This is a genomic window from Ruminococcus sp. RTP21359st1_H3_RTP21359_211015, assembly GCF_040909065.1.
Classification (GTDB): Bacteria; Bacillota; Clostridia; order Oscillospirales; family Ruminococcaceae; genus Hominimerdicola; species Hominimerdicola aceti.
On record NZ_JBDGDD010000003.1, the window covers coordinates 1 to 181,139 of the forward strand.

The window sequence follows — 181,139 nt, forward strand, 5'->3', positions numbered from 1 at the left end:
ACACAGTAGTTAAGCTCTTCTTCGCCGAAAATACTTGGATGGTAACGTCCCGGTAAGATAGGGTGCTGCCGACACCTATGCACCATTAGCTCAGATGGTAGAGCAACTGACTCTTAATCAGTGGGTCCTGGGTTCGAGTCCCCGATGGTGCACCAAATTTCCCGTAACGGGCAGATATATTTTTGCTCGCTGCGGTTTTTCTTTATATGCTGCAGCTCAGCATTATATGGCCCGTTGGTCAAGCGGTTAAGACTCCGGCCTCTCACGCCGGCATCGGGAGTTCGATTCTCCCACGGGTCACCAATATTTCCTCTCGCTTGCGTGAGGTCGTTATGCAAGCTTCTCAAAAAGCTTGCTATTTTTTTTGCTCTATGTGGACCATTAGCTCAGTTGGTTAGAGCAACCGGCTCATAACCGGTGGGTCCGGGGTTCGAGTCCCTGATGGTCCACCACATTTTTTATCTAGGGGTATAGCTCAGTTGGTAGAGCAGCGGTCTCCAAAACCGCGTGCCGAGGGTTCGAATCCTTCTGCCCCTGCCAGAGTTGAAAGGCAGGTGATTGATATGAATATTCGTAACAGAGAAGTCGAAAATATCTATCATTCACATTGCTTTGTGTTCTAACTTCTTTTGTGAATAATGAATTTAAGTGTTTTCGATTTTTCGGGAACACTTTTTTTATTTATGAAATGAGGATTTTATGGATACAAAAAATATTGAGATCATAACCATAAGAATAAGCGAATACTTGTCAGATGAGCTTGCTTTGCAAATTTCCAAAGCACTTTTGGGACAACGTGATGTTGCAGAGTTGAGAAGTACGCTTTTTTGGTTTAAGTCAGAAACAGACTATTTTAATGTGATAGCACAAAGTAGTTCTGGTGATTTTGTGGGAAGGCTATGTTGTATACAAAATATTGATGACCCTACACTTTGGTATTATGGTGATCTGTTTGTTGTGGAAAACCACCGTCGCAAGCATATTGCGGAGAAAATGATTACAACAGCCTTTGATGTACTGAAAGACAAGGGCTGTAAAACTGTACGAACTTATGTTGATCCACAAAACACATCGTCACTTGAGTTGCAGAAAAAGCTTGGCTTTACTGAAAAACCATATCAGACGTTTAATGATCTGATAAATAATGGTGACCTGATGTTTGAAAAGCAGTTTGGACAAATTTACAACGCTGTGACTGTACGAGAAAAACTTGATGTAAAGATAGTAGCCAATCTTTACAACAGAAATTTGAAGGCTTTACACGGTGATAAAATATCCTATGCCGAGTGGTGTAAGTCGATTTTGAATAATGATACAGATGAGGAAAATTTTCTGATATGTCGAGGACTTATGCCTGTTGCCTGGCTGAAAATCAACGGACTAGAAAACGCTGAAGTTGGTTATATTTCAATGCTTGCCGTTGAGCCAAAATATCAGTATTATGGCGTTGGAACATTTGCGGTCGAGTTTGCTAATAGCTTTTTGCATGACAAAGGTAAAAGATTTGTTCGAGTGCAGACCACTGCTGATAATTTATCTGCTATAAGGTTGTATAAAAAATGTGGTTTTGTTGAAGTTAGCAAAACACAAGATGTTTGTGATGATGAAACTGAATTATGCAAAGTCATGTTTGAAAAGCGTATTTAGTTATATTAGTTCTAAAAGAATCCCCTCCAAAGCATTCACTTTGGAGGGGACAACTATATACTTTTCTGTGGCTTTTTAAAGTCCATCATGACTTCATTAAGCTCTGCTGTAAGACTTGCAATACCTTGTATTTCACTTGGCATGATGTTCTTTGTAGCCTTGCCGTCAGATGCCTTGCTGCTGACATCTCGCACTGCATATATCCATTATATATCGTAATATTATTACAACGTTTTAATCATATTTTTAAACTATTGACAACTATTAAATGGAATTGTTTCCTCTATAAAAAACAGACCCCTATTTAAAACAGGAGTCTGATAAATTTAGCATTTTTCTTTCTTTTTGAACTTTGTCAGATTGATTATCAACGCAAAAAGTGCCATAAAAAGAACTGCCACTATGAGAGTAACTGTCGATAATTTAATAAGGCTGTCAGTTAAGCCATACATGGATCTTGTGAGTGCATTATACACAGTGTCATTATGTATCGCAAGCCCGTCATAATATTTTGTACCCTTTAGGATAGCACACGGAACAAGAATGAGCATTGAGGAACAGAAAAGTGAAGTACCTACCCAATAAAGCAAACCGCTTATATGCTTTCTGTTTACTGCTGCCATAACGCCTATAAGTATAACAGCCGTTGCAATAAGAGCTATCCTTATTTTTCTCGCAAGCACAAGCAGATCTTTAAGCTTTGTGGAAATGCCATTAGGTTTATTTATATGGCTCAAAAGCATAACGTCAAGGTCGGATTCAATTGCCTGTTCCACATTTTTTATTGTCTTCTGCTTTATGTCTTCAAGTTCCTGAGTATATTTAACGCCTTCTTTTTTAGCCCATTTTGTATAATCGTCTGAGATATTCTTTTCAAGAAGCGTAAAGTCTGCCTTAAACTCAGGAAGTTCGCTCTTTTTGCCAAGAATATAACTGAAAGTATCTTCAACATAGCTATAAATAGCGTTTGATACATCAGTTTTGTTAATCGACTTCTTCAGGGTATCAGCTTCAACACCAGTGTAGGCATATTGTTGTTCACAATATGTCTGTATCTCCTGGAAAGCCGTGTCCTCGATTTTTATCTTGTGCATACTGTTCGTATAGGTTGTCGGTTCAAAGAAAATATTGTCTGCCGCAAACAGAAGTGACAACGCAAGGAATATAAACGCCAAAAACAGCGAGATTATCAGATTAGGCAGGTAGTTGTATAGTTTTTTGTTTTTCACAGATCTTACCCTCCTAATTCTTATATTCTTTGCTTACGACTTTGCAGATAACATAAAGCCTCTGATCTGAAAGACCCATATATCCATTGTTCCAGCAAGTGTAGAGTATCAGATCATCTACAGGTGGATCTGCGGTCACGTCATAATACAAAAGGGAAGTATCTGTATCTGGAAGTACCTTAGTTTCTGTGACCTCATAAGTAAATTTGCCATAATCTGTTTTTAGTATCACTTGATCACCCACTAGAATATTAGGTAAATATCTGAAATAAGTGTGGTTATGTGCCGCAAGGACAACTCTGCCTGTAGCACCTATATATGCAGAATAGTTAGATTGCACAACCCCTTTTGCTAGGAGATCATCAGAGTCTCCCCAGTAAACAGGCTCTTTGTTAATGCCTGCCTTATCATTCTTTACGGTCAGCTCGGCATATTTGTCGCCGTAATACGGATATATTATCTCATGCTGTTCCGTCTTTTTATCAGAATCTGGCACTGTGACTTTTGTTAATCCCTTCATAGGCAGTGCGTCTGCATTTCTGTATTTATTATCCTCTGATGGGTTTTTCAAATGAGCGTTCTCATTGAACGCTATTGCTGCATATCCTTGCAGCTCTATGAATTTTTTATAACTTACCAGCGTCATGATAGACAAACAAAGAGCCAAAACTAAAAGAGGCGTCAAGACCATTACAGCCACTGACGTCCTCTTATTTTTTTTCAGTTTGTTTGCGTCAGACGAGGAAGCTTTAACCTCTTTCCTGACCATATCTTAGCACTCTTTGTTCTTCTTAACAGCTACTGTAATACCAAATGCACTAAGAGCAAGTGTAAGAACCGCAGCAACCTGAACAGCTGTCATGCTGTTTGCACCAGTATTAAGTGAACCGTTACCTGTGTTTGTTCCAATGTTTGTATTGCCATCTGAATCAACAACCTGAACGTTCCAATCCTTGCTTGTAAGCTCGTCTACCTTGATAGTAACACCAAAGTGTTTACCTGTAGCTACGCAAGCATCAGCAATAGCCTTTCTGCTATCCTCGCCCATTTCCTTAAACACCTGTCTAAGCTGATCGTTTGTTAGTGAAGCAAGATCTGTTCCTGCACCAAAAAGCTTATCAGCAACAGGCTGAACATATGTAGCACCACAATCAGAGAGAGCCTTTACCATGTAATCATAGTCAGCAGAGCTGAACTTTGAAGCGTGGGAATCAAGGTAGTTCTTAAGCTCTGATACATGGTTAGAAGGAACACCTGCTGATTTAGCTGCAGAGACAACATCGGCAGAAGAAGCTGCTGATGCGCTTACAACCATTGTTGAAGCAATGATGAACGCAGTAACAGAAGCCGAAATTGACTTAAATATCTTTTTCATAACACCTATCACCTTTCGTAATATTTTCTTATAACAATATTATACACTATTAAAATTCGATTGTCAATATTTTTATTGGTATTTTTTTCAGAAAAAGCAAATATTTTTACGATAATTTGAAATAGTTATGTATAAGTGCGTATATGCGCTATTTCATGCGATTGTATATTGCTGGAAAATACGAAAGATCCTCGGCATTCTCAAATAAAAGACTTATAACATTACTGTTTTGGTGCTTTTATGATTTTTGTCAAAGCTGATCTCAAAGCATTTAGATATAATTTCTACATTAATTATTATAATTATACGCCTTGACACGATATCATGCCATGGTGTATAATTTTTTTGTATGATATAATTGACGTAATGTGCAAGGAGGATATATGAAAAATTATCTCAATGAAAGCCTTTCAGCTCAGGAAAGAGCTGAAGCACTTGTAAATGAAATGACCGTAGAGGAGGCGGCTTCACAGCTTAGATATGACGCTCCTGCTGTCGAGCGGCTCGGCATTCCTGCCTATAACTGGTGGAATGAGGGTATCCATGGGCTTGCACGAAGCGGTGTTGCCACTATGTTTCCACAGGCAATAGGTCTTGCGGCTATGTTTGACACCGACCTTGTGTTCAAAGTGGCAGATATAACCTCTACAGAAGCTCGTGCCAAGTATAATGAGTATTCAAAGCGTGATGACAGGGATATATACAAAGGTCTTACCCTTTGGGCACCTAATATAAATATTTTCAGAGATCCACGCTGGGGCAGAGGTCATGAGACTTACGGTGAAGACCCTTATCTTACTGCAGAGTGCGGCAAGGCATATGTAAAAGGCTTGCAGGGCAGTGGCAAGGTACTGAAAACTGCCGCTTGTGCAAAGCATTTTGCAGTACATAGCGGACCTGAGGCTGTTCGCCATGAATTTAATGCAGAGGTTAGTTGGAAAGACCTTGAAGAGACCTATCTTTACGCCTTTGAGGAGCTTGTGAAAAAAGCAAATGTCGAGGGTGTAATGGGTGCGTATAATCGTGTGAATGGCGAGCCGTCATGTGCTAGTGAGTTTCTAATGGGCAAGCTCGACAAATGGGGTTTTGATGGCTATTTTGTTTCTGATTGCTGGGCAATAAGGGATTTCCACGAACACCATATGGTGACGTCTTCTCCTGTAGAGTCGGCCGCAATGGCACTTAAAGCAGGTTGTAATGTGAACTGCGGTTGTACGTATGTACACCTGCTTTCTGCTCTTGACAAGGGGCTTGTGACAGAAGATGAAATCCGGGCTTCCTGTGTTGCTCTTATGAGAACTCGCATAAGACTTGGTATGTTTGACAAGTCAACGGAATATGACAACATACCATACAGCGTTGTTTCTTGCCCTGAGCATAAAGCTGTATCCTACCAGTGTGCAGTGAAGTCCATGGTGCTGCTCAAGAACAAGGGTATTCTACCACTTGACAAAAAATCAATATCAACTATCGCTGTAATAGGTCCAAATGCGGACAGCAGAGCGGCTTTAGAGGGCAATTATAACGGCACAGCCGACAGGTATGTTACTTTCCTTGAGGGTATCGAGGACGCATTTGATGGCAGGGTGCTTTATGCTGAAGGCTGTCACTTGTATAAGGACAGAGTATCAGGTCTTGCACAGGCAGGGGATAGATACGCCGAAGCTGAGGCGGCAGCGGCAAATTCTGATGTTGTGATACTTTGCGTTGGTCTTGACGCCACTATTGAGGGCGAGGAGGGCGACACAGGTAATGAGTTTTCATCAGGTGACAAGAACGATCTAAGACTTCCTGAAAGTCAGCGCGAGCTTATAAAGCGTGTCGCAAAGATCGGCAAGCCTATGATAGTGGTATGTGCGGCAGGAAGCTCAATAAATATCGAGCATGATTGTGACGCTCTTATTCACGCATGGTATCCGGGTTCAGAGGGCGGCAAGGCTATTGCGGATATTATTTTTGGTAAAGTGTCGCCATCAGGAAAACTGCCTGTTACATTCTATAATAGCGCCGACAAGCTACCTTGCTTTACTGATTATGCTATGTCTGATAGAACATATAGGTACACGAGAGATAACATTCTTTATCCATTCGGCTATGGTCTTACTTATGGAGATGTTGTTGTTACATCGCTTAGTTATGACGATGGCAAAGTCAATGTAGAGGTAGAAAATAGCGGTGCCGATACTTGTGATGTTATCGAACTTTACATTAAATCACATTGTGATAATGCTCCGGCTTATCCTGTGCTGTGCGGCTTCAAGAGGATTTTTGTCAAAAAAGGTGAAAAACTTGATGTTGAAATCGAAGTACCTGACAAAGCTTTCACAACAGTGTCAGATATCGGCGAGAGAAAACAGTTTGCAAAGGAATTCACCCTCTATGTTGGTACGCATCAGCCTGATGAACTTAGTTGTCAGCTTAGTGGTACAAACTGTATGAGTATCAAGATAGAACGATAATGAAAAGAGATCTTACAAACGGCAGTATCATAAGCTTGCTTCTTGCTTTTTCAAGCCCGATGATACTGTGAAATCTGCTCCAGCAGGTGTATAACATTGCCGACACTTATTGTTGGCAGATTTCTTGGCGAAAATGCCCTTGCGGCTGTGGGCGGCACATACACCCTCATGACTTTTCTCTGTTCGATCATAATAGGTCTGTGCATGGGCAGTGGCTCGCTTGTTTCTTATTGTTTCGGTGAAAGAAATGAACGCCGCCTGAAAGGCTGTCTGAACATATCATTTCTGATCATAGGCTCTGTTACTTTGGTGACAGAGCCTATCACATTGTGCTTTTCCAATGAGATTTTGAAACTTTTGCATACTCCAATGAAAATAATGTTGTTGACATCTGATTATGTTAGAATTACCCTGTCAGGTGTGGGACTTTGCTTTTACACTCTTGCTAAAGAACCTCTTTTGCGACTATCCTTCAAGAAAAAATCTTGGAAGGATTGCAGTTTTGGTGAAGTGGTGCGAATGCCGACCGCTGCCTCAGTTCAGCAATCTGTCATGAATTTCGGCATACTTATGATACAAGGACTGGTAAATAGTTTTGGAACGACTGTAATGGTGGCTTTTACAGTAGCCGTTCATAATTGTTAAATTAAGCTGTCAGCTTATATGATTATCCAACAAATACTTGGCTGATTTAGTTTATCTTATTGTATGTTATAACAAAAAACCATTTTTTTGTTGAAATACAAAAAAACGTATCGTTTAAAGTTGACTTTTTGAATAGAATGTGATAAAATTATTATTGTACAGTTTATTTTTTGGGAAAATAACGAAAATATCAACAATAGGGTGAATAATTCAAATGAAAAAAAATTACACTATCAAGGATCTTCTGGTACTTCTTCTCGGAAAGGTTTGGTATATCGTTGCCGCTTCAATAGTGTGTGCGATACTGGCCCTTTTTGTATCAAAATTTGTTATGAGTAAGCAGTATCAGTCACACGTTTCAATGTATGTTAAAAGTGCTGATAATCAATCAACGGGTCAGGATAAGACTAATGTTGACTTACAGGATATTAACGCTTCAAAGTCATTGGTACAGACCTACATTGTTATACTTACTGATGACCCGGTAATGAACGAGGTAAGCGATAAACTTCTTGAGATGTATACTCCTGAACAGCTTGCTCCTTATTTTACTGTAACAAGCGGCAGGGTTTCAAATGACGACCTGAGAAATGCTTATAGCATGATCGCTGTAAATCAGACAGAGGTACTTCAGATAACTGCCACAACAACCAATGCAAAGCTTTCTTCTGACCTTTGTAACATCATGGCTGACGTCGCTCCAAGCTTTCTTATAAGAGTTATCGGTGCAGGCTCAGTTGAAAAGATAGGTGATGCTGAGGTTTACAATACACCTGTTTCTCCTAACACCACTAAAAATGTTGCCCTTGGCTTTGTTGGTGGCTTGATGGTGGCTGTTCTAGTGATACTTGTTATTGACTTCTTTGACAACACTGTAAAGAATTCTGATGAGCTTGGCGACATTTATCAGAAGCCTATCGTTGGTGAGATAATGAATATTGGCGGAAAGACTTCTAAAAAGGATGAAGGTTCTTCTGCTGACAGAAAAAAACAGCTTCTGTTCAATAATAAGGATATACCGTTTAATATTGTAGAGAACTACAAAACAATGCGTACAAACCTTATGTTTACACTTTCTACAACACGAAATAAGATAGTTGTCGTTTCTAGCCCTAATCCAAGTGAGGGTAAGTCTGTAACAGTTGCAAACCTTGCAGCTTCAATGGCTGAAACAGAAAATAAGGTTCTTCTTATTGACGCTGATATGAGAAGACCTGTTCAGCACAGAAACTTCAAGTTAAAAAACAATGTTGGACTTTCAACAATACTGAGTGGTGAAAGCACATTTGATAAGTGTGTGCATGAAACCAAGAATGGCAATTTTGCTGTTCTTACATCAGGCGTTTTGCCTCCAAACCCGTCAGAGCTTCTTGCTTCTGAGAAAATGCGTGAATTGCTTGAATATGTTCAGCATAAGTATGATTATGTTATTGTCGACGGAACCCCGCTGCTTCCTGTAACTGACGTAATGAGCCTTGCAGACGAGGTCGCAGGCGTTCTTCTTGTGGCAAGATATGGCAGAACTACATATCAGGAGATAGAGGAGTCTATGAAGAAGCTTGAGATAGGCGATTGCAATCTGCTTGGGTTCGTTCTTAATGATATTTCCGCAAAGAACGGTTCTCATTACGGATACAAGTATAGCTACAAGTATAAATATGACTACAGCTATAAATACGGTGGGAAGGATACTTCTGCCGAAAGTTAAATGACATGGAGATGTTAGATTGACTACCGATTATCACAGCCACATACTGCCGAATATTGATGACGGCTCTGACAGCATCAAAACATCACTTAAAATGATAAAAATGATGAAACAGCAGGGCATAGGTATAATTGTGGCAACACCGCATTTTTATATGCACAGGGAAGCTTCTTTAGACAGTTATCTTGTCAAACGGCAAAATGCTTATGAGAAGCTCATGGCATCTGACCCTGCCGTGAAGGATATACATATTGGTGCTGAGGTGGCTATAGAAAAAGGCATCAGCGTATTAGGAGAACTTGAAAAACTGTGTATCAGCGGAACAAGACTTATTCTTCTTGAACCACCATTCACTCAGTATAACAGTTGGATCGTCGAGGAGATAGACGAGATAGCAAATTCTCGAAGGCTTATTCCGATAATCGCCCATGTACATAGATATATGGGCGTTTATTCAAAGTCAGATCTGAAAAGTCTGATGTCTGTGGATGCAGTTTTTCAGATAAATGCAGAAGCTTTTGAGCATTTTTCCACTAGACGTTTTGTTAATAAGCTTATTTCAAGTGGCAGAGATTTTGTCTTTGGAAGCGATGCTCATAATCTTGATGATAGAAAACCTAATTTTGATCTTATAGCTAAAAGATCTGGAAGTGAAAATATAAGACGTTCTGATAAAGTACTCATGTCTGCTATGGCTGACGAAGAAAGAATGTTTGCTTTTTAAGTATAGAAAAAATATTGATGATATTATAAATAGCCTGCACTGTGCCATTGAGGGGTGGCCATGGTGTGATCTTATTCATTGCTTTAATTGAGCGGAGGTATGTTTTATTTATGGAGAAAACAAGTGAAAACACAGTTCAGGTGTGGAAAAACAAAAAGATAAAACATTGGATGCTTATTGCATTCTTTCTGTGTTTCTATGATATTGTTGCCGTAAATCTATCCTACATTTTCGGACTTTTCATCAGATTTGACCTTACTTTTTCTGCAATACCAAAGGAGTATATGCTTGCCTATGTAAAGTTTGCTCCAATATATACAGCTTTCTGTGTTGTGGTGTTTTTTGTGTTCAAGCTTTATAATAGTTTGTGGAGATTTGCTAGCATTGGCGAACTGTCAAGGATATTTTTGGCCTCGATAGTTACTACCATATTCCAGGCTGTGGGTATAACATTACTCTTCATGAGAATGCCTGTGGCTTACTATATAGTAGGAGCGGGAACTCAGTTCGTGCTTATAACAGCAGTGCGTTTTGCCTATAGATATGTTACCCTTTTAAGAGCAAAACAGGTAACAAATCAGGTGGCAGTGCATAATGCAATGGTCATTGGTGCAGGTGCTTCGGGTCAGATGATCCTTAAAGAGCTTACGATGTCAGAACGTGCAAATGCAAGACCACTCTGCATAATCGATGATAACCCAAATAAGTGGGGAAGAAATATCGGAGGAGTTCCTATCGTCGGTGGCCGTGATTGCATTATGGAAAGCGTCAAAAAGTATAATATTGATCAGATCCTTTTTGCAATTCCAACTGCATCACCTGAGAACAAAAGGGATATCCTTAATATTTGTAAGGAAACAGGCTGTGAGATGAAACAGCTTCCGGGCGTTTATCAGATAACAAATGGTGAGGTGCTTCTCAGCAAGATGAAGCCTGTTGCGGTCGAGGATCTGCTTGGAAGAGAGCCTATCAGAGTAAACATGGACGAGATATTCCAGCACCTTAAGGGTGAGACCATATTGGTAACAGGTGGTGGTGGCTCTATCGGAAGCGAGCTTTGCCGACAGATAGCAGGTCATGAGCCTAAACAGCTTATCATATTTGACATTTATGAAAACAATGCTTATGAAATAGAGCAGGAGCTTAAACGTAAATATGGCAGTAAACTCAATCTTGTGACGCTTATCGGTTCTGTTCGTGACAGCAGACGTATCAATGACGTTTTTGAAAAATACAAGCCTGATATCGTTTATCACGCTGCAGCACATAAGCACGTTCCGCTTATGGAAACAAGCCCTAATGAGGCTATCAAAAACAATGTTGTTGGTACATACAAGACAGCCTATGCCGCTTTGAAGCATGGCACAAAGAGGTTTGTGCTTATAAGCACTGATAAGGCTGTAAACCCTACTAATATTATGGGTGCAAGTAAAAGACTCTGCGAAATGGTCATCCAGAGCATGGACGCTATCAGCAAGGCAGGCAGGACAGATCTTCTACCTATGCTCCATGCACACGTTGATGAAATGACAGACGGTATGCTTGAGAACGATCCGATAGACGAGATAGCTGTTGATAATATAGAGAGCAGTGAAGCGGTTAAGATCGAAAGCGTTGGCAATAAGGGCAGAAATGGCACACAGTTTGTTGCAGTTCGTTTTGGAAACGTTCTTGGAAGTAACGGCTCTGTAATCCCACTGTTCAAAAAGCAGATAGAAGCAGGCGGTCCTGTTACTGTTACTCACCCTGATATCATAAGATATTTCATGACTATACCTGAGGCTGTGAGCCTTGTTCTTCAGGCAGGCACATACGCATGGGGCGGCGAGATATTTGTCCTTGATATGGGTGCGCCTGTGAAGATAGACACACTTGCGAGAAATCTTATCAGACTTTCAGGATATAAGCCTGATGTAGATATCAAGATAGTTTACTCAGGTCTGCGTCCTGGCGAAAAGCTTTTTGAGGAGAAGCTTATGGCAGAGGAGGGCATGATGAAAACGGACAATGAGCTTATCCATATCGGAAAGCCTATACCGTTTGACACAGAAACGTTCCTTGGTCAGCTTGGGGAGCTTGCTCGTGCAAGCTATAACAATGACGAAAATATCGTTGAAATGGTCGAAAAGATCGTTCCAACATTCAGTCCTGTAGGTGATAAACCAACAGGTGATGAAAAATATGGCAGAAACGATGTTGCAGTTTCTGCGGCAAAATAATAAAAGATCCATATTTCAGCACTGCGGGGATTTCTGCGGTGCTGTTTTTATGCCTAAAATTTCACACTTTTTCTTGATGCTACTTGAAAAAAGGCTGTTTATGTGGTATAATGAATGATGAATGTAAATTTGCGTAAAGGACTATTTCTATATGAAAAAATGGAGAATAAACAGACCTGACCCTGTGAAAACTGCAGAGTTTATGAACAAGTGTGACTTGAAAAGCCTTACCCTAGACGTCATGACTTCAAGGGGTTTCACTGACTTTGACAGCCTTGCTGATTTTTTTAAAGGCGAAGAACTTAGTGATCCTTTTCTTATAAAGGATATGGCTATAGCTGCTGAGGTGATAAATAAGGCGGTTGATCAGTATGACCTTATTTGTATTTATGGTGACTATGACTGCGATGGAGTTACGTCCACCACTATACTTTACAACTATCTTGAAAGCATGGGCGCAAACATTATGTACTATATTCCTGAGCGTGAGGCTGGATATGGCATGAACATGGAAGCTATTGAAATGCTTGCCGAAAAGGGTGTTAAGCTTATCGTCACTGTGGATAACGGCATTTCTGCGGTTGAGGAAGCTGAGCGTATTGCTGAGCTTGATATGGAACTTGTTATCACAGATCACCACCAGCCGCCTGAGAAGCTTCCGAGGGCAAGGGCTATCGTTAATCCGCATCGTGCAGATTGTCCTTCGTCATACAAAGACCTTGCAGGAGTTGGTGTAGCTTTCAAGCTTTGTGCTGCACTTGACGGCGGCAGTTACGACACTGTTATGGAACAGTATGCCGACATTTGTGCTATCGGTACAGTTGCGGACGTTGTGCCGCTCACAGGGGAAAACAGAACTATTGTCAAGCGTGGTCTTGAATATCTTGCAAATACCGAAATATTGGGACTAAACTATCTTATAGATAAAGCAAAGCTTGATAGAAATGCTCTTGATTCAACAGGCATTGCTTTTAGGATTGCCCCTGTTATAAACGCTTCGGGCAGATTTGGCTCACCACTTACAGCGGTAAAAACACTTCTAAGCGAAGACCCGGAGGACGCTGAAAATTATGTTGACACTCTTTTAAATCTTAACGCCCAGCGCAAGCAGACGGAAACAGAGATAATGACAGAAATAGTAAACCATATAAACGCTCACCCTGAAACTCTTGACCATAGAGTGCTTGTGCTTTCAGGCAAGGGCTGGCATCACGGAGTTATTGGCATTGTTTCTTCACGCATTTTGGAATTTTACGGAAAGCCGAATGTTATAATCTCCATTGATGATGATGGAAACGCACGAGGCTCTGCGAGAAGCGTAAAGGGCTTCAATATATTCAAGTGTTTTCAGCATTGCGGAGAGCTACTTGATAAATTTGGTGGACATGAGTGTGCAGGAGGTCTGTCGCTGAAGGCTGAGAACATCGAAAAGTTCACTCAAATGGTGTATGAATACAGCGATCCTATGGAGACATTCCCTAGCGTTGAGCTTATAGCGGATAAGCTTCTTATGCCGCAGGATATCAACCTTGATAATGTAAAGGGTCTTGCAGCAATGGAGCCTTTTGGTGCAGAGAACCCTGCTCCAGTTTTTGCAATGCTTGGAGTAAGAGTAGATAAGATAATACCGCTGTCACAGGGCAAGCATACAAAGATCGAGTTTTCATATGGAAGCTATAGAGGACAGGCTCTTATTTTCTCCCTAGCACCTGAAAAAGCTTGTTTCGCAGTTGGCGATAAGCTTGATATGCTCGTGGAGCTTGGAATAAATGTGTTCAATAACCGTGAGTCCATATCCATAAGAGTTATCGACCATAGATTGAGTGGAGTAAAGCAGGAAAGATATTTTGCGGCAAAGGATTGTTATGAAAAGCTCATGCGCGGGGAACAGCTTCCTGCAAGTTTTATACGAAAAATAATCCCGACAAGGCAGGAGCTTATCGGCGTATATAAATACATAAGTGCAGTTAAGAATATTACGTTGGATAATCTTTTCATGAAAATATCAAGCGACAGCATGAATTATTGCAAACTGCATATTTGCGTTGATATTTTCCGTGATAAGGGTCTTATCGAGTTCAGACCCGCAACTATGAAAATAAGCTACGTTGTGCCGAAACAAAAGGTAAATCTTGAGGACTCTGAAACTCTTGTTAAGCTGAATGAAATGCTTGGAAAGGCAGGTAACTAAAATGTCAGATAAAGAGAATATTTTGCTTGATCCTGCTGAAATGGATAAGATAGAAAATATGCCTGAGATAAAAACTGTAAGTGAAGAAGATCTTCCTGCCGAATCCGAGGTTAAAGAGCAGTTTGAAGAAAAGCCTGCTCCTACGACTTCTCCTGACTATACTGACGCTGTGCCTGAAGCTTCAAAGCCTGAGCATATAGGTGAGAGGTCGGTGTGTTCCATTGATGCACTTATTCAGAAAATACTTGATGGCGAGAGGCAGTACGATCTGTCAAAAATTGTTTCCGCCTATGAACTTGCTGAAAAGTATCATCACAATCAGAAAAGAGAGTCTGGCGAGCCGTATATAACCCACCCGCTGTCTGTTGCATATATTCTTTTGGAACTTGGCATGGATACTGATACTATTTGTGCAGCACTTCTTCATGACGTTGTGGAGGACACTCCATGCACTCTTGAAGAATTACAGAAGAATTTTGGCTCAGACGTTGCAATGCTTGTAAATGGCGTTACAAAGCTGAAAAAGGTAGAAACTTTCACCAAAGACGAGCAGAAAGCCGAGAATATCAGAAAAATACTCCTTGCAATGAGCGAGGATATCCGTGTTATTATCATAAAGCTTGCAGATAGACTTCACAATATGCGTACTCTTAATTATTGCAAAGATTCAAAACGCAGAACTATCGCCCATGAAACAATGAACATCTATGCACCGATAGCTCACCGCCTTGGAATACGCTCAATTAAAGATGAATTTGAAGATCTTGCTTTTTACTATCTTGATCCTTATGCTTATGCCGAGATAGACGAGCAAATGCAGCTCAGAAAGGGCAGCCGTGAACAGCTTGTTGAAAACATCAAGCACAAGATACATGACAGGCTTGAAAAGGACTTTGACCCTGTTCCCCTTATCGAGGGTCGAGTTAAAAGCAATTATGGTATCTATAAAAAGGTATATCGTGACGGCAAGGAGATAGACCAGATATATGATCGCTATGCCGTAAGAATTATCGTCAATACAGTTACCGAGTGCTATAACGTACTTGGCATAATCCACGATATGTTCAGACCTATCCCGAATAGATTTAAGGATTATATTTCCACGCCTAAGGCTAATATGTATCAATCTCTTCACACAACTGTTATCGGCAGAGAGGGAATACCTTTCGAGGTTCAGATAAGAACATGGGAAATGCACAGAACGGCTGAATATGGTATCGCCGCTCACTGGAAATATAAAGAGGGCGTAAGGGGTAGCTCAAAGGACGATCAGCGCCTTGCATGGATAAGGCAGATAATCGAGTCACAGCAGGAGTCAAACGACGTTGAGGAGATAGTAAGGGCTATCAAAAATGACCTTGCCCCTGAGGACGTCTTTGCTTTCACTCCAAAGGGAGATATGATAACACTACCTGTTGGCTCAACTGTTATCGATTTTGCTTACGCTATCCACACACAGGTGGGTCATAAGATGTGCGGCGCAAAGGTAGACAAGAAAATGGTGTCTTATGATTATCAGATAAAAACAGGCGAGATAATCGAGATACTTACTACCAACGTTGAAGGTCATGGCCCAAGCCGTTCATGGCTTAATATCTGCAAAACCAATGAAGCCAAATCCAAGATACGTTCATGGTTCAAAAAGGAAAGACGAGAGGAAAATATCTTTGAGGGCAGAAATGCTCTTGAAAGAGAGTTCCGCAGAAATAATATAAGAGTGCCTGAGGAAGAACTTGAGGACTTTCTCAAAATGGATATGCACAGACACAGTTGTGATACTCTTGATGATTTCTTTGCAGCCATAGGTTACGGTGGTGTTCAGCTTTCAAAGGTGATGCAAAGGCTGAAATCTGAGTATAATAAGAAATATGGTGAAAAGGCTCAGCCTGATACTTCTGACCTTGAAAATAAGATAAAGACTTCCAAAAATTCCACCGGTGTTATTGTTGACGGCATCGACAACTGCGCTATCAAGTTTGCACAGTGCTGTAATCCGCTTCCAGGTGACGAAATAGTCGGCTTTATCACGAGAGGTCACGGCATATCCGTGCATAAAAAGGATTGCGTGAACTATCTTTCGCAGAAAGATGATCCTGAAAATGCCGCTCGTTGGATAAATGTTAAGTGGGAAAGTTCTGAAAAGCATACGGGCTATTTCAAGTGTACTTTGGATATCGTTGCGGTTGACAGAATAGGTCTGCTGGCAGACGTTTCGTCAGCGCTTGCAATGATCAATATTTTTATCTATGAGTCAACCTCAAGGGAACTGAAAAACGGCAATGCAATGCTTTCCGTAACTGTCAGCATAGCAGGAATGGAACAGCTCAACAATGTTATAAACAAGCTTCAGAAAATAAAGAACGTTATTTCTGTTGAAAGAAGCGGTAAATAAGAAAGGACAGATAATGAAAATATATAGACTCAAACCATTGAGTGTTTGTGAAACGAACAGCTATATTGTTGCAAGCGAAGAAAATAACTGCGTTCTTATCGATGCACCTGCCGACCCTGATTATATTCTCGGTGAGATAGAGAGTCACGGTCTTACGCTTAAAAAGATCTTTCTTACTCATGGTCATTTTGACCATATCGGTGCTGTGGCTGACCTTGTAGACAGGACAGGCTGCAAGGTGTATATCCACATTATGGATAAGCCTAAGCTTACAGATGACGCAGGAATGCTTGCTAATCTTTTCAGAATAAGAGGACACAGAAATTACACAGGCAAGGTCAATGTGTTTACAGAGGACGATATATTAAAGCTTGACGAGCTTGAATTTGACGTGTTGGAAACGCCGGGACATACAAGCGGTTCTGTTTGTTTCATATGCGGCATGAATATGTTTTCGGGAGATACCCTATTTTCAAGAAGTGTTGGCAGAACTGATATGCCTGATGGAAGCAGCACAGCCCTTATGAAGTCGCTTATGAAAATAGCTGACCTTGGTGGAAATCTCACTGTTTACCCAGGTCACATGAATGTCACGACACTTGACGCTGAGAGAAAGTATAACCCATATCTCAGGCAGGCTGCGGAGGCTTTGAAATGACTCTGATATTCAGCGGCAACGATTATAAATATGAGCTTGAGGGAGTAATGAAGCTTTTTATCCCTGCAACGCTCTTTACCCACGTTTTTTCTGACAGCATAGATACAGAGGACGATTATGTGTTCGCTCAGAAAAAGGATAACGCTGACAATGTTTGTTTGAGCGTTAAGGTGAGATATGACGGCAAGACTTGCGAAAAAGAGGAGTTTGTGCATTTTGAAAGCGACATGGAACTTTCACTGTCAAGACTTCTTTTTAAGGCAATGAGCGAGATAACAGGCATTGTGCCGAAATGGGGCGTTATAACGGGAATAAGACCTGTGAAGCGTGTGAATGATATGCTCAGTGAGGGCATGAACAAGGCGGAGATATTTAAAGCCATGGAGAGCAGGTATCTTTGCAGCGAAGAAAAGTGCGATATTGCATACAAAACTGCTATAACCCAGAAGCCTGTCCTCGATGAGCTTGAAAAGGACAGCTTTAGTCTTTATGTGTCAGTGCCGTTTTGTCCCACAAGATGCTCCTACTGTTCTTTCGTTTCGCAATCTATCGAGGGCTGTATGAAGCTTATCCCTGAATATGTGAACAAGCTGTGTGAAGAGATAGTTTATACTGCGAAGATAACGAAAAAGCTTGGTTTGAAGCTTGACACCGTATATTTTGGCGGCGGCACACCTACCACGCTCACTGCTGCTCAGCTTGACAGAGTTATGAAAGTCATTGAAAACAGCTTTGATATGTCAACTGTCCGTGAATACACTGTTGAAGCGGGAAGACCTGACACCATAACTGAAGAAAAGCTGAAGGTGCTTAAAGCAAACGGCTGTGGCAGAGTATCTATAAATCCACAGACTTTGAATGACAGCGTTCTTGAGGCTATTGGCAGAAAGCACACAACTGCACAGTTTTTTGACAGCTTTGACTTTGCAAGAAAAGTTGGTTTTGACTCTATAAATACCGATATAATCGCAGGTCTGCCAACAGACACAGTGGAGAGCTTTGAGAATACCATTGATAAGCTTATAGAGCTTGCTCCTGAGAATATCACTGTACACACACTTTCCATAAAGCGTGCGGCTAGGCTAAATCACAGCGGTGACAGGGAAGTGCTGAAAAATCCAGCCGATAAAATGGTAGAGTATGCCACAAAAAGACTTCTTGAAAGCGGCTATCTGCCTTATTATCTCTACAGACAGAAGAATATGCTTGAAAATCTTGAAAATATAGGCTGGACAAAGCGGGGTCACGAGAGTTTATATAATATCTATATAATGGAAGAGGTTCAAACCATACTTGCAATGGGTGCAGGTGGCTCGACAAAGCTTGTTGACAAAGAGGGCGGACGTTTGGAGCGTGTGTTCAATTACAAATTTCCGCTTGAATACAATAAGCATTTTGAGCTTATGCTTAAGCGAAAAAATGAGATAGAGGAATTTTATGCTAAAGAAAAATGAGATTATCAGGCTTGAAATAAGCGGTATGACAAATGAGGGCAACGGAGTAGGAAAGCACGAGGGCATTGTTGTTTTCGTGCCTTTTACTGTTATTGGCGACGTTATCGAATGCAGGATAGTCAAGGTCTGCAAAACGTATTGCTATGGCATTATCGAAAATATTGTAAGTGGTTCGGTTGAAAGAACGAAGAACGATTGCCCTGTTTATTCAAGGTGTGGCGGTTGTTGTTTTCGTCACATGAGCTATGAGGAAGAATGCCGTGTAAAAGAGCAGTTCATAAAGGATTCATTTGAGCGTATTGGTAAGCTTTATCCTGAATATGACAGCTTTGAGGGTTGTAAACAGCTTGTTGGTTATCGCAACAAGGCTCAGTACCCTGTAGCAGAGCAGGACGGCAGGGCAGTTTGCGGATTCTATTCAAGGCGTTCTCATCGTGTATGCGATCACACCGATTGTGCATTACAGCCTGCTGTATTCAAGGCAATAGCCGATGAAATAATGGCATATGTGAACAAGCGTAAGATAAAGGCATACAACGAGGAAACGGGAAGCGGTCTGCTCAGGCATATTTATCTCAGGCGTGGCGAATACTCAGGTGAGATAATGGTCTGTCTTGTTATTACCGACCTTAAAAAGCGTGGAATATTTGACGTGCTTGTGGGTGAGCTTTGCAAAAAATATGCTGATATAAAGAGTATAGTTTTCAATGAGAATAGCCGAAAGACCAACTGTATACTCGGACAGAAGCTTGTTACTGCGTATGGAAGCGACACGATACACGATACCATGTGTGGAAATGATATAGAGATATCACCGCTGTCATTTTATCAGGTAAATACAATTCAGGCGGAGCGGCTTTATGAAATTGCCGCAGATTATGCTCAGCTGACAGGAAAGGAAACTCTTCTTGATCTTTACTGCGGTGCAGGAACGATTGGTTTGTCAATGAGCAAAAAGGTGAAAAAGCTCATAGGTGTTGAGATAATACAATCTGCAATAGACAATGCAAAACGAAATGCCGCAACAAACAATGTCACAAATGCGGAATTTATATGTGGTGACGCAGGAAAGATAGCAGAGATACTTTACAGCCGTGGCGAGCGACCAGATGTGATAATAGCTGACCCTGCAAGAAAGGGCTGCACTAGGGACGCACTGGAGTACATGGCAAAAATGTCCCCTGACAGGATAGTTATGATATCCTGCAATCACGCTACTGCTGCTAGGGACTGTGCTGTGCTGGAAGAGTTGGGGTATAAGACGGTCAAGGTCAAGGGCGTGGATCTGTTTGGGCGGACGGGGCATGTGGAGACGGTAGTCTTGATGTCAAGGAAAGATAAATAAGTGCCAGAAAGCGGCGTATTTTCGGGCTTTTTCGGAGGTTTGGATTTGAAGCCAGACTTCTGAAAAGGCTCGGTTTTCTTATATGGAAACATATCTACCGCAAAATGTGTGTCAGGTTGTAACCTCGGATTAGATGTCACGATTTGAGATAGTGGATTAGATGTCAGGCATTTTGGGATGATTTTTGGAAAATGAAAAAGGGTGACAACCAATCCGGCAACTCGACCATTTTGCGTGTTTGCAGGCAGTGGAATAGATGTCAAGGAGAATTGGAGGTTGCTTATGATCCTGCATCAGGGAAATAAAAGCATCGAATTTACAATAGTAAACTATCAGTATCCAGAGAAAAGACCATCAAAAGAAGGCTTCGATTATGACGCAAATTGGCTGATGTGTGAAGTCAAGTATTCAGATGCCGAAACAAATGAAACATACAAGGATGCTTACCTCCTAACAGATGAACTGACAGATATGGTAGAAGAACTTTCTGAAATTATAGATGGCTCTGAAGATGGATATATTTCAGATTTCATGGAACCATATTTGAAGGTTGCGGCGGCAAGAGCGGACGAGAAAATTGTGATTATTTTTCAGTTCGTCTATGACACGACAGATGGAATCTGGAGGAATAGAAAAATCACAACATTATTGTCGAAGGAAGAGGCAACAGAAATCGTACAAGTGCTGAGAGAGTTGATGAGGAAATATCAGGTGAGATGACTATGAAGACAAAGAAAATTGTTATAAAAAGCACATCGGGATTTTGCCCTGTAGATTATGCCTATAGCGATAAATTAACGATAATGCCTAACTCCATCGCGTATGAATATAAGCCTTATCTTGAGGATGACAATTCACTCAATGCGTACAAGAAGTGGTCATATAAAACGACGAACAGTATTTTCAGCTTGGCGTTTGAGAAGATAGCTGTGGCTGTTGATGAGATATTAAGCCGCGATCAAGAGGCTATGTATTGTGACTGCGGCAATATAGATTTTATTGTTACATACGAAGATGGAAATAGGGTGGCGCGTGAATTTGGGGTACCGGCTGATGAATTTGCGGATTGCTTTAAAGCCATCAGAGAAATTATTCCTGTGACTGAGGATGTCCCTGAGGCAATCAGAATTAGTGAAGATTGTGAAGATGAGTAAGGCCTCGCGAAAAATACAAATGCTATAAAGAAAGGAGGCGTGTTAAATGGCTGATATTGTTAAACTGTAAAGAATGAAATGACATTCGAGAAGATTCTTGTAGCGGCAATGCATACACCTGGTGTGAAAATAAATCGAGAAAAGTTTCTTCGAAAGGAACTGATAAGATATTGCTCAGAAGATATTATTGCTGAGGCAATAAAGAATAATCCAGCAAAGGCTGGAATTTCAAAAGAGTTAGTTAATAAAATCTCGAAGCAGGTGATTAACTATGAAGCAACAAAAGTTACTACGCTTTCTGTTGCAGCAAGTATACCAGGCGGAGCGGCGGCAATCGGAGCTGCAGCAGCAGATATTACATCATACTTTGTATTCATTCTTAGGACAGTGCAGGAATTAGCGTATTTGTATGGATTTGAGCAGTTCAATCTTAATGAGGATGATGTGGATTCTGAAACAATGAACTACTTACTTATTTTTATGGGTGTGATGTTTGGTGTACAAGGTGCCACGGGTGTTCTCAAGAAATTAGCTGATGTACTGGCAAAAAACATTGCTAAGAAGTTGGCTCAAAAATCTTTAACTAAGGGAGTGGTTTATCCGATTGTAAAGAAGGTTGCACTAAGTGTTGGTATCCGTATGACGAAGCAAATCTTTGCTGACGGCGTGGCATCAGCTGTCCCAATATTAGGAGGTGCACTTTCCGGCGGATTGACGTTTGCGATGTTTAAACCTGGCTGTATGAAATTGAGAAAAAATCTTATGTCATATAATCTTTGTGATCCAGAGTATTATAAAGACAGTGTTGATGCAGACTATACAGCAGGAACTGAGGTCGATGAAGAACATGTTGAATATCAGTAAAGTTAAACAAGGAGAAAAATAACAAAAATACCCTCCCGGCCATCATGGTCGAGAGGGTTTAGTGCGTCTACGGGATTATCCTTCAATCTCAATTTTTAGCCCTGATTTAAGCTCCACAGTGAAGTGGTCCTCCCAGACGATGATTCGTTCAAGCCAGCGCTTTACCAGGGCTTCGTCGAAGGCTTCCAGGTGTGCGGGCTGCTGCTTGATGAAATCCTGCAGCTCGTTGATGCGGGTAATCTGTGCGTCTCTGGCGGCAGTGTCAACCGTGCACTTTTCGCGCTGTTCCCGGAGCTTGAAAATCTCATCGGCAATCTCGTCGTAGGCCTCTTTGTTGTTGGCCTTTTTAAGAAGCTCTTTTTGTAGGCTCTGCAGTTTTTCATCGATCCCATCAGCGGTATTTTGCTGAGCACTTCGGATCACCTTTGCGATGTTCTGTTGGAGCTGTGCCTGATAGGTGGACTTATCGCCAAGGAGCATGTTGATGGCCTGAACTACCACATTCTCTAATACCGTTTCATTGACAGTTCTTGCGCGGCATTCCTGCCCGGTGGGCTCCAGTCTACTGATGCAGCGCCAGACGACGGATTTGCAGCCGCGATTGTTCCAGTGGATTCTGCGGAACATTTCACCGCATTTGCCGCAAATGACAATCTGCGCAAAGCAGTGGTTGCAACTGTAGGAGCGCTTTTTGCCATTGGTGCTGGTTTTGACCACTCGTCTGCGTACCAGCTCTTCCTGCACCCGTAAGAAGATATCCTTCGGAATAATTGCTTCGTGGTTGCCTTCCACATAGTATTGCGGAACGATGCCATTGTTCTTTACTCTGGTTTTATTCAGGAAGTCTGTGGTGTAGGTCTTCTGAAGCAGGGCATCACCGATGTATTTCTCGTTTCGAAGAATCTTGTTGATGGTGCTGGTCCACCATTTTGTTTTGCCAGCACCGGTGAGAATGCCGTCAGCCTCAAGACCTTTTGCAATCCGGTCCATAGAGTAGCCCTCCAGGTATTCCCGGTAGATTCGCTTTACTACCTCTGCCTGTTCTGGATCGATGATAAGATTTCCATCGACATCCTTGGTGTAGCCGAGGAAGTGATTGTGATTTACCTGTACCTGGCCATTCTGGTAGCGAAACTGGAGTCCCAGCTTTACATTCTGGCTGAGGGATTGTGATTCCTGCTGAGCCAGGGAAGCCATAATCGTAATCAGGACCTCACCCTTGGCATCCATTGTGTTGATGGCCTCTTTTTCAAAGAAAACGGGAATGTTCTTATCCTTCAGCTGTCGGATGTATTTCAGACAGTCCAGAGTGTTTCTGGCAAATCTGCTGATGGACTTGGTAATGATCATGTCGATGTTTCCGGCCTCACAATCGTCAATCATGCGATTGAAGTCCTCACGCTTTTTGGTGTTGGTGCCGGAAATACCATCATCGGCGTAGATACCGGCAAATTCCCATTCTGGATTTTTCTGTATAAATTCTGTGTAATGCTCAACCTGAGCATCGTAGCTTGTAGCCTGCTCATCGCTGTCAGTACTGACTCTGCAGTACGCTGCGACTCTAAGCTTTGGCTTTGCATCCTGCTGTCTGGCAGTGTTTCCGACCTGCCGTTTTGCAGGGATGACCATAACATTTCCCATTATTTGACCTCGCTTTCTATCAGGCTGTATAGGTATTCTGCCTGCCTGACCGGATTTCCATAATTCTCTGTAATGTCACCAAGTCGAAAGGCGGTAGGTGGCCTTTTTATGATTGGTGCAATATAGCGGTCGTTCCGTCCAAGGCGCGTAGAGCGCTTATTAAGCTCCGCACTGGCGGAATCGAAGGATGCCGGATCAATGATGGCCGGGTAGAAGTCATCTCCGAGGTAATGCCTGTTTAGCATCATGCGCTTGGCACCAGAATGGAGTAGGCCAAGCCCAGCTTCCTTTGCAGCGTTGGTAAGAGATAGACCGCTTAAATAATTCTTGTAAAGGTCTCGAACCTGAGCGGCAGCAGCTTCATCTATCACTGCCTTGCCATTCTCGATTCGATAACCGTAGGGTGTGTGTCCCATCAAATCATCTCCTTCAAAATAAGACCACAATGAAGTGCAAAGCCGATTTTCTGGCGGCTGTAAACCTCAATGTGATCCACGAATAGTTCAAATAATTCTTTGCTGTATTCCGGTTGCATTTCCCCACGTTCGCAGAAGTGTAGCAGGCGTTCCGTCTCGTATACCTTTGTGGCATCCAGTGATTGGGAGCGATTCAGTGCCTCAATTTCATTGCGATAGTCATTGGCTTGCGATAGAAGAGCATTGTTTTCCTGGGTAAAAAGAATCTGGTCAATGTAGCCCTGTCCCATCAGCTTATGTAGGGTTTCTCGCTGTTCGGTGTTCTGCTCCAGCAACATTTCTAATTGTTGGATATTCAGAAGCGATGCATCGCCGGTGTTTTCCTGTAGTGCTTTCAAATAAGGCTTCAAGACCAGCTTGTGGCAGTAGACCAGCTTATTGATCATCGTGGTAAATGCAAGCTTCAAATCATCATCACGGATATAAAGCATAGAGCACCTGTTGGTGTTCTCCAGGTGAGTATTGCACACCCAGGCTGCGTATTTCCCGTAGGTGTTGGAATGGATTCTCCTACGGAAGGTATTCCCGCATTCGCTGCAGATAATCTTGCTGGAAAAGGCATAGCGCTGTTGATACTTAGCATTTCCCTTCTTGATGCCTTTCTCACTTGCTCGTTGTTCAATCAAGGCTGCTGCGGCTTCAAAATCCTCATGACTGATAATTGCTTCGTGGTGATCTGGCACATAGTACTGATCGAGGTGGCCGTCATTCTTGTGGCGATTAAAATTGCTGTCGGTATAGGTCTTCTGGAAAATGCAGTCACCGGTGTATTTTTCATTCCTGATGATGTCGCGAATGCTGGTAGAGGTCCAGCGGCCGCTTTTCTTGGTTGGAACCTGTTCCTGGTTTAGCTCCTTGGCGATAGCCTCTGTGCCTTTCCCGGAAAGAAGCTCTCGAAAGATGCGCTTTACAATTTCAGCCTGCTCAGGATCCACCAGGATTTCTCCATCCTTCCAGCAGTAGCCGTAAGGCACATAGCCGAGCTTATAGGTTCCATCCAGGAAGCGTTTCTTAATACTCCACTTGTTATTTTCGGAAATCGAAGCGGATTCGCCTTCGGCCATAGAGCTTAGGATGGAAAGAAACAGCTCACTTTCCATCGAGCCGGTGTTGATATTTTCCTTCTCGAAATAGATCGGAATATCCAGTGACAGAAGTGTTCTTACTATCTCCAAGCAGTCCGTAGTATTTCGGGAGAGGCGGCTGATGGACTTGGTGATTACAAAGTCGATTTTCTTTGCTTTACAATCTTCGATTAGTCGCAGGAGCATTGGCCTTTTATCAGCCTTGGTGCCGGTAATACCTTCGTCAAAGTAGAGCCCTGCAAAGGTCCAGTCATCACGGGAGGTGATGTAGCTTTTGTAGTGCTCTTTCTGTGCATCCAGACTTTCGAGCTGTGCATCAGAATCCGTGGAAACGCGGCAGTAAGCAGCCACACGGAGCTTCTTTTTCGAAGCCAGTGAAGGTTGGATTTTATCGATTTTGGTTACCTTCTTCATGGTGATTCACCTCCTTTGTCAGTGTATATACATCACTCTAAAGGCCACATATATCAAGTGATTCTGGGCATAATCTCGACGAACATCGGAGAGAATGTATCGCGGTTTAGTTGCGTCAATTTGTTGAATTCCACCAAGGAAATAAGTCCAGCGGAGAACAGTGCTTCGCTGGCTCTCTGGGCCATGAAGTAGTCGTAATCCTGTTGAATTTCGATGGATGATATCGGTACAGTCTTTAGATGAGAAGCGATATCCGTTGCCTGTAATACTGCTTTTGTTTCTTTCTGCATGAAAAGTACCTCCAGTTTCAGTTCTTTACTTTCCACTGGAGATGAGCGGCCGATTTGAGCGGATAAAAAGAAAAAGGGCCTATAAGGACGCAAATCCTCATAGACCCTGATGGTTATCCCAGTAATTCATTTACTTTTGCCTGCACAGCCGCATAATCATATCCGGCAGAGATAAGGCGGTTTCTTCTGTCAGCGCCATTTCCCCAGTCGCCACGGATAACTTCACGCGCGATTTCATTCATGGATTTGAGAGTTGAAACAGAGGTTCCGGATTCTGTTGTGATGAAGGCATCAAAACCGGCAGTCTTGAGCTTTGTCATCATGTTATCAGCATTGGTTTTCTCACGATAGGCACCGACCTGAATCTTATAGAGTCCTCCGATCTGCACCATATAAGTATCAAAGCCAGCAGCCTTTACGTGAGCAAGCTGTGCATCAGCATTGGCCTTGTTCTTATAAGCTCCGACCTGTACACGATAAAGATGATCCGTGGCAGGAGAAGTATTTCCACCAAGATTTGCAGTAACCTTTGCAGCCAGATCGCCTAGGCGGGCATAGAGCCAGTTTCCAGGGCAGGATTTGTTGGCAAACCATCTGTGGACAGTGATCACCATCTCATCGGACTTTGGTGCATAATTCAAGGTCTTGTCCTTGTCTCCAAGCCACAAAAGCTTCTTCTTGCCATTGCGCTTGCAGATATCAGTGCAGAGCGAGATAAGAGAAGCGTAGACCTTATCGTTCATCGCATAGGGCTCCGACATGTCAGAGGCGCATTCGATGGTGATGGCTCTCTGGTCATTGGCATTGGAGGAAGAGCACCAGCTACGGTTTTTCTCTTCAACACATAAGGAGATACGTCCGTCAGTGCCGATTCCATAGTTGCAGGAGGCCTGACGAGAAGGGCTGGTAAAGCATCCGCAGATACTTTCGGCAGATAACTGACCGACCACGCAGTGTGGCGTGATGCGGTCGATGGAATGGGTTCTCTGTCCAGAGTGGTTTGGACTGAGCTTGGTATAGGATACCAAGGAGCTGTTCGTATAAGCCATTTTATTTATCCTCGCTTTCTGCTCTGTCATGGAGCTGTTCTAAAACGGTTTTGATCTTCTCCGGTACCGGAAGGCCGAGATGCGCTGCATTCTCAAGAAGGCTTACACCCTCATTGGAAATGTAGAAAAAGATCACAGCGGTACGAAGCACACTGCCGGTACCGATGACCTGCACATCAAGGATGTTTGCGATTCCGACCAGTAGGAAGATGAGCACTTTTCGGCAGATGCCCTTAAAGCCCACCTCACTGGAGAGAGTTTTGTCTGCAATCGCACACATGACGCCTGTGATGTAATCAATCACCACAAAGGCGAGCAGTGCATAGAGCAGACCGTCACAGCCGCCGAGAAAGTAACCAAGCCATCCTCCGACAGCTGCAAATGCAAGTTGAATCGTGTTCCAGAATTCCTTCATAATGTTTGTCCTCCTTTGAATTTTGGGTATGAAAAAAGCACCTCGTCATGAGATGCTTGCTTCCAAGGTGTTACAGAGCTATTCCTCTGTAATGGTGTATGTGATTTTCATGGTCTTATCTGCGGTCTTGATGACCGGAGTGCCCAGGTTATTGATGGTGGCAAGGTAGGGAGTAACCAAGAACAGCTCACGGTACAGATTGTAGACATTCGATTGAAATATCCATTCACGAAGCGCGTAGGTCTTATATCGAGTCATCTGGTTTCGTCCCCAGGATGCATAGCTCGCATCCGGTGTATCACGAACATAGATTTTGGGCTCACCGTTTAGGAAATACCAACCATTGATTACGATGTCATCATCTACGATATAGGTCCACACGGTTGACGAAACATAGGTGATATTCGGCACCAGCTCAATGTTTGCCACATTGGTGGTATCAATGCGATACACCTGATTGCCGGTATAGCACATGAGCCATTTTCCGCTCATACCCAAGCTGTAGAATTCACTGATGTCGCTTGGCGCTACGATTTTTTGTGTAGTGCATTTATTGCCGTCAATACAGTCCATATACCACTCGTAATTCTGGTGAGTGTAGTAGTCCTTGTTGCCGCTGGTATAATTGTACTTTCGGTTTGCTCGTCGAACTAATCCATACCATTTTCCGTCAGCACCATGATACAGATAATTCCAGATTCCAGAATTATCGTTATATGGTTCCTCCGTTCCATCCTTCTGTCCTCCAATATAGTGGTAGTAGGAAGGGTAATGGTTCAGCTCGATTGTGGTTTCCTCATCTGCCTCCGTGGTCATTCTTGTCAGCGGTCGATCAACGAGCGCTGCATGAAGATAATCGTCATGAATCTTTCGAAGCGTGGCCTGCGTAGAGTTATTGTAAGTGGTCATTTCCAGGCGATAACCTTCACCGATATAAACGCGCTTGTTCCCACGCATGCAGTAAGGCTTATATTTATCCTGAACATTTGCTGACCAGGTACCAATTCTGACCATGTAGTTACCGGCATATTGCGTTCCTTTTCCGGCCAGCGTGTTGGATAGGCAGATAGCAGAAATCGTTCCATTTGCCTGAGAAGTTGCAAAATCCCAGACAAAACGGTAACCGCCATCCACTTCCTTGCTCTCGGTGAGGTTCCGACTGCCTCGCCGGATATCCTCTGTGTTATTGGCATCATCCGAGGCATAGCCGATCAGCGGATTATTCAGTGGAGCATAGATATTGTCTGCACGCTCCTCAAGTGCATTCTGATATAAAAGGATGCCGCCCATGATATTTTTCTTAAGCGGCAGCATCCAATCATCTCCAGTGGAGCCATTAAATGTGGTGCTGTTATAAAGCATTCCTTTAATGTTGCAGTTCAGAACATCCATCGCGGCTTCCGTCACCAGGTTTGTGTCTTCGTAGTGCTCCTTTTTGCCGGTATGGACATCTGTAAGTTCAATTACTGTTTTTCCTTTCAGCATCATTATTCCTCCGTATTCAGATAGTCGGTCGTGATGGACTTGAGATATCCGTCTGCGCCACTGACGATAAATCGATATTTTAGCTGTCCGGTAGCTGCTTTCTCCGCCCAGGAATCCACACTGATGGCTTCGAGCGCAGCCTTCGACATTCCGGATTTCTCCTCGGACAGCTTTGCCCACACTGCATTGATGCAGCTCCACCAGCTTGCTCCGTCATCAAATGAGACAGCAAACAGCACCTCGTCCGAGCAGTCAGCAGTTACCTTTTCAATGCCAAGAATTGTGGAATCTGACATATCGATGTTTTCGGAATAAAGCACCTGCGGAATCGGTACTCCCGTGTAGGCAACCTTCATATCCGGAAAGAGATTCTCGGAATCATGCCAGTAAAGGATGGTCGGATCTTGCAGCGTGATGAGTAGCTTTCCATCCGGGATATCCTGGACACCCCGCGTCTCAAAAAGCTCTGCTGTGAGGTTGGTTTCCTCCAGTTTGATAAGAGCATTTTCTCCTACGGTATACAGTGCACCATCGGCATCTGAAATGAGATATCTTCGATTGTAGGGATCAAGAAAAACAGGCGCATGATCTGCATAGTCAAAGCTGTTCCCGAATTCATCCTTCGGTTTAAAAGAGATAATCTTTCCGGTAAGAGCCGTAAAGGAAAGCGTGCCATCCCCGGTAACCAGGCTGGAATCAGCCAGATAACTACTGTTGGTTGGGATGGTGTCAAAGGAGACGCAGATTTCTCCGGTATCGAATAGAATTGCATCCCAGACCATCCGAGTTGCTTCGTTTCGATTGCCGTGTACAGAGTAGCCTTCCCAGCGGATACGAAGGAACTTGTAGGTCCCCCAGATCGTTCCTTCCTCTTTTCGAAGTGTCATAAGATCGGTATCCCTGCGGACGATTTTTAGCTGCTCCGTATTCTCGCCAAAGCCAATCCAGGAGTTACCACTGACATAAAGGGTGGAGGCTGTTTTTCCTTTGTACTGAAACCAGTCAACACCTTTCACGGTATCAGTGCCATCATCCTGTAGAGAATTATTTCGAAGGATCTCCATGTGCTCTGTGCTCTTTAAAAGATCTTCGATAGTTCCATAATCAAACATTGCTTACCTCCAGTTCTGTTATTTCGGTCATATTCTGAAGCCCAAGTGAAAATGCGGCAAGTCGGCCACGGTCGATCTCCTGGTCCTGTCCGGAAATGCGTGTGTTGAAGGACTTCTTCAGCTTTACGGCACCATCGGTAATCTCAGTAAAGCTATTCAGCGAAAGGTCAGCAGCATACAAAACCTTCATATTGATAAAGGGAAGCGTATCAAAGGGCAGAATTGTAAGACCGGTTAAGCTATCGAAGTTCTCGGTCGGAATCACAAGCTTCAGCATCCGACCACGATCAAGGCGGACATTGCTATTTCCAGAGAGGGCATACTCTTTACGAAGTTTGAATACGTCATCATCAAAGACATATTCCTTCTGATAATGCATCTTCTTTTTATCAGCAGTTTCTACCACATCATGTACAATCGGTGCAAAGAGTCGAAGCGAATCCTTCATGGATAGCATCGGCATTCCGGTTAAGGAGATAGATGCCACGTGGTCGTTTAATCCTGTCTTTTTCGGAGCAAGGAAATGTACCGTAACAGCATCATGCAGCGTATGTGTAGGCATAGAGGAAAGAAGAATCTTCTTCAGGGTATCATCTGCCGTAATCCGTCCATCCCAGCGCTCCTGCACACCAAGCCCCTGGCCGGTGATCGTCGCCATGATATTTTGTGCCTCGATATACCCGGTTCCATTTTTCATGAAAATCAGTACCTCAAAGGTATGGAGCTGATTTGCCGTAAGGCCGATGATCGGGTAATAGAGCGTCAGGAGATGCTTGCCGCTGAGCCAGGATTCTTTCGGGTGGAATTCCTCAACCTCATGACCATCCAGCACATAGAAAACTGAGAGTGCAGTTTTCCCGTCCTCGTTCCAAGAAAGTGGAAAGGAAATCACCTTCTTATTTTCAACTTTATTTCCCTCGTCATCTGTAGTTGTTCCAAGGTCAATGGTCGTTTCTGCAGTAAGTGTTCGTGTATCAGGATTACTTTCTACATCCATGATCGCCTGGGCATGAAATTCCGCATTGGTCTCATCACCAGATGCAAACTCCATGTTGATGATGGACAGCTTTTCTTCTCCGGCATCCAGTGCCAGGGCATTGGTGAAGGTGTAAATGCTGAGCTTCGTTTCACCAATGGAGCTGATTAGGCCACTGATGTTTTTGTCGTTCTTACTTTTTGCTGCAGCAAGCCTTGGATTCTTGCCGACGCATTTCACAGTTTGCTTTCCATTGATTTTTGTATAGATAGAAGTGATTGCAGACCGTTTTGTTTCATCCGCATGGCCGCCGGTAAAGCGAAGTACATCACCAAGGTCCAGCGCAGGATTGCCGATGGTTTCTGAATCAAAGGGCACATACTCTACAGTTGAGACAACATCAAGAATCGTGTTAATGATTCGCTTTCTTGTCTCTTCCAAGCCAAATTGCAGAAGCGGATTCACGCCAAGGTTCATTGTGAGTCCATCATCCGGATCCTTCGCATAGTATTCCGCTGTCTCTGTCTTTTTGTTGGTGGAGCTGACCGCTGTGTAGCGAGTAACGAAATCGGAAAAGCTGCTGCTGAACCGATGACGGATATCAATGGCCATGGTTGGCGTGCTCCCGTAAGAAGTCAGAGAGAGCTTTCCATAACGATCAATGACTGCAAAGCATCCGAGCGTCTGGGCAAGGTAATAGAGAAAATCACGCCACGATTCGATGTCATTATCCTGATAGATACCAAGCAGCTCCGTGCCATTTGGCAAAGCCTCGATTTCTTCCTTCGTTTGCGCAAGCTCTACATGACACGCCTTCGATAGCAGAGAAAGAAATTCGTAGGGATAGGAGCTGGACAGGCCTTTATTGAAGGCTTTATCCAGATTCAGCATTCCATCATAGGCTTTTAGTTCCAGTGTTTTGATACGACGATTGGCTTCGGCCACATAGAACACACCCATCGGAATGCTCTCCGTACTGCCATCATCAAGCAGCAGATGGAACCAGAGCTTGATTTCTGCGCCGTCCAGGGTGTATCGGTCGATAGCACAGAACAGGCTGATGCCAAGCTCTGCGGCATACACTGAGCCAAGCTCAATTTCTGAGTCCCCACAGCACTGCCTCGAAATATATCCGCTGCCTTTTACGATATCCTCATTTCCAAATTCATAGGTTTTCTTATCACTGGTGGTGATCGTGCCGGTCCAGTAATATTTTCTTGTGTTACTTTTGATTGCCTGCATAAAGGCATCCGATACTGGATACACAGCACCACCTCCATTAAATTTCGTTCAGGGTAAAGCACACTGTCCACAGTCCCTTATAGGATGTGTCCTTTTTGAGCTTCGCCTTAAACCCGCTGATATACATTTCTGCTTCTTTCTGTGATAAATCATCGGTATCAAAATACTGAACCGTCAGTTTTGGCTGCTTGGAATAGGCCGTCAGCTGCTTCAGCCATTTGGGGGATACAGAGAAAGAGACGGATATCTTCACGACACCCGTCCTTACGACATCCCTCTGCGTAGTACCTGCTTCAGTTTCACCGCTGGAATCCGCCTCGACATCGGAAAGATCGAGGTCATAGGAATCCGGCAGTGGGAGGGCAGTACCATTGAAATTCAAATATTGCATAAATGCCATTGTTACCGACCTCCGCTTCTAAGATTTGCCCTCTGTTGGGCATTGACAATAACTTCATCCAACATCGTGCCACCAAGATATACCGGAATTACGATGTCTCCTGACTGGCCAGTTACACCAGCGAGGCCTTCACGGATTGCCGTAGTGATACCAGAGAGAGTATCGGCTGTTCCGGCAGATGTAGTGGCTGTGGCAGTTTCCATTCTTCCAATCTGCGGGTTGATCACCATGTTTGCGGCTACTCCATTCATTGCCTTTGCCACAAGGCTCTTGCTCTCTTCAATTCCACGAGCAAGCCCAGCCATGAAGTCTGGCATCCAGGATTCATAATCCGTGAGCGGTCCTTCGTCCGGTACGGAGAAATGCAGTACGGAGCGAATCTTGTTTGCCACACCATTTACCGCATCGGTAACTGCGCCAACAGCTGACTTGATACCATTCACGATACCCATGATGAGGTCGCGTCCCCAGCTGAATGCCTGAGAAGCAAGACCTTTAACGTAGCTGACGGCACGTTCAAATCCAGAATGGATCACGTTATAAATCTGACCAATGATGCTGCCGACAGCCGACTTTACGCTATTCCAGATGGAAGAAACCGTGTTCTTAATGGTATTCATCACACCAGAGATATAGCCGCTGATGCTGTTCCAGATACTTGTCACCACACCCTTGATGGCATTTAGCACAGACGTTACTACCGATTTGATGGCATTCCAGACCGTCGTAAAGATGGACTGGATCGTGGTCAACACCGTAGTTACCACAGTCTGAATGGCCGTCCAGATTGTCTGGAAAAAGCTCTGCAATGCAGTGAGAAGCGGAGTCAGGAAGGCAACGATGGCATTCCAAATCTCCTGGATTTTTGTGCTGATTGCATCCATCGCCATGCCGATCAAGATTTGAATAGCCTGAAAGATGGTTTCAAACAGATACCGGAAGGCTTCTAGCAGCGGGCCGAAAACCGACACAAATCCGTTCCAGATATTCGTGATTGTATCGACAATGTTCTGTACAATACCACCGACGGTCGTGCTGATTGCAGTCCAGATGGAAGAAGCAGTTGTAGCAATGCTTGTCCAAATACCGGAAAGAAACGTTGCAATTCCTGAGACGATGCTTCCAATCGTATCAGAGATTGCCTGCCACACCGTACCGGCAAGTGTTTTGATGTTCTCCCACAGGCCAGAAAGGAAGGTTCCGATTTCCGTCCAGTGTTCTTTGATCACAATGACAAGATTTGCCACTGAAAAGACAATCGCGGCTACCACGCCTGCAACCAGTGCCGGAGCACCAAGAATGACCGCTCCAACAGCAGCAAGGGCAATGCCAACGCCCATCAGGATATCCTTTACTACGGAGAATCCGTTCTGGAACATATCGATGAAGTTTTTCACAGCGGTGATAGCACCACCGATCACAAGACCAATGCCGGAGAATACCTTCAGCACAGCGCTAATTCCGGAGGTCGCTGCACCGATGCCCTTGATGGCTCCCGTGACCGTATTCACGGCACCTGCAATCTTCGGTGCCATCGTCATGATAGAGCCGACTGCACTCATGATTTTTCCAACAAAGATAAGTACAGGACCAAGAGCAGCGACCAGAAGTGCTACCACGAGGATAATCTGCTTTACTGGCTCCGGCAGCTTATTGAGAAAGTCCACCAGGCCCTGCAAAGCCGATACCAGAGAACGGATTGCAGGCATCATGAGATCTGCAAAGGAAATGGCGAGCTCCTGAAGCTGAGATTTTAGAATCGTAAGCTGACCACTTAAGTTGTCCTGCATGGTTTCTGCCATCTTCTCAGATGTGCCATCACAGTTCTTGATTGCGCTTTCGAGCTTTGAAATGTCTCCAGGTGCGGAGTTCATGAGCGCAAGGAAGCCGGACATCGCATTCTTTCCGACCAGCGCTTCTGCATTGGAGGCCTTCTCGGAATCGGAGAGCTGCCCGAAGGCGGACCGGCAGTCTGCAAGGATTGCCGTGAGACTTCGCATCGATCCATCGGCATTGGTGGTTGCAATCGTCACATCCCCGATGGATTTACCGGATATCTTCACCTCTCCGGTAAGGTTATTCATGATAGTGCGAAGAGAGGTACCGGCCTGTGAAGATTTGATGCCAGCATTTGCCATAAGACCGATGGCTTCTGCGGTATCCTCTGCAGAAAAGCCAAGTGCACCTGCAATCGGAGCACAGTATTTGAAGGTTTCACCCATCATGGACACATTCGTATTTGCATTGGAGCTTGCCGCTGCAAGGATGTCCGCGAAATGCCCGGAGTCTTTGGCAGTCAGACCAAATGCAGTCAGTGCATCGGTTACGATATCCGATGTAGTGGCAAGGTCCTCACCAGATGCCGCAGCAAGGTTCATGATGCCTTCGATACCATCCAGCATGTCGGAGGTTTTCCATCCGGCCATCGCCATGTAGTTCATGGCATCCGCAGCTTCAGATGCTGAGAACTTGGTTTTCGCACCCATCTCACGAGCCTTTGCACGGAGCTTATCGAAGTCCTCTCCGGTTGCACCAGATACGGCGGCTACCTGGCTCATAGAAGAATCGAAATCGGATGCTGTTTTTACAGCAGCAACGCCAAGAGCTGTAACTGCAGCAGAGGCAGGAAGGAGCTTTTCACCGGCGGAGGAAACCTTATCACCTGCGGATTTCAGGCTTTCACCAGCAGTAGCAATCTTCTGCACAGCAGTGGCAGACTGATTTGCCTGTGTCTCCAGCTTTTTGAGATCTTCTTCTGTTTCGATGATCTCACGCTGAAGGGCATCATACTGCTCTTTGGAAATATCCCCATTTGCAAGCGCCTGATTTGCTTGCTCTGCAGCAGTCTTAAGAGTAGCGAGCTTTTCCTTCGTCTCACTGACCGCACTAGAAAGGAGCTTCTGCTTCTGGGCAAGTAGCTCGGTATTGCCTGGATCCAGTTTCAGGAGCTTCTCGACATCCTTGAGCTGACTCTGCGTATTTTTGATTTCTGAATTGACACCTTTTAAGGCTGTCTGTAGTTTGGTGGTATCGCCGCCGATCTCGACAGTGATACCCTTGATTCTACTTGCCGCCATCGGCTGTACCTCCTTTTTCAAAAGTTGTGGTTAAAATAAATCGAAATCCCTCTGCGTAGCGATCTGCGCATAGCCTTTGTACTCATCATTGCTACTCTCTGCGTACATATCGTTCACCATTCCGATTGTGAGTAAATCCAGGTCTCGGATGGAGATGCCGAGCTGTACGCAGCGAAGCAGAAACAATGGTGTGGTCATCGGACGGTCAGTTGCGTGAAGTTTTTTTTAGACTCCACATCCGTCTGGACATTTAAGCCCCACAGCTCGATAATTTTCGGAAGCACCTGGTAGATGGAGAAGGTGCCGAATTCATCAAGCCACTCCTCCGGGCTGTCCGGGATGGTGGGATCTGCGTGCTTTGCCATGATGTAGGCGATGTTCTCAAACATCTCAAGAGAGAACATATCGAGGTGAGAGGAACCTTCATCACCGTTTCCGACTGCCTTTCCGAGCGCATCGAGATCCTTATAGATATCTCGGTGGAACTTGATACGGTAAATACGCGGAATGGCGGCAGATGCCTTAAAGGGCACCTGCTTTCCGTCAATCTCAATCATCTTTGTCATGCCCATAGAATCACTCCTTTACTGACTTTGCAGGCTTTGCTGCAGACTGCGTTGCTGCATCGTTCTCTGCCGCAGGCACATATACCGCCTTGTACCAATCAGCATAGGTGGTAGCATCCGTGGTATTTCCGGTCTTTGCTTTCACCATACCATTAGCAAGTGGCACCGCCTTCAGAGACAGCTTCTCCGTCTGTACTTCCTTGGAATCCTCATTCGTCTTTCCTTCGATGCCGGGACGAGAAGCGGAGCAGTTATATAGCACATGACGGATGTGCTTCTGATCACCATCAAACTCGAACAGGAGCGCAAATGCTGCAAGCTCCACCTCGGAGTTTTCAATCAGCACTCCCTTGGAATCTAATGTTTCCTTCAGTACGTCCGTGCGGAAGGACTCTGGGATCAATGCAAGCTCCAAATCTCCGTCATAGCCACAGTTATTATTGATCACGTAATACACGCCACCATCCGCGTAAAAGTTTTCCGGCTCACCATTTGCATCTAGTGAGATTGATACGGAGCCCGGCATCGGAACCGGCGTTCCGAAGGTGGGTGTGCCGTTCTCACTAATGGTAAGGAGAGAATAGTGTGTATTCTTCAGGTTGAATTTCACCTTATTTGCTTTTTCAGCCATCGTTAATTTACCTCCATTTCAAATGAATACAGGACTTCGTAAAGCTTCTCCGATTCGATCCAAGTCTCGGATTTTTCATAAAAAATGCCATGCTGATCGAGCACGGCTTCTATACGCTGTTCTGCCGACAAGTCCTTGTAGTCGGTATACAGTTCGATATGAATTTCATTGATCTTATAGTAGACCTGTCCGTCTGCCGCGAAGTTGTCACTGTTCGGTGTAAGATAACAAATAAACGGTGGATCCGGGCTTTCTCCCTCTGTAAAGTGGTCGTAGGCAAAGGGAAGTCCTACTTTATTCATGAGTTCGATTAACTTCTCCATGCGTTATCCTTTCAGGGCCTTTTCAATTTCACGCTCCAGTGTATCAATCGCCTTTTCTTCCGCTGGTGCGATATGGGGCCTTGCGGCGACACGGCCACCACCTCGCTTTGCATGACCAAATTCCAGAAGGTGGGCCAGTTGATAGCGGTTTTTAGAATGAACCACAAGCTCCAGAGAATTGGAGGTTTCCTTTTGCGTTTTCACAGCCCAGCTCTTTGCGTATTTCCCGGTGTCCTTGGGAGCAGTTGCAGCAATCTCATCCTTGACGGTTTTACCAGCCTTGCGGACCGATGCTTTTAGATCATTCGTTGCAAGGTTGGCATATTCCTCAAGCCCATCCATAATCACATCTGCCATCTGGCCAATGCTTACCCGATTGGTTGCCATCGTTAGTGCCTCACTTTCTGACAGGATAGTTTGATGCATTTTTTCTTGTAATTCATGTGGTCGATGGCTGTGATGTCATAAAGCGTATCGTTAAACTCCACACGATAATGCGTGGAATCTAAGGCGGCAGCCTTCTTGCACCACCGGATAGTAAAATCGACCTTCGTATTGTCTACAATCATTCCAGCATCCGTATCTTCCTTGCCTGCCTCAGCACTTACCGTTGCATAGCAGCTGTAGTAGGGTGCCCAGCTTGCTTTATGGTTTCCGATGGCATCCACAGTTACTTCATTCTTGGTAATGAATATGCGGACATTTAAAAGTTCAATGTTCATCAGAAGACCTCCTTTCTGGCACCGAATAGCAGAGAACGCAGTGTAAGCGTCAGTGCGTGATGGTCTGCTTCCTCTCGGTGCTCGTACAGGTATGCAGCGGTATAAAAAATGGCAGCCCTGGCATTTTCACAAGCAGACAGCTCGTCAAGGTTCTCTGTGCGAAGGATGTCCATGCAGATCCTTGTTGCAGCAGTGATCAGAGTTTCGATGAGAGCGTCGTCATCATCGAAATCCACTCGCAGATAGTTCTTCATTTCTTCCAGTGTAATGAGCATTTCTCATCGCCTCCATTCTTAAGGATATAGTAAAGGCAGCGCCATTCTTCGCAAATGGCGCCACCGTTCATTCAGACTACCTTAGGCCTTGGCTGCTTTTGCACTACCGGTGATGGTAAGAATCTGTACCGCCTCCGGAAGGATGAGCTTACCATCTACACGTTCCTTGGCAACGTAGCCGATCATGCCATTTCCAGCAAAGAGCTCTGTGAGCTGCTTGAAAGAACGAGTACCGCGATCTCCGATGTTGTAGTAGCTGTAATCACCAAAGGCAATCTTTCCAGCAGGGCAGAACGGAGAAGTGTAGACATCATAGCCCAGGAGCTTATCCGGCTCACCTGCCACAAGAGAAGGCTGCCACATATAGGCGCCATTGTTGTCCTTGAGCTGGCGGATGGAAGCGATGGTCTGATCGTTCATGATAAACTTTGCGTTCTTACGGTAAGGACGCTTCAGTGCATACACAAGCTTAATTACGTCATCAGCAGTAAGAGAAGCAGTGGAAATGGCTGCAGTGCCACCACCGGTTGCGGCAAAAAGGCCCAGAGGCTGTCCCGCACCGGAACCGTTCAAGAAGGCATCCTCCTCGGCATTAGCAAGGGCCTTGCCGAACATGTCGATGATATAGCTCTCCAGGTTGAAGGCATTATCATAAAGAAGCTCCTCGGTTACCTTGATGGCAACATGCAGCTTATGGGCATCCAGCAAAATCTGGTCGAAGGTTGCATCACCGAAGCTAAGTGCGCCACCCTCCTCGATCCAAGCGGCAGCAGGCTTTGTTGCAGCAATGTTGATCTTGTGCTCACCGGATGTAGTAATCTTGTGACCAAGCTTACGCATGATGTTCTCCTCAGTAAGGACATCAACCAGGCGATGGTCGTACTCATCCGGTACCAGATAACCACCATCTGCGTCCACACCTTCCTGCAGTACGTTCGAGATCTGCTTGAAGTTAGAACGAAGGGCAGTGAGCATTCCAGCCTTATAGGCATCGGATGCACGTCCAGTCTTTGTGTCAGAAGAAGCGGTAGAGGAAGGCTTAGAAGTAAGTGGAGTATTTACCGGCTTAGAAAGCTCGGCATCCAGTGCCTCCTGGCGCTCCAGACGAGCGATTTCCTTGCCAAGGTCTGCGATATCCTGTTCCATCCTGGTATAGGTTGCATCGTCCTCAGCAGTGAGGGTACCCTTCTCGGTACGATGAGAATCCAGAAATGCCTTAGCAGCATTCCATGCGTTGTTACGCTTTTCGCGAAGTTCATTAATCGTCATAGTAGTATTACCTCCATTAAATGTGTTGTTTGATAAGATTTAAGCGCTCCATAAGGCTGTCAACAGAGCGCTCCGAAATAGCAGGTTCAGCAGGCTTAGCCGGGATATGACATTTGGCTGCCAGCTTCTCGATGAGCGAATTGGTGACAGCTGCGCGAGAGAAGGAAGCAGAAGCAGCGGGCTGTGCAATGTCAGCTTCATCCTGTGTATCGCGCTTTATAATTTCATCTGCAAAGCCAAGCTCAATGGCCATATTGGCATTCATCCAGGTTTCGGCATCCATCAGATGAGAGATCTTTGCTCGACTCAGACCGGTCTTAATCTCATAGGCATTGATGATGGATTCCTTGACTTCCTCCAGCATGGCGATGGCCTTTTGCATCTCTGCTGAATCACCGAAGGCCATCGTGGCCGGGTTATGGATCATTAGCATAGATACCGGAGACACCATTACCTTGGTACCGGCCATCGCAATGACCGATGCAGCAGAAGCGGCAATACCATCAATCTTGACGGTAACGTTGCCCTTATAATCCATCAGCATGTTGTAGATCTGGGCAGCAGCCACACAGTCACCACCGGGTGAATTGATCCAGACAGTAATATCGCCAGAGCCACTTAAGAGCTCCTCCTTAAAAAGGGCCGGTGTGATATCGTCATCAAACCAACTTTCCTCGGCGATGGTTCCGTTCAGGAACAGGGTCCTTGTTGTTACTGCTTCCTGTGTCTCCTGATTCATCTGTGTTTGATTTTTCCAGTTCCAGAATTTCTTCATTGGAATCGTCCTCCTTTCCAGCAGCAGAAGAGGCTGCAAATATTCCTGCATCTTCGAGCTTGGTCATGTTGCCGTTGATGAGATATAAGTCACCACCAAGCTCCGCTGGGATGCGATCCAGGTTTTCAAGCTCACGGATATCATTTGCAGACATCCAGCCATTTTGACGGGCTGTAGCGTAGCCGTTCATGCGACTTTGATAATCGCCACGAAGCAGGCCATCTACATTGAACTTGACAAAATAAGCAGTCTTCTCGGAATCTGATAGAAGGGCACGGTTTAGCGCCTGTTCCCATCGCACAATCCAGGGCTCCAGGGTATACTTCACATATTCCAGCGATTGCTGCTCAATATTAGAAAAGCTCGACTTCTCCAGGTCTCCTACCATATGAGGAGGAACTCTGAAGATTCGAGCGATTTCATCAATTTGAAATTTACGTGTTTCAAGAAACTGAGCTTCATTTGGGCTGATAGAGATTGGCGTGTAGTGCATGCCTTCCTCTAAAATTGCAATCTTATGAGAATTGCTGCCGGAGAAGCCCTTGTTCCAGCTTTCGCGGATGGCATCTGGATTCTTGACGGTGCCAGGAAATTCCAGCAGACCTCCGGGAGTGGCTCCATTTGCGAAAAACTTAGCACCGTATTCCTCTGTGGCGATGGAAAGGCCGATGGCATTTTTAGCCATGGCAATCGGCGAGTAACCAACCAGTCCATCAAAGCCGAGGCCTGGTACATGAAGTACATCGGATGGCCTGAGCGTCACCGTTCCAGCTTTCATGGTTTGGGCATCCGACTCCTGCATCTGATATTGATAGTAGAGGTGCCCGTGCTCATCACGATCCACAGTCATGCGGTTAGGCATCAGCGGATAGAGCCCGATGACCTGACCTTTACCGTTGCGAATAATCTGCGCATAGGCATTGCCATACAGTAGCAGGTGTGTCATCAGCGTTTCTCGAAAAACAAAGGATGTCATTTCCGGGTTTGGCTCATCATGCAGGATCTTATACAGTGGATGAGAGAGGGCCTTTTCCTTGCTGCCGGATTCCTTATATTGATAAAGATGTACCGGCAAGCATGCGATGGATTCCGATAGAATTCTTACGCAGGCATATACAGCAGTCATCTGCATGGCAGATCGCTCGTTAACGGCCTTGCCGGAGGTGGTACCACCAAAGAAAAAGCGATAGCCGGAGCCGTTTAGGTTGTTTGTCGGCTTATCGCGGGATTTAAAAAGTCCACTAAGTATATTCATCAAAACCTCCAATTCCCTGATTGATGCCTTCACGCAGCACAATCAGCCCAAGCAATAGTAGAGTGATCATCATTTTCCTCAGATAAACAAAATGCCTCTGTCATCGTAGACAGAAGCACCGGTGTCATTGCCGCAGCGAATTGCGCGGTCCAGTCCCATGATGGTAGCAATCGCACCATCAATCTTTTCTGTAGATTTTTCTTTGTCGGCCTTAATATTCCCGGCCGGGTCTGTACGTATATAGATGTTATCCATCATCCAGCGAAGCACTGGATGACCGCCATGCGCCAGACGTTCCTCCAGGGTTAGCTTCATGAGCTCCTTGGTAGGAGGACTCATATCCTTAAAGCCCTGGCCGAAGGGAACCACCGTAAATCCCATACCCTCAAGGTTTTGTACCATTTGGACGGCTCCCCAGCGGTCGAAGGCAATCTCACGGATGTTGTATTTTTCACCCAGGCGCTCGATGAATTTTTCGATGTAGCCGTAGTGAACGACGTTACCCTCTGTGGTTTGCAGGAAGCCCTGTCTCTCCCAGACATCGTATGGCACGTGATCACGACGAACTCGTAGCTCCAGCGTATCCTCTGGTACCCAGAAGTATGGGAGAATGGCGTATTTGTCATCCTCATCCTGGGGCGGAAATACCAGCACAAAGGCTGTGATATCCGTAGTGGAAGAGAGGTCCAGCCCGCCATAGCAGACACGTCCTTCCAGCTCGTCTGGATTAACTGCAAAGGAGCAGGCATCCCATTTCTCCATCGGCATCCAGCGGACCGCCTGCTTCACCCATTGATTTAACCGAAGCTGCCGGAAGGAGTTCTCTTCTCCAGGATTTTGCTTGGCTGACTCACAGGCGGCCTTCACCTTATCAATGCCGACTGTAATGCCAAGAGAGGGATTTGCTTTCTTCCAGACCTTCGGATCCGTCCAATCATCAGAATCGTCCGCACCATAAATCACCGGATAGAAGGTAGGATCAATCTTTCTGCCTTCCAGGATGTCCTTGGCTTTCTGATGGGTTTCATAACAGATGCTGTTGGTGTCTGTCCCAGCAGTGGTGATGAGAAAATACAGTGGCTGCATTCTGGCATCTCCGGAGCCCTTGGTCATAACATCAAAGAGCTTTCGGTTGGGCTGAGTGTGGAGCTCATCAAAGACAACACCGTGGATGTTAAATCCGTGTTTGGAGTAGGCTTCTGCAGATAATACTTGATAGAAGTTGTTGGTTGGTGTGTAGATGATACGCTTCTGAGATGCAAGAATCTTCACACGCTTGTTGAGCGCCGGACACATACGTACCATATCTGCGGCAACATCAAAAACAATGGTTGCCTGCTGACGGTCAGCGGCACAGCCGTAAACCTCAGCGCGCTCCTCACCATCACCGCAGGTAAGAAGCAGGGCCACGGCAGCTGCAAGCTCAGATTTTCCCATCTTTTTAGGAATTTCCACATAGGCGGTATTGAACTGGCGATATCCATTTGGTTTCAGTGTGCCGAAGAGATCACGGATGATCTGTTCCTGCCAGTCAATCAGCTCGAAGGGCTTACCGGCCCAGGTGCCCTTGGTGTGGCAAAGGCATTCGATAAAGCTCACAGCATAATCCGCAGCATCTACATCATAATGAGAGTCCTTTGCTTTGAATTTGGTCGGTTTATATTTCTTTAATTTACGCACATGCTTCACCTCCGGGCATAAAAATAAGTCGTTACCGTATTGGCACGACCATCATCAATAAATATCGTATAACGAGGAACACACCCTTGAGGGTGGTCCTTCGGGAATGTTCTTAGTTGTATTCCTTCATCAGAATGGCAAGTGCCATTTCGGTTTCTTCGTCGACCGGCTCGATGTCCGGGCCTCTGTCGTAGTTGTAGGCGATCTCACCGTTTCTCTTCAGCATGAGCTTTGAAATCCTACCGCCGTCAATGCCGTAGTCCTCGCTCGGCTCTTCATAATGCTTCACCCAGTAATGAAAAATGCTGTTTTCAATCTTGATGCTTCCTTCTGCCCACATGGTTTTGCCCTCCTTAGTTCAGCTTGAAAAGGTATCCGTGTGCCTTTTCATATTCATCGCTCATGAAGGCTTTGTGCTGGCTGTTGATCTCAATCAGGCCCGACAAGGTGCATCCGGCTTTCTGGAAAAGCCATGCGGTTTCAACTGCGCTGCTCCAGGTGGAAGAGAAGGTGAAGGCTTCAATGCCATATTTCTTCATGCAGGCTACCAGGCCTTCGACTGCGTCATCGCGGATGGTGTCGTTCAGGTCGATGTACTCGTTGCCGCAGTCCTTGGCGGTTTCATACGCGTTCCAGATGCGCTGCTCTGTGTTGCTTAAGCCATCAAGCTTTGCGGTTGCCTGCTTGTAAATGGCTCTTGCTGCATCCTGCTCAGCCGTGCTAGCTGCTGCGGCGTAAGCCTTCTTTGCTTCCTGGATTCCTCTGTAAACTTCTTCAAAAATGTTCATCATGGTGTGTGCCTCCTTGTTTTCTTTTGGTAGTACATATATCACTCTGAAAGCACATAATAGCAAGCTGATTACGGACAATATATGTACCAAAGATCGGCTGCTATATGGAGGAGAAAACTGTGTACATTACAGCTTTTTCACTCGGTCTACACCATAGATTACATTGAGCCCGGAGTCGTTATCCCAAGCTACCATGATGCTTCCGGTATCATCCACACCGGTTACCGTTCCCTGGGTGCCGATGGGCGGTGCCTGAGCATCGTCCATCTCTACAAGCTCCACTCTGGTTCCGGCAGAATAGCGGAGGCGCAGGCGTTCAACCTGCGCTCTGTTAGCGAATAACATGGCCTTCACCTCCTGCGTAGGAGCTGTTGCCGCAAAGGTATCGGCAGAGGATCCTGCGGCTTTGCTTGTACTTGTCTCCGATGAAGCCGAGGCGGAGAAGAAAGCAGCGAAAGGCGTATTTTTCGTTATCTATCGGCTTTGCCTTTGCTGTGATACGCTTCTGTTCCTTACTCATCTTGCAAAGGGCAGAAAGGAATGCAGTGTAGGCGGTGATGGCATCGAAGTCTGGCATGCTAGGCCACCAAGGGAAGCTGACCTGATCGTCGTGCTCCTCAATCGGGAAGGCTTCAACCTCCAGGGCTTTCTTGATGAGGTCTGACTTGCTCTCCAGAAGCTTTCGCAGATTTTCCAGGTTAACCGTGTCAGCCGGGAAGGAAATCACCAGGCCGGTGTCCTTTGCAGCCGCTGAAATGTCTGCTTCTGCTGTGGCGGGTGCTTCTGGTATCTCAGTGGCCGGTGCCTCATCTAACTCTGCGGCAAAGCCTGCAACGGCAGTCTGTTCAAGGATTGCCTTGATGGTGCTTTCCTCTGTTCGCTCGTCGTAGCTTACGGTGCCATCCTTGCTGATGGTAATGTCTGCAACCTCGTAGGCGGCGCTTGGCATTCCCTTATAAACTTGCTTGCATCCGGTTACCTGTGAAATAATACCTACCAGCTCTTTTCTGGCGCTTCCTGTAACGTTAAATCTGATCTCCATAGTGGAATCCTCCTTTGTTTTGGTAGTACATATATCGCTCTGAAGGCACATATTATCAAGCGATTCAGAGCGAATATATGTACCAAAGATCCGCCGGAAAATAGCAGCAACTCGTGTGTATTATGCCTGCATGGATTCTTCGGAGATAGCGACTTCATCGTATTGGTAAGTCAGACCATCACGGATAACAGAAACGCCATCGGAAGTACCTACCTGCTCGATGTAGCGCTTCACGATGACGTCTGCATATTTCTCATCTAATTCAATTGTGTGGCAGATGCGGCCGGTCTGTTCGCAGGCGATCAGCGTGCTGCCGGAGCCTCCGAAGGGATCAAGCACGATGCAGTTTGTAAGACTTGAATTCATGATCGGGTAGGCAATCAATGCTACCGGCTTCATGGTTGGGTGATCAGCATTTTTCTTAGGCTTTTCAAATTCCCAGATCGTGGTTTCCTTGCGACCGGAGTACCATTGATGCTTACTATTTTTCTTCCAGCCAAAGAGGCAAGGCTCATGCTGCCATTGATATGGTGAGCGACTCAGCACCAGGGAGGGCTTCTTCCAGATGCAACAGCCGGAAAGATAGAAGCCTGCATCAGAGAATGCTTTTCTAAAATTCAGGCCTTCTGTATCAGCATGAAACACATAGATGGATGCGTCATCGGCCATGACTGCTTCCATATTGGTGAAGGCGTCCAGCAAGAACTGATAGAAGGAGTCATTATCCATGTTGTCATTCTGGATCTTACCAGCGGAGCCTTCATAGTTCACATTGTAAGGTGGATCCGTGACCACCAGGTTTGCCTTCTTGCCAGCCATCAAAAGCTCATAGCTTTCAGGCTTTGTGCTGTCGCCGCAGAGAAGTCTGTGCGGACCAAGGCACCAGAGGTCACCGGACTTAGTTATGGTAGGTTTTGCAAGCTCGGCATCGACATCAAAATCATCTTCCTTGATGCCATCCTTCACATCCTCTTTAAAAAGGTCGTCCAGCTCGGCGGGCTCAAAACCAGTGAGAGAGACGTCGAAGTCAGCACCTTGCAGGTCTGCGATTAACAGCGCCAATTTGTCGTTGTCCCATTCGCCGCTGATTTTATTGAGCGCAACATTCAGTGCCTTTTCGTGTTCCTCATCAAGCTCTACAACGACGCAGTCAACTTCCGTCATGCCCATATCCTGGAGAACCTTTAAGCGTTGATGCCCGCCAACCACGCGACCAGTAGTGGCATTCCAGATGACGGGTTCCACATATCCGAACTGCTCGATCGAGCGTTTCAGTTTTTCATATTCCGGATCGCCGGGCCTTAAATCCTTACGGGGATTGTAATCAGCAGGAAGTAGCTCAGCGACATTTTTCTTTTCAATTAGCATGGTGCATTCCTCCTGAGTAATTTCTGTAGGCCCTTGTAGGCGGCATCAATATCACCGGCCTTAGCTTGACCACGAAGTGTGCTGAACTGCTGAAAGCTCAGCTGCTGGCGATAGCTTTTCAGTAGATTCATAAATTCACGATAGTCCATATCAGTTTCCTTTCCTTGCACGGAGCAGGCGTTCCATCGCATCATCCATAGGCGTTTCACCCTTGTACTCCGTCGCACAATTTTCTTTTACGATTTGATAGATTTCCATCCAGAGCCGATTTGTCTGGCTCATAAAATTTTGGCTCATAGCTACGTAGGGAGATTGCATGGCGTTTCCCGTTGTAGGGTGCTTGGCGAGGAACCCGTAATCTGTGATTGCTTCCTCACACTGAATCCACCTGGCAACACTCATGGCATAGCGTTCCAGAAGCTGGGGAGAAACAAGCGATGCACACCTGCGCTCTGCCAGCCATTCCCAGGTTGCCTTATATACTTCTTCAGCCACAAGTGGTTTACCGTCTTTCTGTGTGGCAGATAAGAGCTTGGATGGCTTGGGCATTTGCTGACCTTCTAAATCCGCAGCTTGATCTTCAAACTCGATGACAGTCAGCTTTCGCTTGCCCGGATTCCCCTCAGTGATTTTGTCAGCTAAGGGCTTTTTCTTGGCTCCGGCACCGATACGAGCGCCGCCACGGTTGGTTCCGTCCTTAGCCAAAATGCTTCACCTCCTTGTTCGGGGCCTATTCCCCCGTTTGAAAACGCGTTTTTGTGCGTGAGACCCCACGCCCGTTCCACGGCAGCTGCGCCGTAGAGATTCAGACCGCCCCTGGGGGGAGCGGATGCACAAAGAAAATGCATCCGCTTTATGTGTTGTGCCAGCGGTCACCGCGTTCTGCATGAATGCGTGCATGGCAGGCCTTGCACAGGGCTTTCAGGTTCTCACGGTCATGAGTTCCGCCCTGAGATAGCGGAAGCATGTGATGAATCTCCTCGGTTGGTGTATAAACACCCTTCGCAAGGCACTCTTCACAAAGCGGATGAGCAGCGGCATAGCTGTCACGGATTCGCTTCCAGGCACGACCGTAGCGACGCTTGGTGGCGGGATCTCTATCATAATGTTCGTAGCGTCTGGCTTCCTCCTTGGCATGCTCCTCACAGAAGCGACCGTCCGTGAGATTAGGACAGCCTGGATAAGAACAGGGACGCTTCGGTTTTCTCGGCATCAGTTTCACCTCCTTGCGGCATAAGAAAAGCCCTGCAGGAAGTAGATCCTACAAGGCTTCTGTGATTATCTTTTTTGCTAGTCTAATACTATCAGAAGTTGATGGTGTCATTCTATGTCTTTTCGTGCCCATCTTCGGTTGGCTCAGGAATTTTTATTTCCTGCAGCACACGGCTGTGGAGCTTGTGAATGTAGCGAAGCTCGTAGTTCATATCCACGGCGATCTTTTCCCAGGATTCACAGCAGATGTAGCGCTTTGCCAGAAGATCCTGATATTCAGGATTGGAAACGGACTGGATTGCATGAGTGATTTCTTTCTTCAAATTCACCAGCTTTTCCATATCTTCTGTAATCTGTTCCTCCAGGTCGATGATCTTCATGACACATTCCTCCAGACGGGAGTTACCACGGTTTGGGCTTTTAGGCATATCCGAATAAGTAGCGGTGCAGCGGGTAGCCAGATCATTTAAGGAATCAATCATCTGGGTTTTTGTGATAATGCGCTGATCCAGGTTACGGGCCTGGGATAAATATTCTTTTGCATTCATAGCGTACCTCCGAATAATGAAATTCCCTCGGATTGACCTATGTTGTCGTAGATTGTCATAGATTTGCTTTTACCGCATCAATTAATGCGTTTTGTGTGACTTCCTTCAGGGACAGCGCCTTTAAGATACGTTCATCAATGGTGCCCTTGGTAATGATGTGCTCAATGACGACAGTGCCGGAGGTCTGGCCTTGCCGCCAGAGACGAGCGTTGGTCTGCTGATATAACTCCAAAGACCAGGTCAGCCCGAACCAGATAAGTGTTGATCCACCAGCCTGAAGATTCAGTCCGTGACCTGCAGAGGCAGGATGGATGACAGCAACAGGAATATCGCCATTGTTCCAATCAGTGATATCCTTACTGGATTTTATCTCCCGGACATCAAAGCGCTTCTTGATTCGCTGCAGGTCGTGCTTGAACCAGTAAGCTACCAGGAGTGGTTTGCCATTGGCGGCTTCGATAAGATCCTCTAAGGCATCCATCTTCCGATCATGGAACTCGATGATATTGCCGTCATCATCATAAATGGCACCGTTGGCCAGCTGGGAGAGTTTACCGGTGAGAGAAGCCGCATTAGCAGCCGTGATTTCTCCTTCCGGGAGCTCCAATATAAAGTCTGCCTTCAGTTCCTCGTAGCGTTTTTCTTCCTCCTCGGATAGCTGCACTTCGTATTGCGATGTAATCAGCTCCGGCATCTGCAGGTGATCAGTGGATTTCATGGAAATCGTAATATCCGATATTTTCCGGTAGATGGCATCCTCCGCATAAGGCATGGGCTTGTAGGAGTAGATGATTTCACCATTACGTTTGTCCGGAATAAAGTAGTTGTTACGGTAGTGGGTGATGAAGCGTCCTAAACGCTCTCCAAAATCCAGAAGCTTGAATTCGGCCCAGAGATCCATAAGACCATTGGAGGAAGGTGTGCCGGTAAGACCGATGATTCGTTTTACCTTAGGTCTGACCTTCATCAGAGATTGAAATCGCTTTGACTTGTGATTCTTGAAGGAAGAGAGCTCATCAATGACGACCATATCGTAATCAAAAACAAAGCCACTGAAATCTATCAGCCAGCCAAGGTTCTCACGGTTAATGATAGTGATGTCGGCTCCGGTTAAAAGTGCAGCGCATCGTTCCTTCGGTGTCCCCACGCAGACAGCGTAGGTCAGATGCTGCAGGTGCTCCCATTTTGCAATTTCCGCAGGCCAGGTATCACGGGCCACCCTTAAAGGCGCGACCACTAGGATGCGGTGTGCCTCGAAGCTGTCAAACAGCAGGTCTGCGATGGCAGTCAGGGAAATGACCGTCTTGCCAAGACCCATATCAAGGAGAACTGCAGCGATAGGATGCGTTTCGATATAGTTGATGGCATAGGCCTGATAATTATGGGGTGAGAAGTTCATGAAGCATCCCTCCAATCTGTTCCACACCATCAATCACATAGACCTGAAAGCCAAGTGAACGTAGCAGCCTGTGCCTTGCTATTTGAAGCGGGCGAGGCTTTTTGCCAGGAGCCTTCAGCTCTACGAAGGCGATGATCCCATCAGGTAATAAGACGAGGCGATCGGGCATTCCTGCAAAGCTCGGAGACACGAATTTTACAGCGATGCCTTTATGCTGCTTTACCATCCGGGTTAACTTGTTTTCTATCTGTTTTTCTAACATTGTCATTCTCCAATCAGTGGTTATTTTTCTGATGTGCAAGGTGTATCAATGGTATTTACATAACTTTTCTATATATGATTTTTTATAGCCTATAGAAAAGTCTATACAGAGACATTGATACATCTTGTCATTCGGTTCGATCAGTCTAAAAATTCCTCATCAAAATCGTCCTCAGTACGCAGGCGAAGTCCTTTAAAATAGCGCTTTCGGCTCAAGGTGACACGCTCGTATCCGGCATTTTCCATAGCAAAGTAGAAGTCCGCTGTGGAGCGTACATACTCATTGCAATCGATGCAGTGATTGCGGTAGGCCTGATATAGGCTAGAGGAGTTTTCTTTATACTCATCACCTATGATGCACTTATCCTCTAAGAAATGTCCGAACCAGTCATTCTGGCTACGGTAATCATCGATGGCATTCTGCACGCAGGCCGGAACCGGGATGTGGTAGTCAGCATCGATAACTTTCTTGCTACCTTCGATGATCCAGGAGAGGATCGCGCCGCCAGCATTGTCATAGAGATACTCACTGTAATTCTTGATGTCGCTGCTGCCTGTGATCTTGGCATTAAAAGGAATAACGATGAGTCGCCTCCAGATACCATCATCGGATGCACTGACGCGAGGCAGGTGGTTGGTATACAGCACCAGCGTGTGGCAGGGCTTGAAGGAAAATGGATCCTTATATTTCTTCTCTGCAAAGACATCATCGGTAGAGCAGAGCTGCTTGACGGTAGAGTCATTAAGCCTTGCACCTTCCTGCATCTCGGCAGCAATGAGAAGTCGCTTACCCTTGACCTCGGCCATTTCCGGTTTGATGTTTCTGCGACAGCCTACGGTCAGGGTATCCGCAGAAATGTTTCCGGAGTAGAGGCCCAGCACGCGGGAGATGGCATTCCAGAAGGTGGATTTACCATTGCGACCATCACCATAGGCGATGATCAGAGCTTCTACATAAACCTTGCCGATGGCAGAAAGGCCGCAGATCATCTGGACGTAATCGATGAGCTCCTGATTGTGCTGGAAGATGAGATTCAAGCTGTCCAGCCAAATCTGCATGCCTTTCTGGTTTGGTGAAACGCTGGTAATCTTAGTGATAAAGTCCTCCGGCGAATGCTCCCTGGCTCCGGCCATACCCTGACGAAGATCAAAGGTTGTCTCCGGGGTACAGAGCGCAAAGCAGTCTGCGTCCAGGTCACGAGGTGAAATCTCCAGCATCGGATGGGATTCCTTCAAAGTAGAAGTCACATTCTTAGAATCACGGCGCTTAATGGCAAATGCCTGATAAGCCTTGGCTGCTAAGAGTTCACGATAGACCTCCAGCTGTTGATCGTTCATAAGCTGTTCTGCTTTTGACTTTGATGCGCTATCAAGAATGTTCTGTGCACCGCAATTCTTCATTTTATCCAGTGCTTCCATGAGATCTCGGTTTGCTTCCTTTAGCTGTCTGCGGGTAAGTTCGTGAGCCACGGCCTGAGCACCTGGCTCTGATTCCTGCCAGTAGTGATCGGAGTAGCGAATGAAGTGAGTGGCGGGAGAATAGCGAAGCTCGTTTGAGAAGTATTTTGCTAACACCTCAGCCTGTCCCACATCGGAGTAATCCTCCGGTTTATAACAGGAAGGATCGTTGTAGAGCTTCGGTGCAACATAGCCCTCCTGCTGCTGGACACGAGCATAGAAGCGCTGGGCACTGTGCCAGATAGTAGCAAGCTCAGCAGCATCCAGAGGCGGATCACATTTATCTGCTTCTTCCAGAAATGCCTGATAGGCCGTGTCACCGTCGCCATATTTCTTGATGACCTTTCCAGCGAAACGAGACATGGTTGCATTACGGCTGCCTTCGGGAATCGTTGCGCCATCATATTGACCTTCCGGCATATCCTCATCGAAAATATCCTCATTGAGGTATTCCGTCAGATTCATGCGTCCCGGATATAAAGCAACATCTGCAGCAACAGTGCCAAAGAAGAAGCGGGCAGCATCCAGGGCCTTCGTATCGAAATAGTGAAAGATGGAATTGACCAGCTTTTTCATGTTGCTGTAAAAGGCAGCGTCTGTCACATAATCAATCGGAAAGAGAACGTGAAACTTAGGCCTTGCTGCCTTGCCGTTTTTTACTCTGTTATTGAAACGGCTGTAATGGACTGCGAAGGTCACACCTGGAAAGGCCTGCAAGACATCTTCTGGAGTGATCCAGTCTTCCGGATTCTCGGAATGATCATTATCACAGTCAACTGGAAGACAGTCACTGCCGATGAAGTTGTCGCCATTACGATAGCTGTTCTTATATTCTGCGCACACATAGTCATGACTGACGGCGGCCTTCAGGCTATCTTCATCCAGGATGATGTGTTTATGAGGGTAGGAGCAGTTACCGGGATTGCCGGTAACGTCCGCACTGTAAATGGTAAACATCAGTCGTACACCTCCTGAGCTTCTTCCTCCAGAACCTTTGTGATGAATTTGAGCGCTCGGATCATGGTTTCAAGCTCACAATCACCGCCCAGCATGACCTCGAAGCCTTCTGCATCACCAAAGCGATCTCTTATAACATGGATATCCATATCGGTGCAGGCTGCATCCTTGATGCGAAAATAGGTGCGCCCGCCGTGGCCAGTGTCACCACCTCTATAGCCTGTGGTACCAGCTTCCACTTCGAGAATGTTACAGCTCACAACATCACGGGTGTAGGTAGAGATTTCTGTGCCATCCTTCAATCTGCGTCTGTTTTCTTTGATTTCATACATAGCTTTAAGCCTCCTGATATTCTTCTGTATTCAGGCAGATGCTAAGAAAGCGTCCACCTCTAGTTTCCACTGGAGATGAACGCCTGAGTTGAGCGGATCTTTTTAATCTTTTTTGTAAAAAGGGGTAGCATAGCCATCTGCACGAAGGAGAAGTCCCTTCGCCCAGGGAGGTGTGCGGCCCATCTGTTCACAGACGGCATCCAAGAACATGCGGGGATCCGCTTCGATGACTACTTCATCATGGATATGCATAACGATGGAGCAGTTGCGGAGGGTTCTCATGGCATAGAGAAGAATATCACGGGAGGTGGCTTGTACAATATTTTCCACAAACTTTGGTCCATAGGAATCAAGGCGTTCCCATTTCTTGGTTGGGCCGATGCCTTCATAGGTGATGCAGGCGCCGCCGAACTTGTTCGTACCGAGCTTCGGCTTCACATAGGCCAGGTTTCTACCGGAAGGAAGCGTGATAAAAAGCATGCCACTGCGGCAGGAGAAGGTAAGACCATATACAGTAGTCGTGTGCTTATATTTCACGGCTTCTGTGACAGCATGATCTACATCCCACCAGAATTGCACGATGTGTGGGTTTGACTGACGCCAGGCATCTACAAGGGTAGGAAGTTCATCCTCTGTTAGCCCCATATCGATAGCCCCCATCGCCTTCAGTGCACCGACGGAGCCGCCATAGCCAAGCGCCAGCTCTGCGATTTTACCCTTTTGACGCAAATGTCCATTGATGCCGTGTTTCTCAACAGGGACCTTGAACATCTGACTGGCAGAAGCGCAGTAGATATCCCCGCCCTTTGCAAATACCTTCTGTCGCCATTCTTCCCCGGCAAACCAGGCGATGACGCGGGCTTCGATGGCAGAAAAGTCTGCAACCAGAAATTGTGTACCCTCACGTGGAATGAATGCAGTTCGGATCAGCTGCGATAGGGTATCCGGCACATCTTCATACAAAAGAGAGACTGCATCAAAGTTCCCAGAGCGTACCAGAGCACGAGCATCAGCAAGGTCTGGCAGATGATTCTGAGGAAGATTTTGTAATTGAATGTTCCGACCAGAGAAGCGACCGGTACGATTGGCTCCATAAAACTGAAACATGCCACGGGCTCGGCCATCAGCACAAACCGTCTTTTCCATTGCCTGATATTTACGTACTGAGGATTTGGCAAGCTGCTGACGAAGAGTGAGAACAGAGGCAAGCTTGTCAGGAGCATTCTTTAGGAGCTCGGCTATCGCTTTTTTATCAAGGCTGTCGGTTTCTACACCATTGTCAGAGAGCCACCGCTTCATCTGCAGCACAGAGTTCGGGTTTTCCAGCTTCGTGATGTCCTTGATGGCAGCAGTCAGCTCTTCACGGGAGCGAGCATCCATTGCGATGGCCTGCTGTACAAGCCCCATATCCAAACGGACACCACGATCATTGATTTCCTGGTCAATGTTATACTCCTCCCAGACCGATTCAGTTACAGGAAATTTGCGAAGCTTATGCTGGATGCCCATTTCGGTTTCCACATCACGGATGTTATAGCGCTTGAAGGCTTCCCATTTCTCTGGCGCATGAAAAGGGCGATTTCTCGTCCTGCCACCATTGGATTTTGTAGCAACGCAGGGCTGGCAGAAATATTTGATGAGGTCCTTGCCTTCTGTGAGCTTCTGCTTCTCAAGTCCCAGCACGGCACCGACGCCTTCCAGGGAAAGCGGTAAGCCCATGGTTGCTGCCCAGATCATGGAGCAGCGCCAGCTTTCAGGATCAAGATATTCACCAGTTGGATAGCCTAGGAACCTGGAAAGACAGACACGTTCGAAGGAAGCATTGAAGGCCCATTTGATGATGGTCTCATCCTCCAGGGCGGCAACAATCTTCTCCGGTATCTTCTCGCCGCAGGCAAGGTCCACCACTTGAACAGGGCCGGAGTCGACACTATAGCCAAAGAGTAATATTTCAAAATCAGGAGACTCGCAGTATCGATACACGCCGGTTTTCGGAAGCGGCACATCGCTGTAGGTCTCGATATCAATCGATAAGGTTTTCATAGATTGTCCTTTCTACCAAAAAGGTGGTGAGATTGCTCCCACCACCTCCTTGGATTATTATTCAGTAGATTAGTTTGTCTTCTCGTAAACCTTCATGCGAGCTTCGTGATATTCAAGATCACGCTTAGCACTTTCCTGTTCGCGAATCTCACGCTTGTGGTCATTGATGAGGTTCTGGATCGCAGTGATAAGGAATACCACACTGAACAACAGCCAGATTGCAAGAAGAACAACAACGAGAATAGTCTGTAACATTTCCATAGTTGCCACCTCCATTAATTAAGGAAATCGTCATCTTCATCAGATGCGAAATCAGACTCAGCACTTGCCTTACCACCAAGAGGCTCACCGTCACGAATCTTCTGCAGATTGTTAAGTCCACAGGCGATACCCTTGTTACCGGAGCTGTTGAATGCATAGAAGCTGATGCTGGCGCGACCATACACACCGGAGTAAACCTCGGAGCGAGTAAGAATCGGATTGCGATCTGCATCCACGATGCCAGGAGCAGAGGTTGCATTGGCATTTACGAAATAAGCATTGGTGTAGGCCGGATCGTCCGGACGCTCCATGTCGCCATCACGAAGCGGAGTCTTGATGACAGAGAGGGCAGGTACAGACTTGCCATTGCCTTTGAGCTTGGCCTCGCCCTCCTTGTAAGCGGCCTCAATGGCAACTTCAATCTTGGCGATGGTCTTGGTATCAGACTTCGGAATAATCAGAGATACGCTGTACTTCGGTGTACCTCCATTGATGGATTTCGGCTCCCAGACGTTGGCATAAGACCAACGAGTGTCAGGACCAGTGATTACCTTCATAGGGTTGTTGATTTTTACATTCTTGTTCATTTAATTTTCCTCCATAAAATCAGTTTTTGCATTGTTCATTGCCGGACGTTTATCGCTCTCCGGCACGAGCGTCGGTTTACCTTGCGGCTTTTCAATATAGGCGGTAAGCAGCTCATCGAATCTGGATTTGCCAAGACGCTTCTGCATGGCAGTGATACCAAGGAGCTTCTTTTCATATGGATCAAACCCGGCATCTGTAACTGCCTGGATGACTGCCTCCTCATTGGAATACTTGCGGTTGGATCTACCTTCGACCAGCTTCCAGCCAGCCCATTCCTTACCGCTGATGGCCTGCTGCAGAGCATATTCCTTGATGTCGGATGCCCAGGCTACTAATTCATCTGCACGGGAGAGGATGTATTCAATCTCCGAATCCTCTAAAAGAGGTGGAAGCTTGAAATCGTACTGAACCAGTGTGAGATTGGCCTCTGCTCTGGCACGGCATTCGTGCTTGGCCTTGCAGAAACCACACCATTCGCCACAGAGGAAGTTTCCATCTCCTGCAAAGGCAAGATCTGCGGTCGGCTTCAGCACTTCATCCGCCCACCTGTACAGCGCATCCTTGGAAATCTCAAAGGTGGAAATATTCTGACGTCTAGGCTGGTAAATGGTCATGCTGACATTATCAATGTCGTAGATGTCATCAAAGAGCTCCAGGGCTCCAAGCGCGTAGCACTTCATTTGCGGATTATCGGTCACATCTACGAGGACTCCAAGACCGTGTTTGTAATCGCATATTCTCAAGGTGCCATCTGCAATGATGATGCAGTCAGCGGTTCCGAAGCCCTGCTCCACCCAGCGAGAAAAATCTACACGCTGTTCAATCAGAACCTTCGGATCAGCGCAGCTTTCCTTGGCGGCCTCTACCATTTCAAGGATGTAGGCGGCATAGTCATTGGCACAGTCCTCCATTTCCTCGTTGTACCAGGTGAGATTCTCCGTCGGATCACTGGCATCCATCCCCAGGGCCCTCTTTAGCTTGTACTCACAAAGCTCGTGAGCATCAGTGCCTTCCGCAGCATAATCGCTTCCTTTATCCTCGTATGTCTCGCAGAGCCTTGCGGAAGGCGGGCAGTGGAGCCAGCGGTCCGAAGAGGAAGCAGATAAGATAGCATGTCCTTTAGGTGGCATCGTCAAGTACCTCCGCATCCTTTAACAAGGCTTCATAGTACTTCGGATCAACAGCAGATAGCTTGGAAGCACCATACTTCTGAAGTAATGTACGGATAGCAGCGGTATGCCCGGCACGGGACTTTTCTGCTAAGACAGCTCGTACATCCTCAAGCTTCAGCTCCGGTTTCTTTTCTTCCTTGGCAGCAGGCTCTTTGACAGGTGCTTCATAAGCAGTGCCACTAAACTGTTCTGCTAACCAGTTGGCTACTTCGTTAATAGCAGCGGCTACACTGCGCAGCTCTTCGATGGTCATAGCCATATCGCTCATTTTGCTCATAGCGACGATCTCCTTTCTCTGATTGTCTTTGCTGTGCGAGGATTGTCATGTTTCTCGCCATTCTTGCGGATACGTGGGAGATTGCATTCAATACTGCAATCAGCTCTGTGTCGTTACCGCCTGAATCGAAGTAGGACTTCTTCATGTGTTTCACCTCCGTTTCTGTGATGGTTAAGGCTTGTTGTTTCGTGCCTTACACCTTCCACTGGAGATGAGTGGGGGATTTGAGCGGAGAAAAGTTGAAAAATATAAAATCCCTCCGGGCATCGGTTGCTGGATGCCAAGAGGGATGAATTTCTACATATAATATGTAGGATTAATAACCGCGGATTTTACGGAGCTCCGTTCTGATTTTCTTCATTTGATCAGCGAAGGTGCGCTGCTTGCGGCCGAGCTGTTCTGCAATCTTACGATCAGAAAGCTCGTCCCCCAGCAGTTCAATGATGCGGTCTGCATCTGGATCAAGCTCGCGGAACCTTGCAATGAGCTGTTCCAGGAGCATCGCATCAGAAAGAACATCTTCCATAGTTGGAGCGGAATCGGGAATTGTGTCATACATGTTCGCATTGCCGTCTTCCGTAGGAACATCAAGGGAAAGCATGTCCCCGGCTGCATGATATTCACATAGGTCACAGTTGGCGTCACATTTCCAGAGATACTTTCTGGTACACATACAGCGATGATGATGCTGTTCGCGCTTCTGGGTAGCCCAAATCTCAGGATACAAAGCTCTGTACTGAGTCTCAGTGATTTCGACGAGTGTAACCTTGTAAGGATTGCTCGCGTCGCGAAGAGGGTAGTAGCGTTTTTTACTCTGATTGTCTTTGATTGCCATGATAATTTTCTCCTTTCGGCTTTCAAACCGAAGCGGAGATGCCCATCATGGCTGCCAGTAATGTTTGTCATAGTTGGTCACCTTTCGCGGATAACTCCGCTTCATTTCTGGTGACCAGCTCGTTCGTTAAAGCTGGCACGGTATTTACTTGTTGCTCGTATAACAGTTACGAACACACCTCGTGGCCATGAGAAAGGTGAACTGGTATACAAGAAGCCTTTTTATGTCTTGCTCAGGACATTGACCGCTAGCTGAGATCCGCTTCGATGGCGAATAATTCGCTGAATACGTCTGGCAGATCACTCGGATTTAGGTCTTCGACGCTGTGAGCGCCATATCGCTGGAATACTCCGTCAACTACAGCTGATCCCAATTGGGAGCTGATCGTAGATGCGGTGTTCTCGATATTAATAATCCAATTCTCGCGTTCGTCTTTAGTCACGTTTTTCATCTCCTTCCTGCTCAGCCTTCCGTTCAGAAGTCAGCTGCGTTATTTGCACCACCCTTGAAAACTGAACTCATCCTTGATCAGGGGATGTATCCAAGTGTTTTGGTGAGGCGGAACAATGAAGTGGTTTTTTGTCGGTTTATGTGAGTTTATAACCAACTATTGTTGACAGAGACTGTGTTTCTGTGTATAATTAAATAGTTAAGGTCTCGCATTGTCGGCTTTCCGCTTTCTTTGCCCTGCCTATTATTAGTTTCGCACGGCGTAATGAGACGGCCTGACCGGTAACGTGAGACACATAGGACAAAACATAAGACAAGATTTGAGGGGAGGTATTCGATTGGAATTAAGTGAATATTTCAGCCGGATATTTCCGAACACGGCATCACAGATGTATTTTCCGAGCCGGAAGAACAACGGGATCTTTGTCTCCTTCTGCTTTAGTGAAGCAGGGAGTAATTATTTCTCGCACAAGCAGGGTGATAGATTAAAGTCAGACGATGTGCCCTTGGAACGCAAGCTCTATGACGGGTCGAGAAAGATGTCTCCAGACCTGAAGGCTTCTTTTAAGACTTTTAATGAGGATGGCCTGTGCGCATATTTTGAAAAGATCATCGACAAGAATAAGTACGGCGATGTAATGCTTGCCTTTGGAATACCTCCCACGGCAGAAAAAAATCCGCAAGCACTCCGAAGAGCACTTGCGGTTCAGTTCAAAGCCTTTATAGATAGCGACAAGGAAGACGCTGCGGATATTGTGGCAATGACCTATCAGCAGCTTTTGGAGGAACCAGAACAGGAGACCAGTTCCTTTCACCACATATCGTCTCTGTACCCGGACGACACGGTGTACATCAAGCCGGATCACAAGAGAAGCTATTCCGGTTTCATGTATGAGAAGCTGACGATAATGTGGAAATTCTCTAATCTGGGTACGCAAACTTGGCATGGTCGAAAGCTGTATCTTTCCAATCATGATGAGATAAGGCCACGGGCAGAAAGCAACTACATTGAAATACCGGAGACGCAACCGAAAACCGGTGTGGAAATCTCCACTGTCATTGAGCTCAGACCATTTGAAGGGCATACGACTTGCCATTGGATCATGGTAGACAGCGATGACAATGACTGTTATCCCGGTAGTCGAATGTTCGATATAGATATAGATGTAAAGTTCAAAAGGAAGAACTCTTAAAGATGGAGGTAATAAAGTGAGCGATCAGCTGCAAGTTGAAAAATGGGTAACATTAAAAGATGTACAGGCATATCTCGGCGTTGGACGAGAGACTATTTTGCAGTGGATTTCAAAACGGAATATGCCTGCGTATAAAGTCGGCAGACTCTGGAAATTCAAACTATCCGAAGTCGATGATTGGATTCGCTCCGGCGGAGCATCCGATGATAACGTGCCTGAGAAAGAAGAACAGGATGCTGAGTGAGTCCGATTTATGGGATAACAGATTTATAGAATGAAAATATAGAGTGGCAAACGGAGGAAAATGTGATGGACAATCAGGTTCATAATCAGATAGTGAGTTTTATATGGGGAATTGCAGATGACTGCCTACGTGATGTTTATGTGCGCGGTAAGTATCGTGATGTTATTCTGCCAATGACGGTCATTCGCCGTCTGGATGCTATGCTGGAAGAAACAAAGCCAGCTGTGCTGGCAATGAAGAAGCAGCTGGATGCCGCAAAGATTGATAACCAATGGCCAGCGCTTTGTAATGCTGCAGGTCAAGCTTTCTGCAATGCTTCGCCCTTCCTACTGAAAGACTTAACAAGCCGTGCAAAGGCTCAGACGCTTAAGGCAGATTTTGTTGCTTATCTTGACGGCTTTTCGCCAAATGTTCAGGTGATTTTGGATAAGTTCAAATTCCGTAATCAGATCGACACGATGGTGGATGCGGATATTCTTGGGGCCGTTATTGAAAAGTTCACTTCTTCTGATATCAACCTGAGTCCTAATCCAATTTATAAGGATGAGGCAAAGACGATCCTCAAGCATCCCGGCCTTGATAACCACGGCATGGGTACCATCTTTGAGGAACTAATCCGTAAGTTTAATGAGGAGAACAACGAGGAAGCCGGAGAACACTGGACACCTCGTGATGTTGTTGAGCTCATGGCTGACCTTGTGTTTATGCCGATTGCCGACAAGATAAAAGATGCATCTTATTCCTGCTATGATGGAGCCTGTGGTACTGGTGGTATGCTCACCGTCGCTCAGGACAGACTTCTGACGCTGGCCAAGAGACGCGGCAAGGAAGTGGCTATCCATCTGTTCGGGCAGGAGATCAATCCTGAGACTTACGCTATCTGTACTGCGGATATGCTGCTGAAAGGTGACGGCGAGGAAGCTGAGCATATCATGTACGGCTCCACTCTTTCCGACGATCAACATGCATCCCGTCAGTTTGACTTCATGCTCTCAAATCCGCCTTACGGAAAGAGCTGGAAAACAGATGCCGAGAAGATGGGCGGCAAGAAGGAAATCCTCGATACGCGCTTCAATACCTATCTTGAGGGCGGGGATGTCATGCCGATGATCCCTCGCACCAGTGACGGTCAGCTTCTATTCTTGTTGAACAATGTGGCAAAGATGAAGAAAGACACCGAGCTTGGCAGCCGCATTGCAGAAGTACATAACGGTTCGTCCATTTTCACCGGAGATGCTGGCAGCGGAGAAAGCAATACTCGTAGATACCTTATTGAGAATGATTTGGTAGAGGCAATTATTTCTCTCCCTGACAATATGTTTTACAACACTGGTATAGGCACTTTTATCTGGATATTATCTAACAAGAAGGAAGATCGACGAAAAGGAAAAATTCAGCTCATTGATGCTTCAAAAATGAAGTCGCCATTACCTCGCAATATGGGAAAAAAGAACTGCGAGTTTACTTCTGATATTAGAAATGAGATTATGCGCATTTTCCTTGAAATGGAGGAAAGCGAAGTCAGCATGATCTTTAACAATGACGACTTTGCATATTGGTCTGTAACGGTTGAGCGTCCTCTAAGGTTGAGTGTGAATCCAGATGGCGTAATCCCTGCAGATGTGTTTAAAAAAGCAGATGAACTCGCTGCAGTTAGAAGAGCTATTGCATCTGTCCCGTCTGGAACTCCACTTGACGATTGGGCTGCATTTGCTAAGGCTACGAAGTTGAAAGCTACTGTTTTGAAGAAAATCCGTCCGTTCATCACTGTTAAAGATGCCAATGCAAATCCAGTCGCAGGAGAAGCTGATAGTGATTTGCGTGACACGGAGCTTATTCCATTTACTTATGAGGGTGGGATTGAAGGCTTCATGAAGAACGAGGTGCTCTCTTATGCTCCGGATGCATGGATTGATGAAAAGAAAACTCAAATTGGTTATGAGATCAGCTTCAACAAATATTTTTATAGACCTGTAAATCTGAGAAGCATGGATGAGATTATCGCATCCTTGAACGAACTTGAAAAAGAAGCTGATGGCATGTTGACAGGAATTGTGGGAGGAAACATAAATGGATAAAGAATATGCTTCCTATACTACAGTCGATCAGAAATGGGTGGCACAAATTCCATCACACTGGGAAATGAAACGTCTCAAAGGCGTATTTGCCATGAGAAAAGAGCGGAATAATCCGATTCAAACTGATTTTATATTATCTCTGACAGCAAAGCAGGGTGTCGTCCCTTATGCTGAAAAAGAAGGCACAGGAGGTAATAAGCCCAAAGATGATCTGACGCAATATAACATTTGCCGTGAGAACGATTTGCTTGTCAACTGCATGAACGTAGTTTCCGGCGCTGCTGGTGTATCCAAATATTATGGAGCAATCAGTCCGGTTTACTATGCTTTTTATCCGCGTGAAGATGAGAATATTTGGTATTACCACTACATCTTTAGGCTGATTACTTTTCAGCGGAGTCTTATAGGACTTGGGAAAGGTATCCTGATGCACGAGAGCGACGAAGGTGTTCTTACATCTGTTCGTATGCGTATTTCAATGAACTATCTTGGCAATGTAATGCTGCCGATTCCTCCGCGTGAAGAGCAGGATCAGATTGTAAAATACCTTGATTGGAAGGTTTCAGAGGTCAATCGTCTTATTGCTGTCAAGAAAAAGCAGGTTTCTGCGTATAAGGAATTGCGCAAGGCGGTTATAGATCAGGGCATTTTGCATGGTTTTAGGGAATCTGAGAAAAAAGATAGCGGTGTGTATTGGCTCGGTGAAATTCCTGCTACATGGGAGGTTCTACCTCTAAAACGTATCTGTAGAGCAAATGCCTCAATTGCAGATATCGTTAAGACAAAAGATGACTCGGAGTTGGTCACTTTTCTTCCAATGGAAAACGTTACAGAAACAGGAGAAATTGACTGCTCCATCAAGAAAACAATTGCAGAGGTTAGAACTGGGTTCTCATCGTTCGCAAAGGGAGATGTTGTGGTAGCAAAGATTACTCCGTGCTTTGAAAACGGAAAAGGAGCTTGCTTAGACGATCTTGATACGGATATAGGCTTTGGCACTACAGAATTTATAAATCTACGTACTTCAGATAAAGTACTTTCCGAGTATCTGTATATGATTACGATGACAAGACCGTTCAGGAAACTTGGTGAAGAGGTTATGACAGGTTCGGCTGGACAGAAGCGAGTATCCGTTAATTACATAAAGAACTTTACGCTTGGAATACCGAATGTTGAAGAACAGAAAAGTATTCTTGCGGAGATTGAACGGAGGCTTGTTCAGATCGACAAGGCTATCGAGATAGAACGAGGGAACATAAAAAATCTTCAGGAATTAAAAGCGAGGATCATTTCAGACGCCGTTACTGGGAAAATAGATGTTCGCTCAGTAGATATTCCTGAGTATGAATATATTGAGGATCAGTCCGATGAAGAGGCTGATGAAGAGGATATAGAAACCGAAAAACAGGAGGATTGACAATGGCTTTTACCAACACAAAGGAAAACGGCCTTGAATCATTAATCGTGAAGTGGCTGGTTGAGCAGAACGGGTACGAGGAAGGATCAAACGCCGACTATAACAAAGAATATGCTGTCGACGAGACGCGCCTGTTCCGGTTCCTGCAGGATACGCAGCCGAAGGAAATGGAAAAGCTGGGTGTGTTCACTTCTGACACAAAGAAACGACAGTTCCTGAACCGCCTGTCCGGCGAGATTGCCAAGCGCGGCATTATTGATGTACTTCGCAATGGCGTGAAGGTTTATCCGGCAGATCTCATCATGTTCTATCTGACGCCGACTGAAAATAATGAGCAGGCCAGAATCATGTATGAGAAGAACATCTTCAGCGTGACACGGCAGCTGCGCTATTCACAGGATGCTGGGAAGCTGGCTCTGGATGTCTGCCTGTTTATCAACGGCCTCCCGGTTATCACAATGGAGCTGAAAAACCAGCTCACAAAGCAGAATACCGAAAATGCTGTGCGCCAGTATAAGGAAGATAGGGATTTCCATGACCTCCTGTTCTCTTTCAAGCGCTGCATGGTTCATTTTGCCGTGGATGATGCCACGATTCTGTTCTGCACGAAACTTGCCGGAAAAGATAGCTGGTTCTTGCCATTCAATAAAGGCTATAATGACGGCGCAGGAAATCCGCCGAATCCGGACGGCCTTATGACAGACTACCTTTGGAAGGACATCCTTACCAAGAGAAAACTGTCTCGTATTATAGAAAACTACGCGCAGGTCATCGAAGAGGTGGACGAGGATACCAAGAAGAAGTCCATCAAACAGATTTGGCCTCGTTACCATCAGCTCGACTGCGTGGAGAAGCTGCTTGCTGACGTGCAGAAAAATGGTGTCGGCAAACGGTATCTGATCCAGCACAGCGCCGGAAGCGGCAAGTCAAACTCTATCGCATGGCTGGCGCATCAGCTGATCGGGCTTGAGAAGGATGGCCACCCGATGATTGATTCCGTCCTTGTTGTTACTGATCGCCGTATTCTGGATAAGCAGATCCGCAATACGATCAAGCAGTTCATGCAGGTCAAGAACACCGTAACATGGGCAGAACATTCCGGTGATTTGCGCAAGGCCATACAGGATGGCAAGCGCATCATTATATCTACGATTGAAAAGTTCCCGTACATCATCTCTGAGATCGGGCAGGAACATAAAAATAACAAGTTCGCCATCATCATCGACGAGGCGCATTCCGGCCAGAGTGGACGTAACTCCGCAAATATGAATCTGGCGCTTTCTGGCCTTGCCACAGATGATGATGCGGACAACGAGGACAAGATCAATGCCATGATGGAGGGGCGTAAGCTTGTCACCTCTGCCAGCTACTTTGCTTTCACAGCAACGCCTAAGAACAAGACCGAGGAGATGTTCGGTGTTGCTTATGAGGAGGATGGTGAAATCAAGCATCGCCCATTCCATGTCTATACGATGAAGCAGGCCATTCAGGAGGGCTTCATTCTTGATGTGCTTCGGAATTATACGACTATCGACAGCTGGTACAAGATCATGAAAACGGTCGAGGACGATCCCATGTTTGACAAGAAGCGTGCGCAGAAGAAGCTGCGTGCCTTTGTTGAGGGCAATCCGGATGTTATCGCTAAAAAAGCAGCTATGATGGTGGAGCATTTCCACGAGCAGGTAGTTGCTAAGAAGAAGATCGGCGGCAAAGCGCGTGCAATGGTGGTCACCGCCAGCATTCCGAGATGCATCGAATACTACTACGCAATTAACAAGTGCCTCGCAGACAGGCATAGTCCTTATAAGACAATCGTGGCCTTTTCCGGCGAACATAAATATAACGGGCAGGAACCGGCATTGACGTCTGCTGCCATAAACGGATTCCCGGATGCTAAGATTCCGAAGGAGTTCAAGAAAGATCCATATAGGATTCTTATCGTTGCTGATATGTTCCAGACCGGCTTCGACGAGCCGCTGCTGCAGACGATGTATGTGGACAAGCCGCTCTATGATATCGCTGCGGTACAGACACTTTCCCGCTTGAACAGAGCGCATCCCGGCAAGGATGAAGTATATGTTTTGGACTTTGCAAACAAGACCTCTGTGATTGAGGAGGCGTTTTCGAAGTTCTACAGAACAACGATTCTTTCCGGAGAGACTGATCCTAATAAGCTGTACGACTTGATTACCATTATGGAGGAGTATCAGGTCTACGATGACAGCGATGTTGAAAAACTGGTAGACCTATTCCTGAGTGGAGCGGAGCGTGATCGCCTCGATCCTATTCTGGATGCCTGCACAGCTGTATATAAACAGCTCGAACTTGACGATCAGATTAAGTTTAAGAGCGCAGCTAAATCGTTCGTGCGTACATATGGATTCCTTGGTGCAATTCTTCCCTATGGAAATGTTGACTGGGAGAAGCTGTCAATCTTCCTGAACTTGCTGATACCGAAACTTCCGTCGCCTCGTGACGATGATCTTTCGGAGGGCATTCTTCAGACGATAGATCTGAGCAGCTACAGAAATGAAGCGCAGGAGACCATTGCTATTAAGCTGGAGGATGCTGATGCAGAAATTGCGCCGGTACCTGCAGGCAAGGTAGGCCATATCGTTGAGCCGGAAATGGATCTGCTTTCCAAGATCATCATGGACTTCAACGACATGTTCGGAAATATAAACTGGAACGATGCGGATAATGTTCAGCGTCAGATTCTGGCCATCCCGGAGATGGTGTCAAAGGATAAGAAATATCAGAATGCCATGAAGAATTCTGATGCGCAGGAGGCGCGTACTGAAAGCGAGCGTGCCCTACAGGCGGTTATCTTCTCTATCATGGCGGACAACATGGAGCTCTTCAAGCAGTTCCAAGACAATCCATCGTTCAAGAAATGGCTTTCTGATTTGGTGTTTAACCTTACCTACAATCCGGAGGGCAAGGAGTACGTGATGCCGGGTGCGGAGCGGAAGTCTGTTACTTACGATTTTAATCCGCAGCAGGATTTGATGATGGTAGCTGAAGATACGGCACCTTATGGTGAAAAGAAAGATGACGACTAATTACAGGGAGGTGTATGGGCATTGGAACTCACAAAAACTGTAAAGGATAAAACTTTTGATGATTACTTTACAGAGGTCGATCACAGCGATTGCATCAGTGAAGATCGACCGGGTTCAATGCGCCTTTTTTACCTCAATGTCAGAAGCGGAAAAATCAAGATAGCTGATCTTGAGAAATTCACAATGCTGAACATTGGCCGCTATGTATTTTCGCGGGCAAAGCAGGAACAGTATGAAAAGGCCGGAAATCTTGATGCAGTTATGCAGCAGGCTCTTCGTATTATGCGTAAACGAGGTGCAGCTGATGCCAAGGGCACTGGAAATGAGCTCGGCGAGATTATGATTTATGCTTTCCTTGAGGAGAAGTTAAAAGCATATAAGCTACTCAGCAAAATCGAGCTAAGTACGGATGCCGCGCAATATTTGAGTGAGGCTGATGGTATCCATTTCCTGTGTTCTGACGGTACCAGCGGATCGTATAACCAGATGGTATTCGGTGCTTCAAATATCGTCGGAGAGATTAAGGATGCCATAGATCAGGCTTTTGAGATCATCAAGAAGATCAGTGCCCATGAGGATGACGAGGTTTATATGATTGAAAAGACCGTCCTCGACCGGTTCTACGATGAAGACGATCTGGCTGTTCTGAAAGAGTACATTGTACCAGAGGAAGGTAAAAAAGCTAAGTACGCAATTTCGTATGGCATATTCTTAGGATACAATTTCGGCATTCTACCTTCAGGTCGCAGCGATGATGAATTGCTGGATATTATGCAGGAGAAGCTGGAACAAGACGCACAGCAACACGCTGCATACATCTCGCAGAAAATAAAGGACTGTGGGCTGGAAAACCACGCATTCTATTTTTACCTGCTTCCGTTGAATGATGCGGAGACCGAAAAGAAAACGATAATGCAGCACGTATTGGATGGAGATGTTGACCTATGAGCGGTGAAAAGAGAACACTCGGTGCCGCCATATTTGCCGACATCGAAGATAACGAATACTTGAATAAGATTCATGAGAAGGTGCTGTATAACTATGCCCTGCGACTGCTTCAACTTACCAAGAAGGAACCACTGCCTTTCGGCCAGAAGGAGAAGCGTGATGCGTTGCGTTTCGCTGACCTGCTATCGAAGTCCAATGATCCTGAAAAGGCAAATGCTCATAAAATCTGGGCGCAGGAAATTGTAATCCTCTTGAATGAGCTTTATCCGGAGGACACGCTGATCAAGCTTTATGCCGGAGATGTCTTTTCAAGCATAGGAAACCACAAGGGCATAGAACACATTAATTCCGAATATCAGGACATTACTGCGCTGGAGAGGTTCTTCTCTGAATTTAGGGATGACTATCTTACGATTCCCGCCGAACCGAGCGAGAAGTTTTTCGCTGCTCAGAAAGCGGCATATGACCACTTGACAGACGAGTGCTTCAGTTATTCGGCTCCGACCTCTATGGGAAAATCCTTCATCATGCGGATGTTTATCAAGAACGAGGTTATCCACGGCGCACAGAAAAACTATGCTCTGATTGTGCCAACAAAGGCACTCATAAACGAAGTTCGTGGCAAGGTTATTGATGACCTCGGTGAAAATGGAAACCTTCAGAAAATCAACTACCTTGACCGCTGCAATTATCGTGTGGTAACTGCGGCCAGTGATATTGCGTTGGAGGAGGAACATAATTATATCTTCGCTCTCACGCCGGAGCGCTTACTTTACCTGTTGATCAGCCAACCGAAGGTACAGATAGACTATCTGTTTGTCGATGAGGCACATAAGTTGTCTGGCAAGAACAGCCGTGCTCCGTTTTATTACAAGGTTGTGGATATGCTTTTGAAACGAGAGCATAAGCCACACTTCATCTTTGCCTCCCCGAATATTCCGAATCCGCAGGTTTATCTTCGGATGATGACGGATATAGAAGCCGGTGATGATAACAATCTGGCAATTACATATTCACCGGTTGTGCAGGTGAAGTTCCTTGTTGATCTGAAAAACAAGGAGATACAGGTATATAACGAGCACAATGGAAAAAGAATCCATGTTGCAAATATCCGTGACATGAAAGGCAGAAAAGCAAATCTCACTGATATACTGGTGTGGTTTGAAAGTATGAATGATAGGCTTCCTGAAGAAAGGCGGAAGCAGACTATTGTTTACTTTAATGGCAGGAATAAAGCTATCGATGCTGCACGAAAAATTTCAGATGCGATCGGTGATGCAGGTGTTAAGAATGATCCTGTCTTGGAGACGCTCGCGAAGGATATCCGGCAGGAAGTACATGGCGATTATTTCCTCGCCGAGATGATTCGAAAAGGCATCGCATATCACATTGGTTATCTACCTGCTTCTATACGAGCAAGGATTGAAACGCTGTTCCAAGAGGGACATATCACAATTATGTTCTGCACCAGCACTTTGCTTGAGGGTGTCAACCTGCCAGCGGACAATCTTTTTATTACAGATAACAAGATATTTCGCGGTGAAATGGAGCCAGTCGACTTCAGAAATCTGATAGGACGCGTGGGGAGGATCAGCTTTAACCTTTTTGGAAATGTGTACTTCGTCAGTGAGGAGACGGAAAAGGTTGAATCTGATGATTATGTCAGAATGCTGCAAGAGAAAGTTCCTGAGCAGGTGCTTTCCATTACAACAGATCCGAAAGTTCTTAAAAAGGTGGAAAAGAAGTATGTCGCAGATATCCTTAAAAGTGGCAGTTCGGTAATCCCGCAGCGAGTCAATGAAGAAGGAAAAGCTCTACAATCCGAAGAATCCTACATCATGATGAGAAAGTTCGGATTGATCCTTTTACGAGACATTGTTGAGGATAAGGATACACTTGTCCGGAGGGAGTTTAAGCAATTTCTTACAGATGAGGACGAGAGGAACATCCGCGCGAAATTTAAAAATACTGAGACTGTCCCGGATGACGATATTAACACATCTGTTGATCAGACAAAGCGGTTGATTATAGCAATAAAGAGAGATAACCTCCGCTATCCTGATGTGAAGGACGGATACTTCAAGCACGATGTGGTTTTGGCGTTTTTGAGGAAGCTGAGCGATGTTTTTCAGTGGAAAATATATGAGTCCAATACTCTTGGCAAGGATACACTGCTGAGTTGGTACGCTGTTATTCTCTGCGAATGGATGGAAGGAAACGGCCTAAATTATATTATGCGGGCTGCCCTGAAGCATCATCGTGAACATCCAGAGAATTTCTGGATCAACAATTATACGAGAGATGTTTATAACGACAACGACAAAATTCATAGAAACATTGTCTTTGCCGATACGCTTGAGGTTATTGAGAACATAGTTCTATTTAGCATATCGAATTATTTCCTTCGCTTCTCTAACGAGTTCAGGCGCATTAAGGGTGACGATGAACTGGATGCCAATAACTGGTATGAATATGTTGAATATGGTACCACCAATCCGCTGACAATCCTTCTTCAGAGAAATGGCTTCTCTCGTGAGTCGGCACGATTTATCAAGGAAAATCCAGAGTACGTTGTGAAGGACGGCAGCACCGGTAAGTTGAAACTGAAGGCCTCGTTGTCAAAGTGCGGGAGAACCAGCGTGGAGAACGAAGTCGAATATATCCGGCAGAATATTCCCGGAATCTTTGTAGACGAGGAGGATTAACACAAGATGAAAGGATCAGAATGTAAATTCGTAAAATACATGGAAGGCTCTGACAAGCGCTTTGTTATCCCGGTGTATCAGAGAAATTATGACTGGAAGACCGAGAACTGCAAGCAGCTATACGATGACCTTGTAAAAATCATCAAGTGTCACCGGAAAAGTCACTTCTTTGGGAGCCTCGTTTCCGTTTACAATCCGGATGGTCACAATGAGGAGTTCCTGATTATTGACGGTCAGCAGCGTCTTACGACTGTATCATTGTTATTCCTTGCCATGTATAACCTGATTGATAAGGGGATCATTGTGCCGAAAACCGCTAATCTGAAGCAGCGGATTTTTGAGGAATACCTTGTAGATAAGTGGAAGCCGGAGGATACTCGTATCAAACTCAAACCGGTAAAGAATGACCAGACTGCCTTTGGAAAGCTGTTCTCTGATCCGACGGAGCATATCCGCGAGTCAAATCTGACTGTAAATTACGATTATTTTTATGACCGCATTCAGAAACAGGAAATCACCATCGACCAGCTTTACGATGCGATCTGTTGTCTGGAGATTATAAACATCCGGCTGGATATGGACGACAATCCACAGCTCATTTTTGAAAGCCTGAACTCGACCGGTCTTGACCTCAGCGAAGGCGACAAGATCAGGAACTTCATTTTGATGGGCTTACCGTCCAAGGAGCAAGAGGCCTATTACGAGAAATACTGGAATAAGATCGAGGTTTGCACGAAATATGATGTAAGTGCCTTCGTCCGGGATTACCTGAGTGTAAAGCAGCAGGCCATCCCGCAGCAGAAGAAAATCTACATCAATTTTAAGGACTTTGTGGAGCTTGGGAAAATCGAAACGGAACCACTCCTTGCCGAGATGCTGGCCTATGCAAAGCGGTACCAGATTCTCCTAGAGGGTAATTCTGGAAGTGCTGCCCTTGACGCTTGCATTGACCGACTGAACCGTCTGGAGACTACGGTAACAAGGCCGTACTTCCTCGAAGTGCTGCGCCTATATAATGAAAACAAACTGACTTTAACACAGGTCACGGAGATTTTCCTGACGACAGAGAACTATCTGTTCCGCAGGACGATGTGTGACCTGCCAACAAATGCTCTAAATAAAATCTTCCTCATGCTGCACCGTGAAATCGTCCGGTACGACGGTACCGAGGATGACTATGTCGAGAAGTTCAAGTATGCGCTTCTCTCAAAGAAGGAGCGTGCGCGCTTCCCAGACGATGTTGAGTTTAAGGTGGCATTTGAGGAACGTCCAGTTTATCTGATGAACAGTAAGAATAAGATTTACATCCTTGAGCGCTTCGAGAATTTCGGCACTTCGGAGGATAAGGATGTATACCGCCACTGTGATGACGGCACCTATTCCATTGAGCACATCATGCCTCAGCATCTGACACCAGTATGGCAGAAAGAACTGGGTGATGATTATGAGCAGATACATGAAGTGTGGCTACATCGTATGGCAAATCTTACACTGACGGCCTATAACTCGAAGTACAGCAACAGCTCATTCACCGAAAAGAAAACCATGCAGAATGGCTTTGATGATAGTGGTATCCGCATGAATACCTGGATTGCCAAGAAGAACAAGTGGACGCTGGCAGAACTGGAGGAACGCAGCGAATATCTCATAGGTCGGGCTCTTTCAATCTGGGCAGCACCTGTCACAGAATACAAACCGGAAGAAAAGCAGCTTGATACTTATACGCTTGAAGATGAGGGCGAGCTGACCGGACGACTGATTGCAAAATTCACCTTTAAGAACACGGAACAGCCGGTAACGAGCTGGGTTGAGATGTTCCAAAAGGTTATTCAGATTCTGTATGCCGAGGACAAGGCTATTATCACAAAGCTGGCCATGTCGGAGGAAGAGAATATTGCTCTTCACTTCAACACTAATCCGGATGCATTCACGAAGTCAGTGGAGATTGGTGACGGCATCTATGTATGGACAAACACCAGCACGCAGAGCAAACTATCTGTCCTTAGTCGCCTCTTCAAACTGTACAATGAAGATCCTTCTGATTTAGTTTTTTATCTACGTGATGAAAATGAGGCCAATGAGGATGAGCCGGGCAGTCGTTACGAGCTCCGGAGAAAATACTGGACGTGTGCGCTTCCGATTATCCAGAAAGCGCACGGTGAGGACGGTTCTTTCTCCAATGTTAATCCGTCAAGGGATAACTGGATCAATGGCTCCTTCGGTATCGGCGGTTTTTATCTATGCTGCGTAGCAAACTATGATGCAGCACGGGCAGAGGTCGTATTTGGCAGAGGAAATAAGCAAGAAAACAAGGACACCTTCGATAGCCTGTACACACATAAAGCGGAAATAGAATCAGCGTTGGGCACGACGCTCCAGTGGAACCGTGGTGACGATATCAAATCGTCCAAGGTTTTCATTCAGCTGAATAACGTCAGTATTGAAAATGAGACTGACTGGCTCCAGATGGCAAACTTCCACGCCGACTGGACGAAGAAGTTCTACGATGTGATTGTGCCGTTTATAAAGCAATAAAGAAGGAGCGCATGATGAAAATAGGAAGAAATGATCCGTGTCCATGTGGAAGCGGAAAGAAATATAAGAATTGTTGTCTCCGAAAGGAAACAATGAGCATCCCTGACCGTATAAAACAAGCGGTTAAAGAGAGCGGATATAATGAAGATATCGGGAATGTGCTTGCAAATATGTATAGGTACATGGAGAGAAAGCAATGGTGGGGTGCCTGCCACGCTTCATGTGCTGCGTTATACGTTTGTCTGTCTGAGCTCGGATACAAACCTAAGCTATGTATAGGTGAGGTGCTTGGTCAGGGATTGTATTTTGATCATTCGTGGATTAGCCTTGATGATAAAATGATTGATCTTGCAATAAGCATGACAATGCTTGGGGGAGCACCGGCATCAGGAGTGATTATTCTTGGAAAAGATATCAAAACAGGGCTGCCTCCTATACTGGATTATGGCGTTCCAGGAAGAGGCATCGAGGATCAGGCGAAGTTCGTGATGGGGCTCCCATTTACCCAGTATATGGATAGCTTTCCGGATGAAAAAGGTGGTCTATGGGGCGTCGTGCGTGAAGTATTAAGTACTGATGTAAATATTCCGTCATTACGTGAAAAATATAAGGACACGAAGAGAGTTCTTATAAGACATGAATGATGGTAATTATGTTGCATTTGGAGGAGGTCTATTCGTTCGTGAGTAATGATATTAAAGCAATGGCTATGAGGTGCTTGAAGAGACTGGTGACCTAAAAACAAACTACTGGGATTATATGACCACAGAGCCTATAAATTGTAACGAAGAGTTAAAACGCTTGGAATGCGCTGACTATGATTTGCGTTCAGCTTTGTTGACGATGCTATTGCGAGAAGATCATTTTTGTAATGGTGCTTTTGATCAGAGAGTGGAATCTGGGCAGGTTGAATGTATTGTTCAACGAATGATAAAATTGCTTGAAAGGTAAGGCTGGGTTTCATTTATATCATTTCCTGCAACAGAATTCAGTCATTCGAAAAATTCGAATAACTCATAATTACAAGAGGGTTTAGTTATCCGATAATTTTGGATAACTGCTGGTAGTGGTTATTCACAGGACGAAATTGGAAAAACAGTATTTACCTAATTCGCAAATCAGTTTAAATGAACTATTCGGAATTTCCGGATAGTTCAAATCTTAAAGGAAGCTAGGGCACATGTGATACAGATGAAATAATGCCCGGATTCCAGGTCGAGACGGTGAAATCCGGCAACTCAACTCCCTGCGAGTGTATGGCAAATTCGTGCTCAGAGCGAATGAATTGTGTAGAAGTTGAGCGGCTTTCACTGTCTCAACTGTCGAGACAGTGGCAGGGAGCAGCAGTGTAAACTTGCCTTGCATTATATAGGTAGGAAGGACCTTATGTTGACTTGTTCCCATAGACTTCAATGGTTAAGACCGTGATATGAATGTCAATTTTGCCACAGATTGCATCTATTTACAGATGTGAATGTGCGGTCTTAGAAGGTGTGGACCTGTTTCCGTTTTGACAGGATATGTTTCCGCGAACGGGCACAAAACCAGACATCAATCAGAAGGTATCGTGCCATGTGGAGACGGTTTGTTTGATGTCAAGAAAATAAAATCAAGTGCTGAAAAGTGGCGTGTTTCCGGGCTTTTTCGGAGGTTTGGATTAGATGTCACAATTTGAGACAGTGGATTAGATGTCAGGCATTTTGGGATGATTTTGGGAAAATGAAAAAGGGTGACAACCAATCCTGCAGGACTGACTCCTATTGAAATCGGTCAGGGAGTGACTTATAAAGAGGCAAAATTAACATTTCTTTGCGAAAAGTTGTATCAGCATCAATTTTCCAAAGAGGATATTACAACAGAAGTTCAGGAGTATTATGCTTCCATGCCAAAAGTCTATCCCGATTTCAATGGAGGCTGGCAACCACATATTGTTTTTGTAGGTGAAATTATAGAGGTTAGGGATGAACGATAAATTGGGATTTAGAGGATGTGAATGAGCAGCATGAAGAAAATAAAAGAAGAAATTAATTTGAAAAAATTCCTTAGGCTGAAGAATACAGGCAGTATCTTTGTGATTGCGGGGCTTTTGACAATTTTTGTAATAGCGTTGTACACATTTATTCTGCAAAGTTCTTACACTAAGACCGCCCTTGAAACAGAAATCATACGTGACACAGCGAGTGCAGATGCAGTACACAAACTCGTGGATGGAAGAATCGGCAAAGAAGATTTTGATCAAATCAAAGATCAATCTGATGAAACGAAGCAATTATATAAGGATATTTCTTCATATTTCAATGAAATCAGAACACTGAATTCTACTCGATATATTTACACTGCTACAAAAAATGAAGAAGGAAAACTCGTTTATGTGGTAGACGGTTTGGATTCGGATGCGGATGATGTAAGACACCCTGGAGATTATATTGAGGAAGAAATGGTTCCGTATATTGATAGGGCTATTTCTGGGGAGAATGTGTACTCTCAGGATATCATTGATACAACATGGGGCCCGATTTTTACGGCTTGCTATCCTGTAAGAGCAAATCATGATGGTACTGGAGAAATCATTGGCGCATTTTGCATTGAAATGGATATGCAATCAGCTTATGGAATGGTTGAAGAGACGAATCATATTTCCATCATCTGCGGTTTAGTCGCAGGAGCTGTATTGCTTTTAATTTGTCTATATACCTATTATGTTTACCAGAAAAGCAAGGCAGAAGAGCAAAAACAAAAACAACTATTAATGACCGCCGCTGAGGAAGCAGATGCTGCCAACAAAGCAAAATCTGCGTTTTTGCTTAGTATTAGCCATGACATCAGAACGCCGATGAATGCCATTATTGGATTTACAAACATTGCGCTTCACCAGAACACGATTTCAGATATTCATGATAGCTTGGAGAAAGTTCAAAAAAGTTCGAATCATCTTCTCTCTTTGTTGAATGACGTTCTGGATTTTACTCGCATTGAAAGTGGAAAAGTTACTATTTCGCCCGAGCCGGTGGACATTACTCAATTGACGGATAACGTCCAGGCGATTATGAATGGACTTCTTTATAATCGAGATCTTAAGTTTGAAGTACATCGAGAAATCCCAAAGAACCCATATGTCCTTGCAGATGTTGCGCGTATCCGAGAAGTTTTGGTGAATCTTCTTGGCAATGCTGTGAAATTCACAAAGGACGGCGGAAAGATCACTTTGGATATCAGCAGTTACCCAGGAGCGGATGAGAAACATATCATAACTCGTTATGTTGTTCGAGATAACGGTATTGGCATGAGCGAAGAGTTCCAGAAAAAATTATTCGATCCGTTTTCACAAGAAGATGATGCTAATGCCAGAACTCAATATAAGGGAACCGGTCTTGGTATGGCCATCTCAAAAAAATATGTGGATATGATGGGCGGTTCGATCGCTGTTGAGAGCAAAAAAGGTGTAGGTTCTACATTCACAGTGGAGATCCCACTGGAGTTGTCAGAACAGGTTATTCAATCAGAACAAAAACAACATCTACATAGAGATTTGACGGGTATTCATGTTCTTATGGCTGAGGATAATGATCTAAATGCTGAACTTGCTACGATGATACTGGAAGATGCTGGTTTGACCGTAACACGCGCATCAGACGGAAAAGAAGTTGTGGATTTGTTTAAAAATCATCCACGAGGCACATACGATCTTATTTTGATGGATATTATGATGCCCAATATGGATGGACACCAAGCAGCAAAAGCCATTCGAGCCTTGGGTATAGAGCGGTCCGATGCAGTTACTATTCCAATTATAGCTTTGTCTGCAAATGCTTTTATAGATGATATTCAGGAATCCCTGGATTCAGGCATGAATGACCATATTTCCAAGCCGATTAACATGGAGGAATTAATCGATACTATCACTAAATACATTAAACACGATTAGGAAAACAAAGAAGTTAATTCTGCTTTTCATGTACCTTTTCAAAATCTTCTCTGCTGATTATGGAAAATCTGGAACAAAATGCGTGCTACTGATCCTGAATATGCACTTGCGATGAAAAATGCCGACACGGCTAAGGTTTGGCAGCTTGAAAATCTCTTCGAGCTGCAGGCTGATGAGATTGCGATTCAGACGTGTTTGTTAATGTAGCCATTCCTTATTTCTGATCAAAAATCAACAAAACTCGTTTGGCTTAGTTTTAGCCAAACGAGTTTTGTTTTTTACTCCCTGAGATTTTCTTTGAGTTTTACTTTTCGATATTCTTTTGGTGACATACCAATGTATTTATGAAATAGTCTGCTGAAATAAAGCGAATTGGTGTATCCAACCATATTTGCAATTTCAGTAATGGTGTAGTCCGTATTTTCTAACAAACTTTGTGCGTTGGAGATTCGCAGCTTTAAGATATATTGCAGCGGACTGGAACCTGTGATTTCTTTAAAGCACTGAATAAACCAACAGTTGCTAAGCCCTCTGGATTCGGAGTACTCCTCAATGCTGATTTCTGTGTTGTAATTTTTACGAAAATAGTGCATCGCAAAAGCAACTTCTTTTTCACTGGTGCTGCTGAATTTCTTTGCACTCATGATTGCACGGCTTATCAAAACAAAAATATTTCGCAGCTGCAAAGAAATCAATTCATCATACCGTGGTCTGCAAAGCTGCAATTCCTGAATCATCTGACCAAATAACCACTGATAATCGGGAGATGTTCCAATATAGAGAATATTATTTTTCAGGTTGATATTGTAATACTTTAAAATTTCTTCTACTTCATTTCCGGTAAAATGCACCCAATAAACATCGGTTTGATCTGCACGATAATAAACATATTCCTGTGGTTGATCCGGCAAATATATAATAATATTTCCGGCTGAAACCGTTTTTTCTTCTCCGTGAATGAAAAAATGTCCTTTTCCGGAGGCAATATATAAAAGCTGATAATCTTTTCTTCCCTTCGGACGATGTGTTACTACTTCAGAACGATTTTTCACACGATAATTTCCACAGCTTGTTACAATCAAAGGTTTCGTATTATCCACTACAGTAGATGTAGAGTTGTTTAAATAGGCAACATTCATAAACATAAAAAGCACCTCCTTGCTTCTATAACTATAGTATATCACACCTGAGCACTGATTACAAGAAAAATCCTAAACTTTGTGCATATATTTTATAACTTTGTGTATTTTTTAAGCCGTTTTGTGTGATATAATAGAGTCAAGAAATGAGAGGAAAGAATTAAAAAAAGACGTCTTTCATTGTAATTTCATGTTGAATTCAGTAAAAATTCTTTATACTCAAAAAAATAATCATCTATTCTGACGATGGCATTATTTCGTTTTTGCAAGATGAAAAGCAGTTCGTATCATTCATTATGGGAAAATTCTGTCCATGTGGGCATACAAACAATGAAAGGAGCTCTATTATGAGCAAAGAAAAAACATACTTAAAGTGGTATAACAAAGTCGGTTATGGTTCCGGCGATGTTGCAGGAAACGTTGTCTATGCATTGCTGACATCATTCGTAATGATCTATCTTACCGACACGATTGGATTAAACGCAGGTGTTATTGGCGTTCTCATTGCTGTATCGAAGATTTTTGATGGAATAACAGACATCATTTTTGGTACGTTGATTGATAAGACACATACGAAAATGGGCAAGGCAAAACCGTGGATGCTTTATGGTTTTATCGGCTGTGCAATTACCTTGATTGGTGTATTTGCAATCCCGATGAACATGGATGATTTTGCTCAGTACGCATGGTTCTTTATCTGCTACACACTTCTTAACAGTGTATTTTATACGGCAAACAACATCGCATATTCCGCTCTGACCGCTCTTGTTACAAAGAACAGCAAGGAAAGAGTTCAGATGGGTTCTTATCGCTTTATCTTCGCATTTGGAACAAGCCTCCTGATTCAGGCTGTTACATTCCAATTTGTTGAAGCAGTGGGCGGTGGTGCAAATGGCTGGAGAACAGTCGCAATTATTTATGCGGTTATCGGTCTTATTGTAAATACAATTTCCGCTCTTTCTGTAAAGGAACTTTCTGATGAGGAACTTGCAGACAGTGAAACAAAAATAGAAGAAACCAAATACAGTTTTGGCGAAGCATTCAAAATTCTCGTACACAACAAATATTATGTGATGATCACAGTAACCTATATTTTGCAGCAGTTCTATGGTGCGATGATCGGTGTTGGAACATACTATGCAAAATATGTTCTCGCAGATGAGAATATGTTCGGCACATTTGCGTGGTTTATCAATATTCCTTTGATTATCGCCTTGATCTTCACTCCTACCGTCGTACAAAAATGGAACGGAATGTATAAGCTGAACAAATACAGCTACATGGTAGCAACAGTTGGCAGACTTCTGGTAGCAGTTGCCGGATACATGGGAAACATTCCGCTGATGCTTGCATTTACAGCACTTGCAGCACTCGGTCAAGGTCCATGGCAAGGTGATATGAATGCAGTCATCGCATCATGCTCTGAATATAGCTGGCTTACCAAACACAAGCACGTTGATGGAATCATGTACTCCTGCACATCACTTGGTGTAAAAATTGGTGGTGGACTTGGAACAGCAATTGTCGGTCTTTTGCTCGACTTTAGCGGATTCAAGGGCACTTTGACAGTACAGCCTGATTCTGCTATCAATATGCTTCACATTATGTATCTGATCGTTCCGTTTGCACTGGATCTGATCATCACATTTATTCTTTCAAAGATGAATGTTGAAAAGGCAAATGCGGAAATCAAAGAAAAACTTGGAATATCTGAAAATGAAGTTGTGATGGAATCAAAGAACTAAAATGGAGGAAACAATATGAAATATACACTTGACTGGCTGACCGATCCGGAAGTGTTTGCAGTCAACAGAATCGCAGCACATTCCGACCACAGAATCTATGCAAACCATTTGGAAGCCGATGCAGACAATTCCTCTCTGATTCAGAATCTGAACGGCACCTGGAAATTTGCGTGGGCAAATAATCCGTCTGAATGGCAGCAAAAGTTCTATGAAGAAAGCGACAGCACTGACAATTTTGACAACATTCAGGTTCCGGGACACATGGAATTGCAGGGATATGGCAAACTGCAGTACGTCAACACCATTTATCCTTGGGAGGGACAGGAGCATCTCCGTCCGCCGTTTATCTCTGAAAAGGACAACCCTGTCGGCAGCTACGTCAGATATTTTGACTTGAACGATGCTCTGAAAAACAAGCGTTTATTCATTTCTTTTCAGGGTGTGGAAACTGCTATGTATGTCTGGCTGAACGGCAAATTTATCGGCTACAGCGAGGATTCTTTTACACCGTCTGAATTTGAACTGACACCATATATCCGTGAAAAGGACAACAAACTTGCTGTTGCAGTGTTCAAAAGAAGTTCTGCAAGCTGGCTGGAAGATCAGGATTTCTGGAGATTCTCCGGCATTTTCCGTGACGTATTCCTTTATGCGGCACCGTCTGCCCATGTTCGTGATATGAGAGTGATTGCAGATTATGACGGTACAAATGGTATCTTCTCTGCAACGCTGGATATTGCGGGCAAGTGTTCTGTGAGATCGATCTTGACAGATGAAAATGGAACGGTCATCGCACAATCCAATGAAAAGGAATCTGTAAACTGGACAATTGAAAATAGCAAGCCTTGGAGTGCCGAAATACCGAATCTCTACACGTTTACAGTGATTCTGACAGACGAAAGCGGAAATGAAATCGAGGTCAGCAGAACCAAGGTCGGATTCCGCCGATTTGAACTGAAAAACGGAATCATGTGCCTGAATGGAAAACGTATTATTTTCAAGGGTATCAATCGACACGAATTTGATGCTAAAACAGGCAGAGCAATCACAAAGGAAGATATGCTGTTTGACATTCAGTTCATGAAAAAAAACAATATCAATGCAGTTCGTACCTGTCATTATCCGAATAATTCTCTTTGGTATCAGCTTTGTGATGTATATGGCATTTATCTGATTGATGAAACCAATCTGGAAACACACGGTACATGGCAGAAGCTTGGTGTAACAGATCCGTCTTGGAATGTACCGGGTTCACTTCCGGAATGGAAAGAAGCTGTACTGGACAGAGCAAAATCGATGTATGAACGTGACAAGAATCACGCAAGTGTTCTCATCTGGTCTTGCGGAAACGAATCCTACTGCGGAGAAGATATTGCTGCAATGTCGGAATATTTCAGAAGCGTAGACCCGACAAGACTGGTGCATTATGAGGGCGTTACAAGAGTTCCGAATCATCAGTATGATTCTATCACGGATATGGAAAGCCGTATGTACGCAAAACCGCAGGAAGTGGAAGAATACCTGAAACAGAACAGTGGCAGACCATATATCAGCTGTGAGTATATGCACGCTATGGGCAATTCTCTTGGCGGTTTGAGCCTTTACACTGACCTTGAGGACAAATATGAGGCTTATCAGGGTGGTTTCATCTGGGACTACATCGATCAGGCAATCAAAACCAAAAATGACGACGGGAAAACGGTTCTGGCTTATGGCGGAGATTTTGAGGACAGACCAAGCGATTACGGATTCTGCACCAATGGTGTGATTTATGCCGATCGCACCTACTCTCCAAAGGTTCAGGAAATGAAGGCTCTTTACTCCAACATCAGAATGTCTATTCAAAACGGAATGCTTACCGTAGAAAATCGAAATCTCTTTGCAGATACAAACAACTTGTCCTTTGTTGTACGATTGGAAAAGAACGGCGTTGTTCTGAAATCCGATACATTTTCTCTGAATGTTCCTGCCGGAGAAAGCAAGACAATGAAACTGACACTTCACAAAATAGACAGTGCAGGAGAATATGTTTATCATGTTTCCGCCGTTACCGCAGATCAGACACTATGGGCAGATGCAGGGCACGAAATTGCCTTTGCTCAGGAAGTGTTTGAAGTGAAAGATAATCAGATTCCGGAAACCACATTGCAAAAGCCAACGATTGTATACGGCGATGTTATCATTGGTGTTCACGGAGAAAACTTCTCCATGATGTTCGACAAAAAAGAGGGTGGCATCAATTCTCTGAAATACAATGATTTTGAATATATCACACGCACACCAAAGGTCAGCTTCTGGAGAGCAATGACGGACAATGACACCGGTGCTTCCGAGCCGTACAATCTTGCACAGTGGTATTCCGCAGGCAAATTTGCAAAGTATAAAACCGTTTCATGGCTGGAACAGGAAGATGCTTTGAAAATCACATTCACATATCAGGCTGCCTGTGTTCCGACTTTTGAGTTTACTGTAACCTATACCGCACACTTTGACGGAAAGCTGGGCGTAAGTGTAAATTATGCAGGAGTAAGCGGTATGTCCGATATGCCGGTTCTTGCATTGGACTTCAAGATGAAAAAACAGCTTTGCAATTTTCAGTATTACGGACTCGGCCCTGATGAAAATTACAGCGACCGATGCAAAGGAGCAAGACTGGGATTGTGGAAATCTACGGCAAAAGAAAATCTTTCCGGCTATCTCAATCCGCAGGAATGCGGCAATCGTACCGGTGTAAGAACGCTCTCTGTCCATGATGATATGCAGCATGGTCTGACGTTCCAAAAGGGATCTGCTCCGTTTGAAATGAGTGTACTGCCATACAGTGCCTATGAACTCGAAAATGCAATGCACCTAGATGAACTTCCAAGTGTTCGCTACACATGGGTCAGAATCGCTGCAAAGCAAATGGGTGTCGGCGGCGATGATTCCTGGGGTGCACCGGTGCATGAGGAGTACAGAATTCATGCAGATCAGCCGATGAAATTGGAAATTTTAATTATGCCATTAAGATCATAAGAAGAAAGGAAAGCAATGAAAATACAGGATTTTCAAGACAATGTTACTTGTGGTGGATTTGATAATATCTTCGCAAATATTTATAAGCCACAGGATATAGAAAGTCAGAAATCACGATATATGAGTGCTGTGGAGAAATTCACAGCACTGTATCCAAATAGAAATGATATACACGTTTATTCTGCTCCGGGTAGGACAGAAATCGGCGGTAATCATACCGATCATCAACATGGCTGTATCATTGCAGGAGCAGTTGACTTAGATGTTATCGGTGTTGCAGCATTTCATGATGAAAACATCATCAGAATTAAATCAGAGGGATACGATGAATTTGCAGTTTCACTGGACGATTTGGATGTTCATATCGGTGAAAAAGGTTCTTCTGAAATTGTCAGAGGGATTGCAGCTCGCTTTAAGGATTTAGGTGTAGAAATTTCCGGATTTGATATGTATACAACTTCAAATGTACTTGGTGGAAGCGGTATTTCTTCTTCTGCTGCATTTGAAACATTGATCGCAACGGCAATTGACAGCTATTACAATAACAATCAGATCGGTGCAGTAGAAATCGCAAAAATCGGACAATATGCAGAAAACTTTTATTTTGGCAAGAAAAGCGGATTGATGGATCAGTTGGTTTGCTCAGTTGGTGGATTTGTTTTTCTTGATTTTCAAAACATTCAAAATCCAAGTATCCAAAAAATTGATTTTGACCTTTCAAAAACCGGCTATGCATTGATCATCACAGACACCAAAGGAGATCATTCTGATTTGACAGATGATTATGTAGCCGTTCGTACAGAAATGGACGAAGTTGCAGAATATTTCGGCAAAAAGGTTCTTCGTGAAGTTGATGAAAATCAATTTTGGGATAATCTCCCTGATATTAAAAAGAAGATTTCTGACAGAGCTGCCTTGCGTGCAATTCACTTTTTTGGCGACAATTATCGTGCAAAGGCAGAAACGAAAGCTCTCAAAAACAACAGATTTGAGGATTTTCTCACGCTTGTAAACGAATCGGGAGATTCCTCCATGAACTATCTGCAAAATTTATACTCATGCAGAAAGCCAACGGAACAAGGTATTCCACTTGCAATTATGGCGGGGAAACGAATATTAAAAGGCAATGGTGCTGTAAGAGTTCACGGAGGTGGTTTCGCAGGGACTATTCAGGCATTTGTACCAAATGATCTTGTCAATGCATATAGATCGGAAATGGACAGAATATTTGGACAAAATTCGTGCTACATTATGACAATCAGACCGTTTGGCGGTATTGAAATCAAATAATAGGAGGGAAAAATAATGAGTATACTTGTTTTAGGCGGTGCAGGATATATCGGTTCTCACACAGCTTTAGAGTTGATTCGCAACGGAGAAAGCGTTATTATTGCAGACAATCTTGCAACCGGACACATCGAAGCTGTTCCGAAAGATGCGAAATTTTATCTGGGTGATTTGCATGACAAGGCGTTTCTTGATAATATTTTTGAAAACGAACAGATAGATGCAGTGATTCACTTTGCAGCATATTCTCTTGTTGGAGAAAGCGTTGTCAATCCACTCAAGTATTACGATAATAATCTCTGCGGAACAAAAATTCTTTTGGATTCCATGGTTGAACACCATATTGATAAAATTGTATTTTCCTCAACCGCTGCCACCTATGGTGAACCGGAAAATATTCCGATTCTTGAAACAGACAGAACACAGCCAACCAATCCATATGGTGAAACCAAACTTGCTATGGAGAAGATGTTCTATTGGACTTCAAAAGCTCATGGTCTAAGATACGTTTCTCTCCGCTATTTCAATGCTTGCGGAGCAGACAAATCAGGTAAAATCGGCGAGGCTCATAATCCGGAAAGTCATTTGATCCCTTTGATTCTTCAAGTCCCAAATGGAAAGAGAGAAAGTATCTCCATCTATGGAACAGATTATGATACTCCTGATGGAACTTGTATCAGAGACTACATCCATGTTACCGATTTGGCTCAGGCACATATTCTCGCTGTAAAGTACTTAAAAAACGGAAACGAAAGCAATATTTTCAATCTTGGAAATGGTGTCGGCTATTCCGTAAAAGAAGTAATTGATAAAGCAAGAAAAGTGACAGGACACCCGATTCCGGCAATTGAAACGCCAAAACGTGCCGGAGATCCTGCACGACTGGTGGCTTCCAGTGAAAAGGCAAGAAAAATTCTTGGCTGGAATCCTGTACACGATAGCCTTGAAGAGATTATATCTGACGCATGGAATTGGCATAAGAATCATCCAGATGGTTTTTGAAAAGAGGTGTTATCATGATATACAGGGCAATAAACGGATTAATCCGTCATGCAATAGAAGCTGATTTGATTACAAATGACGATATTTTCGTTGTTAGAAATCAGCTCATGGATATACTAAAACTGACTGACTGGAATGATAAAGAACCACTCACGGGAAATATTGAAGAACTTCTTGAACCACTGATCGACTATGCAGTAAAGGCAGGAATCATTGAAGACACTTCTGTACAACGTGATCTATTCGATACAAGAGTTATGGGTGTTTTCACACCTATGCCGAGAGAAGTTAATGCCGCATTTCAAAGAAAATATTCTGCTTCGCCATCAGCAGCTACAGAATGGTACTATGCTTTTAGTAAAAGCCTGAACTATGTTCGTGCTGAAAGAATTGCGAAAGATTTAAAGTGGACATATGAATCAGAATATGGAACACTTGACATTACTATAAACCGTTCTAAGCCAGAGAAAGATCCTCGTGATATTGCTGCTGCTAAATTGCAAAAAAAATCAGCCTATCCTCAATGTCAGCTTTGTGTTGAAAATATGGGATTCGCAGGTCACCAGACACACCCTGCAAGACAAAATCTTCGTCCGGTAAAGTTGAATATCAACAGCCAAGATTGGTTCATGCAGTATTCTCCTTATGGATATTATAATGAACACTGCATCGTCTTTAATAAACAGCATATTCCTATGACAATCAATGCACAGGTATTCAATAAACTGTTTGATTTTGTTGAGCAATTTCCACACTATTTTATCGGTTCAAATGCAGACCTTCCTATTGTAGGCGGCTCCATTCTAACGCATGAACACTTTCAAGGCGGCAATTATAATTTTGCAATGGCAAAAGCACCGATTGAAAGAACATTTCTTTTGAAAAATTATATGAATGTTAGTGCCGGCATTGTAAAATGGCCGATGTCTGTGATACGTCTTTCTTCAAAAAACAGGACGGCTTTGGCAGCTGCATATGCTGATATTTTATCAAAATGGAGAACATATACGGATGAAGTGGTTGGAATTTTTGCAGAAACAGACGGAATTCTGCATAATACAATTACTCCAATTGCAAGAGCAACTTCTTCTGGATTTGAATGCGACTTGGTATTGAGAAACAATATTACAACGAAAGAAAGACCGTTAGGTGTGTTCCATCCGAATCCTACCTTACATCATATCAAAAAAGAAAACATCGGATTGATTGAAGTGATGGGACTTGCTGTTCTTCCGGCGCGTTTAGCAGATGAACTGACACTTTTAAAAGATGCAATGCTGTCCGGCAAAGAGATTGCTACAGATGATAAAATTGCATCTCATGCAATTTGGGCAAGTGAAATTCTAAAAAAATATTCTGATTTTAACGCTGATAATGCAATGGAGATTATTCGTTATGAAGTCGGCAGAGTTTTTGAACAGGTACTTGAAGATGCCGGAGTATTTAAGAGAGATAAACAAGGAAAAGAAGCATTTGCAAGATTTGTAGAACAATTAGGTTGATTTGGAATATACGAAAATGAGCTATTGCATTATGTGCAGCAGCTCATTTTTAATTCAATTCAATTATTCAAGGCTGAGAATTTATTTTAGCACATCATCCGGTGAAATCCAATTATCTCCTGACATATCTTCAGTGTAGATTGTATTATTTATGTACAATTCCTCATCAATGTTACGCACAAAGCCCCAATGAAGGTTGTACTTCTTGGCGTATCCCTTAAATGCATTAAACTTATTTTCGACCTGACGGTCAATATTTTTGGTGTGACCAGCCTGCATACCACCTTTAGTTTCGATAATCCAAACATTTTCGTCAGTAGTCTTAATGATGTAATCAGGATAAAAGAGCCACTGCTTTCTGATACCATTCACATAGACGATAGAAAGATACTGTTGACCAGAGTCACCATTCTTGTAAACCAATTCTACACTATCAAAGGATATGTGCGTTATCTGAATTTTGTTGACTTTTTATATTTGTATGCTATAATATAATTACTGCCTAATATAAAATGCACTGATGAGTAGTGTCATTATCTTAAATTTGAGGTTTGAGAGTAGTGTAATTTTATATGGTAGTAAAACTTTCAGGACAGGATATTGTTCTTACACCGAAAACTGAAAATAGATTATTTTTTTGTGAATGAAAGATATGAGCAGGGATTTCCGTTGGATGAGAATGAATCGTTCTACATTGGGAAGTCGATAGCCGGATTGAAATTGAATCAGTCGGCACAGAATCCGATTACATATCTGTATCCACTGGAGAAAGATAAAATTCATATTTAATGAAATTGACAAATCGGAATTTGAAGAGGTTGTGTAAATGAGGAAAAGATAATGTATTGTTGCACAGATTGCATTATTATTATGGTTTTTTCTTGATATGACAGGTTTGTATTTTGGAAACAAATGTTTAGTTACAAGGTCATATAAAGAAGATGGTATATTCTTTTTGATTTATTTGATTACAATAATACTGTTTCTTGTAAAAGAAAATATTGGAAAATATATTGCTATCGGGTTGATGTCAATGTGGCTTGTTATACAACTTATGTGTCACGAGTGGTATACTATTTTTAACAGTGGATTTATGGGATCCTTAGATGGTAAAATTAAATATTTCTCAGAAACAATTCACTGGATTGATGTAGAAGGCAAATACATACCTGATGTATATCATACCATTTTACATATTTTAATTTTGTGTACATTAACTATAACAATTATCTATTCAATAAGGAATAGACGAAAAACTTAAATTCCAGTTTGTAGGGATGACATGAAAAATGAAGTTTAAGGAACAGAACTTTACCCTGTTTGCCTATACAAATTATAGAGCAATTCAAGGTTATCACAGGCTCGAACCACTAGATTTTAAGGGAAAAGGTGCGTTCCACCATTTTCTTGTACAATAGGGGTTGAGTATGTTTTCGGTGTTTACAACTCTTTGATTGTTGCCGTATATAAGCCATCAGAGTGGTTTGTATGTAAAGAGGCAAATGACAGACTTCCAAGACAGGATATTGTTCTTACACCAAAAACTGAAAATAGATTATTTTTTTGTGGATGAAAGATATGAGCAGGGATTTCCGTTGGATGAGAATGAATCGTTCTACATTGGAAAGTCGATAGCCGGATTGAAGTAGAATCAGTCGGCACAAAATCCGATTACATATCTGTATCCACTGGAGAAAGATAAAATTCATATTTAACGAAATTGACAAATCGGAATTTGAGAAGGTAAGTGAATGGGATACCACGATACAAGATACCATGGAGGAATATGATAATGTCGAAAGATGAGTATTTGATAACCGATACGCCCTTCAAAGCGTTGACGGTTTTTGCAATGCCAATGATTATTGGAAGTTTCTTTCAGCAAATATACAATATGGCCGACTCTGTTATTGTCGGCCAGTTTGTTGGTTCTTCCGCACTTGCAGCTGTCGGTGCATGTGCAGCATTGACCAATGTGTTCATTTGTGTGGCACTGGGAGCCGGTGTCGGAGCCGGTGTGCTTGTAAGCCGTTATTTCGGAGCCAGGGAGTATGGCAAAATGAAAACAATCGTGTCAACCTCCTTGATTAGCTTTTTGCTTCTAAGTATAGTCCTTGGTGTTTTTGGCTTTTTCTTCGCCAACTCGTTGATGAGTGGACTGCAAACCCCTGCCGACATACTGGATGATGCAGTACTGTATCTGCGGGTCTATTTTGTGGGCTTTCCGTTTCTGTTTATGTATAACATTCTTTCTACCATGTTCACCTCAATCGGCGAATCCAAAATTCCGCTAGGACTGCTGATTTTTTCGTCCATCCTGAATATTTTAATGGATCTTTGGATGGTAGCCGGGCTAGGTCTCGGTGTGTTCGGTGCGGCTATTGCAACCCTGATTGCACAGGGAATTTCAGCTGTGTTTTCGTTTTTGATCTTTCTGTCTCGGATGCGGCAATACAAGAGCTCCTTTAGCAGGTTCGACCGGCAGGAGCTGTATTCCATGCTTCGCATTGCGGTACCATCGGTTTTGCAGCAGTCCACAGTGTCTATCGGTATGATGATCGTGCAGGCAGTGGTAAATCCTTTCGGTACACAGGCACTCGCCGGGTATGCAGCAACGATGAGGGTGGAAAATGTTTTTTCTTTGATCTTTGTATCCATCGGCAATGCGGTTTCGCCGTATGTTTCCCAGAATCTTGGTGCAAAGAAAATTGATCGTATCAAAAAAGGCTACCATGTTGCACTGGTGCTGGATCTGTGCTTTGCGGTCATTGCGTTTGTGACCATTGAAGCGCTGCATACGCAGATCTCCTCACTGTTCTTAGGAAAAGACGGAACGGCGTTTGCCTATCAGGTGTCTGGTGATTATATGAGGTGGCTTGGTTACTTTTTCATCTTCATGGGTATCAAGATGGCAACCGATGGAGTTCTTCGTGGTCTCGGAATTATGCGTCCGTTCCTCGTTGCAAACATAGTGAATCTTGCGATTCGTCTGTCCGTTGCCCTGATCTGTGCACCACGTTTCGGCATTGCCTTTGTCTGGCTTGCGATACCAGTTGGCTGGCTTGCAAACTTTTTAATCTCCTATGTGGCTCTTAGGAGATCATGGCCGACTGATAAAATGGCATACATTAGTTAAATTCCAGCTTGTGGGGATGACATGAAAAATGAAGTTTAAGGAACAGAGCTTTACCCTGTTTGCCTATACAAATTATAGGATAATTCAAGGTTATCACAGGCTCGAACCACTAGATTTTAATGGAAAAGGTGCGTTCCACCATTTCCTCGTACAATAGGGGTTGAGTATGTTTTTCGTTGAACAACCGAGCCACGTGGAGTGTGTGGTATTGATAACAAGGAAAGCGCAGTAAATCAGGACAGTTAGCTTAGCGGTGTGGTTTACACACATTGGTTAAACATGCCGCTTTTTATAGGGCATGGCAGTTTAGCGTATAGGATAATATGTTTGTGGTGACAACAGTTCCACAGCGATACAAGTAACGTTGGAGATATTATGGATAGAACTGTAAGAAATGCAGCAAAAGCATTAATTATTAAAGATGATAAGATGTTGGCAATCAAAATAAGTGACGGAAAAGAAGAATGGTATATTATGCCCGGCGGCGGACAAGATGTGGAGGAACTTCTTCCTGAAGCAGTTTGTAGAGAAGTGGCAGAAGAAATGGGATTGCGGGTAGTTGTGAAAGATTTAGCGTTTGTTATAGAGGGTTTACATGGAGAAAAATTTCATCGTGTAGATTTGGTGTTTTTATGTGAGTATATTGGAAAACTTGAAAATGCCGTCTTGCAAAGTGATACAAATCAAGTTGGATATGATTGGTTAGATATTAAAACATTAAATACAACACCATTATATCCTTCAAAATTACGCCGACAGATCATGAATTTGTATGAAGGAAAAGCGTATAAAGTTTATTTAGGAAATGAAGAAATTGGAGACCCAGAAGTAACAGACTAAATAATGAAGGAACTTGTTTATGAGAAGAGTGATACCAGCAAATAAAGTAAATCATGATTATGAGAAAGTATTGAGTGAATTTGTGTCAGCTTTAAAAAATAGATTAGGTGAATACTTATTAATGGTTTATTTGACTGGAAGTTATGCGAGAGGAGATGCAAATGATAATTCTGATTTAGACGTGTTTTGTATCTTTAGTACAATAAATCAATATGTCTTAGAAAATGTTGGGCATTGTGCAAGAAACACATCTATCCCTTATGATTTGTTGGAGATAAATACTCAATGCTTATCCGTAGACGAATATAAAAGCAAAATATTTGAAGATTGGTCAGAATATGCAATTGCTGAACTAAATAGTGTTTTATTGTATGGTGAGCAATTGGTGAAAATCGAAAATATAAATGAAAAGATACAGTTATCCTATAAGAAAAATTTAGCAAATATTTTAATGAGTGTTCGCCATTATATATGTGTAGATGAGCCAAAAGAATTACTTACGCACCAAAAAATTTCGACATATATTTTGAAGCCGCTCATGTTTGCATTAAGACAAGAACGCTTTTGTGCAACAGGAGTTTATCCCTTGTCGATAGAAAGTTTATTAGAATCGTATCAGGATGATAATAGAATTATGGTTGAATACTTTCTAAATAAGGAAAGATTTGAAACGGACATTTTGTCTGATCATAAGGATGTTCTGATGTTTCTTAATGATAAAATACAAAACTTTCTTGAAAATGATTTATAATTAGATAGCATGAAGAAAGCATATATACGAACCCTTTATATCGCAGAAATGGGCAGGTCTTTATATGAAAAGTTTGGATTTGTGCAAATGAAGAATGAAATGGAGTACATTGAAATTTAGCAAATAGGAAGAAAATATGAAAAAAACAGTAATAGGCATAATCGCCCACGTCGACTCAGGCAAGACAACGCTTTCGGAAGCAATGCTTTATTTGTCGGGCGAAATAAGAAAGATCGGACGTGTAGACCACGGCGACGCTTTTCTTGACACGGATATGATTGAAAAAAACAGAGGTATAACTGTTTTCTCAAAACCCGCAGAATTTGAATATAAAAACACATCTTTCACCTTGCTTGACACACCTGGTCACGTTGATTTTTCGGCGGAAACTGAGCGTGCCTTGCAGGTGCTTGATCTTGCAGTGCTTGTTATAAGCGGCACTGACGGTGTGCAGAGCCACACTCAAACTCTTTGGAGGCTGTTAAAGCGTTATAACGTCCCAACCTTTGTTTTTGTAAATAAAATGGACTTGGACGGCGCTGATAAAACCTTCGTCATGAACAGTTTAGAGGGTCGTCTTGGCAGTGGATTTGTGGATTTCTGCCGTATGAAGTCCGAAGTCGCAGAGGATTGCGCCCTTTTTGATGAAAATATTATGAATGAGTTTCTTGAATCGGGATCAATGTCTGACAAGATACTGTCAGATGCCGTGGCTCATAGAAAAGTATTTCCATGCTTTTTCGGCTCAGCTTTAAAATCACAGGGCATAGAAAAATTTATGAACGCCCTTGCAGAACTTGCACCGTGTGTAAATGACAGCGGTACTTTTGGTGCAAAAGTGTATAAAATTTCAGAGGACGGTGGCTCACGCCTGACTTTTATGAAGATAACAGGTGGCTGTCTTAAGGTTAGAGATCTAGTAGATTATTCATCGGCTGACGGTGAAAGCTTCTCGGAAAAGGTCAGCAGGATAAGAATATATTCAGGGGCAAAATATCGTAATGCGGATAACGCTGAAACTGGCGTTGTTTGCGCTGTTGAAGGGTTGACTAAAACCTATGCAGGTCAGGGATTTGGTTTTGAGCAGGATTCTGCAAAACCACTGTTGGAGCCTGTTCTTACCTATCGTGTCGAGCCTGTGTGTGATTTGGATATGCACACTCTGCTGTCGTATTTCCGTGTGCTTGAAAATGAAGATCCACAGCTTCACGTCGATTGGAATGAACAGCTTGGCGAGATTCATGTCAGTATAATGGGTGAGGTGCAGCTTGAAATACTGAAAAGCATTTTCAAGCGGCGTTTTGATATTGACATTGATTTTGGCGAGGGAAGCATTGCATACAAAGAAACTATTGATAAAACGGTCTACGGCTATGGTCACTATGAGCCACTCAGGCATTATGCAGAGGTGCATTTAAAGCTTGAGCCACTGGAGCGTGGCAAGGGTCTGCGTTTTGCAACCGAATGCAGTGAAGATACGCTGGACAAAAACTGGCAAAGACTTATTCTTACCCATTTGCAGGAGAAAAAGTATCTTGGCGTTCTCACAGGCTCTCCTATTACAGATATGAAAATAACGCTCGTTTCGGGAAGAGCGCACCTTAAACACACAGAGGGCGGCGACTTCCGTCAAGCAACATATCGTGCCGTCAGACAGGGACTTAGAAACGCAAAGTCCGTTCTTCTTGAGCCTTATTACAGCTTCACACTTGAAGTTCCACAGCAGAACGTGGGACGTGCTATAACAGATATACAGAACATGGGCGGAGTTTTCTCACAGCCGGAGGTATCGGGCGAATTTTCCGTTATAAAGGGAAGTGCACCGGTGGCGGAAATGCGAGGCTATCAGTCGCAGGTCATAAGCTACACCAAGGGCGTTGGAAAGCTGATATGCACTTCTGACGGTTACCGTGAATGTCATAATACAGAAGTTGTGCTTGAAGAATATGGCTACGATCCTGACAGAGATCTTGAAAATACGGCAGATTCTGTATTTTGCTCTCATGGCGCAGGTTACAATGTCAAATGGAACGAAGTTCCTGATAAGCTTCACATACCTCCAGAGGACAAACGCAGGCAGGTTTCTCAGTCACAGACATACGCTCGTGCCGAAGATTTTGTAAGACGTGCAGCAAGCGATAAGGAGCTTATGGAGATATTTGAGCGCACTTACGGAAAGATAGAACGTGATAAGTACTATGCGATGCGCAGACCTGAAAAATCTGTAAAGTCAGCGTCAAAGCCGAAGCAGATATACTCAGGCGTGGAATATTTGCTGGTTGACGGCTATAACATAATTTTCTCTTGGGACGAGCTGAAAAAGGCTGCCAACGAGAGCCTTGACCTTGCACGAAGTATGCTTGTAAACAGGCTTTGCAACTATCAGGGATACAAGCAATGTGAGCTGATACTCGTCTTTGACGCATACAAGGTCAAAGAGCAGGAGCGTGTAGTGGAAAATTACCACAATATTAGTATAGTTTACACCAAAGAAGCCGAAACGGCTGACACTTATATCGAACGCACTTCTCACAAGCTCAGCCGAGAGCATAAAGTAAGGGTCGCCACATCTGACGGCATGGAGCAGGTCATAATCATGGGCAGCGGCGCTTTCAGAATGTCAGCTCAGGAGCTTCACGAGGACGTTATCCGTGTGGAAAAAGAGATAAGAGAATATATCTCCAATATGAAATAAAAAAAACGATTTTCTGAAAATAAACAGAAAATCGTTTTTTGTGTTATCTTTTCCTTTTCTTGGGCTTTATTTTTATCTCAGGTATTGCTAAGTTGTCGAATATTACACCTGATTCGCTATTATTTTCGTTTTCATCATTCTCAGTTTTTACATCTTCAACGTGAACTTCTGGAAAAGCAAGGTTATCTGTATAACAGTCAAGATGTTTGTTCTTTTTTTTCATATTCTTTTCCTCCGTTAATTAATAAAGTTGATAAATCCTGTTATAACAAGGCTGTTTATAAAATCGGCAAACATACTTCCAACAATAGGAACAAGCATATAAGCCTTTATTGAAGGGGCAAATTTTGCTGTTAAAGCCTGCATATTAGCCATAGCGTTTGGCGTTGCACCCATTCCGAAGCCGCAAGTTCCTGCCGCAAGCACTGCCGCATCATAGTTTCTGCCCATTATATTATATACGATAAAGTATGAGAACATTGCCATGAGAAGCACCTGTGCAACAAGCATGATTATCATAGGCAATGCAAGCTCGGCAAGCTGCCAGAGTTTCAATGTTATCATGGCTATTCCGAGAAAAAGTGAAAGACAAATACCACCGATATCATTTATTTCACCCATGTGTATGTGTATTTTACCGCTGTATTCACCGATATTTCTCATAAACGCTGCAACGATCATTGATCCGATATACACAGGAAAAGTCATGCCTGAATATGAAAGCACCCATGATACAAACGTGCCTATTCCCATTGCTATCGCAAGCTGATAAGCTGCAGGTGCATACATGCTTACAGAACGGTGATGTTTTTGTTCGTCCTCGACAAGTATAGAGTCGTCCTCAGGAATAACAGTTTTCAGCAGATCGTGTTTTAGTATAAGCTTTCTGCCGATAGGTCCGCCCATTACAGAGCCTATAATCAATCCAAAAGTAGCCGCTGCTGTGCAGAGGCTTGTTGCTCCTTGCTGACCAAGGTCCTCAAGCACTGTGCCAAAAGCACCTGACGTTCCGTGACCGCCTACCATAGGGATAGATCCTGTACACATACCTACCAGCGAGCTTACTCCCAATAGCTTTGAAAGCCCCACTGCAACTGCATTCTGCGCAAATATCAGCACTATCAGGCATAATAAAAATACAATAAGACTTTTACCTCCTGCTTTTAAAACTTTAATGTTTGCCTGAAAGCCAACAGAAGTGAAGAACATGACCATGCAAACCGTTTTTAGCGTTTCATCAAACTGAAATTCGACTATTCCTGCGACGTGAAGAATACATGATATGATAGCAAAAATAATTCCGCCGATGACAGGAGAGGGAATACAGAAGGTTTCAAGAAATCTGACTTTCTTTTTGAGAAATCCCCCTAAATACAAGACTCCTACTGCCACCGCAAGAGTTTGATACATATCCACATTTATTGTTTTCAAATTTGATCCTCCTCTGTTATAGCAGTTCCAATGCTGTTATAATATTCCACTGCCCCTTTGTGAAAAGCACACGGGATATTATCTGTCGCAAATTTTGTGTCATTATTCGCAAATGAGATTCTTTTCTTTATCTGGTCATTTTCCTCAAAAAGCATTTTCGTGATATCTGCTACAGTGTCGCTGTCCATCTTTTGGCTTGCCACAAGAACAGCCTTTACGCCGACAGTCTTGACGTCCTCGTCAATGCCTTTATAAGTTCCTGCCTTTATTACAGTTTCATAGTATCCGTCATAAAGATTCGTCATATATGATATCGTTCTGTCATCAAGAGGCAATATTCTTATATCTGTTTCCTCAGAAAGCTGTGTTATAACATCACATGGAGCACCAAGTACCACGAAAAATGCATCGATAGAGCCGTTTTTAAGTGCCTCAGCAGACTTCTGATAGTTCATGTTGCACACATCTATCATGTTATAGTCAAGACTTACAGAGTTTAAAATGTATTCAGCATTTTTTGCTACGCCAGAATCTTCTTCGCCCACAGAGACCTTTTTGCCTTTAAGATCAGCAGGAGTTTGAATATCTGAGTCAGCCGGAACGATTATCTGAAAAGACTCCATGTATAGAGCCGCAACTGCACGGACGTTGTTTATTTTGTTACCATTAAAATCTCCTGTGCCATTCACTGCTTCAGACAGGACATCACTTTGGACTATTCCCATGTTGATAAAGCCGTCCTTTAAAAGCCTCATGTTAGCCTGAGAACCAGCCGTTCTTATATTTGTGATGTTTTCATCAATATCACTGAGAGTGTCAGCAAATTTATAATATATACCACCTTCGTTGCCGGATCCCAGTTTTATCTCAGAGCGTTTACAGCAAGAGCAGAACATTGTAAGTATAGCAACTGTAACAATAAATATTATTGTATTTTTTATTTTTCGCAATCCGATCATTCCTTTCTAAAATATTCAAAAAGTTATCCTACTGATAATATCATATCCATATTTGCATTAAACATATACTTCATATAAAAAAATCACCTATCAGCTTTTTGGTATTATCATTGAGGTTAAAAAAGCCACACCGAGCGTGGCTTTTTTTCCCTCTAATATAGACAGTAAACAAATTTTGCATTAAGAAGCTTAGCTCCCGAAAGTTTTGGCAGGACGATCTTGTCCTTTACGATTTCAAAATAAGAAAGTGCAGTTTCAAGTTCCCCATCAGATATTACTGAGTTGCTCATTTCCGCTTTGACTGCAAGTTCTCCGATATATTTTATCATATGGGAGAAATCATTGATTTGCATTTCCTGGCATTTTTCTGTTAACCTGTCACAAAGCTGTAAGTCTGTAATATTTCTGCTGTCGGCAATGCCTATAAGCTTTAAATATTTGAGCATATAGCGGTATACCGCCACAGTGCGTGATCTATTGTCCCCATTACTTAGTTCCGAACGCATTTTCTTTACTTTTACATCTCTATGGACTACAATGCCGAAGCCTATAAGCAGAAGTCCGCCCAGAGTGATGATAATTCCTACAAATGAGCCATGGTCGCTGTTGTTTTCTGTTATTCTTGATGAAACAGAAGTTTTCCCAGCGCCTGACATCACTCCGGCACCATGTCCGTTGCTTGCAGAATTTGTTTTCTTTGTTGTTGAAGCTTTTGAACTGTTTGCAGGCTTTTTAGTAACCACTGAAGTTGTGCCACCCTGACCGCCATTTTGTGTGGTAGTCGTAGGCTTGCTTTCTGTGCTTTTAGTTGTTGTAACTTCCTTAGGGTCTTTCTCTTGTTGTGTAAGATTAGGATTATCATTATCATAACCTGGTGTGAATTCTGCAGGATACCAACCTGCATTGTCTATAAATACCTCAGCCCATGCGTGCGCACATTTGTCCTTTACACTTACCTCGTATGTTGAATCATCTTCAGGTTCACCGAGCTGTGAATTAAGCACCACATATCCCTCTACATATCTTGACGGATAGCCAAACATTCTTAAAAGTTCTGCACCTGCTGTTGCGAAATATGAACAATAGCCCTCCTTTTGTGTACCTAAAAAATAATCTATGAAATCTTCACCTTTTGGAGTAACACCCGGTTCAAGGGTATAAGTGAAGTTATCAGAGAAATAGTTTTTTATTGCAGTGCTTATTTCTTCATAAGTCCAATCACCCTTGTGGTAAATATCCACGCCAAGATATTCGTTGAGTATCTCTTTATATGCCTTATCAAGCTCATCAGACTTTGAAACATCCATATATTTCTGGTGAACAAACTCTGAGTAAGCGTCAACACCTCTGTCCTTATTAACAGACAATGCAGGCTCTTCTGTGGCTATAGCCTCAGGGAGGGCTTCAAGCCTTTCTTCTATAAGAGAGGGGTCAAAATAGTAAAGAGAATACTTTGTTGAACTTAATTTGACATATGACTCAGTGGTAGGACGCATTTTTTTATCGTCTGTATTTCCATCACTTGAATATAAAGAAGCGTATGGCGCATACACAAATTTCTTGCTTGCACCGAGAACAGATACAGAAATCTGAGCAGGGGTCAGATCCGCATATTTTCGTTGTATAAGGTCATAATCCAGATCCTGCACCCATATCTTGCCTTGCTCAAAATCATCAGAGAAGGTGTCTTCATTGCCATTCACGTCAACAGGAGTCCAGCTATTGTCGTTATAAACGCCTGCTACATATCCACGGAGATATAGTGTATTAGAGAATTTTGGAGTGACCACTTTTAGTGCTGTTGAGCCGTTGAAGCTAATGCCTGCTGTCTTGCCAAGAACGCCTCCGTTTGTGCCACCAACTGTTTTTATACCAAACAGATCAAATCCACCGTCATAATCTGAAAAAGCATTTCTCAGGTCAGTGAGAGAGAAATTTGACACTGCTGTAGAAATATCATGTCTGTATTTTGCAAATGACTCAGGACGTGTAAAGCCTGTTATTGCTGAGAAAAGCATTATAACTACAAGTACCAACGAACTTAAAATAGCCGTGAATTTCATGAATACGTTATAGAAACAAGCTTTTTGCTTTTCAGATGTAAAATAAAACGTGCGCTTTCGCTCATGCACCGCAAAGGTGTTTTTTCTTCCTGCCTTGTTAGTTGTGTGGTTTATTATGTGCAGTGCAAGCACTGTCACCCAGCATACAAACAGACCAATAACAGTCCACATTGACGGTTCCCAGCCCCAATACATTCCAAGCTCGAAAACAGGAAATGTAATGATGAACAGCAATGGAAAATCTATCCTATAAAGGCAGGCTGCTGCCGTTCCAAGGCAAACAAGAGTTATAAAAAATACGAAAAAATTTGACGCAAGATATGGGTAGTCGATAGTAGAAATTCCACTAAGCTGAACGCCAAGAGTTGAGTTAGGTTGATTTGCCCTTGAAAGATATCTGTCTATAACAACGAACAAGCCGTATTTTATTGTAGATATCCTGCTCACAAGGTAAATTACATGAAGTATCATCACACCAAGTGCAGAAAACTTAATTATCTTGTGTGATGATTTCATCAGACCAAACACAAGTGAAAGCATGGCAGAGTAATAAATGATCGTGGTCTTGTATATTTCCATATCAAGGAATGATACTGCCATAAACGCTGTGCATATGGTCGCCAAAAAGGTCAGAAGTATCTGAAACCATAGAAATGAGCCTGAATTATGCTCACGCTCACAATTCATAAGGATATCTCCGTCAATGCAGATACCATTGCTGCTGATAAATCCTATATCTTTGTTTTTGCTTTTTATTCTTTTCTTTTTCATGTTGTCACCTTTATAGACATATTTCCTGTATGCTTTCGGCAACGTGTTTTGCAGTAACGTTCACGACCTCTGCAAACTCATCGTTTATAACGTCGTCTTTCTTTTTGTTTGTGATAAGCATATAGGAATAGCGGAACGCCAGATCGTTATCGTTCATAACGCCGCTGAGATTGCTGTTATATGCGGGAGAAAAATACATCAAGTGACCGCATTTATATCTCTCAGGCTCATTGATGTAATTTATCATAGACAGGTCAGGTTCATCATAAACAGAAGCCTGCAACAGCAGACTTATAAGCAGCCTTGCACTTTCTTCGTCTGTAACGTTCACTACTTCGCTCAAATCTTTCTTTTTATCATACCACACTACCTTATGAGGTGTGTCATTTTCTATAAGATAATAGGATATAGACGCTATAGCCTCTACAAGAGTATCATATACGAGCATATAATCGTCTGTATTTGTATCAATGTGGAGATCCGCCATAAGCACGATAGAGTTTGATATAGGCAGGGAATAATCCTTGACCATGGTCTTATCCTGCTTTGCAGTAAGCTTCCAGTGTATCCTGTTTATTTTGTCACCATCATGATATTCGTGTATATCAAAAATCTCTGAGGGATCATCGCCCTTTGAGGTCTTGGAATAATCATCGGTTTCAAGACCCATTTCAGCATAATTCGCAATGTTGTTTTCGATAGGTATATAGTCAGGAACTATAGTGAAAGTACTTTCGCCAAAAAGTTTGGAAGCAGCATCGGTACTTACTCTTATCTTGAAAAGCTTTAGCATATCAACAATGCGGCAGCGTTTTATGTTCATTCTCACTGTGCCATAATGCTTTGCAGAAACGTGCAAAGTAAGATACTGAACATCATCAGGATAAAGGGGAGTATTTATCTTCATTGTATTTTTGTCGCCGTCAAGAGTGTTGTAATATTCTATCTCTATAATCATATTGGCAACAGGCAACTTTGAGCGGTTTTGCAATCTCAACACAACAGGTATCTTTGATGATCTGCCTGCGGTTTTCTGAGTGTTCACAAAACCAACACTTATTTTCTTTGACATTTTTTTGAGCATAACGAATAAGATAATAGGCATAACAAGTAAAAATGCAAAGAGATAAAAAGAGAAGCTACCCACATATAATATATAGAAGAAAATAGAGGCGATAAATAATATTATATATAAAATCAGCATTTGCTCCTCCGTTACTTGCTAACTCTAGGAACCTGAACTGAGGAAATAACTCCTTTGAGTATCTGTTCTCCTGTGAAGCCGTTTATCTTTGCCTTTGAGTTGAACACAAGTCTGTGAAGAACAACGTCCTTGAAGCTGTATATAACGTCATCGGGGATAACATAATCTCTGCCCTTAAGAAGCGCTGTCGCCTTTGTCATTCTTAGTAGTGCGATAGTTCCTCTAGGTGAAAGACCCAACTTTATATATTCATTGTTTCTGGTTGCATTTGCAAGCATAACGATATACTGGAAAACCTGATCTGAAACATAAATATTTTCCACAACTTTTCTTGCCTGAAGGATATCCTCCGCAGAAACCACAGGCCTTACATTATCCACAGGCACGAGATTTTGCTTTGATTTTAGCATTGCGACTTCGCTTTCAAGATTAGGATAACCCATTGTGAGCCTTACGATAAATCTGTCCATTTGCGACTCAGGGAGCATTTGCGTGCCTATAGAGCCAACCGGGTTTTGCGTTGCGATAACGATATAAGGGTCAGGCATTTTATGTGTGATACCGTCTACAGTTACCTTGCCCTCCTCCATTACTTCAAGAAGCGCAGACTGCGTCTTACTTGAGGTTCTGTTTATCTCGTCTGCAAGAAAAAGATTTGTGAGTGCTGCACCCTGCTTATATTCAAACTTGTGTGTTTCTTTATTTAGTATGGTAAAACCTGTCACGTCTGTTGGCAAAACATCAGGGGTGAATTGTAGTCTTTTATAGTCAAGTGAAAGCGCCTTTGAAAGAGCCACGGCAAGAGTGGTTTTTCCTACTCCTGGAATATCCTCAATAAGGATATGACCGCCTGCAAGTATGGACAGCAGGACTTTTATGATTATCTCGTCCTTGCCGATAATGACCTTTCTTACCTCATTTATCACGCTTTGTGACATATTCAGTACTTTTACCTGTTTTTCAGTTAAGCTGTTGTTCATAATTTTCTCCTTTGTTTTGTATGTTTCTTTTATCTTCACAATATTTGTGCATATTGCATTAACATTATATCACAAATACAACAGTATTTCAAGCATTTTGCGTGATAATTAAATACAATAATGGATATCTGCGTATGTAGGAGAATACAAATATCTTGTACTAAAATGCAGGCTCACAGCATAGTTATTTCATAGGACAAGTCAAAAGGAGCGTGAAAAAATGATAAGAGAAGTCAGCAAGATAAAATACGTTTACGAACTGCTCACCCCTCGCATAAGGGGAGCAATTATGTCAGTGCCAGAAATAGAGCGTGACAGGATACAGGAAATAAGGCTTCGCAGAGGTAGACGGCTGTCTGTTACCATATTCTCGAAAGAGTATTTCGTTAATGATAACGGCAGACTAATGAACAATATCGGGGATAGCGTTCAAGTTACCACAGATGATATTGAAACTATCTATCAGCGAGCATTTCAGAACTCTCTTCACAGCTTTCACCGTGAGATAGCAAGAGGCTACATAACGGTTTCAGGAGGGTGCAGAGTAGGCTTCTGCGGAACTGCCGTTCTTGATCCTGCAAGGAGTTATGCCGTGGAGTCGGTAAAAAATATATCTTCTCTTAATATAAGGATAGCTCGTGAAATGATAGGCAGTTCAGACGAGATATATGCAAAATGTTTTTCTGACAAACCAATGAGCCTGCTTATTGCTTCACCGCCATCGGGAGGAAAAACTACAGTGCTTCGTGATCTTGCAAGAAAGCTTGGAGAACGCTGGCGTGTTGCGCTTATAGACGAGCGAAACGAGTTTGCCGCAACAGTGGCAGGTGAGCCGCAAAATCTTATAGGTGCAATGACGGACGTGTTCAATTCCTACAACAAATATGAGGGCATAATGACGGCTGTCAAGGTCATGTCACCGCAAATACTCATATGCGACGAGATAGGTTCTTCTGAGGACAACGAAGCTTTGCAGTATGCGCTCAACTCAGGAGTGAAGCTTATTGCTTCATGCCATGCTTCAAGCCTTGATGAGCTTAAAAAGCGGCGTTATATCTCAAAACTCATAAAAGACAAGGCTTTCGACGCACTTGCGGTACTAGGCACAGGAACAATGTGTGGCAGACTGGTATCATTTACAAAAACAGGAGCATGAAATGATAAAGCTAATAGGCTGTGTGCTTATCATATCCGCCTGCACACAAATGGGCTGTGCAATGGCGACGGACAAGATACGGCAAATGAAATATCTCAAGCTACTCAGACGGTTGATATTTGAAACAAGGGCAATGGTTGAGGGCGGAATGACTTTCGGGGAAATTATCTTAAAGCTTAGCTTGCAGAAGGGTTATTCTGACTTTACATTTTTGCCGCAAGATACCTCTTCGCCTGATGTCCGCAGAAGAATAACCGAGGATATATATAAGTCAAAGCTTTTTGACAATGAAATCAGGCAGACCGCCATAGATTTTTTTGAAAAACTCGGTACAACAGACACAACTGGACAGCTTGCATACATTTCCATGAGCCTTGCCGCACTTGACGAGCAGATAAGCAGACTTTCAGAGAATTTCACCTCACAGGTGCGGCTATGCAGAGCTTTGGGCGTTCTCAGCGGGGCTTTTATTGCTATTATGCTAATATAGCCATAGCAAAGGATAACCATAATGAAGGGAACAAAATTTTATGGACATAGATCTTATTTTCAAAATCGCTGCCATAGGAATTATCGTTGCCGTGTTAAATCTCTTGCTGAAACGAGCGGAGCGTGACGAGCAGGCAATGATGACAACTCTTGCAGGGCTTATTGTCGTTCTGCTTATGATAGTAAGGCAGGTCGGAAATCTATTTGAAACGATAAAAGAAGTGTTTGGATTGTATTAATGAAAATATTTACAATAGCGTGCTTTTGTATTTTCTCAACCATAGTGTGCAAAGCCATTGAGAAAAACAGCCGTGAAATAAAATATGCGGCTGTGCTTGCAGCGGCGGCACTGGTGCTTTTTCATTCGGTAGCATTTGTGAAAGATCTTATCTCAGTTTTTGAGGACCTTTTCACTCTGTCAGGAATCGACAATATGTATCTTACCATACTGTTCAAGTCACTTGGCATATGCTATATCGTACAGCTTGCTTCCGATTACTGCAAGGATTGCGGAGAAAACGCACTTGCGTCACAGGTCACTTTGGCAGGAAAGCTTGCAATGCTTTCGGTATCGCTGCCGCTTTTCAAAGCATTTGTAGAAATAGTAAAAGCATTGCTTATATAGGATTAACATATGAAAAAAATAATTGCCACTGTCATCATAGTCCTTGCGGTCATGTTTACACCACAGGGAGTATATGCAGACAGTGAGGAACAGAACAATGAATATTATGACAGGCTCATAAGCGAAATAAACGAGGGACTTTCTTTTGAGGGTGATGAAGATGTAAAAACTGTACTTGAAGATAATAACATCACTTTGGAAGATCCGTCCTCTGCCGCAAATATAAATGCTTTTGATGTGATAAAGCATATATTTGAAAGCTTTACCGCTGCTTTGCGAAGCCCTCTTATAATGCTCGGGAAAATAACAGCCGCCACTATGCTCTGCGTGTTGGTAAGGTCAATGTCAGCCGAGGGTACAGTGGACAAGGTATTTACGCTCATATGTGTTCTTACCACAGTGCTTGTTATAAGCGATACTGTCACCGACAGTCTTTATTCTGTAAAGACTTCCATGGAACAAATGAACAGATTCATGATGTCCTACATACCCATATTTTCAAGCGTGGCGACAGCAGGCGGTAGTGCGGCGGCAGGAGCAGGCTATTACGGCGTTATGCTGATAATATGTGAAAGCGCAGGTATATTGGCAGATACGATACTTGTGCCGTTTTTGTCGGCAGTGCTTGCAGTGACCCTTGTTTCTGCAATAAATCCATCTCTTGACCTTGGAAGCCTTGCAGAGTCGGTGAAAAATCTGGTCATATGGGTGCTTGGCATTGTGATGACCCTTTTTACAGGGCTATTATCTATTCAAAGCTTTGCAGGAGCGGCGGCTGATAATCTCTCCGCAAGAGCCGTTAAATTTGCGGCTTCAAGCTTTATACCTGTCATAGGCGGTTCGGTCTCTGAAGCTTATTCAGCGGTAAAGGGAAGTATAGGCGTAATAAGAACAAGCATTGGTGTGATAGGCGTTATAATAATGTCTGTGATAGTTGCGAAACCTTTGCTTACGCTTCTTGCAGTAAAACTTGCAGTGTGGATAGGTGCGATCATAAACGATATTTTTGGCATAAGCAACAGTGGTGGACTTCTTAAAAGCATAAACTCGGTTTTATCAATTGGTGTGAGCATCCTTGCGGCTTATTCTATAATGTTCGTTATTTCCACATCAGTTGTAATAATGACAGCCATGAACACAGGAGCTTAAAATGAATACAGTTAAAGCAGTGATATTTATTGCCTGCATTATAGGCGTGATAACTTCTATGACGGATATTGCCACACCTGAGGGAACTTTGAAAAAACAACTTAGATCTGTGCTTGCTGTGATACTTTTGCTTGCGGTCATAACGCCTGTAATGGGACATGGCTTCAAAGTCACCCTAAGCGATTATACAGAGCTTGCAGATCTGCCTGAGTTTGACAGCGTTTCAACAGCGACGAAACTTTATTATCTGTCCGAATCCGAAAGCAGGCTTGAAGAATATTTTTTGGATAAGCTGAATAAGAATGGCATAGAAAACGTCAGAGTGGACATAACCACAGATATAAATGAATATAATGAAATAGAGATAACAGCGGTAAGGGTATATCTGACTAAAACAAGCGACAGAGTGCTTGTTGAAAAGCTTATTGCAGAAGATCTGCCTGATACTCAAGTTATCGTGCAGGAGGAATAAACGTTGCTGAAAAGTAAAGTTGAGGGGAAAATAAAGGCTCTTAAAAAGCTTCCTATGAAAACGAAGATAGTGATAGCCGTAGGTCTTGCAGGGATATTGCTTATATTTGTTTCTGAAATGTTTCCTGCTAAAAATACGGCAGAGAGCAAGAGCATTCCCACGGAAAGCGTTGCCACTGATGATACAGACAGCTACAAAAAGCAGATAGAAAAAGAGCTTAAAGATGTTCTTTCTCAAGTCAGGGGAGTTGGCGAGTGCGAGGTAATGGTGACAGTTGAGGGAACTACCGAATATGTTTATGCCGAAAATCTTACCAAAAGCACAGACAATAATGGTGACAGAACAAGCGACAGGTATGAAAACGAGATAGTAATAACTGATAATGACGGCAAAAAGGAGGCATTGGTCAGAAAAATAATAAAACCGCAGATTTGCGGCGTTGTCATTGTTTGCGAAGGAGGTGGAGATATAAAAGTAAACGAACGTGTGCTTAAAGCGGTTTCGACAGTACTAGGCATATCAAGCAGTAAGATCTGCGTTGAGGGCAGAAAATAACAGAAAGAGGTAATAAAGATGAAAAAACCGACCATGATAATAGGCAAAAAGCAGATAATCCTTGCAGGAATGACGCTGATACTCGGTCTTGCAGTATACATAAATTATGCAGTATCGACCTCAGACGGCAAGATAAAGGCGACAGACGTTGTGAAAAGTCAAAGCGTGAATTATGGCGACGCACAGCTCGTAAGCACTGACAGCACTTCAGATTATTTTGCACAGGCAAGAATAGACAGAATGAATTCAAGGGACGAGGCGGTAGAAACATTAAAGAATATAATGAACGGCGGCGATTCCACAGAGGAAGAAAAGAAAGTCGCTGAAGAAGAAGCTTCAGCCATGACAGGGCTCATGGAGTCGGAGAGCAAGGTAGAGACACTCGTGAAAGCAGCAGGCTTTGAGGACTGTGTTGTTTATCTTGACGGTGACAACGCAAATATCGTTGTAAAGACCGACAGCGACGGGCTTGTTGCAAGCGAAGCGGCACAGATAAAAGATATCCTCCTTAGCGAAGTTTCAGTTGCAAATGAAAACATCAGAATTTATGATGTAGAATAAAATTTGTCAGCAAATAAAAAAAGTCCTTCAAAATACTTGTAACCTATTGATTTTTATGATATAATGGTTGTAAGTATAGATTGAAGGATTTCTTTTTTATATCTAAAAAGGGAGGCTTGGATAAATATGAATGATGTTTCAAAGAAAGTAGAAAAAAGCCTGCACATAAGTCAGGACGTTATAGCGCAGATCGTTACAAACTCTGTTAATGAGATAGAGGGCGTTTATGGTATCGCTCCTGTTATGAAGACTCCACGTCAGCTCTGGTTTAGACAGGAAAATTTCGGCAATATCAGGATAGGCCTTGTTGACGATGTGCTGTCAGTGTCTATAGGTATAATACTTTGCCGTGGAGCTAAGGCGGTTTCCGTTGCCGAGGAGATACAGGATAAAGTAAAAAGTGCAGTTCAGAATATGCTTGGACTTACAGTTGCAAAGGTAAATGTGACCATATGCGGAGTTGACCTTTCGGAAAAGGAATAGGATTTAGACAAATATAAGATGAAGGAAGTGTTTTTGTGCCAATTAAAAGGCGTGAAATAAGAGAATCAGCATTTTTGCTGATATTTGAGAAAATGTTTAGACAGGATGAGGAGCTTGACGATATTTTCATGTCTGCCATGGAAGTGAATGAGATCATCGTAAATGATGAAGTTAAAAAGCTCGTGGAAAATGTTTGCGAAAAGCAGGACGAGATCGACAGCATAATTAGCAAGTTCAGCAACAAGAGAACTGTTGAAAGAATACCTAAGATAAATCTTGCAATACTCAGACTTTCTATTTATGAGGCAATATATGAGGAGAACGTTCCTGTGAACGTTGCCATAAGCGAGGCTGTGGCTCTTGCAGGAAAATATGCCCTCGAGCCTGACGTTTCATTTGTAAACGGTGTGCTTGGCTCATTTGCAAAGGAACAAGAGGAAAAGCAGTGAGTTTTGTACTCGGAATAGACACAAGCAATTATACCACTTCATGTGCACTGCTTGATACTGCGGATATGAGCGTCAGGTCATGCAAAAAGCTTCTTCCTGTCAAGCAGGGAGAGCGAGGACTAAGACAATCCGACGCTGTGTTTCACCATACTAAACAGCTTCCAGAACTTATGAAACAGCTTTTTGATAAAAAGTATGACATAAGTGCAGTTGGGTATTCTTATGCACCAAGGTGTGCAGAGGGGTCGTATATGCCTTGCTTCCTTGTTGGAGAAAATGTTGCACAAGCTGTGTCACTTGCCTGTGGAGCTGACCTTGAAAAGACTTCGCATCAGGTGGGACATATACTTGCGGCACTTTATTCCTGCGGAAAGCTGGATATGCTCAGTTCTGATAAGCCTTTTGCGGCTTTTCACGTCAGCGGTGGCACTACAGATCTTCTTTTGTGCGAGCCTGACAAGGCTAAGCTGATAAATATAACTCAGATCGGCGGAAGCCGTGACCTTAAAGGCGGACAAGCCATAGACAGAACAGGCGTAAGGCTTGGGCTGTCTTTTCCATGTGGTAAAGAGCTTGAAAGGCTTGCGTCTGAAAGCGAACATAAAATAAAGCCAAAAGCATCCGTTGACGGGCTTTATTGTTCACTTTCTGGAATAGAAAATCAGTGCATGAAGCTTATAGACGAGAGCTGTTCGGTGGCTGATGTTGCGGCATACTGTATTGATTGTGTGTGCCTTGCGGTGGAGAAAATGACAGTTAATCTTCGCCATGAGTATAAGGATATACCTATTATATATGCAGGCGGTGTGATGTCTAATCGCTTTATAAAAAGCAAGCTTGAAAAGTACGGCAGCTTTGCTGAACCTGAGTTTTCAAGCGATAACGCAGTGGGCGTTGCTGTCTATGCTGCGATCAGGAAAGGGAAGATCAAAATATGAGTTCAGTTATCACTGTTTCTCAGCTAAACAGATATCTTGCTTCAAAACTGCGGTCTGACCTTAAGCTGAAAGGCATTGCCGTCAAGGGCGAGATATCCAATTTTAATATACATTACAAATCAGGTCATGCCTATTTTACAGTAAAGGACAGCAGTTCTGCACTTAAAGCTGTTATGTTTTCAAGCAGTGTTTCAAGGCTTAAATTCGTGCCTGAGGACGGTATGAGCGTGCTTGTTATGGGCAATATAGAGGTCTATGAGCGTGACGGCGTTTATCAGATAATAGCTACGGAGATAGCACCTCTTGGTGTGGGCGTTATGCACGTTCAGCTCGAACAGACCAAGAAAAAGCTTGAAAAAATGGGCGTATTTGATGTGAACAAAAAAAAGAAAATACCCCTTGTTCCAAAGAAGATAGCAGTTGTTACGTCGCTTACAGCGGCGGCTTTGCAGGATATAATCCATATAGCTGAAAGGCGTTATCCTGTGTGCAATATCGAAGTTTATCCTGCGCAGGTGCAGGGTACGGCGGCAGCACAAACTATATGCAAAGCACTTTCGGAGGCTGATAAAAGCGGTGCAGATACCATAATTTTAGCTCGTGGCGGTGGTTCTAGCGAAGATCTTATGGTGTTCAATGACGAGGCGGTGGCACTGGCTGTTTACGCCTGCAATACACCTGTGATATCGGCTGTAGGTCACGAAACTGACACCACCCTTGCAGACTATGCCGCAGATATGCGTGCGCCAACTCCGTCAGCGGCGGCTGAGATTGCTACCCCTGACAAGGCGGATATACTTAATGCTGTGAGGCTTTTAAGGCAAAAGCTTGACAAGGCTATGGAGCTTAAACTTGATAAGGCTGTGTCACAGATAGAAAGCTGTGATAAGCTTTTGAAATTATATTCTCCTGAAAAGAGATTAGAGCAGAGCGAAAAAGCAGTGTGCGACCTTGAAAAAAGGCTGTCGCAGATCATGAAACGCAGGTTTGAAAAGCTGTCAGTTAAGCTTGACGGCTATGTTTCTTCTCTGAATATGCTTAGTCCGTTCAATATTTTGGGCAGGGGATATGCTATCGTTCAGAAAGACGAAAGCGTTGTCGACAGTGTATCAATGCTGAACGTTGGCGACGAGGTAGACATAAAGCTGTCAGACGGCAGTGTATCTGCTAAAATAACATTTGTCAAATGAAAGGCTGTTTAAAATGACTTTTGAAGAAAATCTTACAAGACTTAATGATATAGTTGGTCAGCTTGAAAATGACAAGCTTCCTCTTGAGAAAGCTTTGGAACTTTATAAAGAGGGGATAGATCTGTCGGTCGACTGCAAAAAAAGCCTTGAAAGTGCAAAGCTTTCCGTAAAGGCTATGAACGGAGATAATAGTGATGAATGATATGAACAAAGCCACACTTGATTATTATGTGGAGCTTATAGATAATAAACTGCTGGAGCTTACCCACTCAAAGCCTGAGCTTCAGGGTCAGGTAGTTGAGGCTATGGAGTATTCTTTGCAGGCAGGGGGCAAAAGGCTCAGACCTGTGCTTATGCTTGAATTTTGCCGTATGTGCGGCGAGCGTCAGCCTGAGAAGTATGCAGAGATAGCTTGTTCTATTGAACTTATACACACTTTTTCTCTTATACACGACGATCTGCCTTGTATGGACGATGATGATTACAGACGTGGAAAGCCCTCATGTCATAAAGCTTTTCCTGAAAATATCGCACTCCTTGCAGGCGATGCACTGAACACTCTTGCTTTTGAAGTGATTGCCAACAGTGCCATGAACGGCGTTATATCTGCCGACAAGGCTGTTATGCTTATCTCTGTTCTGGCAAGAGCAGTAGGCACTGACGGCATGATAGGCGGTCAGGTGATAGACCTTAAATATGAAAATAAAGAAATAGATGTTGATACTCTGAATATTTTGCAGACCTGCAAAACAGGCGCACTTATTGAAGCCGCTTGTGTAATGGGCGTTATACTTGGAGATAAGCTTGAGGCTATCCCCTTTGCGGCAGACTATGCTCAGGCAATGGGCAGAGCATTTCAGATAGTTGACGATATCCTTGACGTAACAGGCACTTTTGAGGAACTTGGCAAGCCTATCGGCAGTGACAGCGAACAGCATAAAAACACATATGTATCTCTCCTTGGACTTGACAAGTCAGAACAGATAGCAAAACAACTGACAGTTCAAGCACTGGGTCATCTTAAATATTTTGAGGACAGCGTTTTCCTCACAGAGCTTACATCTGATATGCTTACAAGAAGAAGTTGATAAAAAGATTGGAGATCTAGATATAATGTCGGAAATAAAAAAGCCTGATATTTATAAAATGAATTTGCCTGCCGACCTGAAAAAGCTTTCCACTGCGCAGTGTGAGGAGCTTTGCGGTGATATAAGGAAAATTCTTATAGATACGGTTTCAAAAAACGGCGGTCATCTTGCGTCAAATCTTGGTACTGTGGAGCTTACAATGGCTATCCACAGAGTTTTTGAATCACCTAAAGATAAAATCGTCTGGGACGTTGGTCATCAGGCATATACACATAAAATACTTACGGGTAGACTCAAAGAGTTTAAAACTCTCAGACAGGAAAACGGTATTTCGGGTTTTTGCAGACCTGACGAGTCAGTGCATGATGCTTTTATAAGTGGCCACAGCTCTACGTCTGTTTCTGCGGCGCTTGGGATCGCCACAGCAATGAAGCTGAGTGGTGATAAAACTCACCATGCTATAGCTGTAGTCGGTGACGGTGCTTCAACAGGTGGCGAGCTTTACGAGGGACTTAACAATGCAGGCAAAAGTGATACAAATATCATCGTTATCCTCAACTACAATGAAATGTCTATCTCAAAAAATGTTGGCGGAATGGCAAAATATCTTTCCTCCATGCGTACAAAAGAGAGCTATCAGCGCACAAAGGGCAGAGTAGAGAGAATGCTTGATAAGACGCCTGTTATAGGTAAACCTGTGAAAAATGCCGTTCGTAACTCCAAAAATGCGGTCAAGAATATGATACTTCACAGCACCATGTTTGAAGATCTTGGTTTTCACTATATTGGACCTATCGACGGACACAATCTTGAAGAACTTGAACAGGGACTTATGGCTGCAAAGGCAGTAAACAAGCCTGTTTTTGTTCATGTGAATACTATAAAAGGCAAGGGCTATGCTCCTGCAGAAGCTAACCCAGGAGAGTTTCACGGGGTCGGCTCCTTTGAGATAAAAACGGGCAATCCCGACGTCGTACTTTCTGACAGCTTTTCTTCTATAATGGGAAAAGAGCTTTGTGAAATGGGCGAAAAGAATAAGCGTCTTTGTGCAGTCACTGCGGCAATGAAATACGGCACGGGGCTTCAGTATTTTGCGAAGCGTTTTCCTGAACGCTTCTTTGATGTAGGCATTGCCGAAGAACACGCAGTTACTTTCTGTGCTGGGCTTGCTTCTATGAACTATGTACCTGTTTTTGCGGTGTACTCATCGTTTTTGCAAAGGTCATACGACCAACTTATCCATGATATGGCTATAGGAGGTTGTCATGCAGTTATATGCGTTGACCGCGCAGGTATAGTCGGTGATGATGGTGAAACACATCAGGGAATTTTTGATGTTTCTTTTCTTACCTCTGTGCCGAATATGAGGATATATTCTCCGTCTAATTATGACGAACTCAGACTGTGCCTGCATAAGGCTGTTGAGGACGACAGTGGCATTTGTGCTGTGAGATATCCAAGGGGCAGGGATCAATCGCTATATGATACATCTGATCCTGTTTCAACTTATGTTTATCGTCATATAGAGGGCGCAAAGGTTCTGCTTGTTACATACGGCAGGCTTGCAAATGATCTTTTTACAGCTATAGAAATACTCAGAAATCGTGATATAAAGTGCGATATTATTAAGCTCGTGAACATTTTCCCTATAGACAATGAGGTGGTTGATATAATGTCAGCCTACGATGCTGTGCTGTTCTTTGAGGAAGCTTATTACTGTGGAAGTATTTCAGAGAAGTATGCTTCTATCTGCCCAAATGTGGCACAGTTTGCTATTGACGGTTTCGTGAAGCACGGAAAATGTGATGTGCTACTTGACGAGCTTGGTTTTTCAGCAGAGAAAATGGCTGATACAGTTGAGGGCTTTTTGAAAGATGAGTGAAAGACTTGATGTGTATATAGTTACGAACTGCGGCGTAAAAAGCCGAGAACGTGCCAAACAGCTTATAAAAAATGGATTTGTGTCGGTAAACGGCAAGGTCTGCGTCAAGCCTTCTATATTGGTTGATGAGAACGACGGGGTGAAATGTAAGTCTGACGATATGAAGTTTGTCGGCAGGGGCGGACTTAAGCTTGAACACGCCTGCGATGTCTTCGGGCTTGACTTGACAGGTAAAGTTTGTGCAGATATCGGTGCTTCAACTGGGGGATTTACTCAGTGTATGCTTGAACATGGCGCTGAATTTGTCTATGCGGTGGACGTGGGTCACGGACAGCTTGATGAAAGTTTGTGCAATGACAGCAGAGTGAAAAACTGTGAGGGCGTGAATGCACGATATCTGACAGAGAATTTTTTTGACAGACCTGTGCAGTTCATAAGTGGTGATCTTTCGTTTATTTCTCTAAAACTTGTTATAAGATCCCTTTGCGATTGTCTTTGCGATGGCGGCGAAATGGTTCTTCTTATAAAACCTCAGTTTGAGGCTGGCAAGCAGGCCCTCAATAAAAAGGGTATCGTCAAAGATCGTAAAGACCATGTGAGAGTGATAACCGAGCTTCTTGGCTGTTTTCGAGCAGAGGGGCTTGCGGCTGAAAAGATAACAATTTCACCTGTTAAGGGCGGCGACGGCAATCTTGAATATCTTATTCTACTTAAAAACGCTGACATGACGGCTGACAAGCTTGGTCAGCTCAATATAAAAGAATTTGTTAACGAAGCTTTTGATAGCTTCAAAGACTAAACACAAGAGTGGTAATATTATGAAAATTTATCTTTATCCAAATCTTGATAAAACTCATTGCTTTGAGTATACGACCGCAACATATGAAAGGCTGCGCAAAAATGGTGCAAAACTTTTTATGGATAGATGCTATAAGCACGTTTTCGGAAAGCTTGATATCACTTTCTGTAGCGAAGACGAGTGTGTAAAGCAGTGTGATATGATTGTTGCGATCGGTGGTGACGGAACGATACTCAAATGCTCTCTTAAGGGCTGTGAGTTTGAGAAGCCTATACTTGGCATAAACTGTGGCAGACTCGGTTTTATGGCCTCTCTTGAACATTCACAGCTTGAATTGCTGGACAAGCTTTTTTCTGGAGAATATACCCTCAGCCGCCGAATGATGTTAAACGTAAATGTCGAATGTGGCAGTGAAAATAAGTCATATACTGCGCTTAATGATGTTGCAGTAACAAAAGCTGACGATTGTAAGATAGCCGATTTTGAGGTATCAAAAAACGGCAGACTTATTTCTTCACTTCGTGCAGACGGCGTTATACTTTCTACAGCCACAGGCTCAACAGCCTATTCAATGTCAGCAGGCGGACCTATAATCGAACCTGAAATGAAGTGTATAGAGTTCACACAGATATGTGCTCACTCGCTTTTTGCAAGATCTATGATACTTTCAGAGGACAGCGTTATGAAAGTCAAGTGTCACACTAACAGTGGCTCTCACGCAATCGTCAGCGTTGACGGTAATAATGTTTTCAGACTTTCGGCAGAGGACACTGTGATAGTATCAAAGTCAAAGTATTTTGTTGAAATCATAGATATAAGCGGCGGCAGCTTTTTCTCGTCAATAAACAAAAAGCTTATGCAGCCGTTGAAGGAATCAGCGGAGGACGGCATATGAAAAATCAGCGTCAGAATTTGATAATGCAGATTGTCAAAGACGAAAACATCGGCACTCAGGAGGAACTTCGTGAAGCGCTTAAAAGGCATGGTCTGAAAGTCACTCAGGCAACAGTTTCAAGGGATATAAAGGAGCTTTCCCTTGTAAAGACCATTGGTTCAGACGGCAATTATAAATACAGCCTGCCTGCACTCAAAAAAGATATTGCAGAGCAAAACAATGGTATTTTCGGCATAATTTCAGACGCCGTTGTGTCGGTGGATCATGCACTTAACACTGTAGTTGTGAAATGTCATACGGGCATGGCACAAGCAGTGTGTGCAAAGCTTGACAAGCTTGGGCTTGACAATGTTGTGGGAACGCTTGCAGGTGATGACACGATATTCATACTTATGCGGACAGAAAAAGATGCGTCCCATATGGCAGAGGAACTGAGATCCTTTATTATTTCTTAAACAGCAGAGGAATGATCTAAAATGTTAAGTGAACTTTATATTGAAAATCTTGCCGTGATTGAAAAGGCAACTATAGATTTTTCTGATAAGCTTAATGTTTTCACAGGCGAAACGGGAGCAGGTAAGTCCATACTTATAAATGGAATAAATGCTATCCTCGGTCAGCGTGTCACTAAGGATATTGTGAGAACAGGCACGGACAAGGCTGTTATTTCAGCGTTGTTTACTGACATTGGGGACAATGTTTTGCAGGTACTAGACGAGCTTGGCATAAGTGCAGAAGACGGACAGCTTTTTCTTACCCGTGAGATACGTTCAGATGGTGGAAGCGTTGCAAGAGTCAACTCGAGAGCGGTGAACGTTTCCGTACTTAAAGCTATCGGAGAAACGCTTGTAACTATCCATGGACAGCACGACAATCAGATACTCATGGCTCCTGAACGTCATATAGAGATACTTGACAGCTATGCCGAATCGGAAGCTCTTATAGAAGATTATCACAGCTCTTTCAGAGAGCTTCAAAGCATTGCAAAGAAGATAAACAAGATAAAAACTGAGCAAAGCAAAAAAGAGTTTCGCATGGCTGAGCTTGCTGATATTGTCGAGGAGATAAATACGCTCAACATTCATGAAGGCGAGGATAAAGAGATAGAAGCAGAGCTTAACATCTCTAAAAATGCCGTTGCAATCTCTGAGGCTCTTTATATGGCAAAACAACTTCTTTCGGGCGATGATGACACAGATGGTGCAGTGGAGATGACGCAGAGAGCTTCAAAATCGGTTGAGGGATATACTGATATAATGACTGAGATATCGCCTATATATGACAGACTTAGTTCTGCGGCTATTGAAATGGAGGATATTTCTGAGGAGATAGGCTCACTTCTTGACAGCCTCGATATCGACCCGAAACGTTATGATTACCTTAATCAGCGTTCTGATGAACTCAGGCGTATCATGAAGAAATACGGACCTGAGCTTGATGATGTACTGACTACTCTTGAAAATTCACAGAATGAGCTTGATGAACTGAGCGGAGCAGAGCAGAGCTTAGACGAGCTTAATAAAGAAAAGGAAAGACTTCTTGCGGAGGTATCAAAGAAAGCCAAAGCACTTTCAGACCATAGAAAAAAAGCAGGAGAGCGGTTTGTTTCTCAGGTAACAGAGGAGCTTGAATTTCTCAATATGCCAAAGGTCAAGCTGGTGGTTCAGCAGAAAACAGGCAAGCTTACCATAAATGGCATGGATAGCATAGAGTTTCTTATTTCTGCAAATCTGGGCGAAGAGCCAAAGCCTATTGCGAAGATCGCTTCAGGCGGTGAGCTTTCAAGAATAATGCTTGCACTGAAAAACGTAATTGCAGAAAAGGACAGTATCGGCACGCTGATATTTGACGAGATAGACACAGGAGTAAGCGGCAGAGCGGCTCAGAAGATAGGTATAAAGCTGAAACAGATATCTCGCCTTAGGCAAGTTCTTTGCGTGACCCACCTTGCTCAAATGGCTGTTATGGCGGATAATCATTTGCTTATTGAGAAAAATATACAGGGCGACAGGACAGTTACAACTGTTAGAACTCTCGACCATGAACAGAGAAAGTATGAGATAGCAAGGATAATGGGCGGTGAAAATATCACAGAGCTTATGCTTGAAAATGCTGAACAGTATCTTAAAGACGCTGACAATATGTAACACAAAGTCCCTGATGATTGCGGGGACTTTTTTGTGAACGTACATTTATTATTTATTGTTGTAAAATTCATAGTAATGTGGTATAATAACAATCGGTAGGTGATTATTTGAAACTTGAACATATAAACGTCAAAGAAGCCGTGAGATATATGGGAATGGGCAATAACAAGCCAGACGAACGCACGGCTTTGTTGATAGATGAATGTGAAAAAGAGCTTTTGAAGGTCATTGAGCCTAAATTTGTGTACAGAGTGTTTGATGTCGCTCATAAAGAGAACGGTGTTGAGGTCATCGGTACTCCGTTGTTTCTTGGCGGCAATGATATATGCAGACACCTTGAGGGGTGCAGTAAATGCGTGCTTTTTGCAGCGACTATTTCTTCGGGCGTTGATAGAAAGCTTCGTGCTTATGAAGCAGAGGATATGGCTAAAGCTATGATAGCGGATTGCCTTGCAAGTGCGGCTGTGGAGCAGGTATGCGATATAGTTGACAACACTGTGAAAGAAAAGCTCAGCGGATATAATCAGACATGGAGGTTTTCTCCTGGTTATGGCGATCTGCCTATCAGCGTGCAGAGAGTTTTTCTTGACGTACTCAATGCGCAGAAATTTATCGGGCTTAATGCAACTGAAAATAATATACTGACGCCGAGAAAGTCTGTTACGGCGATAATCGGATTGTCAGAAAATGAAATATCAAAGGGCAGACGTGGTTGTGCCTGCTGTAATATGAGGGAAGTCTGTCAATTCAGAAAAAGAGGAGATCATTGTGGATTTTAGAACATTACTTAAAACAAAAGAATTTGTCATACTTGACGGAGCAATGGGTACGATGCTTCAGGCAAAGGGACTTGAAATGGGTGGCACTCCTGAAGCCCTTAACATAGACAAGCCTGATTGGCTGGTGGACATACACCGCCAGTATATAAACGCAGGCTCAGACATTGTTTACGCCAACACTTTCGGTGCAAACAGACACAAGCTTGAAAAGTGCGGATATACTGTCCAGCAGGCTATCCCTGCGGCTGTAAAAAATGCTAGAAAAGCCTGTGAGGGTACTGATACCCTTGTTGCTCTTGATATCGGACCTATCGGACAGCTTTTAGAGCCAACAGGAACGCTCACTTTTGAAGAAGCTTACGATATCTATAAGGAGCAGATACTTGCAGGAGCTGACGCAGACCTTATCGTTTTTGAAACAATGACAGATCTCTATGAACTTAAAGCTGCTGTTCTTGCGGCAAAGGAAAACAGCGATCTTCCTATAGTCTGCACAATGACATTTGAGGAAAATATGCGTACATTTACGGGCGTTGCCATAAGCTCCATGGCTTTGACCTTGGAGGGCCTGGGCGTTGACGCAATCGGTGTGAACTGCTCATTAGGACCAAAGGAGCTTTATCCTGTTGTGGAGGAGCTTTGCAAGTGGACAAATCTCCCTGTTGTAGTAAAGCCTAATGCAGGACTTCCTGACCCTGTTACAAATGAATATAACTGTTCACCTGAAGATTTTGCAGAGTTTGCAGAAAAGCTTATCCCATTGGGAGTTAAGGTGCTTGGAGGTTGCTGCGGAACTAACCCTGAGTATATCAAAAAGCTTGCTGAAATGCTCAAAGGCAAGAAGCATGTCAGCGTGCATAATGATATTCCTGCCGCTTGCTGTTCACCGACACATACTGTAGTTATAGACCAGCCAAGAATAATCGGTGAGCGTATCAATCCTACTGGCAAGAAGCGTTTTAAAGAAGCGCTGCTTGCAAACGATATTGACTATATCCTTGGTCAGGCTATCGAGCAGATACACGCAGGTGCGGATATTCTTGATGTAAATGTTGGCCTGCCGGGAATCGACGAAAAGAGTATGATGGTCAAGGCTGTAAAGTCTTTGCAGGGCGTTGTCGATGTGCCTTTGCAGGTGGATTCAACTATACCTGAGGTGCTTGAAGCGGCTCTGAGGGCTTATAATGGCAAGCCTATCGTCAATTCTGTAAACGCTGAGGACAGCTCCATTGAAAATGTTCTTCCTCTTGTAAAGAAATATGGTGCGGCTGTGGTAGGTCTTACTCTTGATGAAAACGGCATACCAAAGAGTGCTGACAAGAGATTTGAGCTTGCTAAAAAGATACTTGACAAGGCGCTTGAATACGGCATTAGAAAAGAAGATGTGTATATAGATTGTCTTACTCTTACCGCTTCTGCGGAGCAGGAAAATGTTATGCAGACAGTAAATGCAGTGGAGCGAGTAAAGAACGAGCTTGGACTTAAAACAGTTCTTGGTGTATCGAATATCAGCTTTGGTCTGCCTAGCAGAGAGATAGTTAATCACAACTTTCTTATGATGGCACTCACAAAGGGTCTTGACCTGCCGATAATGAATCCTAATATTGATTCTATGACGGCAACTGTTCGTGCCTACAAGCTTCTGACAAACATTGATAAAAACTCTGTTGACTTTATTTCTCACTACGGTGGCGAGAAAAAAACTGCTCCTGCCGCAACAGGCGCAAAAGCTGAGATAGACTTGCCGTATGCTATCGAAAACGGTCTGAAGAAAGAAGCAGCTGACCTTACTGCAAAGCTTTTGCAGGAAACAGAAGCCATGAATATTGTCAACGATATGCTTATCCCGGCACTTGATAAGGCTGGTGCAGAATTTGAAAAGGGCAAGCTTTTTCTGCCGCAGCTTATCCAGACAGCAGGCACTGCACAGGCTTGCTTTGAGGTAATAAAAAATTACATTCTGTCAACGGGTGAAAAAAGCGTTTCTAAGGGCAAGATAATCCTTGCAACAGTAAAGGGCGATATCCACGATATCGGCAAGAACATTGTAAAGGTACTTCTTGAAAACTATGGTTATGACGTTATTGACCTTGGCAAGGACGTTGACTATCAGACAGTAGTTGATTGTGCAATAGAAAATGACGTACATCTTATCGGTCTTTCTGCGCTTATGACAACGACTCTTGTGAGCATGGAAAATACAGTTAAGCTTCTTCGTGAAAACAATGTTGACTGCAAGATAATAGTAGGCGGTGCGGTGGTAACGGCTGACTATGCAGAGCAGATAGGCGCTGACTATTATGCAAAAGACGCAAAAGAGTCGGTAGATATCGCAAGAAAATTTTTCGGAAACTGAATAAAATAACTATGACCTCCCATAATCTGAACAACAGATATTTATGGGAGGCCATTTTTAATGAAAAAGTTTGTTACAGCTATCATCATTTCATTTGTCGTTACAGTAAGCTCTGCAGGAATCAAAGCCGCTGCTTTTTCCTCATCAAACCTTGGGGCAGCATTCGTTTTGAGCAATGTTATGTCAGATGAAAAAAACGATAAAAATGGCAGTGGCATAACTGTCATAGACGGCAATAGGGAAGATATAAAGTTTACTTTTAAAATAGCCGAGATAATTAAAAGCCTTTTTTAGCTAAGTGTACATTTATTTGTACTTGTATCAAAAGTACGATTGACTTTTGAGCCTTGCCGTGTTATTATATAAATATCAATCATAACGGAGGCTCATTCAATGGTTACAGTTATAAGCGGTGGCTCTCACAGTGGACGTGACAAAGTTTTCATAGATAAGATCAAGTCTGCTGTAAAAAACGGCGAGCAGGTCATGGTCATAATACCAGATCAGTTTTCTTTTGAATATGATAAAAAACTGTATGAACACCTTGGTGCGGCAGATTTCAACGTCATACAGACTGCAGGCTTTAACCGTATCGCTGAGTTCACAGAGAAGCTTTATGGCGGTAGGGTAAAAGAAAATGCCGATGATAACGTCCGCACTATCCTTATGTATAAGGCCGTCAGACGTCTTAAGCAGACCAAAGATATCCGCTTTTATAAAAAGAGTCTTGAAAAGGGCAGTTTCTTAGCCGAACTTCACGAACTTGTGAGCCAGTTTCGTGAAAGCGGAATAACACCGCAGGATCTAGCTCTTGCTGCTGAGAAGCAGAGTGGCTCTCTTGCCATGAAACTTTTTGATATCTCAAGGCTTTATGATTTTTACATGGATGAGCTTGAAAAGGCAGGAATGCAGGATACACTGTCTGCAATGGCAAGAAGTGTGGATCAGGTGAAGGAAAACGGATATTTCCGTGGAATGACAGTTTTTGTTGACGCTTTCAACGATTTCTCTTTTGATGAACTTAAAATGCTTGACGCTTGTATCGCGCAGTGCAAGAGTATAACGTTCTCTCTATGTATCGACAATGAAAGCATTAGAAGATATGCAAATCACCCTTTTGCTGATACTCTTAAAACGTTGCAGCAGATAACAGATATTTCCGCTGATCATAATTACAAGGTCAACACGGTAGAGTGTCGTAACAGCTCATTTAGAGTCCCTGAACTTGAATATGTGAGCAAAGAGATTTACAACACATGCAAAAAGCCATACGTCGGAAAGTGCGAAAATGTTTCTGTTATATCAGCAACGGATATTTACGAAGAAAGTGAATTTGTCAGTGGAAAGATATGGGAACTTATCAGAGAAAAAGGATATAAATTCAGTGACATAGCTTTGCTTGCAAGAAACCTTAAAGATTGTGCTTCCGTTTTTGAGGGTACGTTTGACAGATATGAGATACCATATTTTTCAGACTGCAGTGACAGTGTTTCTTCATCATCTCTGGTGAGGTATATGAACTCGCTTTTCAAGTGCTTGCTTTCAAGAAAATATTCCACGGACAATATTTTGAAATACATAAAATCGCCGCTTTTTCCAATGCTGAATATCGAGATATCAAATCTGGAAGACTATTGCATACGCTGGAGCGTTGAGGGTGATATGTGGCTCAGTGATTTTACTGTTGCAGGTGATCTCAGCGAAAAACAGCTTGAAAAAATAAACTGCTCAAGACGAAAGATAATCGAGCCTTTTGAAGCATTTAAAAGCAAACTTGTTAAAGATGTTACAGCAGGGGAACTGTGCCGTGGGCTTTATGATCTTCTTGGCAGCATTGAGCTTTCTCAGCAGACCTTTTCTGTAGTAAAAAAGGCAGGAACTTCGGATAACGAAACTCAGCTTGAAATGGCAAGAGGATTGAAACAACTTTGGAACTCTGTTCTTTCGGCTATCAAATCCGTCTATGACTGCATGAATGACGAAGTTATCTCCCTCAGACAGTTTTATGAGCTTTTCAAGCTCATGCTTTCACAAATGAGTGTTTCACGTCCTCCGCAGAAACTTGACTGCGTAAGGATATGTGACCCGAGCCATTCAAGGCTTGAGGGCGTAAAGGCTGTCTTTCTTGTTGAGGTGAACGACGGCATATTTCCTGCGTCTTTAAGCTCTGCTGGACTTATCACAGAAAATGAAAAAATGATATTAGAGGGAAGCGATATTCATATCTCACACAGCGCAAGAAAATCTTTTCAGACAGAGAAGCTTGTGTGCTACAACGCTTTTACCCTTGCAGACGAAAAGCTCTATGTGCTTTATTCAGAATCTGACCTTGTAGGAGAAGCTCACCACCCCTCTGCACTTGTTTCCGAGCTTAACGGAATGTTCGGCAAAATCAATATCAAAGCTCAGGATATGGGGCTTGATTTTTACTGCACTTCTTTCAGGACAGCTTACTATAAATATATGGAACATTCCCGTGATAAAAACGCTACAACTTCTGCGATTAGGTCTGTGTTGGGGTTATCGCAGGAATATGCCGAGAAACTTATGCGAACAAAGAATCTTCATGAAAACGGTGACTATAAGCTTGAAGAAAAGACCGCAGAAAAGCTTTTCATGTCAGAACAGCCTGCAAAGGTCTCGCCTACTCAGCTTGATACATATTATAAATGCCCGTTCAATTATTTCTGCAAGTATGGTCTTGGTCTTAAAACTGTCAGAAAGGCAGATATCGACGGGCTTAACAGGGGACTTATCATTCATCAGCTTCTTGAAAAGATAATGCGTAAAGATGATGACGGCACAGGCTTTGACAAGGCTTTCCTTACTCTCTCAGATGATGAGATAAAAGAGTATATCCACAAAAACGTTACCGAATATATAAAGGAAAGCCTTGGTGGAATGTTCGGAAAATCTCCGTCATTTGTATTTTTACAGGAGCGTATGGAAAGCAATATCCTGCATATCATTCGCTTTATGCAGAATGAGCTTCTTCACTCAAAATTCAGACCTGCGCTTTTGGAATACAAAATAGACAAGTCCGAAGGAGAAGACAGACTTATCATAGACGTAAACGGCAGAGATAAGATAATCCTTACGGGAATTATCGACAGAGTTGACGTTTTCGAGGACGAGAACGGTGAAAAATATGTGAGGATAATCGACTATAAAACAGGCTCTATTGACCTTAAATATTCAATGCTTTACAATGGCCTTAATTTGCAGATGTTCGTGTATCTTACCGCTTTACTTGAAACCAAAAATCCAGTGAATATAGACGGTGGATTGAAGCAGGCTGGTATCGTATACTACACGCTAGGAAACAAGCCTAAAACATACGAGCAGACAGCCGACGCTGACGTAGAAGAAGCCGAGAGCAGATCACGGCTAAACGCTTTCAAGCCTATAGGAAAAGTCGTTGACATAAAGGCTGTCACTGAAGCTTTCAGTTCAGAAGAAAATTACGCCTATGCGCCTTTTAAATATTCTAAAACCAACGGCATTTCAGGCACTATTCCAGACGGCTTTTTTACAAAGCTCAGAGAATTTGCTATAGGCAAAGTGGCGCAGTTTGGTGAACAGCTTTGTCAGGGAAACATTCAGGCAAGACCTGTGGCGGAAGCCTGCAAGCACTGTGATTTTCACGATATCTGCGGCAGGATAAACCAAGATGACGTTACAGACGTGAAAGACAGCGTTTATGAAGAAAAACTTATGAAAGAACTAACTGACAGAAAGGAGAAAAAATAATTGGCTGATACAAAATGGACCAAAGAGCAGGAAAGAGCCATTAGTGACCGTGGCAAGGGCATTATAGTTTCAGCGGCGGCAGGAAGCGGAAAAACCACAGTGCTTATAGAACGAATGATACAACTCCTTTCTGATGAAAAAAATAAAATACCTGCCGACAGACTTCTTGCAGTAACATTCACAAAAGAAGCCGCTTCAAGCATGAAAGAAAAACTCAGCCGGGCTTTTGACGAACAGCTTCGCCGTGACCCTGAAAACAAGTGGTTGCTTAGTCAGCAAAATCTTATCCAGCTTGCGAGGATATCTACAATAAATTCTTTCTGTCTTGACCTTGTGAAAAGTAATCTACATGAATTTGATTTTCAGGGCGGACTTGATATACTTGATGACAGTGTGCAAAATCTTATTTTGCAGGAAGCTATCACGCAGGCTTATGAAAAGCTTTGTGAAGAAGATTATGAAAGCTATAAACTGCTGAAAAACGCTTTTGCGGATAAAACTCTCAATGAAATCACCGACAATCTTTATAAATTCATGCGTTCACTGCCGTTTCCTAAGCGTTGGATAGCAGAGGTACATAAAAACTTTACTGATGATAAGATTTTTGACAGCTTTATAAAAGATAATATATGTGTAGCTCAAACAAAGCTGAAAGAAGCATTTTCAATGTATGAGGTTTTTGAAGAATATGCCTGCCGTAAAGAGATAGAAGGCATACCTTTTATAAAACATATCAAAATGAATGAAACTGCCGACAGTGACAGAGAACTTCTTCATAGGTTAAGAAAGCTTCTTGAAAGCGGCGATATAGATACTATTGCTAAGTCAGATTGGAAATTCAGCACCATAAAAAGATTTCCCACAAACAAGGCTTTCAATGCATCACTTGACGATGATATTCGCATTAAGTTCAAGGACAATTATGCCTTCTGTGCATCATACAGAAACAAATATAAAGATATCGTAGCTAAAATTACCGATATGTTCAATAACACAAAACTAATCATGAAGGAAAATATGCTTGAATCTGACAGAATATTTACTGTTCTGTGCAGGGTATGCGAAGATATAGACAAGATCTCACAAGAAATGAAGCTTGAACGAAATGGCGTTACTTTTTCTGACGTTGAGATAATGGCGAGAGAATTGCTTGTAAAAGATACCGAGAATGGACCTGTTCGCACGGAGCTTTGCGAGGAAATTCGCAGAAACAGGCTATATGATCTTATTTTCATAGACGAGTTTCAGGACGTGAATAACCTTCAGGAGCTTGTTTTCCGTTCGCTTTCTGATTCTGATAACTTGGATATCATGGGCAAAAATGTTTTTGTGGTTGGCGATATAAAGCAGGCTATATATCGTTTCAGACTCTCAAATCCTGAACTTTTCAGCAAAACGAGAAATGACGCTTCCGCACCTGAAAACAGCGAACAGCTCGAGGCTATCTTGCTAAGCAAGAATTTCAGAAGTCGTGAGTCTGTGGTTGATTTTGTAAATTTTCTGTTCCACTATCTTATGACACAGCACACAGGTCAGGTGGATTATGATAGAAATGAAGAACTTCGATACGGTGAACTTTATGATGAAAATAACAAGCCTACAGAAATAATGCTCATACCTTTTGATAAGGACTACAAAAAGACAAATGGCTATTCTGTGGAGAACAAAGTAATAGCGCAAAAGATAAAGCACATGCTTGAAAACGGTGAAGAAGTCAAAGATCATGGCTCTCTAAGACCGTGCCGTGCAGGAGATTTTTGTATACTTGTTCAAAAGAATGATGAAATTACCCTTATGGCAAAAGCCCTTGAAGAAGTAGGTCTGAAAGCATATTCTGAGGATACAAACGGATACATGAAGTCAAGAGAGATAACACTTGTGCTGAATATGCTCAGGGTAATTGACAATCCTATGAACGATATTGCAATGACAGCTATCATGATGTCGCCTATCATGGGATTTACGCCTGATGAAATGGCGGCAGTAACAGAAAAGTCAAAGAAGCCTAACAGCAAACTGAAAGACCATATCTATCAGGTGGTAGCGGCGTCAGCTTCTGCTGAGGACAGCCACGAAAAGGAAGCTACTCATATAAGCTTTAATAATAAAACATTGCAGGATAAGTGCATAGAGCTTAATGAGCTTATTAATTCCCTGCGTTATCTTTCAATGAGCATGGGCCTTGAACGGCTCATAAGAAAAATATACGACATGACCGACCTTATGGGGATCGTTTCGCTGTATCTTGATTCTGATAAAAAGCGAGCAAACCTTCGTCTGCTTCTTGAATATGCTTCGTCCTATGAGCAAAATAGTCAGGAGGGTGTAACTGGTTTTCTAAGATATATCGACTCTGTGTCCTCAAATGAAAAAGCCTTTAAGCAGGCAATGACGGTAACAGAGGGCTCAGATTCCGTTTACATAAAGACCTACCATGCTTCAAAAGGTCTTGAATATCCATTTGTATTTTTATGTCAGCTTGACATACCGCTTATAAAGAAAGACAAAGGTTACTGTTCACATAACAAGCTGGGCTTTGCTTTCAGTTTTATGGATAACAGCAAACTTATGAGAAAAACTTCACTTTACTATGATAAGCTTTCAAAGGAATCAAAAGCAGAGGAAAAAAGTGAAAAACTCCGCCTGCTTTATGTTGGATGTACAAGAGCAAAAGAAAGACTTTTTGTAAGCTATGCACCGATTATTTACAGCAATACCACATATGAGAAGGTTATTGAACGTAAGGTGGGAATAGTTGACAGGATTAGAAACATATACTCAAAGCAGGGAGATTCTCTTGAAAATGTTGTGGCGGACGCTGAAACGATGCTTGATTGGATAACAATCACGCTTGCACTTCACTCCACGGGTGATCAACTCACATCTTGGCTTGGCACTGATAACATAGCTGTCAACGGTGACGGATACCCTGAGCCTGAGATAATATATAATGAATACGGCATTGAAAATACAGAGCAGACACAGGAAGAAGATACAACTATTAGCGAAATAGAAGCGTACAAAACAATGCTTAGAAATCTTCTTGACAAATTTGCATTTGAGTATGATTGGTCAGGAGTATCAACACCAGCAAAGCTTACTGTTACGGAGATAACTGCGGCTGAAAAAGAGAAGCAGACAGAGAAAACCGAACCTGAGTTTTATCCTAGTCTTCCACGGCTTGATGATGAGTTTGATAAACTATCAGCAGCGGAAAAGGGAACTTTTACCCACAAATTTATGGAGTTATCGGACTATGATAAGGCACATGAAAGCGTAAAAACAGAGCTTGAACGTCTTGTGAATCAGGGGTACTTCAGCCAGAAAGAAGCTGACGGAGTTTATGTTGAAGCACTTGAAGCATTCTTTAGATCTGATTTTTATGAGCGTGTGAAAAATTCCGATAATGTGATGCGTGAAAAGAAGTTTCTTGTTTCAATGAGCGATCTTGACTTAAGTGAAAATCTTCCTGAATATAATGGTAACAGCGGTATGCTTCAAGGTATCGCCGATTGTATCTTCCACGAGCCTGACGGATATGTTATCGTTGATTATAAAACTGACAGATTTAATGATTTGTCACAGCTCATGGGCTATAAACCACAGCTTGCACTGTATAAAGCATCGTTTGAAATGATACTCGGAGAGAAAATAAAAAGCTGTTATATTTATTCATTTTGGCTGCGAAAAGGGGTTGAAATCAAGCTCTGAATGTGATATAATGACATATAGAGAGCTTGATAATATTTTTTTGAAATAATTTGAGAAAAGGTATTGACAAGTGAGTAAAAGTGTAGTATAATATCATGGTAAACAAAGCAGAACAATGTCCGTTCTCACCTTAAGCGCAGTTCTCTGTAGTAAAAAGGTCAACATGAATTTGCATATCAATGTGATTTTATGCGGGTACGGATCAGTTCTGTGCCCGTTTTATTTTATTTTTGGAGGTGCTGCGTCATTAGCAACAGGGAACATCAGATCAACGAAGAGATCCGTGATAAAGAACTCAGGGTCATAGACGTTGACGGAAATCAGCTTGGTATTTTAAGTGCTGACGAGGCTCTTAAAATTGCATTTGAGAAAGATCTTGATCTTGTAAAGATCGCTCCTCAGGCAACTCCGCCTGTATGCCGTATCATGGATTATGGCAAGTTCTGTTTTGAACAGACAAAGCGTGCGAAGGAAGCAAAGAAAAATCAGAAAGTTATCGAGATCAAGGAAGTTAGAATGTCATCTACGATCGACACTCATGATTTTAATGTAAAGGTCAATCAGGCTGTTAAATTCCTTAACGGAGGAGATAAGATAAAAGTTTCTGTAAGGTTCAAGAAAAGAACTTTGGCTCATCCACAGTTCGGTGAAGAACTTCTTGCAAAATTCAAAGACGCTATCTCTGAAGCCGGCGTTGTTGACAAGCCATCAAAAATGGAGGGACGCAGTCTTGTTATGTTCGTTTCTCCGAAAGTAAACAAGTAAAATAATAAGGAGGATAAATACAATGCCAAAGATCAAAACACATTCTGGTGCTAAGAAGCGTTTCAGTGTTACCGGTAGCGGTAAGGTTAAGTTCCAGCACACAAACAAAAGACACAGACTTACTCAGAAGGATCACAAGCGTAAGAGAATCCTGCGTGGTGCAGCTTATGCAGATGATACCAACATCAAGAACGTAAAGGCTCTTATCCCTTACAAATAAACGAGTTGTAGGGAAAACAAATTTTAAAAATTTCAGGAGGTAATAACTATGGCTCGTGTAAAGGGAGCAATGATGACTCGTAAGAGAAGAAATAAGACTCTGAAGCTTGCTAAGGGATACTTTGGTGCCAAGAGCAAGCACTTCAAAATGGCTAAACAGGCTGTAATGAAGTCAGGTCAGTATGCATACATTGGAAGAAAGCAGAAGAAGAGAGATTTCAGAAAGCTTTGGATCACAAGAATTTCAGCAGCTGCTAAAATGAACGGTATGAATTATTCAACATTCATGAACGGCGTAAACAAGGCTGGTATCAATCTTAACAGAAAGATGCTCTCCGAAATAGCTATCAGCGATCCAGCTGGTTTCACAGCGATCGCAGAAAAGGCGAAGGCTGCTCTTTAATAGTCAAAAACACGCACGTTCTTGTAACCTGCGTGTTTTGTTGTATATTAAGGCAACACCATATATGACGCATTTGGCAACTAAATGATTAAATTTTCAGAATAAGAGGTGACGCAGTTTGCATATTAATAGTAAAGATAACCCTAGAGTGAAGCTTTTCAGAAAGATTCTGTCATCAAAAAAAGCTAGGGAAGAACATGGATTGTTTGCTGTTGAAGGTGCAAGAAACTGCGTTGACACCGCTTATGAAGCTGTGTGCGGAAGAATAAAAGTCCATTCTGTTTTCTATACTCAAACGGCCTTGACTAAGTATAAAAATACACTTAAAACCGATAGTCTTTTCTCGTGCACAAGACCTGAAGATGTTTTTGAAATATCTGATGAGCTTGCGAAAAAGATGACAGATGAGGGAAACTCTCAGGGCATTTATATGATCGTTTTTAAGGTCGATTTGCCTTTTGCGGCTGAGTATATTGACAAAAACGGGAAGTATCTCGTGCTTGATAATTTACAGGACCCAGGTAATTTGGGTACGCTTCTAAGAACTGCCGATGCCGTAGGCGTTAGTGGAGTAGTTATGACAGATAATTGCGTTGATCTGTATAACCCAAAGGTGGTTCGTTCCGCTATGGGAAGTACTACAAGACTTGATCTTTTTGTAGTGGATAATTTTCTGAACGTTGCAACGCTTTTTGATGAGCTTGGTATCGTTACAAATGCTGCAGTTGTCAGAAACGGTGAAAATATCACAGAATTTGATTTTGACAGACCGTGTGCTGTTGTAATAGGAAACGAGGGCAAAGGTTTGCCTAAAGAACATTCAGACATTTGTAAAAATCGTGTGACTATTTCTATGCACGGCAACATAGAATCACTTAATGCTGCTTGCGCAGGCACAATCATTTTGTGGGAAATGTTTCGAGGTGGCAGTCATGGATAAAGAAAGACTTTTATTGTGGATAAGAGCGGTTCTGATTTTCACTCCATCAAGCAAACGTATATGGGAAGTTTCTGCAAATTATGATGATATAGTTGAGTTCATGACTGCACTCGATGATCATATGGTCAGCGGACTTAATGATAAAGAGCTGCAGAGGATAGGAAAATATAGTCTTAAAGACGCAGAAATCATAAATAAACGCTGTGAAGAGCTTGGCATAAATATTTATTGTTACGAAAGTGAGGGCTATCCTGACAGACTTAAACGGATTGCAAATCCACCTGCTGTTCTGTATACTTATGGTAACCTTGACTTTTTAAACGATAAATGCGTTATTTCAGTAGTAGGCTCCCGTGAGCCGTCTGAATATTCTGTAAAGATAACGAAGCATATTTGCGCAGATCTTATAAGAAGAAACTGTCTGCTTGCTTCGGGGTTTGCAGGAGGTATAGATCAGATCGCTAACAGGGTAGCTATTGAAAATAATAGTAGACCTATAGCTGTGTGTGGCACAGCTCTTGATTGTGATTACCCTAAGGGAAGTAACGAGCTAAAAAAACAGATCGCTGAGAATGGAGTAGTAATATCAGAGTATTTTCCGGGTTATAAACCATTTGGAAATGCTTTTGTGAATCGCAATAGGATTCTTACAGGACTTTCAAATGCAGTGCTTTTTACTGAGTGTAGCAAGGAAAGTCATGGTCTTGATAATGTCAATCACGCCATATCTCAAGGAAAACAGGTATTTGTAGTACCGCCACATGATATCTATGACAGTCGATATTTCGGACAACGTGATCTCATAAGAAATGAGTGTCAACCTGTGTTCGGCGCAGAGGATATAGTGTATTCGCTTGGCAATGAGAGGTATCAATCTCTTAGACTTGTGGAAAGCCTGGGAGAGTTCACGCTTCCTGCTGAGGATTCTGCTATACTTAACAATGGCGAGCCTAAGACAGTGAAGCACAGAAAAAGCAAAAGAAAAGTGCCTGACAGCAAGACTGTTTCTGAAACAGAAGTGGTAAAGCCAACACCTGAGCCTGATCTGTCAGGGCTTGATGACACACAAAAGAGCATTTGCAAACTGTTAAAAAGCGGAAATATGCTTGTGGACGAGATATCCGCAAAGCTTGATATGGATATCTCTGATGTGCTTGCACAGCTAACGGAGCTTGAACTTTATGGTACTGTTAAGTCATATCCGGGCAAAATGTTTGGACTTTAATATATATTAAGAATGGAGAATAGATTTGTCTAATTTGATCATAGTTGAGTCACCAACGAAGATAAAAACAATTAAGCGTTATCTTAGCGATGATTATGAAGTCGTGGCTTCAAAGGGTCATGTCCGTGACCTGCCAAAATCAAAGCTGGGCGTCGATATAGATAATAATTTTGAACCTAAATATGTCAATATAAAAGACAAAGAGGGCGTTATAAAAGATATAAAAAAGCTTGCAAAGAAAAGCGACCATGTTTATCTTGCAGGAGACCCTGACCGAGAGGGAGAAGCCATTTCATGGCATCTTGCATTGCTTTTGGGTCTTGACCTGAATGATAAAAACCGAGTAACTTTCAACGAGCTTACTGAAACCGGTATCAAAGCTGGAATGAGCCACCCACGTTCTATTGATATAAACCTTGTTAATGCACAGCAGGCAAGACGTATCCTCGACAGACTTGTGGGCTATAAGCTTTCACCTTTTCTTTGGAGAAAGATAAGAAAAGGACTTTCAGCGGGCAGAGTTCAGTCTGTCGCAGTTAAAATGATATGCGACAGAGAAAACGAGATAAGGGCATTTGTATCTCAGGAATATTGGTCCATTGACGGAAAATTTTCTGCAAACGGTGAAAGAAAGACCTTTGCCGCAAAGCTTAATACAGTTGACGGAGAAAAGCCAGAGTTGAAAAATAAAGAGCAGGCTGACGAGATACTGAAAAGGCTTGAGGGTGCCGAGTTTGTTATCGACAAGGTAAAAAAGAGCGTTCACAGAAAATCTCCTGCCGCACCATTCACCACCTCGACTTTACAGCAGGAAGCGTCAAGACGTCTCGGTTTTCAGGCGAGAAGAACGATGAAAACTGCTCAGGAGCTTTATGAGGGTGTTGAGATAAACGATATGGGTCAGACAGGTCTTATCACCTATATGCGTACCGACAGCCTTAGAATTTCTGATGAAGCAAGAGCAGCGGCATATGATTTTATCAGAAAAAAATATGGCGATAAGTATATCCCTGACACACCGAAAAAATATAAAACTAAGGGCAACGCTCAGGACGCTCACGAAGCCATCCGACCAACACACCCAGAGGTAACACCTGATATGGTAAAGGCAAGCGGAGTGACGAGTGACCAGTACAAGCTTTATAAACTCATTTGGGAGAGATTTATAGCTTCTCAGATGTCAAACTGCCTTATGGACACTGTTTCTGTTGATATTTCTGCAAACGGTTGTAACTTCAAGGCAACAGGCTATTCTGTAAAGTTCGACGGATTTACTGTTCTTTATGAAGAGGCTAAAGACGATGAGGGTGAAAAGAAAAACGTGCTTCCTCCAATAAAATCCGGTGACTCAATAAAGGTGCGTAACCTTGAAGGAAATCAGCATTTCACTCAGCCTCCTGCCAGATACACAGAAGCGACCCTCGTAAAAGCGTTTGAGGAAACAGGCATCGGCAGACCTTCGACTTATGTTCCAACTATTACAACCATAATAAACAGGAATTATGTTGAGCGTGACGGAAAACAGCTTAAGCCGACTTCGCTTGGCGAAGTAACAAACCAGCTTATGAGCGAGCACTTTGATAAAATAGTTGATGTTAAGTTTACTGCAAACATGGAGAAATCTCTTGACGAAGTGGAAAATGGCAAGAAAAGTTGGGTAAAAACTTTGCAGGATTTTTATAGTGATTTTGACGAGGAATTGACTGAAGCCGAGGAAGCCATGGACGGGAAGCGTATCAAAGTGCCTGACGAAGAAACAGATCAGGTGTGCGAGCTTTGCGGCAAACCTATGGTAATAAAGATAGGCAGATATGGCAAATTTATGGCTTGCTCAGGTTTTCCTGAGTGCAAGAATACCAAGAAAATAGTTCAAGAAACAGGCGGAATTTGCCCTTACTGCGGAAAGAAAGTGCTTCTCAAAAAGTCTAAAAAGGGCAAAAAGTATTACGGCTGTGAGGACAATCCTGAGTGCAAGTTCATGACATGGGACGTTCCTACCGAAGAGAAATGCCCTAAGTGTGGCAGTACGCTTTTCCAGAAAGGCGGAAAGAACGGAATACTCATTTGCCATAAGCCTGATTGCGGATATGAAAGGAATTTATCTAATGGCGGTTAAGGTAATAGGTGCAGGACTTGCAGGCTGTGAAGCTGCGTGGCAGTTAGCCCAAGCAGGGATAGACGTTGAGCTTTATGAAATGAAGCCGAAAAAGTTTACGCCCGCCCATAAATATAAGGGCTTTGCAGAGCTTGTCTGCTCAAATTCATTGAAAGCGGACAGAATAGATTCAGCCGCAGGTATGCTAAAAGAGGAAATGCGCAGGCTTGGCTCTGTCACAATGGAATGTGCAGCTGAAACTAAGGTATCAGCAGGTGGAGCACTTGCTGTTGACAGGAAAAAGTTTTCCGATATGGTCACGGCAAAGATAATGGAAAATCCTCACATCACTGTTATCGAGGAAGAAGTCACAGATATACCTGATGGCGATGTTATAATCGCAACAGGTCCTCTTACAAGCAATGGGCTTGCAGAGAGTATCGGCAAAATATGCGGTGATTATCTGTATTTTCATGATGCCGCCGCACCTATCGTCACATATGAAAGTCTTGATAAGGATAAGGTGTTTTTTGCATCGAGATACGGCAAGGGCGAGGCTGATTATATAAACTGCCCTATGAATAAGGAAGAATATCTCAGATTCTATAATGAACTTATCAATGCGGAATCCGCTCCGCTCCATGATTTTGATAAGGAGCACTTTTCAAAGGACGGGTTCAAGGTGTATGAAGGCTGTATGCCGGTTGAGGTCCTTGCCAAAAGAGGAGAGGACACAATGCGTTTTGGACCATTGAAGCCTGTGGGTTTGACAGATCCACGAACAGGAAACAGACCTTATGCCATCGTTCAGCTTCGTGCAGAGAACGCAGAGGGAAGTCTGTATAACCTTGTGGGCTTTCAGACAAACCTTAAATTTGGTGAGCAGAAAAGAGTATTTTCTCTTATCACAGGACTTGAAAATGCAGAATTTATACGCTATGGAGTTATGCATAGAAACACTTTCATCAATTCGCCTAAGCTCTTAAATCCGCAGTTTAATATGCGAGATAGAGATAACCTCTATTTTGCAGGTCAAATGACAGGCGTTGAGGGATATATCGAATCGGCGGCAAGCGGAATTTTTGCAGGGTTGAGCATGGCAAGACGTTTGCAGGGCAAGCCTGCGGTTACCTTGCCTGATACCACAATGCTGGGTGCGCTTTCAAAGTATATAAGCGATCCTACTGTGGAGAAGTTCCAGCCTATGGGATGTAATATGGGTATCCTGCCTGAGCTGCCTGAACGTATAAGAGATAAGAAACTGAAATATAAGATGATAGCTGAAAGGGGTCTTGCAGACCTTGACAAGGCTATTGAGGAATTTTAAGGAGAATGTTATGAACATAGTAATTGACGCTTTCGGCGGAGATAACGCACCTCTCGAAGTCATAAAAGGTTCAATTGACGCACAAAAAGATTTCGGTGTTGACGTTACTCTTGTTGGTGATGAAGAAAAAATAAAAAAATGTGCACAGGAAAACGGACTTGATATTACAGCTTTACATATCAAGCACGCTGATACTGTTATCGAGATATGCGAAGAGCCTACAGAGGTCATCAAGGGCAAGAAGGATTGTTCAATGGCTGTGGGCATGAAAATGCTTGCAGACGGCGAGGGCGACGCTTTCGTTTCAGCTGGCTCAACAGGCGCACTTGTAGTTGGAGCAACGTTTATCGTAAAGAGAATAAAGGGCATCAAAAGACCAGCTCTTGCAACAATACTTCCTACGGCAACGACGCCTACGATGCTTCTTGACAGCGGTGCAAATGCAGACTGCCGCCCTGAAATGCTTACTCAGTTTGGAATAATGGGTTCGGCTTATATGAACAAGATACTTGGTGTTGAGTCACCAAGAGTAGGTCTTGCAAATATTGGTGCCGAGGAATCAAAGGGCAGAGAGCTGGAGCTTGAAACTTACAAGCAGTTGAAAAACGCACCTGTAAACTTTGTTGGAAATATCGAAGCAAGACAGCTTCCTATGGGCGATTGTGACGTATGCGTGGCTGACGGCTTCTGCGGAAACCTTATGCTCAAGCTTTACGAGGGCATGGCAAAATTCTTCTCAGGGGAGCTTAAAACGCTTCTGACTAAGGATACAAAGTCAAAGATCGCTGCTCTTATGGTAATGAAGAACGTTAAAGAATTCAAGAAAAAGGTAGACTACTCTGAGTATGGCGGAGCGCCTCTACTTGGTACTGCAAAGCCTGTTATCAAGGCACATGGCTCATCAAATGCAAGAGCATTCTATAACGCTATCAGACAAGCAAAACAATTTACTGAAACTAATGTGATAGACGAGATCACAACTGCTATCGAGCAGTTGAAAAGCAAACAGGAGATGTTATAATGGACGAGCAAAAGGCTCTTAAAGAGTTTCAGGAAAGAATAGGTTATCAATTCAAAGACGAAAAGCTCCTTTACGAAGCTCTTTCCCATTCATCATTTGCAAATGAAAACAAGAAGGCAAGAAACAGCAATGAAAGGCTTGAATTTCTTGGAGATTCAGTGCTTTCTATAGTTGTGTCAGATCACATTTTCGAGCATTACAAGCATATGCCTGAGGGCGAGCTGACAAAAATGAGAGCTTCACTTGTGTGCGAAAAAGCACTGTTTGAGTTCTCAAAGAAAATAGAACTTGGAAAGTATATTTTCCTTGGAAAAGGCGAAGAGATAACAGGCGGCAGAGAAAGACCGTCAATTATTTCAGACGCTTTTGAAGCAGTTATCGCTGCAATTTATCTTGACGGTGGTATCGAGCCTGTTTCAAAATATATACTTTCATTCATACCTGAAAATATCACGCCTGATGGAGTTGTTTTCCATGATTACAAGACTATTCTTCAGGAGATAATCCAGAAAAATCCTGAGGAGAGAATAGAATATCACCTTAAAGGCGAGTCAGGTCCTGACCATAATAAGAAATTTACTGTTCAGGTACTTTTGAATACGAATGTTATCGGCGAGGGTACAGGCAGATCGAAAAAGACCGCTGAACAGTTGGCGGCTAAAGAAGCATTGGAACTAATGGGCTATGGGGCACAGTAATATATCTGTCTTCGTGCCGCATATAGGCTGTCCGCATATGTGTGCGTTCTGCAATCAGCGCACCATAACTGGTACAGAGAAGATACCGCACGCTGATGATGTTAAGCGTATCTGCACACAGGCAATGAACGAAGTCAAGGACGTTTCACAGACGGAAATAGCCTTTTTCGGTGGTAGCTTTACAGCAGTGCCGAGAGAATATATGCTCGAACTTCTTGGTGCAGCGCAGGAGTTTATAGGCAACGACAAATTCAAGGGTATCAGGATATCCACCAGACCTGACTATATCAGCACTGAGATACTTGACATTCTCAGAGATAATCACGTTACGGCTATTGAGCTTGGCGCACAGTCTATGTCAGATGTTGTTCTTGAAGCCAACGAGCGTGGACATACTGTTCAGGACGTCGAAAACGCTGCAAAGCTTATAAAAAGCTATGGCTGCTTTGACCTTGGACTGCAAATGATGATAGGACTTTATAAAAGCAACCGTGAAACTGAGCTGGAAACTTGGTCGAAGATAGCGGCGCTGTCTCCTAAAACAGTACGTATTTATCCCGTTGTTATTCTTAATGGTACAAGGCTCGGAGAGCTTTACAAAAGTGGCGAATATAAGCCTATGGACTTTGACGAGGTAGTGAAAATCTGTTCTTATCTTCTCACAGAAGCCGATAAACTTGGTATAGATGTTATAAAGCTTGGTCTGCACGCAAGCGAGGTCGTGGAGGAGCAAATGTTGGGCGGATTTTATCACCCTGCATTCCGTGAACTTTGCGAAGGCAGAAATTACCGCAGGCTTATAGCTGAGGAGCTTGGAAAGCATGGCAATATAAGCGATATAGTTTCCGTTGTGATATCTGTACCAAAAAGGCAGATAAGCAAGGCAATAGGTCAGAAAAAAGCTAACATAGAATATTTCAAAGATCTTGGTGTCAATATAAAAATTGTAGGTCACGAGGACAGCGATAAAATAAAGATAAACGAAATCATAATGAGGGGTGGTGAAAAATAATGTATCTTAAATCACTTGAATTGCAGGGCTTTAAGTCTTTTCCGGATAAAATAGAGCTGAAATTCAATAAGGGTATCACCGCAGTTGTCGGTCCTAACGGCTCAGGCAAGAGTAATATCGGTGACGCTATGCGCTGGGTAATGGGCGAGCAATCTTCCAAAGCCCTGAGAGGTGAAAAAATGGCAGGCGTTATTTTTCATGGCACTCAAACTAGACCAAAAGCGCCTTTTGCTCAGGTAACTATCACCATAGACAACGAGGACGGTGCACTTGAATATGACAGCGACACCGTGTCAGTATCACGAAAGCTTTACCGCAATGGCGACAGCTTTTACATGATAAACGGTAAAGAAGTAAATTTAAAGGATATCGTGGAACTGTTTATGGACACCGGTCTTGGCAGGGACGGTTATTCGATAATCGGTCAGGGCAGGATAGCAGATATCGTAAACGGAAAATCCAATGACCGCCGTGAGATATTTGAAGAAGCGGCAGGTATTTCAAAATTCCGTTCAAAGAAAAAAGAAGCCGAAAAAAAGCTTGCGGCGGCTGAGGATAATCTCTCTCGTATCAATGACATCATGGGAGAGATAGAAGGACGAATAGGTCCGCTTAAAGCGCAGGCTGAAAAGGCGGAGAAGTTCAGAGTCCTTGATGAAGAAAAGAGAAAGCTGGAAGTCTCCGTATGGGTGCATAAGCTCAACGAGTATATGAGCCAAATAGCAGGTTATGAGGAGAAGCTTTCTGCTGTAAAAAAAGAGTACGAGGTCATCACGCAGGAGCTTGAAAGCATTGAAGATGATATAAATGACAGCTTTGCAAAGAGCGCTGAAAAATCTGAGCTTGCTGACAGCTACAAAAATCAAATACATCAGGTGGAGCTTGAAAACTCTCAGGCACTGTCAAAGATCGCAGTATATGAGAATGATATTTCTCACCTTGAAGATAATATTTTGAAGCTTAAAGAGCAGATAAGTGAGTCCAACTCATCAAAATACTATCTTGAGGCTGAGCTGAAAACACGCAGACAGGAGCTTGAAGAACTCGACGAGAAAAAAGCAAAGCAGCAGGAAGCCGTAGATTGTAAAGAAAAAGAGCTTTCTGAGCTTATTGATAAAACTGCATTATCTGACAAGTCGGTAAGTGAAGCTGGAAGCTTTATAAATGAGCTTTACATGAAAAAGTCGGAAGTTTCATTCAGACTTGAAAATGCTAAAAACAACCTTTCGGATATTGATGAGCAGATCGAAAATTCTCTTGAAAGAAAAAAACAGCTTGAAGAACATTCAAAACTTTCTTCAAAGGAATTAAAGGAACTGTGTGAATCAAAAGGCAAAGCTGACGAAAACAAGCAGGAGCTTACAAACCGCTTGAGCGGACTTGCAAAGCTTCTTGAAACTAGAAACACAAAGCTTTCAGAATGTCGCAAAAATCTCACAGATACGGAAATACAGCTCCGTGACGTTGAGAACAGGATAAAGACTATAGCCGACCTTGAAAACTCCATGGAGGGCTTTCAGTTCAGCGTAAAGCACATAATGAAAGCCTCACAGCAGGGTAGGATAAGCGGCATTTGCGGTACTGTTTCTCAGCTTATATCTGTTGAAACAAAATACTCTGTAGCCATTGAAACTGCGTTGGGTGGGGCACTTCAGAATATTGTCGTAAACAATGAGGACTCTGCTAAGAGAGGTATCAGGCTTCTGAAAGAGAACAGATCAGGCCGTGCAACATTTCTGCCCGTTACATCAGTTCGAGGAAACAGGCTAAATATGCCGCAACTTGAAAATGAGGACGGCTTTGTGGCTCTAGGCTGTGAGCTTGTTAAGTATGACAGCCAGTTTGAGGGCGTAATCAACAGCCTTTTAGGCAGGATATGTATAGCAGAGGATATCGACAGTGCAACCCTTATCGCAAAGAAATACGGCTATAAATTCCGCATCGTTACCCTGGACGGACAGGTGATAAACGCGGGCGGCTCATTCACAGGAGGAAGCGTTTCCAAACAGACAGGTCTGCTTACAAGAAAAAATGAAGCGGAAGCACTTGCTAAAAAGAAAACAGCACTTGAAAACTCCTTTACAGAGCTTAAACAGCAGGTTGAGAAGCTAAATCAAGAGGTTTCAAAATACACCGCTGATACCGAGGGACTAAGGGAAAAGCTTTCACAGGTAAACAGCGATATACTCCGTTTTGAAATGGAAATAAAGCGTGTTTCAGAGTATTATTCTGACTATGAAAACAAGCTTGATGAGATAGAAACATTTATCGAAACGCTGAAAAATAAATACAAGATAGTAAGCGGAGATATCGACAAGGCTCAGACAGAACTTTCAGAAATCGAAGCTGAGATATCTGATAATGAAGCCAAGCTTGCCGACTCTCAGAACGAGCAGGCAGAACTTAAAAATAAGCGTGAACAGCTCAGCGAAGAGCTTTCGCAAATGAAGATAATGGCGGCAGAGTTATCCAAAGACCTTGATGCCTGCAAGCTTTCAATATCACAGCTTGAAGAAACTATCGGCGACAGTGATACTGACAGCGGCAAGTTGAACGATAATATCTCCGAGTGTGAAAAGAAAATAGCCGAGAAGAAAGAGCTTATTTTTCAGACCAAACAGGAACTCAGCGGCGCCGACGAAAAGATAGCCTCCACACAGAAAATGGCGGAGCAGGCTCAGCGTGAGCATATTGAGCTTGACAATGCAGCAAACAAACTTCGCACCAAGCAGAAGCACAAAATGGACGAGAAGGAAACACTTTCAGGTCAGATTACAAGAGCGGAGGAACAGAAAAAATCTGTTACTGCAGGCTTTGATAAGCTTGTGGCACAGCTTTGGGACGATTATGAGCTTACAAGAAGCGACGCTGCAGAGATAGCCGAGGATATTGTGGATATAACGGTAGCTAACAGGCGACTCAACGAACTTCGTGGAAAGATAAGAAATCTTGGAAGCGTAAACCTTGGAGCTATAGAGGAATATGCAGAAGTGTCACAGCGACACGAATTTCTCACAGGTCAGCTTAATGACGTAAATACGTCAAAAACAGAACTTGAAAAACTTATCGAGGATCTGACAGAAAATATGAAGAATATGTTCACCGACAGCTTTGAACGTATAAATGCGAACTTCAAGAAAATTTTCACCGAGCTTTTCGGTGGTGGTCAGTGCGAGCTTATTCTCACAGACCCAAACAATGTCCTTGAATGTGGTATTGAGATAAACGTTCAGCCGCCAGGCAAGGTCATAACAAACCTTATGTCCCTTTCAGGCGGAGAGCAGGCTCTGGTGGCTATTGCAATTTATTTTGCAATCCTGAAAATTTCGCCATCACCTTTCTGTCTTCTTGATGAGATAGAAGCGGCGCTTGATGATGTGAACGTAAGTAAATATGCACAATATCTGCACCACCTTACAGATAAAACACAGTTTATCACCATTACTCACAGACGTGGAACAATGGAAGAAGCCGACGTTCTGTATGGCGTAACGATGCAAGAAAAGGGTGTTTCCAAGCTTCTTAAAATGGACGTTTCGGAAACACGTCAAATGAAACTTGAATAGGAGTGAAGAAATGGGATTTTTTGAAAAGCTGAAAAATGGTCTTAAAAAGACTAAAGACTCAATGATGGGCAGAATAGAAAGTCTGCTCCATTCATTCAGCAAAATAGATGAAGATCTTTTTGAGGAGCTTGAAGAAACGCTTATCCTCTGCGATATCGGAGTTACAACTTCTGAAAAAATATGCAATAAGCTCAGACAGAAAGTCAAGCAGGAGGGCGTTAAAGAACCTGAAAAAATCAAGGATATGCTTAAAGAGATAATCACAGAAATGCTCGGTGAGGATCAGAAGCTCGATATGTCAACAACACCGTCAGTTATACTGGTTATCGGTGTAAACGGTGTTGGCAAAACAACAACTATCGGCAAGCTTGCTTATCAGCTTCACAAACAAGGCAAAAAGGTTATCGTTGCGGCGGCTGATACTTTCAGAGCGGCTGCTATTGACCAGCTCGAAGTGTGGACAGAGCGTGCAGGGGTAGACATAATCAAGCACAACGAAGGTTCAGACCCTGCTTCCGTAGTATTTGACGCACTGGTGGCGGCTAAGGCAAGACAGGCTGACGTTGTTATATGCGATACCGCAGGTCGTCTTCACAATAAGAAAAACCTTATGGACGAGCTGAAAAAGATATCCCGTATAGTTCACCAACAGGCAGAGGGCTGTGCTCTCGAAGTCCTGCTTGCGCTTGACGCTACAACGGGACAGAACGCAGTTAATCAGGCAAGACAGTTCAACGAAGTAGCTGATATAACGGGTATTATTCTTACCAAGCTTGACGGCACAGCCAAGGGTGGAATAATTATCAGCATAACCGACGATCTGCAAGTGCCTGTAAAGCTTGTTACAGTAGGCGAAAAAATAGACGACATACAGCCGTTTTCAGCAAGAGATTTTGTTGAAGCACTGTTTGAATAATAGAATATTGGATTAGACACTTAAAAGTATAAAATCAGGGGGAATTTTTTATGGATAAGGTTTTGTTTGTAGTTGATATGCAGGAAATGTATGTAGGAAGGGGCAGAGATAAAACCACATACTCATATGATGCCGAATCACTTATCGACGCCATAAACAAGCGTATCTCTGCTTATAAAGCTGAGGAGGTCTTTTATATCGTCAGCTACAAAAAGGGACTTTTGGGTGGAGGAATGCCCAAAGAGGGAACACCTGCGGCTAGCTTTCCAGCAAAGCTGAAAGTTGTATCCAAAAATATTTATTCCAAAAGCAAGCCAGATGCTTTTTCAAACGTTGCTCTTGAAGATTTTATGAGAGCAAGGAATGTGAAAGAGATAGAATTTGTAGGTGTTGATGGTGGTATCTCCGTTATCAACACTGCAATAGGTGCTATTGAATGTGGAATGAAAGTTGTTTTCAATGAGGACTGTATCGGTACAATTTTCAAAGACAAAGCAATGAAATGCCGTGAAAAATTAAAGAAAAACAAGGTAACTTATATACACAGCTAAAGGAGAAAAAATGAAACTTGTTATTGCAAGCAACAATAAAGGCAAGATAAGAGAATATAAACAGATTCTTGAGCCGCTTGGTTATGAGGTGTTCTCGCAATCAGAGGCAGGTCTGATACTTGATGTTGAGGAAACAGGCACTACTTTTGCTGAAAACTCTGCACTAAAAGCAAGAGCTGCATTCAAGCTTTGCGGCTGTGCTGTACTTGCAGACGACAGCGGTCTTGAGATAGACGCCCTGGATGGTGAGCCTGGAGTATATTCAGCAAGATATGGCGGACTCGAAACTGATGATGAGCGTACCGCTCTTGTGCTTAAAAAAATGAAAGAAATACCTGATGATAAAAGGGGAGCACACTTTACCTGTACAATACACTTTATCAAAGCAGACGGTGAAGAGATAGCCGTTGAGGGAAAAGTATTCGGTAAGATAGCTCACGAGCCTGTTGGCGAAAACGGCTTCGGCTATGACCCTATTTTCATGTATGGGAACAAGAGCTTTGCTCAGGTGGACTCAGAAACAAAGAATACCGTTTCCCATAGAGCAAACGCACTGAAAGCTTTGCTTGAACAGCTCACAAAGCAGTAAACTGAAAGGATTTAGATTATGATTACAACTAAACAAAGAGCAGAACTCAAAGGTATGGCTTCGCTTATACAGCCTGCTTTTCAGATAGGCAAGGGCGGAGTTAATGACGCTCAGGTGGCACAGATAGACGATTATCTGAGAGTTCACGAGCTTGTAAAAATAAAGGTGCTTGACAACTCAATGTACACCGCAAGGGAAGCCGCAGAGGAGATCGCTGAAAAGATATCTGCTGAAGTCGTTCAGGTAATAGGCTCAAAGGCGGTACTTTATAAACGTAATGAGAAGCAGCCTGTTATAAAATTAAAGTCAAAGTAATGAAAATAGGTGTTTTCGGCGGCACGTTCAATCCTGTTCACTTAGGGCACTTAAATTGCCTTAAAAGCGTAGCGGAGCAGGCGGGTCTTGACAAGATGATCGTCATGCCTGACAGAATACCTCCACATAAGCAAGCGGAGGACTTAGCTTCCTCTGAGGATAGGTTGAATATGTGCAGACTTGCTTTTGCAGATATCCCATGTGTGGAAATATCTGATTGGGAACTTAAGCAAGAGGGCAAAAGCTATTCAGTGATAACACTCAGACATCTAAAAGAGTTATATCCACATGATAAGCTGTTTTTTATAATGGGCAGCGATATGTTGCTTTCATTTGAAGAATGGTATCAGTATAAGGAGATATTATTACTTTCGGCACTTATCTGCGTTGCACGCTCGCATGAGGACATTGACCACATAGAGGTGAAAGCCAAACAGCTCAAAGCCGAGGGTGGAGAGATAATCATAGTAAAAACTGACCCATTTGAGGTGTCTTCAACTGAGATACGTCAAATGCTCAAAAAAAATGTTGATTGCTCTTGCTATTTGAGTGAAAATGTTGTACAATATATAGTGGACAAAAATTTGTATAACCGAGGTTTTCTAAGTGGCAGATAAAAAAACAATAGGCATTTATAAAGCATACCTAAAAGAACATTTATCAAAAAAGAGATACACACACTCTATGAACGTGGCAAATTCCGCTGTGGAGCTTGCAAAAAGATATGGTGCTGACGCAGACAAGGCTTATATCGCAGGACTTTTGCATGATGTTGCAAAAGAGATACCAGCATTGGAGCTTGCGGCTATAGTTTCTAAATCTTCACTTGATGTGTGCGATATAGAGAAAAAGGCTGTTCCTCTGTTTCACGGTATTGCAGGGGCAGAGCTTGTGCAGACGCTTTTTGATATTCATGATCCTGAGATAATCTCAGCTATACGCTATCATACGGTTGCCTGTGGCAATATGCCCAAGCTTAGCCAGATAGTATATCTTGCAGACCTTATTTCTGCGGACAGGGATTATAAAGATGTAAAGAAAATGAGAAAGTATGCCGAACAAAGCTTGGAGAAAGCAATGTTTGAGGCTTTGAAATTCTCAATAAAAGACTCAGTGGAAAAGGGTAATACTATCCCTCTTTCCACACTTGAAGCATATAATGATTTTGCCTATAATTCAAAATAAAGGAGATTTTTATGGATAATATTTCACAGAATGAAAAGCTGTCAACTATTGTTAAAGCTCTTGATTCAAAAAGAGCAGAGGACATCAGGGTAATAGAGATCGGTGACCTGACTATAGTTGCGGATTATTTTGTTATAGCAAATGGTACTTCAAGCACTCAGACAAAGGCCCTTGCGGAGGAAGTTGAGTTCAAAATGAGCCAGCTTGGCATTGAACCTAACAGAACAGAGGGCTATCAGGGTGCAACTTGGGTCGTACTTGATTACGGTGATATCATAGTTCATGTTTTCTATAAGGAAACAAGAGATCATTACAATCTTGAAAGACTATGGTCTGACGGCAAGGATATCGACGTAAAGCAGTTCTTACCAGACGAGCCACAGGATTAATTTTGACAATTATAATTTAACAAAGGATTGATAAAGATGAAAGAATACAATTTTTCGGCCATAGAAAGCAAATGGCAGAAATACTGGGACGAGCATAAGACCTTTGAGGCAAGCAATGACTTTTCGAAGAAGAAATTTTACGGACTTGTAGAGTTTCCTTATCCGTCAGGTCATGGAATGCATGTTGGACACATCAAGGCTTATTCTGGTCTTGAAGTTGTAAGCCGTAAAAGACGTATGCAGGGCTATAATGTACTTTTCCCTATAGGCTTTGACGCTTACGGTCTGCCTACAGAAAACACAGCTATCAAAACAGGTGTTCACCCAAGAAAGGTAACAGACGACAATATCAAGAAGTTCACGGGGCAGCTCAAAAGAGTAGGTTTTTCATTCGATTGGTCAAGAGTTATTGATACGACCGACGAAAACTACTATAAGTGGACACAGTGGATATTCCTTAAAATGTTTGAGAATGGTCTTGTATTCAGAGATAAGACCCTCGTAAATTATTGCCCAAGCTGTAAGGTCGTTCTTTCAAATGAGGACTCACAGGGCGGTCACTGCGATGTTTGCCACAGCGAGATAGTTCAGAAAACTAAAGAAGTATGGTATCTTAGGATCACAGAATACGCTGACAAGCTTCTTCAGGGACTTGAAGAAGTTGACTATCTGCCTAACATCAAACTCCAGCAGCAGAATTGGATAGGAAAATCAACAGGTGCATTTGTAAACTTCAAGATCAAAGAGCAGGACGATCAGCTCAAGATCTACACTACACGTCCTGACACGCTTTACGGCGTTACATTCATGGTAATCGCTCCTGAACATCCTATCATCCAGAAATACAGAAATAGTATTGCAAACATTGCTGACCTTGACGCTTATAAGACAGAGTGTGCAAAGAAGAGCGAATTTGAGAGAACTCAGCTCGTTAAGGATAAAACAGGCGTTAAGATAGACGGTCTGACAGCTATCAATCCTATCACAGGCAAAGAGATACCTATCTACATCTCAGACTATGTTATGATGGGATACGGCACAGGCGCTATCATGGCTGTGCCTGCTCACGATACAAGGGACTATGATTTTGCAAAGAAGTTCGGCATTGACATAATCGAAGTCATCAAGGGCGGCGACATTTCTAAGGAAGCCTACACAGGCGACGGCGAAATGGTCAACTCAGGTGAGCTTAACGGCATAACAAACAAGAAAGAAGCTATCGAAAAGATGCTTACTGTTCTTGAAAAACTGGGCTGCGGTGAAAAGGGCGTTCAGTATAAGATGAAAGACTGGGCTTTCAATCGTCAGAGATATTGGGGCGAGCCTATCCCGATAGTACATTGCCCTCACTGCGGAATGGTCGCTGTGCCATATGATGAGCTTCCACTTAAATTGCCACCGGTAGAGAACTTTGAGCCTGGTACAGACGGCGAAAGCCCTCTGGCTAAGATAGACTCTTTCGTACACTGCAAATGTCCTAAGTGTGGCTGTGACGCAAAGAGAGAAACAGATACAATGCCACAGTGGGCTGGTTCTTCGTGGTACTTCCTGCGTTATTGCGATCCTAACAACAATGATGAGTTTGCTTCACAGGAAGCACTGAAATATTGGATGCCTGTTGATTGGTATAACGGTGGTATGGAGCACGTTACACGTCATATGATCTATTCACGTTTCTGGCACAAGTTCCTCTACGACCTCGGTCTTGTACCAACTTCAGAGCCTTATGCAAAGAGAACAGCTCAGGGTCTTATCCTTGGACCTGACGGTGAGAAGATGAGTAAGTCAAGAGGAAACGTTGTTGACCCTAACGATGTTGTTGACGAATACGGTGCAGATGTTCTCAGACTTTATGTTCTGTTCATGGGTGACTATGAAAAGGCAGCTCCATGGAGCGAGAGCAGTGTTAAGGGCTGTAAGAGATTTGTGGACAGAATTTGGGCTTTGCAGGATAAGGTAGTTGACAGCGACGAGTACAGCGACAAGCTGAGATCGCTCATGCACAAGACTATCAAGAAGGTATCCGATGATATTGAGTCAATGAAGTTCAATACTGCTATTGCCGCAATGATGACGCTTCTTAATGAGATATATAATGTTGGCTCTATCACAAAGAAAGAGTTCAGAGATCTTCTTATCATACTCAATCCTTTTGCACCTCATGTTACAGAAGAACTTTATCAGATGATCGGTTGCGAGGGAGTTCTTGACGAGCAGGAGTGGGTAACATATGATGAAGCACTCTGCAAGGACGATACTATCGAGATCGTTTGTCAGATAAACGGCAAGGTAAAATCCAAGCTCACAATACCTACAGACGCAGCTAAGGACGACGTTATCGCACTCGCTAAGGCTGACGAAGCTATCGTTAAGGCAACGGAAGGCAAAAATATAGTCAAGGAAATCTATGTTCCTAACAAGCTTGTAAATCTGGTTGTAAAGTAAGCGAAAATTTCCTCAGAAAAAATCAAAAAAAGAGCCAGAAAGCTATTGACTTTTTGGTGGAAATATAGTATAATTAAATTTGTAATTATATCGGTTTTATAAATTCCGCAGATTAAAGACAGAGCGGTCCGAAAGAGTAGGACTGGGGGAACGTAAAGCGTTTCAGTTTGCTTTTGCAGACACCTTCACTATCACCATTGATTTTCGGAAATTCCGATAGAATTGCCTCTGTCACAGGTGGCAAAGGGAGGGAATAATTTTGGCAGAAATCCGTGTTGGAAAGAACGAAACTTTGGATACAGCACTTAAGCGTTTCAAGAGATCATGTGCAAGAGACGGCGTTATCGCAGAGGTTCGTAAAAGAGAACACTACGAAAAGCCTTCGGTAAAGCGTAAGAAGAAGTCCGAAGCTGCTCGTAAGCGTAAATACTAATATGTAATTAAAGGCGGGCATTTTTATGTCCGCTTTTTATTTTATACAACAGGAGTTTTTTTATGTTCAAACCAACTTATGTTTTTGACAAGGTAGGAGAGATAACCCCCGATTTTCTTGCTAAAAAGCATATCAAGGGGCTGCTCCTCGATCTTGATAATACGCTGACAACACATAACAATCCAGTTCCTCCGCAGTCGAGTCTTGATTGGCTTGCTAAGATGAAAGCGGCAGGGATAAAGCTTATGATCGTTTCAAACAATCATGCTCCAAGGGTAAAGCCTTTTGCAGAGCAGTTGGAGCTTGACTTTGTACCTGAAGGCAAAAAACCGCTGACATTTGGCTACACAAAGGCTATAGCTAAGCTGGGGCTTAATAAGAAAAATGTTGCGGCTGTGGGTGATCAGATATTCACTGACGTGCTTGGCTCAAATCTGAAAGGTATACGCTCCATATTCGTGTTCCCAATAGAGCCTGAAACGAGCTTGCCATTTCGATTTAAAAGAGCCTGTGAAAAGCCGTTTTTACCAAAGCTTAAATAGCATAAAACGAAAGGAATGATAATGATGTCAGCAAGATTTGGACCTGCGGGAAACAGCGAAGCGTTTTCTGCTAAATATAAAACAACACTTCAAGCTCCGGGATATCTCGAAGCAATGGGGCTTGACCACTATGAATATCAGTGTGGCAGGGGAGTTAAGGTCTCTGATAAAATAGCTTTTGCCTTGAAAGACAAGGCTAAAGAGCATAATATCACGCTTTCGCTCCATGCGCCGTATTTTATTTCGCTTTCAAGCCTTGAAGCTGAAAAGCGTGACAACAGCATAAATTATATTCTGCAATCCTGTGACGCTGCAAGCAGAATGGGTGCTGATAGAATAGTTATCCATTCAGGAAGCTGTGCGAAAATAAGCAGAGAGGACGCTTTGGAACTTGCTAAAGATACTCTCACAAGGGCTAGAAAAACAGCCGTTGAGCAGGGCTTTGAGCATATCGTTTTTTGCCCTGAAACTATGGGTAAGGTAAATCAGCTTGGTAACTTAACAGAAGTGCTGGAGCTTTGCAAGCTTGATGATACGTTCCTGCCGACAATAGATTTCGGACATCTCAACGCAAGAGAGTTCGGCTATATAAAAGGTAAGGCAGAGTATGAGAGAATGCTTGATGAAGTGGAAAATGCTATCGGTCACGACAGGCTGAAAATATTCCACAGCCATTTTTCTAAGATAATGTTTACAAATCCAGGCGGTGAGAAAAAGCACCTGACTTTTGACGATAATCAAGGCTTTGGACCTGACTATGAGCCGCTTATGGAGATAGTCGCAAAGAAAGATCTTTCGCCTATATTCGTCTGTGAAAGCGCAGGCACTCAGGACAAAGACGCACTGACAATGAAGGATTATTATTTGTCGGTGAAATAAAGATAGGAGAGTATTGATATGAAAAAAATACTTGTTATACATGGTCCTAACCTTAATCTTCTGGGAGAGCGTGAGCCTGGAGTTTACGGTACAGATACATTTGAGAGCATAAACAACGAGATAATCGAGCATGCAATGAAATATGAATTTCACTGCGACGTTTATCAGTCAAACCATGAGGGTGAAATAATCGACAAGCTTCACCTTGCTAGAAAAAATTATGACGGCGTTATACTTAACGCAGGCGCTTATACACACTATAGCTATGCTATCAGAGACGCCATCGCCGCAATAAAGATTCCTGTCGTTGAGGTACATCTGAGCAATATACACTCCCGTGACGAATTCAGACACACTTCTGTTATCGCACCTGTATGCGTGGGTCAGATAAGCGGGTTCGGAAAGTATTCATACTACATGGCTGTTGACGCTTTGTATTACAAATGGAAAAATGAAAGCGGTGCAGACAATGACTGATCTTGAAAAACTTTGTTCACGAGTAACAGAAGCGGCAGATTGTGCTGTTATCACTGACGATGTGAACAGAAGATATTTCACTGCAATGAAATCAAGTGCAGGAACACTAGTGGTTTTTCCGGAAAAAGCGTATTTTATCATAGATTTCAGATATATTGAAAAGGCAAAGAAAACTGTCACAGCTTGCGAGGTCATTTTGCAGGACAAGCTCTATGAGCAGATAAACAGCCTTATTGAAAAGCATGGTGCAAAAACAGTTTCTGTTAATGCCGATACCTGCACACTTTCCGAGCTTATCGCATATCAGCAAAAGCTTAATGCTGAGGTCATCGCAGACACAAAGCTTGCGGAAATAATAAGAGAGATCAGAACAGTTAAATCCCAAGAGCAGATAGACAAGATAATCAAAGCACAGCGTATCGCTGAAAAGGGTTTTGCACATATGCTTGACTTTATCAAGGTCGGCAGAACTGAAAAAGAGATTCAGCTTGAGCTTGACTATTATATGCTTAGAAATGGTGCTGAAGCTCTGTCTTTTGACACTATTGCACTTTCAGGCTCTAATACCTCGCTTCCACATGGTGTACCATCTGACAAAAAAGTTGAGATCGGTGAGTTCGTGCTTATGGATTTCGGAGCAACTTATGAAGGTTGGCACAGCGATATGACTAGAACTGTATGCGTAGGCAAACCTAGTGACAAGATGAAGTCTGTATACGAAACTGTTCTTACTGCACAGCTTGCAGCTCTTGACGCAGTAAAGGCAGGTATGTCAGGAAAAGCACTTGACAAAATAGCAAGGGATATCATAACTGAAGCAGGCTATGGAGATAATTTCGGCCATTCTCTCGGACATGGTGTGGGAGTTGAGATACATGAAAGCCCTTATGCTTCGCCTAGCAGGGAAGATATATTGCCTGAAAATTCGATCGTAACAGTAGAGCCAGGTATTTATCTTGAGTGCAAGTTTGGTGTGAGAATAGAAGATTTTGTTGTTGTTACAGAAAACGGCTGTATCAATATGACAAAAGCCCCTAAAGAGCTTATTTGCTTGTAATTTTTTTTGATTTTTTGGTAAAAAAGTTTTCAAAAGCTATTGCAATAAACAAATAAATATGGTAAAATAAATATAGAGGTATGCGGACATTTTGAACTGTGTACACATTAATTAAGAATGTTTATGGAGGTACTAAATAATGGTAACTGCTGGTGATTTCAGAAACGGCGTGACTTTTGAAGAGGACGGCAACGTAATGCAGATCGTTGAGTTTCAGCACGTTAAACCTGGTAAGGGTGCAGCGTTCGTCAGAGCAAAGGTTAGAAATGTAATTTCAGGTTCTGTTGTTGAAAAGACATACAATCCAACAGCTAAATTCCCAACAGCATATGTTGAGAGAAAGGATATGGAGTATTCTTACAACGACGGTGATCTTTATTATTTCATGGATCCAGAGAGCTATGAGCTTGTTCCAGTAAACAAGGCTGAGCTTTCAGATAATTTTAAGTTCGTAAAGGAAAACATGGTATGTAAGATCCTTTCTTACAAGGGTACAGTATTCGGCGTAGAGCCTCCATACTTTGTTGATCTTGAAGTAACAGAGACAGAGCCTGGTATCAAGGGCGATACAGCTACAAATGCTACAAAGCCTGCAACAGTTGAAACTGGTGCTGAGATCAGAGTTCCTCTGTTCATCAACACAGGCGACAGAATAAGAATCGATACTCGTACATGTGAGTACATGGAAAGAGCATAAGTTTTAGCCTTTACGGTTTTTTAGAAACGGAGGGAATATTATGGAGCTGTCAAAGAAGGTTGCATATTTAAAGGGACTTATGGAAGGTCTTAAGATTGACGATTCCACAAACGAGGGAAAGATATTGACAATTATGGCTGATATTCTTGATGAGATGTCTGCTACAGTTGAAGATATTGCCGAAGAAGTTGACGAAACAGTTGAGCTTGTAGATACTCTTGACGAGGATCTCGGCGAGATAGAAGATCTAATTTATGGTGATGATGATGACGACGATTGTTGTTGCGACGATGATTGTTGTTGTGATGATGACTATGATGATGATGACGATGAGGACGCTATGTATGAATGTGTATGCCCTAACTGCGGTGACACAATAATGCTCGGTGAGAACATTATCGCTGACGGTTCTGTTGACTGTCCAAACTGCGGAGAGAGCCTTGAGTTTGATTTCTCAGAAATTGAGGACGAGGACAACGAGGATTGATCTCATAAAAAGTGTTCAGCAAAATTTAATAATGTGTTTCAGGGGTGGTGAAATTCCACACCGGAGGTGATCGAATAGTATTCGTAAGTCCTCGACCGCAGAAATGCGCTGATTCGGTGAAAATCCGAAACCGACGGTAAAGTCCGGATGGAAGAAACGACAGATCAATAACGCATAAATTGCACCCTGATTTTATTTTCAGGGTGCTTTTGCTTTTGCTGCTGTTTCTCCCGATAATTTTATTATTTGGAGGAATTAAAATGACAAGTGATAACACTATGCCAAGAAATAAAACTTTTACAACAAGAAAAATGGTAATGGTGGCAATGCTCAGCGCCATAGCTACTGTAATATATTACCTTGATTTTCCTGTGCCACTTATGCCAGGATTTATCAAGCTTGACCTTTCAAACGTTATATCCCTGCTGGCAGGTTTCTCAATGGGACCTATTGCAGGCGTGATCGTTTGCCTTATCAAGAACGTTATCCAGTTGATTATAAAGGGACTAGGCACAACAATGGGTATCGGCAACATCTTTGACTTTGTAACAAGCGCAGCTTTTGTGCTGACGGCTTCTGTTATATACCACAAGAAAAAAACCAGAAAGAATGCTATCATAAGCTGTATCATTGGCACTTTGGTTTTCACAGTAATAAGCTTGCCGTTGAATTATTTTATCGTTTATCCTATATACTTTAAAGCATTCGGCGGAGAAGCTGCTATACTCGGTATGTACCAGCAGATAATGGGTAGCGTAAAGAATATTTTCTCTGCACTGTGTATTTTCAATCTGCCTTTTACTTTTGTGAAGGGTATTATTTGTGCATTGGTCACAATTCTTATTTATAAGCCTTTGTCGCCTATTCTTAAAGGCAAAGACTAAAACAAAATTAATGCTGAACACAAAAAAGCCTTGGCAGGCACATTCCTGTCAAGGCTTTGATATTTTTTATTTAACTGCTTCAAGAAGATCATTGATCTTGTCTGTCTTTTCCCAAGCTACATCAAGATCCTCACGTCCCATATGACCATAAGCTGCAAGCTGCTTGTACTGTGGCTTTCTAAGGTCAAGGCTCTTGATTATTGCAGCAGGGCGAAGGTCAAATACCTTTTCTACAGCTGCCTCTATCTTTTCATCAGAAACCTTTCCTGTGCCGTATGTGTCGACCATGATTGAAACAGGGTGAGCAACACCGATAGCATACGCAAGCTCAACCTCGCACTTCTTGGCAAGACCTGCTGCAACGATATTCTTTGCAACGTATCTTGCAGCATATGTTGCGCTTCTGTCAACCTTTGTAGGATCTTTTCCTGAGAAAGCACCACCACCATGACGAGCATATCCACCGTATGTGTCAACGATTATCTTTCTTCCTGTCAGACCACTGTCGCCCTGAGGGCCGCCGACTACAAATCTTCCTGTTGGGTTTACAAAATAAGTAGTGTTCTCATCAAGAAGTTCAGCAGGGATAACTGTCTTTATAACGTTCTCGATAATATCTTCTCTTATCTGCTCCAGTGTTACAGCGTCATCATGCTGTGAAGAAACTACAACAGCGTCAACTCTTGTTGGCTTGCCATCATCATATTCAACTGTTACCTGAGTTTTTCCGTCCGGTCTGAGATATGGCAAAGTGCCGTTTTTTCTAACTTCTGTAAGTTTAAGAGCAAGCTTGTGAGCAAGTGATATAGGCATTGGCATAAGTTCAGGTGTTTCGTCGCAAGCAAAACCGAACATGATACCCTGATCGCCTGCACCTGTATCGAATGCGTTTTCAGCTCTGCCTTCGAGAGCGTTGTCAACACCCATTGCAATATCAGGCGACTGCTTGTCTATAGTTGTGAGAACTGAACAGGTGTGTCCGTCAAAACCATACTTGGCTCTGTCATAGCCTATACCGACAACTGTATCTCTAACGATCTGTGGTATGTCGATTATAGCCTTTGTTGTTATCTCGCCCATGCACATTACTACACCTGTTGTAGTGACCGTTTCGCAGGCAACTCTTGACATAGGATCCTGCTCCAGCAGAGCGTCAAGTATAGCGTCAGAGATCTGATCGCATATTTTGTCAGGATGTCCCTCAGTAACCGACTCAGATGTAAATAAATACTTTGACATAAAAATACCTCTTTTCTGAATATTTGTTAATCTAAAAACAGCCACAAAAAAAGCGCTTCATTCCGAAACGCTTGAAATTACTCAATTTCCTCATCTTTCGGAAATAACCGCAGGATTTAGCACCTTAACTAACGCTAGGTTGCTGGGCTTCACAGGACCTGTTTCCTCCACCACTCTTGATAAGGCTATTTAATTTTAACAAGATATATTATACACCATATATCGACTATTGTCAACTGTTTTACACATAATTATAGATTATTTTAATGTTTCGTAATAAATCAGCAAATGCTAATAAAAGCATTGACTTACTAGGACAAGTTTGTTATAATATACAAAGAGGTGAGTTTTTTTGAAAAATGACAATTCAAATATAAAAACATTGTTTATGACCTTTCTTAAGATAGGCGTTTTTACCTTTGGCGGAGGATATGCAATGATAGCCTTGCTTGAAACAGAATTTTGTGTGCGCAAAAATTGGCTTGATAAAAAAGAATTTCTCGATATGACAGCTATATCAGAGTCAACCCCCGGACCAACTGCTGTAAACAGTGCTACATATATCGGCTACAAAATAGGAGGTGTGCTGGGTGCTCTTGCGGCAACTGTCGGTGTGTGCATACCGTCATTTTTTATAATCTACATAATATCACTTTTCTTTGACAAATTTCTGTCTTTAAAAGTAGTCTACGCTGGATTCCGTGGCATTCAGGTGGGCGTAATATATCTCATACTTACTGCAGGACTAAGAATGTTGAAAGCCCTTGATAACACATTGCTTGACAAAATTATAATGCTTGGAGTTTTCATAATGATGATACTTTTCACACTTTTTTCTGTGAAGTTTTCTTCAGTATTTTATATTATCATAAGTGGTGCTGTGGGCATTGCCGTGTATCTGATTAAAACCCTCAGAAAGGGAAGTACAATAAAATGATATATCTCAAACTTTTTCTCATTTTTCTTGAAATAGGCGCAGTGTCATTCGGCGGAGGATATGGAATGATATCCATTATCCGTGAAAAAGTTCTTACCTTTGGCTGGCTCAGTGAGGACGAATTTGTGAACTTTATTGCCGTATCTGAGTCCACCCCTGGACCACTTGCAGTGAACATGGCGACCTTTGTAGGCTCATCGCAGGCAGGCTTCATAGGCGGATTGATAGCCACTTTTGGCGTTGTGTTGCCTTCGTTCGTGATAATATTCATCATAGCTTCGATCATGAAAGATTTGCTGAAATACTCAGGGGTAAAAGCAATGCTTTCAGGCATTCGTCCTTGCGTTGTTGCAATGATACTCGCCACTGGCATTACAATGGCTTTATCTTCACTGCTAAATATCACCACCATAAATTCAAAGTCTGCTTTTGACTATAATGCGTTGATAATATTCCTGCTCATAGCCTTGGCAGATGTGCTTATTTTGAAACTGAAGAAATTCAAGCTCTCACCGATCACAATTATCGTAAGCTCCGCCTTTCTCGGCATAATATTCTATTAAAAAAAGCTGTAACACCGCAAAGTGCTACAGCTTTTAATATTTGTGATATGAAAATTAACCCAGAAGCTTTTTAAGTCTCTCGTCAACAGCCTTAAGGAAGTCCACTGTATTTACTTTCTTCTTATTTTCAAGTGTAGAAAGCAGATAAAGATCACCTGTCATAACACCGTCTTCGATAGTTTCGATAGTTGCCTTTTCAAGACAATCAGCAAAGTTCATAAGCTCAGGCAGGTTATCGAGTTCGCCTCTTTTTCTCAGAGCGCCTGTCCATGCGAACAGTGTGGCAACTGAGTTTGTAGAAGTTTCTTCGCCCTTGAGGTGCTTGTAATAGTGTCTCTGAACAGTGCCGTGAGCAGCCTCATATTCATAGATTCCGTCAGGTGAAACAAGAACAGAAGTCATCATAGCCAGTGAGCCATATGCTGTAGCTACCATGTCAGACATTACGTCACCGTCATAGTTCTTGCAGGCCCAGATATAACCGCCGTTTGAACGAATAACTCTCGCAACAGCGTCGTCGATAAGAGTATAGAAATACTCGATACCAGCCGCTTCAAACTTAGCCTTGTACTCGTTATCGTATATCTCCTGGAAGATATCCTTGAATGTGTGGTCATACTTCTTTGAAATAGTATCCTTTGTAGCAAACCAAACATCCTGCTTCTTATCAAGTGCAAAATTAAAGCAAGCTCTTGCGAATGAAGCGATAGAAGTCGACTTGTTATGCTGACCCTGAATGATTCCGTCGCACTCAAAGTTGTAAATTGTTTCTCTAGTTTCCTTGCCGTCCTTGTCAGTGCAAACAAGCTCTGCCTTTGAGCCAGCAGGGCATTTCATTTCAACGTTCTTATAAACGTCGCCATATGCGTGACGAGCGATAGTGATAGGCTTTGTCCATGTAGGAATGTATGGAGTGATACCCTTAACAAGGATAGGAGTTCTGAAAACTGTTCCGTCAAGGATAGCTCTGATAGTGCCGTTAGGGGATTTCCACATTTCCTTGAGGTTGTATTCAGGCATTCTCGCAGCGTTAGGTGTGATAGTTGCACACTTAACAGCAACGCCGTATTTCTTTGTAGCGTTTGCAGAGTCAACAGTTACCTGATCGTCGGTCTCATTTCTATGAACAAGACCAAGATCATAGTATTCTGTTTTAAGGTCAATATATGGAGTAAGAAGAATATCCTTTATATCCTGCCAGATAATTCTGGTCATTTCGTCGCCGTCCATTTCAACGAGCGGTGTTTTCATCTGAATTTTTGCCATTGGTAAGACCTCCTATAAAGTAATAATGGAATATCCGTTGTTTTTAGCTATCGCAGATATCTTTTTGTAAACGTCAAGACTTGCAATGATAAGCTCGTAGCTGTCGCTGTCAATATCTATCATACATATGCAAGCACCTTTGAGATTGCTGTTTAACTTATGTACAAACGCCTCAGCGTCATCATCGTCATCAGCCTCAAAGTCGTCTGTATAGCTTTCGATCAAGCTGTAGTTTTTAAGCTGTGAAAGTCCCCAGATAATATTCTCGACCTCCTCTGAATAGTCGCAAGGGAAGAGATAGCCGTTTTCTTCAAGTTCGTCTATCATACCTATCCAGCAGATATCGTCAATATCATTTGCTTCCCTGTCAGAAACAACTACGCCTCTTTGCAAATATCTTGAAGCGTTTTTCTCAGCATAAGCCCAAGGGTCATTTGCACATTCACGAAGCTTTGAAACAACTTCGCTGTCATTGTCCGTAATCAATGCGGCAATATCGGCAATAAAAGAATAGTCTTTTATTGCTGGAGTGCTGTCCTTTGTGCCGAAAAGTTTCGAGAAAATCCCCATAGGAAACCTCCATATCAAACTCGATTATTTTGAAAGCTGTTCTCTTGTGTAGTCAAGCAGACCACCTGCAAGGATAATATCCTTTGTTCTGCCTGTAAGCTCGCAGAGAACTGGTATCTCAACACCTGTTGTCTTATTCACAACAGTAAGCTTAGACATATCAGCCTCAACGTCTGCACGAACGTCAGCAAGAACGATCTCATCGCCCTGATTTATCTTGTCATAGTCAGCTTCATTTACAAATGTGAGCGGAAGGATACCTGCGTTGATAAGATTAGCTCTGTGTATTCTTGCAAAGCTTTTAACAAGAACAGCCTTTATGCCAAGATAGAGAGGAGCAAGTGCTGCGTGTTCTCTTGATGAACCCTGACCGTAGTTTGAGCCGCCAACGATTATTGACTTGCCCATGTTCTTTGCACGTCTTGGGAAGTCCTCATCACATACTGTAAAGCAGTGCTGTGAAATAGCAGGTATATTTGAACGTAATGGAAGTATCTTCGCACCGGCAGGCATGATGTGGTCTGTAGTGATGTTGTCGCCCACCTTAAGTGATACCTGACAATCGATGCTGTCATCAAGCGGTGAAGTCTGTGGGAAAGGCTTGATATTTGGTCCTCTAAGAACCTCAACGCTGTCCATATCAGCCTCGTCAGCTGGCGGAACAACCATATTGTCGTTTATCTTGAAATGTTCAGGAAGCTTGAACTCAGGCATATCTCCAAGTGTTCTTGGGTCAGTGAGGTAGCCTGTGAGAGCTGAAACAGCAGCCATTTCAGGTGATACCAGATAGATCTGACCATCCTTTGTGCCTGAACGACCCTCGAAGTTTCTGTTGAATGTTCTAAGTGAAACACCCTTTGAGTTAGGTGACTGACCCATACCGATACATGGGCCGCAAGCGGATTCAAGTATTCTTGCGCCTGCTGCTATCATATCAGCAAGTGCGCCGTTCTCAGCGATCATGTTAAGTACCTGCTTTGAGCCTGGAGCGATTGCAAGTGAAACGCTAGGGTCAACTGTCTTGCCCTTAAGAATGTGAGCTACTTTCATCATGTCAACATAAGAAGAGTTTGTGCATGAGCCGATACAAACCTGATCTATCTTAAGCTTTCCGATCTCATTTACGCTCTTAACGTTGTCAGGAGAATGAGGACAGGCAGCCAGTGGTACGAGCTGTGAAAGATCGATATCTATCTGTTCGTCATAAACAGCGTCATCATCAGCCTTTAGCTCGCTCCATACGTCAGCTCTGTCCTGAGCCTTCAGAAATGCAAGTGTTGTTTCGTCAGAAGGGAAGATAGATGTAGTTGCACCAAGCTCAGCACCCATATTTGTAATAGTTGCTCTCTCAGGGACTGTAAGTGTCTTTACGCCTTCGCCGCAGTATTCTATAACTTTGCCTACGCCGCCCTTTACTGACATTCTTCTGAGAACTTCAAGGATAACGTCCTTAGCTGATACCCATGGAGAAAGCTTGCCTGTGAGATTTACCTTTACTATCTTAGGATATGTGATGTAATAAGCACCACCACCCATTGCAACTGCAACATCAAGTCCACCTGCACCTATAGCGATCATTCCGATACCACCGCCTGTTGGAGTGTGGCTGTCAGAGCCTATAAGGGTCTTACCTGGTATACCGAAACGCTCAAGATGTACCTGATGACAGATACCGTTTCCGGGACGTGAAAAATAAATGCCGTGCTTTTTGCAGACAGAACCGATAAATCTGTGGTCGTCGGCATTCTCAAAGCCTGACTGAAGCGTGTTGTGGTCGATATAAGCTACAGACTTTTCCGTTCTGACACGAGGAACGCCCATTGCCTCATATTCAAGATAAGCCATTGTACCTGTTGCGTCCTGAGTAAGCGTCTGGTCGATACGGATACCGATCTCCTGACCCTTAACAAATTCGCCGTCAACAAGATGTGCTTTAAGTATTTTTTCTGTTAAAGTAAGTCCCATTGTAACAACAATCCTTTCAAAAATAACTGATATTAATATTTTATAACAAATTGCGATTTTTGTCAAGGTAAATATAAACATTTGCTTGATTTTATAGCGCTTTAGTGCATATTTTTGCATGGTATACGTCAATTTACTGTATAAATTTTCATTTCTTACGATATCCTTACTTGACACGGCAAAGCGTATATTATATAATAGTTGTGTTATCAGAGAAAACAAGGCGGTGAAAAGCATGAAAGCAAAAACTGTTTTGATATTATTATCGGCGATGATACTATGTCTGACAGGCTGTACAGAGTCACAAAAGCCCACAACAGTTGTGGATAATTCTTCTGCCGTGACTACATCATCAAGTGCTGACAGCGAAAGCGGCAATGATAAATACTATGACAGCACGCCTATATCTCAGGCTTATCTCTCAGGCAATACAGCAAATCTTGATGATAAACAGCTTGAAATATACAACAAAGCCGTTTCAGTCATTGAAAAACTTATCACACCTGACATGAACGATTACGAAAAAGAGCTTGCGGTACATGATTATATAGTCGGCTGTGCAAGCTATGACGAAACACATCTCAATGCGCTTGGTATTGGCCTGCCAAACTCTGATAATCCATATGGCTGTCTTATAAACGGAAAAGCAATATGCTCAGGCTATTCCACAACGTTTCAGCTTTTTATGGATATGCTGGAAATACCCTGCAAGACCATATACGCCACAGATTTTGAGGGCGACGATCACTCATGGAACATAGTTCAAATAGGAAAAAGCTGGTATTATGTTGACGCTTGCTGGGACGACCCTATCCCTGACTTTATGGATAGACCAGTAAGGCACAAGTATTTTAACGTCTCAGAAGAATACATGAAAACAAAACACGTCTGGGACGATACAGAGCTTCCTGATACAGATAGTACAAAGTTCAGCTATATTACGCAGACAGTTACGCATATAAACTCAGTAAATGAGATAGAGAGCCTTATGGAAAAGGCTTTGGATAATATGCAGGACAGCGTGGCGGTAACGTCAGATATGAGCGATTTCCAATTCAGTGAAACTGACCAGATAGACACGAACTTCAATGAGAGAAATATCAAAGGGCTTAGCAAAGTTTTTGACAGCTTCTGCGAAAAGCATACAGATCATCAAGTATACTGTCAACGCGTCCAAAACGGAAATGATATAGTTTTGGTGATATACATGAGAAAATTCAGATAGGAGAGAGCAATGAAATTCAGACCTTGCATAGATATCCATAACGGTAATGTAAAACAGATAGTGGGCGGAAGCCTTTCTGACAAAAACAATTATGCTGTGGATAACTTCGTTTCAGAATATGACGGTGCATATTATGGCAAGCTTTATAAGTCATACAGACTGACAGGAGGACATATTATTATACTGAACCCTGTCGGCAGCGAATTTTACAACTTAGACCTCGAACAAGCCTACAGTGCATTATCCGCATTTGAGGGCGGATTGCAGATAGGCGGCGGAATAAATGACGAAAACGCCGCACAATTTCTTGAAAAGGGCGCAAGCCATGTTATCGTAACGAGCTTTGTTTTCAAAAACGGTGTTGTTAATTTCGATAATCTGAACAAACTGGTGAAGTCCGTTGGCAAAAGCAGACTTGTGCTAGATCTTTCCTGCCGCAAAAGGGACGGGAAGTATTACGTTGTGACAGACCGCTGGCAGAAATTCACCGATATTGAAATGAACAGCCAGACCCTAGAAATGTTCTCAGAATACTGCGATGAGTTTCTTATCCATGCTGTTGACATAGAGGGCAAAGCAAAGGGCATTGAGCCGCAGATAGCAAAGATAATGGGAGAATACTGCACCATTTCATCGACCTATGCAGGCGGCATTTCCTCATTTGACGACCTCGATACGCTAAAAGAACTCGGCAGGGGAAAGATAGATTTCACCATAGGCTCAGCACTGGATATATTCGGTGGCAATATTAGCTTTGAAAAAGTCGCTGCCTACGGCAAATAGTCCTGCCTTATGCAATAAACACAATATTCAAGGCAGTTTTGCGTATATTTTGGCACAAAAAGATTTGCAATTTTAGCGGAAATATGTTATAATATTATGATACTAATTCAGAAAGGACGAATTTTTATGTCTAAGATCCGAGTTGCCGTTATTTTCGGCGGAAAATCAAACGAGCACGACGTATCTGTTGTTTCTGCAACTCACGTTATAAAGAGTATACCAAAGGACAAATATGATGTTATTTGTATCGGAATAACAAAAAAAGGTCACTGGATGAAATATATAGGAGATGTTGACGATATTGCGTCAAACAAATGGGAACAGCACCCTGATAATGTTCCATGCGTTCTCAGCCCTGACCCTCTTCACAAGGGCTTTATCGCTCTTGGCGAAAACGGCGAATATCAGAATGTAAAAGTTGACGTTATTTTCCCAGTCCTTCACGGAAAGAACGGTGAAGACGGCACTATTCAGGGGCTTTTTCAGCTTGCTGAGATACCATTTGTAGGCTGTGACTGCATATCATCTGCAAACTGCATGGATAAGGGACTTACACACACTGTTCTTGACGCAAATGGCATAAAGACAGCAAAGTGGGTAGGCATTATAACCTCAGAGCTTTCACATCTTGACAAAAAGTGTGACGAAATGGAAAGCAAGCTTGGCTATCCTATGTTCGTCAAGCCTGCAAACTGCGGTTCTTCTGTGGGCGTTTCAAAAGCTAAAAACAGAGACGAGCTTAAATCTGCTATCAAGCTTGCATTTGCTCATGACAGCAAGGTCATTGTAGAAGAAACTATAGTTGGCATGGAGTGCGAGTGTGCAGTAATGGGCAATGACGAGCCTTTTGCTTCAACTGTCGGTGAAGTATGCTCCGCAAATGACGAGTTTTACGATTTTGACGCAAAATATAATGATGCCGCTTCCAAAACGCTTATCCCTGCAAGAATGAGCGAGGAGAGCATTGAAGAAATAAGAAAGACGGCTGTCAAGGCATACAGAGCAATGGGTTGCAGCGGACTTTCAAGAGTAGACTTTTTCCTTATGAAAGACGGCACTGTTATTCTTAACGAAATAAATACTCTCCCAGGTCACACGCCTATAAGTATGTATCCACAGCTTATGCAGTACGAGGGAATGACCCCTGCACAGCAGGAAGATAAGCTTATCAAGCTGGCACTTGATAAGGCGGAGGTTGATTATGAATAACGCCGCCATTGGAGTTTTCGACTCAGGAGTTGGCGGGCTTACCTGCGTGAAAGAGCTTATAAAGCTTCTGCCAAATGAAAATATCGTTTATCTTGGCGACACGGCAAGAGTGCCATACGGCTCAAAAAGCAGAGAGACTATAATGAGCTATGCCAGACAGGATATAGAGTTTCTTAAACAGCATAACGTTAAAATGATTCTCGTTGCTTGCGGTACAGTTTCTTCTGTATTGCCTGCAATGGATATAAAGTCAGATATCTCCATAAGCGGAGTTGTTGAGCCTGCTGTAAAGGCTGCCTGCTCTGCTACAAAGAATAACAGGATAGGTGTTATAGCCACAAGTGCGACCATAAAGAGCGGCATTTACGGCAAAGCTATAAGAAGCATTAATCCTAACATCAAGGTTGTCGGCAAGGCTTGTCCTATGTTCGTGCCACTGGTAGAGAATGGCTATACTGCCCCTGATTGCGTGCCTGCAAGGTATATCGCACAGGAGTATCTTGAAATAATGAAAAAAGAAGACGTTGATACGCTTATTCTCGGCTGTACTCACTATCCACACCTCACTGAACTAATTTCAGATATAATGGGCGAGGGTGTAACACTTGTTTCATCAGGTGCAGAGCTTGCGAAATATGCACTCAACTCCCTTTCATACAGCGATGATACGACTGAAAGAGAAGAGCGTGAGAGCCTTGAGCTTTACTGTACCGACAGCGTTGAGCTGTTTTCTGAGAATGTTGAACGTTTTCTCGGAAACAATATCAATGCACAAATATCAAAATGCAGCCTAAAGCTGTAAACTGGAGGATTTTATTTGACCAGCAAGGAAGTATCAATAAAACTTGTTAGCCGTCAAAGCGACGGTAATACAAAAGAAGAAACAGAGCTTATCTCAGCAGGACTTTATGAAGCAACCGAAAAAGGATATCGCATATCGTATGAGGAGTCTGAGGCAACAGGATTTGAAGGAAGCGTTACAACGCTAGAAACCGAAGGCTGCCGCAAGGTGACTATGAACAGAACCGGAACGGTTGAAGCGAATCTTGTTGTTGATATAGGCGAAAAGCAGCATTGCGTTTATGGCACTCCATACGGTGATTTTATGGTAGGCATAACCGCTAAAACCATAAGATCAGATCTTGACGAAAACGGTGGAATGCTTTTCTTTCACTATGTCTTAGATGTCAATTCAAGCTATATCGGTGATTTTGAGATAGCTATAGAAGTAAAAGCGGCAAATGTTGTCGCATAATTATATTTGGAAGGACGGAAAAATAATATGACTAATCTCATAAGCGACGCATTTATTCAGGCTAAGGAGCTTGTAATGAAGGCTATGGGCGAGCTTGTTGCAGACGGAACTTTTCCAGCAGAGCCTGTTCCTGCATTTAATACGGAGATACCTGCCGACTCAAAAAACGGTGACGTTTCCACTAATGCCGCAATGGTATGTGCAAGACCTTTCAGAAACAATCCAAGAAAAATAGCAGAAGCTATCGTATCAAAGATAGACCTTAACGGCTCATACTTTGCAAGATGTGAAGTGGCAGGTCCTGGGTTCATCAACTTTTTCTATTCTACTGAATGGTATGCAACTGTAGTTGCCACTGTTTTGGAGCAGAAAGAGAAATACGGTGAAACTGACCTTGGCGCTGGGAAGAGCGTTCTTGTGGAATTTGTTTCTGCAAATCCAACAGGTCCTATGCACATAGGCAACGCAAGAGGCGGAGCTATAGGCGACTGTCTTGCGTCTGTTCTTGAAAAGGCAGGCTATGAGGTAGCAAGAGAGTTCTATATCAATGACGCAGGCAATCAGATAGAGAAGTTCAAGACTTCACTCGAAGTTAGATATCTTCAGATATACAAGCCTGAAACTGAACTTCCGGAGGACGCTTATAAGGGTCAGGACATAATCGACCATGCAAACGCATTCAATGAGATATACGGCGACAAGTATGTGAACGCTGACAGCGAGGAACGCCGTCAGGCACTTTGCGATTTTGCCTTGCCAAAGAACATTCAGAAGCTTCACGACGACCTTGGCAAATATAGAATACAGTATGACAAGTGGTTCAACGAAAGCACACTTCATAAGGACGGCTCAGTTCAGAGAGTTATCGAACAGCTCAAAGCAAGCGGTCATACCTATGAAAAAGACGGTGCCCTTTGGTTTAAAACAACAGAGTTCGGTGACGAAAAGGATAGAGTTCTCGTTCGTGAAAACGGTGTGCCAACATATCTTGTGCCTGATATCGCATATCACTACAACAAGCTTGCAGTAAGAAAATTCGATAAAGCTGTAGATATTTTCGGTGCGGACCACCACGGATATATAGCTCGTATTAAAGCTTCTATGACAGCACTTGGCGTTGACGCTGACAGACTTTACATTGTTATCATGCAAATGGTAAACCTTGTCCGTAACGGTGAAAAGTATAAGCTTTCCAAGCGTTCAGGCAAAGCTATCACTCTGTCAACTCTTCTTGACGAAATACCGATAGACGCAGCAAGATTTTTCTTTAATCTCCGTGAGCCTAATTCTCATTTTGATTTTGACCTTGACCTTGCTGTATCTCAGACAAGCCAGAACCCAGTTTACTACGTACAGTATGCACACGCAAGAATTTGTTCTGTCCTTAAAAAGATGAACGAAGAGGGCATTGAAGTTAAGAGCCTCGACAAGGCGGCTCTCAGCGTCCTCACAGTGTCTGAGGAGCAGGAGATGATAAAACACCTTGCTACTCTGCCGAATGTTATAAACGAGGCTGCAAAGGCTTATGACCCAGCTAAGGTAACAAAGTATGTTATAGACCTTGCTACAATGTATCACAAGTTCTATAACAACTGCCGTATCATGGGAGAAGACGAGAGCGTTATGCAGGCAAGACTTTCACTTTCACTTGCAGTTAAGCAGGTAATAAAGAATATTCTTGATATGCTCAAGATAACTTGCCCAGAGTCTATGTAATAAAATATCAGACCCGATCGTGGAAAACTCTACGATCGGGTCTTTCGTTATTTCTGGGTATTTCTTATGTAGTGGAATAGATATTGCTGTGCAATGCCCTCAACACCCTTCACACAAGAGGGAAGTCCGTTCGGATACCACTGTGCAAGCACTCGCTTCACCCACACGTCTTTTGGAAAAGCATCCGTTTTGTAAAAGCCGAAAAGCAGTGTACAATCAGCAACTTTCGGACCAACGCCCTTGATCTTCATAAGCTCGTTTCGTGCATCGTCAAGGGGCATTTCTTTTATCTTTTGGTAGTCTATCTCACCGCTCAAAACCTTTTCAATGGCGTCGACAAGATATTTTGCTCTGAATCCTGAACGCAGATACGCAAGGCTGTCTATAGTTTCATCTGCCATATCTTCAGCAGAAGGGTAGCCGCCGTAATGCTCACACAAACGTCCTATAATGCCCTTTATCCTTGGGATATTGTTATTCTGACTTATTATAAAAGAAGATAACGCCTCCCAACTGTCCTGCCTGAGTATTCTTATGCCGCCTGCAAATGAGCAGGCTTTTGACAGAGTTTCGTCCTCAGAAAAACGGCGTTTAAGCTCCCCGTAATCAGTATTCAGGTCAAAATAATCAGTCCAAATGTTTTCAAAGTTCTGCACAGTAGTGTCATGAAGCCTAAACACGCCATTTTCGGGTTCCTCGCTTATGGTAAGTTTGTTGTTAAGGAAAGCTCCGCTGTAAGTTTTTTTATCTATCTTCTCCCAGCGAAAAGCCTGTCCGCAATCAAGTGTGTCATCTAGTCCAAAATCAGGCTGTTTCAGCAAAATGTCACTGCCGCTTTGTGTATAATCCATAAAATTCAACTCCATTATATTATAAATTTATCGAATCGACTTGCAAAATTCTACAAAAGATATTATACTATAAATATCAGTATTTTTCAAGCGGATAAAATAAACATATCTCAGAAAGGATAGATCATATGAGAGAAAGCATTCTGACAATACCTGTCACAGATATATTTGAGCCGAAATGCGGCTGTCCAATATGCCGCCTGCGTGATACGTTGGAGCAGAGAACTGTTGAGTACATAATGGGAGCGGCTATGATGGAGCCGGACGTGCGTATGGAGACCAATAAGCTTGGCTTCTGCAAAACACATTTTGAACAGATGAGAGCCTGCAAAAATAGACTGTCACTTGCACTTATGCTTCAATCACATTTGCAGGATATGCAAAAGCATATTTTCACACGAAAGAAAATGTTCGAGGGCAAGACAGCAAAGCAAAAGAAAGTCAGCGCAGTAAATAACGAATGTTTTGTATGCAGCAAGGTGGATTGGGGAATGTCAAGGATACTCGTTACGCTGTTTGAGATGTATGTTCAACAGCGTGATTTCAGAGATCTTTTTGCTCAGCAGGAAATGCTTTGTCTGCCGCACTATGACCTTTTAGTGTCTATGTGTACTGAAAATATGGATAAGAAATATCAGAAGCAGTTTATTGACGCTTGCGGCGAGCTGACAAGCAAATATCTTGACACTCTTGAAGCGGACGTATCACACTACTGCAAGATGTATGACTACCGTAACACAGGAGCAAATGCCGATTGGGGAAACTCAAAAGACTCCATAGAGCGTGCTATAAAATTTCTTACCACAAGATAAGAAATTTTCGTTACTTTTCGTTACAATGGTTACAGCTTAGATTTTATGCAGAAGATTGTAAAAGTACAATTATATGTACAGAAGATCAGCTTATATCATTTAATAGGTCATTGTTCTTTTATCGGGGCATTTTTTTGTACTTTGGATCTAGCATTGTAAATTTATTCTCAAACAAATTCAAAAATTATGTAAAGTGCGGTCATTCCGCTGCTAACAAATAACCTTTAACATACAAGTTTGTATGTTAATATATTCGTAACATTCTCGTGTGTATTTGTTCCCAAAAGTTAGCGTTTTTTCGCTTAAATGGTCGATTTTCGTTATAATATGAAGTTTTCAACAGCCTGCAAATACCGATAAAACCATGAGTTTTCAACGTTTTCAACATGGTTTTCAACAGAAAATGCCCCTACGAATGTTGAAAACTTTTCATATTCAACATTTTTGCGTTGAAATGTTGAATATTGCACTTTTTTAATGCCAACAATCAGTAATATAATCAAGTAATTGGTATTCAGAGGAGTTGGCTGTCATGCTCAAAGGAATTAATAAACAAATCATCGAAATAAAGTGTACAGAAAATGAATGTTTTGATAAGATTATATTATTTGTAAACGCAAATAAAAATCATCTACACCCTGATATTTTAAGAAAAAATGCTGTTGATATCGCAAGTGCGATAACGGGGGACAAAATGTTTTCGACCAACAGAAAATTCAACTCTGCGGCTGTGATATCAACTATAATGGGTGTGGCAATGCTTGTTCTGCTGCTTATCGCATTGTGTATGTGATAAGCATAAATATCATTGATAAAATTTGTGTAAATCGTCGAAAGTCTATATAAAAAGCCTGTTTACTATTGGCATTATGTTTTTTTTGTGGTATAATTATGAGTAGTATATTTTTTTGAAAAGGAAAATTCAATGAGTAATTATCAAGATAAAAATAATAATTTAGACGAAGAAAATGAACTGCAGTTTATAATTGGCAGAAACCCTGTTATCGAGGCTTTAAAAGCAAATAAGCTGATCGACACTATCTATATTAACCCTGAGGCTAAAGGCTCTATAACACTTATTTGTAGACTTGCAAAGGAAAAAGGCATAAATGTCAAGCGTGTTACCGAAACAAAACTCAACAATATGAGCAGGGGAGCTTCACATCAGGGTGTTATTGCTATGGGTGCGTGTGCGGAGTATGTGTCTCCGGAGGATATTCTCAGCATCGCAAATGAAAAGGGAGAGGATCCTTTCATTATCATTTGCGATGAGATAGAAGATCCGCACAATCTTGGTGCAATAATCAGAACGGCTGAGGCGGCAGGTGCTCACGGCGTTATCATTCCAAAGAGAAGAAGTGCATCATTGAACGCAACTGTTTTCAAAACGTCAGCAGGTGCAGCAAGCTGGTTGCCTGTTGCAAGAGTTTCAAATCTTGCAGCAACTATTGATATGCTTAAAGAAAACGGTGTATGGATATATGGAACTGACGGCGAGGGACAGAGCTATACTGAAGTTAAGCTAACTGGTCCTATAGGGCTGATAGTCGGCTCTGAGGGCTTTGGCATGGGACGTTTAATAAAAGATAAATGTGATTTTTTGCTTAGTTTGCCTATGGCAGGCAAAGTCAATTCTTTGAATGCTTCCGTTGCGGCGGGCATTTTTATGTATGAAGCCGTAAGACAGAGAAATCTATAAGGAACAGGGAGGTTAAAGCTTTGGCTGATAAATTCTCAATAGACGATATAATTTCAGAATACAGCGAAAAAGTTGAAAAAGATTTAAAAACTGACGAGTCACAGGAAAACGATGAAATTTTAAATGAAGATACTAATGAAGATACTAATATTGATGAGAGTATTGAAAAAGATAATGATACCAGCGATATAGATAGTGACGACTATGATCCAATAAAAGCAACAGATTTTGATGATGAATTGGCGTCAGACCATACGACCGAAAAAAAACGTAACGAGGAAAATGCTGCACTTATAAATAATCTCACCAAACATAAAAAAGGCAAGGCTGCAAAGCAGAGCATTCCGCCTGTAAACAGGGCAAGCCTTAAAGATATCAAAATGGGACTGACGGGAAAAATAATCCCGAAAACAGAGGAGTTTGACAAGGCACTTATCCCTGATGACGCCACCTATGAGGAAAAATCCTCTATATTGTCACAGCACAGAAAGAAGAAAGTTGACAGCTTTGTTCTTAAAACTAACGAGCAGGAAAGCGAGCCTGACAGTGATGATACAAACGATAAAGACAAGGCAGGGCAGACGGAGTTTAAGAAGTTTGATGACGCCGAAAAGGTCTTTGGCTCTATCCGTCATGTGAAGAGCAACCTTGTTCTAAGGCTTTGTGTACTTCTGTTTACGGGCATTTTCAGCACATTCATAACGGTTGCAAATGACCTGGAACTGCCTCTTATAAAGACATTTGACAGAACTATAACCCCTGCGGCATATCTGTTTGCAAACACTATTTTGGGTCTTATTTCTATAGCGGTGTGCTATAACGTGCTTCTTGCAGGAATAAAAAGCCTATTTAAAAAAGAGGCAGATAATGATACAATAGCAGCGATAGGTATTTTTATTACAGTCATTGCAGGAATAATAAATCTATTTGACCCTGAGTCTATTCGTGACAATGTTTACCATGTTTACATATCAGTTGCAATCGTGGGTCTGATATTCAATACTCTTGGAAAACTTATGGTGGTAAAACGTACTGAGCGTAATTTTAGGTACGTTGCAGGAGATTTTGAGAGATATGCAGTTACATCCGTTGAAGATGAGGAAATAGCAGAAAACTTCACAAGAGGTGCTGTTGCAGAGCCAAAGATAGCAGCTATGCGCAAAACCGAGTTTGTGGACGATTTTATGAAGAACAGCTACACTTCTGATATCTCAGATGAGTATTCAAAGAAAATAAGTCCTTATATCCTCATTGCAGGCGTTGTTATAGCACTTTTGTCACTTATATTTGATAAGGGTGCGTCAAACATGAAAGAACGTTTGTTTATAGCACTTGCGGCTTTCTCAGGCACTGTTACCATGTGTTCTTCGTTTGCGGTAATGCTTATAGTAAATGTACCTTTGGCAAGAGCTACAAAGAAGTATTTGCAGTATTCAGCGGTAATGCTGGGATATTCTTCTGTTGATGAATTTGCTGACACAAATTCACTTCTTGTTGACGCTGAACAGCTTTTCCCTAAAGGAAGCATTGAGCTTGCAAACCTTAAGCTTCTCTCAGCTATTTCTATTGAAGACTGCATTTTAATGGCGGCAAGCCTTAGCTGTCAATCGGGAAGTGTTCTTAAGTCTACATTCTACAAAATGCTCAGAGGCAAGACTGAGTTGCTTTATCCTGTTGAAAGCTACATTTATGAGGACGGTCTTGGACTTTCTGGCTGGATAGAAAACAAACGTGTACTTCTTGGTACAAGAGAGCTTATGGAAAACCACTCTATTGACGGTCTGCCGTCAGAAGCAAAAGAGAAGGAGTATACAAATGGGAATGTTGCTGTCTATCTTTCTATTTCTGGAATAACAGCAGCAATGTTCGTTATTCAGGTATTGCCTAATCTGTCCGTTACACGTTGGCTTCAGGAGCTTGAACTTGAAGGTATCACAACAGTAATAAGAACAGTTGACGGCTTTCTTTCACAGCGTTTTCTCTCTGACCTCTTTGATATTGAAAGCGACAGCGTTAAGCTTCTCAGCTTCAGATATCACAAGGACTACGAAAGCGAAACCGAATACGTTCCACGTCAGGCTTCATCAATGCTTTGCAGCGGACATTTTCCGTCTTTTGCAATGCTTGTGATAGGCGCAAAAAGGCTCAAATTTACCGCAGAACTTGGTGCGTCAGTGATGTATGGTGCAACGATACTTGCGGCGCTCATAGCCCTTATAATGATGCTAGCAGGTTCATTTGTTCAGCTTACTCCAACGCTAGTTATCGTCTACAACCTCATTGTAATGGGAGTAGCGTTGCTTATACAGCACATCAAAAAACTATAAAAATAAAACCTCGGTCTGTAGTGAAACAAACCGAGGCTATTTTTTACTTATTGCTTATTGTCCAATCTATTGGCTGAATATTGTTGCTTACAAGGAAATCGTTAACCTTAGAAAAATGCCTGCATCCGAAAAAACCATTATACGCAGACAATGGAGATGGATGAGCTGCCTTGAATACTGCATGAATAGGGTTCGTTATAAGTGGTGCCTTAGCCTTAGCATTGCCACCCCAAAGGATAAACGCAGTAGGCACATTACGCTCATTAAGCTTTTTTATTACAGCGTCAGTAAGCTGCTCCCAGCCCTTACCCTTATGAGAATTAGGCTGACCTTGACGAACAGTAAGAACAGTGTTCATCATCAGCACGCCCTGCTTAGCCCAATCGGTAAGCTCGCCATTATTAGGGATAGAGATACCAAGATCAGCATTAAGTTCTTTAAAAATATTCTGCAAAGACGGTGGTGGATTAACACCAGCTTTAACGGAAAAACAAAGACCATGAGCCTGTCCCGGACCATGGTAAGGATCCTGTCCAATGATAACAGCCTTGACGTTTTCATAAGGCGTGTACTTCAATGAATTGAAGATATCATGCATATCAGGATAAACAGTGAAGTGTGAATATTCGTATTTCAAAAATTCACGAAGTTTCAAATAATATTCCTTTTTAAACTCATCAGCCAGAATATCGTCCCAGCTATTTCCGATATGCACCATTATACAGCACTAATGACAGTTCCGACGATCAGACCGAGTATAAGTACGGCAACCAAAGCGAGAACGAGTATTCTCATGACCATAGGTTTCTTGTCGTTCATTAACTATCGTTCCTTTCATAAAATATACTACTATGATTTTATCATATTTTCGCTGTAAAATCAACTGTTTGGAGGAAATTTATAAAATAATTTGTTCAAAAATAATGAAGTGGCTCACAAAGGTTCGTAAGTAAGCCACTTCTATACACAAAAAAATATCATATGAGCAAGGTTTTAACCTCGCCTTGCTTTATATGATATAATAAATTTTGTTGTCAAGGGATTACCGCAAATGTAGTATAGCTTGACAGCCCACAAAGTAGGGTGTATACTTAAAGCAGTGCACAACGGGGAGAGACGACAAAGCGTAAAAGAGCCACAAACAGCCCCTCGCACAGCGTGTACAGAAAGTTTCACTAAATAAAAATTTAGTGAAACTTAGAGAAGTGATAAATAAGGAGAATAGATATAAATGAAACAAGCATATGCAGATGATTGCCCATATTATCTCGACGATTTTCTAACTAACATGAAAGTTGTCAAAGACCGTTCTGACCGCACTGAAGAAGCTTATTTTATTGATATCCGAACATTTCTGCGATATCTTAATGTCAAACACCATGCAGTTCCAGCCGAAACGCCTTTCAATAAAATAAAAATAAAAGAAACGCCAATAGAATGGCTCGAATGCTTTTCACTAAACGATGCTTATGTTTATTTAAAGTATCTCAAAGATGAGCGCAATAATTCCACAAAGACCCGTGCGAGAAAATGTTCGGCGTTGAAACAGTTTTACGTTTATCTTTGCAAAAAAGCCAAGCTCATTTCAAACAATCCGCTTGATGATCTTGAATTGCCGCATATAAATCAAGCCTTGCCTAAATATCTGTCCCTTGAACAAAGCCTTGAGCTTCTGCGTAATATCGACTCTAAAAATCAGGTGCGTGATTATTGTATCATTACTCTGTTCCTTAACTGCGGTATGCGTCTGAGCGAGCTTGTGGGCTTGAATTTAAGCGATTACAGCCGAGATAACAGAACTCTGCGTGTCCTCGGCAAAGGCCGCAAGGAGCGCATTATTTATCTTAACGACGCTTGTGTTTCTGCACTTGATGAGTATATTGACACTACCCGCCCCCACGTGGAACAAACTGCCATTTTTTTGTCGGCTAACAAAACGAGGATAAACAAGCGACGTGTTCAACAAATAGTAGATGAACAGCTCCAGCGTGCAGGACTTAGCAATTTGGGTATTACCACCCACAAGCTCAGGCATACAGCCGCAACCCTAATGTACCAACACGGCGGTGTAGATACTCTTGTACTGAAAGATATACTCGGTCACAAAAGCATTGCGACCACTGAGATATACACACATTTATCTAATGAAAACATCAAAAAGGCCATGGAGTCGAATCCATTGTCTGAAGAAATTGAAAAGAAAAAGAAGTAAACAAAAGCCATGTGAGGAAAATCACATGGCTTTTTTGCTATTTTTTCATACGAATTATAGAATGTTCTGGGAACGTCAGATCTGATCTTATCGACATCTTCATAGCTGCATGATTTGCAGTATCTATGGAGTTGTCGTATTCATCAAACATTTCCTCCACGGTGAACTTCACAGGGCTACCAACAGGTGAAAGCACTTCAATCTCGTCGCCCTTGTTGAATTTGTTTTTTTGAGTACAGTATATTCTTCCACCGCTACAACCGTCAACCACAGCCACAACATCATATTCACGAATATACCCACCGTTTTCGTAATACTGGCTCTCCTTTGGGTGACCAAAGAAAAATCCTGTACAGTATGCTCTGTGGCTTACCTTGAAAACTTCATCCTTAAGCCACTGTGGCAACTCAAAATGCTCTGGATCAGATTTATAGATATCCATAGCCTTTCTGTAGGCATTTGTGATAACGGACACATAATACGAAGATTTAGCTCTGCCCTCGATCTTAAAGCTGTTCACGCCTGCCTCTGCAAGCTTATCAATGTGGTTGAGCATACACATATCCTTGGCGTTGAGGATATAAGTTCCTTTTTCGTCCTCAAAAACAGGATAAAACTCATTGGTGCGCTTTTCTTCCATAAGGTGGTATCCCCAGCGGCAAGGCTGTGCGCACTCGCCACGATTTGCGTCACGGTTTACAAGGTACTGGGAAAGCAAACATCTGCCTGAAAAACTTACGCACATTGCGCCATGTACAAAGCACTCAATTTCAAGATCTTTAGGGGTCTTTGCTCTTATTTCGGCGATCTCCTCGAGAGAAAGCTCTCTTGCAAGCACTACCCTCTTAGCACCCATGTTATAAAATTCATTTGCAGTAACATAATTTACTATACCAGCCTGTGTGGAAACATGGATCTCCATATCAGGTGCATATTTTTTTATCAGTGAGAAAACACCGATATCGTTGGCTATCATAGCGTCAACGCCTGCCGCAAGAGCGTCATTCACAAACTGCTCTAAATGCACTATCTCGTCATTATGGGGAAGCGTATTGCAGGTCAGATACACACGCTTACCCCTGCTGTGAGCCTCGTCACAGGCTTTTTTCAGAAGCTCAGCGTCAAAGCTTGCAGAGGCGGCTCTCATTCCGAAAGCCGTACCTCCAAGATAAACTGCATCAGCACCAAAATCCAGCGCCGCATACAGACGTTCCATATCTCCCACAGGAGCAAGAACTTCAAGCAAATTATTTTCAGTCATTAAAATTTCAATCCTTTATTACTTTTTCTTTGCAAGTCCAGCCTTAACAAGATTTTCCTCATGCTCGTCAAGTGTCTTTGCATAGAATGTTTCGCCCGTCTTAAGATTATTACAGAAGTAATAGTAATCAGTCTTCTTAGGCTCAAGAACAGCGTTTATTGCAGCCATACCAGGGTTGCATATTGGTCCTGCCGGCAAGCCCTTGCACTTATAGGTATCATAACACTCGGTATAATGCTCGATAGAAGCTGTGTTGTCAGCCTCGGTCTTTATAACATTCTTAATATAATTTGTTGTTGTATCAGACTGGAGCATAGGATAGGTGTCAGGGTCGTCAAGTCTGTTCAGGAATACCGAAGCTACCTTTGGCATTTCGTCCTCAGAAGCGGCTTCAAGCTGAACGATAGAAGCAAGGGTCATAACTTCGTTAAGTGACATACCGGAATTTTTGATCTTAGCTTTGACAGTTTTGTATTTCTTTTCAAACTGCTCTCTAAGCTTCTTGGTAACGTTTCCTGCGCTGTCATTCACATAAAACTCATATGTATCAGGATAGAAATAACCTTCCATGCGATAGAACATATCACCGTTATCATCAACATCATTTTCAAAGTCAAAGCCTTGATTTTTATTGAATTCAAACAGGAAGTCGTCAGCAGTGCAGACCTCATTATCTTCAAGCTTTTTAGCTATGTCAAGAAGATTTTCTCCTTCTGTGAATGTAATGCTTACAGTCTTATATGACTCTCTCATTTGTGAAAGTTTTTCGATTATTTCAGAATATCCGCTTGATGGCTGAAGTGTGATATCACCAGGATATATAGCTGCGGGCTTTTCAAATTTCAAAGCAAGCATAAACAGCTTTTTGTTCTTTATAACTCCCTCATTTACAAGTATATCAGCTATCTCACTGTTTGTTGAGCCTGCTGGGATATTAAATCTGATATCCTCGTCAGTTTTTCCGATACCATAATACTCCATGCCAATAGAAATGCCGCCCACTGCAAGCACTAAAGAGACTGTAAGAATTACTATAACAAGTATAATTCCGCCAAACACCGAATTATTCACCTTGCTTTTCTTTCTTTTTTTCTTTTTCTTCTTGCCGCTTTTTGACTTTTTTTCTTGCTTTTCGGGCTTCTCAGGCTCTTTATCCTCGTCTTCCTCGCTTTTGTCTTCCTCTGACTTGTCCTCGTGAAAAGCTAGGATAGGTTCAGGCTTGTCATCGGTCGCTTCTGGAGTTTCCTGTGGTTTCTCGTCAGTATTATCTGCCTGTTCACAGTCTTCGGAACTGTTCTCAGTGTCAGCGATAGGCTCTGCTTCAACGCTTTCTTCGTCCGATTCATTTTTCTCGGCAGACTTTATCTTTGCGTTGACATCATTTATTATATCGTCAACATTAAAATTCAGATCGTCCATTATTTACTTCCTTTCCTTTGTGTTTATAGTATATATATCCTTATCAGTAAATACCTTGTCTACAGAGATATCATAGCCGTCATGACAAAAGCTTTCTGACATACAGTTATCGTAACATAAACCTAGCTTCATGCCATTATAATCAGCCAAAAATCTGTCATAAAAGCCCATACCAAAGCCAAGCCTGTATCCGTCTTTATTATACGAAAGCGCAGGCACGATACACAATGCATTGTCAAAAACGCAGTATTTCTCACAACTTTCATCAGGCTCAAAAATGCCAAACCTACCCTCTTTGAGATCATAGGTGCTGTTTATTCTGTAAAAATACATAATATTGCCGTTTTTTTCACATCTCGGGCATAGCACTATCTTGCTCTTTAGCGCCTTTCTTATTATCTCCGCCGTAGACACTTCAATATCAGAGGAAACATATGCAAGCACAGTTGTACAGCTTTTATACTCCTCGCTGTCAAGGAAAGCTTGCTGAACAGCCACATCTGCCTGTTTTCTTTCTTCCGCAGACATACTAAGACGTATCTCTTTGAAATGCTTTCTTAAAGCTTTTTTATCTGTCATTTGCTCTGCATACCTGATTCAAGGGCTTCTGCCTTTTCTTTTGAAACAAGAAGCTCTACAAGCTTGAGTGCAAACTTCATGCTGCAGCCTGCGCCCTTTGCAGTGATGAACTTACCGTCAACAGCCACAAGTCTGGCAGAATGTATCGCACCTTTAAGATCTTTCTCATAGCCTGGAAAACAAGTTGCATATCTGCCGTCAAGAAGACCCTTATGACCGATTATGGACGGAGCGGCACATATTGCGGCAATGTATCTGTTATTATCAGCACAGTAATCAACTGCACCTAGCACATCAGGGCTTGCTTCAAGATTTAAAGTACCCGGCATACCACCTGGGAGAACTATCATTTCGAGCTCGTCATTAAGAACTATCTTATCCACTGTTGTATCGGTCTTGACAGGAATGTTGTGTGAGCTTACTATCATATCAGAGCCTACACCTACAGTAAAAACTTCAACGCCTGCTCGTCTGAGCAGATCCACAGGGGCAAGAGCCTCCATTTCCTCAAAACCATTGGCAAGAAATACATAAACCATAACAAATGACTCCTTTCGATCATCTGAAAGTAATTACATTTTTATTCAAAAGAAAAGCAGGATTATAAGAAAGCTTTGACTTTCTAAGACCCTCTATTCCTAGATCCTCTTCCCTGTTGATGAAGCTGAGACCCTTTGCATTATGCGACGCAAACTGACTACACAGCATAGGATATGCACCCTGAACGTCAGCGAGTGCTTTTTCTATATGCACCACAAAGGTATCCGAATTTATTTGTTCACCAACCGTAAAGCCTGTCATTTTATCATTTCTGTAAAGCACAGCGCCTTTAAGTCCGAGCCTATCCATATTCGTAAGAAAAAGATCAATAGCATATTGCTCAACCACCGCCGAAGGATCGTCAGCGTTGTCATTCTTATTATAAAACTCAGCCGAAAATTCAATACAGCTGTCTATTTCCTTATCAGTAAGCTCTCTGTATTCCCAAGGCTCGTCCATGAAACGCTTTATGTGGTTACGCTTGCCGTGATACTTTTTGCCTTTAAGCTCGATAAGGTCGGAAGCATTGTAAATATAGTCTGAACTGTCCCTATCATACTCGCAGATGATTTTATCACCATAATATTCTTTTATCCAGCTTAGGTTATCATCTGTTACAGAAGATACGATAAGCGGCTTTCCCTGGGCGGAAACATATTCTTTAAGCTCATCAAAAAGCCTGATATATTTCTCTTTGCCCTCAATGTCTATTTTAACGCCTGCAGGAAATGTAAAATACGGCTGACCGTCCTCAAAGGAACAGCTTATATAAAAATCACCATGATGTGTTATTACAGTGTCATTAAGTCTTTGCCACGCCATATTATTTGCAAAGCAATATTCTGCTCCTCTGAAATCTGATACTGCAAGACACTTGGTTATCCATTCTTTGTCCTCAAAACTTATTTTTCTGAAATCAAACATTAAACACACATTACTTTCTATTGATTAACCCCAGAATATCTCCGAAAATTCTATCTTTTGTATAAGGCTCGCTTCCGTTGCTGCAAAGAATAATATCCCAATCCTGTTTCTCAGCGGTAAACAAAGCGGCTTCACGGCATTTTTTCAGATACTCCACACTTGCTTCATGGATATCCTTTTTGCTTTCATCTCCGCCGTATCTTCCCGACATCAGCTTTTGAGATATCTCTATTGGCATATCCAAGAATATCACCTTGTCAGGTCTTGGAAGCCCAAGTTTGTCATACTCGTAATCTTCAAGCCAGCCTATAAAATCTTCCCACTGCTCTTTCGGCAGTTTTGTCATCTGGTAAATGCAGTTTGACGTAACATATCTCGCTGCAAGTACAAGACTTCCCTCTTTATAGTCATGCTCCCAAAATTGTTTGTAGCAAGCGTATCTGTCAACAGCGTAAAAGCTTGAAGCTGCGTAGGCATTCACGTCAGCAGGCGTTTTGCCTATCTCACCATTAAGATACATCTTTACCAACGCAGACGACGGATTATCATAGTCAGGAAAGCTTATAGCCTTATGCTTTATGTCATTTTCACTGAAATAAGCAGAAAGCCTTTCAAACTGAGTTGATTTTCCACTTCCATCAAGTCCCTCAAGAACTATAAGTCCAGATCTATTCAACATTATTCATTTCTCCGTAAATTTTCTTTACTTCAGCCATTTTTCCACAGCTCATTGCGCCCTCTGGACACTTGCCTTTCATTACACATGACGGACCTGCGTTCTTGAAAAGCTCAGGAGCGGCCTGCTTGCAAAGTCTGAGCATTTCATCAGCCACAGCCTTTATCTCCCATTGTGCTCTGTTACAGCATCTATGCTGGAAGAAATTAAACAGTGTTCTGACGTTCATTGTCACAACTATCTTTGTTTCACAAGCGTTTGGAAGAACAAATCTTGCGTCCTCATAGGCTTTTTTCTTAGCCTTGTTAAGTGCATCCTTTTTAGACATACCCTGCTCTAAAAATGCCTTTTCATGTGTATTTGTAAGTATGTCGGCAATCTTATTATAACACTCAAGTAGCTGATCCATTTGCTTGTCAAATTCAGCCTTTGCTTCTGGCACAGCCTCTATTGACGGTGGCGTGATAAACTCAAAGCCGCTTTCACTTACATAACGCTGGCTTTTTTGAGAGTAAGACGCAATTCTGTGTCTTACCAACTGATGAGAGCAGGCACGGGATATCCCCTCTATGCCAAAAGTAAAAGAAACGTGTTCCATAGGGCTTTCGTGACCAATAGACACGAGCCTTTCAATAAAGCTCTTTGTTTTTTCTTCCGTAAGACCCTCTCTAAGCGAGGCGATATCACTGCTTGAATAGCAAAGTTTTGCAGCAGTAGCAACCACCTTTTCAGGCTCAGGTGTATGAGTAATAAGTTCAACCCTCATCATATATGATCCTTTCCACATATTTTTTATATTATACCATTAAAAATCCTACAAGTCAACATTTTATTTTAAATGGCTATTTCAACTTCCGTGTTGATGTTAACAAGCATTTAACAATCAACTTATGTAAAATGAAATAATTTAGAACGCAATATTTGTTCAGCTATACAAAGCTCTTGTGCATATGAGAGAAATATGCAGAATATAGTGACTTTTGGTGTTATATGTGTTAAAATAATGTGTACATAGATAAAAAAGTCTATTGCAAAAAAAGAAATGTGCTGAGTCCAATGAAGATATAAATATTTATTATGCACAATTATCCGTTGCAATAATTGTGTGATATGATGAAGTTAAATTACTCTGCAACAAAACTTGAAGAAAATCACACCTATATTATGAAAAAACGTTTAATATGAAAAATATCGTTAAGAGAGTCGCAGCTATGGGTGCTGCTGTTATGATGATGAGTTCTATGGTTATTGGGGCTAGTGCGGCAGATAGTAAAGCATTTAGTCTTCGCAACACGCCGGGAGCACCTTCAAGCGATAACGTGACTTCAAAAACACTTAATTTTAAAACAACACAATCTGGTAAATACACTACATATACCAAATTGACTGCAAGTAAAAATACTACAGTTACGACCAAGGGTTATGTTTGGAAAAACAACACTTGGAATTTGATCACAACATCTACGGGTACACAGAAGACTACAGGCTCGTGGTATCAGATAATAGTTGGCATGAATGCTAAAAACGTTGTTTCTATAACTAAAAATGCTTCAAAAGCAACATCTGCTTCTGGAAGTACTTCTGGTTATTAATATATGCACTTAAAATAACATATGAGCGACATATTGTCTGAAATTTATCAGCCGATAGTCGCTCATAATATTAGTAAAGGTCGTGAAATAATGAAAAAAAATTATGGCGTTGTTATATCTCTGCTTTTTCTTTTCCTTTTTGGTTGTTCATCTCAGGACAACAAATCCAATAACCACAGTACAGATGATGCAAGGCTTGAGCCTGTGGAACAGGCTTATGACGGCTGTAATAAGTTGCTTGGCAGCGATCACAGCAGTTTTAAGCTGCCAGAAAAGATAAGCAAAGTGGACTTTGAGAAGGTATATTCTTTGTCCTGCAATACTTTGAAAAATGATGATATGACCAATGCGGAAAAGTTATTCAAGACTTTTTATGGCGACGATTTCGACGAAAGTGCACTTTCAACTGAAAATGGCGGAATAGTTTATCAAGCTGGAATAAACACATCTGCATACTGGGGTATGGATATTGCACTTTATTCCGCTGACTATGAGTTTCAAGAAAACAGTAGCGGACAGACTTATGTTGTGGGGCTTGACGAGGGCGGCATTACTTTAGGTGGCAAAGCCATTGATGTGACTGATATCGACAGTGGATTAAACAATTATATTGCTGATTTTTATAAGGACTTTACGATCAATACCAAAGAGTTTTCGGTGAATGACACTGTGGGCAGAATTGATTTTACGGCAAGTCTTGACTATGAAAATGTGCCTTTTCAGTATTCGCCCTATGCATACAGTCGGGCGGACAACGAAAATAATATGAGTTACTGGACGTTTTTGCAGGTAACAGGCTCTATTGGGGAGGACGGCAAATTTGATTTTATTAATGCCAATGCACCCCTTAACATACTTGATAAGACGGAGAAAACTAAGATGATACCATTTGACGAGGCGGTGAAAATTCTTGAGACGGAGCTTGCAAAAGGGTCATATTATGAGTTTTCAAATGTTGAGCTTATGTACTGCTGTCTTGCAAATCAGCCTGCATTGGATATGACCGAAGAGGACAATGTTGCTAAGGCTGAACAGCTGGCGGAGGAATACAACAAGACATCAAAAACCTTTGAGCCTATGTGGTGTTTCGAGATAAAGGGCGGCGAGGGTGCAAAGGAATATATCAAGGTGAATGCTCTCAGCGGCGAGGTCTTTATTGATGTTCAGTAGGTCAGAACGAAAGGTGAATAGCATGATCACAAAGCGGATTTTTTGTATTGCTGTGATAGGTGGAATAATCTGTCTTACGGCTTGTGGAAATAGTAATAATAACAGCGAGAATAATTCATCTGCGGTGGTGGTATCGAATGAGGAAAGCAGGGCTGGCAGCCTTTTGGACAGCAGGGTGACTTTGCAGGCTGAGGCTGTGGCTTACGATAACGGACAGCTCACCTTTGTTTGTGATGACAAGGAATACACGCTTGAAATGGACAGTGAGCTTTTTGAACATGATGAAAAATATGTGAATGGAAAAAGCTTATCCCAAGCAATAATAAACAACGATATCGGCGAGGCCATTTCTGCGGAGATAGTTACGGACGAGGGCATAACCAAAATATACAGCTGTGATGTTGTAAGTCCTAACGGCGAGAAATACGCTTCGGGAATGTATGAGGACATCAAGGCGGACGTGCCTGCGGAAGAGTATGACTACAAGCTTTGCCACAAGAGCGGCTCTGTCTATGAGCTTAGCAATGCAAATCGGACTATCACGGCTGACTTCAACGATCTTGAGGAGTGGCAGAAAGGGAAATATCCCGAAAGTGCTGATGATGTTATGTTCGGCGGCTATCTTTTTACCGACGGCAAGTTTATTATTGAGGATATCAACTTACTTGTTGCGGTAAATGATGACGGCTCAAAGACGTATGAGCCGCTCACGACCAGTGACTACCCCAGCTTTTTCGGCACAGTACAGACCATAGGCGACAACACGGCCGAAATTAAGCTCACAGACAAAAAGACAGTATGCACAGTGCTTACATATTATTGCGACGGTGAGCTTAGCGAGGGGCTTGAAGTCATGGTGATACTTGACTGCTCCACAGACCTTTTCGATAGCGGAAAGTCGGAGAGTTTTGATTA

The 181,139-nt window shown here is 42.8% G+C and carries 169 protein-coding genes, 4 tRNA genes and 2 riboswitches; of the genes, 107 read left to right on the forward strand and 66 right to left on the reverse strand.

Features of this window, described 5'->3' with window-relative positions:
* Positions 1-79: 79 nt before the first annotated feature.
* The 5 genes from AB5Z01_RS01600 (at position 80) to AB5Z01_RS01620 (ending at position 1,647) form a co-directional block, all read left to right on the forward strand.
* Positions 80-155 (forward strand) — tRNA-Lys (locus tag AB5Z01_RS01600).
* A gap of 73 nt (positions 156-228) precedes the next feature.
* Positions 229-303: transfer RNA gene (locus tag AB5Z01_RS01605), tRNA-Glu, on the forward strand.
* Positions 304-375: 72 nt separating this feature from the next.
* Positions 376-452 (forward strand) — tRNA-Ile (locus AB5Z01_RS01610).
* Positions 453-464: 12 nt separating this feature from the next.
* Positions 465-540 (forward strand) — tRNA-Trp (locus AB5Z01_RS01615).
* Positions 541-699: 159 nt separating this feature from the next.
* Positions 700-1,647 (forward strand): GNAT family N-acetyltransferase, encoded by a 948-nt coding sequence (locus AB5Z01_RS01620; protein WP_368365238.1) that lies wholly within the window; start codon positions 700-702, stop codon positions 1,645-1,647.
* A 53-nt stretch (positions 1,648-1,700) separates the two neighbouring features.
* On the opposite strand, the gene AB5Z01_RS01625 is transcribed toward AB5Z01_RS01620, so the two are convergent.
* The 4 genes from AB5Z01_RS01625 to AB5Z01_RS01640 form a co-directional block, all read right to left on the reverse strand.
* Positions 1,701-1,841 (reverse strand): hypothetical protein, encoded by a 141-nt coding sequence (locus AB5Z01_RS01625; RefSeq protein ID WP_368365239.1) that lies wholly within the window; start codon positions 1,839-1,841, stop codon positions 1,701-1,703.
* A gap of 132 nt (positions 1,842-1,973) precedes the next feature.
* Positions 1,974-2,876, reverse strand: a complete 903-nt coding sequence (locus AB5Z01_RS01630) for a hypothetical protein (RefSeq protein WP_368365240.1) — start codon at positions 2,874-2,876, stop codon at positions 1,974-1,976.
* A gap of 13 nt (positions 2,877-2,889) precedes the next feature.
* On the reverse strand, positions 2,890-3,645 hold the full coding sequence (locus tag AB5Z01_RS01635; protein WP_330042180.1) for a class D sortase: 756 nt from the start codon (positions 3,643-3,645) through the stop codon (positions 2,890-2,892).
* Between the two features lie 3 nt (positions 3,646-3,648).
* Complete coding sequence (locus tag AB5Z01_RS01640; RefSeq protein ID WP_022286496.1) at positions 3,649-4,251, reverse strand: hypothetical protein; 603 nt, start codon at positions 4,249-4,251, stop codon at positions 3,649-3,651.
* Positions 4,252-4,634: 383 nt separating this feature from the next.
* On the opposite strand from AB5Z01_RS01640, the gene AB5Z01_RS01645 reads away from it, so the two are divergent.
* The 13 genes from AB5Z01_RS01645 (at position 4,635) to AB5Z01_RS01705 (ending at position 22,064) form a co-directional block, all read left to right on the forward strand.
* A complete protein-coding gene (locus AB5Z01_RS01645) occupies positions 4,635-6,710 on the forward strand; it encodes a glycoside hydrolase family 3 C-terminal domain-containing protein (protein WP_368365241.1) in 2,076 nt (691 codons plus the stop codon).
* A gap of 96 nt (positions 6,711-6,806) precedes the next feature.
* Positions 6,807-7,355: an MATE family efflux transporter gene (locus tag AB5Z01_RS01650; RefSeq protein WP_195220781.1), complete on the forward strand. Its 549-nt coding sequence runs from the start codon at positions 6,807-6,809 to the stop codon at positions 7,353-7,355.
* 214 nt (positions 7,356-7,569) lie between these two features.
* Positions 7,570-9,063 carry a polysaccharide biosynthesis tyrosine autokinase gene (locus AB5Z01_RS01655; RefSeq protein ID WP_368365242.1) on the forward strand — a complete coding sequence of 498 codons (1,494 nt, stop codon included), beginning with the start codon at positions 7,570-7,572 and terminating at the stop codon, positions 9,061-9,063.
* Positions 9,064-9,082: 19 nt separating this feature from the next.
* Positions 9,083-9,787 carry a CpsB/CapC family capsule biosynthesis tyrosine phosphatase gene (locus tag AB5Z01_RS01660; RefSeq protein WP_117923736.1) on the forward strand — a complete coding sequence of 235 codons (705 nt, stop codon included), beginning with the start codon at positions 9,083-9,085 and terminating at the stop codon, positions 9,785-9,787.
* A gap of 110 nt (positions 9,788-9,897) precedes the next feature.
* A complete protein-coding gene (locus AB5Z01_RS01665) occupies positions 9,898-12,006 on the forward strand; it encodes a polysaccharide biosynthesis protein (RefSeq protein WP_368365243.1) in 2,109 nt (702 codons plus the stop codon).
* A 151-nt stretch (positions 12,007-12,157) separates the two neighbouring features.
* The gene (recJ, locus tag AB5Z01_RS01670; RefSeq protein WP_368365244.1) at positions 12,158-14,197 is read left to right on the forward strand and encodes a single-stranded-DNA-specific exonuclease RecJ; all 2,040 of its coding nucleotides are present in this window, start codon (positions 12,158-12,160) and stop codon (positions 14,195-14,197) included.
* A gap of 1 nt (position 14,198) precedes the next feature.
* Complete coding sequence (locus AB5Z01_RS01675) at positions 14,199-16,589, forward strand: bifunctional (p)ppGpp synthetase/guanosine-3',5'-bis(diphosphate) 3'-pyrophosphohydrolase (RefSeq protein WP_368365245.1); 2,391 nt, start codon at positions 14,199-14,201, stop codon at positions 16,587-16,589.
* Between the two features lie 13 nt (positions 16,590-16,602).
* Positions 16,603-17,247, forward strand: coding sequence for an MBL fold metallo-hydrolase (locus AB5Z01_RS01680; protein ID WP_368365246.1), 645 nt, complete (start codon positions 16,603-16,605; stop codon positions 17,245-17,247).
* Positions 17,244-18,701 (forward strand): coproporphyrinogen dehydrogenase HemZ, encoded by a 1,458-nt coding sequence (gene hemZ, locus AB5Z01_RS01685; RefSeq protein WP_368365247.1) that lies wholly within the window; start codon positions 17,244-17,246, stop codon positions 18,699-18,701. The genes AB5Z01_RS01680 and hemZ overlap by 4 nt, the downstream gene beginning before the upstream one ends.
* Entirely contained in the window at positions 18,685-20,046 is a 1,362-nt protein-coding gene (gene rlmD, locus AB5Z01_RS01690; RefSeq protein WP_368365248.1) for a 23S rRNA (uracil(1939)-C(5))-methyltransferase RlmD, read from the forward strand. The genes hemZ and rlmD overlap by 17 nt, the downstream gene beginning before the upstream one ends.
* A 282-nt stretch (positions 20,047-20,328) precedes the next feature.
* Complete coding sequence (locus AB5Z01_RS01695; protein ID WP_368365249.1) at positions 20,329-20,766, forward strand: hypothetical protein; 438 nt, start codon at positions 20,329-20,331, stop codon at positions 20,764-20,766.
* Between the two features lie 2 nt (positions 20,767-20,768).
* A complete protein-coding gene (locus AB5Z01_RS01700; RefSeq protein WP_368365250.1) occupies positions 20,769-21,200 on the forward strand; it encodes a hypothetical protein in 432 nt (143 codons plus the stop codon).
* Between the two features lie 78 nt (positions 21,201-21,278).
* A complete protein-coding gene (locus AB5Z01_RS01705; RefSeq protein ID WP_368365251.1) occupies positions 21,279-22,064 on the forward strand; it encodes a hypothetical protein in 786 nt (261 codons plus the stop codon).
* A gap of 75 nt (positions 22,065-22,139) precedes the next feature.
* Here the strand turns inward: AB5Z01_RS01705 and AB5Z01_RS01710 are convergent, their stop codons facing one another.
* The 41 genes from AB5Z01_RS01710 to AB5Z01_RS01910 all read right to left on the reverse strand — a co-directional run bounded on the left by AB5Z01_RS01710 (position 22,140) and on the right by AB5Z01_RS01910 (position 58,208).
* Complete coding sequence (locus tag AB5Z01_RS01710) at positions 22,140-23,705, reverse strand: recombinase family protein (protein ID WP_368365252.1); 1,566 nt, start codon at positions 23,703-23,705, stop codon at positions 22,140-22,142.
* The gene (locus tag AB5Z01_RS01715) at positions 23,705-24,121 is read right to left on the reverse strand and encodes an integrase (RefSeq protein ID WP_368365253.1); all 417 of its coding nucleotides are present in this window, start codon (positions 24,119-24,121) and stop codon (positions 23,705-23,707) included. Before AB5Z01_RS01715 ends, AB5Z01_RS01710 begins: the two co-directional genes overlap by 1 nt.
* Positions 24,121-25,680: a recombinase family protein gene (locus AB5Z01_RS01720; protein ID WP_368365254.1), complete on the reverse strand. Its 1,560-nt coding sequence runs from the start codon at positions 25,678-25,680 to the stop codon at positions 24,121-24,123. Before AB5Z01_RS01720 ends, AB5Z01_RS01715 begins: the two co-directional genes overlap by 1 nt.
* Positions 25,681-25,733: 53 nt before the next feature.
* On the reverse strand, positions 25,734-25,970 hold the full coding sequence (locus AB5Z01_RS01725) for an SHOCT domain-containing protein (RefSeq protein ID WP_368365255.1): 237 nt from the start codon (positions 25,968-25,970) through the stop codon (positions 25,734-25,736).
* Between the two features lie 113 nt (positions 25,971-26,083).
* Complete coding sequence (locus AB5Z01_RS01730; protein ID WP_368365256.1) at positions 26,084-27,049, reverse strand: SPOR domain-containing protein; 966 nt, start codon at positions 27,047-27,049, stop codon at positions 26,084-26,086.
* Complete coding sequence (locus AB5Z01_RS01735; protein WP_368365257.1) at positions 27,021-27,434, reverse strand: holin family protein; 414 nt, start codon at positions 27,432-27,434, stop codon at positions 27,021-27,023. Before AB5Z01_RS01735 ends, AB5Z01_RS01730 begins: the two co-directional genes overlap by 29 nt.
* 78 nt (positions 27,435-27,512) lie before the next feature.
* Complete coding sequence (locus AB5Z01_RS01740; RefSeq protein ID WP_368365258.1) at positions 27,513-28,919, reverse strand: hypothetical protein; 1,407 nt, start codon at positions 28,917-28,919, stop codon at positions 27,513-27,515.
* Positions 28,920-28,921: 2 nt separating this feature from the next.
* Positions 28,922-30,031, reverse strand: a complete 1,110-nt coding sequence (locus AB5Z01_RS01745; RefSeq protein ID WP_368365259.1) for a hypothetical protein — start codon at positions 30,029-30,031, stop codon at positions 28,922-28,924.
* Complete coding sequence (locus AB5Z01_RS01750) at positions 30,024-32,273, reverse strand: hypothetical protein (RefSeq protein WP_368365260.1); 2,250 nt, start codon at positions 32,271-32,273, stop codon at positions 30,024-30,026. The genes AB5Z01_RS01745 and AB5Z01_RS01750 overlap by 8 nt, the downstream gene beginning before the upstream one ends.
* A gap of 13 nt (positions 32,274-32,286) precedes the next feature.
* Entirely contained in the window at positions 32,287-32,649 is a 363-nt protein-coding gene (locus tag AB5Z01_RS01755; RefSeq protein WP_368365261.1) for a hypothetical protein, read from the reverse strand.
* 2 nt (positions 32,650-32,651) lie between these two features.
* Complete coding sequence (locus tag AB5Z01_RS01760) at positions 32,652-35,726, reverse strand: phage tail tape measure protein (RefSeq protein WP_368365262.1); 3,075 nt, start codon at positions 35,724-35,726, stop codon at positions 32,652-32,654.
* A 194-nt stretch (positions 35,727-35,920) separates the two neighbouring features.
* Positions 35,921-36,298 carry a hypothetical protein gene (locus tag AB5Z01_RS01765; RefSeq protein WP_368365263.1) on the reverse strand — a complete coding sequence of 126 codons (378 nt, stop codon included), beginning with the start codon at positions 36,296-36,298 and terminating at the stop codon, positions 35,921-35,923.
* Positions 36,299-36,302: 4 nt separating this feature from the next.
* A complete protein-coding gene (locus AB5Z01_RS01770) occupies positions 36,303-36,923 on the reverse strand; it encodes a major tail protein (RefSeq protein ID WP_368365264.1) in 621 nt (206 codons plus the stop codon).
* Between the two features lie 2 nt (positions 36,924-36,925).
* Complete coding sequence (locus tag AB5Z01_RS01775; RefSeq protein ID WP_368365266.1) at positions 36,926-37,246, reverse strand: hypothetical protein; 321 nt, start codon at positions 37,244-37,246, stop codon at positions 36,926-36,928.
* 3 nt (positions 37,247-37,249) lie between these two features.
* Positions 37,250-37,633, reverse strand: a complete 384-nt coding sequence (locus tag AB5Z01_RS01780; protein WP_368365267.1) for an HK97 gp10 family phage protein — start codon at positions 37,631-37,633, stop codon at positions 37,250-37,252.
* A gap of 2 nt (positions 37,634-37,635) precedes the next feature.
* Positions 37,636-37,968 carry a phage head closure protein gene (locus AB5Z01_RS01785; RefSeq protein ID WP_368365268.1) on the reverse strand — a complete coding sequence of 111 codons (333 nt, stop codon included), beginning with the start codon at positions 37,966-37,968 and terminating at the stop codon, positions 37,636-37,638.
* On the reverse strand, positions 37,968-38,243 hold the full coding sequence (locus tag AB5Z01_RS01790; protein ID WP_368365269.1) for a head-tail connector protein: 276 nt from the start codon (positions 38,241-38,243) through the stop codon (positions 37,968-37,970). Before AB5Z01_RS01790 ends, AB5Z01_RS01785 begins: the two co-directional genes overlap by 1 nt.
* Positions 38,244-38,324: 81 nt before the next feature.
* Complete coding sequence (locus AB5Z01_RS01795; RefSeq protein WP_368365270.1) at positions 38,325-39,512, reverse strand: phage major capsid protein; 1,188 nt, start codon at positions 39,510-39,512, stop codon at positions 38,325-38,327.
* Positions 39,513-39,528: 16 nt separating this feature from the next.
* On the reverse strand, positions 39,529-40,251 hold the full coding sequence (locus AB5Z01_RS01800) for a head maturation protease, ClpP-related (protein ID WP_368365313.1): 723 nt from the start codon (positions 40,249-40,251) through the stop codon (positions 39,529-39,531).
* Positions 40,172-41,542, reverse strand: a complete 1,371-nt coding sequence (locus tag AB5Z01_RS01805; RefSeq protein WP_368365271.1) for a phage portal protein — start codon at positions 41,540-41,542, stop codon at positions 40,172-40,174. Before AB5Z01_RS01805 ends, AB5Z01_RS01800 begins: the two co-directional genes overlap by 80 nt.
* A gap of 78 nt (positions 41,543-41,620) precedes the next feature.
* Complete coding sequence (locus tag AB5Z01_RS01810) at positions 41,621-43,222, reverse strand: terminase large subunit (RefSeq protein ID WP_368365272.1); 1,602 nt, start codon at positions 43,220-43,222, stop codon at positions 41,621-41,623.
* 112 nt (positions 43,223-43,334) lie between these two features.
* Entirely contained in the window at positions 43,335-43,562 is a 228-nt protein-coding gene (locus tag AB5Z01_RS01815; protein ID WP_347088949.1) for a hypothetical protein, read from the reverse strand.
* Between the two features lie 13 nt (positions 43,563-43,575).
* Entirely contained in the window at positions 43,576-44,013 is a 438-nt protein-coding gene (locus tag AB5Z01_RS01820) for a hypothetical protein (RefSeq protein ID WP_368365273.1), read from the reverse strand.
* Positions 44,014-44,139: 126 nt separating this feature from the next.
* The gene (locus tag AB5Z01_RS01825) at positions 44,140-44,358 is read right to left on the reverse strand and encodes a DUF4314 domain-containing protein (protein WP_368365274.1); all 219 of its coding nucleotides are present in this window, start codon (positions 44,356-44,358) and stop codon (positions 44,140-44,142) included.
* Positions 44,345-45,055 carry a virulence protein gene (locus AB5Z01_RS01830; protein ID WP_368365275.1) on the reverse strand — a complete coding sequence of 237 codons (711 nt, stop codon included), beginning with the start codon at positions 45,053-45,055 and terminating at the stop codon, positions 44,345-44,347. Before AB5Z01_RS01830 ends, AB5Z01_RS01825 begins: the two co-directional genes overlap by 14 nt.
* 120 nt (positions 45,056-45,175) lie before the next feature.
* Positions 45,176-46,423, reverse strand: a complete 1,248-nt coding sequence (locus tag AB5Z01_RS01835) for a site-specific DNA-methyltransferase (RefSeq protein WP_368365276.1) — start codon at positions 46,421-46,423, stop codon at positions 45,176-45,178.
* Positions 46,417-46,572 carry a hypothetical protein gene (locus AB5Z01_RS01840; RefSeq protein ID WP_179012337.1) on the reverse strand — a complete coding sequence of 52 codons (156 nt, stop codon included), beginning with the start codon at positions 46,570-46,572 and terminating at the stop codon, positions 46,417-46,419. The genes AB5Z01_RS01835 and AB5Z01_RS01840 overlap by 7 nt, the downstream gene beginning before the upstream one ends.
* Before the next feature lies 1 nt (position 46,573).
* Entirely contained in the window at positions 46,574-47,128 is a 555-nt protein-coding gene (locus tag AB5Z01_RS01845) for a P27 family phage terminase small subunit (protein ID WP_107001198.1), read from the reverse strand.
* A gap of 148 nt (positions 47,129-47,276) precedes the next feature.
* Positions 47,277-47,636: an HNH endonuclease gene (locus tag AB5Z01_RS01850; protein WP_368365277.1), complete on the reverse strand. Its 360-nt coding sequence runs from the start codon at positions 47,634-47,636 to the stop codon at positions 47,277-47,279.
* Positions 47,637-47,748: 112 nt separating this feature from the next.
* On the reverse strand, positions 47,749-48,183 hold the full coding sequence (locus tag AB5Z01_RS01855; protein ID WP_368365278.1) for a hypothetical protein: 435 nt from the start codon (positions 48,181-48,183) through the stop codon (positions 47,749-47,751).
* A 55-nt stretch (positions 48,184-48,238) separates the two neighbouring features.
* Positions 48,239-49,582: an SNF2-related protein gene (locus AB5Z01_RS01860; RefSeq protein ID WP_368365279.1), complete on the reverse strand. Its 1,344-nt coding sequence runs from the start codon at positions 49,580-49,582 to the stop codon at positions 48,239-48,241.
* On the reverse strand, positions 49,563-49,844 hold the full coding sequence (locus AB5Z01_RS01865; protein WP_368365280.1) for a VRR-NUC domain-containing protein: 282 nt from the start codon (positions 49,842-49,844) through the stop codon (positions 49,563-49,565). The genes AB5Z01_RS01860 and AB5Z01_RS01865 overlap by 20 nt, the downstream gene beginning before the upstream one ends.
* Positions 49,845-49,984: 140 nt before the next feature.
* A complete protein-coding gene (locus tag AB5Z01_RS01870; RefSeq protein WP_368365281.1) occupies positions 49,985-52,258 on the reverse strand; it encodes a phage/plasmid primase, P4 family in 2,274 nt (757 codons plus the stop codon).
* Positions 52,258-52,590, reverse strand: coding sequence for a hypothetical protein (locus tag AB5Z01_RS01875; RefSeq protein WP_368365282.1), 333 nt, complete (start codon positions 52,588-52,590; stop codon positions 52,258-52,260). The genes AB5Z01_RS01870 and AB5Z01_RS01875 overlap by 1 nt, the downstream gene beginning before the upstream one ends.
* A gap of 102 nt (positions 52,591-52,692) precedes the next feature.
* Positions 52,693-54,633 carry a DNA polymerase gene (locus AB5Z01_RS01880; protein ID WP_368365283.1) on the reverse strand — a complete coding sequence of 647 codons (1,941 nt, stop codon included), beginning with the start codon at positions 54,631-54,633 and terminating at the stop codon, positions 52,693-52,695.
* Between the two features lie 69 nt (positions 54,634-54,702).
* On the reverse strand, positions 54,703-54,894 hold the full coding sequence (locus AB5Z01_RS01885) for a hypothetical protein (RefSeq protein WP_243006655.1): 192 nt from the start codon (positions 54,892-54,894) through the stop codon (positions 54,703-54,705).
* Between the two features lie 14 nt (positions 54,895-54,908).
* Positions 54,909-55,481: a DUF2815 family protein gene (locus AB5Z01_RS01890; protein WP_368365284.1), complete on the reverse strand. Its 573-nt coding sequence runs from the start codon at positions 55,479-55,481 to the stop codon at positions 54,909-54,911.
* Complete coding sequence (locus AB5Z01_RS01895; RefSeq protein WP_368365285.1) at positions 55,482-56,612, reverse strand: DUF2800 domain-containing protein; 1,131 nt, start codon at positions 56,610-56,612, stop codon at positions 55,482-55,484.
* Positions 56,602-56,931: a DNA ligase gene (locus AB5Z01_RS01900; RefSeq protein ID WP_368365286.1), complete on the reverse strand. Its 330-nt coding sequence runs from the start codon at positions 56,929-56,931 to the stop codon at positions 56,602-56,604. Before AB5Z01_RS01900 ends, AB5Z01_RS01895 begins: the two co-directional genes overlap by 11 nt.
* Before the next feature lie 316 nt (positions 56,932-57,247).
* Positions 57,248-57,766: a sigma-70 family RNA polymerase sigma factor gene (locus AB5Z01_RS01905; RefSeq protein WP_368365287.1), complete on the reverse strand. Its 519-nt coding sequence runs from the start codon at positions 57,764-57,766 to the stop codon at positions 57,248-57,250.
* A gap of 247 nt (positions 57,767-58,013) precedes the next feature.
* A complete protein-coding gene (locus tag AB5Z01_RS01910) occupies positions 58,014-58,208 on the reverse strand; it encodes a hypothetical protein (protein ID WP_368365288.1) in 195 nt (64 codons plus the stop codon).
* A 346-nt stretch (positions 58,209-58,554) separates the two neighbouring features.
* Between AB5Z01_RS01910 and AB5Z01_RS01915 the strand changes: the two genes are divergently transcribed.
* The 13 genes from AB5Z01_RS01915 to AB5Z01_RS01975 all read left to right on the forward strand — a co-directional run bounded on the left by AB5Z01_RS01915 (position 58,555) and on the right by AB5Z01_RS01975 (position 76,530).
* Positions 58,555-59,409 (forward strand): hypothetical protein, encoded by an 855-nt coding sequence (locus tag AB5Z01_RS01915; RefSeq protein WP_368365289.1) that lies wholly within the window; start codon positions 58,555-58,557, stop codon positions 59,407-59,409.
* A gap of 16 nt (positions 59,410-59,425) precedes the next feature.
* The gene (locus AB5Z01_RS01920) at positions 59,426-59,653 is read left to right on the forward strand and encodes a helix-turn-helix domain-containing protein (protein ID WP_117947218.1); all 228 of its coding nucleotides are present in this window, start codon (positions 59,426-59,428) and stop codon (positions 59,651-59,653) included.
* Positions 59,654-59,718: 65 nt separating this feature from the next.
* Entirely contained in the window at positions 59,719-61,731 is a 2,013-nt protein-coding gene (locus tag AB5Z01_RS01925) for an N-6 DNA methylase (protein WP_368365290.1), read from the forward strand.
* Positions 61,724-63,148: a restriction endonuclease subunit S gene (locus tag AB5Z01_RS01930; RefSeq protein ID WP_368365291.1), complete on the forward strand. Its 1,425-nt coding sequence runs from the start codon at positions 61,724-61,726 to the stop codon at positions 63,146-63,148. Before AB5Z01_RS01925 ends, AB5Z01_RS01930 begins: the two co-directional genes overlap by 8 nt.
* A gap of 2 nt (positions 63,149-63,150) precedes the next feature.
* On the forward strand, positions 63,151-66,210 hold the full coding sequence (locus tag AB5Z01_RS01935; RefSeq protein ID WP_368365292.1) for a type I restriction endonuclease subunit R: 3,060 nt from the start codon (positions 63,151-63,153) through the stop codon (positions 66,208-66,210).
* A gap of 21 nt (positions 66,211-66,231) precedes the next feature.
* Positions 66,232-67,158, forward strand: a complete 927-nt coding sequence (locus tag AB5Z01_RS01940; protein WP_117947214.1) for a DUF1837 domain-containing protein — start codon at positions 66,232-66,234, stop codon at positions 67,156-67,158.
* Complete coding sequence (locus AB5Z01_RS01945; RefSeq protein WP_368365294.1) at positions 67,155-69,863, forward strand: DEAD/DEAH box helicase; 2,709 nt, start codon at positions 67,155-67,157, stop codon at positions 69,861-69,863. The genes AB5Z01_RS01940 and AB5Z01_RS01945 overlap by 4 nt, the downstream gene beginning before the upstream one ends.
* 6 nt (positions 69,864-69,869) lie before the next feature.
* Complete coding sequence (locus tag AB5Z01_RS01950) at positions 69,870-72,398, forward strand: DUF4268 domain-containing protein (protein WP_368365295.1); 2,529 nt, start codon at positions 69,870-69,872, stop codon at positions 72,396-72,398.
* An 11-nt stretch (positions 72,399-72,409) separates the two neighbouring features.
* Positions 72,410-73,042 (forward strand): SEC-C metal-binding domain-containing protein, encoded by a 633-nt coding sequence (locus AB5Z01_RS01955; RefSeq protein ID WP_243006653.1) that lies wholly within the window; start codon positions 72,410-72,412, stop codon positions 73,040-73,042.
* 70 nt (positions 73,043-73,112) lie between these two features.
* Positions 73,113-73,349: a DUF6508 domain-containing protein gene (locus tag AB5Z01_RS01960; protein ID WP_368365296.1), complete on the forward strand. Its 237-nt coding sequence runs from the start codon at positions 73,113-73,115 to the stop codon at positions 73,347-73,349.
* A 778-nt stretch (positions 73,350-74,127) separates the two neighbouring features.
* Entirely contained in the window at positions 74,128-74,370 is a 243-nt protein-coding gene (locus tag AB5Z01_RS01965) for a hypothetical protein (RefSeq protein ID WP_207659808.1), read from the forward strand.
* 21 nt (positions 74,371-74,391) lie between these two features.
* On the forward strand, positions 74,392-76,323 hold the full coding sequence (locus tag AB5Z01_RS01970) for an ATP-binding protein (RefSeq protein ID WP_243246446.1): 1,932 nt from the start codon (positions 74,392-74,394) through the stop codon (positions 76,321-76,323).
* 78 nt (positions 76,324-76,401) lie between these two features.
* On the forward strand, positions 76,402-76,530 hold the full coding sequence (locus AB5Z01_RS01975; protein ID WP_272114668.1) for a hypothetical protein: 129 nt from the start codon (positions 76,402-76,404) through the stop codon (positions 76,528-76,530).
* Between the two features lie 71 nt (positions 76,531-76,601).
* Here the strand turns inward: AB5Z01_RS01975 and AB5Z01_RS01980 are convergent, their stop codons facing one another.
* Positions 76,602-77,468 (reverse strand): AraC family transcriptional regulator, encoded by an 867-nt coding sequence (locus tag AB5Z01_RS01980; RefSeq protein ID WP_117865490.1) that lies wholly within the window; start codon positions 77,466-77,468, stop codon positions 76,602-76,604.
* Positions 77,469-77,809: 341 nt separating this feature from the next.
* Here AB5Z01_RS01980 and AB5Z01_RS01985 point away from each other — a divergent pair, with 341 nt between their 5' ends.
* From AB5Z01_RS01985 to AB5Z01_RS02005, 5 genes are read left to right on the forward strand one after another with little or no spacing between them, the layout of a single operon-like run.
* Positions 77,810-79,207 carry an MFS transporter gene (locus AB5Z01_RS01985; protein ID WP_368365297.1) on the forward strand — a complete coding sequence of 466 codons (1,398 nt, stop codon included), beginning with the start codon at positions 77,810-77,812 and terminating at the stop codon, positions 79,205-79,207.
* Between the two features lie 15 nt (positions 79,208-79,222).
* Positions 79,223-82,222: a glycoside hydrolase family 2 TIM barrel-domain containing protein gene (locus AB5Z01_RS01990; protein ID WP_368365298.1), complete on the forward strand. Its 3,000-nt coding sequence runs from the start codon at positions 79,223-79,225 to the stop codon at positions 82,220-82,222.
* 15 nt (positions 82,223-82,237) lie between these two features.
* A complete protein-coding gene (locus AB5Z01_RS01995; RefSeq protein ID WP_368365299.1) occupies positions 82,238-83,512 on the forward strand; it encodes a galactokinase in 1,275 nt (424 codons plus the stop codon).
* Between the two features lie 15 nt (positions 83,513-83,527).
* Complete coding sequence (gene galE / locus AB5Z01_RS02000; protein ID WP_368365300.1) at positions 83,528-84,511, forward strand: UDP-glucose 4-epimerase GalE; 984 nt, start codon at positions 83,528-83,530, stop codon at positions 84,509-84,511.
* A gap of 14 nt (positions 84,512-84,525) precedes the next feature.
* Positions 84,526-86,013, forward strand: a complete 1,488-nt coding sequence (locus tag AB5Z01_RS02005; RefSeq protein WP_368365301.1) for a UDP-glucose--hexose-1-phosphate uridylyltransferase — start codon at positions 84,526-84,528, stop codon at positions 86,011-86,013.
* Between the two features lie 81 nt (positions 86,014-86,094).
* On the opposite strand, the gene AB5Z01_RS02010 is transcribed toward AB5Z01_RS02005, so the two are convergent.
* The gene (locus AB5Z01_RS02010) at positions 86,095-86,436 is read right to left on the reverse strand and encodes a hypothetical protein (protein WP_368365302.1); all 342 of its coding nucleotides are present in this window, start codon (positions 86,434-86,436) and stop codon (positions 86,095-86,097) included.
* Positions 86,437-87,805: 1,369 nt separating this feature from the next.
* Here AB5Z01_RS02010 and AB5Z01_RS02015 point away from each other — a divergent pair.
* The 4 genes from AB5Z01_RS02015 (at position 87,806) to AB5Z01_RS02030 (ending at position 93,435) form a co-directional block, all read left to right on the forward strand.
* On the forward strand, positions 87,806-89,149 hold the full coding sequence (locus tag AB5Z01_RS02015; RefSeq protein WP_117857332.1) for an MATE family efflux transporter: 1,344 nt from the start codon (positions 87,806-87,808) through the stop codon (positions 89,147-89,149).
* A gap of 375 nt (positions 89,150-89,524) precedes the next feature.
* Positions 89,525-89,989, forward strand: a complete 465-nt coding sequence (locus tag AB5Z01_RS02020; protein ID WP_038671899.1) for an NUDIX domain-containing protein — start codon at positions 89,525-89,527, stop codon at positions 89,987-89,989.
* 19 nt (positions 89,990-90,008) lie between these two features.
* Complete coding sequence (locus tag AB5Z01_RS02025; RefSeq protein ID WP_038671901.1) at positions 90,009-90,740, forward strand: nucleotidyltransferase domain-containing protein; 732 nt, start codon at positions 90,009-90,011, stop codon at positions 90,738-90,740.
* Positions 90,741-90,876: 136 nt separating this feature from the next.
* Positions 90,877-93,435, forward strand: a complete 2,559-nt coding sequence (locus tag AB5Z01_RS02030; RefSeq protein ID WP_287216426.1) for a translation factor GTPase family protein — start codon at positions 90,877-90,879, stop codon at positions 93,433-93,435.
* Positions 93,436-93,478: 43 nt separating this feature from the next.
* Here AB5Z01_RS02030 and AB5Z01_RS02035 read toward each other — a convergent pair whose 3' ends face one another.
* The 6 genes from AB5Z01_RS02035 to AB5Z01_RS02060 all read right to left on the reverse strand — a co-directional run bounded on the left by AB5Z01_RS02035 (position 93,479) and on the right by AB5Z01_RS02060 (position 100,843).
* Positions 93,479-93,658 carry a hypothetical protein gene (locus AB5Z01_RS02035; RefSeq protein WP_117923709.1) on the reverse strand — a complete coding sequence of 60 codons (180 nt, stop codon included), beginning with the start codon at positions 93,656-93,658 and terminating at the stop codon, positions 93,479-93,481.
* 14 nt (positions 93,659-93,672) lie between these two features.
* The gene (gltS, locus tag AB5Z01_RS02040) at positions 93,673-94,845 is read right to left on the reverse strand and encodes a sodium/glutamate symporter (RefSeq protein ID WP_117923750.1); all 1,173 of its coding nucleotides are present in this window, start codon (positions 94,843-94,845) and stop codon (positions 93,673-93,675) included.
* Positions 94,846-94,862: 17 nt separating this feature from the next.
* Positions 94,863-95,816, reverse strand: a complete 954-nt coding sequence (locus AB5Z01_RS02045; RefSeq protein WP_195220794.1) for a TAXI family TRAP transporter solute-binding subunit — start codon at positions 95,814-95,816, stop codon at positions 94,863-94,865.
* Between the two features lie 161 nt (positions 95,817-95,977).
* Complete coding sequence (locus tag AB5Z01_RS02050) at positions 95,978-98,659, reverse strand: transglutaminase family protein (protein WP_195220795.1); 2,682 nt, start codon at positions 98,657-98,659, stop codon at positions 95,978-95,980.
* A 10-nt stretch (positions 98,660-98,669) separates the two neighbouring features.
* Positions 98,670-99,863, reverse strand: coding sequence for a DUF58 domain-containing protein (locus tag AB5Z01_RS02055; protein WP_368365303.1), 1,194 nt, complete (start codon positions 99,861-99,863; stop codon positions 98,670-98,672).
* 11 nt (positions 99,864-99,874) lie between these two features.
* A complete protein-coding gene (locus AB5Z01_RS02060) occupies positions 99,875-100,843 on the reverse strand; it encodes a MoxR family ATPase (protein ID WP_287215022.1) in 969 nt (322 codons plus the stop codon).
* A gap of 220 nt (positions 100,844-101,063) precedes the next feature.
* Here AB5Z01_RS02060 and AB5Z01_RS02065 point away from each other — a divergent pair, with 220 nt between their 5' ends.
* The 51 genes from AB5Z01_RS02065 (at position 101,064) to AB5Z01_RS02315 (ending at position 151,434) form a co-directional block, all read left to right on the forward strand.
* On the forward strand, positions 101,064-101,999 hold the full coding sequence (locus tag AB5Z01_RS02065) for a hypothetical protein (protein WP_051706583.1): 936 nt from the start codon (positions 101,064-101,066) through the stop codon (positions 101,997-101,999).
* 1 nt (position 102,000) lies between these two features.
* Complete coding sequence (locus tag AB5Z01_RS02070) at positions 102,001-102,489, forward strand: stage III sporulation protein AB (protein ID WP_287215023.1); 489 nt, start codon at positions 102,001-102,003, stop codon at positions 102,487-102,489.
* A 40-nt stretch (positions 102,490-102,529) separates the two neighbouring features.
* Entirely contained in the window at positions 102,530-102,727 is a 198-nt protein-coding gene (gene spoIIIAC, locus AB5Z01_RS02075; RefSeq protein ID WP_287215024.1) for a stage III sporulation protein AC, read from the forward strand.
* Positions 102,727-103,113, forward strand: a complete 387-nt coding sequence (locus AB5Z01_RS02080) for a stage III sporulation AC/AD family protein (protein WP_287215025.1) — start codon at positions 102,727-102,729, stop codon at positions 103,111-103,113. The genes spoIIIAC and AB5Z01_RS02080 overlap by 1 nt, the downstream gene beginning before the upstream one ends.
* Before the next feature lie 9 nt (positions 103,114-103,122).
* On the forward strand, positions 103,123-104,262 hold the full coding sequence (locus AB5Z01_RS02085) for a hypothetical protein (protein ID WP_287215026.1): 1,140 nt from the start codon (positions 103,123-103,125) through the stop codon (positions 104,260-104,262).
* Position 104,263: 1 nt separating this feature from the next.
* Positions 104,264-104,734 (forward strand): hypothetical protein, encoded by a 471-nt coding sequence (locus AB5Z01_RS02090; RefSeq protein ID WP_195220801.1) that lies wholly within the window; start codon positions 104,264-104,266, stop codon positions 104,732-104,734.
* A 3-nt stretch (positions 104,735-104,737) separates the two neighbouring features.
* Positions 104,738-105,289 carry a stage III sporulation protein AG gene (locus AB5Z01_RS02095; RefSeq protein ID WP_022286848.1) on the forward strand — a complete coding sequence of 184 codons (552 nt, stop codon included), beginning with the start codon at positions 104,738-104,740 and terminating at the stop codon, positions 105,287-105,289.
* A gap of 18 nt (positions 105,290-105,307) precedes the next feature.
* Positions 105,308-105,850 (forward strand): SpoIIIAH-like family protein, encoded by a 543-nt coding sequence (locus AB5Z01_RS02100; protein WP_038671921.1) that lies wholly within the window; start codon positions 105,308-105,310, stop codon positions 105,848-105,850.
* 126 nt (positions 105,851-105,976) lie between these two features.
* Positions 105,977-106,333, forward strand: coding sequence for an Asp23/Gls24 family envelope stress response protein (locus AB5Z01_RS02105; protein ID WP_022286850.1), 357 nt, complete (start codon positions 105,977-105,979; stop codon positions 106,331-106,333).
* A gap of 35 nt (positions 106,334-106,368) precedes the next feature.
* Positions 106,369-106,782: a transcription antitermination factor NusB gene (gene nusB, locus AB5Z01_RS02110; protein ID WP_272125116.1), complete on the forward strand. Its 414-nt coding sequence runs from the start codon at positions 106,369-106,371 to the stop codon at positions 106,780-106,782.
* Positions 106,779-107,720 (forward strand): peptidase M22, encoded by a 942-nt coding sequence (locus AB5Z01_RS02115; protein ID WP_195220802.1) that lies wholly within the window; start codon positions 106,779-106,781, stop codon positions 107,718-107,720. Before nusB ends, AB5Z01_RS02115 begins: the two co-directional genes overlap by 4 nt.
* Positions 107,717-108,910 carry an exodeoxyribonuclease VII large subunit gene (gene xseA, locus AB5Z01_RS02120; RefSeq protein WP_195220803.1) on the forward strand — a complete coding sequence of 398 codons (1,194 nt, stop codon included), beginning with the start codon at positions 107,717-107,719 and terminating at the stop codon, positions 108,908-108,910. Before AB5Z01_RS02115 ends, xseA begins: the two co-directional genes overlap by 4 nt.
* 13 nt (positions 108,911-108,923) lie before the next feature.
* Positions 108,924-109,112 carry an exodeoxyribonuclease VII small subunit gene (gene xseB / locus AB5Z01_RS02125; protein ID WP_117857305.1) on the forward strand — a complete coding sequence of 63 codons (189 nt, stop codon included), beginning with the start codon at positions 108,924-108,926 and terminating at the stop codon, positions 109,110-109,112.
* Positions 109,105-109,998 carry a polyprenyl synthetase family protein gene (locus tag AB5Z01_RS02130; protein WP_022286855.1) on the forward strand — a complete coding sequence of 298 codons (894 nt, stop codon included), beginning with the start codon at positions 109,105-109,107 and terminating at the stop codon, positions 109,996-109,998. The genes xseB and AB5Z01_RS02130 overlap by 8 nt, the downstream gene beginning before the upstream one ends.
* 25 nt (positions 109,999-110,023) lie before the next feature.
* A complete protein-coding gene (dxs, locus tag AB5Z01_RS02135) occupies positions 110,024-111,880 on the forward strand; it encodes a 1-deoxy-D-xylulose-5-phosphate synthase (protein WP_117863782.1) in 1,857 nt (618 codons plus the stop codon).
* Positions 111,873-112,679 (forward strand): TlyA family RNA methyltransferase, encoded by an 807-nt coding sequence (locus AB5Z01_RS02140; RefSeq protein ID WP_195220804.1) that lies wholly within the window; start codon positions 111,873-111,875, stop codon positions 112,677-112,679. The genes dxs and AB5Z01_RS02140 overlap by 8 nt, the downstream gene beginning before the upstream one ends.
* A 19-nt stretch (positions 112,680-112,698) precedes the next feature.
* Entirely contained in the window at positions 112,699-113,574 is an 876-nt protein-coding gene (locus AB5Z01_RS02145) for an NAD(+)/NADH kinase (RefSeq protein WP_195220805.1), read from the forward strand.
* The gene (gene argR, locus AB5Z01_RS02150; protein ID WP_038671932.1) at positions 113,571-114,029 is read left to right on the forward strand and encodes an arginine repressor; all 459 of its coding nucleotides are present in this window, start codon (positions 113,571-113,573) and stop codon (positions 114,027-114,029) included. The genes AB5Z01_RS02145 and argR overlap by 4 nt, the downstream gene beginning before the upstream one ends.
* A gap of 21 nt (positions 114,030-114,050) precedes the next feature.
* Positions 114,051-115,721: a DNA repair protein RecN gene (recN, locus tag AB5Z01_RS02155; RefSeq protein WP_267300379.1), complete on the forward strand. Its 1,671-nt coding sequence runs from the start codon at positions 114,051-114,053 to the stop codon at positions 115,719-115,721.
* A 107-nt stretch (positions 115,722-115,828) separates the two neighbouring features.
* Positions 115,829-116,500: a vitamin B12 dependent-methionine synthase activation domain-containing protein gene (locus AB5Z01_RS02160; RefSeq protein WP_046439282.1), complete on the forward strand. Its 672-nt coding sequence runs from the start codon at positions 115,829-115,831 to the stop codon at positions 116,498-116,500.
* Positions 116,490-118,856: a homocysteine S-methyltransferase family protein gene (locus tag AB5Z01_RS02165; RefSeq protein WP_256320132.1), complete on the forward strand. Its 2,367-nt coding sequence runs from the start codon at positions 116,490-116,492 to the stop codon at positions 118,854-118,856. Before AB5Z01_RS02160 ends, AB5Z01_RS02165 begins: the two co-directional genes overlap by 11 nt.
* A 60-nt stretch (positions 118,857-118,916) precedes the next feature.
* Complete coding sequence (locus tag AB5Z01_RS02170) at positions 118,917-119,150, forward strand: hypothetical protein (protein WP_287215028.1); 234 nt, start codon at positions 118,917-118,919, stop codon at positions 119,148-119,150.
* A 99-nt stretch (positions 119,151-119,249) separates the two neighbouring features.
* Positions 119,250-122,606 carry a PD-(D/E)XK nuclease family protein gene (locus tag AB5Z01_RS02175; RefSeq protein WP_287215029.1) on the forward strand — a complete coding sequence of 1,119 codons (3,357 nt, stop codon included), beginning with the start codon at positions 119,250-119,252 and terminating at the stop codon, positions 122,604-122,606.
* Positions 122,607-126,317: a UvrD-helicase domain-containing protein gene (locus tag AB5Z01_RS02180; RefSeq protein WP_287215030.1), complete on the forward strand. Its 3,711-nt coding sequence runs from the start codon at positions 122,607-122,609 to the stop codon at positions 126,315-126,317.
* 210 nt (positions 126,318-126,527) lie between these two features.
* Positions 126,528-127,082 (forward strand): translation initiation factor IF-3, encoded by a 555-nt coding sequence (infC, locus tag AB5Z01_RS02185; RefSeq protein ID WP_022286866.1) that lies wholly within the window; start codon positions 126,528-126,530, stop codon positions 127,080-127,082.
* Between the two features lie 22 nt (positions 127,083-127,104).
* Positions 127,105-127,302, forward strand: coding sequence for a 50S ribosomal protein L35 (gene rpmI, locus AB5Z01_RS02190; protein ID WP_022286867.1), 198 nt, complete (start codon positions 127,105-127,107; stop codon positions 127,300-127,302).
* 48 nt (positions 127,303-127,350) lie between these two features.
* The gene (gene rplT / locus AB5Z01_RS02195) at positions 127,351-127,704 is read left to right on the forward strand and encodes a 50S ribosomal protein L20 (protein WP_022286868.1); all 354 of its coding nucleotides are present in this window, start codon (positions 127,351-127,353) and stop codon (positions 127,702-127,704) included.
* A gap of 202 nt (positions 127,705-127,906) precedes the next feature.
* A complete protein-coding gene (locus tag AB5Z01_RS02200; protein WP_368365304.1) occupies positions 127,907-128,644 on the forward strand; it encodes a TrmH family RNA methyltransferase in 738 nt (245 codons plus the stop codon).
* Positions 128,637-129,869 (forward strand): DNA-processing protein DprA, encoded by a 1,233-nt coding sequence (locus AB5Z01_RS02205; RefSeq protein ID WP_287215032.1) that lies wholly within the window; start codon positions 128,637-128,639, stop codon positions 129,867-129,869. Before AB5Z01_RS02200 ends, AB5Z01_RS02205 begins: the two co-directional genes overlap by 8 nt.
* 25 nt (positions 129,870-129,894) lie before the next feature.
* Positions 129,895-131,985 carry a type I DNA topoisomerase gene (gene topA / locus AB5Z01_RS02210; RefSeq protein ID WP_195220812.1) on the forward strand — a complete coding sequence of 697 codons (2,091 nt, stop codon included), beginning with the start codon at positions 129,895-129,897 and terminating at the stop codon, positions 131,983-131,985.
* Complete coding sequence (gene trmFO, locus AB5Z01_RS02215) at positions 131,975-133,291, forward strand: methylenetetrahydrofolate--tRNA-(uracil(54)-C(5))-methyltransferase (FADH(2)-oxidizing) TrmFO (protein WP_278460967.1); 1,317 nt, start codon at positions 131,975-131,977, stop codon at positions 133,289-133,291. The genes topA and trmFO overlap by 11 nt, the downstream gene beginning before the upstream one ends.
* Positions 133,292-133,301: 10 nt before the next feature.
* Positions 133,302-134,312: a phosphate acyltransferase PlsX gene (gene plsX / locus AB5Z01_RS02220; protein ID WP_022286873.1), complete on the forward strand. Its 1,011-nt coding sequence runs from the start codon at positions 133,302-133,304 to the stop codon at positions 134,310-134,312.
* A complete protein-coding gene (rnc, locus tag AB5Z01_RS02225) occupies positions 134,312-135,010 on the forward strand; it encodes a ribonuclease III (protein WP_022286874.1) in 699 nt (232 codons plus the stop codon). The genes plsX and rnc overlap by 1 nt, the downstream gene beginning before the upstream one ends.
* Complete coding sequence (locus AB5Z01_RS02230; RefSeq protein WP_368365306.1) at positions 134,997-136,022, forward strand: elongator complex protein 3; 1,026 nt, start codon at positions 134,997-134,999, stop codon at positions 136,020-136,022. The genes rnc and AB5Z01_RS02230 overlap by 14 nt, the downstream gene beginning before the upstream one ends.
* Complete coding sequence (gene smc, locus AB5Z01_RS02235) at positions 136,022-139,588, forward strand: chromosome segregation protein SMC (protein ID WP_368365307.1); 3,567 nt, start codon at positions 136,022-136,024, stop codon at positions 139,586-139,588. The genes AB5Z01_RS02230 and smc overlap by 1 nt, the downstream gene beginning before the upstream one ends.
* 10 nt (positions 139,589-139,598) lie before the next feature.
* Positions 139,599-140,504, forward strand: a complete 906-nt coding sequence (ftsY, locus tag AB5Z01_RS02240; protein WP_368365308.1) for a signal recognition particle-docking protein FtsY — start codon at positions 139,599-139,601, stop codon at positions 140,502-140,504.
* 50 nt (positions 140,505-140,554) lie between these two features.
* Entirely contained in the window at positions 140,555-141,055 is a 501-nt protein-coding gene (locus AB5Z01_RS02245; RefSeq protein WP_287215036.1) for an isochorismatase family cysteine hydrolase, read from the forward strand.
* Between the two features lie 10 nt (positions 141,056-141,065).
* Entirely contained in the window at positions 141,066-141,644 is a 579-nt protein-coding gene (rdgB, locus tag AB5Z01_RS02250; RefSeq protein WP_022286879.1) for an RdgB/HAM1 family non-canonical purine NTP pyrophosphatase, read from the forward strand.
* A gap of 18 nt (positions 141,645-141,662) precedes the next feature.
* Complete coding sequence (locus tag AB5Z01_RS02255; protein WP_022286880.1) at positions 141,663-141,959, forward strand: YhbY family RNA-binding protein; 297 nt, start codon at positions 141,663-141,665, stop codon at positions 141,957-141,959.
* A complete protein-coding gene (gene nadD / locus AB5Z01_RS02260; RefSeq protein ID WP_287215037.1) occupies positions 141,959-142,576 on the forward strand; it encodes a nicotinate (nicotinamide) nucleotide adenylyltransferase in 618 nt (205 codons plus the stop codon). Before AB5Z01_RS02255 ends, nadD begins: the two co-directional genes overlap by 1 nt.
* Positions 142,566-143,144, forward strand: a complete 579-nt coding sequence (gene yqeK, locus AB5Z01_RS02265; protein WP_287215038.1) for a bis(5'-nucleosyl)-tetraphosphatase (symmetrical) YqeK — start codon at positions 142,566-142,568, stop codon at positions 143,142-143,144. Before nadD ends, yqeK begins: the two co-directional genes overlap by 11 nt.
* Before the next feature lie 11 nt (positions 143,145-143,155).
* Positions 143,156-143,533 carry a ribosome silencing factor gene (gene rsfS, locus AB5Z01_RS02270; protein WP_117863799.1) on the forward strand — a complete coding sequence of 126 codons (378 nt, stop codon included), beginning with the start codon at positions 143,156-143,158 and terminating at the stop codon, positions 143,531-143,533.
* Between the two features lie 36 nt (positions 143,534-143,569).
* Positions 143,570-145,978 carry a leucine--tRNA ligase gene (leuS, locus tag AB5Z01_RS02275; protein WP_195220819.1) on the forward strand — a complete coding sequence of 803 codons (2,409 nt, stop codon included), beginning with the start codon at positions 143,570-143,572 and terminating at the stop codon, positions 145,976-145,978.
* Between the two features lie 259 nt (positions 145,979-146,237).
* Complete coding sequence (gene rpsU, locus AB5Z01_RS02280) at positions 146,238-146,411, forward strand: 30S ribosomal protein S21 (protein ID WP_002847085.1); 174 nt, start codon at positions 146,238-146,240, stop codon at positions 146,409-146,411.
* A gap of 38 nt (positions 146,412-146,449) precedes the next feature.
* Positions 146,450-146,953 (forward strand): YqeG family HAD IIIA-type phosphatase, encoded by a 504-nt coding sequence (locus tag AB5Z01_RS02285; RefSeq protein ID WP_278306127.1) that lies wholly within the window; start codon positions 146,450-146,452, stop codon positions 146,951-146,953.
* A gap of 24 nt (positions 146,954-146,977) precedes the next feature.
* Positions 146,978-147,832, forward strand: a complete 855-nt coding sequence (locus tag AB5Z01_RS02290; RefSeq protein ID WP_287215041.1) for a TIM barrel protein — start codon at positions 146,978-146,980, stop codon at positions 147,830-147,832.
* Between the two features lie 18 nt (positions 147,833-147,850).
* Positions 147,851-148,309, forward strand: coding sequence for a type II 3-dehydroquinate dehydratase (aroQ, locus tag AB5Z01_RS02295; RefSeq protein ID WP_022286887.1), 459 nt, complete (start codon positions 147,851-147,853; stop codon positions 148,307-148,309).
* A complete protein-coding gene (locus tag AB5Z01_RS02300; protein ID WP_287215043.1) occupies positions 148,302-149,366 on the forward strand; it encodes an aminopeptidase P family protein in 1,065 nt (354 codons plus the stop codon). Before aroQ ends, AB5Z01_RS02300 begins: the two co-directional genes overlap by 8 nt.
* A 139-nt stretch (positions 149,367-149,505) precedes the next feature.
* Positions 149,506-150,063: an elongation factor P gene (gene efp, locus AB5Z01_RS02305; RefSeq protein ID WP_022286889.1), complete on the forward strand. Its 558-nt coding sequence runs from the start codon at positions 149,506-149,508 to the stop codon at positions 150,061-150,063.
* Between the two features lie 40 nt (positions 150,064-150,103).
* The gene (locus tag AB5Z01_RS02310) at positions 150,104-150,550 is read left to right on the forward strand and encodes a CD1247 N-terminal domain-containing protein (protein WP_287215045.1); all 447 of its coding nucleotides are present in this window, start codon (positions 150,104-150,106) and stop codon (positions 150,548-150,550) included.
* A 30-nt stretch (positions 150,551-150,580) separates the two neighbouring features.
* Positions 150,581-150,713: riboswitch (FMN riboswitch) on the forward strand.
* A 97-nt stretch (positions 150,714-150,810) separates the two neighbouring features.
* Positions 150,811-151,434: an ECF transporter S component gene (locus AB5Z01_RS02315; protein ID WP_287215047.1), complete on the forward strand. Its 624-nt coding sequence runs from the start codon at positions 150,811-150,813 to the stop codon at positions 151,432-151,434.
* Positions 151,435-151,500: 66 nt separating this feature from the next.
* On the opposite strand, the gene metK is transcribed toward AB5Z01_RS02315, so the two are convergent.
* Positions 151,501-152,673 carry a methionine adenosyltransferase gene (gene metK / locus AB5Z01_RS02320; RefSeq protein WP_038671975.1) on the reverse strand — a complete coding sequence of 391 codons (1,173 nt, stop codon included), beginning with the start codon at positions 152,671-152,673 and terminating at the stop codon, positions 151,501-151,503.
* An 87-nt stretch (positions 152,674-152,760) separates the two neighbouring features.
* A riboswitch (SAM riboswitch) is annotated at positions 152,761-152,859 on the reverse strand.
* A 166-nt stretch (positions 152,860-153,025) separates the two neighbouring features.
* Between metK and AB5Z01_RS02325 the strand changes: the two genes are divergently transcribed.
* Positions 153,026-153,610 carry a chromate transporter gene (locus AB5Z01_RS02325; RefSeq protein ID WP_353805447.1) on the forward strand — a complete coding sequence of 195 codons (585 nt, stop codon included), beginning with the start codon at positions 153,026-153,028 and terminating at the stop codon, positions 153,608-153,610.
* A complete protein-coding gene (locus AB5Z01_RS02330; protein ID WP_287215049.1) occupies positions 153,607-154,173 on the forward strand; it encodes a chromate transporter in 567 nt (188 codons plus the stop codon). Before AB5Z01_RS02325 ends, AB5Z01_RS02330 begins: the two co-directional genes overlap by 4 nt.
* A 54-nt stretch (positions 154,174-154,227) precedes the next feature.
* On the opposite strand, the gene AB5Z01_RS02335 is transcribed toward AB5Z01_RS02330, so the two are convergent.
* From AB5Z01_RS02335 to AB5Z01_RS02345, 3 genes are read right to left on the reverse strand one after another with little or no spacing between them, the layout of a single operon-like run.
* Entirely contained in the window at positions 154,228-155,439 is a 1,212-nt protein-coding gene (locus AB5Z01_RS02335; protein ID WP_038671977.1) for an NADP-dependent isocitrate dehydrogenase, read from the reverse strand.
* A 12-nt stretch (positions 155,440-155,451) separates the two neighbouring features.
* Positions 155,452-156,009, reverse strand: a complete 558-nt coding sequence (locus tag AB5Z01_RS02340; RefSeq protein WP_287215051.1) for a DUF6630 family protein — start codon at positions 156,007-156,009, stop codon at positions 155,452-155,454.
* Between the two features lie 24 nt (positions 156,010-156,033).
* Positions 156,034-157,974, reverse strand: a complete 1,941-nt coding sequence (locus AB5Z01_RS02345) for an aconitate hydratase (RefSeq protein WP_022286896.1) — start codon at positions 157,972-157,974, stop codon at positions 156,034-156,036.
* A 235-nt stretch (positions 157,975-158,209) separates the two neighbouring features.
* Here AB5Z01_RS02345 and AB5Z01_RS02350 point away from each other — a divergent pair, with 235 nt between their 5' ends.
* The 6 genes from AB5Z01_RS02350 to argS all read left to right on the forward strand — a co-directional run bounded on the left by AB5Z01_RS02350 (position 158,210) and on the right by argS (position 164,162).
* Complete coding sequence (locus AB5Z01_RS02350; protein ID WP_287215052.1) at positions 158,210-159,199, forward strand: transglutaminase domain-containing protein; 990 nt, start codon at positions 158,210-158,212, stop codon at positions 159,197-159,199.
* A 9-nt stretch (positions 159,200-159,208) separates the two neighbouring features.
* Complete coding sequence (gene hisA, locus AB5Z01_RS02355; protein ID WP_287215054.1) at positions 159,209-159,982, forward strand: phosphoribosylformimino-5-aminoimidazole carboxamide ribotide isomerase; 774 nt, start codon at positions 159,209-159,211, stop codon at positions 159,980-159,982.
* 126 nt (positions 159,983-160,108) lie between these two features.
* Positions 160,109-161,191 carry a D-alanine--D-alanine ligase family protein gene (locus AB5Z01_RS02360; protein ID WP_022286899.1) on the forward strand — a complete coding sequence of 361 codons (1,083 nt, stop codon included), beginning with the start codon at positions 160,109-160,111 and terminating at the stop codon, positions 161,189-161,191.
* Positions 161,184-161,993 (forward strand): glutamate racemase, encoded by an 810-nt coding sequence (murI, locus tag AB5Z01_RS02365; RefSeq protein ID WP_278461004.1) that lies wholly within the window; start codon positions 161,184-161,186, stop codon positions 161,991-161,993. The genes AB5Z01_RS02360 and murI overlap by 8 nt, the downstream gene beginning before the upstream one ends.
* 15 nt (positions 161,994-162,008) lie before the next feature.
* Complete coding sequence (locus AB5Z01_RS02370; protein ID WP_195388834.1) at positions 162,009-162,446, forward strand: DUF1934 domain-containing protein; 438 nt, start codon at positions 162,009-162,011, stop codon at positions 162,444-162,446.
* 27 nt (positions 162,447-162,473) lie between these two features.
* The gene (argS, locus tag AB5Z01_RS02375) at positions 162,474-164,162 is read left to right on the forward strand and encodes an arginine--tRNA ligase (RefSeq protein ID WP_368365309.1); all 1,689 of its coding nucleotides are present in this window, start codon (positions 162,474-162,476) and stop codon (positions 164,160-164,162) included.
* 47 nt (positions 164,163-164,209) lie between these two features.
* On the opposite strand, the gene AB5Z01_RS02380 is transcribed toward argS, so the two are convergent.
* Positions 164,210-165,013 (reverse strand): DNA-3-methyladenine glycosylase, encoded by an 804-nt coding sequence (locus tag AB5Z01_RS02380; protein ID WP_368365310.1) that lies wholly within the window; start codon positions 165,011-165,013, stop codon positions 164,210-164,212.
* Positions 165,014-165,141: 128 nt separating this feature from the next.
* On the opposite strand from AB5Z01_RS02380, the gene AB5Z01_RS02385 reads away from it, so the two are divergent.
* The 4 genes from AB5Z01_RS02385 to AB5Z01_RS02400 all read left to right on the forward strand — a co-directional run bounded on the left by AB5Z01_RS02385 (position 165,142) and on the right by AB5Z01_RS02400 (position 169,851).
* Positions 165,142-165,825, forward strand: a complete 684-nt coding sequence (locus AB5Z01_RS02385; RefSeq protein WP_117923641.1) for a DUF6062 family protein — start codon at positions 165,142-165,144, stop codon at positions 165,823-165,825.
* Positions 165,826-166,357: 532 nt separating this feature from the next.
* Positions 166,358-166,618 carry a hypothetical protein gene (locus AB5Z01_RS02390; protein WP_195220833.1) on the forward strand — a complete coding sequence of 87 codons (261 nt, stop codon included), beginning with the start codon at positions 166,358-166,360 and terminating at the stop codon, positions 166,616-166,618.
* Positions 166,619-166,750: 132 nt separating this feature from the next.
* Positions 166,751-167,524, forward strand: a complete 774-nt coding sequence (gene rlmB, locus AB5Z01_RS02395; RefSeq protein ID WP_022286906.1) for a 23S rRNA (guanosine(2251)-2'-O)-methyltransferase RlmB — start codon at positions 166,751-166,753, stop codon at positions 167,522-167,524.
* A 20-nt stretch (positions 167,525-167,544) separates the two neighbouring features.
* On the forward strand, positions 167,545-169,851 hold the full coding sequence (locus AB5Z01_RS02400) for a hypothetical protein (protein WP_287216334.1): 2,307 nt from the start codon (positions 167,545-167,547) through the stop codon (positions 169,849-169,851).
* Between the two features lie 43 nt (positions 169,852-169,894).
* On the opposite strand, the gene AB5Z01_RS02405 is transcribed toward AB5Z01_RS02400, so the two are convergent.
* A complete protein-coding gene (locus AB5Z01_RS02405; RefSeq protein ID WP_022286908.1) occupies positions 169,895-170,569 on the reverse strand; it encodes a uracil-DNA glycosylase in 675 nt (224 codons plus the stop codon).
* A gap of 513 nt (positions 170,570-171,082) precedes the next feature.
* Between AB5Z01_RS02405 and AB5Z01_RS02410 the strand changes: the two genes are divergently transcribed.
* A complete protein-coding gene (locus AB5Z01_RS02410) occupies positions 171,083-172,063 on the forward strand; it encodes a tyrosine-type recombinase/integrase (RefSeq protein WP_287216333.1) in 981 nt (326 codons plus the stop codon).
* Positions 172,064-172,100: 37 nt separating this feature from the next.
* On the opposite strand, the gene AB5Z01_RS02415 is transcribed toward AB5Z01_RS02410, so the two are convergent.
* From AB5Z01_RS02415 to thyX, 7 genes are read right to left on the reverse strand one after another with little or no spacing between them, the layout of a single operon-like run.
* Positions 172,101-173,324, reverse strand: coding sequence for a U32 family peptidase (locus AB5Z01_RS02415; RefSeq protein ID WP_181981574.1), 1,224 nt, complete (start codon positions 173,322-173,324; stop codon positions 172,101-172,103).
* A gap of 18 nt (positions 173,325-173,342) precedes the next feature.
* Positions 173,343-174,743, reverse strand: coding sequence for an endolytic transglycosylase MltG (gene mltG, locus AB5Z01_RS02420; protein ID WP_195389170.1), 1,401 nt, complete (start codon positions 174,741-174,743; stop codon positions 173,343-173,345).
* Between the two features lie 3 nt (positions 174,744-174,746).
* Positions 174,747-175,322 (reverse strand): 5-formyltetrahydrofolate cyclo-ligase, encoded by a 576-nt coding sequence (locus tag AB5Z01_RS02425; RefSeq protein ID WP_195389169.1) that lies wholly within the window; start codon positions 175,320-175,322, stop codon positions 174,747-174,749.
* Positions 175,319-175,861, reverse strand: a complete 543-nt coding sequence (locus tag AB5Z01_RS02430; protein ID WP_022286914.1) for a DJ-1 family glyoxalase III — start codon at positions 175,859-175,861, stop codon at positions 175,319-175,321. Before AB5Z01_RS02430 ends, AB5Z01_RS02425 begins: the two co-directional genes overlap by 4 nt.
* A gap of 19 nt (positions 175,862-175,880) precedes the next feature.
* A complete protein-coding gene (locus AB5Z01_RS02435) occupies positions 175,881-176,786 on the reverse strand; it encodes a DUF2156 domain-containing protein (protein ID WP_287216332.1) in 906 nt (301 codons plus the stop codon).
* A 10-nt stretch (positions 176,787-176,796) separates the two neighbouring features.
* The gene (locus AB5Z01_RS02440; protein ID WP_287216330.1) at positions 176,797-177,465 is read right to left on the reverse strand and encodes a deoxynucleoside kinase; all 669 of its coding nucleotides are present in this window, start codon (positions 177,463-177,465) and stop codon (positions 176,797-176,799) included.
* Positions 177,455-178,228 (reverse strand): FAD-dependent thymidylate synthase, encoded by a 774-nt coding sequence (gene thyX / locus AB5Z01_RS02445; RefSeq protein WP_287216335.1) that lies wholly within the window; start codon positions 178,226-178,228, stop codon positions 177,455-177,457. The genes AB5Z01_RS02440 and thyX overlap by 11 nt, the downstream gene beginning before the upstream one ends.
* 445 nt (positions 178,229-178,673) lie before the next feature.
* Between thyX and AB5Z01_RS02450 the strand changes: the two genes are divergently transcribed.
* The 3 genes from AB5Z01_RS02450 to AB5Z01_RS02460 form a co-directional block, all read left to right on the forward strand.
* Complete coding sequence (locus AB5Z01_RS02450; RefSeq protein WP_287216329.1) at positions 178,674-179,054, forward strand: hypothetical protein; 381 nt, start codon at positions 178,674-178,676, stop codon at positions 179,052-179,054.
* A gap of 90 nt (positions 179,055-179,144) precedes the next feature.
* Complete coding sequence (locus AB5Z01_RS02455) at positions 179,145-180,224, forward strand: hypothetical protein (RefSeq protein ID WP_368365311.1); 1,080 nt, start codon at positions 179,145-179,147, stop codon at positions 180,222-180,224.
* A 22-nt stretch (positions 180,225-180,246) separates the two neighbouring features.
* Positions 180,247-181,139 (forward strand): hypothetical protein (locus AB5Z01_RS02460; protein ID WP_368365312.1); only part of this gene is annotated, 893 nt, incomplete at its 3' end.

What these genes read in the sequence shown, in the direction of transcription:
- AB5Z01_RS01620 (WP_368365238.1), top strand. Translation starts at nt 700, where the DNA reads ATGGATACAAAAAATATTGAGATCATAACCATAAGAATAAGCGAATAC.
- AB5Z01_RS01635 (WP_330042180.1), bottom strand. Translation starts at nt 3,645, where the DNA reads ATGGTCAGGAAAGAGGTTAAAGCTTCCTCGTCTGACGCAAACAAACTG.
- AB5Z01_RS01640 (WP_022286496.1), bottom strand. Translation starts at nt 4,251, where the DNA reads ATGAAAAAGATATTTAAGTCAATTTCGGCTTCTGTTACTGCGTTCATC.
- AB5Z01_RS01645 (WP_368365241.1), top strand. Translation starts at nt 4,635, where the DNA reads ATGAAAAATTATCTCAATGAAAGCCTTTCAGCTCAGGAAAGAGCTGAA.
- AB5Z01_RS01655 (WP_368365242.1), top strand. Translation starts at nt 7,570, where the DNA reads ATGAAAAAAAATTACACTATCAAGGATCTTCTGGTACTTCTTCTCGGA.
- AB5Z01_RS01665 (WP_368365243.1), top strand. Translation starts at nt 9,898, where the DNA reads ATGGAGAAAACAAGTGAAAACACAGTTCAGGTGTGGAAAAACAAAAAG.
- recJ (WP_368365244.1), top strand. Translation starts at nt 12,158, where the DNA reads ATGAAAAAATGGAGAATAAACAGACCTGACCCTGTGAAAACTGCAGAG.
- AB5Z01_RS01675 (WP_368365245.1), top strand. Translation starts at nt 14,199, where the DNA reads ATGTCAGATAAAGAGAATATTTTGCTTGATCCTGCTGAAATGGATAAG.
- AB5Z01_RS01680 (WP_368365246.1), top strand. Translation starts at nt 16,603, where the DNA reads ATGAAAATATATAGACTCAAACCATTGAGTGTTTGTGAAACGAACAGC.
- hemZ (WP_368365247.1), top strand. Translation starts at nt 17,244, where the DNA reads ATGACTCTGATATTCAGCGGCAACGATTATAAATATGAGCTTGAGGGA.
- rlmD (WP_368365248.1), top strand. Translation starts at nt 18,685, where the DNA reads ATGCTAAAGAAAAATGAGATTATCAGGCTTGAAATAAGCGGTATGACA.
- AB5Z01_RS01695 (WP_368365249.1), top strand. Translation starts at nt 20,329, where the DNA reads ATGATCCTGCATCAGGGAAATAAAAGCATCGAATTTACAATAGTAAAC.
- AB5Z01_RS01700 (WP_368365250.1), top strand. Translation starts at nt 20,769, where the DNA reads ATGAAGACAAAGAAAATTGTTATAAAAAGCACATCGGGATTTTGCCCT.
- AB5Z01_RS01705 (WP_368365251.1), top strand. Translation starts at nt 21,279, where the DNA reads ATGACATTCGAGAAGATTCTTGTAGCGGCAATGCATACACCTGGTGTG.
- AB5Z01_RS01710 (WP_368365252.1), bottom strand. Translation starts at nt 23,705, where the DNA reads ATGGGAAATGTTATGGTCATCCCTGCAAAACGGCAGGTCGGAAACACT.
- AB5Z01_RS01715 (WP_368365253.1), bottom strand. Translation starts at nt 24,121, where the DNA reads ATGGGACACACACCCTACGGTTATCGAATCGAGAATGGCAAGGCAGTG.
- AB5Z01_RS01720 (WP_368365254.1), bottom strand. Translation starts at nt 25,680, where the DNA reads ATGAAGAAGGTAACCAAAATCGATAAAATCCAACCTTCACTGGCTTCG.
- AB5Z01_RS01725 (WP_368365255.1), bottom strand. Translation starts at nt 25,970, where the DNA reads ATGCAGAAAGAAACAAAAGCAGTATTACAGGCAACGGATATCGCTTCT.
- AB5Z01_RS01730 (WP_368365256.1), bottom strand. Translation starts at nt 27,049, where the DNA reads ATGACAGAGCAGAAAGCGAGGATAAATAAAATGGCTTATACGAACAGC.
- AB5Z01_RS01735 (WP_368365257.1), bottom strand. Translation starts at nt 27,434, where the DNA reads ATGAAGGAATTCTGGAACACGATTCAACTTGCATTTGCAGCTGTCGGA.
- AB5Z01_RS01740 (WP_368365258.1), bottom strand. Translation starts at nt 28,919, where the DNA reads ATGCTGAAAGGAAAAACAGTAATTGAACTTACAGATGTCCATACCGGC.
- AB5Z01_RS01745 (WP_368365259.1), bottom strand. Translation starts at nt 30,031, where the DNA reads ATGTTTGATTATGGAACTATCGAAGATCTTTTAAAGAGCACAGAGCAC.
- AB5Z01_RS01755 (WP_368365261.1), bottom strand. Translation starts at nt 32,649, where the DNA reads ATGGCATTTATGCAATATTTGAATTTCAATGGTACTGCCCTCCCACTG.
- AB5Z01_RS01760 (WP_368365262.1), bottom strand. Translation starts at nt 35,726, where the DNA reads ATGGCGGCAAGTAGAATCAAGGGTATCACTGTCGAGATCGGCGGCGAT.
- AB5Z01_RS01765 (WP_368365263.1), bottom strand. Translation starts at nt 36,298, where the DNA reads ATGGGCATGACAAAGATGATTGAGATTGACGGAAAGCAGGTGCCCTTT.
- AB5Z01_RS01770 (WP_368365264.1), bottom strand. Translation starts at nt 36,923, where the DNA reads ATGGCTGAAAAAGCAAATAAGGTGAAATTCAACCTGAAGAATACACAC.
- AB5Z01_RS01775 (WP_368365266.1), bottom strand. Translation starts at nt 37,246, where the DNA reads ATGGAGAAGTTAATCGAACTCATGAATAAAGTAGGACTTCCCTTTGCC.
- AB5Z01_RS01780 (WP_368365267.1), bottom strand. Translation starts at nt 37,633, where the DNA reads ATGGCAACCAATCGGGTAAGCATTGGCCAGATGGCAGATGTGATTATG.
- AB5Z01_RS01785 (WP_368365268.1), bottom strand. Translation starts at nt 37,968, where the DNA reads ATGAACATTGAACTTTTAAATGTCCGCATATTCATTACCAAGAATGAA.
- AB5Z01_RS01790 (WP_368365269.1), bottom strand. Translation starts at nt 38,243, where the DNA reads ATGCTCATTACACTGGAAGAAATGAAGAACTATCTGCGAGTGGATTTC.
- AB5Z01_RS01795 (WP_368365270.1), bottom strand. Translation starts at nt 39,512, where the DNA reads ATGACGATTAATGAACTTCGCGAAAAGCGTAACAACGCATGGAATGCT.
- AB5Z01_RS01800 (WP_368365313.1), bottom strand. Translation starts at nt 40,251, where the DNA reads ATGAATCAGGAGACACAGGAAGCAGTAACAACAAGGACCCTGTTCCTG.
- AB5Z01_RS01805 (WP_368365271.1), bottom strand. Translation starts at nt 41,542, where the DNA reads ATGAATATACTTAGTGGACTTTTTAAATCCCGCGATAAGCCGACAAAC.
- AB5Z01_RS01815 (WP_347088949.1), bottom strand. Translation starts at nt 43,562, where the DNA reads ATGTGGGCAGAAGGAAGCATCAAGATTGAAAACAGCATTTTTCATTAC.
- AB5Z01_RS01820 (WP_368365273.1), bottom strand. Translation starts at nt 44,013, where the DNA reads ATGATGAACATTTTTGAAGAAGTTTACAGAGGAATCCAGGAAGCAAAG.
- AB5Z01_RS01825 (WP_368365274.1), bottom strand. Translation starts at nt 44,358, where the DNA reads ATGTTATTCGCTAACAGAGCGCAGGTTGAACGCCTGCGCCTCCGCTAT.
- AB5Z01_RS01830 (WP_368365275.1), bottom strand. Translation starts at nt 45,055, where the DNA reads ATGGAGATCAGATTTAACGTTACAGGAAGCGCCAGAAAAGAGCTGGTA.
- AB5Z01_RS01835 (WP_368365276.1), bottom strand. Translation starts at nt 46,423, where the DNA reads ATGCTAATTGAAAAGAAAAATGTCGCTGAGCTACTTCCTGCTGATTAC.
- AB5Z01_RS01840 (WP_179012337.1), bottom strand. Translation starts at nt 46,572, where the DNA reads ATGGACTATCGTGAATTTATGAATCTACTGAAAAGCTATCGCCAGCAG.
- AB5Z01_RS01850 (WP_368365277.1), bottom strand. Translation starts at nt 47,636, where the DNA reads ATGCCGAGAAAACCGAAGCGTCCCTGTTCTTATCCAGGCTGTCCTAAT.
- AB5Z01_RS01855 (WP_368365278.1), bottom strand. Translation starts at nt 48,183, where the DNA reads ATGAATGCAAAAGAATATTTATCCCAGGCCCGTAACCTGGATCAGCGC.
- AB5Z01_RS01860 (WP_368365279.1), bottom strand. Translation starts at nt 49,582, where the DNA reads ATGAACTTCTCACCCCATAATTATCAGGCCTATGCCATCAACTATATC.
- AB5Z01_RS01865 (WP_368365280.1), bottom strand. Translation starts at nt 49,844, where the DNA reads ATGTTAGAAAAACAGATAGAAAACAAGTTAACCCGGATGGTAAAGCAG.
- AB5Z01_RS01870 (WP_368365281.1), bottom strand. Translation starts at nt 52,258, where the DNA reads ATGTTTACCATTTACAGTGCGGACGTTACCGGCAATCCCGGTAACTGC.
- AB5Z01_RS01875 (WP_368365282.1), bottom strand. Translation starts at nt 52,590, where the DNA reads ATGTATGAAATCAAAGAAAACAGACGCAGATTGAAGGATGGCACAGAA.
- AB5Z01_RS01880 (WP_368365283.1), bottom strand. Translation starts at nt 54,633, where the DNA reads ATGAAAACCTTATCGATTGATATCGAGACCTACAGCGATGTGCCGCTT.
- AB5Z01_RS01885 (WP_243006655.1), bottom strand. Translation starts at nt 54,894, where the DNA reads ATGGAAATGTTACAGACTATTCTCGTTGTTGTTCTTCTTGCAATCTGG.
- AB5Z01_RS01890 (WP_368365284.1), bottom strand. Translation starts at nt 55,481, where the DNA reads ATGAACAAGAATGTAAAAATCAACAACCCTATGAAGGTAATCACTGGT.
- AB5Z01_RS01895 (WP_368365285.1), bottom strand. Translation starts at nt 56,612, where the DNA reads ATGCCACCTAAAGGACATGCTATCTTATCTGCTTCCTCTTCGGACCGC.
- AB5Z01_RS01900 (WP_368365286.1), bottom strand. Translation starts at nt 56,931, where the DNA reads ATGAGCAAAATGAGCGATATGGCTATGACCATCGAAGAGCTGCGCAGT.
- AB5Z01_RS01905 (WP_368365287.1), bottom strand. Translation starts at nt 57,766, where the DNA reads ATGGCAATCAAAGACAATCAGAGTAAAAAACGCTACTACCCTCTTCGC.
- AB5Z01_RS01925 (WP_368365290.1), top strand. Translation starts at nt 59,719, where the DNA reads ATGGACAATCAGGTTCATAATCAGATAGTGAGTTTTATATGGGGAATT.
- AB5Z01_RS01930 (WP_368365291.1), top strand. Translation starts at nt 61,724, where the DNA reads ATGGATAAAGAATATGCTTCCTATACTACAGTCGATCAGAAATGGGTG.
- AB5Z01_RS01935 (WP_368365292.1), top strand. Translation starts at nt 63,151, where the DNA reads ATGGCTTTTACCAACACAAAGGAAAACGGCCTTGAATCATTAATCGTG.
- AB5Z01_RS01945 (WP_368365294.1), top strand. Translation starts at nt 67,155, where the DNA reads ATGAGCGGTGAAAAGAGAACACTCGGTGCCGCCATATTTGCCGACATC.
- AB5Z01_RS01950 (WP_368365295.1), top strand. Translation starts at nt 69,870, where the DNA reads ATGAAAGGATCAGAATGTAAATTCGTAAAATACATGGAAGGCTCTGAC.
- AB5Z01_RS01955 (WP_243006653.1), top strand. Translation starts at nt 72,410, where the DNA reads ATGATGAAAATAGGAAGAAATGATCCGTGTCCATGTGGAAGCGGAAAG.
- AB5Z01_RS01970 (WP_243246446.1), top strand. Translation starts at nt 74,392, where the DNA reads ATGAGCAGCATGAAGAAAATAAAAGAAGAAATTAATTTGAAAAAATTC.
- AB5Z01_RS01975 (WP_272114668.1), top strand. Translation starts at nt 76,402, where the DNA reads ATGCGTGCTACTGATCCTGAATATGCACTTGCGATGAAAAATGCCGAC.
- AB5Z01_RS01980 (WP_117865490.1), bottom strand. Translation starts at nt 77,468, where the DNA reads ATGTTTATGAATGTTGCCTATTTAAACAACTCTACATCTACTGTAGTG.
- AB5Z01_RS01985 (WP_368365297.1), top strand. Translation starts at nt 77,810, where the DNA reads ATGAGCAAAGAAAAAACATACTTAAAGTGGTATAACAAAGTCGGTTAT.
- AB5Z01_RS01990 (WP_368365298.1), top strand. Translation starts at nt 79,223, where the DNA reads ATGAAATATACACTTGACTGGCTGACCGATCCGGAAGTGTTTGCAGTC.
- AB5Z01_RS01995 (WP_368365299.1), top strand. Translation starts at nt 82,238, where the DNA reads ATGAAAATACAGGATTTTCAAGACAATGTTACTTGTGGTGGATTTGAT.
- galE (WP_368365300.1), top strand. Translation starts at nt 83,528, where the DNA reads ATGAGTATACTTGTTTTAGGCGGTGCAGGATATATCGGTTCTCACACA.
- AB5Z01_RS02005 (WP_368365301.1), top strand. Translation starts at nt 84,526, where the DNA reads ATGATATACAGGGCAATAAACGGATTAATCCGTCATGCAATAGAAGCT.
- AB5Z01_RS02015 (WP_117857332.1), top strand. Translation starts at nt 87,806, where the DNA reads ATGTCGAAAGATGAGTATTTGATAACCGATACGCCCTTCAAAGCGTTG.
- AB5Z01_RS02020 (WP_038671899.1), top strand. Translation starts at nt 89,525, where the DNA reads ATGGATAGAACTGTAAGAAATGCAGCAAAAGCATTAATTATTAAAGAT.
- AB5Z01_RS02025 (WP_038671901.1), top strand. Translation starts at nt 90,009, where the DNA reads ATGAGAAGAGTGATACCAGCAAATAAAGTAAATCATGATTATGAGAAA.
- AB5Z01_RS02030 (WP_287216426.1), top strand. Translation starts at nt 90,877, where the DNA reads ATGAAAAAAACAGTAATAGGCATAATCGCCCACGTCGACTCAGGCAAG.
- AB5Z01_RS02035 (WP_117923709.1), bottom strand. Translation starts at nt 93,658, where the DNA reads ATGAAAAAAAAGAACAAACATCTTGACTGTTATACAGATAACCTTGCT.
- gltS (WP_117923750.1), bottom strand. Translation starts at nt 94,845, where the DNA reads ATGTATCAAACTCTTGCGGTGGCAGTAGGAGTCTTGTATTTAGGGGGA.
- AB5Z01_RS02050 (WP_195220795.1), bottom strand. Translation starts at nt 98,659, where the DNA reads ATGAAAAAGAAAAGAATAAAAAGCAAAAACAAAGATATAGGATTTATC.
- AB5Z01_RS02055 (WP_368365303.1), bottom strand. Translation starts at nt 99,863, where the DNA reads ATGCTGATTTTATATATAATATTATTTATCGCCTCTATTTTCTTCTAT.
- AB5Z01_RS02060 (WP_287215022.1), bottom strand. Translation starts at nt 100,843, where the DNA reads ATGAACAACAGCTTAACTGAAAAACAGGTAAAAGTACTGAATATGTCA.
- AB5Z01_RS02065 (WP_051706583.1), top strand. Translation starts at nt 101,064, where the DNA reads ATGATAAGAGAAGTCAGCAAGATAAAATACGTTTACGAACTGCTCACC.
- AB5Z01_RS02070 (WP_287215023.1), top strand. Translation starts at nt 102,001, where the DNA reads ATGATAAAGCTAATAGGCTGTGTGCTTATCATATCCGCCTGCACACAA.
- spoIIIAC (WP_287215024.1), top strand. Translation starts at nt 102,530, where the DNA reads ATGGACATAGATCTTATTTTCAAAATCGCTGCCATAGGAATTATCGTT.
- AB5Z01_RS02080 (WP_287215025.1), top strand. Translation starts at nt 102,727, where the DNA reads ATGAAAATATTTACAATAGCGTGCTTTTGTATTTTCTCAACCATAGTG.
- AB5Z01_RS02085 (WP_287215026.1), top strand. Translation starts at nt 103,123, where the DNA reads ATGAAAAAAATAATTGCCACTGTCATCATAGTCCTTGCGGTCATGTTT.
- AB5Z01_RS02090 (WP_195220801.1), top strand. Translation starts at nt 104,264, where the DNA reads ATGAATACAGTTAAAGCAGTGATATTTATTGCCTGCATTATAGGCGTG.
- AB5Z01_RS02100 (WP_038671921.1), top strand. Translation starts at nt 105,308, where the DNA reads ATGAAAAAACCGACCATGATAATAGGCAAAAAGCAGATAATCCTTGCA.
- AB5Z01_RS02105 (WP_022286850.1), top strand. Translation starts at nt 105,977, where the DNA reads ATGAATGATGTTTCAAAGAAAGTAGAAAAAAGCCTGCACATAAGTCAG.
- xseA (WP_195220803.1), top strand. Translation starts at nt 107,717, where the DNA reads ATGAGTTCAGTTATCACTGTTTCTCAGCTAAACAGATATCTTGCTTCA.
- xseB (WP_117857305.1), top strand. Translation starts at nt 108,924, where the DNA reads ATGACTTTTGAAGAAAATCTTACAAGACTTAATGATATAGTTGGTCAG.
- AB5Z01_RS02130 (WP_022286855.1), top strand. Translation starts at nt 109,105, where the DNA reads ATGAATGATATGAACAAAGCCACACTTGATTATTATGTGGAGCTTATA.
- dxs (WP_117863782.1), top strand. Translation starts at nt 110,024, where the DNA reads ATGTCGGAAATAAAAAAGCCTGATATTTATAAAATGAATTTGCCTGCC.
- AB5Z01_RS02140 (WP_195220804.1), top strand. Translation starts at nt 111,873, where the DNA reads ATGAGTGAAAGACTTGATGTGTATATAGTTACGAACTGCGGCGTAAAA.
- AB5Z01_RS02145 (WP_195220805.1), top strand. Translation starts at nt 112,699, where the DNA reads ATGAAAATTTATCTTTATCCAAATCTTGATAAAACTCATTGCTTTGAG.
- argR (WP_038671932.1), top strand. Translation starts at nt 113,571, where the DNA reads ATGAAAAATCAGCGTCAGAATTTGATAATGCAGATTGTCAAAGACGAA.
- recN (WP_267300379.1), top strand. Translation starts at nt 114,051, where the DNA reads ATGTTAAGTGAACTTTATATTGAAAATCTTGCCGTGATTGAAAAGGCA.
- AB5Z01_RS02170 (WP_287215028.1), top strand. Translation starts at nt 118,917, where the DNA reads ATGAAAAAGTTTGTTACAGCTATCATCATTTCATTTGTCGTTACAGTA.
- AB5Z01_RS02175 (WP_287215029.1), top strand. Translation starts at nt 119,250, where the DNA reads ATGGTTACAGTTATAAGCGGTGGCTCTCACAGTGGACGTGACAAAGTT.
- rpmI (WP_022286867.1), top strand. Translation starts at nt 127,105, where the DNA reads ATGCCAAAGATCAAAACACATTCTGGTGCTAAGAAGCGTTTCAGTGTT.
- rplT (WP_022286868.1), top strand. Translation starts at nt 127,351, where the DNA reads ATGGCTCGTGTAAAGGGAGCAATGATGACTCGTAAGAGAAGAAATAAG.
- AB5Z01_RS02205 (WP_287215032.1), top strand. Translation starts at nt 128,637, where the DNA reads ATGGATAAAGAAAGACTTTTATTGTGGATAAGAGCGGTTCTGATTTTC.
- trmFO (WP_278460967.1), top strand. Translation starts at nt 131,975, where the DNA reads ATGGCGGTTAAGGTAATAGGTGCAGGACTTGCAGGCTGTGAAGCTGCG.
- plsX (WP_022286873.1), top strand. Translation starts at nt 133,302, where the DNA reads ATGAACATAGTAATTGACGCTTTCGGCGGAGATAACGCACCTCTCGAA.
- rnc (WP_022286874.1), top strand. Translation starts at nt 134,312, where the DNA reads ATGGACGAGCAAAAGGCTCTTAAAGAGTTTCAGGAAAGAATAGGTTAT.
- AB5Z01_RS02230 (WP_368365306.1), top strand. Translation starts at nt 134,997, where the DNA reads ATGGGGCACAGTAATATATCTGTCTTCGTGCCGCATATAGGCTGTCCG.
- smc (WP_368365307.1), top strand. Translation starts at nt 136,022, where the DNA reads ATGTATCTTAAATCACTTGAATTGCAGGGCTTTAAGTCTTTTCCGGAT.
- ftsY (WP_368365308.1), top strand. Translation starts at nt 139,599, where the DNA reads ATGGGATTTTTTGAAAAGCTGAAAAATGGTCTTAAAAAGACTAAAGAC.
- AB5Z01_RS02245 (WP_287215036.1), top strand. Translation starts at nt 140,555, where the DNA reads ATGGATAAGGTTTTGTTTGTAGTTGATATGCAGGAAATGTATGTAGGA.
- rdgB (WP_022286879.1), top strand. Translation starts at nt 141,066, where the DNA reads ATGAAACTTGTTATTGCAAGCAACAATAAAGGCAAGATAAGAGAATAT.
- AB5Z01_RS02255 (WP_022286880.1), top strand. Translation starts at nt 141,663, where the DNA reads ATGATTACAACTAAACAAAGAGCAGAACTCAAAGGTATGGCTTCGCTT.
- nadD (WP_287215037.1), top strand. Translation starts at nt 141,959, where the DNA reads ATGAAAATAGGTGTTTTCGGCGGCACGTTCAATCCTGTTCACTTAGGG.
- rsfS (WP_117863799.1), top strand. Translation starts at nt 143,156, where the DNA reads ATGGATAATATTTCACAGAATGAAAAGCTGTCAACTATTGTTAAAGCT.
- leuS (WP_195220819.1), top strand. Translation starts at nt 143,570, where the DNA reads ATGAAAGAATACAATTTTTCGGCCATAGAAAGCAAATGGCAGAAATAC.
- AB5Z01_RS02290 (WP_287215041.1), top strand. Translation starts at nt 146,978, where the DNA reads ATGTCAGCAAGATTTGGACCTGCGGGAAACAGCGAAGCGTTTTCTGCT.
- aroQ (WP_022286887.1), top strand. Translation starts at nt 147,851, where the DNA reads ATGAAAAAAATACTTGTTATACATGGTCCTAACCTTAATCTTCTGGGA.
- AB5Z01_RS02300 (WP_287215043.1), top strand. Translation starts at nt 148,302, where the DNA reads ATGACTGATCTTGAAAAACTTTGTTCACGAGTAACAGAAGCGGCAGAT.
- efp (WP_022286889.1), top strand. Translation starts at nt 149,506, where the DNA reads ATGGTAACTGCTGGTGATTTCAGAAACGGCGTGACTTTTGAAGAGGAC.
- AB5Z01_RS02310 (WP_287215045.1), top strand. Translation starts at nt 150,104, where the DNA reads ATGGAGCTGTCAAAGAAGGTTGCATATTTAAAGGGACTTATGGAAGGT.
- AB5Z01_RS02315 (WP_287215047.1), top strand. Translation starts at nt 150,811, where the DNA reads ATGACAAGTGATAACACTATGCCAAGAAATAAAACTTTTACAACAAGA.
- metK (WP_038671975.1), bottom strand. Translation starts at nt 152,673, where the DNA reads ATGTCAAAGTATTTATTTACATCTGAGTCGGTTACTGAGGGACATCCT.
- AB5Z01_RS02330 (WP_287215049.1), top strand. Translation starts at nt 153,607, where the DNA reads ATGATATATCTCAAACTTTTTCTCATTTTTCTTGAAATAGGCGCAGTG.
- AB5Z01_RS02335 (WP_038671977.1), bottom strand. Translation starts at nt 155,439, where the DNA reads ATGGCAAAAATTCAGATGAAAACACCGCTCGTTGAAATGGACGGCGAC.
- AB5Z01_RS02340 (WP_287215051.1), bottom strand. Translation starts at nt 156,009, where the DNA reads ATGGGGATTTTCTCGAAACTTTTCGGCACAAAGGACAGCACTCCAGCA.
- AB5Z01_RS02345 (WP_022286896.1), bottom strand. Translation starts at nt 157,974, where the DNA reads ATGGGACTTACTTTAACAGAAAAAATACTTAAAGCACATCTTGTTGAC.
- AB5Z01_RS02350 (WP_287215052.1), top strand. Translation starts at nt 158,210, where the DNA reads ATGAAAGCAAAAACTGTTTTGATATTATTATCGGCGATGATACTATGT.
- hisA (WP_287215054.1), top strand. Translation starts at nt 159,209, where the DNA reads ATGAAATTCAGACCTTGCATAGATATCCATAACGGTAATGTAAAACAG.
- AB5Z01_RS02360 (WP_022286899.1), top strand. Translation starts at nt 160,109, where the DNA reads ATGTCTAAGATCCGAGTTGCCGTTATTTTCGGCGGAAAATCAAACGAG.
- murI (WP_278461004.1), top strand. Translation starts at nt 161,184, where the DNA reads ATGAATAACGCCGCCATTGGAGTTTTCGACTCAGGAGTTGGCGGGCTT.
- argS (WP_368365309.1), top strand. Translation starts at nt 162,474, where the DNA reads ATGACTAATCTCATAAGCGACGCATTTATTCAGGCTAAGGAGCTTGTA.
- AB5Z01_RS02380 (WP_368365310.1), bottom strand. Translation starts at nt 165,013, where the DNA reads ATGGATTATACACAAAGCGGCAGTGACATTTTGCTGAAACAGCCTGAT.
- AB5Z01_RS02385 (WP_117923641.1), top strand. Translation starts at nt 165,142, where the DNA reads ATGAGAGAAAGCATTCTGACAATACCTGTCACAGATATATTTGAGCCG.
- AB5Z01_RS02390 (WP_195220833.1), top strand. Translation starts at nt 166,358, where the DNA reads ATGCTCAAAGGAATTAATAAACAAATCATCGAAATAAAGTGTACAGAA.
- rlmB (WP_022286906.1), top strand. Translation starts at nt 166,751, where the DNA reads ATGAGTAATTATCAAGATAAAAATAATAATTTAGACGAAGAAAATGAA.
- AB5Z01_RS02405 (WP_022286908.1), bottom strand. Translation starts at nt 170,569, where the DNA reads ATGGTGCATATCGGAAATAGCTGGGACGATATTCTGGCTGATGAGTTT.
- AB5Z01_RS02410 (WP_287216333.1), top strand. Translation starts at nt 171,083, where the DNA reads ATGAAACAAGCATATGCAGATGATTGCCCATATTATCTCGACGATTTT.
- AB5Z01_RS02415 (WP_181981574.1), bottom strand. Translation starts at nt 173,324, where the DNA reads ATGACTGAAAATAATTTGCTTGAAGTTCTTGCTCCTGTGGGAGATATG.
- mltG (WP_195389170.1), bottom strand. Translation starts at nt 174,743, where the DNA reads ATGGACGATCTGAATTTTAATGTTGACGATATAATAAATGATGTCAAC.
- AB5Z01_RS02425 (WP_195389169.1), bottom strand. Translation starts at nt 175,322, where the DNA reads ATGACAGATAAAAAAGCTTTAAGAAAGCATTTCAAAGAGATACGTCTT.
- AB5Z01_RS02430 (WP_022286914.1), bottom strand. Translation starts at nt 175,861, where the DNA reads ATGGTTTATGTATTTCTTGCCAATGGTTTTGAGGAAATGGAGGCTCTT.
- AB5Z01_RS02435 (WP_287216332.1), bottom strand. Translation starts at nt 176,786, where the DNA reads ATGTTTGATTTCAGAAAAATAAGTTTTGAGGACAAAGAATGGATAACC.
- AB5Z01_RS02440 (WP_287216330.1), bottom strand. Translation starts at nt 177,465, where the DNA reads ATGTTGAATAGATCTGGACTTATAGTTCTTGAGGGACTTGATGGAAGT.
- thyX (WP_287216335.1), bottom strand. Translation starts at nt 178,228, where the DNA reads ATGAGGGTTGAACTTATTACTCATACACCTGAGCCTGAAAAGGTGGTT.
- AB5Z01_RS02450 (WP_287216329.1), top strand. Translation starts at nt 178,674, where the DNA reads ATGGGTGCTGCTGTTATGATGATGAGTTCTATGGTTATTGGGGCTAGT.
- AB5Z01_RS02455 (WP_368365311.1), top strand. Translation starts at nt 179,145, where the DNA reads ATGAAAAAAAATTATGGCGTTGTTATATCTCTGCTTTTTCTTTTCCTT.